Annotated in this window: 163 protein-coding genes; 96 read left to right on the top strand and 67 right to left on the bottom strand. The window is 63.7% G+C overall.

Going from position 1 to position 172592, the window contains the following annotated elements; translation table 11 throughout:
* Positions 1-154: 154 nt before the first annotated feature.
* Together ACUXH0_RS21255 and ACUXH0_RS21250 are read right to left on the bottom strand one after the other, a co-directional pair.
* Positions 155-1555: a GntP family permease gene (locus tag ACUXH0_RS21255; RefSeq protein WP_012436292.1), complete on the bottom strand. Its 1401-nt coding sequence runs from the start codon at positions 1553-1555 to the stop codon at positions 155-157.
* A gap of 152 nt (positions 1556-1707) precedes the next feature.
* On the bottom strand, positions 1708-2082 hold the full coding sequence (locus tag ACUXH0_RS21250; RefSeq protein ID WP_012436293.1) for a hypothetical protein: 375 nt from the start codon (positions 2080-2082) through the stop codon (positions 1708-1710).
* A 180-nt stretch (positions 2083-2262) separates the two neighbouring features.
* Between ACUXH0_RS21250 and ACUXH0_RS21245 the strand changes: the two genes are divergently transcribed.
* Positions 2263-3594 (top strand): MFS transporter, encoded by a 1332-nt coding sequence (locus tag ACUXH0_RS21245; protein WP_004631847.1) that lies wholly within the window; start codon positions 2263-2265, stop codon positions 3592-3594.
* Between the two features lie 50 nt (positions 3595-3644).
* On the opposite strand, the gene ACUXH0_RS21240 is transcribed toward ACUXH0_RS21245, so the two are convergent.
* Complete coding sequence (locus ACUXH0_RS21240) at positions 3645-4397, bottom strand: oxidoreductase (RefSeq protein WP_004631845.1); 753 nt, start codon at positions 4395-4397, stop codon at positions 3645-3647.
* 311 nt (positions 4398-4708) lie between these two features.
* Between ACUXH0_RS21240 and ACUXH0_RS21235 the strand changes: the two genes are divergently transcribed.
* Positions 4709-4993, top strand: a complete 285-nt coding sequence (locus tag ACUXH0_RS21235; protein ID WP_003272088.1) for an HU family DNA-binding protein — start codon at positions 4709-4711, stop codon at positions 4991-4993.
* A 103-nt stretch (positions 4994-5096) separates the two neighbouring features.
* Here ACUXH0_RS21235 and ACUXH0_RS21230 read toward each other — a convergent pair whose 3' ends face one another.
* The 7 genes from ACUXH0_RS21230 to ACUXH0_RS21200 form a co-directional block, all read right to left on the bottom strand.
* Positions 5097-5678 (bottom strand): HutD/Ves family protein, encoded by a 582-nt coding sequence (locus tag ACUXH0_RS21230; protein ID WP_012436294.1) that lies wholly within the window; start codon positions 5676-5678, stop codon positions 5097-5099.
* Positions 5675-6622, bottom strand: coding sequence for a formimidoylglutamase (gene hutG / locus ACUXH0_RS21225; protein WP_012436295.1), 948 nt, complete (start codon positions 6620-6622; stop codon positions 5675-5677). The genes ACUXH0_RS21230 and hutG (ACUXH0_RS21225) overlap by 4 nt, the downstream gene beginning before the upstream one ends.
* Positions 6619-7419 carry an amino acid ABC transporter ATP-binding protein gene (locus tag ACUXH0_RS21220; protein ID WP_004631828.1) on the bottom strand — a complete coding sequence of 267 codons (801 nt, stop codon included), beginning with the start codon at positions 7417-7419 and terminating at the stop codon, positions 6619-6621. Before ACUXH0_RS21220 ends, hutG (ACUXH0_RS21225) begins: the two co-directional genes overlap by 4 nt.
* Positions 7416-8084 (bottom strand): amino acid ABC transporter permease, encoded by a 669-nt coding sequence (locus ACUXH0_RS21215; protein WP_012436296.1) that lies wholly within the window; start codon positions 8082-8084, stop codon positions 7416-7418. The genes ACUXH0_RS21220 and ACUXH0_RS21215 overlap by 4 nt, the downstream gene beginning before the upstream one ends.
* Positions 8085-8099: 15 nt before the next feature.
* Positions 8100-8864 (bottom strand): glutamine ABC transporter substrate-binding protein, encoded by a 765-nt coding sequence (locus tag ACUXH0_RS21210; RefSeq protein ID WP_012436297.1) that lies wholly within the window; start codon positions 8862-8864, stop codon positions 8100-8102.
* A gap of 62 nt (positions 8865-8926) precedes the next feature.
* Positions 8927-9697 carry an IclR family transcriptional regulator gene (locus ACUXH0_RS21205; RefSeq protein ID WP_012436298.1) on the bottom strand — a complete coding sequence of 257 codons (771 nt, stop codon included), beginning with the start codon at positions 9695-9697 and terminating at the stop codon, positions 8927-8929.
* Positions 9698-9806: 109 nt separating this feature from the next.
* Positions 9807-10337, bottom strand: a complete 531-nt coding sequence (locus ACUXH0_RS21200; protein ID WP_012436299.1) for a hypothetical protein — start codon at positions 10335-10337, stop codon at positions 9807-9809.
* Between the two features lie 252 nt (positions 10338-10589).
* On the opposite strand from ACUXH0_RS21200, the gene ACUXH0_RS21195 reads away from it, so the two are divergent.
* The 3 genes from ACUXH0_RS21195 (at position 10590) to ACUXH0_RS21185 (ending at position 12934) form a co-directional block, all read left to right on the top strand.
* A complete protein-coding gene (locus ACUXH0_RS21195) occupies positions 10590-11135 on the top strand; it encodes an ester cyclase (protein ID WP_012436300.1) in 546 nt (181 codons plus the stop codon).
* A 146-nt stretch (positions 11136-11281) separates the two neighbouring features.
* Positions 11282-12211 carry a DUF2167 domain-containing protein gene (locus ACUXH0_RS21190; RefSeq protein ID WP_137910865.1) on the top strand — a complete coding sequence of 310 codons (930 nt, stop codon included), beginning with the start codon at positions 11282-11284 and terminating at the stop codon, positions 12209-12211.
* A gap of 3 nt (positions 12212-12214) precedes the next feature.
* Positions 12215-12934: a site-2 protease family protein gene (locus ACUXH0_RS21185; RefSeq protein ID WP_137910864.1), complete on the top strand. Its 720-nt coding sequence runs from the start codon at positions 12215-12217 to the stop codon at positions 12932-12934.
* Positions 12935-12985: 51 nt separating this feature from the next.
* Here ACUXH0_RS21185 and sodB read toward each other — a convergent pair whose 3' ends face one another.
* Both sodB and xseA read right to left on the bottom strand, forming a co-directional pair.
* Positions 12986-13564: a superoxide dismutase [Fe] gene (gene sodB / locus ACUXH0_RS21180; protein ID WP_009241368.1), complete on the bottom strand. Its 579-nt coding sequence runs from the start codon at positions 13562-13564 to the stop codon at positions 12986-12988.
* Positions 13565-13711: 147 nt separating this feature from the next.
* A complete protein-coding gene (gene xseA / locus ACUXH0_RS21175) occupies positions 13712-15121 on the bottom strand; it encodes an exodeoxyribonuclease VII large subunit (RefSeq protein ID WP_012436303.1) in 1410 nt (469 codons plus the stop codon).
* Between the two features lie 1075 nt (positions 15122-16196).
* Here xseA and ACUXH0_RS21170 point away from each other — a divergent pair.
* The 7 genes from ACUXH0_RS21170 (at position 16197) to ACUXH0_RS21140 (ending at position 21368) form a co-directional block, all read left to right on the top strand.
* Positions 16197-16817, top strand: a complete 621-nt coding sequence (locus tag ACUXH0_RS21170) for a MotA/TolQ/ExbB proton channel family protein (protein ID WP_024542269.1) — start codon at positions 16197-16199, stop codon at positions 16815-16817.
* Between the two features lie 28 nt (positions 16818-16845).
* A complete protein-coding gene (locus ACUXH0_RS21165) occupies positions 16846-17274 on the top strand; it encodes an ExbD/TolR family protein (RefSeq protein WP_012436305.1) in 429 nt (142 codons plus the stop codon).
* Positions 17275-17305: 31 nt separating this feature from the next.
* Positions 17306-18355, top strand: coding sequence for a tetraacyldisaccharide 4'-kinase (lpxK, locus tag ACUXH0_RS21160; protein WP_012436306.1), 1050 nt, complete (start codon positions 17306-17308; stop codon positions 18353-18355).
* Between the two features lie 69 nt (positions 18356-18424).
* Complete coding sequence (locus tag ACUXH0_RS21155; RefSeq protein ID WP_004631803.1) at positions 18425-18613, top strand: Trm112 family protein; 189 nt, start codon at positions 18425-18427, stop codon at positions 18611-18613.
* Between the two features lie 16 nt (positions 18614-18629).
* The gene (gene kdsB / locus ACUXH0_RS21150) at positions 18630-19436 is read left to right on the top strand and encodes a 3-deoxy-manno-octulosonate cytidylyltransferase (protein WP_004631801.1); all 807 of its coding nucleotides are present in this window, start codon (positions 18630-18632) and stop codon (positions 19434-19436) included.
* Between the two features lie 345 nt (positions 19437-19781).
* Positions 19782-20450 carry an adenylate kinase gene (adk, locus tag ACUXH0_RS21145; RefSeq protein ID WP_004631799.1) on the top strand — a complete coding sequence of 223 codons (669 nt, stop codon included), beginning with the start codon at positions 19782-19784 and terminating at the stop codon, positions 20448-20450.
* 159 nt (positions 20451-20609) lie between these two features.
* Entirely contained in the window at positions 20610-21368 is a 759-nt protein-coding gene (locus ACUXH0_RS21140) for a 3-hydroxyacyl-CoA dehydrogenase (protein ID WP_004631797.1), read from the top strand.
* A 17-nt stretch (positions 21369-21385) separates the two neighbouring features.
* On the opposite strand, the gene ACUXH0_RS21135 is transcribed toward ACUXH0_RS21140, so the two are convergent.
* Positions 21386-22279 (bottom strand): LysR family transcriptional regulator, encoded by an 894-nt coding sequence (locus ACUXH0_RS21135; RefSeq protein WP_012436307.1) that lies wholly within the window; start codon positions 22277-22279, stop codon positions 21386-21388.
* Positions 22280-22398: 119 nt separating this feature from the next.
* Here ACUXH0_RS21135 and ACUXH0_RS21130 point away from each other — a divergent pair, with 119 nt between their 5' ends.
* Positions 22399-23430 (top strand): bile acid:sodium symporter family protein, encoded by a 1032-nt coding sequence (locus ACUXH0_RS21130; RefSeq protein ID WP_004631793.1) that lies wholly within the window; start codon positions 22399-22401, stop codon positions 23428-23430.
* On the opposite strand, the gene ACUXH0_RS21125 is transcribed toward ACUXH0_RS21130, so the two are convergent.
* Genes ACUXH0_RS21125 through tsaE form a run of 3 tightly spaced genes read right to left on the bottom strand, consistent with a single transcriptional unit; the run spans position 23431 to position 26072 of the window.
* A complete protein-coding gene (locus ACUXH0_RS21125; RefSeq protein ID WP_012436308.1) occupies positions 23431-23976 on the bottom strand; it encodes a GNAT family N-acetyltransferase in 546 nt (181 codons plus the stop codon). It lies immediately after the preceding gene.
* A 3-nt stretch (positions 23977-23979) separates the two neighbouring features.
* A complete protein-coding gene (locus ACUXH0_RS21120; RefSeq protein ID WP_012436309.1) occupies positions 23980-25500 on the bottom strand; it encodes an N-acetylmuramoyl-L-alanine amidase in 1521 nt (506 codons plus the stop codon).
* On the bottom strand, positions 25494-26072 hold the full coding sequence (gene tsaE, locus ACUXH0_RS21115; RefSeq protein WP_004631787.1) for a tRNA (adenosine(37)-N6)-threonylcarbamoyltransferase complex ATPase subunit type 1 TsaE: 579 nt from the start codon (positions 26070-26072) through the stop codon (positions 25494-25496). Before tsaE ends, ACUXH0_RS21120 begins: the two co-directional genes overlap by 7 nt.
* A 16-nt stretch (positions 26073-26088) precedes the next feature.
* On the opposite strand from tsaE, the gene queG reads away from it, so the two are divergent.
* The 7 genes from queG to plsY all read left to right on the top strand — a co-directional run bounded on the left by queG (position 26089) and on the right by plsY (position 31943).
* The gene (gene queG / locus ACUXH0_RS21110) at positions 26089-27246 is read left to right on the top strand and encodes a tRNA epoxyqueuosine(34) reductase QueG (RefSeq protein ID WP_012436310.1); all 1158 of its coding nucleotides are present in this window, start codon (positions 26089-26091) and stop codon (positions 27244-27246) included.
* Between the two features lie 258 nt (positions 27247-27504).
* Entirely contained in the window at positions 27505-28155 is a 651-nt protein-coding gene (locus ACUXH0_RS21105; protein ID WP_024542268.1) for a chalcone isomerase family protein, read from the top strand.
* Positions 28156-28277: 122 nt separating this feature from the next.
* Positions 28278-29255 carry a tripartite tricarboxylate transporter substrate binding protein BugE gene (locus ACUXH0_RS21100; RefSeq protein WP_182594556.1) on the top strand — a complete coding sequence of 326 codons (978 nt, stop codon included), beginning with the start codon at positions 28278-28280 and terminating at the stop codon, positions 29253-29255.
* Positions 29256-29317: 62 nt separating this feature from the next.
* Positions 29318-29794 carry a methylated-DNA--[protein]-cysteine S-methyltransferase gene (locus ACUXH0_RS21095; RefSeq protein WP_004631779.1) on the top strand — a complete coding sequence of 159 codons (477 nt, stop codon included), beginning with the start codon at positions 29318-29320 and terminating at the stop codon, positions 29792-29794.
* Entirely contained in the window at positions 29791-30735 is a 945-nt protein-coding gene (gene xerD / locus ACUXH0_RS21090; protein ID WP_012436312.1) for a site-specific tyrosine recombinase XerD, read from the top strand. Before ACUXH0_RS21095 ends, xerD begins: the two co-directional genes overlap by 4 nt.
* 22 nt (positions 30736-30757) lie before the next feature.
* Complete coding sequence (gene ybaK, locus ACUXH0_RS21085) at positions 30758-31249, top strand: Cys-tRNA(Pro) deacylase (RefSeq protein WP_012436313.1); 492 nt, start codon at positions 30758-30760, stop codon at positions 31247-31249.
* A gap of 70 nt (positions 31250-31319) precedes the next feature.
* Positions 31320-31943 (top strand): glycerol-3-phosphate 1-O-acyltransferase PlsY, encoded by a 624-nt coding sequence (gene plsY, locus ACUXH0_RS21080; RefSeq protein ID WP_004631773.1) that lies wholly within the window; start codon positions 31320-31322, stop codon positions 31941-31943.
* Here the strand turns inward: plsY and ACUXH0_RS21075 are convergent.
* A complete protein-coding gene (locus tag ACUXH0_RS21075; protein WP_012436314.1) occupies positions 31940-32956 on the bottom strand; it encodes a GlxA family transcriptional regulator in 1017 nt (338 codons plus the stop codon). The two genes, plsY and ACUXH0_RS21075, sit on opposite strands and share 4 nt — an antisense overlap.
* Positions 32957-33116: 160 nt before the next feature.
* Here ACUXH0_RS21075 and ACUXH0_RS21070 point away from each other — a divergent pair, with 160 nt between their 5' ends.
* Positions 33117-35504 (top strand): acylase, encoded by a 2388-nt coding sequence (locus ACUXH0_RS21070; RefSeq protein ID WP_182594557.1) that lies wholly within the window; start codon positions 33117-33119, stop codon positions 35502-35504.
* A gap of 66 nt (positions 35505-35570) precedes the next feature.
* Here the strand turns inward: ACUXH0_RS21070 and ACUXH0_RS21065 are convergent, their stop codons facing one another.
* Positions 35571-36056 (bottom strand): YajQ family cyclic di-GMP-binding protein, encoded by a 486-nt coding sequence (locus ACUXH0_RS21065; RefSeq protein WP_012436316.1) that lies wholly within the window; start codon positions 36054-36056, stop codon positions 35571-35573.
* Between the two features lie 106 nt (positions 36057-36162).
* On the opposite strand from ACUXH0_RS21065, the gene murB reads away from it, so the two are divergent.
* From murB to argG, 3 genes are all read left to right on the top strand, one after another.
* Entirely contained in the window at positions 36163-37191 is a 1029-nt protein-coding gene (murB, locus tag ACUXH0_RS21060; protein WP_182594558.1) for a UDP-N-acetylmuramate dehydrogenase, read from the top strand.
* A 149-nt stretch (positions 37192-37340) separates the two neighbouring features.
* Positions 37341-37658, top strand: coding sequence for a pyrimidine/purine nucleoside phosphorylase (ppnP, locus tag ACUXH0_RS21055; RefSeq protein ID WP_004631764.1), 318 nt, complete (start codon positions 37341-37343; stop codon positions 37656-37658).
* Positions 37659-37810: 152 nt separating this feature from the next.
* On the top strand, positions 37811-39148 hold the full coding sequence (gene argG / locus ACUXH0_RS21050) for an argininosuccinate synthase (protein ID WP_009241391.1): 1338 nt from the start codon (positions 37811-37813) through the stop codon (positions 39146-39148).
* Positions 39149-39234: 86 nt separating this feature from the next.
* On the opposite strand, the gene argF is transcribed toward argG, so the two are convergent.
* Positions 39235-40161: an ornithine carbamoyltransferase gene (gene argF, locus ACUXH0_RS21045; protein WP_004631757.1), complete on the bottom strand. Its 927-nt coding sequence runs from the start codon at positions 40159-40161 to the stop codon at positions 39235-39237.
* A gap of 368 nt (positions 40162-40529) precedes the next feature.
* Here argF and ACUXH0_RS21040 point away from each other — a divergent pair, with 368 nt between their 5' ends.
* A complete protein-coding gene (locus ACUXH0_RS21040) occupies positions 40530-40853 on the top strand; it encodes a DUF3579 domain-containing protein (protein WP_012436319.1) in 324 nt (107 codons plus the stop codon).
* Positions 40854-40997: 144 nt separating this feature from the next.
* Here ACUXH0_RS21040 and rpsT read toward each other — a convergent pair whose 3' ends face one another.
* A complete protein-coding gene (rpsT, locus tag ACUXH0_RS21035; protein WP_004631753.1) occupies positions 40998-41264 on the bottom strand; it encodes a 30S ribosomal protein S20 in 267 nt (88 codons plus the stop codon).
* Between the two features lie 316 nt (positions 41265-41580).
* Here rpsT and murJ point away from each other — a divergent pair, with 316 nt between their 5' ends.
* Complete coding sequence (murJ, locus tag ACUXH0_RS21030; protein ID WP_027693064.1) at positions 41581-43134, top strand: murein biosynthesis integral membrane protein MurJ; 1554 nt, start codon at positions 41581-41583, stop codon at positions 43132-43134.
* The gene (locus tag ACUXH0_RS21025; protein ID WP_004631750.1) at positions 43134-43979 is read left to right on the top strand and encodes a SirB1 family protein; all 846 of its coding nucleotides are present in this window, start codon (positions 43134-43136) and stop codon (positions 43977-43979) included. Before murJ ends, ACUXH0_RS21025 begins: the two co-directional genes overlap by 1 nt.
* Positions 43980-43982: 3 nt before the next feature.
* On the opposite strand, the gene ACUXH0_RS21020 is transcribed toward ACUXH0_RS21025, so the two are convergent.
* Positions 43983-44630 (bottom strand): VTT domain-containing protein, encoded by a 648-nt coding sequence (locus ACUXH0_RS21020; protein ID WP_012436321.1) that lies wholly within the window; start codon positions 44628-44630, stop codon positions 43983-43985.
* Between the two features lie 125 nt (positions 44631-44755).
* Here ACUXH0_RS21020 and mutL point away from each other — a divergent pair, with 125 nt between their 5' ends.
* The 23 genes from mutL to ACUXH0_RS20905 all read left to right on the top strand — a co-directional run bounded on the left by mutL (position 44756) and on the right by ACUXH0_RS20905 (position 63316).
* A complete protein-coding gene (mutL, locus tag ACUXH0_RS21015) occupies positions 44756-46663 on the top strand; it encodes a DNA mismatch repair endonuclease MutL (protein ID WP_024542265.1) in 1908 nt (635 codons plus the stop codon).
* Positions 46664-46668: 5 nt separating this feature from the next.
* A complete protein-coding gene (gene miaA / locus ACUXH0_RS21010) occupies positions 46669-47646 on the top strand; it encodes a tRNA (adenosine(37)-N6)-dimethylallyltransferase MiaA (RefSeq protein ID WP_012436323.1) in 978 nt (325 codons plus the stop codon).
* Positions 47643-48173, top strand: a complete 531-nt coding sequence (locus ACUXH0_RS21005) for a GNAT family N-acetyltransferase (protein WP_012436324.1) — start codon at positions 47643-47645, stop codon at positions 48171-48173. The genes miaA and ACUXH0_RS21005 overlap by 4 nt, the downstream gene beginning before the upstream one ends.
* Before the next feature lie 80 nt (positions 48174-48253).
* Positions 48254-48994: a 2OG-Fe(II) oxygenase gene (locus tag ACUXH0_RS21000; RefSeq protein ID WP_012436325.1), complete on the top strand. Its 741-nt coding sequence runs from the start codon at positions 48254-48256 to the stop codon at positions 48992-48994.
* A 10-nt stretch (positions 48995-49004) separates the two neighbouring features.
* A complete protein-coding gene (alkB, locus tag ACUXH0_RS20995; protein WP_012436326.1) occupies positions 49005-49661 on the top strand; it encodes a DNA oxidative demethylase AlkB in 657 nt (218 codons plus the stop codon).
* Between the two features lie 15 nt (positions 49662-49676).
* Positions 49677-50327, top strand: a complete 651-nt coding sequence (locus ACUXH0_RS20990; protein ID WP_012436327.1) for a DNA-3-methyladenine glycosylase family protein — start codon at positions 49677-49679, stop codon at positions 50325-50327.
* Positions 50215-50649 (top strand): periplasmic nitrate reductase, NapE protein, encoded by a 435-nt coding sequence (napE, locus tag ACUXH0_RS20985; protein WP_404944710.1) that lies wholly within the window; start codon positions 50215-50217, stop codon positions 50647-50649. Before ACUXH0_RS20990 ends, napE begins: the two co-directional genes overlap by 113 nt.
* Before the next feature lie 88 nt (positions 50650-50737).
* Positions 50738-51082, top strand: a complete 345-nt coding sequence (locus ACUXH0_RS20980) for a chaperone NapD (protein WP_004631736.1) — start codon at positions 50738-50740, stop codon at positions 51080-51082.
* Complete coding sequence (napA, locus tag ACUXH0_RS20975) at positions 51054-53570, top strand: periplasmic nitrate reductase subunit alpha (protein WP_012436328.1); 2517 nt, start codon at positions 51054-51056, stop codon at positions 53568-53570. The genes ACUXH0_RS20980 and napA overlap by 29 nt, the downstream gene beginning before the upstream one ends.
* A 40-nt stretch (positions 53571-53610) precedes the next feature.
* On the top strand, positions 53611-54114 hold the full coding sequence (locus ACUXH0_RS20970) for a nitrate reductase cytochrome c-type subunit (protein WP_012436329.1): 504 nt from the start codon (positions 53611-53613) through the stop codon (positions 54112-54114).
* Between the two features lie 12 nt (positions 54115-54126).
* Positions 54127-54714 carry a cytochrome c3 family protein gene (locus ACUXH0_RS20965; RefSeq protein WP_004631728.1) on the top strand — a complete coding sequence of 196 codons (588 nt, stop codon included), beginning with the start codon at positions 54127-54129 and terminating at the stop codon, positions 54712-54714.
* Positions 54715-54766: 52 nt separating this feature from the next.
* Positions 54767-55399, top strand: a complete 633-nt coding sequence (gene ccmA, locus ACUXH0_RS20960) for a cytochrome c biogenesis heme-transporting ATPase CcmA (RefSeq protein WP_012436330.1) — start codon at positions 54767-54769, stop codon at positions 55397-55399.
* Complete coding sequence (gene ccmB, locus ACUXH0_RS20955) at positions 55396-56064, top strand: heme exporter protein CcmB (RefSeq protein WP_012436331.1); 669 nt, start codon at positions 55396-55398, stop codon at positions 56062-56064. The genes ccmA and ccmB overlap by 4 nt, the downstream gene beginning before the upstream one ends.
* A 4-nt stretch (positions 56065-56068) precedes the next feature.
* Positions 56069-56857, top strand: a complete 789-nt coding sequence (ccmC, locus tag ACUXH0_RS20950; RefSeq protein ID WP_012436332.1) for a heme ABC transporter permease CcmC — start codon at positions 56069-56071, stop codon at positions 56855-56857.
* Positions 56854-57006, top strand: coding sequence for a hypothetical protein (locus tag ACUXH0_RS20945; protein ID WP_004631720.1), 153 nt, complete (start codon positions 56854-56856; stop codon positions 57004-57006). Before ccmC ends, ACUXH0_RS20945 begins: the two co-directional genes overlap by 4 nt.
* Positions 57003-57473: a cytochrome c maturation protein CcmE gene (gene ccmE / locus ACUXH0_RS20940; protein WP_004631718.1), complete on the top strand. Its 471-nt coding sequence runs from the start codon at positions 57003-57005 to the stop codon at positions 57471-57473. The genes ACUXH0_RS20945 and ccmE overlap by 4 nt, the downstream gene beginning before the upstream one ends.
* The gene (locus ACUXH0_RS20935; protein WP_012436334.1) at positions 57470-59488 is read left to right on the top strand and encodes a heme lyase CcmF/NrfE family subunit; all 2019 of its coding nucleotides are present in this window, start codon (positions 57470-57472) and stop codon (positions 59486-59488) included. The genes ccmE and ACUXH0_RS20935 overlap by 4 nt, the downstream gene beginning before the upstream one ends.
* The gene (locus ACUXH0_RS20930; protein ID WP_012436335.1) at positions 59485-60027 is read left to right on the top strand and encodes a DsbE family thiol:disulfide interchange protein; all 543 of its coding nucleotides are present in this window, start codon (positions 59485-59487) and stop codon (positions 60025-60027) included. The genes ACUXH0_RS20935 and ACUXH0_RS20930 overlap by 4 nt, the downstream gene beginning before the upstream one ends.
* Positions 60020-60490 carry a cytochrome c-type biogenesis protein gene (locus ACUXH0_RS20925; protein ID WP_004631714.1) on the top strand — a complete coding sequence of 157 codons (471 nt, stop codon included), beginning with the start codon at positions 60020-60022 and terminating at the stop codon, positions 60488-60490. The genes ACUXH0_RS20930 and ACUXH0_RS20925 overlap by 8 nt, the downstream gene beginning before the upstream one ends.
* Positions 60487-61386, top strand: coding sequence for a c-type cytochrome biogenesis protein CcmI (gene ccmI, locus ACUXH0_RS20920; RefSeq protein ID WP_004631713.1), 900 nt, complete (start codon positions 60487-60489; stop codon positions 61384-61386). Before ACUXH0_RS20925 ends, ccmI begins: the two co-directional genes overlap by 4 nt.
* A 95-nt stretch (positions 61387-61481) precedes the next feature.
* Positions 61482-62567 carry a bifunctional DNA-binding transcriptional regulator/O6-methylguanine-DNA methyltransferase Ada gene (gene ada, locus ACUXH0_RS20915; RefSeq protein WP_012436336.1) on the top strand — a complete coding sequence of 362 codons (1086 nt, stop codon included), beginning with the start codon at positions 61482-61484 and terminating at the stop codon, positions 62565-62567.
* A 6-nt stretch (positions 62568-62573) separates the two neighbouring features.
* On the top strand, positions 62574-62780 hold the full coding sequence (locus ACUXH0_RS20910) for a hypothetical protein (protein ID WP_049768039.1): 207 nt from the start codon (positions 62574-62576) through the stop codon (positions 62778-62780).
* 95 nt (positions 62781-62875) lie between these two features.
* Complete coding sequence (locus ACUXH0_RS20905) at positions 62876-63316, top strand: hypothetical protein (protein ID WP_024542263.1); 441 nt, start codon at positions 62876-62878, stop codon at positions 63314-63316.
* 73 nt (positions 63317-63389) lie between these two features.
* Here ACUXH0_RS20905 and purM read toward each other — a convergent pair whose 3' ends face one another.
* Positions 63390-64445, bottom strand: a complete 1056-nt coding sequence (gene purM, locus ACUXH0_RS20900) for a phosphoribosylformylglycinamidine cyclo-ligase (protein ID WP_004631708.1) — start codon at positions 64443-64445, stop codon at positions 63390-63392.
* A gap of 163 nt (positions 64446-64608) precedes the next feature.
* Here purM and ACUXH0_RS20895 point away from each other — a divergent pair, with 163 nt between their 5' ends.
* Genes ACUXH0_RS20895 through ACUXH0_RS20855 form a run of 9 tightly spaced genes read left to right on the top strand, consistent with a single transcriptional unit; the run spans position 64609 to position 72209 of the window.
* Positions 64609-65679: an AI-2E family transporter gene (locus ACUXH0_RS20895; RefSeq protein WP_012436338.1), complete on the top strand. Its 1071-nt coding sequence runs from the start codon at positions 64609-64611 to the stop codon at positions 65677-65679.
* Between the two features lie 48 nt (positions 65680-65727).
* A complete protein-coding gene (gene hda / locus ACUXH0_RS20890) occupies positions 65728-66429 on the top strand; it encodes a DnaA regulatory inactivator Hda (protein WP_004631704.1) in 702 nt (233 codons plus the stop codon).
* 52 nt (positions 66430-66481) lie between these two features.
* Positions 66482-67156 (top strand): histidinol-phosphatase, encoded by a 675-nt coding sequence (locus ACUXH0_RS20885; RefSeq protein ID WP_004631702.1) that lies wholly within the window; start codon positions 66482-66484, stop codon positions 67154-67156.
* A gap of 12 nt (positions 67157-67168) precedes the next feature.
* A complete protein-coding gene (pcnB, locus tag ACUXH0_RS20880) occupies positions 67169-68734 on the top strand; it encodes a polynucleotide adenylyltransferase PcnB (RefSeq protein WP_004631699.1) in 1566 nt (521 codons plus the stop codon).
* The gene (gene folK / locus ACUXH0_RS20875; protein WP_004631694.1) at positions 68731-69246 is read left to right on the top strand and encodes a 2-amino-4-hydroxy-6-hydroxymethyldihydropteridine diphosphokinase; all 516 of its coding nucleotides are present in this window, start codon (positions 68731-68733) and stop codon (positions 69244-69246) included. The genes pcnB and folK overlap by 4 nt, the downstream gene beginning before the upstream one ends.
* A gap of 29 nt (positions 69247-69275) precedes the next feature.
* Positions 69276-69920, top strand: coding sequence for a deoxynucleoside kinase (locus ACUXH0_RS20870; RefSeq protein WP_012436339.1), 645 nt, complete (start codon positions 69276-69278; stop codon positions 69918-69920).
* Between the two features lie 56 nt (positions 69921-69976).
* On the top strand, positions 69977-70795 hold the full coding sequence (gene panB / locus ACUXH0_RS20865; RefSeq protein WP_012436340.1) for a 3-methyl-2-oxobutanoate hydroxymethyltransferase: 819 nt from the start codon (positions 69977-69979) through the stop codon (positions 70793-70795).
* An 11-nt stretch (positions 70796-70806) separates the two neighbouring features.
* Positions 70807-71514: an ABC transporter permease gene (locus tag ACUXH0_RS20860; protein WP_004631691.1), complete on the top strand. Its 708-nt coding sequence runs from the start codon at positions 70807-70809 to the stop codon at positions 71512-71514.
* Positions 71511-72209 carry an ABC transporter ATP-binding protein gene (locus ACUXH0_RS20855; protein ID WP_012436341.1) on the top strand — a complete coding sequence of 233 codons (699 nt, stop codon included), beginning with the start codon at positions 71511-71513 and terminating at the stop codon, positions 72207-72209. The genes ACUXH0_RS20860 and ACUXH0_RS20855 overlap by 4 nt, the downstream gene beginning before the upstream one ends.
* Here ACUXH0_RS20855 and ACUXH0_RS20850 read toward each other — a convergent pair.
* The 3 genes from ACUXH0_RS20850 to dnaK all read right to left on the bottom strand — a co-directional run bounded on the left by ACUXH0_RS20850 (position 72153) and on the right by dnaK (position 77436).
* Entirely contained in the window at positions 72153-74051 is a 1899-nt protein-coding gene (locus ACUXH0_RS20850; protein ID WP_012436342.1) for a bifunctional chorismate-binding protein/class IV aminotransferase, read from the bottom strand. The two genes, ACUXH0_RS20855 and ACUXH0_RS20850, sit on opposite strands and share 57 nt — an antisense overlap.
* Positions 74052-74200: 149 nt before the next feature.
* Positions 74201-75349 carry a molecular chaperone DnaJ gene (dnaJ, locus tag ACUXH0_RS20845; RefSeq protein ID WP_004631688.1) on the bottom strand — a complete coding sequence of 383 codons (1149 nt, stop codon included), beginning with the start codon at positions 75347-75349 and terminating at the stop codon, positions 74201-74203.
* 134 nt (positions 75350-75483) lie between these two features.
* On the bottom strand, positions 75484-77436 hold the full coding sequence (dnaK, locus tag ACUXH0_RS20840; RefSeq protein ID WP_012436343.1) for a molecular chaperone DnaK: 1953 nt from the start codon (positions 77434-77436) through the stop codon (positions 75484-75486).
* Positions 77437-77700: 264 nt separating this feature from the next.
* On the opposite strand from dnaK, the gene ACUXH0_RS20835 reads away from it, so the two are divergent.
* The gene (locus ACUXH0_RS20835) at positions 77701-78996 is read left to right on the top strand and encodes a phospholipase A (RefSeq protein ID WP_012436344.1); all 1296 of its coding nucleotides are present in this window, start codon (positions 77701-77703) and stop codon (positions 78994-78996) included.
* A gap of 12 nt (positions 78997-79008) precedes the next feature.
* Here ACUXH0_RS20835 and rnk read toward each other — a convergent pair whose 3' ends face one another.
* The 3 genes from rnk to grpE all read right to left on the bottom strand — a co-directional run bounded on the left by rnk (position 79009) and on the right by grpE (position 80814).
* A complete protein-coding gene (gene rnk, locus ACUXH0_RS20830) occupies positions 79009-79416 on the bottom strand; it encodes a nucleoside diphosphate kinase regulator (RefSeq protein WP_012436345.1) in 408 nt (135 codons plus the stop codon).
* A gap of 311 nt (positions 79417-79727) precedes the next feature.
* Positions 79728-80153, bottom strand: a complete 426-nt coding sequence (locus ACUXH0_RS20825; RefSeq protein WP_004631681.1) for a thioredoxin family protein — start codon at positions 80151-80153, stop codon at positions 79728-79730.
* A 13-nt stretch (positions 80154-80166) separates the two neighbouring features.
* Positions 80167-80814 carry a nucleotide exchange factor GrpE gene (grpE, locus tag ACUXH0_RS20820; RefSeq protein WP_012436346.1) on the bottom strand — a complete coding sequence of 216 codons (648 nt, stop codon included), beginning with the start codon at positions 80812-80814 and terminating at the stop codon, positions 80167-80169.
* A gap of 262 nt (positions 80815-81076) precedes the next feature.
* Here grpE and ACUXH0_RS20815 point away from each other — a divergent pair, with 262 nt between their 5' ends.
* Positions 81077-81274 carry a hypothetical protein gene (locus ACUXH0_RS20815; RefSeq protein WP_004631677.1) on the top strand — a complete coding sequence of 66 codons (198 nt, stop codon included), beginning with the start codon at positions 81077-81079 and terminating at the stop codon, positions 81272-81274.
* Between the two features lie 21 nt (positions 81275-81295).
* On the opposite strand, the gene ACUXH0_RS20810 is transcribed toward ACUXH0_RS20815, so the two are convergent.
* From ACUXH0_RS20810 to hutU, 6 genes are read right to left on the bottom strand one after another with little or no spacing between them, the layout of a single operon-like run.
* Entirely contained in the window at positions 81296-81694 is a 399-nt protein-coding gene (locus ACUXH0_RS20810) for an RNA-binding S4 domain-containing protein (RefSeq protein WP_012436347.1), read from the bottom strand.
* The gene (hemH, locus tag ACUXH0_RS20805) at positions 81691-82806 is read right to left on the bottom strand and encodes a ferrochelatase (RefSeq protein ID WP_004631671.1); all 1116 of its coding nucleotides are present in this window, start codon (positions 82804-82806) and stop codon (positions 81691-81693) included. Before hemH ends, ACUXH0_RS20810 begins: the two co-directional genes overlap by 4 nt.
* A 56-nt stretch (positions 82807-82862) precedes the next feature.
* Entirely contained in the window at positions 82863-84098 is a 1236-nt protein-coding gene (gene hutI / locus ACUXH0_RS20800) for an imidazolonepropionase (RefSeq protein WP_012436348.1), read from the bottom strand.
* Positions 84091-85068, bottom strand: a complete 978-nt coding sequence (hutG, locus tag ACUXH0_RS20795; RefSeq protein ID WP_012436349.1) for a formimidoylglutamase — start codon at positions 85066-85068, stop codon at positions 84091-84093. Before hutG (ACUXH0_RS20795) ends, hutI begins: the two co-directional genes overlap by 8 nt.
* Positions 85069-85070: 2 nt before the next feature.
* Positions 85071-86627: a histidine ammonia-lyase gene (gene hutH, locus ACUXH0_RS20790; protein ID WP_012436350.1), complete on the bottom strand. Its 1557-nt coding sequence runs from the start codon at positions 86625-86627 to the stop codon at positions 85071-85073.
* Between the two features lie 25 nt (positions 86628-86652).
* Complete coding sequence (gene hutU, locus ACUXH0_RS20785) at positions 86653-88371, bottom strand: urocanate hydratase (protein ID WP_012436351.1); 1719 nt, start codon at positions 88369-88371, stop codon at positions 86653-86655.
* A 154-nt stretch (positions 88372-88525) separates the two neighbouring features.
* Here hutU and hutC point away from each other — a divergent pair, with 154 nt between their 5' ends.
* Entirely contained in the window at positions 88526-89239 is a 714-nt protein-coding gene (gene hutC, locus ACUXH0_RS20780; RefSeq protein WP_012436352.1) for a histidine utilization repressor, read from the top strand.
* A 7-nt stretch (positions 89240-89246) separates the two neighbouring features.
* On the opposite strand, the gene ACUXH0_RS20775 is transcribed toward hutC, so the two are convergent.
* The 4 genes from ACUXH0_RS20775 to hrcA all read right to left on the bottom strand — a co-directional run bounded on the left by ACUXH0_RS20775 (position 89247) and on the right by hrcA (position 93149).
* Positions 89247-90116, bottom strand: coding sequence for an ABC transporter permease subunit (locus ACUXH0_RS20775; protein ID WP_012436353.1), 870 nt, complete (start codon positions 90114-90116; stop codon positions 89247-89249).
* Positions 90113-90904, bottom strand: coding sequence for a taurine ABC transporter ATP-binding protein (locus ACUXH0_RS20770; RefSeq protein ID WP_012436354.1), 792 nt, complete (start codon positions 90902-90904; stop codon positions 90113-90115). The genes ACUXH0_RS20775 and ACUXH0_RS20770 overlap by 4 nt, the downstream gene beginning before the upstream one ends.
* Positions 90901-91965 carry a taurine ABC transporter substrate-binding protein gene (tauA, locus tag ACUXH0_RS20765; protein WP_182594559.1) on the bottom strand — a complete coding sequence of 355 codons (1065 nt, stop codon included), beginning with the start codon at positions 91963-91965 and terminating at the stop codon, positions 90901-90903. Before tauA ends, ACUXH0_RS20770 begins: the two co-directional genes overlap by 4 nt.
* A gap of 125 nt (positions 91966-92090) precedes the next feature.
* Entirely contained in the window at positions 92091-93149 is a 1059-nt protein-coding gene (gene hrcA / locus ACUXH0_RS20760) for a heat-inducible transcriptional repressor HrcA (protein ID WP_004631656.1), read from the bottom strand.
* 111 nt (positions 93150-93260) lie between these two features.
* Between hrcA and ACUXH0_RS20755 the strand changes: the two genes are divergently transcribed.
* The 5 genes from ACUXH0_RS20755 to ACUXH0_RS20735 all read left to right on the top strand — a co-directional run bounded on the left by ACUXH0_RS20755 (position 93261) and on the right by ACUXH0_RS20735 (position 100547).
* The gene (locus ACUXH0_RS20755) at positions 93261-94199 is read left to right on the top strand and encodes an NAD kinase (protein ID WP_004631655.1); all 939 of its coding nucleotides are present in this window, start codon (positions 93261-93263) and stop codon (positions 94197-94199) included.
* 10 nt (positions 94200-94209) lie between these two features.
* Positions 94210-95916 carry a DNA repair protein RecN gene (recN, locus tag ACUXH0_RS20750; RefSeq protein ID WP_012436356.1) on the top strand — a complete coding sequence of 569 codons (1707 nt, stop codon included), beginning with the start codon at positions 94210-94212 and terminating at the stop codon, positions 95914-95916.
* A 93-nt stretch (positions 95917-96009) separates the two neighbouring features.
* Positions 96010-96468, top strand: coding sequence for a hypothetical protein (locus ACUXH0_RS20745; protein ID WP_012436357.1), 459 nt, complete (start codon positions 96010-96012; stop codon positions 96466-96468).
* Between the two features lie 264 nt (positions 96469-96732).
* Positions 96733-98376: a S8 family peptidase gene (locus ACUXH0_RS20740; protein ID WP_012436358.1), complete on the top strand. Its 1644-nt coding sequence runs from the start codon at positions 96733-96735 to the stop codon at positions 98374-98376.
* A gap of 224 nt (positions 98377-98600) precedes the next feature.
* Entirely contained in the window at positions 98601-100547 is a 1947-nt protein-coding gene (locus ACUXH0_RS20735) for a S8 family serine peptidase (RefSeq protein ID WP_182594560.1), read from the top strand.
* 88 nt (positions 100548-100635) lie between these two features.
* Here ACUXH0_RS20735 and rrtA read toward each other — a convergent pair whose 3' ends face one another.
* Complete coding sequence (rrtA, locus tag ACUXH0_RS20730; protein ID WP_012436360.1) at positions 100636-101250, bottom strand: rhombosortase; 615 nt, start codon at positions 101248-101250, stop codon at positions 100636-100638.
* Positions 101247-104090, bottom strand: coding sequence for a bifunctional [glutamate--ammonia ligase]-adenylyl-L-tyrosine phosphorylase/[glutamate--ammonia-ligase] adenylyltransferase (glnE, locus tag ACUXH0_RS20725; protein ID WP_012436361.1), 2844 nt, complete (start codon positions 104088-104090; stop codon positions 101247-101249). The genes rrtA and glnE overlap by 4 nt, the downstream gene beginning before the upstream one ends.
* 175 nt (positions 104091-104265) lie before the next feature.
* Here glnE and ACUXH0_RS20720 point away from each other — a divergent pair, with 175 nt between their 5' ends.
* From ACUXH0_RS20720 to ACUXH0_RS20700, 5 genes are all read left to right on the top strand, one after another.
* Positions 104266-108546: a YhdP family protein gene (locus ACUXH0_RS20720; protein WP_012436362.1), complete on the top strand. Its 4281-nt coding sequence runs from the start codon at positions 104266-104268 to the stop codon at positions 108544-108546.
* Positions 108547-108551: 5 nt separating this feature from the next.
* Positions 108552-109421 (top strand): carbon-nitrogen hydrolase family protein, encoded by an 870-nt coding sequence (locus tag ACUXH0_RS20715; protein WP_012436363.1) that lies wholly within the window; start codon positions 108552-108554, stop codon positions 109419-109421.
* A gap of 29 nt (positions 109422-109450) precedes the next feature.
* Entirely contained in the window at positions 109451-110914 is a 1464-nt protein-coding gene (gene tldD / locus ACUXH0_RS20710; RefSeq protein WP_004631641.1) for a metalloprotease TldD, read from the top strand.
* Positions 110915-111302: 388 nt separating this feature from the next.
* The gene (gene aroG, locus ACUXH0_RS20705) at positions 111303-112382 is read left to right on the top strand and encodes a 3-deoxy-7-phosphoheptulonate synthase AroG (RefSeq protein WP_004631640.1); all 1080 of its coding nucleotides are present in this window, start codon (positions 111303-111305) and stop codon (positions 112380-112382) included.
* 168 nt (positions 112383-112550) lie between these two features.
* Positions 112551-113453 (top strand): mechanosensitive ion channel family protein, encoded by a 903-nt coding sequence (locus ACUXH0_RS20700; protein ID WP_004631639.1) that lies wholly within the window; start codon positions 112551-112553, stop codon positions 113451-113453.
* A gap of 73 nt (positions 113454-113526) precedes the next feature.
* Here ACUXH0_RS20700 and ACUXH0_RS20695 read toward each other — a convergent pair whose 3' ends face one another.
* Entirely contained in the window at positions 113527-114084 is a 558-nt protein-coding gene (locus tag ACUXH0_RS20695; RefSeq protein ID WP_009241457.1) for a cob(I)yrinic acid a,c-diamide adenosyltransferase, read from the bottom strand.
* A 118-nt stretch (positions 114085-114202) separates the two neighbouring features.
* Here ACUXH0_RS20695 and ACUXH0_RS20690 point away from each other — a divergent pair, with 118 nt between their 5' ends.
* From ACUXH0_RS20690 to ACUXH0_RS20645, 10 genes are all read left to right on the top strand, one after another.
* Complete coding sequence (locus tag ACUXH0_RS20690; protein ID WP_182594561.1) at positions 114203-115621, top strand: FAD-binding oxidoreductase; 1419 nt, start codon at positions 114203-114205, stop codon at positions 115619-115621.
* 27 nt (positions 115622-115648) lie between these two features.
* Complete coding sequence (locus ACUXH0_RS20685) at positions 115649-116539, top strand: LysR substrate-binding domain-containing protein (protein ID WP_004631636.1); 891 nt, start codon at positions 115649-115651, stop codon at positions 116537-116539.
* Positions 116540-117032: 493 nt separating this feature from the next.
* Positions 117033-118526, top strand: a complete 1494-nt coding sequence (locus tag ACUXH0_RS20680) for an FAD-linked oxidase C-terminal domain-containing protein (protein WP_182594562.1) — start codon at positions 117033-117035, stop codon at positions 118524-118526.
* Positions 118527-118588: 62 nt separating this feature from the next.
* Entirely contained in the window at positions 118589-119722 is a 1134-nt protein-coding gene (gene glcE, locus ACUXH0_RS20675) for a glycolate oxidase subunit GlcE (protein WP_182594563.1), read from the top strand.
* A gap of 12 nt (positions 119723-119734) precedes the next feature.
* Entirely contained in the window at positions 119735-120991 is a 1257-nt protein-coding gene (gene glcF, locus ACUXH0_RS20670; protein ID WP_004631630.1) for a glycolate oxidase subunit GlcF, read from the top strand.
* 52 nt (positions 120992-121043) lie between these two features.
* Positions 121044-121421, top strand: a complete 378-nt coding sequence (locus tag ACUXH0_RS20665) for a CidA/LrgA family protein (RefSeq protein ID WP_009241463.1) — start codon at positions 121044-121046, stop codon at positions 121419-121421.
* Positions 121418-122149, top strand: a complete 732-nt coding sequence (locus ACUXH0_RS20660; RefSeq protein ID WP_012436368.1) for an LrgB family protein — start codon at positions 121418-121420, stop codon at positions 122147-122149. The genes ACUXH0_RS20665 and ACUXH0_RS20660 overlap by 4 nt, the downstream gene beginning before the upstream one ends.
* A 170-nt stretch (positions 122150-122319) precedes the next feature.
* Entirely contained in the window at positions 122320-122715 is a 396-nt protein-coding gene (locus ACUXH0_RS20655; RefSeq protein ID WP_009241464.1) for a VOC family protein, read from the top strand.
* A 67-nt stretch (positions 122716-122782) separates the two neighbouring features.
* Positions 122783-123262: a cupin domain-containing protein gene (locus tag ACUXH0_RS20650; RefSeq protein ID WP_004631617.1), complete on the top strand. Its 480-nt coding sequence runs from the start codon at positions 122783-122785 to the stop codon at positions 123260-123262.
* Between the two features lie 41 nt (positions 123263-123303).
* Positions 123304-124002, top strand: coding sequence for a helix-turn-helix transcriptional regulator (locus ACUXH0_RS20645; protein ID WP_012436369.1), 699 nt, complete (start codon positions 123304-123306; stop codon positions 124000-124002).
* 11 nt (positions 124003-124013) lie between these two features.
* Here ACUXH0_RS20645 and ACUXH0_RS20640 read toward each other — a convergent pair whose 3' ends face one another.
* The 9 genes from ACUXH0_RS20640 to ACUXH0_RS20600 all read right to left on the bottom strand — a co-directional run bounded on the left by ACUXH0_RS20640 (position 124014) and on the right by ACUXH0_RS20600 (position 133437).
* Positions 124014-124511, bottom strand: coding sequence for a glutathione peroxidase (locus ACUXH0_RS20640; RefSeq protein WP_012436370.1), 498 nt, complete (start codon positions 124509-124511; stop codon positions 124014-124016).
* Between the two features lie 94 nt (positions 124512-124605).
* Positions 124606-127842: a pilus assembly protein gene (locus ACUXH0_RS20635; RefSeq protein WP_182594564.1), complete on the bottom strand. Its 3237-nt coding sequence runs from the start codon at positions 127840-127842 to the stop codon at positions 124606-124608.
* Positions 127843-127871: 29 nt separating this feature from the next.
* The gene (locus tag ACUXH0_RS20630; protein ID WP_004631610.1) at positions 127872-128441 is read right to left on the bottom strand and encodes a pilus assembly PilX family protein; all 570 of its coding nucleotides are present in this window, start codon (positions 128439-128441) and stop codon (positions 127872-127874) included.
* 2 nt (positions 128442-128443) lie between these two features.
* Positions 128444-129481: a PilW family protein gene (locus ACUXH0_RS20625; RefSeq protein ID WP_004631609.1), complete on the bottom strand. Its 1038-nt coding sequence runs from the start codon at positions 129479-129481 to the stop codon at positions 128444-128446.
* Entirely contained in the window at positions 129478-130074 is a 597-nt protein-coding gene (gene pilV / locus ACUXH0_RS20620) for a type IV pilus modification protein PilV (RefSeq protein ID WP_004631607.1), read from the bottom strand. The genes ACUXH0_RS20625 and pilV overlap by 4 nt, the downstream gene beginning before the upstream one ends.
* Positions 130071-130544 carry a GspH/FimT family pseudopilin gene (locus tag ACUXH0_RS20615; RefSeq protein ID WP_004631605.1) on the bottom strand — a complete coding sequence of 158 codons (474 nt, stop codon included), beginning with the start codon at positions 130542-130544 and terminating at the stop codon, positions 130071-130073. The genes pilV and ACUXH0_RS20615 overlap by 4 nt, the downstream gene beginning before the upstream one ends.
* A gap of 8 nt (positions 130545-130552) precedes the next feature.
* Positions 130553-130990: a type IV pilin protein gene (locus ACUXH0_RS20610; protein ID WP_004631602.1), complete on the bottom strand. Its 438-nt coding sequence runs from the start codon at positions 130988-130990 to the stop codon at positions 130553-130555.
* 197 nt (positions 130991-131187) lie between these two features.
* A complete protein-coding gene (locus ACUXH0_RS20605; RefSeq protein ID WP_004631601.1) occupies positions 131188-132327 on the bottom strand; it encodes a PilT/PilU family type 4a pilus ATPase in 1140 nt (379 codons plus the stop codon).
* A 66-nt stretch (positions 132328-132393) separates the two neighbouring features.
* A complete protein-coding gene (locus ACUXH0_RS20600) occupies positions 132394-133437 on the bottom strand; it encodes a type IV pilus twitching motility protein PilT (RefSeq protein WP_004631600.1) in 1044 nt (347 codons plus the stop codon).
* A 122-nt stretch (positions 133438-133559) separates the two neighbouring features.
* Between ACUXH0_RS20600 and ACUXH0_RS20595 the strand changes: the two genes are divergently transcribed.
* A complete protein-coding gene (locus ACUXH0_RS20595; RefSeq protein WP_004631599.1) occupies positions 133560-134276 on the top strand; it encodes a YggS family pyridoxal phosphate-dependent enzyme in 717 nt (238 codons plus the stop codon).
* A 31-nt stretch (positions 134277-134307) separates the two neighbouring features.
* The gene (gene proC, locus ACUXH0_RS20590) at positions 134308-135132 is read left to right on the top strand and encodes a pyrroline-5-carboxylate reductase (RefSeq protein WP_024542538.1); all 825 of its coding nucleotides are present in this window, start codon (positions 134308-134310) and stop codon (positions 135130-135132) included.
* Positions 135133-135197: 65 nt separating this feature from the next.
* Here the strand turns inward: proC and ubiA are convergent, their stop codons facing one another.
* The 4 genes from ubiA to ACUXH0_RS20570 all read right to left on the bottom strand — a co-directional run bounded on the left by ubiA (position 135198) and on the right by ACUXH0_RS20570 (position 139352).
* Positions 135198-136073 carry a 4-hydroxybenzoate octaprenyltransferase gene (gene ubiA / locus ACUXH0_RS20585; RefSeq protein WP_004631597.1) on the bottom strand — a complete coding sequence of 292 codons (876 nt, stop codon included), beginning with the start codon at positions 136071-136073 and terminating at the stop codon, positions 135198-135200.
* 67 nt (positions 136074-136140) lie between these two features.
* Positions 136141-138306, bottom strand: a complete 2166-nt coding sequence (gene katG / locus ACUXH0_RS20580) for a catalase/peroxidase HPI (protein WP_012436375.1) — start codon at positions 138304-138306, stop codon at positions 136141-136143.
* 128 nt (positions 138307-138434) lie between these two features.
* Positions 138435-138935, bottom strand: coding sequence for a Dps family protein (locus tag ACUXH0_RS20575; protein ID WP_004631595.1), 501 nt, complete (start codon positions 138933-138935; stop codon positions 138435-138437).
* Between the two features lie 174 nt (positions 138936-139109).
* Entirely contained in the window at positions 139110-139352 is a 243-nt protein-coding gene (locus tag ACUXH0_RS20570; RefSeq protein WP_012436376.1) for a hypothetical protein, read from the bottom strand.
* 771 nt (positions 139353-140123) lie between these two features.
* On the opposite strand from ACUXH0_RS20570, the gene ACUXH0_RS20565 reads away from it, so the two are divergent.
* From ACUXH0_RS20565 to ACUXH0_RS20555, 3 genes are all read left to right on the top strand, one after another.
* Complete coding sequence (locus ACUXH0_RS20565; protein WP_182594565.1) at positions 140124-141344, top strand: AAA family ATPase; 1221 nt, start codon at positions 140124-140126, stop codon at positions 141342-141344.
* Positions 141345-141680: 336 nt separating this feature from the next.
* Positions 141681-142457 (top strand): metallophosphoesterase, encoded by a 777-nt coding sequence (locus tag ACUXH0_RS20560; RefSeq protein ID WP_182594566.1) that lies wholly within the window; start codon positions 141681-141683, stop codon positions 142455-142457.
* A gap of 171 nt (positions 142458-142628) precedes the next feature.
* Entirely contained in the window at positions 142629-143840 is a 1212-nt protein-coding gene (locus tag ACUXH0_RS20555; protein WP_012435748.1) for a Druantia anti-phage system protein DruA, read from the top strand.
* Here ACUXH0_RS20555 and ACUXH0_RS20550 read toward each other — a convergent pair.
* Positions 143837-145054 (bottom strand): hypothetical protein, encoded by a 1218-nt coding sequence (locus ACUXH0_RS20550; RefSeq protein WP_012435747.1) that lies wholly within the window; start codon positions 145052-145054, stop codon positions 143837-143839. The genes ACUXH0_RS20555 and ACUXH0_RS20550 overlap by 4 nt on opposite strands.
* Positions 145047-147713 (bottom strand): ORC-CDC6 family AAA ATPase, encoded by a 2667-nt coding sequence (locus tag ACUXH0_RS20545; RefSeq protein ID WP_259393728.1) that lies wholly within the window; start codon positions 147711-147713, stop codon positions 145047-145049. Before ACUXH0_RS20545 ends, ACUXH0_RS20550 begins: the two co-directional genes overlap by 8 nt.
* A 385-nt stretch (positions 147714-148098) precedes the next feature.
* Here ACUXH0_RS20545 and ACUXH0_RS20540 point away from each other — a divergent pair, with 385 nt between their 5' ends.
* Together ACUXH0_RS20540 and ACUXH0_RS20535 are read left to right on the top strand one after the other, a co-directional pair.
* A complete protein-coding gene (locus ACUXH0_RS20540; RefSeq protein WP_012435745.1) occupies positions 148099-148452 on the top strand; it encodes a hypothetical protein in 354 nt (117 codons plus the stop codon).
* Between the two features lie 311 nt (positions 148453-148763).
* On the top strand, positions 148764-150224 hold the full coding sequence (locus ACUXH0_RS20535; RefSeq protein WP_259393730.1) for a hypothetical protein: 1461 nt from the start codon (positions 148764-148766) through the stop codon (positions 150222-150224).
* On the opposite strand, the gene ACUXH0_RS20530 is transcribed toward ACUXH0_RS20535, so the two are convergent.
* The 4 genes from ACUXH0_RS20530 to ACUXH0_RS20515 are packed head-to-tail and all read right to left on the bottom strand — an operon-like array spanning position 150192 to position 154720.
* Complete coding sequence (locus tag ACUXH0_RS20530; RefSeq protein ID WP_233902602.1) at positions 150192-151229, bottom strand: TniQ family protein; 1038 nt, start codon at positions 151227-151229, stop codon at positions 150192-150194. The genes ACUXH0_RS20535 and ACUXH0_RS20530 overlap by 33 nt on opposite strands.
* Before the next feature lie 20 nt (positions 151230-151249).
* A complete protein-coding gene (locus ACUXH0_RS20525; RefSeq protein WP_182594568.1) occupies positions 151250-152155 on the bottom strand; it encodes a TniB family NTP-binding protein in 906 nt (301 codons plus the stop codon).
* Positions 152148-154070: a Mu transposase C-terminal domain-containing protein gene (locus tag ACUXH0_RS20520; protein ID WP_012435741.1), complete on the bottom strand. Its 1923-nt coding sequence runs from the start codon at positions 154068-154070 to the stop codon at positions 152148-152150. The genes ACUXH0_RS20525 and ACUXH0_RS20520 overlap by 8 nt, the downstream gene beginning before the upstream one ends.
* 2 nt (positions 154071-154072) lie before the next feature.
* Positions 154073-154720, bottom strand: a complete 648-nt coding sequence (locus ACUXH0_RS20515; RefSeq protein WP_182594569.1) for a TnsA endonuclease N-terminal domain-containing protein — start codon at positions 154718-154720, stop codon at positions 154073-154075.
* Positions 154721-155074: 354 nt separating this feature from the next.
* Here ACUXH0_RS20515 and ACUXH0_RS20510 point away from each other — a divergent pair, with 354 nt between their 5' ends.
* The 4 genes from ACUXH0_RS20510 (at position 155075) to ACUXH0_RS20495 (ending at position 159017) form a co-directional block, all read left to right on the top strand.
* Complete coding sequence (locus tag ACUXH0_RS20510) at positions 155075-155353, top strand: metal/formaldehyde-sensitive transcriptional repressor (protein WP_012435739.1); 279 nt, start codon at positions 155075-155077, stop codon at positions 155351-155353.
* Between the two features lie 7 nt (positions 155354-155360).
* Positions 155361-156665: a CDF family Co(II)/Ni(II) efflux transporter DmeF gene (dmeF, locus tag ACUXH0_RS20505; RefSeq protein ID WP_182594570.1), complete on the top strand. Its 1305-nt coding sequence runs from the start codon at positions 155361-155363 to the stop codon at positions 156663-156665.
* 131 nt (positions 156666-156796) lie between these two features.
* A complete protein-coding gene (locus ACUXH0_RS20500; protein ID WP_182594571.1) occupies positions 156797-157750 on the top strand; it encodes a hypothetical protein in 954 nt (317 codons plus the stop codon).
* A 343-nt stretch (positions 157751-158093) separates the two neighbouring features.
* Positions 158094-159017 carry a cation diffusion facilitator family transporter gene (locus tag ACUXH0_RS20495; protein ID WP_182594572.1) on the top strand — a complete coding sequence of 308 codons (924 nt, stop codon included), beginning with the start codon at positions 158094-158096 and terminating at the stop codon, positions 159015-159017.
* Here the strand turns inward: ACUXH0_RS20495 and ACUXH0_RS20490 are convergent.
* Positions 159014-160621, bottom strand: coding sequence for a sensor histidine kinase (locus tag ACUXH0_RS20490; RefSeq protein ID WP_182594577.1), 1608 nt, complete (start codon positions 160619-160621; stop codon positions 159014-159016). The two genes, ACUXH0_RS20495 and ACUXH0_RS20490, sit on opposite strands and share 4 nt — an antisense overlap.
* 77 nt (positions 160622-160698) lie before the next feature.
* Between ACUXH0_RS20490 and ACUXH0_RS20485 the strand changes: the two genes are divergently transcribed.
* Positions 160699-161304, top strand: coding sequence for a response regulator transcription factor (locus ACUXH0_RS20485; protein ID WP_012435734.1), 606 nt, complete (start codon positions 160699-160701; stop codon positions 161302-161304).
* Between the two features lie 29 nt (positions 161305-161333).
* Here the strand turns inward: ACUXH0_RS20485 and ACUXH0_RS20480 are convergent, their stop codons facing one another.
* Positions 161334-164498: an efflux RND transporter permease subunit gene (locus tag ACUXH0_RS20480; protein ID WP_012435733.1), complete on the bottom strand. Its 3165-nt coding sequence runs from the start codon at positions 164496-164498 to the stop codon at positions 161334-161336.
* Between the two features lie 12 nt (positions 164499-164510).
* A complete protein-coding gene (locus tag ACUXH0_RS20475; protein WP_182594573.1) occupies positions 164511-165731 on the bottom strand; it encodes an efflux RND transporter periplasmic adaptor subunit in 1221 nt (406 codons plus the stop codon).
* Between the two features lie 137 nt (positions 165732-165868).
* Between ACUXH0_RS20475 and ACUXH0_RS20470 the strand changes: the two genes are divergently transcribed.
* The gene (locus ACUXH0_RS20470; protein ID WP_012435731.1) at positions 165869-167386 is read left to right on the top strand and encodes an efflux transporter outer membrane subunit; all 1518 of its coding nucleotides are present in this window, start codon (positions 165869-165871) and stop codon (positions 167384-167386) included.
* Between the two features lie 39 nt (positions 167387-167425).
* On the opposite strand, the gene ACUXH0_RS20465 is transcribed toward ACUXH0_RS20470, so the two are convergent.
* On the bottom strand, positions 167426-168214 hold the full coding sequence (locus ACUXH0_RS20465) for a hypothetical protein (protein ID WP_182594574.1): 789 nt from the start codon (positions 168212-168214) through the stop codon (positions 167426-167428).
* 338 nt (positions 168215-168552) lie between these two features.
* Here ACUXH0_RS20465 and ACUXH0_RS20460 point away from each other — a divergent pair, with 338 nt between their 5' ends.
* Positions 168553-168936, top strand: coding sequence for a hypothetical protein (locus tag ACUXH0_RS20460; protein WP_233902599.1), 384 nt, complete (start codon positions 168553-168555; stop codon positions 168934-168936).
* 31 nt (positions 168937-168967) lie between these two features.
* Here ACUXH0_RS20460 and ACUXH0_RS20455 read toward each other — a convergent pair whose 3' ends face one another.
* The 3 genes from ACUXH0_RS20455 to ACUXH0_RS20445 form a co-directional block, all read right to left on the bottom strand.
* Positions 168968-170611 carry an Nramp family divalent metal transporter gene (locus tag ACUXH0_RS20455; protein WP_182594575.1) on the bottom strand — a complete coding sequence of 548 codons (1644 nt, stop codon included), beginning with the start codon at positions 170609-170611 and terminating at the stop codon, positions 168968-168970.
* A 43-nt stretch (positions 170612-170654) separates the two neighbouring features.
* Complete coding sequence (locus tag ACUXH0_RS20450; protein WP_012435727.1) at positions 170655-170861, bottom strand: hypothetical protein; 207 nt, start codon at positions 170859-170861, stop codon at positions 170655-170657.
* A gap of 236 nt (positions 170862-171097) precedes the next feature.
* Positions 171098-172441, bottom strand: a complete 1344-nt coding sequence (locus ACUXH0_RS20445) for a carbohydrate porin (RefSeq protein WP_259393734.1) — start codon at positions 172439-172441, stop codon at positions 171098-171100.
* Between the last annotated feature and the right edge of the window lie 151 nt (positions 172442-172592).

Here is a 172592-nt window from a genome sequence, read left to right as displayed (position 1 = left end):
GCGTGTAGTCCCTCTGCGTTCGCTTCTTCTGCCCGTCCATCTTGACCCTCACTCCCTGGCGGGGAAAAAGTGTCAACCTTATTCAGGACGGGTCAGCGAACAAAAAAAAGCCACGCGTAGCTGCGTGGCTTTTTTCATTGCGGCAGCGTCTGCGTCAGACGATGCCGGTGGCGTAGAACACGGCAATCACGAAGAACACGGCCAGTGTCTTGATGATCGTCACGCAGAACACATCGCGGTACGCTTCGCGGTGCGTCAGGCCCGTGACAGCCAGCAGCGTGATCACGGCGCCATTGTGCGGCAGCGTGTCCATGCCGCCCGAGGCCATCGCCGCCACACGGTGCAGCACCTCCATCGGAATACCCGTCGCCTGCGCGGCCTGCACGAACTGATCGGCCATTGCCGCCAGCGCGATGCTCATGCCGCCCGACGCGGAACCGGTGATACCTGCAAGCGTGCTCACCGTCACTGCTTCATTGACGAGCGGGTTCGGGATCGCGCGCAGACCCTCGGCCAGCACCAGGAAACCCGGCAGCGTGGCAATCACGCCACCGAAACCGTATTCCGAAGCGGTGTTCATTGCGGCCAGCAGCGCGCCCGACACCGCCGCCTTGCTGCCTTCAGCAAAGCGGCCCTTCACAGCGCGGAAGCCGAACACCAGCACCACGATGATGCCGATCAACAGCGCGGCCTCCACGGCCCAGATCGCGGTCAGCTTGTCGGCTTCAACCGTGAGCGGCTTGGGCAGGCCGGGCAACGCAACGGTGACGACCTTGCCGTACCACGCTGGAATCCAGCGCGTGAACACCAGGTTCATCACGCCCACCAGCACCAGCGGCGACAGCGCGACGAGCGGATGCGCGAGCGTGCCCGTCTCGGCGGTTTCGGGCTCGTTCACCAGCTTGGTCAGGCCGTGGTCATAGCCATGGCCATTGCGCAGCGCTACGCGGCGGCGCCATTCCAAATACGACATGCCCACCACGATGATGAACAGCGCCCCGATGGTACCCAGCCACGGCGCGGCCCAAGAGGTGGTGTGGAAGAACGTGGTCGGGATGATGTTTTGAATCTGGGGCGTGCCCGGCAGCGAATCCATCGTGAACGAGAACGCGCCCAGCGCGATCGTGCCCGGGATGAGGCGCTTGGGGATGTTGCCCTGGCGGAACATTTCCGCTGCAAACGGGTACACCGCAAACACCACCACGAACAGCGACACGCCCCCGTACGTCAGCAGCGCGCACACCAGCACGATGGAAAGCATCGCCCGCTTGGCCCCCACCACGCGGATGACCGACGCGACGATCGAGCGCGAAAAGCCCGACAGCTCGATCACCTTGCCGAACACGGCACCGAGCAGAAACACAGGGAAATATAGTTTGACGAAGCCGACCATCTTCTCCATGAAGATGCCGGAGAACACCGGCGCCACAGCCGATGGATCGGTCAACAGCACCGCGCCGAGTGCGGCCAGTGGTGCAAATAGGATGACGCTGTAGCCGCGATACGCGGCGAACATCAGGAACGCCAGCGCAGCCAGCACGATGATGACGGACATCGACAATCTCCTCGCATGCTTTTCTTTTAAGAGCGAAGGATTGTATGTCGCGATGCAGCAGATTCCGTTACGCAATCACGCGTATTGAACTGGCGGCGGAACTGGCGTTCGGGCGCGCCGGATGCGCGTCTTCGTCACGTTGACGATGACGATCAATGACGATGTCCCCAGCCTCCTTCGTGCCCCCAGCCCCCTCCATGGCCCCAACCGCGACCACCCCACCCGCGGCCACCCCAGGCGCGATGGCAGCCCCAGCAGCCGCCCCCGCCGATCCACACGCTGCCGAAAACCGGCGCCGGGTACACCGGCGCTGGGTAATAGGCCGGCCCGTAGTAGTAATAGGGGTCGTACGGATAGGACGGATACGCCGCCACTGGCGCAGGCGCCACGACTGCGGGGGCGATCGGGTTCCCGTAGGCGTCGTAATACGGCGCGACCACGCAACCCCCCAGCAAGACGACCGCGCACGCGGCCACCGCGCCCGGCAGGATGACGGCACGACGGCGACGTTGCAGTGTGCGGCTCATGATGTGCTCCGTTGGACGCATGTGCATATGCGTTCGACAGCGTTTGGTTGCTTCAATTCCAAGGACTTCGTATACCGCCGCAGCGAATCCTTGCCGGATCACTTACCATGACCGCTTCGCCGCCCACGCTGGGGAGAGATCGAGGCAGGCGATGCCCATAGAACACTGGAGGACACATCCATGCAAGCCACGGCAGCGCCCACCCACGGCGATGGGGCACCGGCACCCGCCATCACTGCGGCCACCCGACGCAAGGCCATCATCGCCGCCACCATCGGCAACGGCCTCGAATGGTTCGACTTCACGGTCTACAGCTTTTTCGCCGTCATCATCGCCAAGCTGTTCTTCCCCACCGGCAACGACTTCACCTCGTTCATGCTCACGGTCGCCACGTTCGGCGTGGGATTCTTCATGCGCCCCGTCGGCGCTGTCGTCCTTGGCATCTATGCGGACCGCGTGGGCCGCAAGGCTGCGCTCACGCTCACCATCATGCTGATGGCGATCGGCACGGCCATCATCGGCCTTGCACCGACGTACGCGCAGATCGGTATCGGCGCGCCCATCCTCATCGTGATCGCGCGGCTCATCCAGGGCTTCTCGGCGGGCGGAGAGGTCGGTGGCGCCACGGCGTTCCTGATCGAGTATTCACCGGACGAACGGCGCGGCTACTTCGCAAGCTGGCAGCAGGCGAGCCAGGGCATCTCGTTCATCCTGGGCGCCGCCATGGGTGCGATCGTCACGAACGGTCTGTCGCCGGAGCAGATCGATGCGTGGGGCTGGCGCATTCCGTTCCTGTTCGGCCTGTTGATCGGGCCGGTCGGCATGTACATCCGCTCGCACCTGCACGAGCCGCCCGCCTTCGCAGCGCAGAAGGCAAAGGCGGCAAAGGAGTCGCGTCTGGCACCGCTGTCGCAAGTGCTGCGCGATCATCCGCGCGAGGTGCTGGGTGGCCTGGGCGTGACGATTCTCTGGACCGTCTGCACCTACACGCTGGTGTTCTACATGCCGACGTATGCAAAGCAACAGCTGGGGCTGCCCCTGGGCGCGACGTTCCAGTCGACGGCGCTTTGCGGCGCGATCATCTTCGTGCTGTGCCCACTCATGGGAACGCTGTCCGATCGCATCGGTCGCAAGCGCATGCTGGGCACGGTGGCGCTTGTCATCGCAGCAGCGGCGTATCCGCTCTTCCACTGGCTCAACGTCAACCCGACGGTGCAGACGCTGCTGCAGGTGCAGGTGATCCTGGGTGTGTTGCTGGCGGCGTTTACGGGTCCGGCGCCGGCCGTGCTGGCCGAGCAGTTTCCGACGGCGGTACGCTCCACCGGCCTGTCGATTTCGTACAACCTGGCGGTCACCATCTTCGGTGGTTTTGCCCCGCTGATCGTGACGTGGTTGATTGCCAGCTCGGGCAGCAAGCTCGCACCGTCGTACTACGTGATGGCCGCTGCCATCATCAGCGTGTTTGCGCTGGCGCTGATGCACGACCGCACGGGCAAGCCGATCGAAAAATGATCGCGTGAAATAGCCCCGAAACGAAACTAGGCCGAACAACGGCCGGTGGATCATCCCACCGGCCGTTCGTCTTTTGCGGCAAGCAACGCCGCGTTCTCCAGCACACGCACACCGGGCGCATCCACCCGCGCCGCCATGACGAGCGCCGCCGCAACCGATTCCGCCGGCACCGGCCGCCACGTCTTGGGCACCATCCATCCGATTGCGCACGACAGGCCTTGCGCAATGCGTTCACCCAGCCGAAATTCTGCGCGCGCGCCGAGCAGCAGCGAAGGCCGGACAACCGTCACCGACGGAAAGCCGATCGACAAGATTTCGGCCTCCACCTCACCCTTGCAGCGGTTGTAGAAAACCCGCGAGCGCGCATCGGCGCCCAACGCACTCACCAGCAGAAAATGATGCGCGCCAGCGGCAAACGCGCGCCGCGCCAGTTCAGCCGGATACGCGACATCAACGCGCCGGAATGCCGCCTGGGAACCGGCCTGCCGGATCGTCGTGCCAAGCGCGCAGATAACGATATCGGCGGCAAACGCAGACTGGGTTTCGGGCGCATCGAGGCGATCGAAATCGACCACGCATTCGCGCAATCGACCGGGCGCCGCCTGCCCTGCTGTCAAGGCCCCGCGCCGCCGTACAAGCGCGGTCACGCCGCCCGCCCACGGCTGCGCAACGAGCCGATGCACCACCGCGCGGCCCACCAGCCCGTTGGCGCCGGCCACCAGAACGGACGGTCCGCGCGGTTGCTCCGGCGCTTCGCCGCCCGCCGCGAAGCCTTGTCCGACAGGCATTTGCGCACTCGACATGATGTTCTCCATGAAGTTGGCACAGGCGCTGGGACACAGTGTACGGCGTCTGACGAACCGGTTCGCTGCCGTGCTGCCTGCGCGCTTTCGGTGCGTTTCCGGCGTAAAGAACGCTGGCGGAAATGCAAACAAACCGCGTCGGTATAGGGTGTTTCCCGGATGCTCGCCCGCAAACCCAGGCGGGACAAGTGTCGGCTGCAAGCAACGGCCCGCAAACCCTTGCAGTTAGGGGATGTGCAACCCTTCGCAACGGTGATATAAAACGGGTCGCAGTACAACGCTGTCCAACAAACCTGAAGTGGGGAACTGACATGACGACCAAATCCGAACTCGTAGCCGCCATTGCGAAAGACGCTGAACTGAGCAACGCCGCCGCCGAGCGCGCGCTGAACTCCGCGCTGGAAAACATCAAGAAGACCGTCGCCAAGGGCGGCACCATCACGCTGGTTGGCTTCGGTTCGTTCTCGTCGGGCAAGCGTGCTGCACGCACCGGCCGCAACCCGCGCACCGGCGAAGCCATCAAGATCCCGGCAACCAAGACCGTGAAGTTCACGGCTGGCAAGGGCTTCAAGGACGCCGTGAACAAGAAGAAGTAAGAGTCTTCTGCCGAGCCCGGCATGCATGCCGGACCGGGAGACTTGCAAGGGACCCTACGGGGTCCCTTTTCTTTTGGTGCATTTGGTTTGACCTGGCGCTACGTCAGGCGACCGGCCACAAGCCCACCAGGTAACCGACCGAACCGACACGCGCGACAACCGTGTCAGCATCGCACTCTGCATCGAGCCATGCCGCGGCGCCCTGCGGGACATCGTCAGCGCCGATCGACAACACGCCGTGCACGCAATACACCAGCCATTGCATGCCCCGCCGGTGCAAGCGCGGCAGCGAGCGGCGCTCGCCGGCTGCCAGCGCGATCGCCTCGGCATGATGCGCCCAGGCGTCGCGCCGCGTCATCACGTTGAAATCCGACAGCGGCGCATCGAGCGTGGCATGCACATCGACTTCACCGGGAAAGCGCGCGGGTGCCTCGCCGGGCGCGAGCGTCAGAGCTTCGGCGTCGGCGCGATGCATCGTCAGCCGGCCGCCCGCAATCACCGCCAGCGATCGGTCAATGCCGGCAAAACGCGAGAACGGCCCGGCCGCATCGACCTGCGCGGTGCTCACGCGCCAGTCGAAATTGTCGAGCGTCGCGCCAGCGGGCGCGATGGCGATTTCAGTCGTGACACCGCCGCCGTTCTTCCACGGCATGCGGCGCATTGCAACTGCAGGAATCAGTTTCATGGACGGCGCAACAGGTGATAGGCCAGACGCGCCGCAACGCGCACGGTGCGACGGTCCTGATCGTATTCGGGGTTGGTCTCGGCGATATCCGCCACGCGCACCTTGCCGGTGGCGCAGACATGCTGCACGAGGGCTTCGAGCATCGGCAGCGTGATGCCATAGGCCGCGGGTGCGGAAACGCCCGGCGCCACGGCGGCGGCCAGCACATCCATGTCGATGGTCAGGTAGACGTGATCGGCATCAGCCAGCCATGTATCGAGATCGGCCGTGCGCGCATCGAGGTGCCGCTCCTGCATGACGGTGTCTTCCACGTAGTGCGCGTGCAGCGCGTCGGCGCGGTCGAACAGCGCGGGCGTGTTCGACAGGCGGCTCACACCGAGGCAGCAATACGTCAGGTCGATGCCGTGCGCGGCGCAGTCTTCGGCGATCTGGTCGAACGGCGTGCCGGAGTTGCCGGGGCGGCTCGTGCGCAGGTCGAAATGCGCATCGAAATTGACGACCGCAAGACGCCCGCACCAGCCTTGCTTCTGCCAATGCTGGCGCAGGCCCTGGTAGGTGCCGAAGGCAACCTCGTGGCCGCCGCCGAGCACGACCGGGCGCGCGCCGGCATCAAGCAACTCGCACACAGTTTCGCCAAGTGTGGCTTGCGCGCCTTCCAGATCGCCATCGTCACACGTGACATCGCCCGCGTCGGCGAGCACCGACAGGCCATGCGCGGGCACGTTGGCCAACGCACGGCGAATTTCCCGCGGGCCCAGTGCCGCACCCGCACGCCCGTGGTTGCGCACCACGCCCGCATCGCACGCAAAGCCCAGCAGCGCGGGCACGCCGGACAACGTCGTCGCATCATGCGACAGCACAACCTGGAACAGGCGCGTCACGTCACCGCGCTCGCCGGTGTCGTCACGCCCCTGCCAGACGGAGGCATCGAACATCGTCCTCATGCGCGTGTCAGCACCGCTTGCAGGAACGAACGCGTGCGCGCTTCCTTGGGCTCGCCAAAGATGACCGACGGCGGCCCGGCTTCGACGATGCCGCCGCCGTCCATCACCACCACCACGTCGGCCACCTCGCGCGCGAAACCCATCTCGTGCGTGACGACCAACATCGTCATGCCTTCCTTGGCGAGCAGCTTCATTACTTGCAGCACTTCACCCACGAGTTCCGGGTCAAGCGCGGAGGTCGGCTCGTCGAACAGCATCACCTTGGGCCGCATGGCCAACGCACGGGCAATGGCCACGCGCTGCTTCTGGCCGCCCGAGAGACTTGCGGGCATCGCATCGGCCTTGTGTGCCAGGCCCACTTTCTGCAGCAGCTCGCGCGCCTCCGTTTCAGCTTCGTGCTTTGACTTGCCACTCAGCATGCGCGGGCCCACCGTGACGTTGTGCAGCACAGAAAGATGCGGGAACAGGTTGAACGACTGGAACACCATGCCAACCTGCTGCCGCAGTTGGTTCAACTCGCCATCGGGCAGCAACTTGCCGTCGTCGATCAGGCGCTTGCCGCAGATGTCGATGGTGCCGCCTTCGGCTATTTCCAGCCCGTTGCAGCAGCGCAGGAACGTGCTCTTGCCCGAGCCGCTGGGGCCGATTACGACCACCACCTGCGAGGCGTCGACTTCGAAGTCGATGCCCTTGAGCACGGTGTGATCGCCATACGATTTGGTAAGCCCGCGAATCTGGATCATCGGGACATCCAGCGCAGATTTCAGAGTTTGCGGGTTCGCATTCGCCATATTCATTGCACCATGCCTCCCGCACGGATGTTGCGTTCAAGCCGATGCAGCAGATAGCTGGCGGCACTGGTCAGCACCAGGTACACCAGCGCAATCGCCAGATACACCTCCAGCGAGCGATACGACACGCTGATGATCTTCTGCCCTTCGTGCATCAGGTCGTGGATCGTGAGCAGCGACACCAGCGCCGAGTTCTTGATCAGCGCGATGAACTCGTTGCCCAGCGGCGGGATCATCCGCACCACGGCCTGCGGCAGGATGATGGCGCGCATCGACTGCGCCGACGACATGCCGATCGAGCGTGCCGCCTCCATCTGCCCGCGATCCACCGACTGGATCGCACCGCGCACGATTTCCGAGACATAAGCGCCCGAATACACGCCCAACCCCAGCACGCCGCACACAAACGCCGGCAGCAGGATGTCGAACTGCGGCAGCCCGAAGAACAGCAGGAAGAGCTGCACCAGCAGCGGCGTGCCACGGATGAACGTCACGTACACCGTGCAGATGCCGTAGATGAGTCGGCGGCGCGGGTTCAGCCGCCCGATGCCGATCAGCAAGCCGAGCACGCAACCGAGCACCAGCGCGGCGGCCGTCACCTCAACGGTGACGATCGCACCGCGCAGGATGTCGTGCCATCCGGCCCAGACGGGAGAAAAATCCAGTTCCATCAGCGTGTCCGGTCGTTACTTCGCGGTGGTGCCAAACCACTTCTTGACGATCTGGTCGTACGTGCCGTCCGCCTTGATCTTCTCCAGCGCGGCGTTCAGTGCCTTGGTCAATTCGGGCTGATCGCGACGCACGGCGATGCCGTATTCCTCGGTGGTGAGTGCCGGCTCAACCAGGCGCAGGCCCGGACGCGCCTTCACGTAGTACGCGGCGGCGGGGCGGCCTGTGACAGCGGCATCGGCCCGGCCGATCTCGACGAGGTTGAACATCTCGTTGTTCTTCTCGACTTCCACGCGTTCGACCTTCGGGTAGTTCTCGCGCAGGTAGTTGACCGATTTGGTGCCCACCTGCACGCTGACCTTCTTGCCGTTCAGATCCGCCGGCGTCTTGATGGCCGTGTTGCCTTGCTTGACCAGCGCGACCAGGCCGCCGTGGTAGTACGGCACCGTGAAGTCCACCACCTTCTTGCGCTCTTCCGTGATGTAGATGCCCGAAATGGCCACGTCGAAGCGGCGCGAGATCAGGCCCGGCACGAGGCCCTTGAAGTCGATGTCGGTCCACTCGACCGGGCGGCCCAGGGTGCGGGCCAGCGCATCGATCAGGTCCACATCAAAGCCGGTGCGCTTGCCGTTTTCGACAAACTCCATCGGCGCGAACGTGGCGTCGGTAGCCACCCGCAACGGCTCCCCAGCAGCGTGCGCAGCGGTTGCGAAGGACGCCGCAGCGGACAACGCCACGGCACAAGCCAGCATCGAATGCATGAACTGACGACGATTCCCCATGAGTGGTCTCCTTGTGTGATGCATGTGGGGTGAGAAAAAAACGAAGCGGAAAAATCGAAAATTCAGAGGTCCTGCAATCGCGCAGAAATGGACGCAGCCGCTGCAACGGTCATGTCGATCAGGCGCTGCTCCTTGCCGCGCACGCGCGTTGCAGGCGCCATCAATGTGATGGAGCCGAGCGCGTGGCCGGGCAGCCGGAACACCGGCACGCTCACGCCCCAGACGCCCGGGTCGACCTCGCCTTCGGACAGCGCATAACCGGCGGCGCGAATGTCATTGAGTTCGGCTTGCAATTGCGCCTGGGTGTCGGCATCGACGGCCAGCAAGTCAGCGAGGATGGCGCGCGCCGCAGCGGGCGGCATGAAGGCGAGCAACGACTTGGCGGAAGCGCCGGCCAGCAGGGGCACCCCGCGCCCTTTCTCGAACGAGCAGCGCAGCGACTGCTGGCTCTCGACCATCTCGAGGCAGACGGCCTGATCCTTCACGGCCACGACCAGCCCCACCGATTCGCCCGACTCGACCACGAGTTTGGCCATGCCAATGCGCGCTTCCTGCACCAGATGCGAAGCGTGGTCGAAACCGAGTGCGAGCTGCAAGCTGATCGGCCCCGGGGCATAGGTGCCGGCCGATTCGAGCACGAACCCCCAGCGCTTGAGCATCGCGACCTGACGGTAGAGCGTGCTCTGCGGCAGGCCGGTCAGTTCGACCAGCTCGCGCGCCGCAACCGGGCGGCCGTGGCGCGCGATGGTGGCGAGCACCATCAGCACGCGGTCCGAGCCGCTGGTAGCGGCAGCGGATTGAGCTGGTGAAGGTGCCTGGCCCGGCTCGGTCATCGCGAAACTCCGTCGAGTGATGTTGCGACGGAGAATGCGACGATTTTCTCAATACATCAACGTGACATTCCCACCCAACGGGAATGGATTGCGAATTCAGTATTTACACCTAGGACGCCGCGGTCACATTCCCGGCCTCCTCCTCGAGGCGCGCTTCCAGAAACGCGACGACGGCGTGGGCCGATGCCTCGCTGCGGCACGTCGTCAGCGCGGTGTACAGCGGGGCGGCCAAGCCGTTGAGAAAGTCGATCGGCGCTTCCGGACCTTCGGCCAGATAACGCTGCAAGGCCGAGAACGCGCCCGCTTGGCTCAGGCGCCAGTCCGCAATCGAAGCCTGCCGCACATGGCGCGGCGCAAATGGCGTGGCAGGCGCCGGCTGGGGCGACGTCTTGGGCTTGGGCACCACCTTGGTTGGCGCGCGGCTTGCGACATAGCCGTCGGCAATCAGGCGCGCGAGGTCTTCGGCACGGTCGTCGATATCGGGGCCGGCGCTGCTCAACTGCGCCAGGATGTCCGCCGCACAGCGCTCGCCATTGACCAGCAGCAGGATCGCCCGCTGCCGATGCGTGACGTGCCCGCTGCGCGTTTGCAGTTCCTGCGTGCCGCGCTCCGTGCGCGACAGGATGTAGCTCAGATCCACCGTCCCCTCCCTTGTTTTTCATGCGTCTGTTCGATGAAGGGCCAGTCTAGAAAAACCTGGCGCGGCGCGGACCATTTGAACGCAGCTGGGCGCGCGATACCGACTATCACGTGCGCAGCATTGCGTTCGTGCGGGCGACCGGCATGGCAGTCGATCATCAAATCCGGATTGAAACCAGATCGACTCACGAGACCTTTATCGTCTGCGATTGGAAATCTACAGTGCAGCGCTTCACCACCAACGGAGTCCACCATGCTCATCCGCCCCGCCCTGCTTGCAGCCGCCGTGCTGACGCTGCCGATTGCGCTCGTCATTGCTCCGGCCGCGGTTGCGTCAACGTCCGATGCAGACCTCATCCGCCCGGACCACGTCGCCGCAGCGGACACGCCGCAGGCCGCGGCCGCCGTGCTGACAGCGCGCCGCTACGCCACCTTCTGGCATACCGGCGATGCGCGCTATGCCACCGAAGCGCTGTCACCGTCCTTTGTCGACCGCACACTGCCAGCGGGGCGCGTGCAGGGCACGCAAGGTCCGCTCGACGCATCCAAGGCGTTCCGCACGGCCGTGCCGGACATGCGCGTGGCGATCGAAGACATGGTCGTCGCCGGCGACCGCGTCTCGGTTCACCTGCGCTTTCGCGGACACTTCACCGGCGAGTTTGGCCGCACGCACGGGCAGAACCAGCCGATCGATTTCCAGGCCTTCGACCTGTACCGGATTGCCGACGGCAAGATCGCCGAGAACTGGCACCTGGAAGACAACCAGACGCTGCTGCGGCAGATGGGCCTTCAACCGTAATCCTCACGGCTTCATTAACGCCCATTAACAGCCCAGCGCCCCGCTCCCGCTATGCTTCCGCGCAGCTTGCAGACCGCTTTGGCGGCTGCCAAAGCGTCAGAAAAATCGAGCCAATCAACACATAAGAACATCTTCGGGAGAAGCACATGGGCAAGGGGTTTCAGGGCGCGCTGCGCGCCTGCGCGAGCGCGCTCGCGTGCGCGGCGGTGCTAGGCGCAACGGGCTTGACGGGCGCTACGGCAGCCCACGCGCAACAGGCCAGCGATCGGCAACAGGAAATGAAGCAGGCGTGGGCGGCCGCCAAGGCCGCCGCGAGGGTCGGCCCCACGTCGATCGAACTGCGTGACCAGGCCACACTGAAGATCGGCAAGAACGAGGTGTTCATTCCGCAGCCGGCCGCCGGGCAGCTCATGCACGCCATGGGCAACAGCAACAACCCCGACATGCTCGGCCTGGTCATGCCCACTAGCGACGAAGACGAATGGATGGTCGTCGCCAAGTACGAGGCCTCGGGCTACATCAAGGACGACGACGCCCGCGACTGGAACGTCGACGATCTGTACAAATCGCTCAAGGAAGGCACCGCCGCCGCCAACGAAGAGCGCGAGAAGCGCGGCATCCCCGCACTGGAAATCCAGGGCTGGGTCGAGCGTCCGCACTATGAAGCCGCCACGCACCGCCTCATCTGGTCGATGGCTGCACGCTCCAAGGGCCAGCCGGCCGATGATCCCGGTGCGGTCAACTACAACACCTACGCACTGGGGCGCGACGGCTATATCAGCCTGAACCTGATCACCGGCCGCAACCACATCGACGCCGACAAGCCCGCCGTGAAAAAGCTGCTCGCCGATCTCGATTTCAAAGACGGCAAGCGCTACACCGATTTCAACGCGAAGACCGATAAGGTGGCCGAGTACGGTCTGGCCGCGCTGGTCGGTGGCATCGCCGCCAAGAAGCTGGGCCTGTTTGCGGTGATCGCCGGGTTCCTGGCGAAGTTCGCCAAGGTGGCGATCCTGGCGGTGGCAGGCTTTGGAGCGGCCATCGCCAAGTTCTTCAAGCGCAAGCCGAGCACATAAGCCGTGGCCAAGCTGCTGATCCTGCTGTTTTCAGCGCTGAAGTTCGGCAAGCTGTTGACCACCGGCGGCACGATGCTGCTGTCGGTGGTCGCCTATGCCTTCGTGTTCGGCTGGCGCTATGCGGTGGGATTCGTGGTGCTTCTGTTCATCCACGAGATGGGCCACTTCATGGCGGCGCGGCAGCGCGGGCTGGCCGTGGGAGCGCCCACCTTCATCCCCTTCGTGGGCGCATGGATCGACCTGAAAGAGCAGCCGATGGATGTAGAAACCGAGGCCCATATCGGCCTGGCGGGCCCCGTCGCCGGCACGGTCGGCGCGATGCTCTGCTACGGGCTCGCGCGCTACACCGACAGCCAGTTGCTGCTGGCCCTGGCCTACGCCGGCTGCTTCCTGAACCTGTTCAACCTGATCCCGCTCTCGCCGTTTGACGGTGGACGGATTACGGCGGTGCTGTCGCCGCGCATCTGGTTTCTGGGCGTACCGGTGCTGGTGGCGCTGTTCATCTGGCGGCCGAGTCCGATCCTGATCCTGATTGCGGTGCTGGCCGTGCCGCAGTTGATGAAGGCCTGGCGGTACGACCCACACGCGCCGGAAAACCGCGCGTACTACAGCATCTCGAACGAATCGCGGTTGACCTACACCGTCTACTACATCGGCCTGGTCGTGTTCCTGGCGATGATGAGCCATGAATTGCACGACATGCTGGGCAGCGTGCGCGCATAAAAAAACCTCCGCTGGTGCGGAGGTTTTCTTGGATCGCCGGAGCGATTCGCCTTAGGCGAAGTTCTTGGCAACGAAGTCCCAGTTGACCAGGTTCCAGAACGCCTCGACGTACTTCGGACGGGCGTTACGGTAGTCGATGTAGTACGCGTGTTCCCACACATCGCAGGTCAGCAGCGGCTTCGCGTCGGTCGTCAGCGGCGTGGCGGCGTTGGAGGTCGACACCAGATCCAGCGAGCCGTCGGCCTTCTTCACCAGCCAGGCCCAGCCCGAACCGAACGTGCCGATAGCCGTCTTGGTGAACTCTTCCTTGAACTTGTCGAAGCTGCCCCACTTGGCGTTGATGGCGTCAGCCAGCGCGCCGGTCGGAGCGCCGCCGCCTTGCGGCTTCAGGCCGTTCCAGTAGAACGTGTGGTTCCAGACCTGTGCGGCGTTGTTGAACACACCGCCCGAGGACTTCTTGACGATGTCTTCGAGGCTCAGGTTCTCGAACTCGGTGCCCTTGATCAGGTTGTTCAGGTTCGTGACGTAGGTCTGGTGGTGCTTGCCGTAGTGGAACTCCAGCGTTTCCTTGGAGATGTGCGGCGCCAGAGCGTCTTGGGCGTACGGCAGCGGGGGGAGCGTGTGTTCCATTGTTCTTGCCTTCTGTGGGTTGTACAGGTTGGGAGCGACGATTGTAGGAGACTTGCAAAACCGGCGCAAACCGCGGGCTAAATAGACGGAATAACCGCTAAACGCGTGCGGAATCGCGATCATTTCCGCTATAAGGTCATGCGCCGGTCACAGTTCGAGCTTCGGTTGCACGCAGGCGATTTCGATGTCGGCCGTACCCTGCGCCAGTCGCGCCTCGATCCGTGCCCGGGCATGCAGTGCGTGCGGATCGCGTATGGCATGGCCCTTGGCGTCGAGCAGCACCGCATAGCCGCGCTCCAGCGTGCGCTGCGGCGCCAGCAGTTCCAGGCCGGTGTGCTGACGTGCCAGGCGTTCTTGGGCGCGAGACAGCGTGTGTCGCATGACGCGTGCCAGCGTTGCTTCGGCTTGGTCCAGCCGAGTGCGCTCTCGCGTGGCGTCGGGGCGGGCTGCCGCCAGACGCATCGTCAGCAGACGCTGCAGATGTTCCGCGCGCTGCACGCGGCCCGTCAGGGCAAAGCGCAGGCGGCCCTCCAGGTGGGCGAGCTGCGTGCGGCGTTCGCGCATCTGGGTCTGCGGGCTGCGCAGGCGGCGCGCGAGCCAATCGACGGTCTGAGCGCGGCGATCGAGCTGGCGGCGGAACTGGGCGGACAGCGCATCCCAGTCGCGGCCCACATCGCGCAGCATGCGGGCACGATCGGGGCTGACGAGTTCGGCCGCAGCAGTCGGGGTGGGTGCGCGCACATCGGCCACAAAGTCGACGATAGTCACATCTGTTTCATGCCCGACACCTGCCACGATGGGAATTTCGGATGCGGCCACCGCACGGGCCACCGGTTCTTCATTGAAGGCCCACAGGTCTTCAATGCTGCCTCCGCCCCGGCACAGGATGACAACGTCGACCTCTGCCCGGGCATTGACCCGTTCCAGCATGGCAGCGATACGCTCCGACGCACCGGCACCCTGCACCGGCACGGGATACACCACCACCGGCACATGCGGCGCGCGCCGGCGCAGCGTGGTCAGCACGTCGCGCAAGGCCGCCGCCTGCAGTGACGTCACCACGCCGATCGCGCGCGGATGCCGTGGCAGCGGCCGCTTGCGGTCGACGTCGAACAGGCCTTGCGCCTCCAGCGCGGCCTTCAGCCGCAGGAAAGCCTCGTACAGATTGCCCAGGCCTGCCCGGCGGATGGCTTCAACGCTCAATTGCAGTTCGCCGCGCGCTTCATACAGCGTGACCAGCGCGCGAACCTCCACGGCCTCGCCTTCGCGCGGGGTGAAATCGGCGTACTGGTTGCGGCCCTTGAACATCACGCAGCGGATCTGCGCGGCTGCATCTTTGAGCGAGAAATACCAATGGCCGCTGGCCGCGCGCGTGAAGTTCGAGATCTCGCCGCGCACCCAGCCCAGCGGAAAGTTGCGTTCAAGCAGCCCCGCAATGCGGCGATTGACATCGCTGACGGAGAGCACCTCCTGCCCGCCCCGGTTCGGTGCTGACGCGGCATCAGGTGCAGCCGACACCTCCGGCGCGGATGTGGCCGTGGGTGCAGTGGCATCCATCCAAAACGGGCGGCGGGAAGACGGTGGCGGGGTCATAAGTGGTGCGAGGAGCGCAAAAAAATGAGGCTTTGGGGCGACATCTACCTTGAATAGGGGAGGCAACTCACGCTGGCCGGGCTACCTGTCCACAGCATAACGTGCTTGTCAAGCTTGACAGAGGTGAGGTGACGCGCTCTGTGCATCTTGACGCAACCCTTTGATTCTTATGAAAAATCCACCCATGTCAAAATTTCAGCAGCGCAAGTAATTTCGTTCTGCGTCAACCATTTAGCGCAAGCGCCCCAGGGATGTTCACAAAGTTATCCACAGCGGCGCTGGAAAACCGTGGTGTGACGCCCGGGCAGTGGATAAATCGGCCGTCGATTCTCACACGTTCGCGGCGAGCATCCCCATTTTTTTGAGCCTCCCCCCGGTTGCACAACTTTTAAGCGAAGTGCCGAACACCCTTTTGAATCAGTCACTTAAGTTGCTTGTCCGGGCAATGTCCACAACCCATCCACAAGACTGTCCCGGATCGCTGTGGATTTCCTGGCGGTTTTTTGAAGCACGCCCTCATTTTTCTCCTGATCAACGCCAAAACGCCGGTTGCATCATTTTTGAGCACGCCATCGGACTTCCTTTTGGATCAAGCACTTAACGTACTTGTTGAGGCAATGTCCACAACCCATCCACACAACTGTCCCGCAGCGGTGGGGATTACTCGCCGTTTTACCGGGCCCCACAGCGCTTGTTCATGGATTGACCACCGAAATGCCGTTTGCATACTTTTTAAGCACGGCACCGAACTCCCTTTCAGATCAAGCACTTAGTTTGCTTGTTCGGGCAATGTCCACAACCCGTCCACAAGACTGTCCCGCTTGGCTGTGGATTGCCGCGGCCAGCATCTTTCGTGACAGCGCGTTGACCATCGTCTGCGCTTGTCGCGATGCTGCGCCATCGTGTTGCCGTGGCAGGTCCGACGCGCTAGAGTGCTGCCTGTTTTTGCCGCAACGAACAGCGTTCGGGGACGCGGACGGCACTAGCAGCAAACCAGAACAGAATCACACTCCTCCACAACGACAAAACGGGTTGTCCAGTGTTTTCCATCATTCAAGCCGCCGGCTGGCCAATCTGGCCGCTGCTGATCGCCTCGGTGCTCGCACTCGCGCTCATCATCGAACGCTTCGTCGCCCTGCAACACAAGAAGATCATTCCGCCCAAGGTGTATGACGAGGCGCTGGCCGTCGCGCATCAGCGCCGCGCCACCCCAGAAGTGGTGAACACGCTGGAACAGGGCTCGCCGCTGGGCCGCCTGCTGGCCGCTGCGCTGCGCCATGTGGTGCTGCATCCGAACACCACGCGCGATGCCGCCAAGGAAGTGGTGGAAGAAGCCGGCCAGAACGTGGCGCACCGCCTGGAGCGCTATCTGAACGCGCTCGGCACGATTGCCTCGGTGGCGCCGCTGATGGGCCTGTTCGGCACGGTGGTCGGCATGATCGAGATCTTCGGCAGCCAGACCGCCGCAGGCACGAACCCGCAGGCGCTGGCGCACGGTATCTCGGTCGCGCTGTACAACACGGCGCTGGGCCTGGTGGTGGCCATCCCGACGCTGATCTTCTGGCGCTACTTCCGTGGCGTGGTGGATAACTACGTGGTCGAGCTGGAGCATCTGTCCACCACGTACCTCGACGCGATCCTGCCGCCGCGGCGCGGCTGATCCGGGCAACGCCTCACTGGAAACAGCCATGCGCTTCCGCCCGCGCCGTGCCCGCGAAGAGCCGGAGATCAACCTGATCCCGCTGATCGACGTATTGCTCGTGATCCTCATCTTCCTGATGATCACGACCACGTATTCCCGTTACACAGAACTGAAGGTCAACCTGCCGACCGCCGAGGCTGAAAAGGCCACCGAGCGCCCGGGTCAGATCGTCGTGTCCGTCACCGCCAACGGCGTCTACTCCGTCGACAAGCAAGTGCTCGACACCCGCGATGTCACCAGCCTGGCCGATGCCCTGCGCAATGCCGCAGGTAAGGCCGGCGGCTCCGAGCCCATCGTCATCGTCAACGCCGATGCGCAGGCCGCACATCAGGCGGTGGTCAATGTGATGGAAGCGGCGCGGGTGGCCGGTCTCTCGCATCTGACCTTCGCCACGCAAACCGGCAACGCCCGCTAAGAGACCCGTCTCTCAACCACCATCACGCCGCATGCCCGTCGCCCAGCACCGCCTCGCCAGCTTCGTCACCCGCCAATGGCAGCAACGCGGCTGGTTTGCGTGGGTGATGTGGCCGTTGTCTTGGCTGTTCGGGGGGGTAAGCGCGCTGCGCCGGCTGCTGTTCCGCACTGGCGTGCTGCGCTCGGTGCGCCTACCGATGCCGGTGGTGGTGGTCGGCAACGTCACCGTAGGCGGCGCCGGCAAGACGCCCGCCGTGATTGCGCTGGCCTCGGCGCTGGCTGAAGCGGGTCTGCGGCCGGGCATTGTCTCGCGCGGCTATGGCGCACAACTGAAGCATCCCCGCCCCGTGCGCGAACACTCCCGCGCAGAAGACGTCGGCGATGAACCGCTGCTCATCGCCCGCGCCACCGATCTGCCGGTGTGGGTCTTCCCCGACCGCGTGCTGTGCGCGCAGACGCTGCTGGCCTCGCACCCCGGCTGCAACGTGATCGTCTGCGACGACGGCCTGCAGCACTACCGCCTGCGCCGCGACATCGAAATCATCGTGTTCGACACACGCATGGGCGGCAACGGCTTCCTGCTGCCCGCCGGCCCGTTGCGCGAGCCGATGACGCGCCGCCGTGACGCCACGCTCATCAACGACCCCAACTACCGCGCCACGCCCGACCGCCCGAACGTCTTTGGCATGCGCCTCGAGCTGCAGGACGCCTACAACCTGGCCGACCCCGCGCTGCGCCGCCCGCTGGCTCAGTTCGCACGCATCGAAGGCGGTCAATTGCTGGCTGCGGCCGGCATCGGCAACCCCGAGCGGTTCTTCGCCTCGCTGCGTGCCGCCGGCCTCAAGCCGAGCACGCTGCCGCTGCCCGACCACTACGATTTCGCCAACAACCCCTTCACCGACAGCCACGCCGAGGTCATCCTGATCACCGAAAAGGATGCCGTAAAATGCGGCCATCTCGACGACCCGCGCATCTGGGTGGTGCCGACCACACCGGTGGTCGACCCGGCGCTGGTCGAACAGGTCTGCCAGCGCGTGCGCGCCCTGGCCGATCGCGCAACGCTCAAGGCAAGCGCACAATAACGCCACCCCTTCCGCTGTACCGGCGCGCCGCCCTACCTGTTGAGCGGCCGCCACGGAGCCTCTACCGCCATGGACAATCGCCTGCTGGAAATCCTCGTCTGCCCGTTGTGCAAGGGCACGCTGCAACACGACCGCGCCAACAACGAACTGATCTGCCACGTCGACAAGCTGGCCTACCCGATCCGCGACGGCATCCCCGTCATGCTGGCCGATGAAGCACGCCAGACCGTGGAAGGCACGCCGGTCGATCCGGCCTGATACGAAGGTCACCGTCATGTCGCACGCGCCGTTCATCGCTGTCATTCCCGCGCGGCTGGCGTCCACGCGGCTGCCCAACAAACCGCTGGCCGACATCGACGGCAAGCCGATGGTGGTGCGCGTGGCTGAACGCGCGCATCAGTCGTCTGCCGCGCGCGTGGTGGTTGCCACCGATGCGGCGTCGGTCGCCGACGCCTGCATGCAGCATCACGTGGAAGCCGTGCTCACGCGTGCCGACCACGCATCCGGCACCGACCGTCTGGCCGAAGTGGCCACCGTGCTGGGGCTGCCCGATGACGCCATCGTCGTCAACGTGCAAGGCGACGAACCGCTGATCGCCCCAACGCTGATCGACAACGTGGCCGCGCATCTGCGCGACCACCCCGACTGCGCCATCGCCACTGCAGCGCATCCGATCCACGACCCGGCCGACGTATTCAATCCAAATGTCGTCAAGGTGGTGCTCGACGCCGCCGATCGCGCACTGTTGTTCTCGCGCGCACCGCTGCCGTGGGCGCGCGACACCTGGACGCCCGCCGTCATGGCCGGGTCCGTTGCGGAACGCCCGCTGCCGGCCATGCCCGTGCTGCGCCATATCGGCATCTACGCGTACCGCGCCGGGTTCCTGCGCCGCTTCCCGCAATTGGCCGCCGCCCCCATCGAACAGACCGAACAGTTGGAGCAGCTACGCGCGATGTGGCACGGTGAGCGCATTGCCGTGCTGACCACCGATGACGCTCCCGCCGCCGGAGTCGATACCCCCGAAGACCTTACCCGGGTACGCGCTGCCTGGGCTGAACTCCTGGCGCAGGACGGCCCCTGAGCCCGCATTTCTCTGAAGTTTGCGCGCGGGGCTGCCAAAACCCCGGCCCCGGCATGGCATAATCGCGAGGACGACAAGCCGCATGACGGCGCCCACGCAGGCGCCACAGCGGCGACAGGGAGACAAATCGAGCCATGGGTGCCGCCGTCCGGCGGACGCCTGATTCCCCAGAGTCCGGTAAGGCTGGCGTCAACTTCGCCCGCTAGGCTGCCTGTTCGCGTCGATTACGTCGCCATGGTTTTACCCGCAGGCGTATTGGGAATCCGCCCTCTTGGACCGATTCCCAACGCGCTTCACACACCCTGACAGCGCGACAGGATTCGAAAACTTGAGGAACTCGTCACCATGCGGTTGATTCTGTTGGGCGCGCCCGGCGCCGGCAAAGGTACGCAAGCGAAATTCATCTGCGAAAAGTTCGGCATTCCGCAGATCTCCACCGGCGACATGCTGCGCGCGGCCGTCAAGGCCGGTACCCCGCTGGGTATCGAAGCAAAGAAGGTGATGGATGCCGGCGGCCTGGTATCGGATGACATCATCATCGGCCTCGTGAAAGACCGCCTGCAGCAGCCTGACTGCAAGAACGGCTACCTGTTCGACGGCTTCCCGCGCACCATTCCGCAAGCGGAAGCCATGAAAGATGCCGCCGTGGCCATCGACTACGTGCTGGAAATCGACGTGCCGTTCGACGCCATCATCGAGCGCATGAGCGGCCGTCGCGTGCACGTGGCGTCGGGCCGCACGTACCACGTCAAGTACAACCCGCCCAAGACCGAAGGCGTGGACGACGAATCCGGCGAACCGCTGATCCAGCGCGACGACGACAAGGAAGACACCGTGCGCAAGCGCCTGGACGTGTACGAGAACCAGACGCGTCCGCTGGTGGACTACTACTCGCAGTGGGCCGCCAACGGCAACAGCGCCGCCAAGGTTGCGCCGCCGAAGTACCGCAAGATCAGCGGCGTGGGCAATGTCGACGAAATCACGGCCCGCGTGTTCGGAGCGCTGCAGGACTAAGCGCTCCCGCGCATTACACGCCAGGAAGAACGGCGCCTCGATTATGAGGCGCCTTTTTTTTTGCGCGATCGACGGCCGCTTCGCGCTACCATACGACGCTGAACTTGACGCGAACGTAAACGTCAAGTAACTCGCAAACCACACACAGGGAGACATGGCATGGAGATTCGCGATCAGGTATTCATCGTCACCGGCGGCGCGTCGGGACTGGGCGCAGGCACGGCACGCACGTTGGCCGAGGCCGGCGGCAACGTGGTGATTGCAGACCTGAACGAGGCCGCCGGCACGGCGCTGGCGCAGGAACTGGGCGGTCGCTTCGTGCGCTGCGATGTCACGTCCGAAGCGGACGGGCAAGCCGTTGTGGACGCCGCCACATCGCTGGGCACGCTGCGCGGGCTGGTGAACTGCGCAGGGATTGCAACGGCGTCGCGCACGGTGGGCAAGACGGGGCCGCACCCGCTGGACCAGTTCGCACGCGTGATCAACATCAATCTGATCGGCACCTTCAACATGATCCGCCTGGCCGCGACGGCCATGGCCGGCAACACACCCAACGCCGGCGGCGAGCGCGGCGTGATCATCAACACGGCATCGGTGGCTGCGTTTGACGGGCAGATTGGTCAGGCGGCCTACGCGGCGTCCAAGGGCGGCGTGGTGGCGATGACGCTGGCGATTGCACGTGACCTGTCGCGTGACGGCATCCGCGTGATGACGATTGCGCCGGGCATTTTCGAAACGCCGATGCTGCTCGGCATGCCGGCCGAAGTACAGGACGCGCTGGGCAAGATGGTGCCGTTCCCACCGCGCCTGGGTAAGCCGTCGGAATATGCGCAGCTCGCGCGTGCGATCGTTGAGAACCCGATGCTCAATGGTGAGACCATCCGCCTGGATGGCGCCATCCGCATGCAGCCGAAGTAAGCGCAGCGATCCGGTCGTCAGGCGGCTGGCAGCGCCATCCGGCGAATCATCTGCCACGCCGCTTCGGCCGCCGGCGACAACGACCGGTCATGCCGACGCGCCAGCACGATCGCGCGCGTTTCCTTAGGGGACAACGGCACCGCCACCAATGGCGACGAGGACGGCAGCGGCAACGACAGCGACGGCACCACGCCCGCGCCGATACCAGCTTCCACCATGCCGAATACGGCGCTGCTGTGACCCATCTCCTGCGCAACGTCCGGGTGAACGCCGTGGCGCAGGAAAATGCGGTCGATGAGCGGGCGGCTGCCCGAAGCATGGTCGAGCAGGACGACCGCCGTGCGATGCAAATCTTTCCAGCGCACACTGCTGCGCTGCGCGAACGGGTGATCCTTGCGACAGACGAGGCAGAACGGATCGACCAGCAGTGGCTCGGTCCATAGGCCTTCGGTATCGAGGGGTTCCACCACCACCCCAAAATCGGCTCCGCCTGTGCGGATCAATTGCAGCGTGTCGACCTGCACGGAGTCACGCACGATCATGCGGATGTCTGGATAGCGCACCGCGCACTCCGCCACGTAGACCGGCATCAACCGGGTCGACACGGTCGGACTGGACGCCACGACAACGCGGCCGCGCCGCTGCTCGCTCACCTGTCGCGCCTGTTGCAACGTGTCGTCCAGATCAGCGACGAGGCGATCCAGCGCCGTCGCCAGCGAGCGGCCCACTTCCGTCAGCACGACTTCGCGGGTGGTGCGATCGAGCAGCTTCAAGCCCAGTTCGCCTTCCAGCTCCGAAATCGAGCGGCTCACGGCCGGTTGCGTCAGGCCAATGGTGTCGCCCGCCCGGCTGAAGCTGTGCGCACGTGCCACCGCGAGAAAGACGCGCAACTGGCGCAAGGTCACATTCATGCCGACGACGTATGAATTGATTCGATCAATGCATTTGTATTCTAGATAGGGATGTTGTGCAATAGCGGCTATCCCGCCATCCAACCCGCGCCGTCACGTAATGGTGACCGCGCACGCACATGAAGATCCCGCTGTTGTCTCCGTTGTTGTCCCAGATCGATGGGTTCATCCGCGCCATGCTCGTGATGGTCGCGCTCGCCCTTTTCTTCCCGGCGCTTGGCGCGAGCGACGGCCCGCTGCGGCTGGACATCGTCACCATCGTCGGCGTGTCGCTGGTGTTCTTCCTGCACGGCGCGGCGCTCTCCCGCGAGAAGATCGTCGAAGGCGCGCGCAACTGGCGCCTGCATCTGTTCGTGCAGAGCTGCACCTTCATCCTGTTTCCGCTGATCGGCGCGGTCATCCTGTTTGCGTGCAAGCCGTTCATTCCGGCTGAACTGCTGCTGGGCGTGTTCTACCTGTGCGCGCTGCCATCCACGGTGTCGTCGTCGGTGGCGATGACGGCGATGGCCAAGGGCAACGTGCCGGCCGCCATCTTCAATGCGACCATCTCGGGCCTGATCGGCATGATCGCCACGCCGCTGCTAATGAGCTTCGTGATCCAGGCGTCGGGCGCGGACCTGTCGGTCGGCAAGGCGCTGCTGGGCGTGGCCGAGCAACTGCTGCTGCCGTTCGTGCTAGGCCAGTTGCTGCGGCCCGTGCTGGGGGGCTTCATCAACAAGCACAAGCCGATCATCAACAAAGTGGATCGCGCGGTGATCCTGCTGATCGTCTTCAACTCGTTTGCTGATTCGACGCACGCGGGTGTGTGGTCGAAGTATCCGTGGGAAACCATCGTGGCCGTGGCCGTGATGAGCGGCGCGCTGCTCTTCGTCGTGCTGGGCGCGACGACTTGGCTGTCGCGGCGCGCGGGCTTCAACCTGGCCGACGAAATCACCGCCGTGTTCTGCGGCTCGAAGAAGAGCCTGGCGAACGGCGTGCCGATGGCGAAGATCCTGTTTGCCGGCAACCCTGCGCTCGGCCTGATCGTGCTGCCGCTGATGATCTTTCACCAGTTGCAGCTCATCGTGTGTTCGACGCTGGCGCGCAAATACGCCGATCGCGTTGCCCACGCAGAGGCCAGCGCGGGGGTCCCGGCGAGCCGCCCGGCTTGATCAGCGCAGGCCCATCAGACCCGCGAGTTTCGCTTCCGGCCAGTGGTAGGTGCGCACCCACGCGTGCCCGCCATCGGCCGTCTCCAGCCAGTCCCGGCTGACCGACACACCGCCCAGGGCTTCGTAGAAGCCGATCGCGGCGGTGTTCGCCTCGTACACCAGCAGATGTAACTGTGTGATGCCCTGAGCCACGGCCCAGCGCGCCGCTTCGCCCATCAGGCGCTTGCCGACACCATGGCCGCGTGACGTCGGCAGCAGATGCAGGTTGTCGACGAGCGCGCCCCATGGCGTATTGTCTTCACGCATGGCGCAGAGGAAACCGATGGTCTCGCCATCCAGATCGGCACACCACACGTATTGCCCGGCCACGGGTGCAGTCATGCGTTCACGCCACTTCGCGTGCATCTCTGCGTTGGCCACGCCGTCGAGATACGCGTCGGACAGGACCCCGAGCCCGCGATACGCGGTCTGCCAGCTTCGCGTGTGGATGTCGGCGATGGTGCTGGCGTCAGACGCACCGCCTTCGCGTAGCACAAGCGTCGTCATGCGTCAGACGCCCGGGTTGCGCGACAACGGCGGGTTCTTGGCAAAGTAGGCGCGAATGCCGCGCAGGATGGCGTCGGCAAGCTGGTTCTGGTGGCCCAGGTCGTTGAGCTTGGCTTCTTCTTCCGGGTTGGAGATGAAGGCCGTCTCGACGAGGATCGACGGAATGTCGGGCGCCTTGAGCACCGCAAAGCCCGCCTGCTCCACCTGCCCCTTGTGCAGCCGGTTGATGCCGCCGATCTGGTCCAGCACGGCCTTGCCGACCCTCATGCTGTCGGTGATCTGCGCGGTGGTCGACAGGTCCAGCAGCACGCGCGTGACCTGCGCGTCCTTCGAGCCGAGGTTCGCGCCGCCGATCATGTCGGCAGCGTTTTCCTTGTTGGCGAGCCACTTGGCCTGCGCGCTCGAAGCGCCACGATCGGACAACACGAACACTGATGCCCCGCGCGCTTCCGGCGAAAGAAACGCATCGGCATGGATGGAGACAAACAGATCCGCCTGCACGCGGCGCGCCTTCTGCACGCGCACGCCCAGCGGGACGAAGTAGTCGGAATCGCGCGTCATCATGGCGCGCATGTTGGGCTGGGCGTCGATCTTGGCCTTGAGCATGCGGGCGATCGACAGCACCACGTCTTTCTCGTGCGTGCCGGCACCGCCCGTGGCGCCCGGGTCTTCGCCGCCATGGCCGGGGTCGATGGCGACCGTGAGCAGGCGGCGCATGCGCGGGCCGTTCGAGGGTGCACGCGGCACGGGTGGCTCGGGAATGATCTCCAGCGGCGGCGTGTTCGGCGCGTTGGCGAGCGTCGACGGAGGATTCGAAGAGGTCGTCGGCGGCACCTTGCGCGGCGGCGTGCGGTTGGCAAGCGCCGGGAGGTGCGGCTCTTCGATCGGCGGCTTGTTTGGGCTGCCGCCGCTGCTGCGGCGTGCCAGCGCAGCGATGGGGTCATCGTCATCCGGTGTCGGCATCGGCGTGCCGCCCGACGCGGCAAAGCGCTCCTGCTTGCCCTCGGTGGCCTGCACGAGCTGCATCAGCGGGTCGGGCGGGTTGGTCGGGTACAGGTCGAACACCAGCCGGTTGCGATAGCCGGCAATCGGCAGCAGCGTGAACACCTGCGGGTTGACGCTTTCCTTCAGGTCGAACACCAGGCGTACGACGCTCGGCCGGTTCTGACCCACGCGCACCTGGCGGATGTACGGATCGTTCGGCGCGATCTTGGCCACCAGCTCGCGCAACGTCGGGTTCAGCTCGAGCCCGTCGATATCGACCATCAGGCGATCCGGATCCTTGATGAGCTGATGCGTGGCCTTGAGCGCGACGTCGGATTCGATCGTCACGCGTGTGTAGTCCTCGGCGGGCCACACGCGCACGGCGACGATGTTGGCGCCGCGCGCAATCTGCGGGCCCACCAGGCTCAGGATGACCGTGCCTGCGCCGGCCTTCGCCATGCGCGTGAGCCATTGGCGGCGGGCCTGGCTCGGCAGGTTGGGATCATCCGGATGGTCGGTCGGCAGATGCTTGATCAGCATGGGAACAGGTGTTGCAACGACTGTAGAAGTTGAAGGCCGGTCTGCGTGCGTGCGCTCAGACGTGCTGCGCGCGGTGCATGCTCAACGCCGTCATCGTAGGTTTCGTGCACAACGTCGACCGATAAGGCGATGTGCAGATCGGGCGTGCCGAGCAGCGCCTGCGCCTTCTCGGGCCATTCGACCAGGCACAGCGCGGGTTCGGCAAAGCAGTCGCGGAAGCCGGCATCGGTCCATTCTTCGGGATCGGCAAAACGGTACAGGTCGAAGTGATAGACCTTTTGCGTGCCCGTAGTTCCGGCAACGTCGTACGGCTCGACCAGCGTATAGGTGGGGCTGCGCACGCGCCCGGTGTGTCCGAGGCCGCGCAGGATGGCACGCGAGAGCGTCGTCTTGCCCGCGCCCAGATCGCCCGAGAGCTGCACCTGCACGGGCCGCGGACCCAGTGCCAGCACAGCCTGCGCAAGCGCCGTGCCAAAGGCCGACGTGGCCGCTTCATCGACGAGCGAAAGCGTGCGCTCGGCGAGCGGAGGGGTCAGACCAGAAGGCACGTCAGCAGGGAGCACGGTGGGCATTGCGTACAATTTGGGCATGTCCGCCACCCCCACGTCATCACCCGAAACGAACCTGGATGCACGCCTGCCAGCCGATGCGGCCGGCATGCACGCGCTCGTGGCGCAGATCCGTTCCTGGGGTGCCGAACTCGGTTTCGATGCGGTCCGCATCGCCGATGTCGACCTGTCGCATGCTGAAGAAGGGCTCCAGACATGGCTTGCGCAGGGGTTTCACGGTGACATGGATTATATGGCGAACCATGGCATGCTCCGCGCACGCCCGGCCGAACTTGTTGCCGGAACGGTACGCGCCATCGTCGCGCGGATGCCGTATCTGCCACATCTGGCCGATCCGCAAACACCCGGCAGCGACTGGCGCACCATCGAGTGGGACCGCCTGCGGCGCCCGGAAGACGCCACCATCTCGCTCTACGCACGCGGCCGCGACTATCACAAGGTACTGCGCCAACGCCTGCAGAAGCTGGCCGAAAAAATTGCCGGTGCCATCGGGCCGTACGGCTTTCGCGTGTTCACCGATTCGGCGCCAGTGCTGGAAGTCGCACTGGCTACCAACGGCGGCCTGGGCTGGCGCGGCAAACACACTCTGCTGCTGGACCGCGATGCGGGCTCGATGTTCTTTCTCGGAGAGATCCTCGTCGACCTGCCCTTTCCCGTTGACCCGCCCGTGGAGCCTCTCTGCGGCAACTGCACGCGCTGCATCGACGTGTGCCCCACGCAGGCCATCGTCGCGCCATACACGGTGGACGCGCGACGCTGCATCTCTTACCTGACGATCGAGCACAAGGGCAGCATCCCGGTCGAGCTGCGCGCGGCGATGGGTAACCGCGTCTACGGCTGCGACGACTGCCAGCTCATCTGCCCATGGAACAAGTTTGCTGTGCCGGCCAACCTGCCCGACTTCGATGTGCGCAACGGATTGGATGCGGCCACGCTAGCAGAGCTGTTCAACTGGACCGACGCCGAATTCAACCAGCGGCTGGAAGGCAGCCCGATCCGCCGCATCGGGCACGAGCGCTGGCTGCGCAACATTGCCGTGGCGATTGGCAACGCACTGCGCGCCCCGCTGCCGGATACCACGCGCGCGCAACTGTTTGCCGCCTTGAAAGCACGCGCCGATGACGCCTCGGAACTCGTACGTGAACACGTGGCCTGGGCGCTGGCACAGACGACGTAAGCGCTCGCTCGGGTTAGGCACGTCAACGCATCAGGACTGTGACGCGTCTTTAATCTGATTTTCCAAGTTGCAACGCCGATTGGTTTAAAAACCAAACAAAGTGTGCCTAGCACAGAGCCATGAATGCCTGCTTAACGCTCATGCCAGCAGGGCCTTATACCGCCTAGTACGCAAACGCTTGCGCATCAGGGCAGACACCAATTGTTTGCAAACAAAATATCGGGAAAATGGCGGCTTAATCTCAAACCGCTCACTCCGATGTTTTCCGCTCCTGTTGATCTCCGCTGCGCGTTGCAGGTTGCTGTGCGTGCCTGCTCATCCCGGATGGCACGCGCGTGGCGCGGCGGCGTCCTGGGCGCGGTGTTCTGCGCCGCGTGCGTGAGCCCGGCATGGGCAACGGTGAACGTCGAGGGCGTGCCCTTCGACGACGCCGCACGCGTAGCCGGCCGCGAACTGCTGCTCAACGGCACGGGTCTGCGTTCCGTGTTTGTCATCAAAGGCTATGTGGCAGGCCTGTATCTGCCCGAGCGCGCGAAAAACGCGGCGGTCATCTTGGGCATGAAGGGGCCGAAGCGGCTGCAGATCCACCCGCTGCGCGATGTGGGCGCCGACACCTTCATCCACGCGCTGAACGACGGCATCCACCGCAACCAGACGGAAATTCAAGTGCAGAAGCTGGCCGACCGCCTGACACTGTTGCAAGACGCGATGCGCCAGATCGGCTCGACCAAGCGCGGCGACACCATCAACTTCGACTACGCGCCCGATGCCGGCACCATCATCAGCATCAATGGCGTGACACGCACCAAGGCCATCCCCGGCGAAGATTTCTACCAGGCCGTGCTCAGCATCTTCATCGGCAACAGCCCGGTCGACCGCGATCTGAAAAACGGGCTGCTCGGAAGCTGACAAGCTGACGATTGGCTTTTCAGGGTTTCCCCGGTTGCCGTGTGGCTGGCGTTTGCCGTTGTGCTATTCAGCAGTTTCCCCACAAGAACGCAGAACGCACACCAAGCTACAAGGAGGAAACGATGACCAAGGGACGACTGATCGCCAGCCTGATCGGTGCCGCAGGAATGGCGTTGTGCGGGCCCGCGCTGGCCGACAACTACCCCGCCAAGCCGCTCAAGCTGATCATTCCGTTTCCGCCCGGCGGCACCACAGACATCGTGGGGCGCGGCGTGGCCGACCAGCTTTCCAAGGTGCTGGGCCAGGCCGTGGTGGTGGAAAACAAGGGCGGCGGCGGCGGTTCGATCGGCGCAGACGCCATCGCCAAGGCGGCGCCGGACGGCTACACGATCGGCATCGCCACCGTCTCCACGCATGCCGTCAACCCGGCGTGCAACCCGAAGCTTTCGTACGACCCGCTCAAGGATTTCAAGCCGATCACCAACCTGGCCACGGTGGCCAACGTGATTGCAGTCAACCCGACCTTTCCGGCCAAGAACTACAAGGAATTCGTCGCGGTGCTGACGGCCAATCCCGGCAAATATTCGTTTGCGACATCGGGCACCTGCGGCATCGGCCACATGCTCGGTGAGGAGTTCAAGGTGCTGACCAAAACGCAGATGGTCCATGTGCCGTATCGCGGCGCTGGGCCGGCGCTGAACGACGTGCTGGCCAACCAGGTGCCGATCATGGTCGACAACCTGCCGTCGTCCATTCAGTTCATCAAGGGCGGCAAGCTACGGCCGATCGTGGTGGCGTGGAACAAACGCATCGATAGCCTGCCCGATGTGCCCACCTTTGCCGAAGTCGGCCTGAAGGATGCGAATGACCCGGCGTGGTATGGCCTGGTCGCGCCGGCGGGCACATCCGACGACATCATCCGCAAGCTCAACGAAGCCGCCGTGAAGGCGCTGAAAGACCCCAGCCTCGTGGACCGATTCCGCGGTGCCAGTGCTGAGCCTGTCGGCAATACCCCGCAGCAATACGCGGCCGAGATCAAACGCGAATTCGACAAGATGCGCACCCTGGTCAAGCAGCAGAACATCAAGCTGGATCAGTAACCCTGCCCCACCTGGGGCCTGTGCTAGATTCGCAGGATTGTTTTCCAGCGCCGGCCCCTGTCATGCCATCCCCTTTCGACGCCGTTCTCGAAGCGCCCTTCGGCAAGCTGGGCGTACGCGTGGCCGACGGCGCGCTTCGTGAACTCGTTTACCTGCCGGAAGGCACGCCCCTCGCCAATTCATCGGACGCGTTGATCGCAAGGCTGGCCCGTCAGCTCGATGCGTACTACAGCGACCCTCGCGCGACATTCGACGTCCCGCTCGCGCGCGCCGGCACCGATTTCCAGCACCGCGTATGGCAGGCCATCAGCGCCATTCCGTGCGGCAGCGTCATCACCTACGGCACCATCGCGCAACAGATCGGCAGCGTGCCACGCGCGGTCGGCCAGGCATGCGGTGACAACTGGTTCCCGATCCTCATTCCGTGCCACCGCGTGGTGAGTGCGTCCGGCATCGGCGGGTTTTCGCATCACACGGATGGCTACCTGTTGAACATCAAGCACTGGCTGCTGCGCCACGAAGGCGTGATGCTGATATGAGAAAGGCCGCGCGGAAAGACGCCGAAGCGCCGTCCCTGCCGCCGCAAAGCGCAGATGCCATCCAGCGTTTTTGCGACGCGCTGTGGCTGGAGGATGGCCTCGCCCGCAATACGCTCGATGCGTACCGGCGCGACCTCACGCTCTACGCGCACTGGCTCGCCGAGCGCAACAAGTCCATCGCCGAAACCGAAGACGGTGACCTGGCTGACTACTTTGCCGCACGCCATGCCGAGAGCCGCGCATCGTCCGCCAACCGGCGCCGCACGGTGTTCAAGCGGTTCTTTCAATGGGCATTGCGCGAGCACGTGGTGAACACCGATCCGTCGCGCCTGCTGCCGACCGCCAAGCAGCCGCCGCGCTTTCCGAAGACGCTGTCCGAAACGCAAGTCGAGGCGCTCATCAACGCGCCGGATGTCGACACGCCGCTCGGCCTGCGCGACCGCGCGATGATCGAGCTGATGTATGCGAGCGGGCTGCGCGTGTCGGAAATCGTCGCGCTGAAAACGGTGGAAGTCGGCCTGAATGAAGGCGTGGTGCGCGTGGTCGGCGGCAAGGGCGGCAAGGACCGCCTCGTACCGTTCGGCGCGGAAGCGGGCGACTGGCTGCGGCGTTATCTGCAGGATCGCCAAACGGGCCGCACCGCGCTGCTCGGCGAGCGCACGGCGGACGCGCTGTTCGTCACCGCGCGCGGCGAGGGCATGACGCGCCAGGCGTTCTGGTATCTCATCAAACGCTATGCGCTGCTCGCCGACATTCACGCGCCGCTGTCGCCGCACACGTTGCGGCACGCATTTGCCACGCACCTGCTCAACCATGGCGCAGACTTGCGCGTCGTGCAGATGCTGCTCGGCCACGCGGATATTTCCACCACGCAGATCTACACCCACGTCGCGCGTGAGCGGCTGCGCACACTGCATGCCCAGCACCATCCACGCGGATAGCGACCGTTCTTTCCTGCCCCGTATGAGCAAGTCAAAGCACGTTTCCGAGACGCCCGCCACCCAGTATCTCAAGGCGCATGGCGTGGTGTTTGCCGAACACACCTACGACTACGTCGACAAGGGCGGCACAACAGAGTCGTCGCGTCAGTTGGGCGTGGACGAGCACCACGTCATCAAGACGCTGGTGATGGAAGACGAGCACGCCAAGCCGCTGATCGTGCTGATGCACGGCGATTGTTCGGTCTCGACCAAGAACCTCGCACGCCAGACCGGCCGCAAGACCGTGCAGCCCTGCAAGCCCGAAGTGGCGCAGCGGCACAGCGGTTATCTCGTCGGCGGCACGTCGCCGTTTGGCGTGCGCAAGGCGATGCCGGTGTTTGTGGAAGCGAGCGTGCTGGAGCTGGAGCGCATCTACATCAACGGCGGCAGGCGCGGCTTTCTTGTGAGCATCGCGCCCAGCGTGCTCACCACCGTGCTGAACGCGCAGCCCGTCAACTGTGCAAACCCCGATTGAAACGAACGCGGCGGCTGGGGCACCCTACGCGGCACGCTACAATCCCGCAGCCTGATTTCCTCGATTTCCTATGTCCCCAGTCGTCGCAACCGTCATTTTTGCCCTGGCCGCCTACCTGATCGGCTCGATCTCGTTTGCCGTGGTGGTGAGCCGCGCGATGGGTCTGGCAGACCCGCGCACCTACGGCTCGGGCAACCCCGGCGCCACCAACGTGCTGCGCTCGGGCAACAAGAAGGCGGCCATCCTCACGCTGCTCGGCGATGCGGCCAAGGGCGGGCTGGCAGTGTGGCTGGCGCAATGGCTGGCGCCGCGCTTTGGCGTGGACGAGACCGGCATCGCGCTGGTGGTGATCGCCGTGTTCCTGGGCCACCTGTTTCCGGTGTTCCACCGCTTTGAGGGCGGCAAGGGCGTGGCCACGGCGGCAGGCATTCTGCTCGCGCTGAACGTGTGGCTCGGGCTGGCCACGCTCGCTACGTGGCTCATCATCGCCGTGTTCTTCCGTTATTCGTCGTTGGCTGCGCTGGTGTCGGCGGTGTTCGCGCCGTTCTTCTACGTGCTGATGAACGGCTTCGACTGGATTGCCGGGGCGGTTGCGCTGATGGCGGTGCTGCTTATCGCGCGCCACCGGGCCAATATCGCCAAGCTGCTGGCCGGCAAGGAAAGCCGCATCGGCGAGAAGAAGAAAGCCGCTTAATTTCGCAGTTCGGCGCGCACCGAATGCGCGCGCCGATGTGCCCCCGGCGGCCGCCCCGTGTGCCGCCGGATCAACCGCCGGAAGGCGGACATGTCCTGATAGCCGCACTGCTCGGCAATCGCCGTCAGGCTCAGCGTGCTGACTTCGAGCAAGTGACACGCGCGCTCCACGCGCAACCGGTGCAGCAATTGCAGCGGCGACATCCCCACCGTTTTCGCGAAATGCCGCAGCAGCGTCCGCTCGCTGGTCGAGGCGGCGGCTGCGAGTTTTTCCAGATCAAACGGGTCGTGCAGATGCTGCTGCAGGTAACGCCGCGCGCGCAGCACGACGCTGTCGCGGATGGCCGGCTTGCTGCGCAGCCAGATGCCGATCGCCTCGCCGCGCGAGGGGTGATCGAGCGCCGTATTGCCCAGCGTGCGCGCGAGCCGCGCATCCGCCAATCGCGCGACTAAGCGGTGCGTGAGCGCCACGCCATGCTCCATCGCCCGTGCGGTGATGACGTTGCCGCTGCTGACAATCGCCTGTGCAGGCACCACCTTCAGGCTGGGGAAATTGCCCTGCACCCACCCGGCAATCAGCCACGTGACGGTCAGGCGCTGCCCGGGCGGCAGCACGTCAGCCAGCATCGCCACACCCGTGAACGGCGACGCCACCAACCGCCCGGCCTGCAGATAACGGCGGATGGTGGCGCGCTCCACTTCCAGGAGAGCCAGGCGCTGTTCCAGCGTGCCAATGTGGTCGAAATGCACGGGCGGGACAATCAACGCATCACCGAGCTGCGCGTCGTCATCCGGTAGTGCATCACAACGGCAAGCGAGCGTTTGTGCCGCAGCCTGCCAATGCGCCGGGTCCCGCGCGATGAGTCGCCAGCCGAACATCGGCGTCTTGGCGGCATTGGCGCGCTTGCCGGCCTGCATGGAAGCCAGCGCATTGGCCACGCCAAGCGTGTCGGCAGCCGTTGCCAGTGTGGAAAAGCCCGCGTCGGGAAAGGTCAGCAGGTCGATTTTCGGCATGCCCGAGTATAGGCGTGTGCGGCAATTCCCGTGGCGATATTGACCCCAATTCTGGCGGGAATACCTCTTTCGAATCAGACGCGCCCGATTGACGATGCGACGGTGGCTGCGCACAGACGCAACCGCCCATAACGACACCGACATCAGGAGACAACGCACGATGCAGCGATTCATGCAGGGATGCGCACTGCGCAGCGCGCTTGCCGTGGCCGCACTTGCGGCGCTGGCCGGCTGCGCAAGCACCGACAGTGGCTGGGCCACGCCCGCGGACACCGGCATCTCGGCTGAAATCAGCCGCACCCGCTTCGGCATTCCGCACGTCCGTGCCAACGACTACGCCAGCCTCGGCTTCGGCATGGCCTATGCCTATGCACAGGACAATGTCTGCCTGCTGGCCGACCAGATCGTCACCGTCCACGGCGAGCGCTCGAAGACGTTCGGGCCGGACGGCACGGTCGTGGTGTCGTTCAAGTCGGTGCCGAACACCCAAGCCGACGCCTTCTTCAAGAGCGCATTCGACGAGGCTGGCCTGCGCGCCGGCTATGCGCAGATGTCGCCTGAAGCGCGCGAGCTGCTGCGTGGCTACATCGCGGGCTACAACCGCTATCTGAAAGACACGCCGGCCGCCAACCGCCCAGCCGCCTGCCGCAATGCCGACTGGGTGCGTCCGCTCACGGTAGCCGACATGATGCTGATGGGCGAAGAAAAAGCCATCCAGGCGAGCGCAGGTGCCATGCTGGCGAGCATCGTCGCCGCGCGGCCCCCGGGCGGCGCCCCTGCATCGGCGGTCATTCCACCCCATGCCGTCGACATCGCTGCACTCGACCGCGACCTGCAACTGCGCGATATGCCGATCGGCTCCAACGGCTGGGCCTTCGGCAAGGACGCCACGGATAACGGCCGCGGTGTGCTGCTCGACAACCCGCACTTCCCATGGACGACCACCAACCGCTTCTACCAGGTCCACCTGACCGTGCCTGGCAAGCTGGACGTGATGGGCGCGTCGATTGCCGCGTTCCCCGTCGTCAGCATCGGCTTCAACAAAGACGTGGCGTGGACGCATACCGTCTCCACCGGCCGCCGCTTCACGCTGTTCGAGCTGAAGCTGGCCGAAGGCGACCCGACCACCTACCTGATTGACGGCAAGCCGCACAAGATGACCACGCGCACCGTGGCTTTTGACGTGAAGCTGCCGGACGGCCGCATCGAGCGCCGCACGCACACCTTCTACAACACGGTGTACGGCCCCGTGCTGTCGATGCCCGCCGGTGGCATGCCGTGGACCTCGCAGAAGGCCTACACGCTGCGCGACGCCAATCGCAACAACACGCGCTCCATCGATACTTGGCTGCATATCGCACAGGCCAAGGACGTGGCGGGCATCCAGCAGGCGATCGGCAACCTCGGCATCCCCTGGGTGAACACGATCGCCACCGACCGAAACGGCCGTGCGCTGTTTGCCGATGTGTCGACCACGCCGGACGTGTCGGCTGAAGCGCTCAAGCGTTGCGCGCCGTCGCCGCTCGCAGACAAGCTCTTCAAGGGCGCGGGGCTGGTGCTGCTCGACGGCTCACGCAGTGCGTGCGACTGGCAGGTCGATCCGGCCTCGCCCGTGCCGGGCCTGGTGGCGCCCGCGCGCATGCCGGTACTGGAGCGGGAAGACTACGTCGCCAACAGCAACGACAGCTCGTGGCTGACCAACCCAGCGCAGAAGCTGACCGGCTTCTCGCCGGTGATGGGCTCGACCGACGTGCCGCAGCGCCTGCGCACACGCATCGGCATCATCGAAATCGAACGTCGCCTGAACGGCACTGACGGGCTGCCCGGCAACAAGGTCAACCTACCGAACCTGCAGGCGATGATCTTCCGCGACGCCAACCTCGCCGGCCACCTCGTGCACGACGATCTCCTGGCCGCCTGCAAAGGCACGTCCGATCTCTACACCGATGTACGCGACGGCTGCGCCGCCCTGGCGCAATGGAACCTCACGGACAACGTCGACGCACGCGCTGCGCACCTGTTCCGCGAGTTCTGGATGCGCGCCAAGGACATCCCGCACGTCCATGCGATCGACTTCAACCCGGCTGATCCGGTCCACACGCCGCGCAGCCTGCGCATGAGCGATGCAGCCGTGCGCACGGCCGTGTTCAAAGCATTGAAGGATGCCGTGGGCGCGGTTCGCACCGCCGGCTTTGCGCTGGATGCGCCGCTGGGCACTGTGCAGGCGGCACACGCGCCGGGCGACAACATCACCCTGCACGGCGGCGAGGAATACGAGGGCGTGCTGAACAAGCTGCAGAGCACGCCGATCGGGCCGAAGGGCCTGCAGGTGTATTTCGGCACGAGCTACATCCAGACTGTCACGTTCGACGATCAGGGCCCGGTGGCCGATGCGCTTCTGACCTACGGTGAATCGACCGATCCGGCTTCACCGCATGCGTTCGACCAGATGCGCGAATTCTCGGCCAAGCGCTGGAACCGGCTACCGTTCTCGGAAGCCGCCATCGCCGCCGATCCAGCACTGAAGGTGACGAAGTTGTCGCAGTAAACTTTGCCGCTGCAAATGCAAACGCCCCGCTCGTGCGGGGCGTTTTGCTTGGAAAGCGCGTCGGGCTCAGTCGCGGAAGTTATTGAAATCCAGCGGCGTGTCGCTCACCTCCTTGCGCAGCATGGCGATCACGCTTTGCAGGTCATCCCGCTTGGCGCCGGTCACACGTACCGCGTCGCCCTGGATGCTTGCCTGCACCTTGATCTTGCTGTCCTTGATCGTCTTGACGATCTTCTTGGCCAGGTCGCCCGAGACGCCCTTCTTGATCTTGACGACCTGCTTCATCTTGTCGCCGCCGATCTTCTGCTTGTCCTGGTAGTCCAGGAAGCGTACGTCGACGTTGCGTTTGGCGAGCTTGTTCATCAGCACGTCGTTGACCTGTTCGATCTTGAAATCGTCGTCGGCAAACAGCGTGAGTTCCTGCTCCTTGTGCTCGACCCGGGAGTCCGAGCCCTTGAAGTCGAATCGCGTCGAAATCTCTTTGTTGGCCTGTTCCACGGCGTTTTTCACTTCCACCATGTTGGCTTCGCATACCACGTCAAACGACGGCATCGTGTTCTCCTTGCAGACTTGAATTCGGGTTGCTGCGGCGCCCTTGTGCGGGTGCCGCGTTCGCCATGGCTTCTATAATCTTGGCTTTCCCAGCAGATTTGGCGCCATGGCGTTGCTCGACACGCATTATCCCCTAGGCCAGCACAACACGTTCCGTTTTGAGGCCACCGCCCGCTACGCCGCGCACGTGCGCACGCCGGAAGACATTCCCGCCGCGCTGGCCGACCCGCGCGTGCAGGGCTTGCCTGTGCTGGTGCTGGGTGGCGGCAGCAACGTCGTGCTCACGCGCGATTTCGAAGGCCTGGTGTTGCTGATGGAGATTATGGGCATCGCCACTGGCCAAAGCATGGTCGATGGCCACGCAGTCAACACCATCACCGCAGGCGGCGGCGAATCTTGGCACGGCCTGGTCGCTCACACCGTCTCTCATGGCTTGCCTGGGCTGGAAAACCTCGCGCTGATTCCCGGTACGGCGGGCGCGGCGCCCATCCAGAACATCGGCGCATACGGCGTCGAGATCAAGGACCGCTTCCAGTCCCTGCGCGCCTACGACCGCCACGCCGGCGAGTTCGTCTCCCTCACCGCCGCCGATTGCGCCTTCGGCTATCGCGACAGCCTCTTCAAGCGCGCCGGCGCCGATCGCTACGTCATCACCGAAGTCACCTTCGCCCTGCCGGTGGATTGGCAGCCCGACACGCATTACGCCGAACTCGCGCGCGAGTTGGCCGCGCAGAACATCGCCCGCCCGACGGCGCAGGACATCTTCGATGCGGTTGTCACCATCCGCCGCCGCAAGCTGCCCGATCCGGCGGAGATTGGCAACGCGGGCAGCTTCTTCAAGAACCCCATCGTCGACGCCGCGACGCGCGATGCGCTGGCCGCGCGCTTCCCGAATCTGGTCGGATATGCCCAGCCGGACGGCAAATACAAGCTCGCCGCCGGCTGGTTGATCGATCAGTGCGGCTTCAAGGGCCGGCAGAGCGGCGCAGTGGGCGTGTATGAAAAGCAGGCGCTGGTGCTGGTGCACCGTGGCGGCGGCAGCGCGGTTCAGTTGATGACACTGGCACGTGAGATCCAGGACGCGGTTCATGCGCGCTTTGGCGTACGCATCGAACCTGAACCGGTTGTGGTGTAAACGGGTTGGTGGATGGGCGGGCTGGGCATCTTGCGCCACATCGCATGCGTCTTGGAGCCAGGCGCCCTTCGGCTGACGTACCCGCGGTCGATCCAATGGCCTAAAATGCTTGGTTTGACCCTACGACCTCCCTTTTCGCGCTCCATTTCATGACCACCGAAACCTTTGACGGCGTCCGCCTGACCACCAAGGCCAATGTGTACTTCGACGGAAAGTGCGTCAGCCACAGCTTTACCCTGCCCGACGGCACCAAGAAGTCCGTGGGTGTGGTGCTGCCGGCCACGCTGACCTTCGGCACGGCCGCAGCCGAGATCATGGAATGCGTGGGCGGTTCGTGCGAATACAAGCTCGACGGCACCGATGAATGGAAGACGTCCGGCGCAGGCGACAGCTTCCAGGTTCCGGCCAACTCGAAGTTCGACATTCGGGTGACCGAGGCCTACCACTACATCTGCCACTACGCCTGAAACCGGCTCACGATCCTACTGCGCACTCCGATCTTGGCCCTGCGATGCTCGCCGTACCCATGTACGGCTGCGCTTCTCGAACCAACCTCGGAGCGCTCGCTGCGGATCGTGAGCCGGTTTGAATCCTGAACGGCTATTTGAAGAGAAAGATTATGGAAACCATCCTGCAACATGTTCCCGTCGGCCAGAAGGTCGGCATTGCCTTCTCGGGCGGTCTCGATACCAGCGCTGCGCTGCGCTGGATGAAGAACAAGGGCGCGCTGCCCTATGCCTACACCGCCAATCTCGGCCAGCCCGACGAAGAAGACTACGATGCCATCCCGCGCAAGGCCATGGAGTACGGTGCAGAGAAGGCCCGCCTGATCGACTGCCGGCCGCAGTTGGCCAATGAAGGCATCGCCGCAATCCAGTCCGGCGCCTTCCACATCAGCACCGGCGGCATCACGTACTTCAACACCACGCCGCTGGGCCGCGCCGTGACCGGCACCATGCTGGTCGCCGCGATGAAGGAAGACGACGTCAACATCTGGGGCGACGGCTCGACCTTCAAGGGCAACGACATCGAGCGCTTCTACCGCTACGGCCTGCTGACCAACCCGGCACTGAAGATCTACAAGCCGTGGCTGGACCAGGCCTTCATCGACGAGCTGGGCGGCCGCGCTGAAATGTCGGCCTTCATGACCAAGGAAGGTTTCGGCTACAAGATGAGCGCCGAGAAGGCCTACTCCACGGACAGCAACATGCTGGGCGCCACGCACGAGGCCAAGGATCTGGAGCACCTGAACAGCGGCATCCGCATCGTCAACCCAATCATGGGCGTGGCGTTCTGGAAGCCGGAAGTCGAGGTCAAGGCGGAAGAAGTCTCGATCACCTTCGACGAAGGCCGCCCGGTCGCTGTCAACGGCCGCGAAATCGCCGACCCGGTGGAGATGTTCCTGGAGCTGAATCGCATCGGTGGCCGCCACGGCCTGGGCATGAGCGACCAGATCGAAAACCGCATCATCGAAGCCAAGAGCCGCGGCATCTACGAAGCCCCGGGCATGGCGCTGCTGCACATCGCCTACGAGCGCCTGGTGACCGGCATCCACAACGAAGACACCATCGAGCAATACCGCATCAACGGTCTGCGCCTGGGCCGTCTGCTGTACCAGGGCCGCTGGTTCGATCCGCAGGCCATCATGCTGCGCGAAACCGCCCAGCGCTGGGTGGCCCGCGCCGTGACCGGTACCGTCACGCTGGAACTGCGCCGCGGCAACGACTACTCGATCCTGAACACCGAGTCGCCCAACCTGACGTACGCGCCGGAGCGTTTGTCGATGGAGAAGGTGGAAGACGCGCCGTTCAGCCCGGCCGACCGCATCGGCCAGCTCACCATGCGCAACCTCGACCTGATGGACACGCGCGACAAGCTGGCCATCTACTCAAAGGCCGGCTTGCTGTCGCTGGGCACCGCCAACGCGCTGCCCCAACTCGACGGCGGCAAGAAGTAACTGCCTGCCGCTTCAAGGCAAAAAGGCCGCTCCGACGTCAATCGGAGCGGCCTTTTTTATGCCTGCAGATCTGGGCGACTGCGCGCTCAGTAGCGACCGCAGAGCAGATATTCCATCAGCGCCTTCTGCACGTGCAGGCGGTTTTCCGCCTCGTCCCACACGACGCTCTGCTTGCCGTCGATGACGGCCGCTTCGACTTCCTCGCCGCGGTGAGCGGGCAGGCAGTGCATGAACAGCGCATCGGGTTGCGCGCGCTGCATCATCGCCTCGGTGACCATCCAGTCGCCAAAGGCCTTCTTGCGCGCTTCGTTTTCAGCTTCGTAGCCCATGCTGGTCCACACGTCCGTGGTCACCAGATGCGCGCCGTCGCAGGCTTCGAGCGGGTTTTCGAACACATGCACGAACGGCAAGGCGGAATCGGCCACCATGGCCGGATCCAGCTGATAGCCCTTCGGCGCAGAAAAATGGAAGCGGAAGCCGAGAATCTCCGCCGCCTGGATCCACGTGTAGGCCATGTTGTTGGCATCGCCCACCCAGGTGACGGTCTTGCCCTTGATGGGGCCGCGCTGCTCGATGAAGGTAAAGATGTCGGCCAGCACCTGGCACGGGTGGTATTCGTTGGTCAGCCCGTTGATGACCGGCACGCGCGAATGCGCAGCAAAGCGCTCGATGATCTCCTGCCCGAAGGTGCGGATCATGATGATGTCGGTCATGCGGGAGATGACCTGCGCCGCGTCTTCGATCGGCTCACCGCGCCCAAGCTGGGAATCGCGCGTATTCAGGAAGACTGCGTGACCGCCGAGCTGGTGAATGCCGGCTTCGAACGACAGGCGCGTACGCGTGGAATTCTTCTCGAAGATCATGGCCAGCGTGCGGTCGTGCAGCGGGTGCCACGTCTCGTAGTTCTTGAACTTGGCCTTGAGGATCGCGGAACGGTCCAGCAGGTATTCGTACTCTTCCAGAGAAAAGTCCTTGAACTGCAGGTAGTGCTTGATCGAGCTTGGTGGGTTCATAAAACAACGAAGGCGGCCTGCAGTTGACGCACCGGGAACATCCCGTGGCACGTCGCCCTAGCCGCCTTGCCTGTTGAAGATTCAGGCCATCATACGGGATCGCCACCGGTTTGGCGAGTTTCGCGCCTGCGCGGGCCGGCTACATAAAGGCCTGGGTGAAAGGCCGATGAAAGTCTTATATAAGATATAATACTTGCTGCCTCGGATGCCCCAACCGTCCGCAAACCGGTACGACAAGCCGGTCCGTCCGGTTCATGAATCGGCAACCAGGCAAGCGCATCATCTGCACCACAAGTGCACCCCGCTCGAACGTTGCGGCACCCGCACGGTCGAAGTCGTTTGCAAATCTCCACAGCCCCACGCAGTCCATGGCAGCCAACCCTCGCCAATTCTTTATCCAGGGCGTCACCCGCGACGGAAAAACCTTCCGCCCGAGCGACTGGGCCGATCGGCTGTGCGGTGTGATGGCGCAGTTCCGCCCTGCCGGCGATTCCGGAGATCCCCGCTTCACCTATTCCCCCTACGTGCGCCCCGTCATGTCGGGCGGCATCCGCAGCGTATTCGTCGACGAGCGCCTGCGCGACATCGAACCCAAGGCGCTGGATTTCGTACTGAACTTCGCGCACGACAACAATCTCCAGCTCGTGGAAGCCTGCATCCTGCCGGAAGGCGGTGCTCCCGCGAAAAGCTAATCTTCGCAAGCTCGTCCGACGCAGCGCCTCGCACATTTACAGCGCGCGCAAAATACAAAAAGCCCGTCCGAAGACGGGCTTTTTTATCGTCGGAGCGCGACGTTGCGTGTCGCGCCATGCCGGCTAGGCCGGCATCAACCGAACTTAGGCAGCCATTGCCTTGATGGCAGCGGACAGACGCGACTTGGCGCGTGCAGCCTTGTTCTTGTGGACGATCTTCTTGTCAGCGATGCTGTCGATCGTGCTTTGGGCGGTCTTGAATGCAGCAGCAGCTGCAGTCTTGTCGCCAGCGGCCACAGCCTTGCGGACGCCCTTGATTGCGGTACGCAGACGCGAGCGCAGAGCCGAGTTGTGAGCGTTCTGAACGACGGCTTGGCGTGCGCGCTTGCGTGCTTGTGCGGTGTTTGCCATGGAAAAATCCCTGAAGAAACGGTAGCAAGCGCCCCGGGAGACACGGAAGGCCGAAGCGCGCAAATTGGTGAAAGACGGCAATTATACGCAGACTTCCGCACCCAACGCAAACCCTGTTGTGAAAATCGCCCGGATAACGGCAGTTTGCGGCTTTTGCGGCACTTTTTGGCGCATGCCGAGCCGGTCCCTATAATACGGCCGCAATTGTGCCCTCCGGTCACGTCAGTCACCCCGGGCGCGAACCCCGCATGGCGCCGTCGGTCAGACCGCCATCGCCGTGTTTGCCTCTCAGGCGGCGCCCAACCACGCATTCATCTTGAATCTCCTCAAAACACTCGCCACGATCAGCGGCCTGACGATGCTCTCGCGCATCACGGGGCTCATTCGCGAGACGCTGATCGCCCGCGCTTTCGGCGCCTCGGTTTACACCGACGCCTTCAACGTCGCCTTCCGTATCCCCAACCTGCTGCGCCGGTTGTCCGCCGAGGGCGCGTTCTCGCAAGCGTTCGTGCCGATCCTGGGTGAATTCAAGAACCGCCAGGGCGAAGCTGAAACACGCGCGCTGGTCGACTCCGTGGCTACGGTGATGACGTGGTTCCTGGTGATCATCTCGGCGTTGGGCGTGATTGGCGCGCCGTTGATCGTCACCGCGGTCGCCACCGGCTTCAAGGAGCACGAGAGCCAGGCGTACATCTCGGCGATCTTCATGACGCGCGTGATGTTTCCGTACATCGGGCTGGTGTCGTTGGTCGCGCTGGCGTCGGGCATTCTGAATACGTGGCGGCAGTTCGCGGTGCCGGCGTTCACGCCGGTGCTGCTGAACCTGTCGTTCATCGTGGCAGCGGTGTTTGTGGCGCCGTACCTTGATACCCCTATCTACGCACAAGCCTATGCGGTGATGGTGGGCGGCGTCCTGCAGCTGGCCATCCAGATTCCATCATTGCGCCGCGTGGGCATGCTGCCGCGCGTGTCATTCAATGTGCGACAAGCGTGGCACCACCCGGGCGTGCGGCGCGTGCTCAAGCAGATGCTGCCGGCCACGCTATCGGTGTCCGTCGCGCAGATCAGCCTGATCATCAACACCAACATTGCGTCGCGCCTGCCGACGGGCAGCGTGTCGTGGCTGAACTACGCAGACCGGCTGATGGAATTCCCGACCGCGCTGCTGGGCGTGGCGCTCGGGACGATCCTGCTGCCCAGCCTGTCGAAGGCCAGCGCGGAGAACAACCGTGAAGAGTACTCATCGCTGCTCGACTGGGGCCTGCGGCTGACCGTGCTACTGGCGGTGCCGTCTGCGGTGGGCCTGTTCGTATTTGGCGCGCCGCTCACGGCCACGCTGTTCCACTACGGCAAATTCACCGGCGTGGACGTCGAGATGACACGCCAAGCGCTGACGTCTTACGGCGTGGGACTGATCGGGCTGATCGTCATCAAGATCCTGGCGCCCGGCTTCTATGCGCGGCAGGACATTCGCACGCCGGTGAAGATTGCGCTGGTGGTGCTGGTGGCGACGCAGTTGTCCAACTATGTCTTCGTGCCGATTTTCGGGCACGCCGGGCTGGCGCTCTCGATCAGCTTTGGCGCGACCATCAATGCGGCGCTGCTGTTCTTCGGTCTGCGCCGGCGCGGTTATTACCATCCCCTGCCGGGCTGGGGGCTGTTCATCGCGCAAGTGATGTCGGCCGTATTGCTGCTGGCCGGGGCGCTGCTGTGGCTTGCCCACAATTTCGATTGGGTGGGACTGGGCGCCAAGCCGCTTGTGCGCATCGCGCTGCTCGGGGCAAGCCTGGTCCTGTGCGCGGTGGTCTATTTCGGTACACTGTGGCTCACCGGATTGAAGTTCTCCACGTTCCGAAAAAAGGCCATCTGATGACCACTAAAGTCCTCGATTATTTTTCGGCCCTGGTCGCGGACGACGACAGCATCCCCCTCACAGAAACCGCCCTGTCGATTGCGCAGGACGCGTATCCGGATCTGGACCTGCAAGCCGAGCTGGCTGCCATTGACGTGCTCGTCGCGCGGATCAAAAACCGCATCGCCGAGGGCACGCCCGCCATCCAGCGCCTGCGCCTGCTCAATCAGTTCTTCTATCGCGAGTTGGGCTTCGGCCCCAATGCAAACGATTACTACGACCCCGAGAACTCTTATCTGAATGCGGTGCTGCAGAGCCGGCGCGGCATTCCGATCTCATTGGCCGTGCTGCTGATGGAAATCGGCCAGCAGATCGGCCTGCCGCTCAAGGGCGTGTCTTTCCCCAACCACTTCCTGGTGCGCATGAGCATTCCTGCGGGCGAGGTCGTGCTTGATCCGCTGACGGGGCAGACACTGTCGAAGGAAGAGTTGCAGGACATGCTCGACCCGTACCTGGAAAAGGAAGGCATCGAAGACCCGAACACGGTGCCGCTCGGGGTGTTCCTGCAAGTGGCCACGCATCGCGAGATCATCGCGCGCATGCTGCGCAACCTGAAGGCGATCTACCTGCAGGAATCGCGCTGGCAACGCCTGCTGGCGGTGCAGCAGCGGCTGGTGATCCTGCTGCCCGATTCCATCGAGGAAGTGCGCGACCGGGGGTTGGCCTACGCCAATCTGGAGTGCTTCCGGCCCGCGCTGGAAGATCTGGAAGCCTATGTGGACGCCCGGCCCGATGCAGCCGACACGGCCAAGCTCAAGGAGCGCATGCCAACACTGCGCGCCATGAGCAAGAACCTGAACTGACGCTTACTTCTGCGCGACGGCGCCGCGACGGCGTTTGAGCAACTTCCACAGCCCGCCGAGCATTAGCGGCACAATCGCCGCGCCCAGGCCAATCAGCACGATCGTGTTCAGGTGATCGCGAATCACGGGCACATTGCCGAACGCCTCGCCCGACAGCACAAGGATCGCCACCCACAGCACCGCGCCGATCATGTTGAAGAGCTGGAACTTCGCGAACGTCATCTTCGACACGCCCGCCACAAACGGCGCGAACGTCCGCACCACCGGGATGAAGCGCGCCATCACGAGCGTCTTGCCGCCGTGGCGTTCGTAAAAGGTGTGGGTCCTGAGCAGCGCTTGGTGATCAAGGAAGCGGATGTGACCGTCGAATACCTTGGGGCCGATCCAGGAGCCGACGAAATAGTTGACCGTGTTGCCCGTCGTCGCGGCAATCACCAGCAGCACGATGAGCAGCCAGGCGTCCATCTGGCCGGTGGCGCACATGGCGCCGGCAATGAACAGCAGGGTGTCGCCCGGCAGAAAAGGCAGCACCACGAGCCCGGTTTCGGCAAACACGATGGCGAACAGCAGCACGTAGACCCACGCGCCGTATTGCTGAATCAGCAAGCCCAACGACTTGTCGACATGCAGCACGATGTCGACCAATTGCATCACGATATCCAAACCATCCCCCTGAACGAGCGGGAAATGATACCGGATGTGACTTAGATTTCCCCTAGCCGTTGGCGAGGCTTGCGTCGGTGCGCCGCACAGGGCGTGACATCTATAATGCCGCGATGACTTCCGCCTCGACTTCCCGCCGCCCCATCCGCCCGCTTCCCGACCAGTTGATCAGCCAGATCGCTGCCGGCGAGGTGGTCGAACGGCCAGCGTCCGTGGTCAAGGAACTGCTGGAAAACGCACTGGATGCCGGTGCCACGCAGCTCCAGATCAAGCTGGAGGAAGGCGGCGTGCGGCGCATTGCCATCACGGACAACGGTGGCGGCATTCCGGCTGACGAACTGCCTGTCGCGCTGATGCGGCATGCGACCAGCAAGATCGGCTCGCTGGAAGAGCTGGAATCGGTGGCCACGCTGGGGTTTCGGGGCGAGGCGCTGGCCTCGATTGCCTCGGTGGCGGAGTTGACGCTCACGTCGCGCACCGCCCATGACGCCCACGCCACGCAGATCATTGCGCAGACCGGGCGCGCGCAGCCGGCGTCCGGCGGCGTCGGCACCACCGTCGATGTGCAGCATCTGTACTTCAACACGCCGGCGCGCCGCAAATTCCTGAAGACCGAGCAGACCGAGTTGGGCCATTGCATGGAAGTGATCCGCCGCACCGCGCTGGCGCGGCCCGACGTGGCCATCTCCGTGCATCACAACGGCAAGCCGCTGGAGCATTGGAACGCCACGCAGGCGGATTCGCGCTCGGCGGCCGTGCTCGGCACCGAATTCGCCCGCGCACGCCTGCCTTTCGAGGAATCGGCCGGCGAACTGCGTCTGTTCGGCTTTGCCGGCCTGCCGACCGCCTCGCGCGGCCGGGCTGATCATCAGTTCTTCTACGTCAACGGCCGTTTCGTGCGCGATCGCCTGCTCACCCACGCCGTGCGCAGCGCCTACGAAGACGTGCTCCACGGCGACCGCTTCCCCGCCTACGTGCTGTGCCTGGAGCTGCCGCCCGAAGCGGTGGACGTGAACGTGCATCCGTCCAAGATCGAGGTGCGCTTCCGCGACAGCCGCGCGGTGCACCAGTTCGTCTATCACGCGGTGCAACGCGCACTGTCCCGCCACGCCGGCGAACAGGGCGACAGCCTGCGCACCGACATCGCCGAAGCGCCTGAGGGTGCTGGGGTCGCGACGGCACCCTCGCCGGCCGACAACACCACGCGCTGGATCAACCAAATGGCCGCGCGGCAGACGTCGCTCGGCATTGCGCAACCGCGTGCAGAATATCTGTCCATGATGCGCGGCGATAGCGCGCCCATGCCGCCGACCCGCCCTGCCTGGATGGCCGATGTGCCGAGCGCCGCGACATTGTTCGATGGCGGCGCCGCAACCGCGCAATCGCCTGCCGCCGTTGCAGAGCCGGCCGCAGCTCAACAGGCTGATGAGGACGATGCCCACCCGCTCGGCTTTGCCGTCGCCCAGTTGCACGGCATCTACGTGCTGGCGCAGAACACGCGCGGCATGGTGCTCGTCGACATGCACGCCGCGCACGAGCGCATCCTGTACGAGCAACTCAAGACCGCGCTCGAAACCAAGCGCGTCGAGGTGCAACCGCTCCTCATTCCGGTCACGTTTGCCGCGAACCCGGTGGAGATCGGCACCGCAGAGGAATTCCGCGACACGCTCACGCTGCTCGGCTTTGACATCTCCGCCGTGTCGCCGACCACGCTGGCGGTGCGATCGGTGCCGACGCTGCTGCAGAAGGCCGATGCGCAAGCGCTCGCCCGCGACGTGCTGCGCGATCTGCACGCCTACGGCGGCTCGCGCGTGCTGGCCGAACGCCAGAATGAACTGCTTGCCACGCTGGCGTGCCACTCCGCCGTGCGCGCCAACCGCCGCCTGAACCTGGACGAGATGAACGCACTGCTGCGCCAGATGGAAGCGACAGAACGCGCCGACCAATGCAACCACGGTCGCCCGACGTGGATCCAGCTCACCGTGGCTGACCTGGATCGTCTCTTCCTGCGTGGCCAGTAATTCCGATGATTGCGTCTGCTGCAAGCGCCCCGCGCGCGATTTGCCTGCTCGGGCCGACGGCGTCCGGCAAGACCGCCGCCGCATTGAAGCTGGCCGAGCGCTGGCCGGTCGAGATCATCAGCATGGATTCCGCGCTGGTGTATCGCGGCATGGACATCGGCACCGCCAAGCCCAGCGCCGAAGAACAAGCCATCGCGCCGCATCACCTGATCGACATCATTGATCCGCTCGATGCCTACTCCGCCGCGCAGTTTGCCAATGATGCGAACGCGCTGATCGATGCCATCCGCGCACGCGGCAAGCTGCCGCTGATCGTCGGCGGCACGATGCTGTATTACAAGGCGCTCACGCAAGGGCTCTCCGATTTGCCCGGCGCCGACCCTGCCATCCGCGCGGAGATCGATGCCGAAGCGGCACGCGATGGCTGGCCCGCGCTACACGCGAAACTCGCACTGGTCGACCCGGTGACGGCCGCGCGATTGCACACAACCGACGCGCAGCGCATCCAGCGCGCGCTGGAGCTGTATCGTCTGACCGGTCAGCCGATGTCCGCCCTGCTCGCACGCGAGGTCGGCGCGAATGCGTTCCAGCAGCACGATGCGGCTGCGCCGTATCTGACGATCGCGCTGGAACCGTCCGACCGCCTCGTGCTGCACGCGCGCATCGCACAGCGCTTCGATGCGATGCTCGCCGGCGGCCTGCTCGACGAAGTGGAGGGCTTGCGCCGCCGCGGCGATCTTTCGCCCACGCTGCCGTCCATCCGTTGCGTCGGTTACCGCCAGGCATGGGCTTACCTGGAAGGCGAAATCGACATGGCTGCCCTGCGCGAACAAGGCATCGCCGCAACCCGCCAGCTCTGCAAGCGCCAGATCACCTGGCTGCGCAGCACGCCGGAGCGGCACGTGGTCGATTGCCTCGCGCCCGATTACGTCGACCAGGTCGCGCGCCTGGTCCAAACCTCACTGGAATCGCAATCCCAATGACCGCCGCCACCACTGCGACTCGCTTCACGCTGCGCCCCGCCACCCCCGATGACTGCACCTCGCTCGTTCGCCTGATCTCTGCGCTGGCCGAATACGAAAAGCTCACGCACCTGGTGCAGACCACGCCCGAAGCGCTGGCGACGATGTTGTTCGGGCCGCGCCCGTACTGTGAGGCGGTGCTGGCAGAAGTCGACGGCCGGGCCGTGGGCTTTGCGCTGTTCTTCCACAACTTCTCGACCTTCCTGTGCAAGCCGGGCCTGTATCTGGAAGACCTGTTCGTGGAGCCCGAATACCGCGGCCTGGGCATCGGCAAGGCACTCCTGATCCACCTGGCGCGCCTGGCGCAGGAGCGGGACTGCGGCCGCTTCGAATGGAGCGTGCTCGACTGGAACGCGCCGTCCATCGCCTTCTACGAAGCCATGGGCGCCGATGTGCTGCCGGAGTGGCGCATCTGCCGCGCCACCGGTGATGCACTCACCAAGCTGGCCGCCACCGCCATGCCCGCCAGCCTGGCCGCACACGCCTGAATTCGACCGCAAGCTCCGGAGTGCCACGCGCACTCCCGTGAGCGTACGCTTGGCGTATCGAATCTCCGAAAGGAGCGCATATGCCGCTTTCCACGGCCGCCGCGCATGTCAGCGCGGGGCACCGTCCCGATCTAGAAGGCGTCGACTGGCGCGCCGTTGAAGACGCGCTCAACGATGTCGGCAGCGCCGTATTGCCGAGCCTGCTGGACAACGATGCCTGCGACGCCCTGACCGCGCTGTACCCGCAGGACCGCCTATACCGCTCGCGCGTGGTGATGGAGCGCCATGGCTTCGGGCGCGGCGAATACCAGTATTTCGCGTATCCGCTGCCAGATCTGATTGCACAGCTGCGCACGTCGCTTTATCCGCCGCTGGCGACCATCGCCAATCGCTGGAACGAAGCTATGGATATCGACGTGCGCTATCCAGCCAAACACGCCGATTTCCTGCGCCGCTGCCACGAAGCCGGCCAGTTGCGCCCGACGCCGCTGCTCCTGCGATACGGCCCCGGTGACTACAACTGCCTGCATCAGGATCTCTATGGCGAGCACGTCTTCCCGCTGCAGGTGGCCATCCTGCTGTCGGAACCCGGCGTCGATTTCACCGGCGGCGAATTCGTCATGACGGAGCAGCGCCCGCGGATGCAGTCGCGGCCCGAAGTGGTGCCGCTGCGCAAAGGCGATGCAGTGGTCTTTGCGGTGCACCATCGGCCCGTACAAGGCACGCGCGGTACGTATCGCGTGAACATGCGCCACGGTGTGAGCCGCCTGCGCTCGGGTCAGCGGCATACTGCAGGCATCATCTTCCACGACGCTCTGTAGCCTGCTCACCATGACCACCGGCGATCTGTTTGGCGACCACCCACCCGCTGACGACACACGCATTGCGCTCGGCGAAGCGGCGTTTGTGCTGCGCGGCTTTGCGCTGTCGGAAGCGCCGGCCCTGATCGCGGCGGTGGATGCCATCGCGCAGCAGGCCGCGTTTCGGCACATGGTCACGCCGGGCGGCTTTGAGATGTCAGTCGCGCTCACCAACAGCGGCGCGCTGGGCTGGACATCAGACCGCCGCGGCTACCGCTATGCCACGCACGACCCGCTCACGGAAGCCGCGTGGCCGCCGCTGCCCGATGTGTTCCTGCGTTTAGCGCACAGCGCGGCCGCCGAAGCAGGCTTCCACGGCTTCACGCCAGACGCCTGCCTCATCAACCGCTATGTGCCGGGCGCGCGCATGTCGCTGCATCAGGACAAAGACGAGCAGGACTACGGCGCGCCGATCGTCTCAGTGTCACTCGGAATGCCGGCGGTCTTTCTGTTTGGCGGACATCGCCGCGCCGACAGACCGCAACGCATTCCCCTGTTTCACGGTGATGTCGTCGTCTGGGGTGGCCCGGATCGCCTGCGCTATCACGGGATTGCACCGCTCAAGGACCACCCGCACGCAATGCTGGGCAGCCAGCGCATCAACCTCACGTTCCGCAAGGCCGGCTGACCGGCAAATCAGCGCATGACTATCGCCGCAGATCTGTCCGAAAGCGCCTACCGGCAAGCCGCAACCTTCCTGGCCACGCTGGACGAAGACTGGGCACGCCATATTTCCGCCACCGGCCCCTGCCGCCACACCGCCAAGCCAGCGCGCGAACCTTATGAAGCACTGATCCGCGCGATCGCCTATCAGCAACTGCACGCCAAAGCCGGTGACGCCATCCTCGGACGTTTCCTTGCGCTGTATCCGGCAGCCGCTTTTCCCGCACCGCAACAGGTGCTCGCCACAGAGGAGGCGACGCTGCGCGCCTGCGGTTTCTCTGCGATCAAACTGGCGACCATTCGCGGCATTGCACAAGCCGCGCTCGACGGCATCGTGCCTACGCGTGAGCAAGCGCTCGCCATGCCGGATGAAGCCCTCATCGAGCGGCTGGTGACACTGCGCGGGGTTGGCCGGTGGACGGTCGAAATGCTGCTGATCTACACGCTGGAGCGCTCGGACATCTTGCCCGCAGACGACTTCGGCGTGCGCGATGGCTACCGACGTTTGAAGCGGCTCGATGCCACGCCCACACGCAAGCAGATGGAGACGATTAGTCTTGCGTGGAGCCCGTATCGAACCGTCGCGGCCTGGTACTTATGGCGCGTGCCCGTCAATGTTTCAGGCTCGTGAATCCGGCAAATCTTGCGCTAGATCACGCCACGACGACATATTGCTTGCGCGATATATGTCACGCCGGGATCATGCAAAAACCTTGAATTCCCGTGCGACGTTCACTTTACTGGAAAACGTTCGCGCCATTAGCGCCGCCCTCATTGGTCGAGTCATCGTGGAACAGCCCCAAAACGTCGACGCGCGACGTAAATCCGAAGAGCTGCGGAGCTTTCTGTTTCTGACGGCCGTCATGGTGCCGGTTCTTTCCGTCATTATCGTGGCCGGCTATGGCTTTATCGTCTGGGCAACCCAATTGCTGAGCGGTCCGCCAACGCATTGAAATACGCCCCCGGGGGTCCGAGGGCGAGTCGGGTTGTATGTTCGCGCAGCACTGATTAGAAAAAGGCGTTCATCGCCAAAACAGGGTCATGCGAAACACAAGAAAAATAGATATCCCCGTTCGGCCGGCGCCGCTCGATGACGACGAGTGGCATATCGCCGGCGTTCTGGTCCAGACGCGGCCAACCCATATTGCACGGGTGAGCGAATCCATCGAAAGCATCGCCGGCAGCGAAATCCATGCAGCCAGCGATAACGGCAAGCTCGTAGTCACGCTTGAGGCGCCCAGTTCGCGCGCCATCGCAGCTCACCTGACGTTCATTCAGCAGATCGACGGTGTGCTGAACACCGCCCTGATCTACCAGCACAACGAAATGGCCGACGCCATGAATGAGGAAATGGACGATGAAAGTCTCTCGCCGCGCGTTCATTAAGCAGACCGCTGCCGCCGCGACCGCTTCGGTGGCCGGCGTCACGCTTCCTGCTGGCGCCGCCAACCTCGTCACCGACAAAGAGCTGACGCAGCTCAAGTGGTCGAAGGCGCCTTGCCGATTCTGCGGCACGGGCTGCGGCGTTGAAGTGGCCGTCAAAGACAATCGCGTGGTGGCCACGCAGGGCGACCCGAAGGCCGAGGTCAATCGGGGCCTGAACTGCGTCAAGGGCTACTTCCTCTCAAAGATCATGTACGGCAAGGACCGGCTGACCCAGCCGCTGCTGCGCATGAAGAACGGCAAGTACGACAAGAACGGCGAGTTCACGCCCGTCACCTGGGACCGCGCGTTCGACGAGATGGCGATGCAGTTCAAGCGCGTCATCAAGGAAAAGGGCCCGACCGCTGTCGGCATGTTCGGCTCGGGTCAATGGACCGTTTTTGAGGGTTACGCCGCCGTCAAGCTAATGAAGGCGGGATTCCGCTCGAACAACCTCGACCCCAACGCGCGCCACTGCATGGCCTCTGCCGTGGCCGGCTTCATGCGAACGTTCGGCATGGACGAGCCGATGGGCTGCTACGACGATTTCGAAGTCGCTGACGCGTTCGTGCTGTGGGGCTCGAACATGGCGGAGATGCACCCCATCCTCTGGTCGCGCGTGACGGACCGGCGCCTCTCCGCGCCCAAGACGAAGGTCGCGGTGCTGTCGACGTTTACGCACCGCTCGTTCGATCTGGCCGATATCCCGATCGTCTTCACACCGCAGGCCGATCTCGCGATGCTCAACTACATCGCGAACTACATCATCACCAACAAGAAGGTCAACACGGACTTCGTCAACAAGCACACCGTCTTCAAGCAGGGCGTGACCGACATCGGCTACGGCCTGCGGCCCGACAACCCCGTGCAGAAGGCCGCCAAGAACGCCGACAAGGTGGGTGACTCCAAGCCGATCTCATTCGACGAGTTTGCGAAGTTCGTCTCGACGTACGACCTGGACTACACCACCAAGCTGGCGAACCCGGACAAGAGCAAGGAGAAGGAGTTCAAGCAGCAGCTCCAGAAGCTTGCCGAGCTGTACGCCGATCCGAAGATCAAGGTCGTGTCGTTCTGGACCATGGGTTTCAACCAGCACACCCGCGGCACCTGGGCGAACAACATGATCTACAACCTGCACCTGCTGACAGGGAAGATCGCCACACCGGGCAACAGCCCTTTCTCCCTGACGGGCCAGCCTTCGGCATGCGGCACCGCGCGCGAGGTGGGCACGTTCTCGCACCGCTTGCCGGCCGACATGGTGGTGACCAACCCGAAGCACCGTGAAGAAGCCGAGCACATCTGGAAGCTGCCGGCTGGCACGATCCCTGAAAAGCCCGGCTATCACGCGGTGCTGCAAAACCGCATGCTGAAGGACGGCAAGCTCAACGCCTACTGGGTGCAGGTCAACAACAACATGCAGGCCGGCGCCAACATCAACGAGGAAGGCTACCCGGGCTACCGCAATCCGGCGAATTTCATCGTTGTTTCGGACGTGTACCCGACCGTCACCGCACTGGCCGCCGACTTGATCCTCCCGAGCGCGATGTGGGTTGAGAAGGAAGGCGCCTACGGCAACGCCGAGCGCCGCACGCAGTTCTGGCATCAACTCGTTGATGCGCCGGGTGAGGCGCGATCCGACCTGTGGCAGCTGGTGGAGTTCTCCAAGCGTTTCAAGGTGGAAGAAGTCTGGCCCGAAGACCTCATCGCCAAAAAGCCGGAGCTGCGCGGCAAGACCCTCTACGACGTGCTCTACCGCAACGGCAATGTCGACAGGTTCCCGCTCAAGGACGTCGACCCGGAATACAACAATGCCGAAGCCAAGGCGTTCGGCTTCTACCTGCAGAAGGGCCTGTTCGAGGAGTACGCAAGCTTCGGGCGCGGCCACGGCCATGACCTGGCACCGTTCGACGATTATCACAAGGCGCGCGGATTGCGCTGGCCTGTGGTCAACGGAAAAGAGACGCGCTGGCGCTACAAGGAAGGCAGCGATCCGTACGTCAAGGCCGGCACCGGCTACCAGTTCTACGGCAACCCGGATGGCAAGGCGGTGATCTTCGCCCTGCCCTATGAGGCACCGCCGGAAGTGCCAGACAAGGAATACCCGTTCTGGTTGTCGACCGGCCGCGTGCTGGAGCACTGGCACTCGGGCTCGATGACGCGCCGGGTGCCCGAACTGTATCGCGCATTCCCGAATGCGGTCTGCTTCATGCACCCGGAAGATGCAAACGCGCTTGGGCTGCGGCGTGGTGTCGAGGTCGAAGTGATCTCGCGGCGCGGCAAGATGCGCACCCGCATTGAAACGCGCGGCCGCAACCAGCCGCCGAAGGGCCTGGTGTTCGTGCCGTGGTTCGATGCAAGCCAGCTCATCAACAAGGTCACACTGGATGCAACCTGCCCGATCTCGCTGCAGACGGATTTCAAGAAGTGCGCCGTCAAGATCGTGAAGGTCTGACGAGCACAGGCAGACGACACACGCGCAACAGGAAAACGTCATGAAGCTCAGCCGACTCTTGGGACTGCCAGCCGCCATCTGTGCGCTGCTCCTGGCGACCCTTGCCAACTTGCCCGCGCAAGCCCAAGGCGTGGTCGACGCCATGCGCGGCCCCACGCCGATTGCCGCCGAATCGACACCGCCGATCCTGTATCCGACCGAGAACAAGGACGTGCGCCGCGAGCGCAACTACACCGGGCAGCCGCCGACGATTCCGCACAAGATCGACGGCACCTACATGTATCAGATCAACAAGGACCACAACGGTTGTCTGTCCTGCCACGCGCGTACGAAGGCCGAAGAGATGCGCGCGATCGCGATCAGCCCCACGCACTACGTTGACCGCGATGGCCATCAACTGGCCGACGTTTCGCCGCGCCGCTTCTTCTGCACGCAATGCCACGTGCCGCAGGCCGACGCCAAGCCGCTTGTCACCAATACGTTTGTCGATGTCGATCAACTGCTCAAACGCAAGCCTGATGGCAAGAGCGTTGGCAAGAACTGAGGCGGTGCAGTCATGTTCGACCTGATCAAGCGCTACTGGCGCACCATCAACCGGCCCAGCGCGTATTTCAGCCTGGGCTTTCTAACGTTGGGCGGCTTTGTTGCCGGCGTGGTGTTCTGGGGCGCGTTCAACACCGCGATGGAAGTGACCAATACCGAAGCGTTCTGCACGGGTTGCCACGAAATGCACGACAACGTGTATCAGGAGCTGCAGAGCACGATCCACTACACCAACCGCAGCGGCGTACGTGCAATCTGCTCCAACTGCCACGTTCCGCACGCCTGGACGAACAAGATTGCTCGGAAGATGCAGGCCTCCAAGGAAGTGTGGGGCAAGATTTTCGGCACCATCGACACGCGCGAGAAATTCGAGGCCCACCGACTCGAGCTGGCCCAGCATGAATGGGATCGGCTGAAGGCCAACGATTCATTGGAATGCCGCAACTGCCACAACTACGAATCGATGGACTTCACGCGGCAAAGCCCACGCGCCTCTGCCATGCATTCCCAATACCTGGGCAGCAAGGAGAAGACCTGTATCGACTGCCACAAGGGCATTGCGCACCATCTGCCCGACATGTCGAAGATGAAGGCCGAGTGAGGCACGTGATCGTGCGGCATGCGCTAGCCCCCATTCGACTCCGACACCTGCCGTGCTTGTTGCCAGCCAATTGACGTTTTCGCGCGCCGGCCGCCGGATCTTCCGCGAGTTGGACCTCTCGGTGTCGGCGGCCGAGCTGGTACAGGTAACGGGGGCGAACGGCAGCGGGAAGACCACGCTGCTGCGCGTGCTCTGCGGCTTGCTCGCACCGGCAAGCGGCTCACTGACATGGCACGGCGTACCCGTGCGCAGCGGCGATCCCGCCTTGCTCAATGCGCTCTGCTATGTGGGGCACACCAACGGCATCGACCCTGATCTGACTGTGACAGAGAGCCTGCGTCTGGCCAAGCAGTTGGCCGGGTTGCGCGATTCGGCATCCGAGCCGTTTGGCATCGGGCCCGCACTGGAAGCGCTCGAACTCGGCAAGCTTGCCGCCACGCCCGTGCGCAAGCTCTCGCAAGGCCAACGCCGGCGAGTCGCACTGGCGCGCTTGGTGCTCGCCCGGCGCGAGCTGTGGCTGCTCGATGAGCCAATCGCCTCGCTTGACGACCATGCACTCGGGCTCTTCACCGCACAACTGGATGCACACTTGCGTGCAGGCGGCATGGCCATCATGGCCACGCACCAGTTGCTGTCGCGCCCGCACGGGGCAAATCGCGTACTTCGGCTTGGGGGAACTGCATGAAACCCATGCTGATGGCCATCCTGCGGCACGATCTGGCGCTGTCATGGCGGCGACGCGGCAACCTGGTCGGCGGCGTGGTGTTCTACGTCATTGCGGCGAGCCTGTTTCCGCTGGCCATCGGCCCCGACCCGCAGCAGCTGCGCATGCTCGCCCCGGGCATCCTGTGGGTAGCGGCGCTGCTGGCGTCGATGCTCTCGCTCTCCCGGTTGTTTGCACAGGAACACGCCGATGGCAGCCTCGATCAACTGCTGTTGTCGCCGCACCCGCTTGCGCTGATCGTACTGACGAAGATCGCAGCGCACTGGCTCGCGAGTGGCCTGCCATTGCTGCTGCTGACGCCCATCCTGGCGCAGCAGTACAGTCTGCCGCTGCATGCAACGCTCCTGCTGACAGCCACGCTGCTGATCGGTACGCCGGCCATTGCGCTGATCGGTGCCGTTGGCGCGGCGCTCACACTGGGCGTGCGTAACGGAGCAGCGCTGCTGTGCATCCTTGTGCTGCCGTTGTGTGTGCCCGTGCTTGTGTTTGGTGCAGGCGCCGGATCAGCTGCCGACGCAGGGCTTGATGTCATGCCGCATTTGTCGCTGCTGGGCGCTTGCCTGGCGCTGTCGTTGTTTGTGTGCCCGCTGGCCACTGCGGCCGGGCTGCGGATTGCCGTGGAATGACCCGATGACGAACCGATCAGGACTCCACACCCCTCCCATTGCCGCCCCGCGCGAACCTGCCTCCCGGCGCTGGAACTGGCTCGCGTATGCGTCGCCCGTGCGGTTTGATCCACTCGCGCGCAAGCTGGTGCCGTGGTTTGGCGCGGCGGCACTCATGTTCCTTGTCGCGGGCCTCTACGTCGGCTTTGTGGTGGCGCCCACCGATGCGCAGCAGGGCGAGGTCTACCGCATCATCTTCCTGCACGTGCCGGCTGCGTGGATGTCGATGTTCATCTATCTGGTGATGGCCGGCTATTGCGCGCTGGCGCTGGTGCTGCACACACGGCTTTCGTCGATGATGGCCTCGGCGCTGGCACCCACCGGCGCGCTGTTCACTGCCATTGCGCTGTGGACAGGCGCGCTGTGGGGCAAGCCAACGTGGGGCACGTGGTGGGTATGGGATGCGCGCCTGACGTCGGAGTTGCTTCTGCTCTTTCTGTACCTTGGCTTCATCGCACTGGAGAGCGCCATTGAGGACCCCCGCCGTGCCGAGCGCGCCTGCGCCGTGCTTGGCGTGGTTGGCGTGGTCAACATCCCCGTGATCTATTTCTCGGTGCAGTGGTGGAACACGCTGCACCAAGGCGCATCCATCAGCCTGACGGCAGCTCCGTCGATGGCGATGACGATGTTGCTCGGGATGTTGCTGATGACGCTCGCGTGCTGGATGTACAGCATCTGCGTGGCGCTGATTCGCGTGCGCTGCATCATGCGCGAACGCGCCGACGACGACCTCAACCCAAGCACACCGGCATGAGCCAGCTCTCCGTCAATCACGTCGACTATATTGCGGGCGCGTTTGCCGTGGCCGCCATCTGCATCGCGGCCGAGTTGCTGCTGCTCGCCCGCCGCTGGCGCGCAACCAATCGCGCCAGTCATCCCCATCCTGACGGCGGCGACCAATGACACGCAGACAACGCCGCCTCGGCATCCTGCTCGCCGCGCTGGTGTGCGCGGGTGCGGCTACCGCGCTTACGCTGAATGCATTCCGCTCCAATCTGGTGTTTTTCTTCAGCCCCACCCAGATCGCCGCCAAGGAAGCGCCTGTGGCACAGGTCTTCCGGCTGGGCGGGCTCGTCGAGCGCGGCTCGATCCAGCGCGAACGTGACGGCATGACCATCCGCTTTATTGTCACCGACACAGCGCGCGGCGTGCCGGTCGTCTACCACGGCTTGCTGCCGGACCTGTTCCGCGAAGGCAAGGGCGTCGTGGCACGCGGCCGGCTCGGTGAGGACGGCGTCTTCGTCGCCAACGAGGTGCTCGCCAAGCACGACGAAAACTACATGCCGCCCGAAGCTGCTGATGCCCTACGCCGCGCTGCGCAAGTCAACGAACAGATGGCGAAGGAATCTGCCCGGAGCGCGTCACGATGATTGCCGAGCTAGGCCATTTCGCGTTGATCCTGGCGTTGCTGACTGCTGCCATGCAATCCGTGCTGCCGCTGGTTGGCGCAGCGCGCGACGACGAGCGTTGGATGGCCGTGGCGCGACCCGCTGCGCGCATGCAATGTGCATTGGTTCTCGTGGCGTATGGCGCGCTGACATGGGCCTTCGTCAGCAACGACTTCAGCGTGCTCTATGTCGCCGCCAACTCGAACAGCGCGCTGCCGCTGCCCTATCGCGTGGCCGCCGTGTGGGGCGGACACGAGGGATCGATGTTGCTTTGGACGGCGATGCTGGCGTTGTGGTCGCTGGCCGTGTCGTTGTTCAGCCGTCAACTGCCGTTGCCCGTGGTGGCGCGCGTGCTGGGCGTGATGGGCGCCATCAGCACGGGGCTGCTGCTTTTCTTGCTGTTCGCATCCAACCCATTCCTGCGCCTGTTGCCGCCTGCCCTGGAAGGGCGCGACCTCAACCCGCTGCTGCAAGACCCGGGCATGGTGTCGCATCCACCCATGCTCTACATGGGTTACGTGGGCTTTGCCGTGGCGTTCTCGTTTGCGATGGCCGCGCTGCTGTCGGGCCGGCTCGATGCCACCTGGGCGCGCTGGTCGCGGCCGTGGACGACCGCCGCCTGGGCATGCCTGACGACCGGCATCATGCTCGGCAGCGCATGGGCGTACTACGAACTCGGCTGGGGCGGCTGGTGGTTCTGGGACCCGGTCGAAAACGCGTCTTTCATGCCGTGGCTGGCAGGCACGGCACTGATCCACTCGTTGGCGGTGACGGAAAAGCGCGGCGTGTTCCGCGCATGGACGGCGCTGCTGGCCATCTTCACGTTCTCGCTCAGTCTGCTCGGCACGTTCCTCGTCCGCTCGGGCGTGCTGACGTCGGTGCACGCCTTTGCGGTCGACCCGAAGCGCGGTCTCTTCATCCTCGCGTTGCTGGGCATCGTAACGGGCGGCGCCCTCGGTCTGTTTGCGTGGCGCGCAAAGCGGTTGTCCAGCAGCGCCTCGGAAGGCGCGACGTTCCCGCTGTTCGCGCGTGAATCGTTCCTGCTGGCCAACAACGTGCTGCTGGCGGTGGCGGCCGCCACGGTATTGCTTGGCACGCTGTATCCGCTTTTGCTGGATGTGCTGCGGCTGGGCAAGATCTCGGTCGGGCAAGCGTATTTCGAACAGGTCTTTGTGCCGCTGATGTCTCCTGCGGTGCTGCTGATGGGTGCCGCGCCACTGGCACGCTGGCGTCACGGTGCGCTGCCATCGATGGCGGTGCGGCTGCGATGGGCAGCAGTGGCGAGTGTTGCCGTCGGGCTCGGACTGGCGGTGTTGTATCGGACGTCCGCGCTGGCGGGCCTGGGGCTGACGCTCGCCGCATGGTGTCTTGTGAGCGCGCTGGCCAGTCTGGCCGAAAAGCTTCGCCAGCCCGGCAATCGATTGACGACGCTGCGGCAATTGCCGCCGAGCTACTTTGGCATGCTCGTGGCGCACGCGGGGGTCGGCGTGTTCATTGCGGGTGTCACGCTGGTGCTCAGCCAGGAGACGCTACGCGAGCTGCCGGTGCGCGTGGGCGGCAAGGTGGAGGTGGGCGGCTACATGTTCCACCTCGCCAGCGTTGCGCCTGCGCAGGGCCCCAACTACGACGTCTTGCGCGGCCATGTCGACGTCAGCCGCAACGGCAAACCCGTGGCCACGCTGCTACCCGAGCGGCGCCTGTACCACAGCCAGGAAAATCCCACGACCGAAGTCGCCATCGACAGCGGCATCACGCGCGATCTCTATGTCGCGCTTGGTGAATCACTCGGACAAGACAACTGGGCCATGCGCATCTACATCAAGCCCTTTGTCGGCTGGATCTGGGCAGGCTGTGTGCTGATGGTGCTGGGCGGGCTGCTGGCCGTGTGCGACCGCCGCTACCGGCTGCGCCGCCGCTCCACGTCATCGCGCGCCGCGCCCGACACTGCACGGGGCGGCCCGTCATTAGCGATGCCAGCGACCGAGGAGCTACGGTGAAGCTGCGCTACGTGCTGCCGCTGGCAGCGTTCCTTGTTCTGGTGATTGCGCTGGCGGCGGGGCTGTCGCGCGATCCGCGCGAACTGCCCTCGCCGCTGGTCGGCAAGCCCGCACCGGCGTTCAGGCTAACGGCGCTGGAATCGACTGCCGGCCCCCTCACGCCGCAAGACCTGCGCGGCAAGGTCTGGATGCTCAACGTCTGGGCATCGTGGTGCACCGCCTGCCGCGCAGAGCACGCCGTGCTGAACGCGTTCGCAAAGCAATCAGCCGTGCCGATCTACGGCCTGAACTACAAGGACGACGCCGACGCGGCACGCGCGTGGCTCAAACAAATGGGCGACCCGTATGTCACGTCCCTCATCGACGCAGACGGCAAGGTCGGCATCGACTACGGCGTCTACGGCGTGCCGGAAACCTTCGTCATCGACCGCGCTGGCGTAGTGCGCTATCGGCAGGTCGGCCCCGTGACGGCCGAGTCCATGGAACGCAGGATCGCGCCGCTTCTGCAGCAACTGGAGCAGGAAGGTGGTCATGCATAAACGACTGGCTGCGCTCCTTCTCGCGGGCGTCGCTGCGTTCGTGCTGCAGACGCCCGCCTGTGCCGCAGCGTCGGACACCGATCTCGACACCCGCGTCCATGCGCTGTCGGAGCAGCTGCGCTGCCTCGTCTGCCAGAACCAGACCCTCGCCGATTCCAACGCCGACCTGGCCGTCGACCTGCGCCGCCAGATTCGCGAAAAACTGCGTGCCGGCGCCACCGAGGCCGACGTGAAGGACTATCTCGTGCAGCGCTATGGCGATTTCGTCCTGTACCGTCCGCCTGTCAAACCGCTGACGTATCTGCTGTGGTTCGGCCCGGTGCTGTTGCTGATGTCGGTGGTGTTCGGCATCGTGTCGTCCCGCAAACAGCAGAAGGCCCCCCCTGCCGAGATGGACGCTGACGCGCAAGCGCGCCTCGCCGCCCTGCTTGCGGCGTCGCCACCGGAAGACCCCCGTCCATGACCGTGATGACCTTGTTCTGGCTGCTCGCGGCCGTCCTCACGGCTGTCACCATGGTGGTTCTACTGACGCCATTGCTGCGACGCGCGCGCAACGATGTGGGCGATACGCACATCCAAATCCCCACCGTGCGCAGCCAGATGGTGCGCTGGTACCAAGACCAACTGCGCGAACTGGATACCGACCTGCGCACCGGCGCTATGGATGCCGCAGGCCACGCGCACGCACGCGCAGAGCTTGGCCGGCGGCTGCTGGACGACACAGCCGGCACCGCCAGCACCCCGCAGGCGCGGCCCGACCGCCGCCCCGTTCTGTTCGCCGCAGTGCTGCTGGCCGCGTTGCCCACCTTCGCCGTGCTGCTGTACCAGCACCTGGGAAAGCCCTCTGCTCTGTGGATGCCCGGCGACATGATGACCGCCGCCCGCAGCGACCACACCGGTGGAGATGCGCAGATCGAATCGATGGTCAACGGCTTGGCGAAACGGCTGCGCGACACGCCTGACGACGCACCCGGCTGGGCGCTGCTTGCGCGGTCCTACAGCACGATGGAGCGGCCCGCCGATGCTGTCGCCGCCTATGCCAAAGCGGTCGCCCTTGCCCCCGACGTCGCCAGCCTGCGCGCCGATTACGCCGACGCACTCGCCACCGCGCAGGGCGGCGCCCTGGCTGGTGCGCCCATCGAGCAGGTGCGCCTTGCCCTGAAGGCCGACCCGGACGAGCCCAAAGCGCTGGCCCTGGCCGCTTCCGCCGCCGTCGAACGTGGTGACGTGAGCGATGCCATCGCCCACTGGGAGCGCCTGTACCAGTTGCTGCCGCCCGAATCTGCCGGTGCCAAGCAGATCGCCACCAACCTGGCTGCCGCGCGCGCCGATCAGCAAAAAGCACCCCGCGTCAAGTGACGCGTGCGCTGCTTCGAATTTGACCGCAAGACCCGGAGTGTCCCGCCAGGGGGCCACACCTACAGTACAGTCATCCCAGTCCATTGGATGACGTCATGCAAACCTCCGCCCGCCCCGTACCGGACACCACCCTCGTCGAACACGACCCGCGCTGGGCTCGCGTGCTGGCGCGCGATGCCTCTGCCGACGGGCAATTCGTCTATGCGGTGAAGACCACCGGCGTGTATTGCCAGCCGAGCAGCCCGTCGCGCCTGCCGCGCCCCGAAAATGTCGAGTTCTTCGAAACGCCTGCCGACGCAGAAGCCGCCGGTTACCGCCCGAGCCGCCGTGCTGGCCCGGATCAGACCACCGTCCGGGCGCAGCAAACCGCGCTCGTCGCGCAAGCGTGCCGGCGCATTGAAGCAGCCGACACGCCGCCCACGCTCGACGCGCTGGCGCAAGACGCCAGCCTGAGCCCGTATCACTTCCATCGTCTGTTCAAAAGCGTCACCGGCCTCACGCCCAAGGCCTATGCCGATGCGCATCGCGCCCGCAAGCTGCGCGCGCAACTGGAACGCGGCAGCAGCGTCACCGAAGCCATCTACGACGCCGGATTCAACGCCAGCAGCCGCTTCTACGAGGCGTCGGACAACGTGCTCGGCATGACGGCCAGCCGCTACCGCGCAGGCGGCGCACAGACGACGATCCGCTTTGCCGTGGGCGAATGCTCGCTCGGCTCGATCTTGGTGGCGCAGAGCGATCGCGGCATCTGCGCGATCCTGATGGGCGACGACCCCGACGCGCTCGTGCGCGATCTGCAGGACACCTTCCCGAAGGCCGAACTCATCGGCGGCGATGCGAGCTTCGAAAATCTGGTGGCGAAAGTGGTGGGTTTTGTCGAAGCGCCGTCCATCGGCCTGGACCTACCGCTGGACGTGCGCGGCACCGCGTTTCAGGAGCGCGTGTGGCAGGCGCTGCGCGAAGTGCCGCCGGGCAGCACCACCAGCTACACCGAGATTGCCGCGCGCATCGGTGCCCCCAGGGCGGTGCGCGCGGTGGCGCAGGCCTGCGCGGCCAACCACATTGCGGTGGCCATCCCATGTCATCGCGTGATCCGCCGAGACGGCAACGCCTCGGGGTATCGCTGGGGCGTGGAGCGCAAGCTGGCGCTGCTGGAGCGCGAGGCGCAATCCGCTGCATGAAACCCCGTGAGAACGTGGACGCTCACCGGCGCCAACGGCCAGCCCTATGAGAGCGCCGCGCCCGGCACGCTGGGCGGGCATCGGCGCGCGCGCATCTACGGCCGGCTCGATTGCGCAGCAGCACGCCGGGCCATCGAGCGCGGCGGTTACGTGCGCCACCGCGTGTTCTTCCTCAACGAAGCCGACGCGCGTGCCGCTGGCTACCGGCCCTGAGCGCTGTGCATGCCCCAGGCGTATGCGGCATGGAAACGATCGGTCAGTTCCGGGTAAAGTCGTGGGCTGAACATCGCCGACACGCTCCGCACATCATGACCAAACCCCTGCTGCTTGCCGTGCTCACCGCTCTGGCGCTGGTGGGCTGTGGCCGCTCCGACGACGCGCACACGACTGTCTCGCCCGCTCCGGCCTCCACGCCTGCGGCCCCCGCCCCCGGCGCATCCAACGCGGCCAATGCGCCGCCCGCCAGCGCGCCCGCCGTCAGCGAAGCCGAACAGACCAAGGCCGTCGATCTGGCCCGCGCCGCCATCGAAAAGTACAAGCTGACCACCCTGCCGCAGGAGTGCCTGTCGTTCATGGTGGACCGCGCCGATGACACGCACAACAGCGTCGAAGTGCGGGAAAACCACACCCCCGCGTGCGGCGGCGACCCGAACACCGCACCGCGCGTGGTCACGTTGCTCATCGACAAGAACACCGGCGCGCTGCAGAAGGACGACCCCGCCAGCGGCGAATACGTCCCGCTGAAATAAGCGCCCGCAAGACAACGCGCATAAAAAAACCGCCGAACACATCGGCGGTTTTTTTGTTGAGGCGAACTTCGCGTCAGACCACGATCGTCTGCGCTTCGCCGGCTTGGCGTGCGCGGATTTCGCCAATCTGGTAGACCGTCTCGCCCGCGTCCTTCAGGTGCGCGATCGCGGCCGGTGCATCGGCTGCCGACACGATCACCACCATGCCGATGCCGCAATTGAACACGCGATGCATTTCGTCATCGGCCACGTTGCCGGCCTTCTGCAGCCACTGGAACAGCGGCGGCAGCGTCCAGGCGCTCTTGTGCAGCACGGCGGTCAGGTTGTCTTGCAGCACGCGCGGCACGTTTTCGGTCAAACCACCGCCGGTGATGTGCGCCATGCCCTTGACGGTCAGCTTCTCCATCAATGCCAGCAGCGGCTTCACGTAGATGCGCGTCGGCGCCATGATGGCGTCCTGCAGGCGCTGGCCGTGGAAATCGGCGTTCAAGTCCGGGCGCGATACTTCGATGATCTTGCGCACCAGCGAGTAGCCGTTCGAATGCGCACCCGACGAAGCCAGGCCCAGCACCACGTCGCCCTCGGCAATGGTCGTGCCGTCGATGATCTTGCGCTTTTCGACGGCGCCGACGGCAAAGCCGGCCAGGTCGTATTCGCCGTCCGGGTACATGCTCGGCATTTCAGCGGTTTCGCCGCCGATCAGCGCGCAGCCGGCCAACTCGCAACCCTGGGCGATGCCCTTGACCACGGTGGCAGCGGTGTCGACGTCGAGCTTGCCGCAGGCGAAGTAATCCAGGAAGAACAGCGGCTCGGCGCCCTGCACCAGGATGTCGTTCACGCTCATGGCGACCAGATCCTGGCCAACCGTGTCGTGGCGATTCAACGCAAAGGCCAGCTTGAGCTTGGTGCCCACGCCGTCGGTACCGGACACCAGCACCGGCTCCTGATACTTCTTGGACAGCTCGAACAGCGCGCCGAAGCCGCCGATGCCGCCCAGCACGCCTTCGCGCATGGTGCGCTTGGCAAACGGCTTGATGCGGTCGACAAGGGCGTCACCCGCCTCGATGTCGACGCCCGCGTCGCGGTAAGACAGGCCGGTCGATGCGGATGGGGTATCGGAAGCGCTCATACAGTCGTCTGAATTGAAAAAACCGGGAAAGAAAGCGAGACGGCAGCGGGAAGTCACAAAAATCGGACCCGCCGGTCCAGTAAAATCGCGATTTTACCGGATGCGGCCGTCCCGATGGCCGCTTTTCCGACTCCTCCACCCCGCCATCGGAACCGTCGCCCCCATGAACGCCCCCGTGCTGTCACAGGAAACCAAGCGCACGCTCGCCTGGATCGCCGTGGCGCTTGTCTTCCTGGCCCTGCTCAAGGCGCTGGCGCCGACGCTCACGCCCTTCGTCTTCGCGTTCATCCTGTCGTACATCCTGCACCCGGGCGTGGAATGGCTGCAGCGCCATCGCGTACCGCGCGTGCTGGGCGTGTTTTTGATGATCCTGGTGCTGTCGGTGGTCGGCGTGGCGCTGATGCTGCTGATCCTGGCGGTGCTGCAGCGGGAGATTCCGGCCATCCACGAGCAATTGCCCGGCATGCTCGCCAAGCTCAACGCGTTTCTGTCGCCAAGGCTGGCCGAGATGGGCCTGCATGTCAGCTTTGATTTTCCCGGCCTGCGGGCGCTGCTCACGGAACAGCTCGCCGCCAGCCCGGACGACGTGGTCGCCCGAGTGCTGACCTATCTGCGCGTGTCGGGCTCGGCGGCCATCCAGGTGCTGGGCATCTTCTTCCTGGTGCCCATCGTGATGTTCTACCTGCTGATGGACTGGAACATGCTCATGCGCCGGCTCGAAACCGCCGTGCCGCGCCGCTGGCTGCGCAAAACGCGCGAACTGGCCGCCGAAACCGATGGCCTGCTTTCCCAATACCTGCGCGGGCAGATCATCGTGATGCTGGTGCTGGCGGTGTACTACTCGGCGGGGCTGGCGCTGGCGGGTTTTGACGTGGCGCTGCCGGTGGGCATTTTTACGGGGCTGGCCGTGTTCATCCCGTATATCGGCTTTGGCGTGGGGCTTACGCTGGCCATCCTGGCCGCACTGTTGCAGTTCGGCAACCTCTATGGCCTGCTGGCGGTGGCCGTGGTGTACGGCATCGGCCAGTTCCTGGAAGGCTTCTACCTGACGCCCCGCCTGGTGGGCGAACGCATCGGCCTGCATCCGCTGGCGGTCATCCTCGCCTTGCTGGCTTTTGGCCAATTGTTCGGTTTTTTCGGTATCCTCCTCGCCCTACCGATGAGTGCTGTGCTGCTGGTCGGTCTGCGGCAGATCCGACAGCTTTACCTGGGCAGCCGGCTCTACCAGGATTGAAAGCCACCAAAGGCAACTGAAAAGTACGGCGACTCCACTCCACGTTTCATGGCCACACCCGAACAGCTCCCGCTCGAACTCGGTGCGACACCCGCCCCGACCTTCGACAACTTCGTCGCCACCGGCAACGAAGAGGCGGTGCTGCGCCTGCGCGCCCTGATTCCGCAAGTGGTGGACGGTACCGCCACCGACCGCCTGGTCTACCTGTGGGGCGAGGAAGGCAGCGGCCGCAGCCACCTGCTGCAGGCCATCTGTGCCCAGACCGAGGCCGGCGGCTACGAAGTCCGCACGCTGGAACCCGACGCCCCGCCCGAGGCCTTCGAATTCGACCCGACCATCACCGTCTGGACCATCGACGACGCCGAGCGCCTGGACGAATGGGCGCAGATCGCCGTGTTCAACCTCGTCAATGAAGTGCGCGCACATCCGCATGCCGCCATCGCCATTTCCGGGGCAGCTGCGCCGATGGCGATGCCGCTGCGTGAAGATCTGCGCACTCGGCTGGGTTGGGGTCTGGTCTACTGGTTGCGCCCCCTGTCCGACGCCGACAAGGTTGAAGCGCTGCGCCAGGCCGCCCGCGAACGCGGCATGCAGCTCTCAGCCGATGTGCCGCAGTGGCTCGTGACGCACTCCTACCGCGACATGCCGAGCCTGATGGCTTTGCTGGACGCTCTCGACACCTACTCGCTCGCCCGCAAGCGCGCCGTCACCCTGCCGCTCGTGCGCGACATGCTCGCGCTGATGAAGTGAGCCCCGGGGCTGGCGCGGCCGGTTATGTAACGTTCGGGTAAAATCGCGCCCCATGAATCTGGCCCTCTTCGACCTCGATCACACCCTCATCCCCACCGACAGCGACCACGAGTGGGGACGCTTCCTCATTCGCCGCGGCGTGGTGGATGCGTCCGAATACCAGCGCAAGAACGATCAGTTCTATGCCGACTACAAAGCCGGCACGCTGGATATCCACGCGTTTCTGCGCTTTGCCCTGGCACCGCTCGCTGCCCACCCGCGCGACACGCTCGCCCAGTGGCACGCCGAGTTCATGCACGACGTGATCCGTCCGAAGATCACGCCGCAAGCGCAAGCGCTGGTCTACAAGCACCTGGACGCCGGCGACCTGTGCTGCGTGGTCACCGCCACCAACAGCTTCGTCACCCGCCCGATTGCCGAGGCGTTCGGCATCGATCACCTGATCGCCACCGAACCGGCCACCACCGACGGCAGCCCGGACAGCGCCTTCACCGGCGATGTGGCCGGCACACCGAGCTTCCGTGAAGGCAAGGTTGCGCGCGTGCACGAGTGGCTGGCCAACATGGGCCGCGGCTGGAGCGATTTCGAGCGAAGCACCTTCTACAGCGATTCGGCCAACGACGTGCCGCTGCTGGAGGAAGTGACTGACCCCGTCGCCACCAACCCGGACGACACGCTGCGCAACCTCGCAGCCGCGCGCAACTGGCGCATCATGGATCTCTTCTAAGCAGGGCGCGGCGTGATCAAGAAACTCATCAATCGCCTGCTGGGCAAAACCTCCGCAGAGCCTCAGGCACCTGCTGAACCCGGGGCGACCGCCGCCAGGAAGACCCGCGCGCCCAAGGCACCGAAGGCGGCCAAGGCTCGCACCAAGGCCTCCGCCGGTGGCGTGCCGCGCCAGGCACGGGTATGGAGCGTGGACGAGCACGGTATCGACCCGAAGCTGCTCTCCCGCAACGCGGTCAAGGTCACATCCACGCTGCAGGAAGCCGGCTACGCCGCCTTCATCGTGGGCGGTGCCGTGCGCGACTTGCTGCTCGGCATCAAGCCGAAAGACTTCGATGTGGCGACCAACGCCACGCCCGATCAGGTCCAGGCGCTGTTCCGCCGCTCGCGCATCATCGGGCGCCGCTTCCAGATCGTGCACGTCACGTTCTACGGCGGACGCGATCAGGAAATCATCGAAGTCTCGACCTTCCGCGCGCTCGTCGACGCGGTTGACGCCGAGCAGGTGCCCGCCGGCAAGCGCGTCAAGCGCACCGAGCTGGACCACCACACGCACGCCGTCGACGCCAGCGGCCGTGTGCTGCGCGACAACGTCTGGGGCACCCAGGCCGAAGACGCCACCCGCCGCGACTTCACCGTCAACGCGATGTATTACGACCCCGCCGACGAAACCGTGCATGACTACCATCACGGCATGGAAGACATGCGCGCCCGCACGCTGCGCATGATCGGCGATCCGCACACCCGCTACCGCGAAGACCCGGTGCGCATGCTGCGCGTGGTGCGCTTCGCAGCCAAGACCGGCTTCGACATCGACCCGGACACGCGCGCGCCGATCGCGGAGCTGGGCCCGCTGATCCACAACGTGCCGGCCGCCCGCCTGTTCGACGAGATGTTGAAGCTGCTGATGTCGGGCCACGCCTGGGCGTCGCTGCAGGAGCTGCGCAAGGCGGGCCTGCATCGCGGCCTGCTGCCGCTGCTGGACGTCGCACTGGAGCAGCCGATGGGCCAGCGCTTCGTGCAGCTTGCGCTCGACAACACCGACGATCGCGTCAAGGCTGGCAAGCCGGTCTCGCCGGGCTTCCTGTTTGCCTCCCTGCTGTGGCATCACGTGGTCGAACACTGGAACCGCCGCCGCGCTGCCGGCGAGCCGCTGATCCCCGCGCTGCACACCGCCATGGATGAAGTGCTCGACCGTCAGACCGAGCAACTCGCCATCCAGCGGCGCTTCACCTCCGACATGAAGGAAATCTGGAGCATGCAGCCGCGCTTTGAGAAGCGCTCGGGCCGCATGCCGTATCGGCTGCTGGAGTCGCCGCGCTTCCGCGCCGGCTACGACTTCCTCGCGCTGCGCTGTGCCTCGGGCGAATTGCCACAGGAACTCGCCGACTGGTGGACCGACTTCCAGAGCGGCGACGGCGAAGCCCGCGAAGCCCTCATGGCACAAGCGAAGCACGCACCGAGCCCCTCGGCAAATGCCGGCCCGGCCAGCCCGGGCAAGCGCCGTCGCCGCCGACGTGGTCCGGCAAAATCGGATACAGTCGGTGACGTCAATCCGGGAAGTTCGGAGGAAACGTGAAGACAGTGGCGTACATCGGCATCGGCGCCAACCTGGGCGACGCGCGCCAGGCTGTGAAAGACGCCGTGGTCTGCCTCGCACAGCAGGTCGGCATCACCGTCACCGGCAAATCGAGCCTGTATCGCAGCGCGCCCGTCGAATCCAGCGGCGACGACTACATCAACGCCGTGGTGCGCATCGATACGCATTTCACCGCCGACCAGCTGCTCCGCATCTGCCACCACATCGAAGACCAGTTCGGCCGCGAGCGCCCGTTCCACAACGCGCCGCGCACGCTCGATCTGGACTTGCTGCTCTACGGGGACCACGTCCTCACCTCACCCGAGCTGACGGTGCCGCACCCCCGCGTGGGCCAACGCGCCTTCACCCTGCTGCCCCTGCATGAACTGGCGCCCGACCTCGTGATTCCAGGCATTGGCGCCGTGGCTGCGCTGCTGCCCGGCGTGGCCGACCAGCGCATCGAAAAGACCACGATGTGTCAGTGCATGCGCGCCAAGCAGCCCGCCGCCTGATCATTCGCACCACGCACAAACACCTGCCGATGGCCCTGGACCACCTGCGCCGCATTGTTGTCGAGGGGCCCATTGGCGTGGGCAAGACCGCGCTCGCCCAGCGTCTGGCCGATCATCTGCGTGCGTCAACGTTGTTCGAGACGCCCGCCGAAAATTCCTTCATCGCCCGCTTTTACGAAGACCCCGCGCGCTATGCGCTGCCGGTGCAGCTGCGCTTCCTGCTGCAACGTGCCGAGCGTCTGAAGGCGTGGCACAAGGCAACGCTCGCCGGCGAGCGCATCGTCGCCGACAGCTTCCTGCCGCGCGACCGGCTGTTCGCCCAGCTCACGCTGCCCGCCGATGAACTCGCGCTGTACGACGCGATGGCCAATGCGCTGGCCCTGCCGCAACAGCGCATCGACCTCGTCATCTGCCTGCAGGCTCGCGCAGAAGACCTGCTGCCACGCGTCACCCGTCGCGCCGTTCCTTACGAAACCGGCATCGATGCGGAGTATCTCGAACGCATCTGCGCCGCATACGGCGAGCTGTTTCTGTATTACGATGCCGCACCGACGATGATCGTCGACACCGCTGCCTTCGACCCCGCAGGCAACGACGACGATTTCCGCACCTTGCTCGCCCGCATCGACGCGATGCGCGGGCCCAAGGAATTCATCAAGCTGGCAACGCGCTAGTCGACGCACCACATGGTCTGCGTGGGCGCTCGCGATGCCCCAATGAGTCTCAGTCCATGAGCTATCTCCAGGAATCGAACCGCAAGGCCGTCACGGTGACTTCGCTGCAGGCCATGCGTGCCGCCGGCGAGCGCATCGTCATGCTGACCGCCTACGACTCCAGTTTCGCCGCCCTGATGGATCGCAACGGCACCGACGTGCTGCTCGTCGGCGATTCGCTCGGCAACGTGATGCAAGGCCAGAAGACCACGCTGCCGGTCACGCTCGAGCACATCGTCTATCACACCGAATGCGTATCGCGTGGGACGACCAAGGCGCTGCTCGTGTCGGACCTGCCGTTTGGCACGTATGGCACGCCCGAACAGGCTTTCCACAGTGCCGTACGCGTGATGCAGGCCGGTGCGCAGATGGTCAAGCTCGAAGGCGGCGTGTGGCTCGCGCCAACCATCAAGTTCCTGGTTGAACGCAGCATCCCCGTGTGCGCGCACATCGGCCTGACGCCGCAATCGGTGCATGCATTTGGCGGCTTCAAAGTGCAGGGCCGCGGCGACGAGGCGGCCGCACAACTGAAGGCCGACGCGCTGGCCGTGCAGGACGCCGGCGCGCAACTCGTCGTCATGGAAGCCATCCCGGCTGGGCTGGCCGGTGAAGTCACTCGTCTGCTTGCCATCCCGACTATCGGCATCGGTGCCGGGTTGGAGTGCTCCGGCCAGGTGCTCGTCATGCACGATATGTTGGGCGTATTCCCGGGTCATCGCCCCAAATTCGTACGCAACTTCATGGACGGGCAGACCACCATCGATGGTGCCGTCGCCGCCTATGTGGCTGCCGTCAAGGACGGTACGTTCCCCGGCCCGGAACACACCTTCGCCTGAGCGGCATCCGCATGGAAATCTGGTCGGCCACCGTCGACGCCTTCGCCCTGCTTGCCAGCGGCGATGCGGCGTTGTGGCGGATCGTCTGGGTGTCGTTGAAGGTGGCGATCGCGGGGCTGCTGCTGGCGGCGCCCCCCGGTCTGCTCATCGCTTACCTCATCGCCATGCACCGGTTTGCGGGGCGCCGTGCGCTGGTGGTGCTGGCGCAGGCATCGCTGTCGTTTCCGACCGTGCTGATCGGGCTGTTGCTGTATCTGCTGCTTTCGCGCCAGGGGCCGCTGGGTGGCTTCGGGCTGCTGTTCACGCAAGGCGGCATGATCCTCGGACAAGCGGTGCTTGGGCTGCCGGTGATCGTGGCGTTTGCACTGACTACACTTGAGCGGGCGGATCCGCGTCTCGCAGAAACCGCACGTGTGCTGGGCGCCGGGCGCGTCCGTTTGCTGTTGACGGTGTTTCGTGAATTGCGCTTCGGCCTCATGGCTGCAGTGGTGGCCGGCTTCGGGCGCGTCATCGCCGAAGTGGGCTCGGCGCTGATGGTCGGCGGCAACATCGAGGGCGTCACGCGCACCATGACCACCGCGATTGCGCTGGAAACAAGCAAGGGCGAGTTTGCACAGGGCATCGCACTCGGCATCGTGCTGATCGTGCTGGCACTGCTCGTCAACCTTGTGCTGGCGTGGTTGCAAGGGGCTGGCAACTATCGCAGGGAGCCGGCATGAGCGCGTTCTCGCAGCCCACGATGGTGTTTGAAGGGTTGCGCTGCCAGCACGGCGCGCGCGTGCTGTTCGAGATTCCGCGCCTGGCGCTGTCGGCAGGGCATGCGATTGTCATCACGGGCGCAAACGGCGTCGGCAAATCAACGCTGCTGCGCATGCTGGCCGGGCTTGCACCCGCCAATGGTGCGACCGTCGATTTGGGCCGCGGGCGGCAGGCGCTATCGCCCTACCCGCACGAGCTGCGCGCGCGGCTGACCTACGTGCACCAGCATCCCTACCTGTTCCGCACGTCGGTACGCGCGAATCTCGCCTATGGGCTGACCACGGGCGCGCACCGCGTGGCACGTGCGGAGTTGGATGCGCGCGTCGGCGATGCCCTGCGCTGGGCGGGCCTGCAACACGTGGTGGATGTGCCGCCCGAGCGTCTGTCCGGCGGCGAAACGCAACGTCTTGCATTGGCGCGCGCTCGGGCGCTGCACACCGACGTGCTGCTGCTCGACGAACCGACGTCGAACCTGGACGGCGCCGCACGCGAGCAAGTCATTGCGCTTGTGGGAGAACTGGCAGCAGAGGGCCGCACACTGCTGATGGTCTGCCACGACCGCGAACTGATCAACCTGCCCGGCGTGGCGCGCTGGAAGCTAGAGCACGTCAACGGTCAAGGCCGGCTCGAAATGCGCGGGCACCACACCGCGTAAGGCGTTGCATACGGCGATGGCCTCTGCGCGGGCAACATCGGCGCGGGTGAGCGAACGCTCTTGCAGCGGCCCGCCAAGCCATGGCAAAGCGTCGTTCAACAGCACGGCACGCATCACCCCCGGCAAGACGCCTGCGGACAGCGGCGGAGTGCACCACGCGCCATCGAGCTTGACCAGCAACGTGCTGCGCCCCCCTTCGGCCAATGTGCCATCGGCGTTGAAGAACACGGCATCGAATGCACCTGCGCGCTCGGCGGCCTGCCAGGCTGCATCGTAGCCTTCGCGCAACGTGGTCTTGTGCGTCGGCAGACTGTGCGTGACCTCACGCGGTTGCGATGCGACCAGCAGGCGGACCGGCGCATCCCAGCTGGCATGCAGCGGTGACAGCGGCACGGCCGATACGTTTGCTCCACCGTCCGGGGTAAGCAACAGGCGCATGCGATAGGCGCCCTCGCCTTCCAGCGTTGCGCACGCACGCGCCACATCATTCGTCAGTGCAGTCCGATCGAACGGGAAACCAAAGGCTGCCGCTGAACGCTCCAGCCGCGCCAGATGCCAATCCAGCAGCGCCACGCCCTCGCGCGTCGCGCGCATCGTCTCAAACAGCGATAACCCCGGGTCAAGCGCCGTCACGAAGCGCGCTTTCAGTTGGCACTCCGCGTACTCCTCATCGGCGATGCTGTCGTGCACGATGCCGGAGCCAATGCCTAGTTCGCCGCGACGCAGACCATCGGTGCCGGGCGCGCCAAGGACCAGCGTGCGGATCGCCACCGAGAAGCATGCGTCGCCCATCGCTCGATCGTCGGCAGGCGCATCGATCCAGCCGATGGCGCCGGTGTACAGACCACGCGGCTCGGGCTCGAGCGCCTCGATGATCTCCATGGTCCGCCGCTTGGGCGCGCCGGTGATCGAGCCGCACGGGAACAACGCTCGCAGGCAATCGGCAAGGCCGGTGGCGGGCGGAATCTCGGCCTCGACGGTTGACGTCATCTGGAGCACGCTGCCGAACGGCGTCACCTCGAACAACGCCGGCACGTGCACTGACCCCGCTCGCGCGAGGCGGCCCAGATCGTTGCGCAAGAGGTCGACGATCATCAAGTTCTCGGCGCGGTTCTTTTCGTCTGCGGCCAGTGCGATGGCGCGGGCTTCGTCGACTTCGACGTCGCCGGAGGCTGGCGCGGTGCCCTTCATCGGCCGCGCGACAAGCTGGCCGGCGCGATGCGAAAAGAACAGCTCCGGCGAGCACGACAGAATCGCGGCGCCCTCCGGCAGCCCGATGAAGGCGCCGTACGGCACCGGCTGACGCGCACGCAGGCGCCGATACAACGCCGCTGGCGCGCCAAACGCCGTCATGCGCAGGCGGTACGTGTAGTTGACTTCGTAGGTATCGCCCGCCGCAATCCAGTCGTGGATGCGCGCGATGGCGTCGGTATAGGTGGCGTGATCGACGCTGGCCGCACAATCGAACAGGCCCGCTGCCCCGCTCGCTTCGGGCCACGCGTCGAACAACGTATCGACCTCTGCCGGCGACAGCACCTGCATCGTGCGAAACAGCAGCACGCGCAGGCGGCCATCGTGGCCAGGCAATGAAGAAGACGTTTCCGTGGAAGCCGGCAGACCGACCAGCGGCCCACCAAACTCATACGGCGCAATGATCAGGGCATGCAAACCCTCGCGCCAGGCGGCACGAAGATCATCGTCCAGCCCCTCGAGCATGCCGGCCGGCCGGAAGAACTCGCCGACATAACCGGCGTACCAGCGCGAGCACGGCGCGTCGCCCGAGGTGGCATCGTCCAGCAGCGCGAACGGCGCGCCGGCGTCTGGCGCTTGGAGCGGCTGCATGACGAAGTCCTGATCGAAAAGATGGTGTTCAAGAAGCCTCGAAAAGCGTAGCGAGCGGCCCGAGGTTGGTACGAGAAGCGCAGCCGTACATCGGTACGACGAGCATCACAGTGCCAAGCTCGGGCCGCGCGGTACCTTTGCGCGGCTTCTTACGAGGAGAAGAAGTTCTTTACCTTGTCCAGCCACGACTGCTCTTGCGGGCTGTGCCGCGAGCCGCCTTCGTGCACGGACTTGTCGAACTGCTTGAGCAGGTCCTTCTGGTGCTCCGTCAGCTTGACCGGCGTCTCGATGTTGATGTGCACGTAGAGGTCGCCCGCATAGCCCGAACGCACGCCCTTGATGCCCTTGCCGCGCAGGCGAAACGTCTTACCGGCCTGCGTACCTTCGGGCACCGTGAACGAGGCGCGACCACCCAGCGTCGGCACTTCGATGTCGCCGCCAATGGCTGCCGTCGCAAACGAGATCGGCATCTGGCAATGCAGATCGTCGCCGTCGCGCTCGAACACCGCGTGCTGCTTGATGTGGATTTCCACATACAGGTCACCCGGGGGCCCGCCGTTGATGCCCGGCTCGCCGTTGCCCGACGAACGGATGCGCATGCCTTCGTCGATGCCGGCCGGAATCTTCACTTCCAGCGTCTTCTGGCTCTTCAGCTTGCCCTGGCCGTGGCACTTGGTACACGGCTTGGGGATGTACTTGCCGCTGCCGTGGCACTTCGGACACGTCTGTTGCATCGTGAAGAAGCCCTGCGACACCCGCACCTGACCGGCGCCGTGGCAGGTGGGGCAGGTCTCCACGCTGGAACCGGGCTCCGCGCCCTTGCCATGACAGTGGTCGCACTCGTCCCAGTGCGGCACGCGGATCTGCGTATCGTAGCCATGCGCGGCCTGCTCCAGCGTGATCTCCATGCTGTAGCGCAGGTCGGCGCCGCGATACATCTGCGGGCCACCGCCGCGACGTCCGCCCTGGCCCTGGGCCTGCCCGAAGATATCGCCAAAGATGTCGCCGAAGGCCTCGGCAAAGCCGCCGCCAAAGCCTGCACCGCCCGCGCCAAAGCCGCCAGCCATGTTCGGGTCGACGCCCGCGTGGCCGTACTGGTCGTAGGCAGCCTTCTTCTCAGCGTCGGAGAGCATCTCGTAGGCCTCTTTGGCCTCCTTGAACTTGTCTTCCGCTTCCTTGCTGTCCGGATTGCGGTCCGGGTGGTACTTCATCGCGAGCTTGCGATACGCCTTCTTGATCTCGTCGTCGCTCGCGTTCTTACCCACCCCGAGCACTTCGTAGTAATCACGTTTTGCCATGGTGGCTTCAGTCGTCGCCTGTTTTTACTGCGTGTCGAATAGCAAAAAAGCCGAGCGTGACATCAGGTGCGTCCCGCACAACCCGATGATCACTGCCCGGCGTACCCTCACGTCCGCCTGGCGGACGATCTGGCTTACTTCTTGTCGTTCACTTCCTTGAACTCGGCATCGACGACGTTATCGTCGTGCGGTGCGCCTTGCCCTGCTTGCGCGCCTGCCTGGGCACCAGCGGCTTGTTCAGCGCCACCCGCCTCGCCCTTGGCCTGCATGTCGGCGTAGACCTTCTCGCCCAGCTTCTGCGAGGCGGTCGCCAGCGCTTCGGTCTTGGCGTCGATCGCGGCCTTGTCGGTCCCCTTCAGGGTCTCCTCAAGCTCCTTGATCGCGGCTTCGATCTTGTCCTTCTCGCCAGCTTCCAGCTTGTCGCCGTACTCGCCCAGTGCCTTCTTGGTCGAGTGCACCAGCGCTTCACCCTGGTTACGGGAGTCGACCAGTTCGCGCAGCTTCTTGTCTTCCTCGGCGTTGGCCTCGGCGTCCTTCACCATGCGCTCGATCTCGGCTTCCGACAGGCCGGAGCTTGCCTTGATGGTGATCTTGTTTTCCTTGCCGGTCGCCTTGTCCTTGGCGCCCACATGCAGGATGCCGTTGGCGTCGATGTCGAACGACACTTCAATCTGCGGCGTCCCGCGCGGTGCCGGCGGAATGCCTTCCAGGTTGAATTCGCCGAGCATCTTGTTGCCCGAGGCCATCTCGCGCTCGCCCTGGTAGACCTTGATCGTCACGGCCGGCTGGTTGTCGTCGGCGGTCGAGAAGGTCTGCGAGAACTTGGTCGGGATGGTCGTGTTCTTACCGATCATCTTGGTCATCACGCCACCCAGCGTTTCGATGCCCAGCGACAGCGGCGTCACGTCCAGCAGCAGCACGTCGGTACGGTCACCGCCCAGCACCTGACCCTGGATGGCAGCGCCCACGGCAACGGCCTCGTCCGGGTTCACGTCCTTGCGGGCTTCCTTGCCGAAGAACTCCTTCACCTTCTCCTGCACCTTCGGCATGCGCGTCATGCCGCCCACCAGGATCACGTCGTGGATGTCCGACACCTTCACGCCAGCATCCTTGATGGCGGTGCGGCACGGATCGATCGTACGGGCGATCAGGTCTTCGACCAGCGCTTCGAGCTTGGCGCGCGTGATCTTCAGGTTCAAGTGCTTCGGGCCCGAGGCATCCGCCGTGATGTACGGCAGGTTAATTTCAGTCTGCTGCGTGCTCGACAGCTCGATCTTGGCCTTTTCAGCGGCTTCCTTCAGGCGTTGCAGTGCGAGCACGTCCTTCGACAGGTCGACGCCCTGCTCCTTCTTGAACTCGCCGATGATGTAATCGATGATGCGCTGGTCGAAGTCTTCGCCGCCCAGGAACGTGTCGCCGTTGGTCGACAGCACTTCGAACTGCTTCTCGCCGTCCACGTCGGCAATCTCGATGATCGAGATGTCGAACGTACCGCCGCCCAGGTCATACACGGCGATCTTGCGGTCGCCCTTCTCGTTCTTGTCCAGGCCGAATGCCAGCGCAGCCGCGGTCGGCTCGTTGATGATGCGCTTGACGTCCAGACCGGCAATGCGGCCGGCGTCCTTGGTGGCCTGGCGCTGCGAATCGTTGAAGTAGGCCGGCACCGTGATCACGGCTTCGGTCACTTCCTCGCCCAGGTAGTCCTCGGCGGTCTTCTTCATCTTGCGCAGGGTTTCGGCTGAGATTTGCGGCGGTGCCAGCTTCTGGCCGCGCACTTCCACCCAGGCGTCGCCGTTGTCGGCCTTGACGATGGAATACGGCATCAGGCCGATGTCCTTCTGGACTTCCTTCTCTTCAAACTTGCGGCCGATCAGGCGCTTGACGGCGTACAGCGTGTTCTTCGGGTTGGTCACCGCCTGGCGCTTGGCCGGGGCACCGACCAGGATCTCGCCATCTTCCATGTAGGCGATGATCGACGGGGTGGTGCGAGCGCCTTCCGCATTCTCGATCACCTTGGGGGTGTTGCCCTCCATGATGGCGACGCAGCTATTGGTGGTACCCAAGTCGATACCGATGATTTTGCCCATGTTCTTGCTCCTCGAATCTGGTGTCAGGACTGCACTGAATACAAACTTGGATCGGATGTGGGAGTGCCGTCCGGCTTTTCAAGGCCGAATTTTGAAAAGTTGAGCATTTTGGCCGGTTTTTCCTGGGAAAGCACCCGAAAACGTGCGCTCCCTGGCAAAAACGTGCGTTTTGAACGCCCGGAGCCGCAAACCGGGCACAAAAGGTGTGGGTGGTACCCTTGCGCGCATTGCCACTCGCCGGACACGAACCTGGCTTTTGCGCCCATGCCGTTGCCCTCGCTTCGATCCATCCTTGGCGCTACCTTGCTTGCCGCATGCGCCGTGCCCTGCGCCGATGCGGCCGTTGCCCTCCTTCAGCCCTCCCGCCGCGTCAATGCCAACCAGCCGTTCAATCTGACCCTAGTCATTTCGGGAGACGCCGCCCAGCGCAGCTATGCCGTGCCAGCCAAGCTACGCGTCACCGCCAGCGCTGATCTGCAGGGCCCGGTAGAAGTGATTCTTGATCGACACAACGCTGGCGAAGAAACCCTGCACCTGCGTCTCGGCCAGGTCCGCACGGTCGCCTATACGGGCACGCTGCCCGAGGTGCTGCGCGGTACCGTCCGGATTGATGTGCCGGACCTGGATGCAGCGCCCGTTCTGGTGACGCTCGTGCGTGGCGCAGACGCCCCGCAGATTGCCGCGGATGGCGCCCCCACCGGCGCCGCCCGCAACGCCGCCGCCGAAGCGACCCGCCCCGGCGGCGCGCTCGGCACCAACCCGAGTGCGCTCGCTGCCAACGCAACCGCTACACCGCCCATTCCCGTGGCTGTGGCCGGCAATGGCGAGGCGTCCCGCCCCCCGGAAGAAACCGCGCGCCTGACGTTCCACGAACCCATGTTCGCCGCCGTGGGCGCGCATGGGGGCCTGAACGCCAAGTTTCAGTTGAGCTTCAAATTTCGGATTTTTCAGCCGGAAAACCCGGCATCGGCAGCGCTGTTCGATAACCTGTATTTCGGTTATACGCAGTTCTCGCTGTGGGATCTGGGCAAGGAATCGGCGCCGTTCAGGGATACGAATTACCGGCCGAGCGTCTTCTATTACCGCCCCGACACGGGCGTCCATGGCGGCGCGCTCACACGGCTATCGTTCGCGGCCGGCATCGAGCACGAATCGAACGGCCGCGACGGTGACGCCTCACGCGCCATCAACACCGCATTCGTACGCCCGACGTTCCACTTTGGTGACCTGAACGATTACCACTGGAAGTTCGAGCCCAAGCTCTACGCGTACCTCACGCGCACCGGCAACACCGACATCGCCCACTACCGTGGTTTCGGGGATTTCCGCGTGTCGTACGGTGCGCCCAACGGCTGGGAACTGGCCGCCACGCTGCGCAAGGGCACCCGCAAGGCCTATGGGAGCGTCGACGCGCAATTGACGTATCCGATGAGCCGAATCTTCACTGGCACGGCCGGCTATCTGTTCATCCAGTATTTCACCGGCTACGGCGAGAGCCTGCTCGACTACAACCACAAGCTGGGCTCGCAGTTGCGCGTCGGGTACAGCCTCTCGCGATAGGACGCAGCCGGCTTACAGCGTGTGCTGGCCGGCCGCCTCGGGCTGGAACGCCACGCGATCGATGCGCAACGAACGCTGAGCACCATTGGGCGCGGAGTATTTGACCGACTTGCCCGCGCGCGCGCCCAGCAGCGCAGCGCCCATCGGCGAGAGCACCGACAGCTTGGCCGACGCCACGTTGGCCTCTTCCGGGTAGACGAGCGTCCACTTTTGCTCGGCGCCGGCGTCGTCCACCACGCACACGACCGAGTTCATGGTCACCACATCGGCGGGAATCTTGTTGCTGGGCACCACGTTGGCGCGGGCAATCAGGTCGTCGACCAGATCCGCCAGCGGCGAGTTGCTGCCCGCGCGGTTGGCGGCGTTTTCCAGGCGGGTGAGGTCCAGCTCGGTCAAGTAGATGGCGGCTGCTTTGGCCATGACGATCTCCTACAAGTCTGTGTTCAACACGAAGCAAAGCCGCTGCCGATAGCCGCACAGGCCAACGCAAAGCAGCGGCAAGGAAACCAGCGGGCACACAGGCCGGCCAGCGGTAACACGCACTAAAACTGCTGGTGAAAGAGAGCGAGCCCGGCGGCAACGTGCCGCAGGGGCACTAGAACGACCGCCGGGCGGCGGCAAGGGCCGCGGTCATCGCCTGAGCGGCGCGCGGCAAGGGGCGCACAGCACGGGAAGGCGAAGCAAGAAAGAGGGCCGCAGCCATGGGCGTCGACGTCATCATGGTCGCTGCCTCAGACAAGCGGCTTGCCGGCCAGCTTGTTGCGCGCATTGGCAACGGCGGCGGCAAACTGCGCGTGGCCATGCCAGCCGGTCGCCCGGCCAAGCTTCTTGCCACGATGGAAGAACATGAACACCGGAATACCGTGCAGGGCAAAGCGCTGGCCCAGCTCCGGGTGAGCATAAACGTTGGCATGCAGCCAACTCAGTCCCAGTTCACGCACGGCGGCCGGTTGCGCGAGCATGGCCTGCTTGGCCATCTCGCAGTTAAAGCAATCGACGCCCCAAAAGAACACGCACACGAGCGCATCGCCCGCGGCCGCAATGGCCGCGTCGAAGGTCTCGGTGTTCACCTCGCGCATGCCGAACGCCGCGAGCGCGGTCTTGTCGACCGGGATCGCGGCGTGGGCGTCGTGCGAAGTGGCTATGTTCTGGATCATGGGGCGCGTCGGCTCACTTGGGAGCCGCCACCGTCACGAGGGCCGGGCGCAGCACGCGGTCGGCCAGCGTGTACCCGCGCTGGAGCACCGCCACCACGGTGTTGGCTTCCTGGTCAGCCGGCACCATCGAGATAGCTTGATGGCGGTGCGGATCAAACTTTTCACCCACCGGGTTCAGCTCGGTCACACGGCCCTTCTCGAACGCGGCGTAGAGCTGCTTGAGCGTGAGTTCAACGCCCTCACGCAGCTTGGTGGCGTCGCCCGACGTGTCCGCCAAGGCGGCTTGCAGGCTGTCCATCACCGGCAGCAAGTATTCGGCAAAGCCTTCGATGGCGAACTTGTGGGCCTTGGCCACATCGTCCTGACCACGGCGGCGGATGTTCTCGCCTTCGGCCGTCGCGCGCGCCCAGTTTTCGTAATTCTGGCGAGCCTTTTCTTCTGCGGCCTCCAGTTGACGACGCAGTTCAGCGACGTCCACGTCGGCCACAGCTTCTGCCACGGCGGCTTCGTCACCGGCGACAGCCTGGGCGTCGGCGCTTGCGCGCTGCGCCTGACTCGAATAGGCATGGGCCGCTTGGCCCGTCGCCGATGCGTTCGGCTGGGTGGCTTGGCTGTCCGATGGCATGTCCGAGTTCGAGGGGGTGTCCGAAGTGTGTTTCATAGCGCTGGATAAAGGGGATCGACGCACGGCATGTGCCCGGAATCGATCCGCTGGATTTTTACAAACGATTTGTCCCCGTTATGGGGCATTTGGCGCGCTTTTCAAGGGCGCCGGATGCGCGACAACTGTGCGCCGTGCATCACGAAATATGGGGTTACAACTTTCATCAGACTGCAACGGCACAGCAATTGCGACGCCCCAATTGGCCGCCTATGATGCAAGAAAAAATCGGGGGGCGCGAGCTTCTTTGAGGGTTCGTATCATGCACAACAAATTGCCCGTTCTGACCGTGCTCCTGCTGTTGACCCTGACCGCAGCCACAACGTTCATTTGCCTGTCTGGCGCTGTCACGCCACGTTATACGGAGTACGGCAGCGGCAAGGCATTCTTCAAGCACTACATCATCAAGCCGGCGCAGATGGAGCAGATGCCGCGCGGTTTGATGAGCGTATCAAGTTAGCACACACTCGCGCGGAATGCGTCATTCGCCGCCGAGTTTGTCGATGCGCCGCCGGTCGCGCTTGGTCGGCCGGCCGGCAATTTGTGTGGCGGGTTCCCGATAGAGCCGGCGCTTGTCGGCGTTCTCTTCGCGTTTTAAGCGACTGGTGTCCGTCTCGGCGTAGAGCGTTTGGGCGACCGAAGCTGGGCCGCGCACTTCCGCCAGCGCCAATACTTCCACTTCCCACTGCTGTTCATGCGCGTGCACCCGCACGCGGTCACCGATCTTGACATCCTTGGCGGGGCGAACCGCCTGATCGTTGATCTGCACGCGACCGCGCTCCACCGCGTCCGTCGCCTGCGAACGCGTCTTGAAGAAGCGCGCCGCCCACAGCCATTTGTCGATACGCACGCGATCGGCCGCGTCCGTGCTCACCTTCATGCGGCCGCTCCCTTGCTCTGCGCACGCGTGCGGCTGGCTTCCAGCACGTGCGGATGCGTAAGCGTGAGCGGCCAGCCCTGCAGATGCGCAAGCGCGATGTCGGCAATGCCGGCGATCCAGGCTTCGCTGTCATTGAGGCACGGGATGTAATGGAATTCCTTGCCGCCGGCGACACGGAAGGTCGACTGCCCTTCCATGGCGATCTCTTCCAGCGTCTCCAGGCAATCGGCCGGGAAGCCCGGGCAGAACACATCGACGCGGTTGGTGCCGACTCGGCCAAGCTCTTCCAGCGTGGGCGCGGTGTATGGTTGCAACCATTCGGCTCGGCCAAAGCGTGACTGGAACGTGACCAGGTACTGACCCGGCTGCAGGCCGAGCGCTTCTCCCAGCAAGCGCCCGGTCTTCAGGCATTCGCAGTGATACGGATCGCCCAATTCCAGCGTCCGTCGCGGCACACCATGAAACGACAGCACCAGCTTGTCGCCGTGCGCGAAATCGGGTGCGCCGTGCTGTGCCCAATACGCCCCCACCTGCTGGTGCAGCGCATTGATGTAGGCAGGGTCATCGTGGAAATGCTTGACCAGCCGCAACTCCGGCTGATTGCGCATTTCGCCCAGCACGCGGAAGACCTCATCGAAGGCCGTCGCGGTGGTGGTGCCGGAATACTGCGGATACATCGGCAACACGAGGATACGCTCGACGCCCTGCTTGCGCAGCGCCTGCATGACGGACGGAATCGAAGGATTGCCATAGCGCATCGCACAGGCAACCACCACATCGTGGCCCTGGGCGTTCAGCAACTGCTGCAGCGCATGCGCCTGGCGCTCGCTGTAGACGAGCAGCGGCGAGCCCGTCATGTTGGCCTCGCGCAGCCATATGCTTTCGTACTTGTGCGCCGACGCCCGCGAGCGTAGCGGCACGATCAGCACGTTGAGGATGAACCACCACACGGCGCGCGGAATTTCCACAACGCGGGGGTCGGACAGGAACTGACGCAGGTAGCGGCCGACCTCGCGTGGCGACGTACCGTCGGGCGTACCGAGGTTGACGAGCAGGATCGCCGTGCGATCGGGCTGGCCGTGCTGGAACAGGGGTTCGGGCAAGAAGGGCATGGGCGCGGGTTCGCGATAGACCGGCCGATTATACGAGCCGATTCATCGCGTGTTCCTTACGCCACCACGGCGCCGTCCTTGACCACACCAACACACGGGTTAAGCCCCATCGCGTACGCCAGATCGGCGGGCCGGTCGATGCGCCACAGAGCGAAATCGGCCGCGCAGCCCGGAGCCAGCACGCCACACGTGCCAGACAGGCCCAGCGCGGCGGCAGCATGACGCGTGGCGCCGGTCAGCGCTTCCAGCGGCGTCATGCGGAACAGCGTGCACGCCATGTTCATCGCCAGCAGCAGCGACGACAACGGCGATGTGCCAGGGTTGCAGTCGGTCGACACGGCCATGGGCACACTGGCGGCACGCAGCGCGGCCATCGGCGGCAGGCGCGTTTCGCGCAGGCAGTAGAACGCGCCGGGCAGCAGCACGGCGACCGTGCCGGCTTGCGCCATGGCGGCAACGCCTGCATCGGTCAGGCATTCGAGATGATCCGCTGAAAGACCGCCGTAGCGAGCCACCAGCGCCGCGCCGCCCTGGTCGGAGAGCTGTTCGGCATGCAGCTTGACCGGCAGGCCGTGGCGCTGGGCAGCGTCGAACATGCGCACTGTCTGTGCGGGCGTAAAACCAATGGTTTCGCAGAAGGCGTCAACCGCATCGACAAGACCTTCTCCGGCAAGCGCGGGCAGCACATCGGCGCACAGATGATCGATGTAGTCATCCGCGCGGCCGGCAAATTCGGGCGGTACGGCATGCGCGCCGAGGAACGTGGTCCGCACGCGCACTGGCAATGCCTGGCCGAAGCGGCGCGCCACCCGCAGCATGCGGCGCTCGGTTTCGAGGTTCAGGCCGTAGCCCGACTTGATTTCGACGGTCGTGACACCTTCGGCGCTCAGGGCATTCAGGCGAGGCAGACTGGCTTCGGCCAGCGCGTCCTCGCTGGCCGCCCGCGTGGCGCGAACGGTCGAGAGGATGCCGCCGCCCGCGCGCGCGATCTCTTCGTATGGCACGCCGTTCAGGCGCGCTTCGAATTCATTGCTGCGGTTGCCGGCGTAGACGAGGTGTGTGTGGCAGTCGATCAGGCCGGGCGTGAGCCACGCGCCGCCGCCATCGTGTTCGCGTGTGGCGCGGGCGTTGACGGGCACATCAGCGCGGTACCCAAGCCACGCAATGCGGCCGTCCTTGACGGCGATGGCGCCGTCGCGGATCTCGCCGTAGCCGTCGGCATCGGCGGCGAGCGTGGCGAGATGGACGTTGGTCCAGAGCCCGTCCCAGTGCGGGTTGGCCGGATCAGCCATGTGCGGCTCCCTGCAGGCCAATGCCGTCTGCCACGCGCGCCACGAGGCGGGCAGCAACACGTGCCGTGTGGTGATCAATGTCGAGCGACGGGTTCAGTTCCGCCACATCCGCCAGCCGCAGCTTGCCCGAGCTGACCACGCGATCGACGATGGGCTCGATCACGTCCATGCCCACGCCGCGTGCGGACGGCGCGCTCACGCCCGGAGCCACCGCGGCCGGCAGCACGTCCAGGCACATCGTCAGATAGACGTGGTCGACCTGACTCAGAAACACCTCGACCACCTTCAGCACGTGCGCGAGCTGCATGACGTCCATCTCATCGTCGTGCATCCAACGCACACCGAGCTGGCGCGCACGCGCGAACAGCGCTTCGGTGTTGGCGTAGGTGCTCACGCCCAGGCAGGCGTAGTGGAACGGCCAGCCGCGCCGTGCGCAGTCTTCGGCGATCTGGCGGAAGGGTGTGCCCGAGCTGCCGCGCTCGCCGGCGCGCAAATCGAAATGCGCGTCCAGATTGAGAATGCCGATACGCGGGGGCTGGTTGGATTTCGCCGCCAGATGCCTCGCCAAGCCGCCAAACGATGCCCACGCGATCTCGTGGCCGCCGCCGAGCGCGATCGGAAATGCGCCGCGGTCGAGCAGATCGTGCAGCACACCGGACAATTCGCTCTGCGCGTCTTCCAGCGCATCGCCTTGGCATGTCACGTCGCCCGCGTCGACGACCACACGGCCCGCACGCGCGGGCAGGTTCGCGAGCATCTTGCGGATGGCCGCGGGGCCCGCCTGTGCACCGGTGCGCCCGTGGTTGCGTGCGACACCCGCATCGCAGGCAAAGCCCGCCAGGGCGACGGTGTTGGCCAGCGGCGTCGATGCATCGATGCGGCGCACCGTCTGGTGCCAACGCAAGCCCAGCGGGCCTTCCTCCGCATCGACGCGGCCTTGCCAGACGTTCGGTTCGGCTTGGGCGAGCATGGTCAGACGAGTGCGAGTTCGCCGACGTGCGCGCGGCACGAATCGCCGAGGGCACCGTCGAGCACGAGGCGGCGGGCGGCTTCGATGTCGGGGGCGAACAGGCGATCTTCACCGTAGTACGCCACGCGCGCACGGATGCAGCCATGTGCCTTCTGCAGCGTGTCGGACGTCGCCAGCGGCTTGTGGAAGTCGATGCCCTGCGCCGCCGCCAGCGCTTCGATGCCGACGATGGTGGCGGTGTTCTCAGCCATGTCCTGCAAACGGCGGCCTGCAAAGGTTGCCATGCTGACGTGGTCTTCCTGGTTGGCGGAAGTCGGCAGGCTGTCGACGCTGGCCGGGTGGGCGAACGTCTTGTTTTCCGACGCCAGCGCGGCGGCCGTGACGTGGGCGATCATGAAGCCCGAGTTCAGGCCCGGCTGCTCGACCAGGAACGGCGGCAAGCCCGACAGCGTGGAGTCGATCAGCAGCGCGATGCGGCGCTCGGACAGCGCACCGATCTCGGCAATCGCCAGCGCGAGCATGTCGGCGGCAAACGCCACCGGCTCGGCATGGAAGTTACCGCCCGAGATCACTTCACCGGCGTCGGCGTAGACCAGCGGGTTGTCGGTCACTGCGTTGGCTTCGGTGAGCAGCGTGGCGCCGGCCTGGCGGATCAGATCGAAACATGCACCCATGACTTGCGGCTGGCAGCGCAGGCTGTATGGGTCTTGCACGCGCTTGTCGCCCACGAGGTGAGACTGACGGATGGCGCTGCCGGCAAGCAGGTTGCGGTACACGGCCGCGGTGGCGATCTGGCCGGCTTGCCCACGCACAGTGTGCACGCGCGGATCGAACGGCGCGTCGCTGCCCTTGGCGGCATCCACCGACAACGCACCCGACACCGTGGCGGCTTGCAGCAGTCGCTCGGCCAGGAACAGGCCGTTGAGCGCCAACGCGGTCGACACCTGCGTGCCGTTGATGAGTGCCAGGCCTTCCTTGGCGGCCAGCGCGATCGGCTCGATGCCCGCGGCAGCCAGTGCCGCACGTGCCGGGGTGCGTACGCCGTTCACGCGCACGTCGCCTTCGCCCAGCAGGGCCAGCGTCATGTGCGCCAGCGGCGCCAGATCGCCCGACGCGCCCACCGAACCCTTCGACGGAATGCAGGGCACGATGCCGGCGTTCAGCAGTGCCAACAGCGTGTCGATCACAACACGGCGCACGCCCGAATAACCGCGCGCCAGGCTCGCTGCCTTCATCAGCAGCACCAATCGCGCCACGTTGTCGCTCAAGTCTTCACCGGTGCCGACAGCGTGCGACAGGATCAGGTTGCGTTGCAGGCGCTCCAGCTCGTGCGTGGCGATCTGCGTCTTGGCCAGCAGGCCGAAACCGGTGTTGATGCCGTAGGCCGGCGCGCCCTTGGCGACGATGGCCTGCACGGTGGCTGCCGAGGCTTCGATGGCGGCAGCGCAATCGCCCGACAGCGCAACAGGCGTGGGGGCGAGCCAGACGCGGCGCAGGTCGGCAAAGGACATTGCGCCCGGCTGCAACGTGATGATGGGGGGCGTGGTCATGGTGTTCATAGCAATGCGAGAGGATGTCTTTAACTTAGCCGATCATCGGCAGGTTCAAACCGTTGCGCTTGGCGCAGGCAATGGCGGTTTCGTAGCCGGCATCGGCATGGCGCATGACGCCCGAGCCGGAATCGTTGACGAGCACACGACCCAGACGCTTGGCCGCAGCGTCCGTGCCGTCGGCGACGATCACCACGCCCGAGTGCTGCGAATAGCCCATGCCGACACCGCCTCCGTGGTGCAGCGACACCCACGTCGCACCGCCGGCCGTGTTGAGCAGCGCGTTGAGCAGCGGCCAGTCCGACACGGCATCGGTGCCGTCGCGCATGGCTTCGGTTTCACGGTTGGGGCTGGCGACGGAGCCGGTGTCGAGGTGATCGCGACCGATCACGATCGGCGCCTTCAGCTCGCCATTCTTGACCATCTCGTTGAAAGCCAGACCGGCCAGGTGACGCTCGCCCAGGCCGAGCCAGCAGATCCGTGCGGGCAACCCTTGGAAGGCGATGCGATCACGCGCCATGTCGAGCCAGCGATGGACGTGCGTGTTGTGCGGGAAGAGTTCCTTGATCTTGGCGTCGGTCTTGTAGATGTCTTCCGGATCGCCCGACAGCGCCACCCAGCGGAATGGGCCCTTGCCTTCGCAGAACAGCGGTCGGATGTAGGCCGGCACGAAACCCGGGAAGTCGAAGGCGTTCTTCACGCCCTGGTCGAACGCGACCTGGCGGATGTTGTTGCCGTAGTCGACGGTCGGAATGCCCATGGCCTGGAAGTCAAGCATGGCCTGCACGTGTACGGCGCACGACTTGGCGGCCTCGTCGGTCAGGCGGGCGTGCTGCGACGGGTCGCGTTGCGCAGCACGCCATTGCTCGACCGTCCAGCCAATCGGCAGGTAGCCGTTGACCAGATCATGCGCCGAGGTCTGGTCGGTCACCAGATCCGGCTTCAGGCCGCCGGCGCGGGCACGCTTGACCAGCTCCGGCAAGATTTCCGCCGCATTGCCGAGCAGACCGATGGACACGGCCTCGCCGCGCTCGCAATGGTGGCGAATCAGGTTGAATGCGTCGTCGATGTCCTTTGCCTGCTTGTCGAGGTAGCGCGTACGCAGGCGGAAATCGATGCTCGATTGCTGGCACTCGATGTTCAGCGACACGGCGCCGGCCAGCGTGGCGGCCAGCGGCTGCGCGCCGCCCATGCCGCCCAGGCCCGCCGTGAGAATCCAGCGGCCAGCCAGCTTGCCGTCGTAATGTTGACGACCGGCTTCGGCAAACGTCTCATACGTGCCTTGCACAATGCCCTGGCTACCGATGTAGATCCAACTGCCGGCAGTCATCTGGCCATACATGAACAGGCCCTTGCGATCCAGCTCGTTGAAGTGCTCCCAGTTCGCCCACTTGGGCACCAGGTTGGAGTTGGCGATCAAGACGCGCGGTGCATCCGGGTGGGTCTTGAACACGCCCACCGGCTTGCCCGATTGCACGAGCAGCGATTCGTCGTCGTTCAGCTCGCGCAGCGTTTCCAGGATCTTGTCAAAGCAGGCCCAGTCGCGCGCAGCGCGGCCAATACCGCCGTAGACGACGAGGTGCTTGGGGTTCTCGGCCACATCCGGGTCGAGGTTGTTCTGCAGCATGCGATAGGCCGCCTCGGTCAGCCAGCTCTTGCAGTGCAGCTCGGTGCCACGCGGGGCACGGATTTCGCGCGAGGCGTCGTAGCGCGGATCGTTGGTCAGGTGGGCAGCGTGGGTCGGGGCGTTCATGTGAGGTCTCCTGCGAACTCCTTTGTCATGGAGCGCATCTTATGTTGTATATACAACTTAGGCAAGAAAACTTTACAAGCTAAGAGCAAACCCTGATGATGACCGCCATCCGCACATCACTTCCGCGGCCCTACCCGCACCGCAAGCCACGCCCATGTCACACGACCCGTCCGCCAGCACGCCCGCCTTCCAGCGCATCAAGGAAGACATCCTCATGCGCATCCGCAGCGGCGAGTGGCAGGAAGGGGAAATGATTCCCGGGGAGACCACGCTCGCGCAGACCTTTGGCGTGTCGCGCATGACGGTCAACCGCGCGCTGCGTGAGTTGACCGCCGAGCAGATCCTCACGCGCGTGCAAGGGTTGGGAACGTTCGTCGCGCAGCAGAAATACCAGGCGACGCTGGTGGCGATCCGCAACATCGCCGAGGAAATTGCGGCGCGCGGCCATCGGCACCGCGCCGAACTGCACAAGCTGGAACGCGCCCGCGCCAACGAAGCGATGGCGGCTTCGTTTGGTGTGCCGGCCGGCGGCGTGCTCTTCCATTCGCTGATCGTGCACTTCGAAAACGACTTGCCGATCCAGGTGGAAGACCGTTGGGTGAACGCGGCGTTGGCGCCCGAATACATGGAGCAGGATTTCACGCAGACCACGCCGAACGCCTACCTGATGCGTGCCGCCCCATTGCAGGGCGTGGATTACGGCATTGAGGCGCGCCTGCCGCCGCGCGAGATTGCGGAGATGCTGCACATGGACGTGCGCGAGCCCTGCCTGATGCTGCGGCGGAAAACGCTGTCGCAGGGCCAGGTCGCCTCGGTGGCGACCATGTGGCATCCCGGCGGGCGTTATCAGTTCACGGGCAGTTTCTGAGTCTGCGCTAGCTGCGACCCTTCCAGGGCACCACGCGCGCTTCGATGGCGCGCATGGCCAAGTCGAACACCCATGCAATCGCGCCGATCAGCACGATGCCCATCACCACGAGGTCGGTGCGTAGAAAGCTCGACGCATTGAGCACCATCTGCCCCACGCCCACGGTTGCAGCCACCATTTCCGCCGCCACCAGCGTGGTCCAGCCGAAGCCGATGGCGATACGCAAGCCGGTCAGTATCTCCGGCAGCGCGGCGGGCAAGATCACATGCCGCACCACCTGCGTGAAGCTTGCGCCAAGCGCATACGCGGCGTTGATCTGCTCAAGCGTGGCGCTGCGCACGCCGGCACGCGCGGCCATGGCAATCGGTGCGAAGCAGGCAAGGTAGATAACGACAATCTTGGCGCGCTCGTCAATGCCCAGCCAGATAACCACGAGCGGCAGGTACGCCAGCGGCGGCAGCGGGCGATAGAACTCAATGGGCGGATCGAGCAAGCCGCGCGCGGTGCGGGAGACACCCATCGCGAGGCCGATCGGTATGGCCGTCACGGCAGCCAGTGCAAACGCGCCGAACACGCGTAGCGCACTCCAGCCAAGATGTGCTGCCAGCGGCTGGCCGCCTTGAATATCGCCATGCCAGGCATCGATGAATGCGCGCCCCACGGCCTGCGGCGAGGGCAGGAACAACGGCGGCACCCAATGGAAGGTGGTGGCCGCCCACCAGAGCACGAGCAGCGCAGTCACCGACAACACGCTGAGCCCCGATGCGCTGCCCTCGCCCGGCAGACGATAGCCGCGCAGCCTGCGCACCGGTCTGCTGGAGGGCGGCGCTGCATCGAGGGAGGCGCGCTGCAGCACGGGAGTTTCGAGCGCGCTCATGCGATCAACTCCTCGGGGGCATGGTGGATCAGCGCCAGCACACGCTCGCGCCAGGCAATGAATTCCGGCGACGATTTCACCGCGCGGGCGTCGCCGCCTGCCAGCGCCTGCCGCGAGAACGGCAGATCGAATGTCTGCACGATGCGCCCCGGCGATGGCGACATCACGATCAGGCGCGTTGCGAGGAACAGCGCCTCCTCCACGTCGTGTGTGATGAAGAAAACGGTCGTGCCGGTGCGTTGCCAGACATCGAGCACCAGCGTCTGCATGGTCTCGCGCGTGAACGCGTCGAGCGCGCCCATCGGTTCGTCCATCAGCAGCACGCGGGGCTCCGTCGCCAGCGCTCGGGCAATGCCCACGCGTTGCTGCATGCCGCCTGACAACGCATAGACCGGCGACGTAGCATGCGCTTCAAGTCCGACCCACCGAAGCAACTCAAGCGCACGCGCATGCCGCGTCTTGCGATCGACACCGCGCAGCTTGAGACCAAGCGCCACGTTGTCACGCACGTTCAGCCATGGCATGAGCCCATAGCGCTGGAACACCACGCCGCGATCGGCGCCCGGACCATCGATTTCGCGCCCGTCCAGGAGAATCTGCCCCGACGTGGGCGCCACAAAACCCGCAAGACAGTTCAGCAGCGTAGTCTTGCCGCAGCCGGAAGCGCCCAGGGCCACGACGAACTCGCCGGCGTTGATCGACAAATCCACACCGGCCAGGGCGCGGGTGGTGCGGCCGTGCGCGTCGGTGTAGTCGACGCGCAAGCCACGCACATCGATACGGCTCATCGCGTTGCGGTGGCGACAGCCTTGTTGGAAGTACCAGCCGCGCGCTGGACAAAGCGCGAGTCGATGGTCGCACCGTAATCCGGCAGCACCGCCTGGATCGTGCCCTGCGTCTTCAGGAACTGTGCTGTGGCGAGCAGCGACTGCGCGGCGCCCGATTCCGCCCCGCCACCCAGCCATCGCTTGGAGGCCTGCTCCGCCGCATCCGGGAAGGCATACAGCGCAAGACTTGCCGGCACGTCCGCCGCCGTCGCGCCCGAAGTCTTGGCCACGGCTGCCACCTGCGGCGATGTCGCCGTCCACGCGGCCTTGTTGTTGCGATAGGCGGCATCGGCCTTGGCCAGCACTTCGACAAACTTGGCGATGAACTCGGCATGGTCACGCGCGAACTTGCGATCCGCCACGAAGCCATCGAAGGTCGACTTGCCGGTGGCGGCGGCGATCTTGCCGGAGGTGGTCAGCACGGTGCCGTTCTTCTTCACCTTGGCGAGTACCGGATCCCAGATAAAGGCCGCATCGACATCGCCCCGGTCCCACGCGGCCGCCAACTCCTGCGGCCGCAGGTTGAACACCTTCACGTCGCGCGGCTCGAGCCCGGCTTGTTGCAGCGCGACCAGCGCATGGAAATGCGAGGTCGACACATACGGCACGCCCAAGGTCTTGCCCTTCAGGTCGGCCACCCGCGACACGCCGCTGCCGTTGCGGGCAACCAGCGCTTCCGCATCGTTGATGTTGTCGAGAATCCAGAACAGCGACAGGTCCACGCCCTGCGACACGCCGGCAGCAATCGGGCTGGAGCCCGCTTCGCCGACCTGCACGGAACCCGAGGCGATGGCGCGCACCACGTCGGCACCGCTGGCGAGCTGGCGGTACGTCACCTTATAGCCGGTGGCACGCTCGACCTCGCCCGTGGCTTGGGCGTAGCGCCAGGGCAGCACCATGTCCTGATAAGCGATAACAACCTCGCGGTCGGCCGCGCGTGCAGGAGCAGCCCCAAACAAGGCGAACGAAATGGCCGCAGACATCGCTGCAGCCAGCAAGCGAGAGAGGGAAGAACCAGCCATGAAAGACTCCGGCAGAAAAGAATCGCGCACATGCGCCGGAGTCGATTGTGAGAGACGGCAGCGTAGCCTGTCGTCGAAGAAAATCGGCTGAGCTTATGCGGCTCGCAGACAGAACAACCGGTAGATCAATATTGGCTGAGCGTGCTGGACAGCAGCTTGGCCGTGATATCTACAATTGGGATCACGCGCTCATATGCCATGCGCATCGGCCCGATCACGCCGAGCGTGCCGACGATCTTGCCGTCCACCTCATACGGTGCGGTGATGACCGCCATGTCTTCGTGCGGGACGAGGCTGCTTTCGCCGCCGATGAAGATCTGCACGCCCTCGGCGCGGCTGGATACGTCGAGCAATTGCAGCAGGCCAGTCTTCTGCTCGAACACGGCAAAGAGCCGGCGCAGCTTGTCCATGGACGAAGACAGGTCTTCCACATCCAGCAGCTTGCGCTCGCCCGAGATGACGACCGGCTCCTCGTCCGACACGGCACTGCTGCCCGCCTCCACGGCCGCCTGCATCAGTGCCGTCATGTCGGCCTGCAGCGCAGAGAGTTCACCCCGCAGGCTTTCGCGCACTGCATCGAACGTCTGGCCACCGTAATGCGCGTTGATGTAGTTGGCCGCTTCCACCAGTTGCGACGGGCTGTAAGGCGTATCGGTATGGATAATGCGGTTCTGCACGTCGCCCTCGGGCGTGACGACGATCAGCAGGATGCGCGATTCCGACAGCCGCAGGAATTCGATCTGCCGGAACGCGTGCGTGCGCCGCGGCGTCATCACGATGCCGGCAAACTGCGAGAGGTTGGACAAGGTTTGCGCCGCCGCCGCAATTACCCGCTGCGACGATTCCGCCCCATGCGACGCAAGTTGCGAGCGCACCTGCTCTGCGATCGCGCCCACCATCTGCTGCGCCATGCGATCCTGCGTGCTCAGCACATCCAGCGGGCTGGCCGTCAGCATGGTATCGACAAAGAGGCGGTAGCCGCGCGGCGTCGGCACGCGCCCGGCCGAGGTGTGTGGGCTGGCAATGAAGCCCATCTCTTCCAGGTCAGACATCACATTACGGATGGTGGCCGGCGACAGATCGAGCCCCGAATATTTCGACAAGGTGCGGGAGCCCACGGGCTGCCCCTCGGCGATATACCGTTCGATCAGGGTCTTGAGGAGGATGGTGGCGCGCTTGTCCATGATTCGTCAATTTTACGCAAAATCGGCGCCCGCCTGCGGGTGATGTCGGCGTTTCTCCACGAAACACGCGCTAACGTGGCGACGGTCATATCGATATGGTGTAATGCGCGCATGTCGACCTCCCCGTCCGCCGTGGCCCCGCAAGCTCCCGCCACCTCGCCTGTCTCGCCTTTCAAGACCGTTGCGCTGGTCGGCCGGTATTCGGCCGCCAACATTGCCGGCCCGCTCATGGAGCTGGCGTCGTGCATCGCCGGGCGGGGGCATGACATTGTGTTCGAGCGCGAAACCGCGCTCAACATCGGCGTCCAGGACTACCCCGCCCTGCCGCCCGAAGAGATGGCGCGCCACGCTGATGTGGCCGTCGTGCTGGGCGGCGACGGCACGCTGCTCGGCATCGGGCGTCACCTGGCTGGCGCCAGCGTCCCCGTGATCGGCGTCAACCACGGGCGGCTCGGCTTCATGACCGACATCCCGTTCGACGACGTGCACACCGTGCTGCCCGACATGTTGTCCGGCCGCTACGAGGCCGAGACCCGCACGTTGCTGCAGGCACAGGTCGTGCGGGATGACGAGGTCATCTTCTCCGCCCTCGCCTTCAACGACGTGGTGGTCAACCGCTCGGGCTTCTCGGGCATGGTCGAGCTGGCCGTGTCGGTCGACGGCTTCTTCATGTACAACCAGCGTTCGGACGGCCTGATCGTTTCCACGCCCACGGGCTCGACGGCGTATGCGCTGTCCGCGGGCGGGCCGATCCTGCATCCGGCGCTCTCGGGTCTGGTGCTGGTGCCCATCGCACCGCACTCGCTGTCGAACCGGCCGATCGTCATTCCGCAAGACGCCGAGGTGGTCATCCAGGTCACCAGCGGGCGCGATGCCAGCGTCAACTTCGACATGCAGTCGCTCACGTCCTTGCTGCCCGGCGACCGCATCGTGGTGCGCCGCTCGGAGCGCACGGTGCAGCTGCTGCACCCCATCGGCTACAACTACTACGCCACGCTGCGCAAGAAGCTGCACTGGCACGAGTACCCGACTGAAGACAACCGGCTCTAACACCCTTTCCATGCTGCGCAGCCTCACCATCCGCGATTTCGTCATCGTTCACGCGCTGGATCTCGATCTGGCCGACGGCTTTACCGTGTTCACGGGCGAGACGGGCGCGGGCAAATCCATCCTGATCGACGCACTCGCACTCACGCTGGGCGAGCGCGCCGATGCGGCCGTCGTGCGCGAAGGCGCGCCGCGTGCCGACATCACCGCCGAGTTCGACGTGCATCCGCATGTGGCCGCATGGCTGGAGGCGCACGAACTGCACGACGACGAGGGCGTGATCCTGCTGCGCCGCACGGTCGATGCCGCCGGCCGCAGCAAAGCCTTCATCAACGGCGCGGCAGTCACGCTGGCGCAGTTGCGCGAAGTAGGCGAGCAACTGGTCGACATCCACGGCCAGCATGCCCATCAACTGCTGCTCAAGACGGATGCGCAGCGCAGCCTGCTCGACGCCCACGCAGGCCTGGAAGGTGCCGTGCGCGTCGTCAGCGAGCACTTCCGCGAATGGCACGCCGTGGTGCGCGCACGCGAAGCCGCCGAGCAGCAGTCGCGCGAAGCCCAGCTCGAACGCGAGCGCATCGAATGGCAGGTCAACGAATTGCAGAAGCTCGCCCCCCAACCCGGCGAGTGGGAAGAGGTCCAGGCCGAGCACCACCGTCTGTCACACGCAGCCAGCCTGATCGAAGGCACGCGCGCGGCGCTGGATGGCTTGTCCGAATCGGAAGGTGCGGTGCTCACGCAACTGGGCACGACGCTCCATACGCTGCGTGAACTGGCCGAGATCGATCCGGCGCTTGCCGATGTCCTGGCCGCGCTGGAGCCGGCCGAGGTGCAGATCCAGGAAGCGGTGCATACGCTCGCTCGCTATGCCGATCGCGCGGAACTGGATCCGGACCGCCTGGCCGAAGTCGATGCGCGCATGCAGGCCCTGCACACGATGGCGCGCAAATACCGCGTGGCTCCTGAAACGCTGCCGGCTGAACTGGCGGAGCGCCAGGCGCAACTCGCTGCGCTGCAAGCCGCGTCCGATCTGGATGCGCTGCAGGCGCAGGAAGCGCAAACCCACGCCGCCTATATGAGGGTGGCGCAATCGCTGTCGCGCGACCGAGCCAAGGCAGCACGCGAGTTGGCCGACGCCGTGACCGGCGCCATGCAAGGGCTCTCGATGGCCGGCGGGCGCTTCGACATCACACTGCACGCGTTGGAACATGGCGGCGCAGCGGGGCTGGAACAAGTCGAATTTCTCGTCGCTGGGCATGCGGGCGTGTCGCCGCGGCCGTTGGCGAAGGTCGCCTCGGGCGGCGAACTGGCGCGGATCAGCCTGGCCATCTCGGTGATTGCCAGCGAAGCGAGCCCGACCCCCACGCTGATCTTCGACGAAGTGGATTCCGGCATCGGCGGAGCAGTCGCGGAAGTCGTGGGCCGACGCCTGCGCGAACTCGGCATGCGCCGCCAGGTGCTGTGCGTCACGCACCTGCCCCAGGTGGCGGCGCTCGCCAATCACCACATTCAGGTCGCCAAGCAGACGGTGGCCGGCAGCACGCGCTCTGACCTCGTGGTCCTGGACGCCACGGGCCGCGTGGACGAGATCGCCCGCATGCTGGGCGGGGCGTCGCTCACCGACACCACGCGCCGCCATGCAGACGAGATGCTCGCCGCAGGCCGTGCACAATCGGCGCCAGAATCCTCGGCGCGGAAATCCCGCCGCGTGGCGCAGTGATCGCCTATACCGGAACCATTTCTGCCACTGCTGGCGCGAAGGTTCCGGCTGCACCCGCCACAGACACCCACCATCGAATCCAAGGAGAACTTCATGGCCCACATGGCCCAATCATCGGCTGCCCGCCCTCGATTCCTGCTGTCGTCCGCCAAGCCTGCGGTGGCGGTGGCTCTCGGCCTGTGCCTGCTGGCCGCGTGCAAGTCCGTGCCGGCCATTGATCCGGGCAAGCCGCCTGCCATGGACCCCGCCTCGGCCAACACCCAGCCGCCGGCTTCCGTGTCGGCTGCGCACAGTCTGGGCGACGTCATCATCGGCCTGAGCACGCCGACCACGTCGTCTGCCACCGTGCAAGGCCTGCTGGATGCTGCCGGCGCACGCGCAACGCCACGGCTGGCGTTTGCCGTGGTACGGCCGATGTCGGGCGGGTTCTGGGTGGTGCGCGCCAGTTCGGGCGATGCATCGGCCACGTTGGATGGCGCGGTGGCAGCGTTGCGCAGCACGCCCGGCATCGCTTCGGCCGACCCGGACCGCGTCGTGAAGATCCAACGCTGAACCGCCGCAAGATCGCTCCACACTGTGAATCATCGGGCGCCGTCTGGCGTCCGGTTTCCAGCTTCACATCCCCTCACCCGGCCCGTATTCTGCTTCGGTTGCGGCGCACAGACCGGCTCTTTTCCGCTCGCAAACGTGATCGGCCATCGCCACCACACCAGGTGGGCGAGTCGCGTGCTACCTTTGGTTTTGTGTAACGGTGTGTCAACGATCACATCGTGACGACGTTTCTCATGACAACGAGACACCACGGAGCACGTGCTGATGACCCCCTCCCTCTTCCGGTTGAAGTCTTGGCTCCGCGCAGGCGCCAGCCTTGCCTGTGTTGCCTGGGTGGCGAGCAGCCAATTCGCCACAGCTGCCACACCGCAGCCGCAATACACCGGTGACCTGATCATCAAATGGCGCGACGACACGAGCGGCACGCGCAAGACGCTCTCGGCCAGCGAGGCGAGCAACCGCTTGCTGTCGGTCGCGCAGGCCGCGGGTAGCACGCTGCAGGTCAAGCGCACGCTGGCCACCAACGCGCAACTCATGCGCACCGGCCTGACCGACGCCGCGAGCATCCAGGCCACCGTCGACAAGATCGCGCAGGACGCCCGCGTGGCCTATGTGGTGCCCGATCGCATCCTGCGGCCCAACACCGTTCCGAACGATCCGCTGTTCGCCACGCAGAACAACCTGGCCGCGCCGGCGCTGGTGCCGGGCGGCATCAACGCGGCCGCGGCATGGAGCATCACGCAGGGCTCGACGGGCATCGTGGTGGCGGTGGTCGATACCGGCTACACCGATCACCCCGATCTGTCCCCCAAGATCCTGCCGGGCTACAACTTCATCTCGGACCCGGCGCGCGCGGGTAACTCCTTTGGCCGAGGAACGGACGCGCACGACCTAGGCGACATCGTTACGTCAGCTGACGTTCCCAAGATTTCCGGCTGCACGACCAATGACATTAGCAATCCGCCTGCAAGTAGCTGGCACGGCACCGAGGTCAGCAGCGTGCTCGCCGCCCAGACAAACAATGCGCTCGATATCGCGGGGGTCGGCTGGAACACGCCGATCGTGCCGGTACGCGTGTCGGGCAAGTGCGGTGCGCTGCTGTCGGACACGGTCGACGGCATGTTGTGGGCGGGCGGCATCAACGTGTCTGGCGTGCCGGCCAACGCCAACCCGGCGCGTGTTGTGAACGTGAGCCTGGGCAGCGTTGGCCAATGTTCGGCCGCAGAACAAGACGCAGTGAATCAGTTGGCCGCACGCGGCACCATCGTCGTAGCTGCTGCCGGCAACGAAGCCGCGCAGACCGTTGACGCACCGGCCAATTGCTCAGGAGCGATCGCCGTCACCGCGCACGTCGACAGCGGCGAGAACGCCAGCTACGCGAACGTGGGGCCGCAGGTGGCGCTGTCCGCGCCGGGGGGTGGCTGCGGCAACTCGAAGGTCGTAACAACGACAAATCCCGCGACTTGTGCGGAGCCCGTTTCCGTCATCCAGGCCGACTCCAACGATGGCACACAAAGCGTCGGCAACCCCACGGTCAAGTCGGTGGCAGGTACAAGTTTCTCGACACCGGAAACCGCCGGCACTATCGCGCTGATGCTTAGCGTGCAACCCCAGTTGTCGAACGCGCAGATATTGGCTGGCCTGAAGCAGACCGCGCGGCCGCACCCGAGCGGCACGTTTTGCGCCGTAAACACCGGCATCTGCGGCGCAGGCCTGCTGGATACCGCCGGTGCCGTCGGCTATGCCCAGAACACGGCCCCGGCTGGCGCGGGCAGTGGCACGACGGGGTCGGGGGGATCGACCGGGGGTACTAGCAGCGGTGGCGGTGGTGCCATTCCGCTGGCCGGTGCCGCCCTGCTGCTGGCGGCTGGCATGGCCGGTGGTCGCCGTCGCCTAAAGGCGCCTTAAGACGCATTCAGCGCCCGCGCCTCCAAAAAGGCGCCTCCGCTTTTCGCGTGTAACGCCGCGCGGGACGCGGCTCTTGGCCGGTTACGTTGATTGGTTGGACCGCACGTGCGATTTCAAATAGATATAAAAATTACTAAACAACGCAGTTAGCCTGTTTAAGGTGGGAAACGCGCAATTCTTGTGATAATTGCGCCTCCGTTTCCTACAACAACAGGGTTAACTACATGAAGTCGATTGCCCAGGGGGGTATCGTCCGCGCGCTGGTCGCGCTCGGACTGGTTTCGTATCAAGCTGCGCCGGCGCTGGCCGGCGGCGATACAGCAAACGCAGGCGCCCAAACACAGTGGGTGTCGCAGTTGATCGTCAAGGAAAAGAGCGGCGCCAATGGCGCTCTCCAATTGCAATCCGCAGAACCAGACGGGCGCATCATGCGAGTCGACGTTGCGACGGTGCAACGCTGGTCTGCCGCCGCACAGCTGCCCGTGACGTACAAGCGCGCCATGTCGGGCGGCGCCCATGTGGTGACGCTGCCTAGCACCATGACGCTGGATGACGCCCAAGCCGTGGCGCAGCGCATGGCCGCGACCGGCCAGTTCGAATATGTTGCGCCTGACCGCATCCTGCGCCCGGCATTCACACCATCGGCTGCATGGTTCAGTTCCCAATGGAACCTGATGGCCACGAACGCAACGATCACCACCATCCCGAATTCCAGTGGCCCGTTGCAGCCGGCCAGCGGAACCGCTGTGGGCGGAGCCAACCTGACGACCGCGTGGGACACGACCACCGGGTCGAATACGGTCAATGTCGCAATCGTCGACACCGGCATCCTCAGCCATGCCGACCTTACGGGCGCCAAGATAAACCCGGGTTCCAACTTCATCACCAATACGTTCAGAAACAACTCGGGCGACAGCATCGGGACGGACCCGGGCGACGCGATCACCGCTACGGACATCACCAACAACCCGACGGTTTGTAACGGTGCGACGCCCTCCAATAGTTCGTGGCACGGCACCTTTGTGACAGGTCTGGTCGCTGCGCAGCACAGCGGGACTCGTGTCGCAGGCATTGCCCCGGGCGTTGGTGTCCAGATGGCACGCGCCCTCGGCCGTTGCGGGGGCGCCGAGTCGGACATCATCGATGCGGTTACATGGGCAAGCGGCGGTGTCGTAGGCCGCATCTCCCCCAGCGTCAACCCGACACCCGCAAAGGTCATCAACATGAGCCTGGGCGGCACCGGAAGTTGTGACCTGCCCATGCAAACCGCCATCACCAACGCGCGCAATCGCGGCGCGGTGATCGTGGTCGCTACCGGCAACGAGAGCGCATCGGCAATCGATTCACCGGCCAACTGCACGGGAACCATCGCCGTCACGGCCCATACGCTGGAGGGCGACAAGGCGACCTACGCCAACGTGGGGACGGGTACCACGCTGAGCGCTCCTGGCGGCGGCAATGGTGCCGTGGTCAACGGTTTGGGGGCTCTGATCGCGTCGCTCTCGAACACTGGCACCACCAGTGCCGGTTCCCCCGGCTACTCGGGCGAAGCCGGTACTTCCATGGCTACGCCACACGTGGCAGGCGTTGCTGCCCTGATGCTGTCGGTCAACAGTGCCCTGACACCAGATCAAATTGCCACCGTCCTTAAACAGTCGGCTCGGCCATTCCCGGCGGGCACATACTGCGCAACGCATGCGGGTGTCTGCGGCGCGGGCATGCTCGATGCCGGTGCCGCCGTTGCGCTGGCGAAAGGCAATCCGAGTGTGCATGCATCGACGTCGGCAAGCGCAGTGGTCGCAAACAACGCGGTCACGCTCACAGCGACCGGCAGTGCAGGCCTCGTCAACACCATCACGAGCGTGCAGTGGGCGCAGACTTCTGGGCCATCCGTCAGCCTTACCACAGCCGGCCCCGATAGCAACGGCAATTACACCGCCACATTCACGCCGTCCGCGGCGGGCACCTACGCCTTCAACGTCACGTTGACGAGCAACACCGGCGCGACCGCCACGGATACCGCGAACGTGACAGTCACTGCAGCAGCCAGCGCCAACACCCCGCCTGCTGCGACCTCCCGCGGCGGCGGTGGCGGTGGCGCCATCGGTCTGGCCGGCGCAGCATTGCTGCTGGCCGCCGGTTTGGCCGGTCGTCGGCGTCGCGCTAAGTAAGCCTATTTGTACTTTCGGCCCGCGTCTTCATTGGACGCGGGCATTTTTCCCCCTCCTGCTTTAACCCCTCCGGCGTTCCGCTGCTCACCTATGCAGCCGATTGTCTGCGAAGACCCCACTCCCCCAGCACCCACACCAGCAATCCGCTCACCGCACCAAACGCATGAGCGATGCGCACCACGCCAAACCCCCAGTGCGGGTCATAGGCGACGGGCGACAGCCACGATTGCTCGAGCCACACTTTCACCAGCACGCCCACACACAGCGCCACGCCAATCCAGCGCGAGAAGCGATCTTCGGCCCCGTCGGCGGACGGTTTCAGCAGCCGCAGCCCGCCCCATGCCGCCAGACCATGCAGCGCGCCAGAGAGCCCGCCGTACCACTGCACCGTCGGCCGAGTGAGCAAAGCGATCTGTACGAGCACGCCGCACACCACCAGCGCTCCAACGATGGCTTGCGGCCGCAACACGCGCGCCAGCAGCAGGATGAGCCCCACCGCGGCCATTGCATCCGCCAACCAATGCCACGTATCCAGATGCACCCACATGGCGGTCACGATGCGCCACCACTGCCCCGCGCGCACAGCCTCGCGTTGATACAGCCCGAACGCGTACAGCCACGGCACGAACGAGAACGCCGCCGACAGCGCAGCCACAACGGCGCACGCGCCCCATGTGTGCAGCGCGTGCCGATGCGCCGTCATTGCGCGGGCCCGAACACCTGCTCCCACAATGCACGCACGTGGCCGGCTTCGCGCGCGCAGGTGCCGACGGGTACGCGCGCGGCGGACTGCCCGTCAAGCCGCAACTTGTGCTGGCGTGCGCGGAAATCACGGTAGGCATCGGCCACCTGCGCGGCCGCCGTCGCGTCAATCAACCCGAGTTCGCCAGCCATGCGTAGCAGCGCGATATTTCCCTTGTTGAGGGTCAGCTCGGCATGCGCCGCGCTGTGCAACAGCACCAGGAATTGCACGGTGAACTCAATATCGACCATGCCCCCGCGATCGTGCTTGAGATCAAACAGCCCGGTCGGGTTCGCATGGCCTTCCGCCACGCGTTCGCGCATGGCCACGATCTCGTCGCGCAGCGGCCCGGGATCGCGCTCCTGGCGCAACACGGCGGTACGGAGCGCCTCAAAACGCTCGCCGATTTCCGCATCGCCCGCGCAGAAGCGTGCACGCGTGAGCGCCTGGTGTTCCCACACCCACGCAGCGTTGTCGCCCTCGCGCATCTGATAGCGGCGGAAGGCTTCGAAGTGCGTGACCATCAAACCCGCCGCACCGTTCGGTCGCAAGCGCGTATCGACGTCGAACAGCGTGCCCGCGGCGGTATGGCTGGTCAGCCACGTGATGAGCTTGCGCGCGAATGACGCGTAGACATCGGGTGCGCGTTCGTCATCGTCGTCATACAGGAAGATGATGTCGAGGTCTGACGCATAGCCGAGTTCCTTGCCGCCCAGCCGCCCGTAGGCAACCACGGCAAAACGTGGCACCTCCCGATGGCGGGTGGCGACCTGCTGCCAGACGGTTTCAAGCGTGAGGTCCAGCACGGCGTCGGCCAGATCGGAGAGCCGGTCGCTGATGTGCTCGACACTCAGCATGCCCTGCAGGTCCTGTAGCAGCACGCGGAAAGTTTCTGCATGGTGCTCCTGGCGCAGGATGTCCATCTGCATCTCGACGTGGTCGGACGCTGCCTGCAGGCGCTCTCGCACGCGCGCCCTGAACGCTGGCCAGTCGGGCTCGGCCGACAGCGCTTCCACATCGAGCAGCTCATCGAGCAGTTGCGGATGGCGTGTGAGGTAGTCCGCCGCCCAGCGCGATGCATGGAGCGTGTGGGCCACGCGCTCCATGGCCTGCGGGTATTCGCTCAGCAGCGACAGGTACGACGAACGCCGGCTGATCGCATCAAAGAAATCGAGAAAGCGCGCGATGGTGACATCGGCATCGGTCTGCCGCGATGCCTGATCAAGCGCACGGTTGATCAGCAAGTCGAAACGCTGCCGGCTGACTTCGGACAACGCCCGATAACGCGGCGAATTGCGCGTTGCACGCAGCCGCTCCAGCACGCTCTCCGGATTTGCATAGCCGAGTTCGGCGAGTTGTACGCGGGCGGTTTCGGTGTGCTCGTCGTCGAGCAGGTCTGCGTGCCAGACCGCGGCGCACGGCGGCTGGCTGTCCTGCTTGTCGGAGAAGGTCTGCTCGAAATGCTGTGCAACTTCGTCCTGATACGTCTCAAGCGTGGTGACCAGCGCCGCATAGTCGTCAAAGCCCATCATGTGCGCCACGCGCAGTTGGTCTTCCGGCGAGCCCGGCAGGTTGTGCGTCTGCGCGTCTTCGATGTACTGCAGGCGATGTTCAAGCTGGCGCAGGAAGCGGTACGCCTCGGTCAGGCGCTCCACCGCTTCGGGCTCGATCAGGCCGCGCTCCGCCGCCACCCGCAGCACCTCCAGCGTGGGCCGCACGCGCAGCCCGAAATCCTGCCCGCCGCGAATGAGCTGAAACACCTGCGCGACAAATTCGATCTCGCGGATGCCGCCGCGCCCGAGCTTGATGTTGGGCGAGCGCGCCTGCAGGTGGCCCGTGTCATCGCGCTGCTGGTTGGCACCGTTGCTGCGCTTGGCTGCCTCGTTGCGGATCTGCGCATGCAGCGCGCGAATGGCGGAGATCACGCCGTAATCGAGATAGCGCCGGAACACAAACGGGCCCGTCACGCGATCCAGCTGCTGGATCACGCGGGCGGCATGCGGGCTGGTCGGGTCGGTGATCACGCGGCCCTTGATCCAGGCGTAGCGCTCCCATTCGCGGCCCTGCACAACGAAATACTCCTCCAACATGCCGAGGCTGCACGCGAGCGGCCCCGCATCGCCGTTCGGACGCAGGCGCATGTCGACGCGGAAGACGTAGCCATCCTCTGTCACATCGGCCAGCGCGTTGATCAGCCGCCGGCCAAGCTTCGTGAAATATTCATGATTGGAGAGGGGGCGCGCACCACCCTGGGTGTCGCCGTCGTCGTCGTAGAGAAAGATCAGGTCAATGTCGGACGAGACGTTTAGTTCCCGCCCACCCAGCTTGCCCATGCCGACCACCACCAGTTCCTGCACCTCGCCGGAGGATTGCCCGATCGGCTGGCCGTGCAGGGCGCTCAGTTCCTGGCCGATCACGGAAACGGCCGTGCGCACGGCAAACTCGGCCAGGTCGGTCATCGTGCCCGTCACCTCATCGAGCGTCGCGGCGCCGGACAGATCGCGCTCAACCAGTGCACCGAAGACTTCATTGCGCAGCAGCCGCAAGGCGCGCTTGAGCGCGGCCTCGACTTCCACAGCCTTCGTGTCGAACAGTTCGGCAAAGCGCGCCGACAGCCAGGCCACGTCAATCGGACGGCCTGCGCCGGCCTGCACGCGCTCGGCCCAGCCCGGGCGTGCTTGCGCCTGACGCTGGAGGTAGCGCGAATACGTAAGCGCAAAAGGCAGCGCAGCAGCGGGGGCTTCCGGGGCACGGGCTGGAGCTTGCAGAAATGGCTGGGCGGACAAGGCGGAATCAGTCATGCGGACCCATCGAGCATTGGCGGAAACGTCCATTCTCGCTGAAATGCGCGCCGATATACGCAGGGCCATCCGTGATCACGAACGTCCACGGGCATTGAGCGTGCTTGCCGCTGAGCAGGCGCAACGCCCAACCCCAAATGTGGCGCCGCCTGCTGAATATCGGATAATCCGCATCATGCCTCGCCCGTCCCAGCCCCCAGAATCGCCGAAGTCCGATGGTGGACACGCCAGCACCCTGTCCACACGCGGGGGGGGCCGGCCCACGGCCTGGGCATGGCTGGTACGGCTTGCCCGCCGGGTCGGCGCGGGCATCGGGGCTGCTTTTCGCGCCCCGATCTGGCGCAAGCTGTGGCGGGTGCTCTGGAAGACGGCCGCCGCGCTGGCCGTCTTGGCCGTCGTCGGCATGCTGGCGGTGCGCTTCATCCTGTGGCCGCGCGCGAGCGTGGCACGCGAATGGATGCAGCGCGAGGCGTCCAGCGCACTGCACGCCACGGTGGACATCGGCTCGCTTGAGACCTACTGGGAGGGCTGGCACCCGGCATTCCGCGCCCAGCGCATCGACGCGCACGACACCGCGGGCCGCCGCACCTTCGCGATACAGGACGTGCAGGCGCGGCTGTCCTGGCGCTCGTTGCTGCGCATGCAGATCACCTTTGCCGCCCTGCACGCCAGCCAGGCCGACGTGCTGGTACGGCGCGATACGCAGGGCGCCCTGCTCGTCGCCGGCATGCCGCTCGGCCCCGACACCGGCGGCGACAGCAATTTCCTTGATCAGTTGCTCTCCCAGGGCGACATCGATTTCCAGCAAGGCGCCGTCCGCTGGCTTGACGAACAGCAGAAGCTGCCTGAAGTGGCGCTGGGCAATGTGCGGGTGCAGCTACACAGCGGCCCGACGCGCCACCGGCTGGAGGCCAGCGGAACCTCGGCCACGCTGTTCAACGGTCCCATCAAACTGCACGCCGATTTCCGTCACGACCTGCTCGCCCGGCCCGGCGACTGGCGCCACTGGCACGGCCAGGCCTCCTGGCAGGTCGATACGCTGCAGTTGGCTGCCGTGCAGCGCTACGTGCCCGTGCTGGCCGCCGCCAAGAGCGGCACGCTCACCTCCGACGGCTCGGTGGAGTTCGCCGGCGGCGTGTTCACGCGCAGCCAGGCACGCCTGACCGGGCAACAGCTTGATCTCCAGGTCCGCAAGGATCTGGACCCGCTGCAGCTGCGCAGCCTCCAGGCGCTGGCCACGCATCAGCGCAACGCGCGAGGCGAGCACGCCTTGCGCCTCGACACGCTGCTCTGGCAACCGCTGAACCCGCCCGCCCAACCGCCGTCGGTACCCGAACTGGCAGGCCCCGGCATCCAGGCGCCGACCAACCCGGCTGGCACGCCGCGCGGCGTGCGCAATGTCACCGTCGGGTGGGCGCTCGACGCGCGCGATGCGCTGCGCAGCCTGCAGGTCAAGGCCACGACACTGGATTTGGCCGACCTGCGCAACATCGCCACCGCGCTGCCGCTGCCCGCCGGCGTGCTCGAACCACTGCGGACAAAGCAGCCGTCCGGCCGCATCGACGATCTGGACATCAACTGGCAGCGCGATGTCTCCCGCTGGCGGCCAAATACGCCGGCGCCGGTGCACTTCACCGGCCGCGCCACGATGCGCCAGGTCTCGTTCGGCCCCGGTGCGCTGCCCGCGGTACCGCCGGGCCAGCATCCCGAGCCAGCCGTGCCCGGCGTTGAAAACCTCTCCGGCAACGCCGTCTTCTCCGACGACAAGGGCACGCTGCGCATCGAGTCCAACGACACCGCCCTACTGCTGCCTGGCACCTTTGCCGACGCGCGCGTGCCGCTGGACCGGCTACAGGGCACGTTCAACTGGACATATCGCAAGCAGGAACTGGTTGTCGCCAGCGACAACCTCGCGTTCTCCAACGACGACCTGTCAGCGCGTATCACGGGCAGCTATCGCCACGCGCCAGACACCAGCCATCTCGGCACCATCGACCTGAAAGGCACGCTCGACCGTGCCAACGTTCCGCGTGTGCCGCGCTACCTGCCGCTGTCGATCGGACAGCATCTGCGCGACTACCTGGGCGGTGCGCTGCAAGCCGGCACGGCGAATAACGTCGGGTTCGCACTGGCAGGTGATCTGCACGACTTTCCGTTCCGTCCGCCGCACAAAGGTGTCTTCCGCGTGGAAGTGCCGATCCAGGACGTAACTTACCAATCAGCGCCGGCCGAAGCCGGGCACAACCTGCCGGGCCGCGTGCCCACGCACCCGGGCGACTGGCCGGCGTTCACCAACATCGACGGGACAGTGATCTTCGATCGCGCGTCCCTGGCCTTCAAGGTTGCGCGCGCCAAGGTGATGGGTGTGAACTTGCAGGACGTGAATGGCAGGCTGCCCGACATGGGCGACCACAACCCGCTACTCACCATCGAGGGCCGCGGCGACGGCGCCACGCAAAACTTCCTGCAATACGTTGAGGCCAGCCCCATCGGCCAGTGGATCGGCCACTTCACCAAGGACGCGCGCGCCCAGGGCAACGCCACGCTGGCGCTCAAGCTGGACCTGCCGCTGCACGAGATGCATTCGACGCGCGCCCAGGGCAGCGTCACGTTCCTGCGCAATGACGTCACGCTGGTTCCGCAGGCGCCGCCGCTCACCGATGTCAACGGCGCGCTGACCTTCACGCAAAAAGGCATCGGTTTCGACAACCTGCGCGCGCGCTTTGCCGGCGGCGAAATCCGCCCCACGGGTGGCACCGCGCCCGATGGCACGATCCGCATCCAGGTGGCGGGCACCGCATCGGCACAAGGGCTGCGTGAGACGACGCCGGAAAACAGCCCGGTGGCCGCCGTTGCACGCTCGCTGGAGGGCAGCGCGCCTTACAGCGCGACCATCAGCGTCAAGCAGCATCGCCCGCTCATCCAGGTGCAGTCCGACCTCACGCCGATGACGGTGCGTCTGCCGGCGCCGCTCAACAAGGCCGCCGGGCAGCCGTTGCCGGTGCGTTTCGAGATGCAGCCGCTGGCTTCCAACAACGCCATCGACGAAATCGTTTTGCAGGTCGGCAATATCGTCAGTGCGCGCTACGAGCAACGCAGCACGGGCAACGGCGTCGAGGTGCTGCGAGGCGGGATCGGCGTGCGGCAACCGGTGCCGCAACCGCAGGAGGGCGTGCAGGCCAACCTGGCGCTGGATCAACTGGACATCGACGCCTGGCGCCATGTCTTTGCCGCACCCGCCGCAGACAAGAGCGCCGGCCAGATTGCCGCCGAACATGCCACCAATGCTCCAAACGCCTCCGACAGCCACAGCGCGTATCTGCCCAGCCACCTGAGCGCCCGCGCGCAAACGCTGCGCATCCTGGGCCGCGACTTCAACGCCGTGCGCATCGATGCGACGCGCGACGGCCCCAACTGGCAATCGACCATCGATTCGCGCGAGATTGCAGGCAGCGCGCGCTGGCACGCCGAAAGCGCCGCCGTGCCCTTCGGCGAGCTGACGATGCGCCTGTCGCGCATGAGCATCCCAGACGCCAAGGAAGAGACGGCGCTCACCGAATCGCTGGCCAGCAGCTCGCAGGAAATTCCATCGCTCGACCTCGTCGCCGACAAATTCGACCTACGCGGCAAGGCGCTCGGCAAGCTGGAGATCAAGGCGCGCAGCCAGATCACCGACGGTGCGCCGGTGTGGACGCTCGAAACGCTGAAGATCGAGCAGCCTGCTGCCACGCTCACGGCCCACGGTACGTGGCGCATCCCGCGACGCCTGCGCGGCGGCGGTGATGATCCCGAGCGCCGGACGTTGCTCGACTTCAACCTGGATCTGCGCGACACCGGCGAGCTGCTGCAAAAAATGGGCTTCGCCAAGGTGATCGACGGTGCCAAGGGCAAGCTCGAAGGCCGCGTGGTCTGGCGCGGCTCGCCCATGTCGATCGACTACCCGACGCTCAACGGCCGCATGGCGCTGAACCTGGAGCGCGGCCAGTTCCTCCCGGTCGATCCGGGCCTGGCCAAGCTGGCGGGCGTGCTGAGCCTGCAGGGGCTGCTGCATTTCGCGACCGACCTGCGCAGCGCCACCGGGCGCGGCACGCCGTTCGAGAGCGTGGCAGCCACCGGCACCATCGCCAGCGGCATCGCCCACACTGAAGATTTTGCCGTCAAGGGCCCGCAATTCCAGGTGGCCATGCAGGGCTCGGCCAACATCCTGGATGAAACGCAGGACCTGCGCGTCAAGGTCACGCCCAAGGTGGACGCCACGTCGGCCTCGCTGGCGGCGGCGTTCATCAATCCGGCCATCGGGCTGGGCACGCTGGCCGCGCAGTTGGTCCTGGGCGACCAGTTGTCGAAGGCATTCGTCACGCAATACCACGTGACCGGTAGCTGGGCCGATCCGAAGATCGAGAAAGTCGCATCCAACGGTAATTCCGGCAGCCAATCGCAAACCTCGGCAAAATAGGGCCCATGACTTCGACCACCGTTGCTCCGGCCTCCGCCGCTTCCGGCATGGATGCGCCTTTCGAGGCACCTTTTCGTGTCGCCGCCATCCAGACGGTGACGGCCATCGATGTGGACGCCAACCTGGCGCGCGCAGATGCGCTGCTCGCCGAGGCCGCCGCGCAGGGCGCGCAACTCGCGCTGCTGCCCGAGTACTTCTGCATGATGGGCCGCAAGGACACCGACAAGGTCGCCATCCGCGAAGGCGACGAGGATGGCCCGATCCAGAGCTTCCTCGCCGATGCCGCGCGACGCCACAGGCTGTGGCTCGTCGGCGGCACCTTGCCCATGTGGTGCGAAGACGCACAGCGCGTGCGCAATACGTCTCTCACATTCAACCCGGCCGGATTGCGCGTCGCGCGCTACGACAAGATCCACCTGTTCAACTTCGTGCGCGGTGAAGAACGCTACGACGAAGCCCGCACCATCGAGCCCGGCGCCACGCCGGTCGCCTTCGATGCGCCGTGCGGCCGCGTGGGCATGTCGGTGTGCTACGACCTGCGCTTTCCCGAGCTGTACCGGGCGCTGGCGTCGCAGGGCAACCTGAACTTGATTCTGATGCCGGCGGCCTTCACCTACGTGACGGGCGCCGCGCACTGGGAAATCCTGCTGCGCGCCCGCGCCATCGAGAACCAGTGTTATGTGCTGGCCGCCGCTCAGGGCGGGCGCCATGAAAACGGCCGCCGCACGTGGGGGCATTCCATGTTGATCGACCCGTGGGGGGAAATCATCGCCTCCGTTCCTGAGGGCGAAGGGGTTGCCATCGGCGACATGGACCCCGCCCGCATCGCCCAAGTGCGCCGGGATCTGCCGGCGCTCAAGCACCGCGTGATGTAAGCCAATCGAATTTTTTGCGAGAACCGACCATGAACGCAGGCGACATCGCCATCCAGAATCTGTCCATCGCGCGCCGCGTGCTGCTCGATCCGTACGGCCTTGATGAAGCGCATCTGCAGCGCGCGCTGGCCGACATCTTCACGCACCGCGTGAACTATGCCGATCTGTACTTCCAGTACACCCGCAACGAGGCATGGAGCCTGGAAGAAGGCATCGTCAAATCCGGCAGCTTCAGCATCGACCAGGGTGTGGGCGTACGCGCCGTCTCGGGCGACCGCACCGCGTTTGCGTATTCCGACGACATCAGCCTGCCCGCGCTGATGCAGGCTGCCGGTGCCACGCGCACCATCGGCAAAGCTGGCGCCGGCCGCGTGAAGGTGGCGGGCAGCCTTGCCAGCACCCCGGGCAGCCACTCGCTCTATGCACCGAACGACCCGCTCGATTCGATGACGGCCTCCGAAAAGGTTGCCCTGCTCGAGCGGATCGAAAAGCTCGCCCGCGCCAAAGACCCGCGCGTGGTGCAGGTGATGGCCGGCCTGGCCGGTGAATACGACGTGATGCTCGTTGCGCGCAGCGACGGCGTGATCGCCGCGGATGTGCGCCCGCTGGTGCGCATTTCCGTCACCGTCATCGCCGAGCAGAACGGGCGCCGTGAAATGGGTAGCTCCGGCGGCGGCGGCCGCTATGCCTATGGCTACTTCACCGACGAACTGCTGCGCGAATACGTGGACGAGGCGGTCTCTTCCGCGCTCGTCAACCTGGAAGCCAAGCCGGCACCGGCCGGCACGATGACGGTGGTGCTCGGCCCGGGCTGGCCCGGCGTGCTGCTGCACGAGGCCATCGGCCACGGGCTCGAAGGCGACTTCAACCGCAAGGGCTCGTCGGCGTTTTCCGGCCGCATGGGCGAACGCGTGGCGGCCAAGGGCGTCACCGTGGTCGACGACGGCACGCTGGCCAACCGCCGCGGCTCCCTGAACCTCGATGACGAAGGCAACCCCACGCAGTGCAACACGCTCATCGAAGACGGCATCCTCACCGGCTACATGCAGGACACGCTCAACGCGCGCCTGATGAAGATGCCCGTGACCGGCAACGCGCGCCGCGAGAGCTACGCCGCCCTGCCGATGCCGCGCATGACCAACACCTACATGCTGGGCGGCGACAAGGATCCGCAAGAGATCATCGCGAGCGTCAAGAAGGGCCTGTATGCTGTCAACTTTGGCGGCGGCCAGGTCGACATCACCAACGGCAAGTTCGTGTTCTCGGCCAGCGAGGCCTACATGATCGAGGACGGCAAGATCACCGCTCCGGTCAAGGGCGCGACGCTGGTCGGCAGCGGCCCGGAATCGCTCAAGCACGTGACCATGATCGGCAACGACATGCGCCTCGATTCGGGTATCGGCGTGTGCGGCAAGGAAGGCCAGAGCGTGCCGGTGGGCGTCGGTCAGCCGACGCTGCGCATGGAGAACATGACGGTGGGCGGCACGGCTTAATCGCCCTGAAACCGTCGTCTTGACGCCGCAGGCCCGGAAAATCCGCGCTTGCGGCCCTCAAAAAAAGGGTTTATAAAGACGGTTCGATTGGTGCGGCGCAGTAGTTCCAAGTCACCCACGCGCCACAATTTTTCCTGCATTGCCTGGTTTTCCTCTCATGTCCTTCGCCAAGTTTTTTTACTTTTACTTTTGGCATCTCGCACCGCTGGCGGAAGGAGAGGGGCGCTTGCAGCAAAAATAAAGCACCCAGCAGATACCGAAAACCGCCAGCGACCCTGGCGGTTTTTTTTCGCCCAGTCACCTGCCCCACCCCGGCACCGACGCGAAACATGATCCGAACACAGTAGACGTTTCCAATAGAACTCAAGACACATCCCCGGAGCTTTCCATGCCGAAGAACACCGACGATTTGCGCATTCGCGAACTGAAAGAGCTGACGCCGCCCTCGCATCTGATCCGCGAATTCCCGTGCAGCGACACCGTGTCCGACCTGATCTACCAAAGCCGGAACGCGATGCACCGCATCCTGCATGGCATGGACGACCGCCTGATCGTCATCATCGGCCCCTGCTCCATCCACGACACCAAGGCAGCGATGGACTACGCCCGCCGCCTGGTCGAGCAGCGCGAGCGCTTCAAGAACGAGCTGGAAATCGTGATGCGCGTGTACTTCGAGAAGCCGCGCACAACCGTCGGCTGGAAGGGTCTGATCAACGATCCGCACATGGACGGCAGCTTCAAGATCAACGACGGCCTGCGCACCGCGCGCGAGCTGCTGATGAACATCAACGAACTGGGCCTGCCCGCCGGCACCGAATACCTCGACGTGATCAGCCCGCAGTACATCGCCGATCTGGTGAGCTGGGGCGCCATCGGCGCGCGCACCACCGAAAGCCAGGTGCACCGCGAACTGGCTTCCGGCCTGTCGTGCCCGGTCGGCTTCAAGAACGGCACCGACGGCAACGTGAAGATCGCCGTGGACGCCATCAAGGCCGCATCGCAGCCGCACCACTTCCTGTCGGTCACCAAGGGCGGCCACTCGGCCATCGTGTCGACGGCAGGCAACGAGGATTGCCACATCATCCTGCGCGGCGGCAAGGCGCCCAACTATGACGCGGCCAGCGTGCAGGAAGCCTGCGACGCCATCTCCAAGTCGGGCCTGGCCGCGCGCCTGATGATCGACGCATCGCACGCCAACAGCAGCAAGAAGCACGAGAACCAGATTCCGGTGTGCGAAGACATCGCCCGCCAGATGGCTGCCGGTGACAACCGCATCGTCGGGGTGATGGTGGAATCGCACATCAATGCCGGCCGCCAGGACCACGTGCAAGGCACGCCGGTGTCCGACCTGGCCTACGGCCAGAGCGTGACCGACGCCTGCATCGGCTGGGACGATTCGGTGAAGGTGCTGGAAACGCTGGCCGACGCCGTGCGCAAGCGCCGTCTGGTACCGGGCAGCGGCAACTAAGACGCCCTCAGCGTGATTGGAAAGGACGCCTGCGGGCGTCCTTTTTGTTTGCGCGCGCATCAAAGCTCAGATCTATAACAAATGTGAGCGAAACGTATCAAAGTCACACAAGTGCGTTGTCTTTGACATATCGTAGGTGGGTTTCCCCCTGCTCTTTCGGAGGCACCCATGGCAGACAACCTGGCGGACACCGCCGTCAACACCGCAAGCAAGTACCAGGCAATCGTGGCGCAATACGCCACCGACGTCGGCATGAAGATCCTCGGCGCGATCGTTTTCTGGGTGGTCGGCCGCTGGCTGATCAATCTGGCGGTGCGCATGGTGGAAGGCTCGTTGAGCCGACAGAAGGTCGATCCGACCGTGCTGCGGTATGTCGGCTCCATCATCACCGTCACGCTGAATGTGCTGCTGGTGATCGGCATCCTCGGCTATTTCGGCATCCAGACGACGACGTTCGCGGCGCTGATTGCCGCAGCCGGTGTGGCGATCGGCATGGCATGGTCGGGCCTGCTGTCGAACTTTGCTGCGGGCGCGTTCCTGATCGTGCTGCGGCCGTTCAAGGTGGGCGACTTCGTGACGGCCGGCGGCGTGACGGGCACCATCAAGGAGATCGGCCTGTTTGCCACGACCATCAACACGCCAGACAACGTGGTCAGCATTGTCGGCAACGGCAAGATCTTCGCGGACACGATCCAGAACTACACCTCCAACCCCTTCCGCCGCGTCGAGCTGAAGGCACAACTGGCCGGAAGCGCCGACCACCGCGCCGCCATCGCGCTGCTCAAGGAGAAGGTGGCCGCCATTCCCAACGTGCTGACCGAACCGGCGGTCGATGTTGAAATCCTGGAATTCAACCTGGTCGGGCCGGTGCTGGCCGTGCGCCCGTACACGCACAACGACAACTACTGGCAGGTCTATTTCGACACCAACCGCACCATCAAGGAAGCGCTGGCCGAAGCCGGCTTCCCGGCGCCGACGCCATCGCAGGCGCTGACCATCACCACGCCGGGGCAATTGGCGGGGCTGGCCGCCGTGGCGCAAAGCACGACGACACCAACGAGCGTGAACTAAGTCAGCGCTGCAAGAAAATGGCCCGGCGAGTTGCCGTCACTCGCCGGGCCGTTTTGTTTGGTGCCGACGGTGATTACGCCGGCTTGTGCTCGTCGCGTTTCCAGAGGACGTCCGTGCCGCCATCTGCGCGATTGAGCACGCGCGCCAGCACGAACAGCAGGTCCGACAGTCGATTGACGTATTGGCGCGGCGCCTCGCCAATGGTCTCGGCGCGGCCGAGTGCGACGATGCTGCGCTCGGCACGGCGCGCGACGGTGCGGCAGACATGCGCCTGGGCCGCAGCGCGGCTGCCGCCGGGCAGGATGAATTCGGCCAACCGCGGAAGATCGGCGTTGTAGTCGGCCAGCCATTGGTCGAGCCGCAACACGTGCGCGGTCGTCACCATCGTGTAGCCCGGAATGCAGAGTTCGCCACCCAGATCGAACAGGTCGTGCTGGATGGCGGTGAGCGCCGTGCGCACGCCGTCGGGCAGCGTTTCCGTCAGCAGCACGCCGATGTGCGAGTTCAGCTCGTCGACGTCGCCGATGGCGGCGATGCGCAGGCTGTCCTTGGCCGTGCGGCTACCGTCGCCGAGGCCGGTGGTGCCGTCGTCGCCGGTGCGTGTGGCGATCTTCGATAAGCGGTTGCCCACGGTGCGTCTCCCTGTATCGCGTCAATGTTGGTGGCGCCATTATCGCAAGGGCGGCACGACCCCGGCGTTAGAATGACAGCCCGAGCCGGCTTCAGACCGCTGCCCCACGCGAGACGCCATGAACCATCCAGCCCCGCCCTCCCAGATCATCCGCAAGCCGATTCCCCCGGCCATGCTCGACGCGCTGCGCACCCGCTTCGGCGATCGCGTCTCCATGAGCGAAGCCGTGCGCGCCCACCACGGCCGCGATGAATCCGCCTACGACCCGATGCTGCCCGACGCCGTCGTCTTCGCGCAGACCACCGAGGAAGTCGCTGCCGTCGCCAAGCTCTGCTTCGAGCACGAGATTCCGCTGATCCCGTATGGCGCCGGATCGTCGCTCGAAGGCCATCTGCTGGCCGTGGCCGGTGGCGTGAGCCTCGATCTCTCGCAGATGAACCACGTGCTGTCGGTGCACTCCGAAGACCTGACGGTGACGGTCGAGCCGGGCGTCACGCGCAAGCAGCTCAATACCGAGATTCGCGATACCGGTTTGTTCTTCCCGATCGACCCGGGCGCGGATGCATCCATCGGCGGCATGTGCGCGACGCGCGCTTCGGGCACCAACGCCGTGCGTTACGGCACGATGCGCGAAAACGTCCTGAACCTGACGGTGGTCACCGCTGACGGCCGCATCATCAAGACGGCCAACCGCGCACGTAAATCGTCGGCGGGGTATGACCTCACACGCCTCTTCATCGGCAGCGAGGGGACGCTTGGCATCATCACCGAGATCACGCTGAAGCTGTATCCGCAGCCCGAAGCGGTATCCGCGGCCGTGTGCGCCTTCCCGAGCATGGGCGATGCGGTGTCGGCAGTGATCGACACTATCCAGATGGGCGTGCCGATTGCGCGCGTGGAATTTGTCGATGCGCTGGCCATCCGCGCGATCAACCAGTACGACAAGCTCACGCTGCCCGAGATGCCGACGCTGTTCTTCGAGTTTCACGGCTCGGAGCACGGCGTGCAGGAGCAGGCCGAGACCGTCCAGCAGATCACTGCTGAACACAAGGGCCAAGGCTTCGAATGGGCCACGCGCCCCGAAGACCGCAGCCGCCTGTGGAACGCTCGCCACAACGCCTATTTCGCCTTTCTGCAACTCAAGCCGGGCTGCCGCGCCGTCACCACCGACGTATGCGTGCCGATCTCGCGCCTGGCTGAATGCGTGGTCGAGACCGAGAAGGACCTGCTTGCCAGCGCGCTGCAGCTGCCCGCCCCCATCGTCGGCCACGTGGGCGACGGCAACTTCCACGTTGCGCTGCTGATCGACCCGAACAAGCCGGAAGAACTGGAAGAGGCCGAGCGCATCAACCAGCGCATCGTCGCCCGTGCAATTGCCATGGACGGCACCTGCACGGGCGAGCATGGCGTGGGTCTGCACAAGATGGACTTCCTCATCGCCGAACACGGCAACGATGCGATCGACCTGATGCGCAGCATCAAGCAGGCGCTGGACCCGAAGCACGTCCTGAACCCCGGCAAGATCTTCCACGTGTAACCGATTCACCTACCAGCGACCGCCCGCATGTCTTCCGTCTTCAAGCGCGTTCCTCCGCTGCATCTGTTGATTGCCTTCGAGGCCGGGGCGCGCCATGCGAGCTTCGCGCGCGCGGCCGAAGAACTGTCCGTCACGCCCAGCGCGGTATCGCACCGCATCAAGAATCTGGAAGAGCTGTGGGGCGAAGACCTCTTCGTGCGCACGGGCACGGCGTTGCGGCTGACCGCCGCGGGCACGCGCTACCTGCGCAGTGTGCAAGTGGCGCTCGACACCCTGCACGAACTGGCACGGCCGGAATTCAGCAAGCAGCGCGCGCGGCTGCGCGTGGCGATTCCGCCCACGTTCGGACGCCAGCACCTCGTGTCGCGTCTGCCGGAGTTCAACGCGCTGTACCCGCACATCGATCTGGAACTGCATCTCTCCATCCCGTTCCTCGACGTGAAAGCCGAGGACACCGATGTCGAAATCCGCTACGGCACCGGCCGCTATCCGGACCTGAAGACCACGCTGCTGCTCAACGAGCCGGTCTTCCCGGCGTGCGGGCGGGCCTACTTCGAGCAGATCAGCGGCAACACCATCACCGAAGCGTCGCAGTTGCTGAACCTCACGCTGCTGCGCAGCCCGCTGGAGCCCTGGCGCCCATGGTTCGAGGCGGCCGGGCTGGACGCGGCGGAGCCTGCGACCGGCTCGCTGTTCAACGACATCGGCCTGATGCTCGAAGCCGTCGCCTCCAACCAGGGCGTGGCGCTGGTGCGTCAAGCCATGGCGCGCAACTGGCTGGCTTCGGGGCAGATCGTGCGGCTGCTGGACATCGAATCGGCGTCGCCACATGCTTATTACATTGTCCAGCGCGAGCAGGCGCCGATGAAGCCCGAGGCGCGGCATTTTGTGGATTGGTTGCTTGGGCTGGATTGGTAAACCGCTCAGCGGCCGGCCCCCGAGCCTCGCGGCTGGGTCTCGAACTACCGGATTCGAAACTTTTAGTTTCGACGTTGAAGCCCTGAACCCTCAGCGCTGATGAAAAAAACAGCAACGTCGGGGCAAAAAGCGTCATGGGTCGAGCCCCAGGGCCTCGAAGTTGACGTTCCGAACGTCATCGTTGCTGCTTTTTTCATCAACGCCGATCCTATTTGCCTCACGCGCGAGGTACCTGAACCTCGGATTCGATACTTTTAGTGTGAAGCTCGGTGCTTTGCACCCCACCGTCGGCGGTTGAAGGCTCGATCGTGGAGGTCAGGCTCGCGCGAATGGGCAATGAAACCTTGCTGCCCCGCGATGAACCGCATTGGCCGCTCCGGCGAGCCAAATTCATCGCAGCAAAAGTCCTTAACACGCCGCATGGCGCGGCGGCCGGGCTATAGTGCCCTCCATCCCGGCCACCGCTGCCGGGCACAACGATGAGAGACACCCCATGAACGCATCGCTGCCCGCCACCGCTCGCGATCCGTCTGCCCTGCAGGCTGAGCTGACCGCCGCGCTGTCCCAGATCGTGTCCGACGACGCGCTGCTCTGGGAGCGCGAAGACACCACCCCGTATGAATGCGACGGCTTGGCCGCTTACCGGCAGGTGCCGCTGGCCGTCGTGCTGCCGGATACCGAGGCGCAGGTCGTCGAAATCCTGCGCGTGTGCCACCGCATGGGCGTGCCCGTGGTGCCGCGCGGCGCGGGGACGAGCCTGTCGGGCGGTGCGATGCCGACGCCGGGCGGGCTGGTGCTGTCGCTGGCCAAGTTCAAGCGCATCATCAAGGTGGACCCATACACGTGTACGGCGGTGGTCCAGCCGGGCGTACGCAACCTCGCCATTTCGGAAGCCGCCAACCCGCACGGGTTGTATTACGCGCCCGATCCGTCATCCCAGATTGCCTGCACCATCGGCGGCAACGTGAACGAGAACTCCGGCGGCGTGCATTGCCTGAAGTACGGCCTGACCGTGCACAACGTGCTGCGCGTGCGCGCCGTGATGATGGACGGCGAGGTGGTTGAATTCGGCAGCGAGGCGCCCGACGCCCCCGGCCTGGACCTGCTGGCCACGGTGATCGGCTCCGAAGGCATGCTGGCCGTGGTGACGGAAGTGACCGTGCGCCTGATCCCCAAGCCGCAACTCGCGCAGGTGATCATGGCGAGCTTCGACGACGTGGAATCCGGCGGCAACGCCGTGGCCGACGTGATTGCCGCGGGCATCATCCCGGCGGGGCTGGAAATGATGGACAAGCCCGCCACCGCTGCCGTTGAGGAATTCGTCTGCGCCGGCTACGACCTCGACGCGGCCGCCATCCTGCTGTGCGAATCCGACGGCACGCCCGAAGAAGTGGCCGAAGAGATCGCGCGCATGAGCGAAGTGCTGCGCGCCTCCGGTGCCACGCGCATCCAGGTCTCGCAAAGCGAAGCCGAGCGCCTGAAGTTCTGGAGCGGTCGCAAGAATGCCTTCCCGGCAGCCGGGCGCATTTCGCCGGACTACTACTGCATGGACGGCACCATCCCGCGCAAGCACATTGGCACGCTGCTGCGGCGCATCCAGCAGATGGAGCAGAAGTACGCCCTGCGCTGCATCAACGTGTTCCACGCGGGCGACGGCAACATGCACCCGCTCATCCTCTTCAACGGCGAAGACCAGGACGAATGGCACCGCGCCGAACTGTTCGGCTCCGACATCCTCGAGACCTGCGTGGAACTCGGCGGCACCGTAACGGGCGAGCACGGCGTGGGCGTGGAAAAGCTCAGTTCGATGTGCGTGCAGTTCTCGGCAGAAGAACGTGACGCATTTCTGCGCGTAAAGGCCGCGTTTGACCCGGTGCGTTTGCTGAACCCCGACAAGGCCATCCCCACGCTCGCGCGCTGCGCCGAATACGGCAAGCTGCACGTGCGCAACGGCCTGCTGCCCCACCCCGACTTGCCGCGTTTCTGATCGCCGCCTGACCATTCCGAAGCCGCACGCAGCGAACAAGCCGTTGCGCCCGAAGGTTCAACATGCCCATCACGTCTGACTCCGCCCTTTCGCCCGCGCTCGCACGCTTTCGCGACGCCATTACGCAGGCCGCAAGCAACCGCACGTCGCTCACCCTGCGCGGCGGCGGCACAAAGGATTTCTATGGCCGAGCGCCCGCACCCGACGGCACCGTGCTCGACACGCGCGAGTGGTCCGGCATCGTCGATTACGACTGTGCAGAACTCGTCATCACAGCGCGCAGCGGTACACCGCTGGTCGAGATCGAAGCCGCATTGGCCGAGCACAAGCAGATGCTGGCGTTCGAGCCGCCCCACTTTGCTGCGAATGGCCGACAGGCAACGGTAGGCGGCGCGTTTTCATCCGGCCTGTCCGGCCCGCGCCGGCAGTCGGTGGGCGCGCTGCGCGACTTCGTGCTCGGCGCTGTCGTCATGGACGGCCGCGGCGACATGCTCAACTTTGGCGGCCAGGTGATGAAGAACGTGGCCGGCTACGACGTCTCGCGCCTGATGGCCGGTGCACTCGGCACGCTCGGGTTGATCGTGCAGGTGTCGCTCAAGGTGCTGCCGATGCCGTTCTGCGATGCGACGCTGCGCTTTGCCATGGCACAAGGCGAGGCCATCGACACACTCAACCGCTGGGGGGGCCAGCCGTTGCCGATTGCGGCGTCCGCGTGGATCGACGGTGCCCTGTGGGTGCGCCTGAGCGGTGCCGATGCGGCCGTGCGCGCAGCCATCACCAAGCTCGGCGGCGAGCGTGTCGAGGACGCAGAAGGGACCGCGTTCTGGCGCGACCTGCGCGAGCAATCGCATGCGTTTTTCGCGCGTGCCGTGCAAGGCAGCCTGCCGTTGTGGCGCATCGCTTTGCCTCCAGCCACGCAGCCGCTGGCGCTCGGCCATGCGTCGGCCGATGAGCAGCTCGTCGAATGGGGTGGCGGCCAGCGCTGGTGGATCGACACCGCCAACACCTCCGCCGACGTCATCCGCGATGCAGCACGCAAGGCCGGCGGCCACGCCACGCTGTTCCGCAACGGCGACCGCGCCAGCGACATCTTCACGCCAGTCGCCCCGCCGTTGATGGCCGTGCATAAACGCCTGAAGGACAGCTTCGATCCGCACGGCATCTTCAACCCGGGCCGTCTGTACGCCGGCTTCTAACGCAAGCCCATCATGCAAATCACGCTCGCGGCGTTCCTGCGCAACACCCCCGACGGCGAAGAAGCCCAAAGCATCGTGCAGAAATGCGTGCACTGCGGTTTCTGCACGGCCACCTGCCCGACCTACCAACTGCTCGGCGATGAGCTGGACGGCCCGCGCGGGCGCATCTACCTGATGAAGCAGGTGCTGGAGGGCCAGCCCGCCGGCGCCGCTACACGCCTGCACCTCGACCGCTGCCTGACCTGCCGCAACTGCGAATCGACCTGCCCGTCCGGCGTGACCTACGGGCGCCTGGTGGAGATCGGCCGCAAGATCGTCGATGACCAGCTCGACGCGAAAGGCGGGGTGGGCTCAATGCGACGCCCGTTGGGCGAGCGCGCCGTGCGCTGGGCGCTGCGCGAGGGCCTGACGCGGCCGGCGCTGTTCGGCTCCGCGCTCAAGCTCGGACAGGCGGTGCGGCCGATGTTGCCGCCAGTGCTGCGCAACAAGGTTCCGGCCCGGCAGCCGCACGCCGGCACGCGACCCGGCACCGTGCACGCTCGCAAGATGCTGCTGCTTGAAGGCTGCGTGCAACCCGCCATGTCGCCCAACATCAATGCCGCCACGGCGCGTGTCTTCGACAAGCTGGGCGTGCAGCTCATCAGCGCGGACCGCGCCGGCTGCTGCGGCGCCATCCGTTATCACATGAACGACCATGCGGGCGGCCTCGGCAACATGCGCGCCAACATCGACGCCTGGTGGCCGCATATCGAGGCCGGCGCCGAGGCCATCGTCATGACGGCCTCCGGCTGCGGTGCGATGGTCAAGGAATACGGCCACCTGCTGCGCGACGATCCGGCCTATGCAGAGCGCGCGGCGCGCGTGTCCGCCATGACGCGCGATCTGTGCGAGGTGCTGCCCGCGTTCTCGCAACAGCTTCTACAGAAGACCAAACCTGAAGCACAACGCCCGCGCGTGGCTTGGCACCCGCCCTGCACGCTGCAACACGGCCAGCAGATTCGCGGCGCAGTGGAAACGCTGCTCGCCTCGCTGGGCGTGGACGTCAAGCTCTGCGCCGACAGCCACCTGTGCTGCGGCTCGGCCGGCACCTATTCGGTGCTGCAACCGGAACTTGCCTATCGCCTGCGCGATGACAAGCTCGCCAAGCTGCAAGCCACGCAGCCTGAGCGCATCGTCTCCGCCAACATCGGCTGCCTGACGCATCTGCAGAGCGGCACGGATACGCCGGTCGAACACTGGATCGAGCTGGTCGACCGCATGCTGGCCTGAAACGAACGCAGCCGGGTTCTATACTTGGCGCTTCGTTTCGCCCGGAGGCCCCATGCTGCAAACCTTCGCGATCCTGTTGACGTTCCAGTCGGTGGGAGAGCTGTTGACGTATTCGCTGCACCTGCCGGTGCCCGGTCCGGTGATCGGCATGGTGTTGCTGGTCATCTACCTGCTGGTGGACAAGGGCCGCGTGCTCGAAGTCATGCAGGGCACCGTCCGTGAACTGCTGCGTCACCTGACCATCCTGTTCGTGCCGGCCGGCGTGGGCGTCATGACGCAACTGAACCGCATCGGGCAGGAATGGCTGCCAATCGTGGTGGCGACCGTCGTATCGACGTGGCTGTCGATTGCCGCCGGTGCGCTCGTGACGCGCGCGCTGATGCGCCGCATGGGGGACCACGGCGAAGGCCAGGAGGAGCTGGCCCCATGAACGTGATGGCTCCCAACCTGCACCAACTCTGGGTCTATCTGGCCGCCAGCCCGCTGCTCGGCCTGACCGCCACGCTCATCGCGTACCTGATCGGCGTGCGCCTTCATGAACGCAGCCGCTTTAACCCGATGGTCAACCCGCTGCTGATTGCGGTTGTCATCCTGGGCACGCTGCTGACCGTGACGGGCACGCCGTACAAGACCTACTTTGACGGCGCGCAGTTCGTGCACTTCCTGCTGGGGCCGGCGACGGTGGCGCTGGCGGTGCCGTTGTTTCAGCAGTGGGCGAAGCTGCGCCGCCACGCGGTGCCGCTGATGGCTGGGCTCCTTGCAGGGTCGGTCGTCGCGGTGGTGTCAGCCGTGGGCATCGCGTGGCTGTTGGGCGCATCGCCGGAAACGCTGCGCTCGATGGCGCCGAAATCGGTGACGATCCCGATCGCCATGGGCATCTCGGAGAAGATTGGCGGCGCGCCGACCATCACCGCGGTGCTGGTGCTCATTACCGGGATTGTCGGTGCCACCACCACGACGCGGCTGCTGAACCTGCTGCGCGTGCGCGAGTACAGCGTGCGTGGTTTTGCCACCGGCATTGCGGCGCATGGCATTGGTACGGCCCGCGCGTTTCAGGTCAATCCGGAAGCCGGCGCGTTCTCGGCGCTGGGCATGGGCCTGAACGGCGTGCTGACGGCCGTGCTGGTGCCGCTGCTGGCGGGTTGGATTCCGCACTGAATCGCTCCTCCCTCCGCCCGGTATTCACTGCCTGGGCAATCTGCAACACGCTTTGCCACCCTCCTGAACGCTCCTGACAGAACGCTGTCAGGAGCCCCCCGCCAGAATCGCTCCACCTTAACCGGCAACGGCACTCCCAACCGCCTGAGCCACCTAACGGAGCGAACATCATGGCAAGCGTCATCAACTGGTTTGAAATCCCGGCCAACGATTTCCCGCGCGCGGTGAAGTTTTACGAGAACGTCTTCGACACGCAGCTCAAGCAGGAAGACATGGGCGACATGACCATGGGCGTGTTTCCGGCGGGTGAGACGACCATCCACGGTGCGCTGGTCAAGGGGGAGGGCTTTGCGCCGTCCGACAAGGGCAGCGTGGTCTACCTGAACGCGCCCAACCTGGATGCCGTGCTCGAGCGCGTGAACGGCAGCGGCGGCCAATGCGTCTTTGGGCCGATGACACTGCCCGACCACATGGGCCGCATCGCCCACATCGTCGACACCGAAGGCAACCGCATCGGCCTGCACGAGCCGGATGCCAAGACGCAGGCGTACCTGCTGCAGCAGTAACAGCAGTAACGCTCCCCAAGGCCGGTGCGCGGGCGCCGGCCTTCACCAAGAGACAGAGAAGAACACCATGCCGAGCCAATCCCCGTATCTCATGCGTGCCGCGGATGTCACCGCGCGCACGCAGTCGTTTTCGCACCCCTGGAACAGCCTGTCGGAAATTCACGGCACCATGATGGGCCGGCTGCTCGGGCTCAAACGTACCGGCGTGAATTTCGCGCGCGTGCCGCCGGGCAAGGAGTCGTTCGTCTATCACTCGCACCAGCGCGAGGAGGAATGGATCTACATCCTTTCCGGCGAAGCGCAGGCCGAGATCGACGACAGCATCTTCACCGTGCGCGGCGGCGATTTCATGGCCTTCCCCACAGGCGTCGCGCATCACCTGCGCAACTGCGGCAAGGACGATCTCGTCTATCTGTGCGGCGGCGAACATCTCAACATCGAGATTGCCGATTTCCCGCGACTGGGCAAGCGCATGCTGCGCCGTGGGGAGCAGGTCGATATCGTCGACATCCACCCGCAGCGCGAGTTGACGCCCTTCGGCGCGTAGGGGATATGGCGCGCATTGCACCCGGGCCCAAGCCCACTACAATGCCGCGCATGACCCGCCGCGCCGACCGCCTGTTCCAGATTGCCCAGATCCTGCGAGGCCGCCGTTTGACCACGGCGGCCATGCTGGCCGACCGCCTGGGCGTGTCGGAGCGCACGGTGTATCGCGATATCCGCGATCTATCCGTCTCAGGCGTACCGATCGAAGGGGAGGCCGGTATCGGCTACCGCATGCGGGCAGGCTACGACCTTGCGCCGCTCATGTTCACCGCCGACGAAGTCGAAGCGCTCGTGGCCGGCGCACGGATGATCAAGGCGTGGAGTGGTGGCACCATGGCCGACTCGGTGGAAGCCGCACTGGAAAAGCTGATGGGCGCCCTGCCCGCCGAGCGCCGCTCCGAAGCCGAGACCACACGCATCTTCGCGCCCGGCTACGGCATGGGCAGCGAGGTCAAGCAAGTATTCGACACGTTGCATGCAGCGCTTGGCCGCCACGCTGTTGCGCGGCTTGCTTACCGCGACGCGCAGGGCCAGTTGACCGAGCGCTGCATCCAACCGCTCGGCCTGTTCTTCTGGGGACAAGTCTGGCTGGTGGCCGCCTGGTGCGAACACCGTCAGGACTACCGCACCTTCCGCCTCGACCGCTGCGTCAAGGTCGACATTCTGGAGCGCCACTTTGCCGAATCCGCCGAGCGCTCGCTGGCGGATTTCATGCGCAAGGTGCGAGGCTCGTCGGATTGACGACCGCAACGTCAGGCGGGATCGGGCTCCGCCAGCAGCCGCTCAATATCGTCGGCAATCTCTTCCGGCTTGGTCATGGGCGCGTAGCGCTTGTAGACCGTGCCGTCGCGGCGCAGCAGGAACTTGGTGAAATTCCATTTGATGGCTCCGATACCGAGCACGCCGGGCTTTTCCGAGGTCAGCCACTTGTAGAGCGGATGCGCGTTGGAGCCATTCACGTCGATCTTGCCGAACATCGGAAACGAGACGCCGTAGTTCTTTTCGCAGAAGGCGCCGATCTCGTCTTCGCCGCCCGGTTCCTGCTTGCCGAACTGGTTGCACGGAAAGCCGAGCACCTCTAGCCCTTTGTCGTGCAGCCGCTTGTACACCGCCTCCAGCCCCGCGTACTGCGGCGTGAATCCGCACTTGCTCGCCGTGTTGACGATCAGCAGGACCTTGCCCTTGTACTGCGACAGCGGCACGCGCTGGCCGGTTAACGAATCGGCCTCGAATGCATAGACGTCACTCATGGCTACTCTCCGGATGGTTGCGGGAACGGAAATGCTCCGGCATCTGGCCGGAATTGTAACGGCCCGCGCGGGGCGGGCCGTTGGGAGATGCAGGTCAGTGCTTGTCGGTTTCGGAGAACCAGAATGTGCGCTTGCGTTTGCCAAGGCCTTTAGGTGTCACCTGGACGGGCGCCAGCGCGGAGCCGCCTGCGCCCGTTCCCGTCTGGTTGCCACACCCGAAGCACACCGGCACCGGCGTCGTACCGCCACTGCCGTTGTTCACCAGCACCACGCCATAGACCGACGAGGGCGGGAACCCGCCACCGTCCAGCACCACCGAGCGATTCGGGTTCTGGCCAGTGCCTGTCAGGAAGCTCACCGAATACGTGCGGGCGATGCCCAAGTTCGGGTAGCACGCGCCGGCGGACGGAACCGCCGGGGTGTTGGTCCCGAACGTGGTGTAGCCAGCCACCGTGAGGGGGGCGTTCACGACCTTCTCGCCCGGATTCGGCAGCGTGATGTAGAAGCCTGAGCCCGTCCCGCTGTACGCCGTCGAAGTCGAATCTACGAGGTTGGCTTCCGTCAATGGCACCCAACCAGCCGGCACGGGGCCAAGATTCGGGTCTTTCAACATATAGAAGCGGTTGACCACGTTGTAGGCGGTGCCCGGCGTTGTAGAAGCCGAATATAGCGGGTGCTCGCGATCGCCGGTGCCGGCAATGACGGCGTTGAAACCGGCGGTGGGCACGACATCGGGCGCATAGAAGAACTTGCGCGCGTTGTTGGTGTTGGCAGCGCCGCCGAGCGACGCGAACTGCGTCAGTGCCCAGTTGGCGGGGGCGTTGCCAGCGGAGCTTTGGAAGTCCACCCGCCAGATGTTGCCACCAACGTCGCCCACGTAGGCCATCTGGATGTAACCGCTACCTGTGCGATCGACCGTAGTGACATCCGAGGCAATCGAACGGGTCAGGCCGGTGTTCTTCACACACACGCCCGCCATGCCAGCGCAGTTCGGCAAGGCGCTCCAGACCGGCGCGCCGCTGTAGGCATCGAGCACAATGATGCCTCGACCCATGGTATCGGTGCCGGGTGCGGGGTCGCTGTCTTCGGAAGACGCATCGTAGCCGGCGCCCATGATCAGTACAGGGTTGGCGTAACCGGCCACGCGCATCAGTCTCGGCTTGGACCACGTCTGACCCAGCTCCGGAATATCGGTGTTGCTGCGCGACCAGAGATAGCGCGGGTTGGCGGGGTCGGTTACCTCCAGGGCGTAAATCAAGCTACCGCCACGCCGTGCGGTCAAGTAGATGATGGTGCGGGCGCTTCCCGAAACGCGCTGGTCTTGCATGACGGTCGTACTGCCGTCGAAAAAGTCATCACGCATCGTCGGTGTCGGCGTAATGCCGTTCGGCGTAGTGGACAGCTTCACCTGTGGCGAGTTGGCATAGAGCCGACTCAGCTTGCCAATGAACTCGGGCGGGATGAAGCCCCACAGCTCGCCGCCAGGTCGCACCCCGTTGATACCCGTCGTCTGATTGCCATTAATGGCATGGAAGACGCCATCATTGGCGCCATAGAACACCACGATGCCGGTGCTGCCTCCGTAGTTGATGACCACCGGCCGGGAATGCAGCACATCACCGTGGATGGACGGGCGGATCGTCACGGGCGAGCCCGGGCCAGTTTCGGCTTCCTGCCCCGCGACCGTCGAATTGTCCAGCGCCTGAACATCGCGGCCGCGCACCCAGTTGATGAAGTTGGTCTGCTCGCTCGACGCGATGGTGGGCGCGCCGTTCGTGCTGTTGTACGAGTTGATGGCGTTGAGCCCGCTGGTGCCGGTCAGCCATGTGTTGGCCGTGTCGAACGTTGGCATAGCCGTGCTGGTCGGGCAAGTGCCCTTGCCGTTGCAGGTAAGCAGCGTGCGGCTGCCCTGGCTGGTCAGGAATAATGCGCGCAGCATTTCACCAGCGCCGCCTTTTTCGACGATCTCACCGTCGGGTGAGTCAAAGGCCCAACCCTTGCTGGACGGGCTGTTTTGCCAGAAACCCTTGGTCGGCCAATTGCTGATGCTGCTGCCATAACCGCTTGAGCCAAAGGACAGCGGCGGGTCGGCGGTCCAGAAGCTGATGGCGCTGGGCGACATGAACCCCGTGCCCGCATTGCTCAGCGCGGCCTTGCCGACTGAATCCAGCAACTGCAGGTTACCGTTGGTGTCGAAGCCCACCTGGTACTGCTTGAGGTTGCCCATCCAGCGCGGGGCTGCCGTCGCATCGGGGCGAAACATCCCGATGTACACCTGGTTCAGGAACTGGCCTTGCGCGTTCACGGCAGCCGGCAAGCTGACCGATGCGAACACACTGTTGACCGCCTGGATTTCATTGAGGATCGACAGCAGCGCATCCTGAAGGCCCGCCACATCGCCAAGCTGAACGGTGTAGGCCTTGCCGCCACCATTGGTGGCCATGCTGTTTTCGAAGTTGACGTAGTCCTGATTCTTGCCGTCCGTCACCGTGATGGCGTAGGTGATGACGTTCTGCGGGTTGGCCGTGTTGGCCGTGCCTTGCAGGTCGCTCTGGTACATATAGCGCGACCACTCGTCACCCCAGTTCGACGCGTACTTGCTATTGATCGCGATTTGCGTCGTCTGTGCAGCCGTGGGCGTGGGCACGGCCGCTTGAAGCGCCGCCAGCATCTTCGGATCGCTCTCGGCAGGGTGGCCGCTGTTGGTCGCGTTGCCAATGTAGATGACGAAATTTCGTTGGCAAGGGTTACTGATGGGCGATGTGTACTGCGTGCCAGACAGGCCCGCCACCTTGGTGTTCTGGTAACCCGCGTAGAACGCCCAGGCTTCCTGCATGGCGCCGGCTGTCTGCACATTGTTGCCGCCGGTCAGGTCCGTAGCGAACTGGTTTTGGATGTACGACAGCAGGCTGTTGACGCCGTTGTTGTCCATCAATTGCAGCGTCTGCGCCGACCTGGGATTCGCAGAAGGGAACGTGAACAATCCGCCGGGGCTCTTGGGGTCAAACAACATCAGACCCAGATTGACGTTGCCCAGCAAAGACGGATTGCTCGCAATCGACTGTGCGGCGCCGTAGAGGGCACACTGCTCAGCGCCGGAGCTCTTTGTTGGGTTGGCCACAGTCAGCCCAGTCGCCGAGCAGGTGAACGTCGCGTTGGCGTCTGAGTTAGAGCCATCGTCAAAGATGATCACAACGTTGGGCTTGCCGGCGTTCTGCTGCAGCCCCGTGTACAGATCAATGTCTTCGGCACTGGCAAGTTGAGCGCCTGACAGCGCGAGTGCAAAAGTTGCCGTCGCGGCAAAGGCAAGTCGTTGGGCAAAGGAGCGCATATGGGTTCTTCCTGGCTTTGCGCGTGGGCTTACGGACATGCCGCGCCGGTCAGCACGCGAACCGCAACGCCCTGATGCAGCGTCGTGTTCACGGCCGTACCGTTGGCATCGTTGACGGTGGCGGCAACATCCCACTGCGTCGCACTGCAATTCGACATCCCGCCTGGCGTACCGGCGGCGGTGAGGATGCCCGTGTCCGAGTTGTTGTTTACGCCGCTGAAGCAGGACGAGTCAGCGGCAAAGTTCGGGCTCGTCGTATTTGTAGTCAGCTGCGTATTTGCAATGGGCTTGGTGGCAACACAAGCAGGCGCAGCAACCTGCGCGGTGTAGTCCGCCTTGCCATCGCCGTTGACGTCCACCGGCACGTTGGTGGCGACCGGGTTGGAGGTGAAATCCGCGCTGATGACCTGCTCAATGCCCTGCTGCGCCGCGCTGCGGGCCTCCAGACCATATTGCTGGTTGGCGGCGATCTTGGTGTTGATCACGCCCGAGTTCATCATCATCACGACAATGCCCATGAAAATCGCCAGGAAGATCAGCGTGACAACGAGGGTCACGCCCGACTGACGTGCCGATTGGCGAACCGATAAGCGCCGCATGGCTACTCCCGTGGGCCGGCCACATTGGCGACGCGCGCGAGTTGCGCGTAGACGTGCCGTTTGTAGCCATCTTTGAAAGGTGGGGTGAGCGTACCGCGGCCCAGATCGTAGGACCGCGTATCCGTCCAGCCCGGTGACACGCCCAGCGTGCGCGCAAGCACGTTGATGCGCACGGCCGTCACGTTGCTCCAGTTGGTCGCGGCAGACGCGAGCCAGTTGTAGCCCCCCACGTTGTTGCATGCAGTGCTGTTGTCGATGCCGGGATTGGCAACGTAACAATCGGGCGAACCGTTGCCGTCCATATCCACGCCATAGGCGAAATGCACGTCGTCGATGCCCTGGGCGACCGAGTTTGGGGGCTGCATTGCGCCGCTGGAAAACTCAACCATCTTGAGCGTGGGAATGCTGTCGCCGCCCGTGCCACAGCGGTCGCACGTGGCCAGGTAGAACGCACGCACACTGACCTGGCGAAGGTCTGCGGGCTTGCTGCAGGTCTTTTCCTTGAGCGTGAAGTCCGTTGCGGTGGCGCTGAATACAAAAGGCGCCGTGTCGGTGCCGCAGAACGAATCCTGCAGATAAGCCTGCCCTGCCGCTACGGCGCTCGCAGAAGTAATGGTGCTCGACACGCGACGCACCACCAGGATTTCCGAGTTGGGCGACAGGTTGGGCAAGCATGGCGCCGCATTCGCACCGGGCACGTAACCGTAGATGGCCACGGGCACCGTTGCCGGGCTATTGCTGAAGCCGAGCGCATTGATGGCAGCGGCGCAGACATCGGGCGTGGCAACGGCGGAGGTTCCCAGCAGATTCAGATCACCGAGGAAGCCGCCGAGCCCAACTTCCTGGCTGATGATGTCGAGCGCATAGCGCCCATTCTCGATCTGCGTGGCGCTGTTGCCCAGCTGCACGCGCGATTGCGAGGTCGAGGCATACAAGCTCGCCAGCGCGGTCAGCAGCAGCAGCCCCAGCGTCATGCCGACCATCAATTCGATCAGCGACATCCCGCGCTGCAGACGCCGCAGCGTGCGATTGCCCATCATGACAGCACCCCCATGCGCACCTGCACGCTGATGGCGCGGCGGTAGCCATCGCTACCGAAATTGCCGCTGCCGCATGGCAGTGACGGCACCACGGTCTTGACCAGGCCTTGCCACGCGACCGTCACGCGATAGACCTGGTTGACGGTGTCGATGGCTTCGATGCAGCCGCGCGCGCCAATCATGGCGCCCAGGGCAACGGTGCCGCTTGCAGCGGTCTCGGTATTGCCCAGCAGCGCATTGTTCCAAGCTGTGAGATCGGATGTGACAGTGGCTTGCTGTGCGGCCGAGCCCGTCGTGCAGCTGGGCGCCGAGATGCCACCCGTGCCGGCAGTGGTCATCGCGCCGGCCACAGCGTAGCAGGCGGCCACCTGGCGGTTGGCATTGAGCCGCGCCGCCATGTCCTGCAGCAGCGTCAGGGCCTGCACGCGCTGGTAGGACTCCATCTCGGACTGGTTCGAGCGGACCATCATTCCGGCCGCGCCCAACAGCGCCACCAGCAGGATCACCACCGAAATCAGGATCTCGATCAGGGTCGTGCCGCGCTGCCCGCGCTTGCCCAACCGGCGATGTGACAACCGTGCAATGGCGCTCATGAGCACGTCCCCGAAACCACGGCGATGCGGCCGCTGCCGCCCACTTGCACGCAGCTAGGCGAGACCGATTGCGACGAACTCGTCGGCGTAACCTGGAACGTGACACCGCCTGCAGTGGGGCGACCATCGTTGCCGAACGACAGCGTGTTGCCGTTGCTCGCCGCAATGGTGACGCCGCTGTACGGCCCGAACGTGCGGATCACCGTGGCGGACGGGCCTACCTTCAGTGTCCAGCCGCTCGCCCAAGTGCTCGTGGTCGAAACGGTGGCGATGGCGTTCTGCTTGACCGCTTCCGCACGCGCCAACGACACGGCGGACGACAGGTCGAACGATGCATTGCGTGTTGCCTGGGTCGCGATCATGCCGGAGAACGACGGCACCGCAATCGTCACGAGGATGGCGAGCACAGCCAGCGTGACCATCAGCTCGGTGAGCGTGAAACCTTGAGTGGGCTTGCGCAGAGTAGTCATGGCTCGCCTCACTTCCAGCAGTTGGAGGCGCCTGTGGACGCCACCTTGGCACCGGTGTTGGTCAGCGTGAGTGTGCCGCAGGCGGCGTCGTTCGCCTGTTGCGAGCCCTGCGGAGTCGCCGCCAGTTGGTAAGACGGCGGCACGCTGCTGGCGCTCAGCGTGAAGGTGTAGTTGGGTGAAACGTTCGCCGGGACGTTGCTGGCGTATTGCAGCGTTGTCAGGTCAGGCGCATAGGCGCGATTGTCGAGCAGGAAGCGCTCCTGCGCGGCCGCCACTTCCTGCATGAAGGATTCCGCCGCTGCCCGATTGGAGCGGACGATGTACTGGACGTAGCTGGGATACGCAATGATCGCCAGGATGCCGACAATGGCCACTGTGATCATGAGCTCAATCAGCGTAAAGCCCCGCGCCGCCCGCGCGCGCTGACACCTCGGCTTGCTTGCCACGTTTTCACCCACCCGGATTTGCTGTTGCTTTTATCGTTTTGATGCGCGCCCGCCGATGACCTGGCAAGCCCACCCACCGCTTATACGGCAATTCTCAGCAAATATTAAGAAAAGTTAATGACGACGGGTGGGTACAGGGCGAAGCGCAAACGTTGCGCGCCGCAAATTACCTCAAATGGTGTAGCGCCTGGACCACATCAGACGACATTCAAATGCTCGGTGCCGGCCGACAGGTCCGTCTGCCCGCCCCGCTTGCTGTGCAGTTTGATCTGCAGCCGCAGATCGTTGAGAGAGTCGGCATTACGCAGCGCGTCTTCGTACGTGATCTTGTTTTCTTCGTACAAATCGAACAGCGCCTGGTCGAACGAGATCATCCCTTGCTCGCGGGATTTCTTCATGACCTCCTTCAGCTCGTGCACCTCGCCCTTGAAGATGAGGTCTTGCACCAGCGGGGTCGCCAGCATGATCTCGACGGCCGGTACGCGCCCCTTCTTGCCCTGACGCGGCAGCAGGCGTTGCGCAATCATCGCGCGCAGGTTCAGCGACAGGTCGATCAGCAGCTGCTGACGCTTCTCTTCCGGGAAGAAGTTGATGATCCGGTCGATCGCCTGGTTCGAGCTGTTGGCGTGCAGCGTGGCAAGGCACAAGTGGCCGGTTTCCGCGTACTGGATGGCGTATTCCATCGTGTCGCGATCCCGGATTTCGCCGATCAGGATCACGTCCGGCGCCTGCCGCAGCGTGTTCTTCAGCGCCACGTGCCACGACTCGGTATCCACACCCACCTCGCGCTGCGTCACCACGCAGTTCTGGTGCGCGTGCACGTATTCCACCGGATCTTCAATGGTGATGATGTGGCCGTACGAATTCGCATTGCGATAGCCCACCATCGCCGCCAGCGAGGTCGACTTACCCGAGCCCGTGGCGCCCACGACGATCACGAGGCCGCGCTTGCTCATCACGATCTCATTGAGGATCGGCGGCAGGTCCAACTCGCCCAGCGTCGGGATCTTCGTGTTGATGGTCCGCAGCACCATGCCGGCGCGACCTTGCTGCATGAACGCCGACACGCGGAATCGCCCGGCGCCCGGCGCCGTGATGGCGAAGTTGCATTCCGAGCTGTCTTCGTACTCGCGCAGCTGCTTCTCGTTCATGATCGCCTTGACCAGACCGACGGCCTGCTGGGCATTCAGCGGCTGCTGCGAGATCGGCGTGACCTTGCCGTCCACCTTGATCGCGGGCGGAAATTCTGCCGTGATGAACAAGTCCGAGCCACGGCTGTTCACCATCAACTGCAAGAGTTCGTGGATGTATTTGGTGGCGGCTTCGCGGTCCAGCATGGCGTGCCCCTCCTGGAAAGAATTGGAAAGCGCGCTGACGTGTCAGTCAGCGCATCCGTTCGCGCATCAGCTCACGAACGCGTCTGGGTTCTTGGCAATGGCGCGCGCGTCTGCGTAGTTGATCGCCGAGCGCTTGATCAGCTCCGACAGGCACTGGTCGAGCGTCTGCATGCCCATGCCGCTGCTGGTCTGCATCATCGAGTACATCTGCGAGATCTTGTTCTCGCGGATCAAGTGACGAATGGCCGGCGTGGCAATCATGATTTCGTGCGCCGCGATCCGGCCCGAACCATCGCGCGTCTTGAGCAGCGTCTGCGAGATCACCGCCTCCAGCGATTCGGAAAGCATGGTCCGGACCATCTCTTTTTCGTCCGACGGAAACACGTCGACGACCCGGTCGATGGTCTTGGCTGCCGAGCTGGTGTGCAGCGTGCCGAACACCAAGTGGCCGGTTTCTGCGGCGGTAAGCGCGAGGCGAATGGTTTCAAGGTCACGCAATTCGCCGACCAGCACCACATCCGGGTCTTCACGCAGCGCCGACTTCAGCGCGTTGGCGAACGAATGGGTATGGGGCCCGAGTTCACGCTGGTTGATCAGGCTCTTCTTCGATTCGTGCACGAATTCGATCGGGTCCTCCACCGTGAGGATGTGGCCCATGTCGTTTTCGTTGCGGTGGTTGACCATCGCGGCAAGCGTCGTCGACTTGCCCGAGCCGGTCGGGCCCGTGACGAGCACCAGACCGCGCGGCTTCATCGCCAGATCGGCAAACACGGCCGGCGCTTTCAGGTCGTCCAGCGAGAGCACCTTCGACGGAATCGTCCGGAACACGGCCGAAGCGCCGCGATTCTGGTTGAACGCATTGACCCGGAAACGCGAGAGCCCCGGGATCTCAAACGAGAAGTCGACTTCCAGGTTTTCTTCGTAGACCTTGCGCTGCCCGTCGCTCATGATGTCGTACACCATGGAGTGCACATCTTGGTGCGTGAGCGGGGGCACGTTGATCCGGCGCATGTCGCCGTGGATCCGGATCATCGGCGGCAGTCCGGCCGACAGGTGCAAGTCCGACGCCTTGTTCTTGGCGGAAAACGCCAGAAGCTGCGCGATGTCCATCTTATAATGACCCCCGACTTTTTTATGTCGCCCGGGCGTCGCAATGGCGCCTCCAGACGCGCTCCGAGCCGTTCATTCGACGTGCCGGAACCTTGTTTATTTGTAACAAACGTCGCCGGATTATGTCTGTAATCGCCGCCAACTTGCAAGCCGTGCGTCAACGGATCACAACGGCCTGCACACTGGCTTCGCGCGATGCTGCAGGTGTCACATTGTTGGCTGTATCCAAGACGTTCGACGCCGATGCCGTACGTGCCGCACATGCCGCCGGGCAACGCCTCTTTGGCGAAAACTATGTGCAGGAAGGCATCGCCAAGATCGACGCGCTGGCCGACCTGCGCACGGGCGCCGACCCGATCCGCTGGCACTTCATCGGCCCCCTGCAGAGCAACAAGACACGCGCCGTGGCCGAGCAGTTCGACTGGGTGCACAGCATCGACCGCCTCAAGATCGCCGAGCGCCTGTCGGCCCAGCGCCCCAACACGTTACCGCCGCTGCAGGTCTGTCTTGAGATCAACATCAGCCGCCAGGCCAGCAAGCATGGCCTGCTGCCCGATTTCGATGAAGTGCTTGCCGTGGCACGAGCCGTTTCGGCGCTGCCACGTCTGCAATTGCGCGGCCTGATGGCCGTGCCCGAGCCGAGCGATGACCCCGCCGCGCAGCGCAAGCCCTTTGCTGATCTGCGAGCCCTGGCGGATCGGCTGCGCGAGACCGGCATCCCGCTCGATACGCTGTCGATGGGCATGTCCGCCGACCTGGAAGATGCGATTGCCGAAGGCGCCACGATTGTGCGCGTCGGCAGCGCCATCTTCGGCGCGCGGCATTATGCAAACGCCTGAATTCCTGTCTTTTTTTCACACCACCACACTCATGCTCGACACTCTGAAACTCGGCTTCATCGGCGGCGGTAACATGGCGGCGGCCCTCATCGGCGGCCTGATCGCCAAAGGCGCACACAGCGCCAACATCGTGGTGGTGGACCCGACCGAACCGGCCCGCAGCCGCGCCGAACACACCTGGGCCGCTCGCACCGCTGCCGCCCCCGGCGCAGAACTGGCCGACCGCGACGTGATCGTCCTGGCAGTCAAACCGCAGCAGATGCGCGAGGTCTGTGCGCAACTCGCGCCGCATCTGGGCGACAGCCTGGTGCTGTCGGTGGCGGCGGGCATCCGCATCCAGGATCTGTCGCGCTGGCTGAATGGCCATGCACGTGTGGTGCGGGCAATGCCGAATACGCCGGCGCTCTCGGGGCTGGGTATGACCGGCTTGGCCGCCAACGCTGGCTTGTCCGACGCCGACCGCGCAACCGCCAGCGCCATCGCCAATGCCGTGGGCAAGAGCGTTTGGGTGCCAGCCGAAGCGCAGATTGATGCGGTGACTGCCATCTCGGGCAGCGGCCCCGCATACGTGTTCTATTTCATCGAGGCCATGCAGCAGGCGGCGCAGGAGCTTGGGCTGTCGGCTGAGGATGGGCGCACGTTGGCGGTGGAGACGTTTATTGGCGCGGCCACGCTGGCAGGCCAATCGTCCGAGCCGGTGGAGGTGCTGCGCGAGCGTGTGACGTCCAAGGGCGGGACGACGTATGCGGCGCTCACTTCAATGGAAGGCGCCGATATCAAGGCAGCCTTTGTGCGGGCCATGCATGCTGCGGCGGCTCGCGGCAAGGAGATGGGGGAGGAGTTTGGGCGGGATTGAGGGTACTGGTCCATCCCCGGTATCGTCCCCGGCAGGGGATGAAATCGGGGACGCACCACCAACACCTAGCGCAGCAAATACGCCCCCGCCACCCCGGCAAACAAACAGGCCCCCAGCCAATTGTTATGCCGGAAAACAAAAAAGCACTTCATCCGATCACGCGTCTGTAGCATCGGGAAATACCAAAGCGACAACGCCACGGCAGCGGCAAACCCAATCCAGTACGCCACGCTGAGTGCCATCACATGGCCAGCCCAGGCCATGATCCCGAAGAACCCCGCGTAGCACAGCATGATCGCCGCCACGTCAAAACGTCCAAAAGTAATGGCTGAGGTTTTGATGCCGATGAGCAAATCGTCATCGCGGTCGACCATCGCGTACGCCGTGTCGTAGGCGACGGCCCAGAAGACATTGCCGGCAAGCATCAGCCACGCCAGCACCGGCACCTGATCCTGCACCGCCGCGTACGCCATCGGAATCCCAAACCCGAACGCAATGCCGAGGTACGCCTGCGGAATCGCGAAGAACCGCTTGAAGAACGGATACGTGCCGGCAATCACGATGGCGGCCACCGACATCCACTTTGTCAGCGCATTGAGTGGCAGGATCAACGTGAAGGCGATGAGCGAGAGCACCGCGGCTACCGCCAGCGCCTCCCAGGGGGCAATCAGGCCCGCGGTGATCGGCCGCTCCTTGGTGCGCTTGACGTGCTTGTCAAAGTCACGATCCGCCCAGTCGTTGACCGCGCAACCGGCCGAGCGCATCAGGAACGTGCCGACCGTGAAGATCACCACCAGCGACACCGGCGGATGGCCATCGGCGGCCATCCATAGCGCCCACAGCGTCGGCCACAGCAGCAGCAGCGTGCCGATCGGTTTGTCCATGCGCATCAGGCGCGCATAGAGCATGAGGCGGCTGGGTTGGGCAGCGGACGATTGCATGGAAATCACCAAAGAAAAATGGCGCCTGCACGAGGCAAGGCGCCATTTTAGTCCCGCCGAAAGCAGCTTAGGCGGCGGCCAGATCGAACCGGTCGAGATTCATCACCTTGACCCACGCGGCCACGAACTCGCTGATGAACCGCTCCTTACCGTCGGCGCTGCCGAACACCTCGGCCAGCGCACGCAGGATCGAGTTCGAACCGAACACCAGATCGACGCGCGTGCCGGTCCACTTGCGCTCGCCCGTCTTGCGGTCATAGCCCTCGTAGATGTCGCCGGCAGGCTTCCATTCGGTGTTCATGTCGAGCAGGTTGACGAAGAAGTCGTTCGTCAGCGCGCCGGGCGTGCTGGTAAAGACGCCATGCTGGCTGCCATCCGCGTTGATGTTGATGGCGCGCAGGCCACCGATCAGCACGGTCAACTCCGGTGCCGTCAGCGTCAGGAGTTGAGCCCTGTCGAGCAGCAGCACTTCGCCCGGCACCGCAAACTGCGTCTTCTGGTAATTGCGGAAACCGTCGGCCACGGGTTCGAGCACCGAGAAGGACGTGGCATCGGTCTGCTCGGCCGTCGCATCGACGCGGCCCGGCGTGAACGGCACGGTGATCGTCGTGCCGGCGGCCTTGGCGGCCAGCTCGATACCAACGCTGCCTGCCAGCACGATCACATCCGCCAGCGAAGCCTTGCCGGAGGCGCGTTGAATTTCCTCCAGCCTGGCCAGCGTGCCGGCCACCGGCTGGTTGACCGCCCAATCTTTCTGCGGCGCCAGCCGAATGCGCGCGCCGTTGGCGCCGCCACGCTTGTCCGACCCGCGGAAGGTCGAGGCAGACGCCCACGCCACGGCAACCAGTTCGGATGCCGACAGGCCAGAAGCGGCAATCTTTGCTTTGAGATCGGCGATATCGGCCTCGGTCGGCTTGTGCGTCGCCGTCGGCAGCGGGTCTTGCCAGATCAGGTCTTCACGCGGCACTTCGGGGCCGAGGTAACGCGACTTCGGGCCGAGGTCACGGTGCGTGAGCTTGAACCAAGCGCGGGCAAAGGCTTCAGCAAACGCCTGCGGGTTGTCCAGGAAGCGGCGCGAGATCTTTTCGTATGCCGGATCAAAACGCAGCGACAAGTCGGTCGTCAGCATCGTCGGGCGGCGCTTGGGCGAATCGGGCGTCGGGCCCGGAATGATCGCCTCGGCGTCTTTGGCCACCCATTGCAGTGCGCCGGCGGGGCTCTTTTCCTGCACCCATTCGTACTTGAACAGGTTCTCGAAGAAGAAGTTGCTCCATTGCGCGGGCGTTTGCGTCCAGGTGACTTCGAGCCCGCTGGTGATCGCATCCGCGCCCTTGCCGGTGCCAAAGGTGCTGGCCCAGCCCAGGCCTTGGGCTTCCAGCGGCGCGGCCTCGACATCGGCGCCAACGTGACTTGCTGGCCCCGCGCCGTGGGTCTTGCCGAAGGTGTGACCGCCGGCGATCAGCGCAACGGTTTCTTCGTCGTCCATCGCCATGCGGGCGAAGGTCTCGCGGATGTCCTTGGCGGCCGCGAGCGGATCACCATGGGCGTGCTCCGGGCCTTCCGGGTTCACGTAGATCAAGCCCATCTGCACGGCGGCGAGCGGGTTCGCGAGGTTGCGCTCGCCCGAATAGCGCGTGGCTTCCAACCACTTGGTCTCGTTGCCCCAATACACATCGTTGTCCGGTTCCCACGTGTCTTCACGGCCGGCGGCAAAGCCGAACGTGCGGAAGCCCATGGTTTCAAGCGCAACGTTGCCGGTCAGGATCAGCAGGTCGGCCCACGAGATGGCCTGGCCGTACTTCTGCTTGATCGGCCACAGCAGCCGGCGCGACTTGTCGATGTTGACGTTGTCGGGCCAGGAGTTGAGGGGTGCAAAACGTTGCTGGCCGCGCCCTGCGCCGCCACGGCCATCGCCCGTGCGGTACGTGCCGGCGGCATGCCAGGCCATGCGGATGAACTGCGGGCCATAGTGGCCAAAGTCTGCCGGCCACCAGTCTTGCGAATCGGTCATCAGGCGGCGCAGATCGGCCTTGAGCGCGTCGTAGTCGATCGCATTGAACGACTTGCGGTAGTTGAAGTTCGACCCGAGCGGATCAGACTTCTCGGAATGCTGGTTCAGCAGATCGACGCGCAGCTGATTGGGCCACCAGTCCTTGTTGGCCGTACCGCCACCGAAGGCGTGGGAAGCAGCGGGAGCATGGCCGGAAAACGGGCATTTGGCTTCAGTCGTCATGATTCTCTCGGTTAGGTCATGGGGGGTGATGCCGCCCCAACCGCAACGCAACGGGCTCGCGGGAGGGGCGCAATTCGCTGCTGCCGAAACGCCTGTCGCAAACGTGGCGAACGGCCTTCAGGCCAGCCTTAAGCCAGAAGCGAGCGCAGCATCCACGCGGTCTTTTCGTGAATGTCCATGCGTTGCGTCAGCAGATCGGCGGTCGGTTCGTCGGCGGCCTTGTCGACGTCGGGGAACAGGCTGCGCGCGGTACGCGTCACGGCTTCGTGGCCCGCCACCAGCTCGCGCACCATGTCCATCGCCTCGGGAATGCCCTTCGATTCCGGAATCGACGACAGCTTGGCGAACTCCGAATACGAGCCCGGCGCGGGATAACCCAGCGCGCGGATGCGCTCGGCCACCGGGTCGACGGCATTCCACAGTTCGTTGTACTGCGTCTCGAACATCAGGTGCAGCGTGTTGAACATCGGGCCGGTGACGTTCCAGTGGAAGTAATGCGTCTTCAGGTAGAGCGAGTAGGTATCGGCCAGCAGGCGCGACAGGCCGTCGGCGATCTTCTTGCGATCCTTGTCAGCAATGCCGATGTTGATCTGGGCTGCGGCAGTCGCGCCGCTGTTCTTCTTTGCCATCTGGATTCCCCTATGAAGTGGTGTGCAAAAACGCGATGCCGTCCGCTGGATTCAGCGTCGGGCCGCGCGTGCTTCCAGCCTTCTTTCGGTTGCCCCTCGCGCAGCAAGTTCCAATCGTCGCATCGTCCTGTGACGAAACGCAAAGCGGATGGCAACCGAGCATCAGGCCGGTCATCAGACCATGAGCTGCACCATACCGTGCAGGAACACGATCATAGCGCCGGCAGCCACGATGGTTAGACCGACCTGCTTGCGCACCCACTTGCGTTGCAGGCGGGCGGATTCTGCGGCGCGCGTGCCGTGGCCGCCGGCCGCACTGCCCGGCATGCCCGACAGCGTCAGCACCTCGACCTGCGAGGCGCGCACTGTGCCCGCAAACCCCTGCCATTCCGAAACAAACATCCGCACCATTGCCATGCCTTTTCTCCTCGCGACCCTGCGCGTTCCTGGCGCCTACACCAAACGCGCAGGCAACTTCATGCATCCGTCAGGTCAGTGCGATTCACCATAGCTAGCGAGCCATGCCAGCACGGTCGTAACGGTGTTCGAGGCAAGCGGCAGGGACATGTCGGGCTCCACGGTGATTTAGGGAATGAGCGATGCGCTCAACATGGAAGACAGTCTATTCAAATACTATCGAAACGTATATTTGATTGTTTTTATCTATCAATTAGGCGTGCGCTATAGCCGTCATGAGGTGACGTTGTCCGCGTAGCGAAGATAATTAGAAAATAGCGAAGTAGATTAGAAAATATCGAAGTTTGGATTGGGTGCTACCCAGCGAGAAGCCGCACTACAGAGCCATTCCCCTCACTTTTTCGGCTCTACGAAATGATGCGCCGCACCATTTGATGCGCAGCGCATCCGCCCATCACGTCGTCCGCCCACAACGTTCGCGGCTGCGAACCAAGTCCAGTACTTCGCCGGATAGCCTCAGCCTACCTGGTGTTGTATGGTTCAAGAACGTAGTTACACGAGCCGCATCACACCTTTCATACCTCCATGGCTGCCAAAGACACCTGCCGTCACCAATCGACCCCAGCGGTCGATGTCGGCAGCCGCGCGTTCGCTCCGTCAGAGCGAACTCACTCGCGAATAGCTGACTGACCTCGGGCTTCTTCGGCTCCCGGCGTTGCCGGGTTCGATGGCTGCGGCTGCAAGCCATTGATTCGCGTATGGAGAATCATCATGTCTGCTCCCCGGCACCCTTCGGAGCACCCACCTGGATTTGTTCCTTTAGGGGATCTGTCCGAGCAGCGTAGTGCGGCGGCATGGCATCTGCTCATCCCCTCGAACACGCACACCGTCCTTGAGGCTGCCCGACAAGCCAAACTGGACCTTGCGGTGATAAAAGAAGATGAGCATGAATCCTCATCTGCTGGACCGGCTGTGGCGACGCCGGCAGAAGTGGTTCCCGCTCCTCGCCGTGCTCGGCCCCGGCATATTCAGGTTTTTGGGCCTGAAGCGCTGGCGCTCGCCAACGAGCACATGCAAGGTGCAGACCGCAGCCAGCGGCGGTGCGCCGAGACATTGTTGGAGCGAGCCGGGAGCAATGAGGGCTACCGCGCACTACCTCGTGTTCGATCTGCCCTGAAGAAGCTCGAAACGGCGCGGAGCGTGTTCGGCAACCTGAGTGAGCCGATTGAGAAGCTCAGGATTGATCTCACGTTGAACAGTGCGATGCGGACAAAGGATTTCCGGATTCGGCCGATCCTGCTGACAGGACCACCAGGCATTGGAAAAACGCACTTTGCGCTGAAGTTGGCAGAGCTTCTGAATGTGCCAATGCGGAAGTGGTCCGCTGGAAGTGCCCAGGCAAGCTTCCAACTGACGGGCGGCGATAGCGCCTGGCACAGCGCTCGACCTGGGATGGTTATTGAGATGCTCGCCTGTGGCAGCTCGGCGACGCCTGTGCTCATCTTGGACGAAGTGGACAAGATTGGTAGCGATGTCCGCTACCCGGTAACTCCTGTACTGCTGGATCTACTTGAGTCCGAGACAGCAAGCACATTCCAAGACATGTTCTTGCATATGGCGTTTGACGCCAGTCGGATCATCTACGTCCTGACGGCCAATGATCTCAACGCTGTGCCTTCCCCGCTATTGAGCCGCGTAGAGGTGTTTGACATCCCGGCACCTGAGCCCGAGCAGCGGTTGCTGCTTGTTTTGGCGGAGGTGCAGCGGCTACAGCGTGCCACCGGCAAGCGCATTGAGTTGGACGCCAGCGCGGCAGAAGCCTTGGCAGGACGGAGCGACCTCGATCTGCGCGCAACACATCGTTTGGTACAGGATGCGTTTGCGACTGCGATGACATCAGGAAAGCACGTCGCCTTGCCAAAGATGCCGCGGCGCGCAGGGCGGCAGGCGATCGGCTTCGTGGCAGACCGACAATCTGGTGAGCGGGCGTAGGGGGCAATGAATCACCATGCCCGCGACCTGCGCTATTGCAGTGCGGCCCGAGCAAGATCGCCCCGTGGAGAGACACGCTGCCGCGAAGGCGTGGACGGAGTAATCTGGGGGTAGGACAAATGGAGCAAGCCATGCCGGCAGACAAATTCGGCCGATTCATGACCAGCAATACACTTTTGACGCGCGCGAACGCGGCAGTTGCCGCGGCAGTACGCCGCCTCGAAAAGCAAGGCATCGCACCGGCTTACATCCGACGCCAATCGGAGCAGCAGTCAAAATCTGAGGCGGTCCCAGGCATCATCCCTCCTGATGTGAGTCCGGACGTCACAAGTCAGCATGAATCTCCTGGTTCTAAGTGACCTGCACCTCGAATTCACTACCCTCGACATCGACACGACGGGCGCTGATGTCATCGTACTTGCTGGTGACATTCATATAGGCAAGCGGGGAATGCCTTGGATTGAAGCCCAGAGTCGTGGCCTGCCGGTCATCTATGTGCCTGGCAACCACGAGTTCTACAAAGGCGAGCACAGTCGAGTGCTGCGAGATCTGCGGGCGGCGTGCGCGGCAACGTCGAACATTCATCTCCTCGACATGGATAGATTCGTGATCGGGGACGTAGAGTTCCTAGGTGCCACACTCTGGACAGACTTCGCTTTGTACGGGGGTACAGAAGAAAACGTGCACACCGCCGAGGGCTACGCTGGTCGAGGCATGTCCGACTTCACCGGGGCCATTCGTTTTGAATCGCACGGGGTGTTCAGAAAGTTGCAACCGCGGGATACGACACGGATGCACCACGTCGCGCGCGACTGGCTCCGCACGGAACTAATGTCCCCTTCACAGCACAGGCGGGTGGTCGTTACCCATCACGCCCCTTCGGCCAAGAGTGTCTCGTCGCGCTATCAAGATGATCCGCTGACGTCTGCATATGCCAGCCGCATGGATGATTTGGTCCAACTGGCCGATCTATGGATTCATGGCCATATGCACGACAGCTTCGACTACAGCGTCGGCGCATGTCGCGTTATATGCAATCCACGGGGATATGCACCGAAAGGACACCCAGCGGAAAATCAGGCCTTCAGTACTGGATTAGTGCTTGAGATATAGCCCCGTAACCCATCGTTGGGGAATCACACCGATTGGTAGGCACTCTTGCGGCGCCGCACATTACCTCGGGCGATGAGGCTACACGCGTGAAAGTCGCATGCTGAGACACGGCACTAGCGTTGCTTTTCCCATGCTTGACTTCCGCGCGCACCTCTGGCCAAATAGCGCCCCATGACCAGTAACGTGCGCCGAACTCCGTCCAATCTCATTGAAGGGGCATTCCATGCCCCTTCAGGCGCAGTCATATGGCTTGAATCTAGGAAACAACAGCTTGCCGCAGATATTGTTTCAGCCCACGCCGCCTGCACCAACGCTCTGACGTTCGGCAACAAGGACTTTGTCCGAGGATTGCACGTTGCTGCCCGCGGGCTTGGGGAGCGAATTGGATACAGTGGCAAGCTTGCGGCATTGTTCGAGCGCCACCGTCACTGGTTCAAAAACGGCCAGAACATCGATGTTCATGCAATAAAGCCCGCGCTCCGACTGGTGCAAACGACAGAGGAAGAGCAGCTGTGGACGTTGGCTCGTGCGTGCTGGTCCATGCCGTACTCGAAAGGATACGGCCGCAGGTTACGCTTCCTTGTAGTGGACGAAACCCATGGCGGCCTGATTGGTATCCTGGGACTGCAATCCCCTCCGGCAGACCTTGCCTGCCGAGACACACTATTCGAGTTTCCCGCTGGTCGGAAACTCGAGCTGGTCAACCAAACGATGGACGCCTACACCATCGGCGCGATCCCGCCCTATAGCTTCCTGCTAGGAGGCAAGCTTTGCGCGGGACTACTCGCAGCCGACGCAATCCGGGAGGCGTACTGGCTAAGATACGCGGCGAAGCGCACGACAATGCAACGCCAACAAATCCAGCAGCCGCTCGTAGCGATTACAACGACCAGCGCGTTTGGCAAGAGCGCGCAGTACAACCGCCTGCGATACGATAGCCGTCTGCTGGCGGAGCCGATTGGTTACACGAAGGGATTCGGGATGCTCCATTTGGAGCATCTCTACGATCGCATGTGCGATTTGCTGGTAGCCCATGGACAGCTGACACCCAACGGATATGGAAACGGCCCCAAGGTTCGCTGGCAAAACGTTACCAAAGCGCTGATGTTGCTTGGGTTACCGCTGGACCTACTTGCACATGGCGTGCAACGTGAAGTCTATCTATTCAACCTAGTCAGCGACCTCCACTCTGGCATGGCAGGCGGTTCTTTCGGAGCCCCCCAAAGACTATCTGTGGATGAGTACTCGGATTACTGGAAGCAACGATGGGCAGTACCTCGATCCCACCGCTACCCAGATTGGCGCGAAGTCGATGCACAAAATCTAGTGCGCGAGAAGGTCCAAGAATGGGACCTTCTCACAGCGCAAAAAAAACAGCGCTAACAACTTGGACGTCTTTCACGTGACGTCTCAATTTTCGTTTCCAATTCCAGCTCGCCGATCTGTTGAAGTCGGCCAAGAACCCCTGCCAAGTCTTCGAAGTGCAATCGCCACAGCGTCCCAACGCCACTGGAGTACTTGCCAGCGTTGAACTGCTTTGGGCGCGCCCGCAGAACTGTGACCTCGTTACGCACCTGCAGCGCAAGTGCGACGCCAACCGCCTGCAGTTTCGATCCCATGTGAATGAGCCAGACGTTCGATCCCGCGCTTTGATCAATCTGGCTGACCAGAGTGCCCAATGTCTGGCGATAGTCTCGCGTACTGCAAGTATGGTGGTTGCGCTCACATAGTGACGGAGCGGTCGTATCAGAAGGCTCCTTACCTACCATTACTGCCAGCTGACGATTTACGATTCGACGCTGCAGATCCAATCGCCACCTCATGGAAGACGCGGGTGGCTCACCAAGGATCCAGAAGATGGATGACACTGGCGACACAAGTGGCTGATCGCTTATGTGAGCAAGGCAGCGCACCAACCGAGATGTGCGTAACGAGGGCAGCGCGATAACTCGATCAGGGCGATTCTCTGCGTTCAAACCAGGATACAGCTCGTTGACGTCCACATCGGAGACACCTTGCTCGGCAAACGAGCTGTCGTCACCATCCGACAAGGCTTCTTGGACCAACTCCTCGAGCCTCGATTCATATTCGAAGCGCGGAGGAGCATATTCCTCTGGCTCTGCGTAGACGATGTCGAGTACGAGTCGCGGTGCCTGTGGAATGAGCGTTGCAAGAACGGACAGGATCAACGTACTTGATGCGCCGCTAATATCGAAAGCGACGCGAACTTTCTGTCGGCTTTGCCGAAGCTCCTGCAGCGCAGCTTGCACGGCGCATTGCACCTCATGCGGACTTTCGGCGCTGAAGGTGCGAATTTCGGAACAAAAACGCGACAGAGCCCCGCGGATGGCATCCCCATTACCCTCGTTGTCCTGAGTATTGATGTCGTAGCAACCTAGCAAGGCAATAGCCGCCCCACCCTGAGGTAAGCGCTCAGCGAACAATTGGGGGATAGCGGAAGCTCGATCCTCAAAACCAAGGGCACTAATTAGCAGATCGGGAGAAACCTCATCTCCATCCCACGGTTCAACTTCGGGAAGAGACACCTGTACATCGTCAAAGCAAATTCGTTTGACGAAAGCCTGCTTGTCAGTCATCTGTATCCTCGAACAATTCCCCACTGAACCGATCCGCGCCGCTCTTGGTGGCATACGACATCCTTGCTCGATCCGCAAAACGCTCCGGAGCCGTCAGGAATGTTTGCAGCTCCTCAATGTCGCGCACCCCTAGATAACTATCACGCTTGAGCGAAAGTCCGAATGCTGGATTGAATATTCGCCGCAACTCCCAACGCATAGTTTGCTTTGAAAGCCCCTCCTTGGCGCGACTGTCTTGTAGCTCAATAAAGATCGCTCGCCGGAGAAGCTCGCGCGCGAGAGATCCTAGCTCTGGGTCAAGATCACGTAACAAGGCAATCGTCGATCTCGGTTCATCCTTGGTCATCTCCAGACGGTAAAGTCGATACGGCTCCTTCGCAGAGTTCAGTCGCCCCTTAACCATCACGTCACGGACGGCCGCTCCGTACTGTCCAAGAATCTTGGCCATTAGCGCTCCGAATGGATGCAAACCATCCACGCGCTCCTTGAACGCCTTTGAGATAGAAACGATCGCCTCGTGTTGAGCAGCCTTGGTAATGGGTGCCGTGGTATCGCGCTGCACGCTTCCCTTGACGAACATCTCACGAACGATCTGTAAAACCGTGGCGGTATCGCCACTCCATAGCCGCCCAAGAGCGTGCAACCCATGATAGTAGTAGCGACGCCCCTGAGTACTGCCATGCTCGCGAATATAGCTGGCAAGCTGAACATCATCAGCATATGGTTCCGAAGATCCAATAAGCTTCTCTGCCCGCCCCGCCCAACCAGCTCTGCTCAGCCGTCGATCAATCAGGTTCGTCACAAACCGTTTCGCAGCATGATCATCGACGTCCGCCAAAGCTCGGCTACCTGCGTCGATAGTGGTGAACTCGCGCGTCTCCTCTAGTGTGACCCCATCGATATCGCCCGGATCAAAACCGAACTTCTCGCAGGAAATCTTGAAGTAGTGAGTTGGAACGCGCTCAAAAATTATCTTATTAAGTATTCGTTGAATTTCTTCCTGCACTCGGTTTGACGAGTAGTCATCCAACAGGAATACCACTTGATGCCTCTTGAAGTAAGGGAAGACAGATCCCAACTTTCCAGTTAGATCAGCAAGGAACGTATCCGGAAGATGATCGTTCCATTCGCCATCTCGAAGCAAAGTTCCATGGAGCTGAACCCGTAAGGCATCAAGGTCATCTGCGAAATGAAGGATGCGACTGCGATTGGTCAGTCTTGCCGATTCAACGGGACGACTGAAGTACGACGAGATAAGTGCAACGATATTATCGAAACCAGCTTCATCTAGTCGAAAAGCGCGGTTCGCCACTGAATCGGCATAGGCCATACCAAGAGATTTTAGAAGCTCACGAGCAACTATCAATTGGAAGTAAGTTGCAATCTCATGCGCCCTCTGCTCAGCGCGCCCCTCCTTGCGAGCCAACCAGCTAAGGTTGTTTTGAAGATGTGCAGCGCAACTGATATATACCCCAAAAGAGTCAAAAGGGCTTGCACGTCCGCGTTCCGCATTCTGAGCACGTAAGCCCAAATGTGTTCTTACTGCAAGATAGCGGAATATCATTGACTTACCGCACCCGCGTGGACCAGTGAGCACGATAGGTTTACGCTCCTGGATGTCCTGCATCCACGGCAATGTTTCAACGAAAAGCTCCAGCAGCGTCGCGTCGTCGGCTAAATGCTCGGCCGAAATGGCCTCAAACGGCTGGAACTTTGACTCATCAATCTCCACCTCTTCGAGTTCACGCTGAAGAACTTGCAACTCCTGGGCAATTTGGTTCTCAATCGGAAAATGCCTCGCCTGGTCCTCATCCACCAACTTTTCGATGAACTGCAGGAACCGGCGCATGAAGTGAGGGTGACTGGAGGCGACACGACGGTTCCGATGTAGACCGTTGTAAAGCTCCACCAATATCTGAACAAAACAGATTTTGTCGTCTCGGCTCTTGCTTGTAGTCTGATTGGATGGTTTTAGACTACCCAAATCGATAATTGATACTTCCAATCGATGCTCGTCATCAGCGAGCAGAGCCAATTCCGCTGGCACCTGAGAAATCATGACGTTGCCCACGTGCAGATCGTCATGTTTCAACTCAACCCGCTTGAGGTAGGTGATAGCTCGAAGCACCTGCATTGCTACACTGCAGACAAAATCGATCTCGAGCGAGTCCTCTTGGAGATACTGCTCCAAGGTCCTCCCCGTAACCCAGGGGGCTATAAAGCAAACAAAGTCTTCTTCGGCATCCGGCATACCCGGCGGCGGCGCAGAAAGGCCGACTGACATCGGGCAAACAAAGAGCGATTTAGCTGGACGAAGTTTGGATGTATACAGCAGCTCTTGCTCGAGCCGTGGCTGCTTGTAGTCGCCGGGGACTGCAAGCTTGGCAGCAAACTCCTCATGGGTCGCCGGGTCGCGAACCCTCAAGACGAACCCCTTCCACCCGCGGCGTTTGTGCAAACCGTGCACACGCCCCTCCGCATCTCGATCCAGAACTTCATAGGTATGCGTTGACTGGCCATCGAGTGCTCGTACCGTCAACGTGGCAGGAATAATGGGAGCGCCATCTATCCAGTTGCGCTGTACCTCACTAAGTGCGTCCATTGTTTTGTTGCCTATGATCTGCGCTACGTCGACCATCGCCGAAGTTGCAATCGCCATCCCCACTACCGTACGGCCGGCACACGTAGGCCTGACCTGCACGATATCCCCTCGACCATTTCTCAGAACCCTAAGATTCTTGGCTGAGGAGTGTACCCTCAGACGGTTAGATAGCTCAGTGATCTAGCCCCCCCCAATTAGAGGGATATTTAATCTCATACATCACTGGATTGGCGCAGATACCTCCCATACTGGGCTCCAAGAAAATTTGGCAACCACAATTAAAATACTCTTACACCTGATATAGATATCTCGGAATTCGCCTCCCTTCGGGCGAGGGGTGCGGCAAGCGAATTCGCCGCCGTTAAATGTACGTTGGGCATCGCGGCAACCCACGAACGGCCCGCGTGCATTTTCGATTCGTACCCGCAAATCAGATTGACTTATGAATACGTTGTTCGCAAAAACCTTTGGTGGCCTCTCTCGTGCTTACTACTTCCGCCATTTCCTGTTTGGCGTGATTTTTCCCGCGTTCATATTCCTCTTCGCGAGCAACGCCGGAAAACCGCTCCCCTACCAGATGGTTCTGTTCGCCCTCATCAGCACCGTGCTCTATCCATATGCCCGGTTCGTGTACGAAGGCGTGATGAACTTCATTCTCGGCAACAACGTCTTCTTCGTGAACGCAATCGTGATGCTGTTCGCCAAGTTCAGCACGATGCTGATCTGTTGGGCTTTCGCGATCTTCATTGCGCCGATCGGACTGGTGTATCTGTACCTCCGTCATAGCCGGGCGTAAGCAACAGCCAGAAATTCGTCATCGGCGCTCGGCCGCGGCCAGGTAGATCCCCGTGCCGGGCGACGCTTTGACGATCAGATCAGGATCACATGTTCCGCATAAACGCGTTTCCAAAAAGGGAAGGCCGTTGGCGCGTGGATTGGTTCGGCCCCATCGCCTTCCCCGATCGCATGGTGCGACGGCGCCATCCGTCCGTTCTGGTCTCCTTGTCCAAGGACAAGTGCCCTGAAGGCAGCAGTCGCTTATCGCTTCTCTCGCTCCGCGAAACCGTAAGGCAGCAGACCCGATGCTGGGTTTCAGTCGGAACCACAATGCTCCTGCGTATCGGCGACGTGTGGCGCGAACAGAGCTTGGAATCCCGTGCCGCTGACGAAGAACTGCATTGCGAGAACCTGGAAATCAGCCAGGACACCTGCGAGCTAGTAAAAGCTGGATCGAGCTTCGAAGACGGCAGTTTCATGCTGCCGCTCCATGAGCATGCTGGACATCGCGAGAACACGCACTCCTATTGCGTTCGAGTCACCTTGCCAGACGGGAAGCTCCTTGTTGTGCCCTGCATGGAGTTGATCCGTTTCTACTTCGGCTCGTCCAGTGAGCTCCTCAACAGGCTGTTCCACCCCCAACTCGATAGAGGGCATCTTTACACGGGGACGCCGGCAATAGATCGGCACAACCGGATGACGCTTCAACTTGCCGACCGTATTCCGCGCGCAAGCGCCGAGGACGTCGCAAGAATCGCCGGTAGTCGGCTGGCATGGCGCGCGGCCAAAATGATTGGAGCCTCCTGCGTACGCGCCGCTCAGGCTCGCCAAGAGGTTTACCCGCAGACCCTATTTCCGTTCGAAGGAACGACAACACTGCGAGCCGCTGGGAAGTGGCTGTCGCGAGGCAATGATCCCAAAGGAACGTTCCTCGTCTATCAACTCCTGAGCTGCTCGCACCCGTTCCCCTTCAAGTCACTGCGGTTTCACGTGACGGGTGGCAAAAAAGCTCGCACTACCAGCATGGCGCCCGATACCCTGCCACAGGAAGCGCCGCCTACAGCCCGGAAACCCAAGGAACCCACCCAGATCAACCTGGAGGAGCATGACCCTTCGTCGCAGCTTGCTCCGGCTAGGATGCCCGTGCGCGGCAATCGGCGATTCACCGACCTCGAAAACAAATACGTCTTCGCCGACCGAACAATAGCCGGACAAAAGCCTCGCGCTAGTGCCTCGTCCGGTGAACCGATCAACGAGCACGCGATCGGCGAACCGGGCTCCACAAAGCGCATCCGCGAAACACAGATCGTCGACGATGACAGCGAGATTCCGGACCCGCCGGCATTCCTCGAACACGCTGTCAAAGCGCTATCCACGCTGAATGATGCTTCCGTGCGAGTCCTGACGGCGAGCCGCGACGATGGCTGGACCGTCCCGATGCCACTGATCTCCGACGAAGACGGTGTGCTGAACGAGCACCTCTTGATGCCTGAAGACAGCCACCGGCTCAAGCGTGTAGCTGCCTTTGCTGTTTCCTCAAAGGAAGCATCCACGTTGCTCATGGTTCACGAAGCCAACCCGCCTATATCGTTTGCGGTTCCCTTGAAAAACCAGAGCGATGAAGCGATACAACGTGCAGTCCAGGCCGCGACGGGAGCATTCATCTCAGTACAGGACGGTGGCGACCATCGTGTGATGGCGTTGGAACACACGCAGGCCAGTACTCCCGACGAACTGCGCTCCTGGATCTCAATGCAGCTATACCACGCAGCCATCGCGTATCTGCGGTGAGCTGCTCATCGCAATTGGAAGCTCAGCGGGCAAGTCTCGACGCGCGTGAAGAGACGCCTCGCGCCGATACCCAGCCAAGATATCCTTAACAAAATGGTGGTGCAACGGAGCAGTGGGCTTGACAGGCTGCGCGTGCGCCTCGGGATCGTGCTGAAGCAGCCAAAGGGACCACAGCAATACTGCATGCCGAGCCAGTACAGATTGCAGTTCCAGCGCCGGCTTTCTGGTGCGCACAATCTCCAAGTCGGAGTAACCGAAGCGACAGGCTAGACAGTCACAGAGACGCGGCTTGACCTTGCACGACAACATCGTCACGGCCATAGCGTGCAAACGATCCAACAGGTCTCGCGGGCCCGCGGCGCCCAACGAGGAGAGATCGCGCGTCAGTTGCTGCAGCTCGGAAAGGAGACCACTGCCTCGATCATCTACGTTGGGCGCCTCCGCCATCCGAAGATCGAAGTCGCAGTTGTGGCAATGGCAAATGCCATCGATCTCCGCGTGACACAAGTTTGTATCGACGCGCTGAACAAACAAGCTCGCGCCACAACGGGGGCACCTATCGAGCAACAAACGCTGGTGCCGCTCACAGAATGTTTGCAGTGCGACTCGCCAGCAGCGGCGGAAGTACGGTCTTGGATCAGTCCTTAGACAGTACGGGCAAAACTGAAGACCTGGGCCAAGCCGGGCGCTTCGCGGCAGCTTGATCGAGATCACCCACGGAAGAATTCCACCAACGTGGAACTCTGGATACAGCGTCCCTTCATAGAACCGCAGCGTCGTCTGACGAACTGCCTCCAACGGAGTCCCCGTGTGCAGTGCCAGCGACTCCAGAAGCCATTGTGGGCTGCGCCGGTCGATGTCCACTGTCAACACGCGTGCGTCAGCTCCGAGTGCCAGATTGCAGAATGACGTCAAACTCATTCCGTGGCCATGCGCCAATCGAACAACCCAGCTCGACAGCAACTCGCCCGGTATCGGTTTATACCGAATCGGCCAGAGCAGCACGTTGGCGCATGACCAGGTTTTCACAGCCTTCGCCTGTAGGTCTTGCGCTTGGAGGGCGGCACCCAGTCCAATGCTTCGAGCTGCTTTTCGGTAATCGCTTCCTCGCCGGAACGGATAGCGTCAACCGCCGCCGTTTTCACGAGATCGAAGATGTCACCGAGAGTGGACTCGCTCTTCATATAGATCGCCTGCATCATCTCGGGGTAGTGCAGCCCTGATGGCTTGCGCAGCGGCGTCCGGCGCTCCAGCGTCTTCAGCAACGTCCCTAGCTGCCGGCCGGGCGTCCAACTGGGCATCTCGATCGGAACGAATCGACTCGACATCTGCGGATCGGCATTGAACGCGTTGTATGCCTCTTCGATCCCTGAGGCGACGATACTGACCTTCGCCTCATTGCTCAGGCTCTTGAGTGCGTTGCGAAACTCGCGTTGCTTGGTCAGGCCACCGGCAATTAGATGGTGGATCTCGTCGATGATGAGGATGCGCACATCCATCTCGCCAAAGAGGCGTTTGACCTGCGAGTACTTTTCATAGACTGGGGCCGTCGGCTTATATGGCGTCATCAGACTATCCATGATTCGACTGTAGAAGTCGGATAGGTCGGGCTTGGGTGGTGCGTCGACCATCACCACCGGACACCGTGTTACCTCGTGCTCGGGATCCACGTCGGGAAGATGTTGATCGCGGAATCGCTCAAGAATGGATGTCTTGCCGCTATATGACGGACCAACAATCAGGTAACTCGGCATCCGCGTTACCTTTGGATAGTCGAGCAGATCCTCCAGCTTCTGGAGCGTGGTCGTCGCATGGTCGAGCTGTAGCCACGTGCCCTCCTGAATCTTCCGAATCCGATCCTTGGTTGTCAGGTCCAGGTACTCCTGTGCCTTTGGACTGAGGTGGCCATACTCAACCGTCGTGCTATTCATCGTCGCTCAGTGCCTGAATATCGTCTGGGTCGTACCCACGGACTGCCGGCGCAAGCCTGGACGGCTCGATCTTCGAGGCCCGTGGCAGGTCTTTAGATTTTTGCGCGCGAGCTTTGTCCTGCTGTTTGCGCTGCTGCTCAGCACGACGTGCCGCCTTGCTTTTTTCAGCGGCAGCTTCTTCGAGTTCGCGCTGCCGCGCGATCAGCGCAAACAAGTCCCGTTCGCTGTATTCCTTCATGCCCGCAGCCTTCGCTGCATTGTTGGCTGCACGTATCTCCCAGATGCTTGCCGGCGGCAAGCTCGAATCTCGATAGGGAATCGCCTGATACCGTTTGAGATCGGTATCGAAGAAGTACAACACGCTCATGTCGCGTGGGTCATAGCGGAACCGGAACTTCTTACCTCGCTTCGGATTGTCAGGATCGCGTTCCCCAATCCACGGTCTCAAGACATCGTGGAAGTAGTGGATGTTGTCGTTGACAACTCCATCTCCTCGGATCGCTCGCTCCTCGAATGGCATGAAGTCGATGCGGACCTTCTCGGGATCGGCGACTATCGGTGGGATTCCACGGCCCATCTTTCCCCGTGTGCCGAGAATGCCTTCGGTCCATTTGGTCAGCGGCGTCGTGCCAATGCCCGCGTGAACGTCTCGATGATATCGAGCGAACATCAGGACAAGCCATTTCTCCAGCTCATCGATAGTCATGCAGGCATTGCCCTCGGCGTCGTACTCTCCTTTCTGCTGGGGATTCGCGAACGTTGCCCCTTTGAGCTCTTTCAACTCCTCCGATACGGTGCCCATGAGCCGCTCGATATGCGCACCGTAGCGAGGCTGCTTTACCGGCCGGAGGTGAATATCGATGTGGTACTCCCTCGCAGCGACGGCCAGCATCTTGCCTCTGAATTCCTTGGCGTTGTCCATATGGAGTACGTCTATGGGGCCGCGGAAGGGCCACTCAATATCTCCGCACCCCAGCCGCGCCATCCATTCCCCCTTATCCAACATGGCGTGCGAGATGCACATGCCCGCGGACATCGCTGAAGGTGGATCCAGAGACAAGTACATGCCCAAACATGCGCGGCTGAAAACATCGATTGCCAAAGTGATCCAGGCACGTCCGATCGACTTGCGGTGCTTGTCGTCCACGATGATGACGGGCAACAGAGTGTGATCGACCTGCACCATGGCAAGAGGCCACTCAGCATCCGGAATGGATCCCTTATTCACGCTAAATCGTTGCTCAGCGGCGCGGCGCCCCTCACGACGCTTGAGCGCTTCTTGTTCATCCAACCAACTTAGATGCCGGTGTATCGTCGACTCGGCCGGAAGAGGCTCAAGCTCCGCGACATAGCACAGGCGGCGAATTTCCCTGGCCGCCTTCGCTACGGACGGCTTTTGCATGGTCAGATAGTGCTCTTGAACGTAGTTGTCCAAGATCAGCTTCACTTCTGGCGCGAGGCGACTGCGCCCGCGGCCACCGCTCTTGCGCGTCGGTATTAGCGAAGACAGCTGTTCAGACGCAAGGTAGGTCCGCAGCCAGTTGTAGAGCGTCGCGATACTCACGTCTGCGTCGGCTGCCACAGCGACGTAGTCTGCTTTCTTTCGATTCCGCCGAAGAGCGAGCAGAGGACTAATGATGTCTAGGCGGCTTTGCGCCTCTTCCCAGTCGTCATCCGATACGTCTTCGAGGTCGATCTGGCCTTGGGGCTCGGGCGAGCCATCACTGCCTCTGAACGGAGGCTTGAGCGACCCTATGTTCAAAATGACAATCGCTCCCGACGCGTCCTCGCGTGCGAGAACCTGGTCCAAGGCGGCGTAGCGGAGAATTGTGTATGCGCGCCCATCGTGACTGTAGCTGCTGCCCTTCTTAATCGGCAGAAGAGTCGGCGTCTTTCCTAACGACTTGCTTGCCATGGCTAGCTCGGTAGAAATAGCTGCGTGCTATCCGTCAACGGAATCTGCAAGTCCGCTTGGATTTCGCCGTGAGCAACAAGATGCCAAAGCACGGGAATCAGGCCTGCGCGCATCTCTAAGGTGTCCGCCAAACTACCAAGTAGTGTCTCGGGGGTCGTTGGACTGTCCAGCCGGCGCATCGCAGCAAGCAAGCGCTCCACTGCGACCGGGTCCGCGGGCGTATGGCGATACCGATGCAGAAACTTCAGGTTTTGAACGTGCTGCGTCCGGATGTCGATCTCTGTTCGGGTAACGAAGACCCAGCCTCTCTCTTCGGCGACGACAGTTGCCGCTGCAAACTTCTCGCGATACGTCTCGGCGTGTCGATCAAGGTATTCCCGCTTCTTGATTTCCACCAATTCTGGAGACCGCTGATTGCCCGACGGAGAACAGCGGTAGGTCACCAGCAGATCTGGAACATAAACTCGGCCGCGAGACAGTGGAATTTTGACCGGCTGACATTCGTACGATTCCACTTGGGGATCCGAGTCCAGCAGGAGCATGTACTCCTTCTCCAGAATCGACTCGAATTCAATGACCTCATCCGCCAGCGGGGAGGGATGACGTCCAGTGACAAAGAGGTAGTTCTTAGGGATCCGGCGCACCGGCATAAAGCGCTCCACAAAGCACACATCCGTGGATTCTTGCTTTCCCCACCCTGACTTGTCGACCCTCCATCGCGAGGGGGCTCAATGCACTGAGCGCGTTTCAGTCTAGGTCGCTGAGAGCAACTTATGTAGTGCACACACGGGGCCCTCCTGACTATCGATCGGGGGTGTAACGCACCGCGTTACCGATGGCGTTGCGGGCCGGCGGCAAGAAATCCCGCTCGCGTCACGCAGTCGGACATTTTCGCCGTCATATATGCAGAGGGCTACGTCCTTTGGTTCGGTGCAAATGTTGCTCCCTTGGCAGCCGAACTCAATGTAGTATACCCCCCTATAGTATATTTAATGAGGTGATCGATGAGCCACACCATCCGTGAGAAGCAGAAGCTACTCAACCGCGTTCGCCGGATTCGGGGCCAGCTGGATGCCATTGAGCGCGCACTGGAGGAGGAGCAAGGGTGCGCCCCCGTGCTCCAGCAGATCACGAGTTGCCGCGGCGCCATGAATGGCCTGCTGGCCGTCGTGCTGGAAGATCACATACGCACCCACCTGACCGAGGTGGATGACGAACATGAACACGCCGAAGGCAGCGCCAAGGAGCAGCTGATCGAGGTCGTGCACAGCTATTTCAAATGAGCCAGCCATGAGCAATTTCTACGACACGCCGTTCGGTATCGGTCATGACCACGTGTTCCTGGGCGCAGGGCACGAGAAAAACGAGCGCAAGACATGGGCCGTGATCGTGCTGTGCACGCTGATGATGGCCGCTGAGATCATCGGCGGCAGCATGTTTGGCTCGCTGGCCCTGGTGGCCGATGGGCTGCATATGTCGACGCACGCAGGCGCCATGCTGATCGCGGCGCTGGCCTACACATATGCGCGGCGCCACGCGAACGACTCACGCTTCGTGTTCGGTACAGGCAAGCTCGGCGACCTGGCCGGCTTCACCAGCGCCATCATCCTGGCGATGATCGCGCTGCTGATCGGCTACGAGGCTGTGGTGCGATTCCTCTCGCCGGTGCCGATCCACTTTAGTGAGGCGATCCCGATTGCGGTGGTCGGCCTGCTGGTGAACATCGCCAGTGCCTGGCTGCTGAGCGGTGGCGACCACGATGGCCACAGCCATGGCCACAGTCATCACCATGGTCATGCCCACGGACACGATCACGGCCCAGCCGGACTTGGCGACAAACATGCACACGGCAAGGAAGTGCAGCACATCAACGCGCCAGCAGGGGTGTTCGCGCTGTCGATCTTTGAAGACGACGTACCGCCAGTTTTCCGCCTAGCTGGAGAAACCACCCCGCTGCCCAGCGACGTGGCGACGGTGACCACCATCCGGCCGGACGGCAGCCGCCAGGAATTCCTGATGGTCCGCAAGGCGAACTACCTGGAATCCACCACAGAGATTCCGGAGCCGCATGCCTTTACTGCCGTGCTCGGCATCGGCGGCCAGGAATACAGCGTGGCCTTCGAAGAGCATGAGCACGATCACGCCGATGGACACGGGGCGCACCATCGCGACCACAACATGCGCGCGGCCTATGTGCACGTCTTGGCCGACGCCGCCATCTCTGTCCTGGCCATCATCGGGCTGTTGCTGGCCAAAACCTTCGGCTGGCTCTGGATGGACCCGCTTGCAGGTGTCGTCGGTGCGCTGGTCATCGCCAACTGGGCGTACGGACTGATGCGCGACACGGGTGGCATCCTGGTCGACATGACACCGGACAAGCACATCGGCGGCCGCATCAAGACTGCACTGGAAACCGATGGCGACGCACTGCTCGATCTGCACGTCTGGCGCATCGGCCCTGGGCACCTGGGCGTGGTGGTCTCTGTGGGCACACGCCAGGCGCATCGCGGGCCGCAGTTTTATCACGAACGGCTGCGGCGATTCCAAGCGCTGTCACACGTTACGGTCGAGGTTCATTCGTTACCGACCAAATAACCTGACGTCCGACCTGGACATATCCTCCGGACGATTAGAACGGGGGCGGTACCCCGCCATGTGGGTGCCGCATTCGCCCAACCAAAACAAGAAAACATTGTCGCGGCCTGACCGCGGACGCTCTCCCGGCCATGTACCACCCATCTCGATTTGCCCGCATTTGCGCGGCAGCGTTCGCTCTTGCTGCGCTCGTTTCCAGCCCATCGCATGCGCATGGCATTGCCGGCAACCGCTTCTTTCCGGGAACGCTGAATTTCGACGACCCCGCTGTTGCTGACGAATTTTCCATCACCGCCGGCGCTGTGCAGCACCCTGACAACAGCGGCAACGTCACGGATCGCGGCGCGACAGTCTCATTCGCGCGGTTGCTGACACCTGAGGTCTCGATCGGCTTTGATAGCGGCTTCATCCGGCGCGACTGGGACAGTGCACGCCAGCCAGGCGCAACCGGTTCCGACCTGATTCTCAAATCCCGGCTCTACGAAGACGATCTGAACGAGACGCTTGTTGCCGCCTCGCTGATCTATGGGCTGCCCCAGACCGGCGCCAAACGACTCGGCGCCAGCACGTCAGCGACCATTGCCCCCAGCCTGTATGTAGGTCAGGGGTTGGGTGCCTTGCCTGAGGCGTGGTCTTGGCTGCGGCCGTTGGGCATCACCGCTGGCGTCAGCGTGGCCGTGCCGACCAGCAAAACATCGGACAACTTGAGCTACGACCCGATGACGCGACAGTTCAACCCTGTGAGGACAGCCAACGTCACCACGGTGCATTGGGGGTTCGCATTGGAGTACAGCACGCTCTATTTGACGGATCGGTTTGTACCAGGCGTGCTCCCCAAAGAGGAGCCGCTCTATCAATGGGTCCCGTTGGTCGAATTCGCATTCGACTCACCACGGGGCCAGCGCACGCGCGGCACCGTCAACCCGGGCGTCGCTTATGTCAAGGATACGTGGCAGGTGGCAGCGGAACTGGTCCTCCCCTCGACCCACGGATCGACGCGCGGTGTCGGCGCGAACGTTCAGGTGTTGTTCTTTCTGGACGATTTCCTGCCGGCGCTGTTCGGAAAGCCGATGCTGGCTCAATAACGAATTGTCTTAGCGTGCATGTTCAAAATGGTCAATGGGGGCTTAGATTCGCCCCTTGCCAATTGCATCTGGCATGAGGCACTCGGTTCGATGCAAATGGCTATCTGACCCCGAGGCAATCTGATGCGGCTTGAGGCTGAAAGCGCCGCTTTCCTGGATCAGGGATCCCGGTACTGCACGTGTGCCCACCAGTGCTACAGCGAATGCGAACGCCTCTCATGCGGATTCTTTTCTGCGGCTACCGGTTATTCCCCAAACGGTCAATTCTCAACCTATGATCGCGGCCAAATTCAGGTGCTCGCCCTCAAGGTGATCGGTCCTCGACCATCAGACAAACAAGACCATGCAACAGTCAACAGAGATCGATCTCGACAGCGAGACGCCGGCCATGAAGCGCGCTGCGAAACGCAGCACGCTAGTAAGCGTAGGCGTCAATTTGGCCCTAACAGCCGCGCAGCTGGTTGCTGGCGTTCTTGCCCATTCACAAGCGCTGATAGCCGACGCGATTCACTCGCTTTCCGACCTGGTTTCGGATTTCGTCGTTCTCTTTGCCGGACACCATAGCCAGAAGGAACCGGACGCAGAACATCACTATGGTCACCTTCGGTTCGAGACAGCGGCATCCCTGGTATTGGGCTTGCTGCTGCTCGCCGTAGGCATCGGAATGCTTTGGAGTGCAGTGACAAAGCTGGAGCATCCGGAATCAATTTCACATGTGAAGTTGATTGGCTTGTGGGTCGCACTTGGCGCACTGGTGAGTAAAGAGCTGTTGTTCCGGTACATGCTGGCCGTCGCCGAACGCGTACGCTCCAGCATGCTGATAGCGAACGCCTGGCATGCTCGCTCCGACGCAGCCTCCTCGTTGGTGGTCGCACTCGGCATCATCGGCAATTTGCTTGGATTTCACCTGCTCGACCCGGTAGCCGCACTCATTGTGGGGTTGATGGTATCCAGAATGGGGTGGCAGTTTGGCTCGAATGCTCTGCACGATCTCATGGACAGAGCCGTCGATGAAGAGACAGCGACCGAAATTCGGCAAGTAATGCTCGGCACGCCAGGCGTGCTTGGCGTTCATGACGTTCGGACACGCAAGATGGGCGACATGATCCTGGTGGACGCGCACTTGGAGATCGAAAGCACCGCAACCGTGAAGGTCGGTCACGACATCGCGCTGGAAGCAAGGCGACGCGTCATGGAAAGGCATGACGTTCTCAATGTCATGACCCACGTCGATCCCGTAGACAGGCTCCCAGCCGGCACAAGCTAGCCGTTCAGTCGCGGTAAGAACACGTTGAATCTTGAGCCTTTGCCTTCTTCGCTGGTCACAGTGATCGTCCCTCGGTGCAGTTCCACGACCAGCTTCACCAAGTAAAGCCCGACACCTGCTCCAACCGTCCCTGCAACGTTGCCGCCGCGCACGTAGCGCTCGAACAAGCGCTCGATATCGCGCTCTGGTATGCCCAGGCCCCGGTCTTCCACAGTTACCGACACACCGTCGGCATCGCTGCGCATACGCACACTGACCGGTGCGCCTGGCGGCGAATACTTAACGGCGTTGCCGACAAGATTGCTGAAGGCCTGGAATAAGAGCCGGGCATCGCCGAAGAATGTGTTCGGCTCATCCGTCTCTATGCACACCTCGATCCGAGCGCTCGGCGTGCCTTCCAAGTGCATTTCGCAAACCTCGTGCAGAAGCGCTGCAAGCGGGAAATCGGTGCGCCGCATCGCTGCTGGCGTCGTGGAATCCAGCCACTGCGAAGAGTCGAGCAAGTGATCCATCAGGTGCGTCATGCGCTGCACGGCCGCCCGGATTTTCCCGCAGCGTTCTTCTAGCGCCTCGGGCTGCAACGCATCACGCGTGCGTATCAACCGCTGGGCCTGGCCGTCAATCACGCCCAGTGGCGTACGGAATTCATGCGACGCCATTGAGATGAAATTGCGTTGGAGTTCGGCCATGCGGCGCTCTTTGTCAAGCGTCTCCTGCAATACGGCCGCCTGGGCGGTCAGTACATCTTTGCTGCGCCCCAGTTCGATTGTGTTTTCTCGAAAACGCGCCACGGCTTGCGCGATGTCGCCAATCTCGTCGTGGCGGTCCAAGCCTGGGATGTCGATCTGGGTATCGTTGTTGGCAACGCGGTGCATGCGATCCACTAGCACGGCAATCGGGCGCGACACGGCATAGACAAGGTAGATCACGGCCAGCACGACCAGACATGCCGCCACAACGATCGCCCCAACGATGAGTTGCCGCGCATCGTGGTAGGCCTGCGCCTCTCGCTCGGTTTCTGCCGTGGCGCCAGCGACACTGCGTTCGGTCATCACGCCCAAGGTGTCGTTGGCCAAGTCGAATGCGTGTTTGGAATCCGCGTGATAGAGCCGCGCAGCACCCGCTACGTCGCCTGCCTTGGCAGAAATCATCAGCCGTCGCGCAAGCTCGCGATACGTGTTCCATTGGGTGACAAACTGGCTGTAAAGCTCGTGCTCGGCGCTGTCGTGTTCGATCTTGTCGTAGCGGGCCTGGGACGTGGCAATCGCTTTGTCGAGCATGGCGACCTGTTCGTCGGCGGCTCGCAGGTCAGCGCGTGATGAGGCGATCAGAAAATCGCCTTCGGCCGCGCGATAATCCGAGATGTAATTGTTGAGGTCGCCCAGAATCCGGCTGTTCTGCAGCCAGCGCCCGCTGATCTGCGCAGATACGCTGTGGAAGCTCGCCAGTTGGTCGATACTGAAAGCGCCGACGCCGACCACTAGCAGTAAAAAGATCACGAACACCAGCGTCAGCCGGACACGGATGGGACGCAAGATCAACGGCGATGCGATTCCAAAGCGCCGCCCGTCTGGCGCGGCTGTGACCGTTTTTGGCGATTGCATAGGTAATGTCCTGCGCAGTTTTCCTTGACGACGTCGTGAGCGGAGCATCAGTCACCATACCACCAGTTGAAATCCCCATGAAGCCAGCCAACCCCAAGATCCTCTGCATTGAAGACGACGTTGAAACCGCCGAGTTGATCACCGAAGAACTGGCCGAACACGGCTACACCGTGATCACGGCGAACGATGGTGAGTCCGGGCTGGCGATGCTCCTGCGCGAAGCCCCCGATCTGGTGCTGTGCGACGTAGGCATGCCGGGCATGACCGGGTTCGAGTTGCTGGAGCAATTGCGCACGCTCGCGCCACGTTATGCTGAAATTCCGTTCGTCTTTTTGACGGCGATGGCGCAACGCGACTCTGAACTGCGTGGGCGTCGCCTGGGTGCTGATGACTATGTGACCAAACCGGTCGACTTCGAAATCCTGATGAGCATTGTGCAGACCCGGCTCGCCAGACGGCCGCGCACGCATACCGCACATCCGCCCGTACAACTGAGCGAGCGTGAGGTCGAGGTGCTAGCATGGTCTGCGCGCGGCAAGACATCGGGTGAGATCGCCACGATTCTTGGGCTCTCCAAGCGCACGGTCGATTTCCATATGGACAATGCGCGCGAAAAGCTGGGCGTCGCCACGCGCATCGAAGCCGTGGTCAGGGCTTCCAGCTCGGGCATTATCAAACCATAGGGGCCGCCGCACGAAGCGGCGGCCATCGCTCAGACCGGCGCTTCCTCAAGGGGCGAGTCTTCAGGCGGCTCCTTGCCGAGGAATACCATCCGCAACGCAGGCACGATCACCAGCAGCATCAACGGGCCCACCAACATGCCGCCCACAACCACGGTGGCTAGGGGCCGCTGCACCTGGCTGCCGATGCCCGTGGAAATCGCCGCCGGGAACAGGCCGATACACGCCGACAGGGCCGTCATCAGCATTGGCCGCATGCGCTGTTGCGCCGCATGGAACATCGCTTCAGTTGGCTGGAGGCCGCGCTCCCGGCGCAAGTCGTTGTAGTAGGTGATCATCAGGATGCCGTCCATGACCGATACACCAAACAACGAGACGAACCCAATGGCCGCCGAGACGCTGAAGTCCAGCCCCGTCAGGAACAGTGCCGCTACCCCACCGGTGATCGCAAACGGAATACCGGCCAGCGCCATCAGGCTATCGCGCAGCGAATTGAACAGTCCATAGAGCAGGACCAGAATCAACAGAATGCTGATCGGCACCATGACCGCGAGCCGCTGCTTGGCCTGTTCGAGTTCTTCAAACTCACCTGCCCACTCGATGCGGTAGCCTTGCGGCAACTTGACGTGCTGGGCGATGCGCTGCTGCGCTTCTTCCACCGTGCCGCCCAGGTCGCGCCCGCGTACACTGAACTTGACCGGAATATAGCGGGCGTTCTTCTCGTGATAGATGTACGACGCCCCCGTATCCAGCGTGATGTCAGCCAGCGCCGAGAGCGGAATGTAGGCGTTGCCGCCATTCGCGTTCGAGTAGGCGACGCGGATGTTGCGCACCGCATCGATTGTGGCACGGTACTCCGGGGCCAGCCGCACCGTCAGTGCAAACTGCCGATCGCCTTCCAGGATGGTGGTCGCCTGAGAGCCCGACAGGGCCGCTTGCACCACGGTGTTCACATCCCCAGTGTTGAGCCCATAGCGCGCGGCCGCCTCACGGTTGATGCGCACGTTCAGGTTCGGTTGACCGAGCACGCGGAAGATGCCCAGGTCTGTGATGCCTTTGACCTCGCTCATCTCGCCCTGTACCTGATCGGCAAGCCGCTCCAGCACCTGCAGGTCCGGGCCGATGATCTTGACCGAGTTGGCCCCCTTCACGCCCGACAACCCTTCTTCCACGTTGTCCTGGATGTACTGCGAGAAGTTCAGGCCGACCCCGGTGAACTCACTGGTGAATTCTTTCTGGATCTGCGCGATCAGCTTCTCCTTGGTCATCCCCGCCGACCATTGGTCGAACGGCTTGAGGGGCACGAAGAATTCAGCGTTGTAGAAGCCCGCGGCATCACTGCCGTCGTCGGGGCGACCGTGGGCCGACACCACCGTGCGCACCTCGGGGTGCTTGAGCAAAATCTGGCGCATGCGCGCGACCGGTACCACGCCCGATTCCAGCGACGCCGTTTGCGGCATCGTCAGCCGAATCCACAGGTTGCCTTCTTCAAGCGCCGGCAGGAACTCCGTACCCAGCAGCGGCATGAGCGCCGCCGTTACCGCCAGCACGACCGCGCCGATCGTCACGGCAATGCGCCGGTTGGACAAGGACCACGTCAGCGCAGGCTGGTAGACCTTGTGCAACGCGCGAACGAGCCAGGTTTCCTTCTCTTCGATCTTCTTGGGCAGCAGGTACGAGCACAGCGCCGGCGTGACCGTGAAGGTGGCGATAAGCGCGCCCGCCAACGCGTAGCCATAGGTACGCGCCATCGGGCCGAAGATCTGGCCTTCCACCCCCTGCATGGTGAACAGTGGAACAAATGCGGCCACAGTGATCAGTGCGGAGAAGAACACCGCGCGATCGACCTGCAGCGCACTGACGAAAATCATGCGCAAGCGCTCCGGCACGCGGAAGCCCAGCATCTTCGCGTCACGGCTCATCAGCAGGCGCGTCTGCTCCGCCGCCGGCATCTGGAAGTTGCGGAAGATGTTTTCGACCAGGATGACCGACGAATCCACGATGATCCCGAAGTCCACCGCGCCCACCGATAGCAGGTTGGCGGATTCGCCGGTCAGCAAGAGGATCAGGATGCTGAAGAACAGCGCAAACGGAATGTTGGCGCTAACGATGATGGCGCTGCGCAAATCGCCCAGGAAGATCCATTGGATGAAGAACACCAGCAGGCAGCCAAACAGCAGCGCATGCATGACCGTGTGCGTGGTGACCGAGACGAGCTCCGAGCGGTCGTAGTAACGCTCGACCTTCACGCCTGCCGGCAGCGTGCCATCGGTGTTGATCTTGTCCAGCTCGGCCTTGACGCGCGCCACCACGTCGTTGGTCTGCATGGTGCGGTTCATCACCACGATGGCGGTGACGACGTCGCTTTCGTTGTCACGGCCGGCAATGCCCAGACGGGGCGCGAAACCAATCTTCGTCTTCGCGACATCCTTGACCTGCACGGGCACGCCATTGGTCTGCGTAAGGACGATCTTGTCGATGTCCTTCACGTCTTGGATCAGACCCACGCCGCGGATGTTGACTGACTGCTGGCCAAAGTTGATCGTGCGCCCGCCGACGTTGATATTGGCGTTACCGAGCGCCGTCATCATCTGCGGCAGGGTGACGCCATAGGCTTCCAGCTTCTTCGGGTCGACCTCGACGTCGTACTCCTTGGTCGTGCCTCCCCAACTGACGACCTGCGCCACGCCCGGTACGGTCTTCAGGCGGCGCTGCAACACCCAATCCTGCAAGGTGCGCAGGTTGGTCAGGCCAAAGTGGGGCGGGCCCTTCAACTGATAGCGCACCACTTCCCCGACCAGGCTGGACGCCTGAATTTGCGGCTGCACATTGTTGGGCAGGCTGACGTTCTGCTGGAGGGCAAGTGCCGCCTGCGTGTAAGCAAAGTAGTAGTCGATCCCGTACTTAAAGGTCACGCGCACGAACGACAACCCATAGAACGACGTGGAGCGGATGTTCTCCACACCGGGCGTCGCCGCGAGGCCGATCTCCATCGGCACGGTGTAGTACCGCTCCATTTCTTCGGCCGACAGACCGGGCGTTTGCGCCGTGATTTCGAGAATGACGGGAGCGGGGTTGGGGTACGCCTCGATGTTGAGCTTGGAATACGCGAACAGCCCTGCCGTCACGAACGCCAGCAGGAACAACAGGATCAGCGGCCGTCGCAGCAGCGACAGCTTCAGAATCGCTTTGAGCACGGTGAACTCCCCTCAATCAGCGCTATTGACGCTGCCGGAGGCAGCCGTGCTCAGATACAGTGCCCCTTCGTTGGCGGCCAGCTCGCCTGCGTTCAGGCCTTCGAGCACCTGCACAAAGCCATCCTGCTCCAGGCCAAGCTTGATCACGCGCCGCGCAAAGCGCTTGCGGTCGGTCGTAACCCACGCGGTCATGGTGCCGTCGCCTTCGCGGACCACGCCGTCCATCGCCAACGCTGGGGATTGGATGGGCGCGCCGGTGGTGATGTCGAATGAAGTGAACATGCCGGGGCGCAGTTCGTGCTTCGGGTCGTCGATTTCCGAACGCACCAGGATGCGGTGCGTGTTGGCGTCGACCGATGCACCCACGGTGGTGATCTTGCCGTTGAAGACCCGGCTTGGGAACGCCATGACGTGAATCTTGACCGGCTGGCCGACGTGCAGCAGCGGTGCATCGGCTTCCGGCACGAACGCCTGCATCCACATGGTGGACACATCAGCCACCGTGAATGGCGCCGTACCGTTGCCGGGCTGCAAGAGCAAGCCTGGCTGCGCGCTGCGCGCGGTCACCTGGCCCGAGATCGGGCTCACCACCGTCAGCAGCGAATCAGTCTTGCGCGTCTGCACGATCTGGTCCATCTGTGCGGGCGTCTTGCCGAACACAGCCAGGGCTTCACGCACGGCCTTGTAGGCCGCCTCGGCGGCTTGCTGGTCGGAGATAGCCTGGTCCAGATCCTTCTGTGCCAGGCCCTGGATCTCATACAACTGGCGCGCACGAGCGAGCGCATCAGTCGTCAACTTGCGCGTACCAGCAGTGGAAATCAGCGTGGATTCCGCTTGCACCAGATCAGGGCTGTCGATATCGAACAGCGGCTTGCCCTTGGCAACGATGTCGCCCACCTTGGCGTAGGTGTTGCGGATCTTGCCTTGGTACGACGTGAAGACCTGCACAGCGCGGTCCTCGTTGAAGTCGATATTGCCCACCGCCTCGCGCCGGTTGGCGAATTCGCGCAACTCTACGGGCGCAACCTTGATGTACTGCAATTGGCCCTGGCTCAAGGTCACGGCCTGCCCATCGCGTGAGGGTGGCGCTGGCACGGTGACCGGCGCGGCTGCATACGATGGTGCGGGCGCAGCTTCCGAGCGCTTTTGCCCCCAGATTCCCCACATCAGGCCGCCAACGACCAACCCGGCGACAACGCCCCCAATGGCTGCGGACTTGTAATCAACCTGCACAGCAGTACCCCAGTTGATAGAAATTTTGCCCGCATGATGCTGCCCGCACGTGGAGCGGTCTACTGTGATGAATCACAGTTCGCAACGATTCGACGCCCCCATAGAATCGGCGCCATTCGACCAAACTGGGTGCTTCCATGCCCGCCAACACTGCCCACGGCATGCCATCGTCCGCCACTGTTCTTCTGCGCCTGACCATCGTGGCGGCGGCATGCCTGTTGACCGCCGCCTGCGCGGTCGGACCGGATTTCAAGACTCCGGATGCTCCGAAAGTGACTGGCTATACGCCCAAGCCGCTGCCGCAGCAGACATCGGCTGCAGCCACGCAGGGCGGCGAAGCACAGCGCTTTGTCTCGGGGATGCCAGTTTCCGATCAATGGTGGAAGGCGTTCCAGTCAGAAAAGCTGAACAAGACGATTGCCGATGCGATTTCCGCCAGCCCCACGCTGGCCGCCGCCCAGGCTGCACTGCGCGTGGCGCAGCAGCAAACGCGCGCGCAACAAGGAGCGTTCTTCCCAATGCTGCAGGGCTCGTATCAACCGAGCCGACAGCAAAACGCCGTCGGCACGATTTCGCCCACGCTCACCTCTGGCGCACCGATCTACACCCTGCACACCGCGCAGCTCACGGTGAGCTATGCCCCAGACGTCTTCGGCCTGAACCGCCGGCAGGTGGAATCACTGAAGGCCACCGAAGAGGCACAGTACTTCCAGATGGAGGCGGCTCACCTCACCCTTGCGTCCAACATCGTGGTGGCGGCAGTGCAGGAAGCCTCGCTGCGCGCGCAGATTGAAGCGCAACAACGCATTGTCGGCATCAATACGCAGTTGCTCGACAACCTGCACAAGCAGTTCGCGCTGGGCGCGGTAACGGGGCTGGATATTGCAGCTGCCGAAACGGCGCTTGCGCAGGCCGAGCAGGCGCTACCCAACCTGCAAAAGCAACTGGCGGTTCAGCGCGATCTGTTGGCTGCACTGGCCGGCAAGCTGCCTAGCGAAGGCATCGCCGAGACGTTCACCTTTGCAGACTTCACGCTGCCGCAGGACTTGCCCGTGTCGCTGCCATCGGATCTCGTCCGGCAGCGCCCTGACGTGCGCGCAGCCGAAGAACAGCTGCACGCCGCAACAGCGCAGGTGGGCGTGGCGATCGCCAATATGCTGCCCCAACTGACGATCACCGGCACCAAGGGCGGCACCGCAGAAATCTTCAGCCAGATGTTCCGGGACGGCAACGTCTTCTGGAGCCTGGTCGGCAATGTGGCGCAGACCTTCTTCGATGGTGGTGCGATGCTGGCGAAAAAACGGGCAGCCGATGCGGGGGTCGATCAAGCGGAGGCACAGTACCGTGGCACCGTCATCACTGCATTCCAGAACGTCGCCGATACCCTGCACGCGCTAGATGCCGATGCCGACGTGCTGAAAGCCGCGCTCAGATCCGAACAGGCAGCACACCGAACTCTAAACATCACGGATAGGCAGCGCGCGATCGGCCAGGTCAACATCCTCGCGGTGCTGAATGCAGAACAGGCCTACCAGACTGCTGTGCAAGCCACGATTGGGGCGCGTGCAAACCGATTCGCCGATACGGCAGCGCTGTTTCAAGCCCTAGGTGGCGGGTGGTGGAACCGGCCCAACGCTGACGTCGCACGGCGCTAAAACCGATGAGGCGCCAGCCTTCTCGCTGAGGGCTGACGGTTAACTCAATGGGACTTCAAAGATCCATTTGAACGTCCACCGGTCGGTGGCGCGCGTTAAGCCTCTGCCCACGCCAAAGTTGAAAACGAACGGCTTGCGATCCACGTCAAACGCGAGAAAGGCCGTGTGCTGTTGTTCGTATAATGGCAAGACATGGTCGACGCGACCCAGACCGGCGTAGTACTCCAATCCGGCACGAATGCCTGTGGACACCGTACGGGCGATCTTGAGGGCCGGGGCGAATTCAGGCACGCCACTGCGATCCTGGCCGGAGAGATTCCAGTCGAGCACCGGGTTGAGCGCCCATAGCCATTGCTCATTCTGATAGCCATAAATCGGCCGGAGCTCTACCGCTTGTTGTGATTGCTCAAAGCGACTTGCAACATGAGCAAGCTCGACGTTGAGACCAGCGAAGTAACCGACACCGTCTTCGGGTCGGACGGGCATCCATTTGACGCGCACCTTTGGCCCGGTGACGTAGTAGGTATTTTCGCGCGTGAGCGCGGTTGGGACGTACACACCGAGTTCCACCGAAGGCGTCAAGCCGTAAGAGAATTCAGCAGTGCCCCGCCAGCCATGCGGTGTCGTGACCTCGCGCGGATAAGACGGTCCTCCAATGCCGCTTGGCGTCGTGTTCAGATGCAACTCCAGTCCAAACTCGCCGGGCGCGTTGATGTCACCGGTGTAGACCTGAATCTCATCAGGAAGGACGGCATACGCCGGAAGCGCAGTTAGACCCAGTACCGTTGCGATGACTCCAACAAGGCTGGATAAGCGAGTGTGTTGCATGGGGGGCTCCAATTTCTGGCAGCCGAAGCATAGACGTCGTGCATGCGTTTTTCCGAATAACCCGGTGACGCAAACGAAAACCTGCATGAGATGCGTTTTCGTTTTCACTCTGTCGGTCTTCCTCTTTTACCGCGTTCGACAAATAGCGCACTGTGATTTGTACGGTATCACTGTGTGGGAGACGTGACCTACATTGAATGGAGGGCAGGACTTTTCAAGTATGCGCTATGCCTATCGAACAGGTTCGTGGCCATAGGTCCAAATGGAGTATCAAGAGGCAGATGATGGTAGGAGTTCTCAGAATGCGCTCTCTTCCTTCCGCACTGCAGATGCGCACCATGAGCACAATGCTGGTCATGTCCCTCGCCGGTTGCTCGACTATCTATGAAGGCAAATATGCCTACGACGAGGGATGGAGACTCGGAGAAATCGAAAAGATTGGTGCACCAGCGGATCTGGGGCGGTTCGGAGCGCTGTGCCGCCAAAGGCGAGACCTGTCTGCAGCGTATCCTCCGGTTGCTGTCGTAAGGTTCGACTTCGGAACCACGGCCGGCAGATATATGCATAGCAGCCATAAACTGCAACACGTGGTGGTGCAACTGCCTCTCGACAGCCCGTTGAAAAAGGACGCGCACGTATACGTGAACATCCGGGATTGCGAGCAACCCCTTGTCCCCGTTGGCAAACTGGACTCAAAACCGCTTCAGCTACCCGGCGCGTGAGGCAAGATGTATGTAGGCTGTTGGCCTAGCCTCATCCCGTCACCAGCCCAGCGATCCGCACCAGCACCAGTCCAGCGGCCACCACGAGATAAGCCCGCAGCACAAACATCCACGTGCGCTTGAGCGGTGTCCAACGTGCTGGCGTGAGCTGCTCCAGCGGCGGCATGGTCCAGTGGTCGCGATCGAGCACGCTCACGCGCAGTGGATGCTGGGATCGATGACTGCGCCGCTCGATGTGCCACAACACCAGCGACATGACAATGGCGATGAGCGAACCGCCGATCAGGATCGCGCCGATCTCGAATTCGCCGATGCCGGGAAACAGCACCGCCGCCGTCAGGATGACGGAGAGCATCACCAGCACCGCCACCACACCGCCGGTGAAGATGTTCATCGCGCGGCCGTTCGTCCAGGGGCCCAGCACAGCCTTGTCATTGCACAACAGCAGCAGGAACACCGTCGCGCTCGGCAGCAGCACGCCGGCCAGTGATTGCACCGCGTTGGTCAACAGCCCGAGCGGCACACCCGGCGTCAGCACCAACCCTGCGGCCAGCAGCGTCAGCCCGAAGTAAATCGCATAGAAACCCTTGGCCTCCGTCGGCTTGCGATGCAGCGAATGCCGTACAGCGAACACATCGCCGATAGCATAGGCCGTGGACAGCGACACCGCGCATGCGCCGATGATGCTGGCGTCCAACAGCGCGATCGCAAACAGCACACCGGCCCAGCGGCCCGAGTGCGCTTCCAACCCTTTCGCCGTGCCCAGTGCATCGGTGTAGTTGCCAAACTCTGGCGTACCGTGGAAGGCCTGCGCGCTGAAGGCGATCATCGCCACGGCACCGGCAATCACGAGCACGATGCCCAGCCACAGGTCCGCTCGCTCATAGCGGATGAAGCGCGCGGTGATCCGCTTGTCGATCACGTAGCTCTGCTGGAAGAACAACTGCCACGGCGCCACCGTCGTCCCCACGATGGCGATGATCAGCAGCATTACCTCCGCCAGCGGTGCACCGGCCGGTAGAGCAGGCACGAAGAAGTCGCGCGCCACCTGCCCCATCGGCGGGTGCACCATCACAAAGATGGGAATAAGCGTGAGGCTGCCCGCCACCAGCAGCAGCGCAAAGCGCTCGAAGCGGCGGAAGTCGCCCGTGGAGGCGGCCAGCATCACCAGCGCGGCCGCTGCACACACGCCCCAATGACGCGGGATGCCGAGATACTCCAGCGCCAGGCTGATGCCGATGAATTCCGTCACCAAGGTCAGCGCGTTCACCAGAAACAGGTCGATGACGGAGAAGCTGCCCCAGAACTTGCCGAAGCGCGCAAAGATCAGCCGCGCATGGCCGACGCGCGTGACGGCGCCCAGGCGCAGCACCATCTCCTGGTTCACGTACAGCACAGGGATCAGCAGCAGCAACGTCCAGAGCAGCGTGGTGCCGTAGTTCTGCCCGGCCTGCGTGTAGGTGCCGAAGGCGCCGGCATCGTTGTCGCCGACCATCACGATCAGGCCGGGCCCGAGGATGGCGAGCAATGTACGCAAGCGCGCACGCCAGCTATCACGCGCGCCGGTGTCATGGTGGGCGATGGTGCCGAGCGCCCCACGGATGTCGCCCACATGGGCGTCGTCGAGAGCGGCATGACGTGGTGGTGTGTCGATGCCCGAAGTCAGTTGGGTCATAGCGACCTCCGATTTGTTATTGGGTGATTGGATGACCCACCGGTTACCAATAGGTGCGCGACAGCCGGACGGCAGCGGCAGCGTAGCCGTGGTTGGAGAGCGGCTGCCCACCGTCGTCAGCACGCCGGTTGGAGGTGGCGGGCACGGCGTTGGCACGCTCGGGCGCACCGGCCCGGGCCTGCACGAACGGCGAGCTGAACGGCAGCGCGATTGCCGAGAAACGACGGGCGGGGATGTTGAATTTGCGCATAGGTACTCCTCGCCACATGCGCACGACGGGTGCATGGCATGCGGCAATCGCCGCACAGGGGTCGTCTTACCCTGGCGGCAGATTCAAACAATCAAGGAGCGATGCAGACACCGCTGCCTTGCCTGGGCGGCAAGTCAGCAGCAGGGAAAACCGTGCGGCGGACTGGCCTAGTGGGAAACTGATGTGGTTGTCGGATAAGGTCGACTCGGACTGTCCATATGGGTCCTCCGTAGGCGTTAGAACTCCGCGTGGGCACGAATGCCAAAGAACTTGGCAGGCCCGCGGTCCCGGTTGTAACCGGGGTTCTGGATCAACTGAAAATCGGGGCTGAGCGTGATGCCCTTGACCGGTTGAAAGCTGTAGAACACTTCGAGTATGCGCTCGTGGCCATAGTTCAGTGCGCCGTCACCCAGGAAGGCGCCGCTGCCGCCCGCCGCCAGATAGGCACGATGATCCGGGCCCAGCATGTTGAGCGAAAAGGCCGCCCCCAACACATCATTCGGCCGCCCCCAGGACGTGCCCTTGAGCAGACCGCCGAACGACACGTTGCGGCCCGCCTCGGTAAAAGCATAGGTCTCGGTCTTGTCATCCGACCAGTTCAGGCGGGTGAACAGGCCCAGGTTTTCGCCCACTTTCTGCTCGAACGACAGGCCGACGCCCACCTTGGCGTGCTCGCGCCGCACCTGGCTCAGGTCTGGCGCGGCACCGGTGGCCTGCCCGAGCGCAATCGCATCATCAAAGCGGCCCATGCGCGCGAAGTTGCGCCAGCCCAGCAAGCGCACCTTGCCCTCCTGGCCGAACAGCGTGTAGCGCTTTTCAAGCTCCACCATGTCGCCGTAGTGCTTCAGGAAACGCGTGTCGAGCGGCAAACCATTGGACTCGACCGGCTGGAGGAAACGGCCCGCGCGCACCGCCCAGCCAAGCTCGCTATCGATGTACTCGAGCGCAAGCCCCCAGCTGTAGCCGCGAGCATCCGCTGCATAGTCGAACGACGGATGCGTCATGAACGACCAGTTCAGGAACTGCGTGCGCGGATCGTGCGCGTACTCCACTGCATCAAACACGTCGAGCACCGGCAGGTTGCCCACGGTCAGCACCACGCGGCGCTTGTCGACCACATCAGCGAACTGGTTGAAATCGGCATCGACCTTTTCCGTATCACCGCCCAGGCCCCAGGTCTGACGCAGGAACACGCGGGCGCGGTACAGCGTCGGGTCGGTGCCTGTGACCTTGGCCAACTCCCCGTTGGTCGGGCCGCCCAGACCATGCAGATCCGAGAACGCCTTGCCCATCACGACTTCCGGGTTGAAGTGAAACTCGCCACCCTTCCACAGCCGCATGCCCAGGTCGAGCGTGGTGCTGAAGGAATAGCTGGTGGCGCGATCCGCTGTCAGGCTGTTGTCACCGCTGTACGGCGACTTGAAAGCGGGCTTGGCTTGCCAGACCCAGGTGGATTGGCCATGAAAGCCAAAGCGGTCGCCCAGCTCGCCACCGGCGATGGGCAGCGCATCGGCAGCCGGTGAAGAAACGGGCGCATCTTCCGCGCGGGCAGCCTGGATGGAGACCGGCAGCAAAGCCATCACGGACAGCAACGCCGGACGACGCAGTGCAGCGGCGCGCACCAGAACCAGCGGACGGGTAATACCCCCTGAAATCCACCGCTGGGAGAAGTAGAATTTTCTCGTTAAGAGGGAGTTCTGCAGATGAAGAAGTCGAGATTCACAGATAGCC

Source organism: Ralstonia sp. 110700041-2 (assembly GCF_056280165.1).
The sequence above is the reverse complement of the archived record's forward strand: the minus strand, read 5'-3'. Positions and strand labels throughout refer to the sequence as shown.

Excerpts from the sequence above, each read along its gene's own strand:
- ACUXH0_RS21255 (WP_012436292.1), bottom strand. The coding sequence starts at position 1,555 with ATGTCCGTCATCATCGTGCTGGCTGCGCTGGCGTTCCTGATGTTCGCC.
- ACUXH0_RS21250 (WP_012436293.1), bottom strand. The coding sequence starts at position 2,082 with ATGAGCCGCACACTGCAACGTCGCCGTCGTGCCGTCATCCTGCCGGGC.
- ACUXH0_RS21245 (WP_004631847.1), top strand. The coding sequence starts at position 2,263 with ATGCAAGCCACGGCAGCGCCCACCCACGGCGATGGGGCACCGGCACCC.
- ACUXH0_RS21240 (WP_004631845.1), bottom strand. The coding sequence starts at position 4,397 with ATGTCGAGTGCGCAAATGCCTGTCGGACAAGGCTTCGCGGCGGGCGGC.
- ACUXH0_RS21235 (WP_003272088.1), top strand. The coding sequence starts at position 4,709 with ATGACGACCAAATCCGAACTCGTAGCCGCCATTGCGAAAGACGCTGAA.
- ACUXH0_RS21230 (WP_012436294.1), bottom strand. The coding sequence starts at position 5,678 with ATGAAACTGATTCCTGCAGTTGCAATGCGCCGCATGCCGTGGAAGAAC.
- hutG (WP_012436295.1), bottom strand. The coding sequence starts at position 6,622 with ATGAGGACGATGTTCGATGCCTCCGTCTGGCAGGGGCGTGACGACACC.
- ACUXH0_RS21220 (WP_004631828.1), bottom strand. The coding sequence starts at position 7,419 with ATGAATATGGCGAATGCGAACCCGCAAACTCTGAAATCTGCGCTGGAT.
- ACUXH0_RS21215 (WP_012436296.1), bottom strand. The coding sequence starts at position 8,084 with ATGGAACTGGATTTTTCTCCCGTCTGGGCCGGATGGCACGACATCCTG.
- ACUXH0_RS21210 (WP_012436297.1), bottom strand. The coding sequence starts at position 8,864 with ATGGGGAATCGTCGTCAGTTCATGCATTCGATGCTGGCTTGTGCCGTG.
- ACUXH0_RS21205 (WP_012436298.1), bottom strand. The coding sequence starts at position 9,697 with ATGACCGAGCCGGGCCAGGCACCTTCACCAGCTCAATCCGCTGCCGCT.
- ACUXH0_RS21195 (WP_012436300.1), top strand. The coding sequence starts at position 10,590 with ATGCTCATCCGCCCCGCCCTGCTTGCAGCCGCCGTGCTGACGCTGCCG.
- ACUXH0_RS21190 (WP_137910865.1), top strand. The coding sequence starts at position 11,282 with ATGGGCAAGGGGTTTCAGGGCGCGCTGCGCGCCTGCGCGAGCGCGCTC.
- sodB (WP_009241368.1), bottom strand. The coding sequence starts at position 13,564 with ATGGAACACACGCTCCCCCCGCTGCCGTACGCCCAAGACGCTCTGGCG.
- xseA (WP_012436303.1), bottom strand. The coding sequence starts at position 15,121 with ATGGATGCCACTGCACCCACGGCCACATCCGCGCCGGAGGTGTCGGCT.
- ACUXH0_RS21165 (WP_012436305.1), top strand. The coding sequence starts at position 16,846 with ATGCGCTTCCGCCCGCGCCGTGCCCGCGAAGAGCCGGAGATCAACCTG.
- lpxK (WP_012436306.1), top strand. The coding sequence starts at position 17,306 with ATGCCCGTCGCCCAGCACCGCCTCGCCAGCTTCGTCACCCGCCAATGG.
- ACUXH0_RS21155 (WP_004631803.1), top strand. The coding sequence starts at position 18,425 with ATGGACAATCGCCTGCTGGAAATCCTCGTCTGCCCGTTGTGCAAGGGC.
- kdsB (WP_004631801.1), top strand. The coding sequence starts at position 18,630 with ATGTCGCACGCGCCGTTCATCGCTGTCATTCCCGCGCGGCTGGCGTCC.
- adk (WP_004631799.1), top strand. The coding sequence starts at position 19,782 with ATGCGGTTGATTCTGTTGGGCGCGCCCGGCGCCGGCAAAGGTACGCAA.
- ACUXH0_RS21140 (WP_004631797.1), top strand. The coding sequence starts at position 20,610 with ATGGAGATTCGCGATCAGGTATTCATCGTCACCGGCGGCGCGTCGGGA.
- ACUXH0_RS21135 (WP_012436307.1), bottom strand. The coding sequence starts at position 22,279 with ATGAATGTGACCTTGCGCCAGTTGCGCGTCTTTCTCGCGGTGGCACGT.
- ACUXH0_RS21130 (WP_004631793.1), top strand. The coding sequence starts at position 22,399 with ATGAAGATCCCGCTGTTGTCTCCGTTGTTGTCCCAGATCGATGGGTTC.
- ACUXH0_RS21125 (WP_012436308.1), bottom strand. The coding sequence starts at position 23,976 with ATGACGACGCTTGTGCTACGCGAAGGCGGTGCGTCTGACGCCAGCACC.
- ACUXH0_RS21120 (WP_012436309.1), bottom strand. The coding sequence starts at position 25,500 with ATGCTGATCAAGCATCTGCCGACCGACCATCCGGATGATCCCAACCTG.
- tsaE (WP_004631787.1), bottom strand. The coding sequence starts at position 26,072 with ATGCCCACCGTGCTCCCTGCTGACGTGCCTTCTGGTCTGACCCCTCCG.
- queG (WP_012436310.1), top strand. The coding sequence starts at position 26,089 with ATGTCCGCCACCCCCACGTCATCACCCGAAACGAACCTGGATGCACGC.
- ACUXH0_RS21105 (WP_024542268.1), top strand. The coding sequence starts at position 27,505 with ATGTTTTCCGCTCCTGTTGATCTCCGCTGCGCGTTGCAGGTTGCTGTG.
- ACUXH0_RS21100 (WP_182594556.1), top strand. The coding sequence starts at position 28,278 with ATGACCAAGGGACGACTGATCGCCAGCCTGATCGGTGCCGCAGGAATG.
- ACUXH0_RS21095 (WP_004631779.1), top strand. The coding sequence starts at position 29,318 with ATGCCATCCCCTTTCGACGCCGTTCTCGAAGCGCCCTTCGGCAAGCTG.
- xerD (WP_012436312.1), top strand. The coding sequence starts at position 29,791 with ATGAGAAAGGCCGCGCGGAAAGACGCCGAAGCGCCGTCCCTGCCGCCG.
- ybaK (WP_012436313.1), top strand. The coding sequence starts at position 30,758 with ATGAGCAAGTCAAAGCACGTTTCCGAGACGCCCGCCACCCAGTATCTC.
- plsY (WP_004631773.1), top strand. The coding sequence starts at position 31,320 with ATGTCCCCAGTCGTCGCAACCGTCATTTTTGCCCTGGCCGCCTACCTG.
- ACUXH0_RS21075 (WP_012436314.1), bottom strand. The coding sequence starts at position 32,956 with ATGCCGAAAATCGACCTGCTGACCTTTCCCGACGCGGGCTTTTCCACA.
- ACUXH0_RS21070 (WP_182594557.1), top strand. The coding sequence starts at position 33,117 with ATGCAGCGATTCATGCAGGGATGCGCACTGCGCAGCGCGCTTGCCGTG.
- ACUXH0_RS21065 (WP_012436316.1), bottom strand. The coding sequence starts at position 36,056 with ATGCCGTCGTTTGACGTGGTATGCGAAGCCAACATGGTGGAAGTGAAA.
- murB (WP_182594558.1), top strand. The coding sequence starts at position 36,163 with ATGGCGTTGCTCGACACGCATTATCCCCTAGGCCAGCACAACACGTTC.
- ppnP (WP_004631764.1), top strand. The coding sequence starts at position 37,341 with ATGACCACCGAAACCTTTGACGGCGTCCGCCTGACCACCAAGGCCAAT.
- argG (WP_009241391.1), top strand. The coding sequence starts at position 37,811 with ATGGAAACCATCCTGCAACATGTTCCCGTCGGCCAGAAGGTCGGCATT.
- argF (WP_004631757.1), bottom strand. The coding sequence starts at position 40,161 with ATGAACCCACCAAGCTCGATCAAGCACTACCTGCAGTTCAAGGACTTT.
- ACUXH0_RS21040 (WP_012436319.1), top strand. The coding sequence starts at position 40,530 with ATGGCAGCCAACCCTCGCCAATTCTTTATCCAGGGCGTCACCCGCGAC.
- rpsT (WP_004631753.1), bottom strand. The coding sequence starts at position 41,264 with ATGGCAAACACCGCACAAGCACGCAAGCGCGCACGCCAAGCCGTCGTT.
- ACUXH0_RS21025 (WP_004631750.1), top strand. The coding sequence starts at position 43,134 with ATGACCACTAAAGTCCTCGATTATTTTTCGGCCCTGGTCGCGGACGAC.
- ACUXH0_RS21020 (WP_012436321.1), bottom strand. The coding sequence starts at position 44,630 with ATGCAATTGGTCGACATCGTGCTGCATGTCGACAAGTCGTTGGGCTTG.
- mutL (WP_024542265.1), top strand. The coding sequence starts at position 44,756 with ATGACTTCCGCCTCGACTTCCCGCCGCCCCATCCGCCCGCTTCCCGAC.
- miaA (WP_012436323.1), top strand. The coding sequence starts at position 46,669 with ATGATTGCGTCTGCTGCAAGCGCCCCGCGCGCGATTTGCCTGCTCGGG.
- ACUXH0_RS21005 (WP_012436324.1), top strand. The coding sequence starts at position 47,643 with ATGACCGCCGCCACCACTGCGACTCGCTTCACGCTGCGCCCCGCCACC.
- ACUXH0_RS21000 (WP_012436325.1), top strand. The coding sequence starts at position 48,254 with ATGCCGCTTTCCACGGCCGCCGCGCATGTCAGCGCGGGGCACCGTCCC.
- alkB (WP_012436326.1), top strand. The coding sequence starts at position 49,005 with ATGACCACCGGCGATCTGTTTGGCGACCACCCACCCGCTGACGACACA.
- ACUXH0_RS20990 (WP_012436327.1), top strand. The coding sequence starts at position 49,677 with ATGACTATCGCCGCAGATCTGTCCGAAAGCGCCTACCGGCAAGCCGCA.
- napE (WP_404944710.1), top strand. The coding sequence starts at position 50,215 with ATGCCACGCCCACACGCAAGCAGATGGAGACGATTAGTCTTGCGTGGA.
- ACUXH0_RS20980 (WP_004631736.1), top strand. The coding sequence starts at position 50,738 with ATGCGAAACACAAGAAAAATAGATATCCCCGTTCGGCCGGCGCCGCTC.
- napA (WP_012436328.1), top strand. The coding sequence starts at position 51,054 with ATGAAAGTCTCTCGCCGCGCGTTCATTAAGCAGACCGCTGCCGCCGCG.
- ACUXH0_RS20970 (WP_012436329.1), top strand. The coding sequence starts at position 53,611 with ATGAAGCTCAGCCGACTCTTGGGACTGCCAGCCGCCATCTGTGCGCTG.
- ACUXH0_RS20965 (WP_004631728.1), top strand. The coding sequence starts at position 54,127 with ATGTTCGACCTGATCAAGCGCTACTGGCGCACCATCAACCGGCCCAGC.
- ccmB (WP_012436331.1), top strand. The coding sequence starts at position 55,396 with ATGAAACCCATGCTGATGGCCATCCTGCGGCACGATCTGGCGCTGTCA.
- ccmC (WP_012436332.1), top strand. The coding sequence starts at position 56,069 with ATGACGAACCGATCAGGACTCCACACCCCTCCCATTGCCGCCCCGCGC.
- ACUXH0_RS20945 (WP_004631720.1), top strand. The coding sequence starts at position 56,854 with ATGAGCCAGCTCTCCGTCAATCACGTCGACTATATTGCGGGCGCGTTT.
- ccmE (WP_004631718.1), top strand. The coding sequence starts at position 57,003 with ATGACACGCAGACAACGCCGCCTCGGCATCCTGCTCGCCGCGCTGGTG.
- ACUXH0_RS20935 (WP_012436334.1), top strand. The coding sequence starts at position 57,470 with ATGATTGCCGAGCTAGGCCATTTCGCGTTGATCCTGGCGTTGCTGACT.
- ACUXH0_RS20925 (WP_004631714.1), top strand. The coding sequence starts at position 60,020 with ATGCATAAACGACTGGCTGCGCTCCTTCTCGCGGGCGTCGCTGCGTTC.
- ccmI (WP_004631713.1), top strand. The coding sequence starts at position 60,487 with ATGACCGTGATGACCTTGTTCTGGCTGCTCGCGGCCGTCCTCACGGCT.
- ada (WP_012436336.1), top strand. The coding sequence starts at position 61,482 with ATGCAAACCTCCGCCCGCCCCGTACCGGACACCACCCTCGTCGAACAC.
- ACUXH0_RS20905 (WP_024542263.1), top strand. The coding sequence starts at position 62,876 with ATGACCAAACCCCTGCTGCTTGCCGTGCTCACCGCTCTGGCGCTGGTG.
- purM (WP_004631708.1), bottom strand. The coding sequence starts at position 64,445 with ATGAGCGCTTCCGATACCCCATCCGCATCGACCGGCCTGTCTTACCGC.
- ACUXH0_RS20895 (WP_012436338.1), top strand. The coding sequence starts at position 64,609 with ATGAACGCCCCCGTGCTGTCACAGGAAACCAAGCGCACGCTCGCCTGG.
- hda (WP_004631704.1), top strand. The coding sequence starts at position 65,728 with ATGGCCACACCCGAACAGCTCCCGCTCGAACTCGGTGCGACACCCGCC.
- ACUXH0_RS20885 (WP_004631702.1), top strand. The coding sequence starts at position 66,482 with ATGAATCTGGCCCTCTTCGACCTCGATCACACCCTCATCCCCACCGAC.
- ACUXH0_RS20870 (WP_012436339.1), top strand. The coding sequence starts at position 69,276 with ATGGCCCTGGACCACCTGCGCCGCATTGTTGTCGAGGGGCCCATTGGC.
- panB (WP_012436340.1), top strand. The coding sequence starts at position 69,977 with ATGAGCTATCTCCAGGAATCGAACCGCAAGGCCGTCACGGTGACTTCG.
- ACUXH0_RS20860 (WP_004631691.1), top strand. The coding sequence starts at position 70,807 with ATGGAAATCTGGTCGGCCACCGTCGACGCCTTCGCCCTGCTTGCCAGC.
- ACUXH0_RS20855 (WP_012436341.1), top strand. The coding sequence starts at position 71,511 with ATGAGCGCGTTCTCGCAGCCCACGATGGTGTTTGAAGGGTTGCGCTGC.
- ACUXH0_RS20850 (WP_012436342.1), bottom strand. The coding sequence starts at position 74,051 with ATGCAGCCGCTCCAAGCGCCAGACGCCGGCGCGCCGTTCGCGCTGCTG.
- dnaJ (WP_004631688.1), bottom strand. The coding sequence starts at position 75,349 with ATGGCAAAACGTGATTACTACGAAGTGCTCGGGGTGGGTAAGAACGCG.
- dnaK (WP_012436343.1), bottom strand. The coding sequence starts at position 77,436 with ATGGGCAAAATCATCGGTATCGACTTGGGTACCACCAATAGCTGCGTC.
- ACUXH0_RS20835 (WP_012436344.1), top strand. The coding sequence starts at position 77,701 with ATGCCGTTGCCCTCGCTTCGATCCATCCTTGGCGCTACCTTGCTTGCC.
- rnk (WP_012436345.1), bottom strand. The coding sequence starts at position 79,416 with ATGGCCAAAGCAGCCGCCATCTACTTGACCGAGCTGGACCTCACCCGC.
- ACUXH0_RS20825 (WP_004631681.1), bottom strand. The coding sequence starts at position 80,153 with ATGATCCAGAACATAGCCACTTCGCACGACGCCCACGCCGCGATCCCG.
- grpE (WP_012436346.1), bottom strand. The coding sequence starts at position 80,814 with ATGAAACACACTTCGGACACCCCCTCGAACTCGGACATGCCATCGGAC.
- ACUXH0_RS20815 (WP_004631677.1), top strand. The coding sequence starts at position 81,077 with ATGCACAACAAATTGCCCGTTCTGACCGTGCTCCTGCTGTTGACCCTG.
- ACUXH0_RS20810 (WP_012436347.1), bottom strand. The coding sequence starts at position 81,694 with ATGAAGGTGAGCACGGACGCGGCCGATCGCGTGCGTATCGACAAATGG.
- hemH (WP_004631671.1), bottom strand. The coding sequence starts at position 82,806 with ATGCCCTTCTTGCCCGAACCCCTGTTCCAGCACGGCCAGCCCGATCGC.
- hutI (WP_012436348.1), bottom strand. The coding sequence starts at position 84,098 with ATGGCTGATCCGGCCAACCCGCACTGGGACGGGCTCTGGACCAACGTC.
- hutG (WP_012436349.1), bottom strand. The coding sequence starts at position 85,068 with ATGCTCGCCCAAGCCGAACCGAACGTCTGGCAAGGCCGCGTCGATGCG.
- hutH (WP_012436350.1), bottom strand. The coding sequence starts at position 86,627 with ATGAACACCATGACCACGCCCCCCATCATCACGTTGCAGCCGGGCGCA.
- hutU (WP_012436351.1), bottom strand. The coding sequence starts at position 88,371 with ATGAACGCCCCGACCCACGCTGCCCACCTGACCAACGATCCGCGCTAC.
- hutC (WP_012436352.1), top strand. The coding sequence starts at position 88,526 with ATGTCACACGACCCGTCCGCCAGCACGCCCGCCTTCCAGCGCATCAAG.
- ACUXH0_RS20775 (WP_012436353.1), bottom strand. The coding sequence starts at position 90,116 with ATGAGCGCGCTCGAAACTCCCGTGCTGCAGCGCGCCTCCCTCGATGCA.
- ACUXH0_RS20770 (WP_012436354.1), bottom strand. The coding sequence starts at position 90,904 with ATGAGCCGTATCGATGTGCGTGGCTTGCGCGTCGACTACACCGACGCG.
- tauA (WP_182594559.1), bottom strand. The coding sequence starts at position 91,965 with ATGGCTGGTTCTTCCCTCTCTCGCTTGCTGGCTGCAGCGATGTCTGCG.
- hrcA (WP_004631656.1), bottom strand. The coding sequence starts at position 93,149 with ATGGACAAGCGCGCCACCATCCTCCTCAAGACCCTGATCGAACGGTAT.
- ACUXH0_RS20755 (WP_004631655.1), top strand. The coding sequence starts at position 93,261 with ATGTCGACCTCCCCGTCCGCCGTGGCCCCGCAAGCTCCCGCCACCTCG.
- recN (WP_012436356.1), top strand. The coding sequence starts at position 94,210 with ATGCTGCGCAGCCTCACCATCCGCGATTTCGTCATCGTTCACGCGCTG.
- ACUXH0_RS20745 (WP_012436357.1), top strand. The coding sequence starts at position 96,010 with ATGGCCCACATGGCCCAATCATCGGCTGCCCGCCCTCGATTCCTGCTG.
- ACUXH0_RS20740 (WP_012436358.1), top strand. The coding sequence starts at position 96,733 with ATGACCCCCTCCCTCTTCCGGTTGAAGTCTTGGCTCCGCGCAGGCGCC.
- ACUXH0_RS20735 (WP_182594560.1), top strand. The coding sequence starts at position 98,601 with ATGAAGTCGATTGCCCAGGGGGGTATCGTCCGCGCGCTGGTCGCGCTC.
- rrtA (WP_012436360.1), bottom strand. The coding sequence starts at position 101,250 with ATGACGGCGCATCGGCACGCGCTGCACACATGGGGCGCGTGCGCCGTT.
- glnE (WP_012436361.1), bottom strand. The coding sequence starts at position 104,090 with ATGACTGATTCCGCCTTGTCCGCCCAGCCATTTCTGCAAGCTCCAGCC.
- ACUXH0_RS20720 (WP_012436362.1), top strand. The coding sequence starts at position 104,266 with ATGCCTCGCCCGTCCCAGCCCCCAGAATCGCCGAAGTCCGATGGTGGA.
- ACUXH0_RS20715 (WP_012436363.1), top strand. The coding sequence starts at position 108,552 with ATGACTTCGACCACCGTTGCTCCGGCCTCCGCCGCTTCCGGCATGGAT.
- tldD (WP_004631641.1), top strand. The coding sequence starts at position 109,451 with ATGAACGCAGGCGACATCGCCATCCAGAATCTGTCCATCGCGCGCCGC.
- aroG (WP_004631640.1), top strand. The coding sequence starts at position 111,303 with ATGCCGAAGAACACCGACGATTTGCGCATTCGCGAACTGAAAGAGCTG.
- ACUXH0_RS20700 (WP_004631639.1), top strand. The coding sequence starts at position 112,551 with ATGGCAGACAACCTGGCGGACACCGCCGTCAACACCGCAAGCAAGTAC.
- ACUXH0_RS20690 (WP_182594561.1), top strand. The coding sequence starts at position 114,203 with ATGAACCATCCAGCCCCGCCCTCCCAGATCATCCGCAAGCCGATTCCC.
- ACUXH0_RS20685 (WP_004631636.1), top strand. The coding sequence starts at position 115,649 with ATGTCTTCCGTCTTCAAGCGCGTTCCTCCGCTGCATCTGTTGATTGCC.
- ACUXH0_RS20680 (WP_182594562.1), top strand. The coding sequence starts at position 117,033 with ATGAACGCATCGCTGCCCGCCACCGCTCGCGATCCGTCTGCCCTGCAG.
- glcE (WP_182594563.1), top strand. The coding sequence starts at position 118,589 with ATGCCCATCACGTCTGACTCCGCCCTTTCGCCCGCGCTCGCACGCTTT.
- glcF (WP_004631630.1), top strand. The coding sequence starts at position 119,735 with ATGCAAATCACGCTCGCGGCGTTCCTGCGCAACACCCCCGACGGCGAA.
- ACUXH0_RS20665 (WP_009241463.1), top strand. The coding sequence starts at position 121,044 with ATGCTGCAAACCTTCGCGATCCTGTTGACGTTCCAGTCGGTGGGAGAG.
- ACUXH0_RS20660 (WP_012436368.1), top strand. The coding sequence starts at position 121,418 with ATGAACGTGATGGCTCCCAACCTGCACCAACTCTGGGTCTATCTGGCC.
- ACUXH0_RS20655 (WP_009241464.1), top strand. The coding sequence starts at position 122,320 with ATGGCAAGCGTCATCAACTGGTTTGAAATCCCGGCCAACGATTTCCCG.
- ACUXH0_RS20650 (WP_004631617.1), top strand. The coding sequence starts at position 122,783 with ATGCCGAGCCAATCCCCGTATCTCATGCGTGCCGCGGATGTCACCGCG.
- ACUXH0_RS20645 (WP_012436369.1), top strand. The coding sequence starts at position 123,304 with ATGCCGCGCATGACCCGCCGCGCCGACCGCCTGTTCCAGATTGCCCAG.
- ACUXH0_RS20640 (WP_012436370.1), bottom strand. The coding sequence starts at position 124,511 with ATGAGTGACGTCTATGCATTCGAGGCCGATTCGTTAACCGGCCAGCGC.
- ACUXH0_RS20635 (WP_182594564.1), bottom strand. The coding sequence starts at position 127,842 with ATGCGCTCCTTTGCCCAACGACTTGCCTTTGCCGCGACGGCAACTTTT.
- ACUXH0_RS20630 (WP_004631610.1), bottom strand. The coding sequence starts at position 128,441 with ATGCGGCGCTTATCGGTTCGCCAATCGGCACGTCAGTCGGGCGTGACC.
- ACUXH0_RS20625 (WP_004631609.1), bottom strand. The coding sequence starts at position 129,481 with ATGATGGGCAATCGCACGCTGCGGCGTCTGCAGCGCGGGATGTCGCTG.
- pilV (WP_004631607.1), bottom strand. The coding sequence starts at position 130,074 with ATGAGCGCCATTGCACGGTTGTCACATCGCCGGTTGGGCAAGCGCGGG.
- ACUXH0_RS20615 (WP_004631605.1), bottom strand. The coding sequence starts at position 130,544 with ATGACTACTCTGCGCAAGCCCACTCAAGGTTTCACGCTCACCGAGCTG.
- ACUXH0_RS20605 (WP_004631601.1), bottom strand. The coding sequence starts at position 132,327 with ATGCTGGACCGCGAAGCCGCCACCAAATACATCCACGAACTCTTGCAG.
- ACUXH0_RS20600 (WP_004631600.1), bottom strand. The coding sequence starts at position 133,437 with ATGGACATCGCGCAGCTTCTGGCGTTTTCCGCCAAGAACAAGGCGTCG.
- ACUXH0_RS20595 (WP_004631599.1), top strand. The coding sequence starts at position 133,560 with ATGTCTGTAATCGCCGCCAACTTGCAAGCCGTGCGTCAACGGATCACA.
- proC (WP_024542538.1), top strand. The coding sequence starts at position 134,308 with ATGCTCGACACTCTGAAACTCGGCTTCATCGGCGGCGGTAACATGGCG.
- ubiA (WP_004631597.1), bottom strand. The coding sequence starts at position 136,073 with ATGCAATCGTCCGCTGCCCAACCCAGCCGCCTCATGCTCTATGCGCGC.
- katG (WP_012436375.1), bottom strand. The coding sequence starts at position 138,306 with ATGACGACTGAAGCCAAATGCCCGTTTTCCGGCCATGCTCCCGCTGCT.
- ACUXH0_RS20575 (WP_004631595.1), bottom strand. The coding sequence starts at position 138,935 with ATGGCAAAGAAGAACAGCGGCGCGACTGCCGCAGCCCAGATCAACATC.
- ACUXH0_RS20570 (WP_012436376.1), bottom strand. The coding sequence starts at position 139,352 with ATGGCAATGGTGCGGATGTTTGTTTCGGAATGGCAGGGGTTTGCGGGC.
- ACUXH0_RS20565 (WP_182594565.1), top strand. The coding sequence starts at position 140,124 with ATGTCTGCTCCCCGGCACCCTTCGGAGCACCCACCTGGATTTGTTCCT.
- ACUXH0_RS20560 (WP_182594566.1), top strand. The coding sequence starts at position 141,681 with ATGAATCTCCTGGTTCTAAGTGACCTGCACCTCGAATTCACTACCCTC.
- ACUXH0_RS20555 (WP_012435748.1), top strand. The coding sequence starts at position 142,629 with ATGACCAGTAACGTGCGCCGAACTCCGTCCAATCTCATTGAAGGGGCA.
- ACUXH0_RS20550 (WP_012435747.1), bottom strand. The coding sequence starts at position 145,054 with ATGACTGACAAGCAGGCTTTCGTCAAACGAATTTGCTTTGACGATGTA.
- ACUXH0_RS20545 (WP_259393728.1), bottom strand. The coding sequence starts at position 147,713 with ATGGCGATTGCAACTTCGGCGATGGTCGACGTAGCGCAGATCATAGGC.
- ACUXH0_RS20540 (WP_012435745.1), top strand. The coding sequence starts at position 148,099 with ATGAATACGTTGTTCGCAAAAACCTTTGGTGGCCTCTCTCGTGCTTAC.
- ACUXH0_RS20535 (WP_259393730.1), top strand. The coding sequence starts at position 148,764 with ATGCTCCTGCGTATCGGCGACGTGTGGCGCGAACAGAGCTTGGAATCC.
- ACUXH0_RS20525 (WP_182594568.1), bottom strand. The coding sequence starts at position 152,155 with ATGAATAGCACGACGGTTGAGTATGGCCACCTCAGTCCAAAGGCACAG.
- ACUXH0_RS20520 (WP_012435741.1), bottom strand. The coding sequence starts at position 154,070 with ATGGCAAGCAAGTCGTTAGGAAAGACGCCGACTCTTCTGCCGATTAAG.
- ACUXH0_RS20515 (WP_182594569.1), bottom strand. The coding sequence starts at position 154,720 with ATGCCGGTGCGCCGGATCCCTAAGAACTACCTCTTTGTCACTGGACGT.
- ACUXH0_RS20510 (WP_012435739.1), top strand. The coding sequence starts at position 155,075 with ATGAGCCACACCATCCGTGAGAAGCAGAAGCTACTCAACCGCGTTCGC.
- dmeF (WP_182594570.1), top strand. The coding sequence starts at position 155,361 with ATGAGCAATTTCTACGACACGCCGTTCGGTATCGGTCATGACCACGTG.
- ACUXH0_RS20500 (WP_182594571.1), top strand. The coding sequence starts at position 156,797 with ATGTACCACCCATCTCGATTTGCCCGCATTTGCGCGGCAGCGTTCGCT.
- ACUXH0_RS20495 (WP_182594572.1), top strand. The coding sequence starts at position 158,094 with ATGCAACAGTCAACAGAGATCGATCTCGACAGCGAGACGCCGGCCATG.
- ACUXH0_RS20490 (WP_182594577.1), bottom strand. The coding sequence starts at position 160,621 with ATGCAATCGCCAAAAACGGTCACAGCCGCGCCAGACGGGCGGCGCTTT.
- ACUXH0_RS20485 (WP_012435734.1), top strand. The coding sequence starts at position 160,699 with ATGAAGCCAGCCAACCCCAAGATCCTCTGCATTGAAGACGACGTTGAA.
- ACUXH0_RS20470 (WP_012435731.1), top strand. The coding sequence starts at position 165,869 with ATGCCCGCCAACACTGCCCACGGCATGCCATCGTCCGCCACTGTTCTT.
- ACUXH0_RS20465 (WP_182594574.1), bottom strand. The coding sequence starts at position 168,214 with ATGCAACACACTCGCTTATCCAGCCTTGTTGGAGTCATCGCAACGGTA.
- ACUXH0_RS20460 (WP_233902599.1), top strand. The coding sequence starts at position 168,553 with ATGAGCACAATGCTGGTCATGTCCCTCGCCGGTTGCTCGACTATCTAT.
- ACUXH0_RS20455 (WP_182594575.1), bottom strand. The coding sequence starts at position 170,611 with ATGACCCAACTGACTTCGGGCATCGACACACCACCACGTCATGCCGCT.
- ACUXH0_RS20450 (WP_012435727.1), bottom strand. The coding sequence starts at position 170,861 with ATGCGCAAATTCAACATCCCCGCCCGTCGTTTCTCGGCAATCGCGCTG.
- ACUXH0_RS20445 (WP_259393734.1), bottom strand. The coding sequence starts at position 172,441 with ATGGCTTTGCTGCCGGTCTCCATCCAGGCTGCCCGCGCGGAAGATGCG.